The sequence below is a fragment of the Mesorhizobium sp. WSM4821 genome (assembly GCF_055901555.1).
Genome location: NZ_CM148371.1, coordinates 115,344 through 346,029 on the forward strand (window position 1 = coordinate 115,344; position 230,686 = coordinate 346,029).

General features: G+C 59.5%; 178 protein-coding genes and 36 pseudogenes (1 of these 214 running past the window's edge). 72 read left to right on the top strand and 142 right to left on the bottom strand.

The genetic code is table 11. From position 1 onward, the window contains the following. Positions 1-347: 347 nt before the first annotated feature. Positions 348-565 (top strand): annotated as a pseudogene (locus AC0NID_RS00490) (helix-turn-helix domain-containing protein); the annotation flags it as partial. A gap of 38 nt (positions 566-603) precedes the next feature. On the opposite strand, the gene AC0NID_RS00495 reads toward AC0NID_RS00490, so the two are convergent. After that, entirely contained in the window at positions 604-1,785 is a 1,182-nt protein-coding gene (locus AC0NID_RS00495) for a M24 family metallopeptidase (protein WP_474033396.1), read from the bottom strand. A gap of 203 nt (positions 1,786-1,988) precedes the next feature. After that, on the bottom strand, positions 1,989-2,750 hold the full coding sequence (locus tag AC0NID_RS00500) for a class I SAM-dependent methyltransferase (RefSeq protein ID WP_473459409.1): 762 nt from the start codon (positions 2,748-2,750) through the stop codon (positions 1,989-1,991). Between the two features lie 208 nt (positions 2,751-2,958). Between AC0NID_RS00500 and AC0NID_RS00505 the strand changes: the two are divergent. Continuing rightward, positions 2,959-3,107: pseudogene (locus AC0NID_RS00505) on the top strand (transposase); the annotation flags it as partial. Positions 3,108-3,136: 29 nt separating this feature from the next. Here the strand turns inward: AC0NID_RS00505 and AC0NID_RS00510 are convergent. Beyond that, positions 3,137-3,490, bottom strand: a complete 354-nt coding sequence (locus AC0NID_RS00510; protein WP_473459411.1) for a hypothetical protein — start codon at positions 3,488-3,490, stop codon at positions 3,137-3,139. A gap of 210 nt (positions 3,491-3,700) precedes the next feature. Between AC0NID_RS00510 and AC0NID_RS00515 the strand changes: the two genes are divergently transcribed. Next, a complete protein-coding gene (locus AC0NID_RS00515; RefSeq protein WP_474033397.1) occupies positions 3,701-3,985 on the top strand; it encodes a hypothetical protein in 285 nt (94 codons plus the stop codon). Between the two features lie 853 nt (positions 3,986-4,838). Here AC0NID_RS00515 and AC0NID_RS00520 read toward each other — a convergent pair. The 5 genes from AC0NID_RS00520 to AC0NID_RS00540 form a co-directional block, all read right to left on the bottom strand. Continuing rightward, positions 4,839-5,825 carry an ABC transporter permease gene (locus tag AC0NID_RS00520; protein WP_473522369.1) on the bottom strand — a complete coding sequence of 329 codons (987 nt, stop codon included), beginning with the start codon at positions 5,823-5,825 and terminating at the stop codon, positions 4,839-4,841. Beyond that, positions 5,818-6,825 carry an ABC transporter permease gene (locus AC0NID_RS00525; protein WP_473459413.1) on the bottom strand — a complete coding sequence of 336 codons (1,008 nt, stop codon included), beginning with the start codon at positions 6,823-6,825 and terminating at the stop codon, positions 5,818-5,820. The genes AC0NID_RS00520 and AC0NID_RS00525 overlap by 8 nt, the downstream gene beginning before the upstream one ends. 95 nt (positions 6,826-6,920) lie before the next feature. Next, positions 6,921-8,621 (bottom strand): peptide ABC transporter substrate-binding protein, encoded by a 1,701-nt coding sequence (locus tag AC0NID_RS00530; protein ID WP_473459415.1) that lies wholly within the window; start codon positions 8,619-8,621, stop codon positions 6,921-6,923. 129 nt (positions 8,622-8,750) lie between these two features. Beyond that, the gene (locus AC0NID_RS00535; RefSeq protein ID WP_473459416.1) at positions 8,751-9,767 is read right to left on the bottom strand and encodes an ABC transporter ATP-binding protein; all 1,017 of its coding nucleotides are present in this window, start codon (positions 9,765-9,767) and stop codon (positions 8,751-8,753) included. Next, positions 9,760-10,782 (bottom strand): ABC transporter ATP-binding protein, encoded by a 1,023-nt coding sequence (locus AC0NID_RS00540; protein ID WP_473459418.1) that lies wholly within the window; start codon positions 10,780-10,782, stop codon positions 9,760-9,762. The genes AC0NID_RS00535 and AC0NID_RS00540 overlap by 8 nt, the downstream gene beginning before the upstream one ends. A gap of 1,072 nt (positions 10,783-11,854) precedes the next feature. Here AC0NID_RS00540 and AC0NID_RS00545 point away from each other — a divergent pair. Beyond that, positions 11,855-12,474: pseudogene (locus AC0NID_RS00545) on the top strand (electron transfer flavoprotein subunit alpha/FixB family protein); the annotation flags it as partial. Between the two features lie 12 nt (positions 12,475-12,486). Continuing rightward, positions 12,487-13,341 (top strand): formyltetrahydrofolate deformylase, encoded by an 855-nt coding sequence (purU, locus tag AC0NID_RS00550; RefSeq protein WP_473459420.1) that lies wholly within the window; start codon positions 12,487-12,489, stop codon positions 13,339-13,341. 341 nt (positions 13,342-13,682) lie between these two features. Here the strand turns inward: purU and AC0NID_RS00555 are convergent, their stop codons facing one another. From AC0NID_RS00555 to AC0NID_RS00580, 6 genes are all read right to left on the bottom strand, one after another. After that, positions 13,683-14,864 (bottom strand): M24 family metallopeptidase, encoded by a 1,182-nt coding sequence (locus AC0NID_RS00555; protein ID WP_474033398.1) that lies wholly within the window; start codon positions 14,862-14,864, stop codon positions 13,683-13,685. A gap of 135 nt (positions 14,865-14,999) precedes the next feature. Continuing rightward, positions 15,000-15,506, bottom strand: coding sequence for a sarcosine oxidase subunit gamma (locus AC0NID_RS00560; RefSeq protein WP_473459432.1), 507 nt, complete (start codon positions 15,504-15,506; stop codon positions 15,000-15,002). Then, on the bottom strand, positions 15,499-18,588 hold the full coding sequence (locus AC0NID_RS00565) for a sarcosine oxidase subunit alpha family protein (protein ID WP_473459431.1): 3,090 nt from the start codon (positions 18,586-18,588) through the stop codon (positions 15,499-15,501). Before AC0NID_RS00565 ends, AC0NID_RS00560 begins: the two co-directional genes overlap by 8 nt. After that, entirely contained in the window at positions 18,585-18,851 is a 267-nt protein-coding gene (locus tag AC0NID_RS00570; RefSeq protein ID WP_473459429.1) for a sarcosine oxidase subunit delta, read from the bottom strand. Before AC0NID_RS00570 ends, AC0NID_RS00565 begins: the two co-directional genes overlap by 4 nt. Positions 18,852-18,865: 14 nt before the next feature. Then, positions 18,866-20,119, bottom strand: a complete 1,254-nt coding sequence (locus tag AC0NID_RS00575) for a sarcosine oxidase subunit beta family protein (RefSeq protein WP_473459427.1) — start codon at positions 20,117-20,119, stop codon at positions 18,866-18,868. A gap of 7 nt (positions 20,120-20,126) precedes the next feature. Beyond that, complete coding sequence (locus tag AC0NID_RS00580; protein WP_473459425.1) at positions 20,127-20,390, bottom strand: hypothetical protein; 264 nt, start codon at positions 20,388-20,390, stop codon at positions 20,127-20,129. A gap of 303 nt (positions 20,391-20,693) precedes the next feature. Here AC0NID_RS00580 and AC0NID_RS00585 point away from each other — a divergent pair. Continuing rightward, positions 20,694-21,448: pseudogene (locus AC0NID_RS00585) on the top strand (IS5 family transposase). Here the strand turns inward: AC0NID_RS00585 and AC0NID_RS00590 are convergent. Further along, positions 21,440-22,220 (bottom strand): annotated as a pseudogene (locus AC0NID_RS00590) (IS5 family transposase). The pseudogenes AC0NID_RS00585 and AC0NID_RS00590 overlap by 9 nt on opposite strands. Positions 22,221-22,473: 253 nt before the next feature. On the opposite strand from AC0NID_RS00590, the pseudogene AC0NID_RS00595 reads away from it, so the two are divergent. Together AC0NID_RS00595 and AC0NID_RS00600 are read left to right on the top strand one after the other, a co-directional pair. Next, positions 22,474-22,611 (top strand): annotated as a pseudogene (locus AC0NID_RS00595) (IS6 family transposase); the annotation flags it as partial. Between the two features lie 54 nt (positions 22,612-22,665). Further along, complete coding sequence (locus tag AC0NID_RS00600; protein WP_128160157.1) at positions 22,666-22,899, top strand: DUF6429 family protein; 234 nt, start codon at positions 22,666-22,668, stop codon at positions 22,897-22,899. Here AC0NID_RS00600 and AC0NID_RS00605 read toward each other — a convergent pair. The 8 genes and pseudogenes from AC0NID_RS00605 to AC0NID_RS00640 all read right to left on the bottom strand — a co-directional run. Then, positions 22,880-23,095 (bottom strand): annotated as a pseudogene (locus tag AC0NID_RS00605) (transposase domain-containing protein); the annotation flags it as partial. The gene AC0NID_RS00600 and the pseudogene AC0NID_RS00605 overlap by 20 nt on opposite strands. 110 nt (positions 23,096-23,205) lie before the next feature. Beyond that, positions 23,206-24,177 carry a tyrosine-type recombinase/integrase gene (locus AC0NID_RS00610; protein WP_474033392.1) on the bottom strand — a complete coding sequence of 324 codons (972 nt, stop codon included), beginning with the start codon at positions 24,175-24,177 and terminating at the stop codon, positions 23,206-23,208. A gap of 28 nt (positions 24,178-24,205) precedes the next feature. Beyond that, positions 24,206-25,162: a tyrosine-type recombinase/integrase gene (locus AC0NID_RS00615; protein ID WP_065011732.1), complete on the bottom strand. Its 957-nt coding sequence runs from the start codon at positions 25,160-25,162 to the stop codon at positions 24,206-24,208. Continuing rightward, positions 25,159-26,403, bottom strand: coding sequence for a site-specific integrase (locus AC0NID_RS00620; RefSeq protein WP_473459477.1), 1,245 nt, complete (start codon positions 26,401-26,403; stop codon positions 25,159-25,161). Before AC0NID_RS00620 ends, AC0NID_RS00615 begins: the two co-directional genes overlap by 4 nt. Positions 26,404-26,548: 145 nt before the next feature. Beyond that, a pseudogene (tnpC, locus tag AC0NID_RS00625) lies at positions 26,549-27,973 on the bottom strand (IS66 family transposase); the annotation flags it as partial. A 45-nt stretch (positions 27,974-28,018) separates the two neighbouring features. After that, entirely contained in the window at positions 28,019-28,366 is a 348-nt protein-coding gene (gene tnpB / locus AC0NID_RS00630; protein WP_352622744.1) for an IS66 family insertion sequence element accessory protein TnpB, read from the bottom strand. Next, the gene (gene tnpA, locus AC0NID_RS00635; protein WP_190233800.1) at positions 28,363-28,758 is read right to left on the bottom strand and encodes an IS66-like element accessory protein TnpA; all 396 of its coding nucleotides are present in this window, start codon (positions 28,756-28,758) and stop codon (positions 28,363-28,365) included. Before tnpA ends, tnpB begins: the two co-directional genes overlap by 4 nt. A 77-nt stretch (positions 28,759-28,835) precedes the next feature. After that, positions 28,836-30,281, bottom strand: coding sequence for an IS4 family transposase (locus AC0NID_RS00640; protein WP_473459517.1), 1,446 nt, complete (start codon positions 30,279-30,281; stop codon positions 28,836-28,838). A 130-nt stretch (positions 30,282-30,411) separates the two neighbouring features. Here AC0NID_RS00640 and AC0NID_RS00645 point away from each other — a divergent pair. Further along, positions 30,412-30,725: pseudogene (locus tag AC0NID_RS00645) on the top strand (DDE-type integrase/transposase/recombinase); the annotation flags it as partial. 200 nt (positions 30,726-30,925) lie between these two features. Here AC0NID_RS00645 and AC0NID_RS00650 read toward each other — a convergent pair. The 9 genes and pseudogenes from AC0NID_RS00650 to AC0NID_RS00690 form a co-directional block, all read right to left on the bottom strand. Continuing rightward, complete coding sequence (locus tag AC0NID_RS00650) at positions 30,926-31,888, bottom strand: mandelate racemase/muconate lactonizing enzyme family protein (RefSeq protein ID WP_474033399.1); 963 nt, start codon at positions 31,886-31,888, stop codon at positions 30,926-30,928. Between the two features lie 301 nt (positions 31,889-32,189). Further along, a complete protein-coding gene (locus tag AC0NID_RS00655; protein WP_473459452.1) occupies positions 32,190-33,293 on the bottom strand; it encodes an ABC transporter ATP-binding protein in 1,104 nt (367 codons plus the stop codon). A gap of 4 nt (positions 33,294-33,297) precedes the next feature. Continuing rightward, positions 33,298-34,125, bottom strand: a complete 828-nt coding sequence (locus AC0NID_RS00660; RefSeq protein ID WP_473459454.1) for an ABC transporter permease — start codon at positions 34,123-34,125, stop codon at positions 33,298-33,300. Positions 34,126-34,129: 4 nt separating this feature from the next. After that, a complete protein-coding gene (locus AC0NID_RS00665; protein WP_473459456.1) occupies positions 34,130-34,978 on the bottom strand; it encodes an ABC transporter permease in 849 nt (282 codons plus the stop codon). A 45-nt stretch (positions 34,979-35,023) separates the two neighbouring features. Next, the gene (locus AC0NID_RS00670) at positions 35,024-36,109 is read right to left on the bottom strand and encodes an ABC transporter substrate-binding protein (RefSeq protein WP_473459458.1); all 1,086 of its coding nucleotides are present in this window, start codon (positions 36,107-36,109) and stop codon (positions 35,024-35,026) included. Positions 36,110-36,541: 432 nt separating this feature from the next. Then, positions 36,542-36,769: pseudogene (locus tag AC0NID_RS00675) on the bottom strand (IS110 family transposase); the annotation flags it as partial. 122 nt (positions 36,770-36,891) lie between these two features. Continuing rightward, the gene (locus AC0NID_RS00680; RefSeq protein WP_474033400.1) at positions 36,892-38,073 is read right to left on the bottom strand and encodes a M24 family metallopeptidase; all 1,182 of its coding nucleotides are present in this window, start codon (positions 38,071-38,073) and stop codon (positions 36,892-36,894) included. Between the two features lie 135 nt (positions 38,074-38,208). After that, positions 38,209-38,715 carry a sarcosine oxidase subunit gamma gene (locus AC0NID_RS00685; RefSeq protein ID WP_473459432.1) on the bottom strand — a complete coding sequence of 169 codons (507 nt, stop codon included), beginning with the start codon at positions 38,713-38,715 and terminating at the stop codon, positions 38,209-38,211. Then, positions 38,708-39,274: a glycine cleavage T C-terminal barrel domain-containing protein gene (locus tag AC0NID_RS00690; protein WP_474033401.1), complete on the bottom strand. Its 567-nt coding sequence runs from the start codon at positions 39,272-39,274 to the stop codon at positions 38,708-38,710. The genes AC0NID_RS00685 and AC0NID_RS00690 overlap by 8 nt, the downstream gene beginning before the upstream one ends. 366 nt (positions 39,275-39,640) lie before the next feature. Here AC0NID_RS00690 and AC0NID_RS00695 point away from each other — a divergent pair, with 366 nt between their 5' ends. Then, positions 39,641-39,799 carry a hypothetical protein gene (locus AC0NID_RS00695; RefSeq protein ID WP_473459500.1) on the top strand — a complete coding sequence of 53 codons (159 nt, stop codon included), beginning with the start codon at positions 39,641-39,643 and terminating at the stop codon, positions 39,797-39,799. Positions 39,800-39,911: 112 nt separating this feature from the next. Here AC0NID_RS00695 and AC0NID_RS00700 read toward each other — a convergent pair. Further along, positions 39,912-40,567, bottom strand: a pseudogene (locus tag AC0NID_RS00700) (IS3 family transposase); the annotation flags it as partial. 3 nt (positions 40,568-40,570) lie between these two features. Here AC0NID_RS00700 and AC0NID_RS00705 point away from each other — a divergent pair. The 3 genes and pseudogenes from AC0NID_RS00705 to istA form a co-directional block, all read left to right on the top strand. Beyond that, positions 40,571-40,708: pseudogene (locus AC0NID_RS00705) on the top strand (IS21 family transposase); the annotation flags it as partial. Further along, the gene (locus AC0NID_RS00710) at positions 40,698-41,348 is read left to right on the top strand and encodes an IS110 family RNA-guided transposase (protein WP_473522379.1); all 651 of its coding nucleotides are present in this window, start codon (positions 40,698-40,700) and stop codon (positions 41,346-41,348) included. The pseudogene AC0NID_RS00705 and the gene AC0NID_RS00710, both read left to right, overlap by 11 nt. A 335-nt stretch (positions 41,349-41,683) precedes the next feature. Next, positions 41,684-42,469, top strand: a pseudogene (gene istA / locus AC0NID_RS00715) (IS21 family transposase); the annotation flags it as partial. Here the strand turns inward: istA and AC0NID_RS00720 are convergent. The 3 genes from AC0NID_RS00720 to AC0NID_RS00730 all read right to left on the bottom strand — a co-directional run bounded on the left by AC0NID_RS00720 (position 42,470) and on the right by AC0NID_RS00730 (position 45,672). Further along, entirely contained in the window at positions 42,470-44,548 is a 2,079-nt protein-coding gene (locus AC0NID_RS00720) for a recombinase family protein (RefSeq protein ID WP_474033402.1), read from the bottom strand. It lies immediately after the preceding pseudogene. A 258-nt stretch (positions 44,549-44,806) separates the two neighbouring features. Beyond that, the gene (locus tag AC0NID_RS00725; protein WP_473562986.1) at positions 44,807-45,286 is read right to left on the bottom strand and encodes a helix-turn-helix domain-containing protein; all 480 of its coding nucleotides are present in this window, start codon (positions 45,284-45,286) and stop codon (positions 44,807-44,809) included. Between the two features lie 167 nt (positions 45,287-45,453). Next, on the bottom strand, positions 45,454-45,672 hold the full coding sequence (locus AC0NID_RS00730) for a DUF5372 family protein (protein WP_044551253.1): 219 nt from the start codon (positions 45,670-45,672) through the stop codon (positions 45,454-45,456). A gap of 95 nt (positions 45,673-45,767) precedes the next feature. Here AC0NID_RS00730 and AC0NID_RS00735 point away from each other — a divergent pair. Beyond that, a pseudogene (locus AC0NID_RS00735) lies at positions 45,768-46,541 on the top strand (Mu transposase domain-containing protein); the annotation flags it as partial. On the opposite strand, the gene AC0NID_RS00740 reads toward AC0NID_RS00735, so the two are convergent. Together AC0NID_RS00740 and AC0NID_RS00745 are read right to left on the bottom strand one after the other, a co-directional pair. After that, positions 46,450-48,741, bottom strand: a complete 2,292-nt coding sequence (locus AC0NID_RS00740; RefSeq protein WP_474033403.1) for a recombinase family protein — start codon at positions 48,739-48,741, stop codon at positions 46,450-46,452. The pseudogene AC0NID_RS00735 and the gene AC0NID_RS00740 sit on opposite strands and share 92 nt — an antisense overlap. Continuing rightward, positions 48,738-49,265 (bottom strand): hypothetical protein, encoded by a 528-nt coding sequence (locus AC0NID_RS00745; protein ID WP_474033489.1) that lies wholly within the window; start codon positions 49,263-49,265, stop codon positions 48,738-48,740. The genes AC0NID_RS00740 and AC0NID_RS00745 overlap by 4 nt, the downstream gene beginning before the upstream one ends. On the opposite strand from AC0NID_RS00745, the pseudogene AC0NID_RS00750 reads away from it, so the two are divergent. After that, a pseudogene (locus tag AC0NID_RS00750) lies at positions 49,214-49,666 on the top strand (ATP-binding protein); the annotation flags it as partial. The gene AC0NID_RS00745 and the pseudogene AC0NID_RS00750 sit on opposite strands and share 52 nt — an antisense overlap. A 127-nt stretch (positions 49,667-49,793) precedes the next feature. On the opposite strand, the pseudogene AC0NID_RS00755 reads toward AC0NID_RS00750, so the two are convergent. Then, positions 49,794-49,910, bottom strand: a pseudogene (locus tag AC0NID_RS00755) (transposase); the annotation flags it as partial. A gap of 54 nt (positions 49,911-49,964) precedes the next feature. Here AC0NID_RS00755 and AC0NID_RS00760 point away from each other — a divergent pair. Then, a pseudogene (locus AC0NID_RS00760) lies at positions 49,965-50,082 on the top strand (IS5/IS1182 family transposase); the annotation flags it as partial. Between the two features lie 40 nt (positions 50,083-50,122). On the opposite strand, the gene AC0NID_RS00765 reads toward AC0NID_RS00760, so the two are convergent. From AC0NID_RS00765 to AC0NID_RS00830, 14 genes are all read right to left on the bottom strand, one after another. Beyond that, positions 50,123-51,886 (bottom strand): ABC transporter permease subunit, encoded by a 1,764-nt coding sequence (locus AC0NID_RS00765; RefSeq protein ID WP_473459333.1) that lies wholly within the window; start codon positions 51,884-51,886, stop codon positions 50,123-50,125. Positions 51,887-51,906: 20 nt separating this feature from the next. After that, positions 51,907-53,007 (bottom strand): ABC transporter ATP-binding protein, encoded by a 1,101-nt coding sequence (locus AC0NID_RS00770; RefSeq protein WP_473459335.1) that lies wholly within the window; start codon positions 53,005-53,007, stop codon positions 51,907-51,909. Positions 53,008-53,157: 150 nt separating this feature from the next. Beyond that, positions 53,158-54,255 carry an ABC transporter substrate-binding protein gene (locus tag AC0NID_RS00775; protein WP_473459337.1) on the bottom strand — a complete coding sequence of 366 codons (1,098 nt, stop codon included), beginning with the start codon at positions 54,253-54,255 and terminating at the stop codon, positions 53,158-53,160. Then, positions 54,252-55,493 carry a M20 aminoacylase family protein gene (locus AC0NID_RS00780; protein WP_473459339.1) on the bottom strand — a complete coding sequence of 414 codons (1,242 nt, stop codon included), beginning with the start codon at positions 55,491-55,493 and terminating at the stop codon, positions 54,252-54,254. Before AC0NID_RS00780 ends, AC0NID_RS00775 begins: the two co-directional genes overlap by 4 nt. 905 nt (positions 55,494-56,398) lie before the next feature. Next, on the bottom strand, positions 56,399-57,394 hold the full coding sequence (locus AC0NID_RS00785) for a succinylglutamate desuccinylase/aspartoacylase family protein (RefSeq protein WP_473459341.1): 996 nt from the start codon (positions 57,392-57,394) through the stop codon (positions 56,399-56,401). A gap of 239 nt (positions 57,395-57,633) precedes the next feature. Next, positions 57,634-58,797 (bottom strand): M24 family metallopeptidase, encoded by a 1,164-nt coding sequence (locus AC0NID_RS00790; protein ID WP_473459343.1) that lies wholly within the window; start codon positions 58,795-58,797, stop codon positions 57,634-57,636. A gap of 707 nt (positions 58,798-59,504) precedes the next feature. Then, positions 59,505-60,887 (bottom strand): aminotransferase-like domain-containing protein, encoded by a 1,383-nt coding sequence (locus AC0NID_RS00795; protein WP_473459345.1) that lies wholly within the window; start codon positions 60,885-60,887, stop codon positions 59,505-59,507. Between the two features lie 36 nt (positions 60,888-60,923). After that, a complete protein-coding gene (locus AC0NID_RS00800) occupies positions 60,924-62,357 on the bottom strand; it encodes an NAD-dependent succinate-semialdehyde dehydrogenase (protein WP_473459347.1) in 1,434 nt (477 codons plus the stop codon). A gap of 244 nt (positions 62,358-62,601) precedes the next feature. After that, on the bottom strand, positions 62,602-63,501 hold the full coding sequence (locus AC0NID_RS00805; RefSeq protein ID WP_473459349.1) for a dihydrodipicolinate synthase family protein: 900 nt from the start codon (positions 63,499-63,501) through the stop codon (positions 62,602-62,604). Positions 63,502-63,506: 5 nt separating this feature from the next. After that, positions 63,507-64,352: an amino acid ABC transporter ATP-binding protein gene (locus AC0NID_RS00810; RefSeq protein ID WP_473459351.1), complete on the bottom strand. Its 846-nt coding sequence runs from the start codon at positions 64,350-64,352 to the stop codon at positions 63,507-63,509. Next, entirely contained in the window at positions 64,352-65,005 is a 654-nt protein-coding gene (locus AC0NID_RS00815; RefSeq protein ID WP_473459353.1) for an amino acid ABC transporter permease, read from the bottom strand. Before AC0NID_RS00815 ends, AC0NID_RS00810 begins: the two co-directional genes overlap by 1 nt. A gap of 11 nt (positions 65,006-65,016) precedes the next feature. Beyond that, a complete protein-coding gene (locus AC0NID_RS00820; RefSeq protein WP_473459354.1) occupies positions 65,017-65,988 on the bottom strand; it encodes a proline racemase family protein in 972 nt (323 codons plus the stop codon). Between the two features lie 2 nt (positions 65,989-65,990). Continuing rightward, entirely contained in the window at positions 65,991-66,833 is an 843-nt protein-coding gene (locus AC0NID_RS00825) for a transporter substrate-binding domain-containing protein (protein ID WP_473459356.1), read from the bottom strand. Positions 66,834-66,929: 96 nt separating this feature from the next. Further along, entirely contained in the window at positions 66,930-68,165 is a 1,236-nt protein-coding gene (locus AC0NID_RS00830; RefSeq protein ID WP_473459358.1) for an NAD(P)/FAD-dependent oxidoreductase, read from the bottom strand. A 717-nt stretch (positions 68,166-68,882) separates the two neighbouring features. On the opposite strand from AC0NID_RS00830, the gene AC0NID_RS00835 reads away from it, so the two are divergent. Then, positions 68,883-70,538 (top strand): MFS transporter, encoded by a 1,656-nt coding sequence (locus AC0NID_RS00835; protein WP_473459360.1) that lies wholly within the window; start codon positions 68,883-68,885, stop codon positions 70,536-70,538. Between the two features lie 235 nt (positions 70,539-70,773). Further along, a pseudogene (locus AC0NID_RS00840) lies at positions 70,774-70,896 on the top strand (sigma factor-like helix-turn-helix DNA-binding protein); the annotation flags it as partial. 570 nt (positions 70,897-71,466) lie between these two features. Here AC0NID_RS00840 and AC0NID_RS00845 read toward each other — a convergent pair. Next, entirely contained in the window at positions 71,467-72,687 is a 1,221-nt protein-coding gene (locus AC0NID_RS00845; protein ID WP_474033404.1) for an ATP-grasp domain-containing protein, read from the bottom strand. A 216-nt stretch (positions 72,688-72,903) separates the two neighbouring features. Here AC0NID_RS00845 and AC0NID_RS00850 point away from each other — a divergent pair. Together AC0NID_RS00850 and AC0NID_RS00855 are read left to right on the top strand one after the other, a co-directional pair. Then, positions 72,904-73,260, top strand: a pseudogene (locus AC0NID_RS00850) (transposase); the annotation flags it as partial. A 241-nt stretch (positions 73,261-73,501) separates the two neighbouring features. Continuing rightward, entirely contained in the window at positions 73,502-74,725 is a 1,224-nt protein-coding gene (locus AC0NID_RS00855; RefSeq protein WP_474033405.1) for an ATP-grasp domain-containing protein, read from the top strand. 567 nt (positions 74,726-75,292) lie between these two features. Here the strand turns inward: AC0NID_RS00855 and AC0NID_RS00860 are convergent. Next, positions 75,293-75,841, bottom strand: coding sequence for a pantoate--beta-alanine ligase (locus AC0NID_RS00860; protein WP_473522325.1), 549 nt, complete (start codon positions 75,839-75,841; stop codon positions 75,293-75,295). 641 nt (positions 75,842-76,482) lie between these two features. Next, a complete protein-coding gene (locus AC0NID_RS00865) occupies positions 76,483-76,749 on the bottom strand; it encodes a hypothetical protein (protein WP_473457814.1) in 267 nt (88 codons plus the stop codon). A gap of 663 nt (positions 76,750-77,412) precedes the next feature. On the opposite strand from AC0NID_RS00865, the gene AC0NID_RS00870 reads away from it, so the two are divergent. The 3 genes from AC0NID_RS00870 to AC0NID_RS00880 all read left to right on the top strand — a co-directional run bounded on the left by AC0NID_RS00870 (position 77,413) and on the right by AC0NID_RS00880 (position 79,788). Beyond that, positions 77,413-77,724 carry a hypothetical protein gene (locus AC0NID_RS00870; RefSeq protein ID WP_473457812.1) on the top strand — a complete coding sequence of 104 codons (312 nt, stop codon included), beginning with the start codon at positions 77,413-77,415 and terminating at the stop codon, positions 77,722-77,724. Between the two features lie 6 nt (positions 77,725-77,730). Continuing rightward, positions 77,731-78,690, top strand: a complete 960-nt coding sequence (locus AC0NID_RS00875) for a hypothetical protein (protein ID WP_473457810.1) — start codon at positions 77,731-77,733, stop codon at positions 78,688-78,690. Between the two features lie 129 nt (positions 78,691-78,819). Beyond that, on the top strand, positions 78,820-79,788 hold the full coding sequence (locus AC0NID_RS00880; protein ID WP_473457809.1) for an ornithine cyclodeaminase family protein: 969 nt from the start codon (positions 78,820-78,822) through the stop codon (positions 79,786-79,788). Positions 79,789-80,081: 293 nt separating this feature from the next. Here AC0NID_RS00880 and AC0NID_RS00885 read toward each other — a convergent pair. Further along, positions 80,082-80,328: pseudogene (locus AC0NID_RS00885) on the bottom strand (integrase core domain-containing protein); the annotation flags it as partial. A 259-nt stretch (positions 80,329-80,587) separates the two neighbouring features. Between AC0NID_RS00885 and AC0NID_RS00890 the strand changes: the two are divergent. Next, a pseudogene (locus AC0NID_RS00890) lies at positions 80,588-80,742 on the top strand (transposase); the annotation flags it as partial. A 116-nt stretch (positions 80,743-80,858) separates the two neighbouring features. Further along, complete coding sequence (locus tag AC0NID_RS00895) at positions 80,859-82,202, top strand: MATE family efflux transporter (protein ID WP_473457808.1); 1,344 nt, start codon at positions 80,859-80,861, stop codon at positions 82,200-82,202. A 240-nt stretch (positions 82,203-82,442) separates the two neighbouring features. On the opposite strand, the gene AC0NID_RS00900 is transcribed toward AC0NID_RS00895, so the two are convergent. Both AC0NID_RS00900 and AC0NID_RS00905 read right to left on the bottom strand, forming a co-directional pair. Then, on the bottom strand, positions 82,443-82,646 hold the full coding sequence (locus AC0NID_RS00900; protein ID WP_473457807.1) for a hypothetical protein: 204 nt from the start codon (positions 82,644-82,646) through the stop codon (positions 82,443-82,445). 80 nt (positions 82,647-82,726) lie between these two features. Further along, on the bottom strand, positions 82,727-83,032 hold the full coding sequence (locus AC0NID_RS00905) for a tyrosine-type recombinase/integrase (protein ID WP_473457806.1): 306 nt from the start codon (positions 83,030-83,032) through the stop codon (positions 82,727-82,729). Here AC0NID_RS00905 and AC0NID_RS00910 point away from each other — a divergent pair. After that, a complete protein-coding gene (locus AC0NID_RS00910; RefSeq protein WP_473457805.1) occupies positions 83,023-83,631 on the top strand; it encodes a transposase family protein in 609 nt (202 codons plus the stop codon). The genes AC0NID_RS00905 and AC0NID_RS00910 overlap by 10 nt on opposite strands. A 91-nt stretch (positions 83,632-83,722) precedes the next feature. Here AC0NID_RS00910 and AC0NID_RS00915 read toward each other — a convergent pair whose 3' ends face one another. Both AC0NID_RS00915 and ectB read right to left on the bottom strand, forming a co-directional pair. Further along, positions 83,723-84,565 carry a 2OG-Fe(II)-dependent halogenase WelO5 family protein gene (locus AC0NID_RS00915; RefSeq protein ID WP_473457804.1) on the bottom strand — a complete coding sequence of 281 codons (843 nt, stop codon included), beginning with the start codon at positions 84,563-84,565 and terminating at the stop codon, positions 83,723-83,725. Next, positions 84,555-85,814, bottom strand: a complete 1,260-nt coding sequence (gene ectB / locus AC0NID_RS00920) for a diaminobutyrate--2-oxoglutarate transaminase (RefSeq protein ID WP_473457803.1) — start codon at positions 85,812-85,814, stop codon at positions 84,555-84,557. The genes AC0NID_RS00915 and ectB overlap by 11 nt, the downstream gene beginning before the upstream one ends. Before the next feature lie 995 nt (positions 85,815-86,809). On the opposite strand from ectB, the gene AC0NID_RS00925 reads away from it, so the two are divergent. From AC0NID_RS00925 to queC, 5 genes are all read left to right on the top strand, one after another. Continuing rightward, a complete protein-coding gene (locus AC0NID_RS00925; protein WP_473457801.1) occupies positions 86,810-87,130 on the top strand; it encodes a HesB/IscA family protein in 321 nt (106 codons plus the stop codon). Between the two features lie 26 nt (positions 87,131-87,156). Next, positions 87,157-87,618, top strand: a complete 462-nt coding sequence (locus tag AC0NID_RS00930) for an iron-sulfur cluster assembly scaffold protein (protein WP_473457800.1) — start codon at positions 87,157-87,159, stop codon at positions 87,616-87,618. Positions 87,619-87,854: 236 nt separating this feature from the next. Next, the gene (gene queE / locus AC0NID_RS00935) at positions 87,855-88,490 is read left to right on the top strand and encodes a 7-carboxy-7-deazaguanine synthase (protein WP_473457799.1); all 636 of its coding nucleotides are present in this window, start codon (positions 87,855-87,857) and stop codon (positions 88,488-88,490) included. Next, a complete protein-coding gene (gene queD / locus AC0NID_RS00940; protein ID WP_473457798.1) occupies positions 88,487-88,840 on the top strand; it encodes a 6-carboxytetrahydropterin synthase QueD in 354 nt (117 codons plus the stop codon). The genes queE and queD overlap by 4 nt, the downstream gene beginning before the upstream one ends. A 4-nt stretch (positions 88,841-88,844) precedes the next feature. Next, entirely contained in the window at positions 88,845-89,582 is a 738-nt protein-coding gene (gene queC, locus AC0NID_RS00945) for a 7-cyano-7-deazaguanine synthase QueC (RefSeq protein WP_473457797.1), read from the top strand. 558 nt (positions 89,583-90,140) lie between these two features. Here the strand turns inward: queC and AC0NID_RS00950 are convergent. After that, positions 90,141-90,506, bottom strand: a complete 366-nt coding sequence (locus tag AC0NID_RS00950) for a hypothetical protein (RefSeq protein WP_473457796.1) — start codon at positions 90,504-90,506, stop codon at positions 90,141-90,143. Between the two features lie 106 nt (positions 90,507-90,612). Between AC0NID_RS00950 and AC0NID_RS00955 the strand changes: the two are divergent. Beyond that, positions 90,613-91,614: pseudogene (locus AC0NID_RS00955) on the top strand (LacI family DNA-binding transcriptional regulator). A 268-nt stretch (positions 91,615-91,882) separates the two neighbouring features. Here the strand turns inward: AC0NID_RS00955 and AC0NID_RS00960 are convergent. The 9 genes and pseudogenes from AC0NID_RS00960 to AC0NID_RS01000 form a co-directional block, all read right to left on the bottom strand. Further along, entirely contained in the window at positions 91,883-92,116 is a 234-nt protein-coding gene (locus AC0NID_RS00960; protein WP_473457822.1) for an XRE family transcriptional regulator, read from the bottom strand. A gap of 1,830 nt (positions 92,117-93,946) precedes the next feature. Next, on the bottom strand, positions 93,947-94,957 hold the full coding sequence (locus AC0NID_RS00965; protein WP_473457795.1) for a 1-aminocyclopropane-1-carboxylate deaminase: 1,011 nt from the start codon (positions 94,955-94,957) through the stop codon (positions 93,947-93,949). A gap of 397 nt (positions 94,958-95,354) precedes the next feature. Further along, positions 95,355-95,588: a S8 family serine peptidase gene (locus tag AC0NID_RS00970; RefSeq protein WP_473457794.1), complete on the bottom strand. Its 234-nt coding sequence runs from the start codon at positions 95,586-95,588 to the stop codon at positions 95,355-95,357. A 346-nt stretch (positions 95,589-95,934) separates the two neighbouring features. Next, positions 95,935-96,264 (bottom strand): exopolysaccharide production repressor protein, encoded by a 330-nt coding sequence (locus AC0NID_RS00975; protein WP_473457793.1) that lies wholly within the window; start codon positions 96,262-96,264, stop codon positions 95,935-95,937. Positions 96,265-96,291: 27 nt separating this feature from the next. Next, on the bottom strand, positions 96,292-96,618 hold the full coding sequence (gene fdxB, locus AC0NID_RS00980; protein WP_473457791.1) for a ferredoxin III, nif-specific: 327 nt from the start codon (positions 96,616-96,618) through the stop codon (positions 96,292-96,294). Then, complete coding sequence (locus AC0NID_RS00985) at positions 96,615-96,818, bottom strand: CCE_0567 family metalloprotein (RefSeq protein ID WP_473457790.1); 204 nt, start codon at positions 96,816-96,818, stop codon at positions 96,615-96,617. The genes fdxB and AC0NID_RS00985 overlap by 4 nt, the downstream gene beginning before the upstream one ends. A gap of 825 nt (positions 96,819-97,643) precedes the next feature. After that, a pseudogene (locus tag AC0NID_RS00990) lies at positions 97,644-98,815 on the bottom strand (TlpA disulfide reductase family protein); the annotation flags it as partial. A gap of 951 nt (positions 98,816-99,766) precedes the next feature. Beyond that, positions 99,767-100,024, bottom strand: a complete 258-nt coding sequence (locus tag AC0NID_RS00995) for a hypothetical protein (RefSeq protein ID WP_474033406.1) — start codon at positions 100,022-100,024, stop codon at positions 99,767-99,769. A gap of 208 nt (positions 100,025-100,232) precedes the next feature. After that, positions 100,233-102,572 carry a transketolase gene (locus AC0NID_RS01000; RefSeq protein ID WP_473457788.1) on the bottom strand — a complete coding sequence of 780 codons (2,340 nt, stop codon included), beginning with the start codon at positions 102,570-102,572 and terminating at the stop codon, positions 100,233-100,235. 200 nt (positions 102,573-102,772) lie between these two features. Between AC0NID_RS01000 and AC0NID_RS01005 the strand changes: the two genes are divergently transcribed. Then, positions 102,773-103,240: an Lrp/AsnC family transcriptional regulator gene (locus AC0NID_RS01005; RefSeq protein WP_473457787.1), complete on the top strand. Its 468-nt coding sequence runs from the start codon at positions 102,773-102,775 to the stop codon at positions 103,238-103,240. Between the two features lie 33 nt (positions 103,241-103,273). Continuing rightward, positions 103,274-103,583: pseudogene (locus tag AC0NID_RS01010) on the top strand (IS66 family transposase); the annotation flags it as partial. Between the two features lie 185 nt (positions 103,584-103,768). Here AC0NID_RS01010 and AC0NID_RS01015 read toward each other — a convergent pair. After that, a complete protein-coding gene (locus AC0NID_RS01015) occupies positions 103,769-103,906 on the bottom strand; it encodes a hypothetical protein (RefSeq protein WP_473457786.1) in 138 nt (45 codons plus the stop codon). A gap of 201 nt (positions 103,907-104,107) precedes the next feature. Continuing rightward, positions 104,108-105,415 carry a lysine N(6)-hydroxylase/L-ornithine N(5)-oxygenase family protein gene (locus AC0NID_RS01020; RefSeq protein ID WP_473457785.1) on the bottom strand — a complete coding sequence of 436 codons (1,308 nt, stop codon included), beginning with the start codon at positions 105,413-105,415 and terminating at the stop codon, positions 104,108-104,110. Positions 105,416-106,212: 797 nt separating this feature from the next. Here AC0NID_RS01020 and AC0NID_RS01025 point away from each other — a divergent pair. Continuing rightward, positions 106,213-106,425 (top strand): GDP-mannose 4,6-dehydratase, encoded by a 213-nt coding sequence (locus tag AC0NID_RS01025; RefSeq protein ID WP_473522327.1) that lies wholly within the window; start codon positions 106,213-106,215, stop codon positions 106,423-106,425. Positions 106,426-107,236: 811 nt separating this feature from the next. Here the strand turns inward: AC0NID_RS01025 and AC0NID_RS01030 are convergent. Next, positions 107,237-108,961, bottom strand: coding sequence for a hypothetical protein (locus tag AC0NID_RS01030; protein ID WP_473457782.1), 1,725 nt, complete (start codon positions 108,959-108,961; stop codon positions 107,237-107,239). 426 nt (positions 108,962-109,387) lie between these two features. Here AC0NID_RS01030 and AC0NID_RS01035 point away from each other — a divergent pair, with 426 nt between their 5' ends. Continuing rightward, positions 109,388-109,924, top strand: a complete 537-nt coding sequence (locus AC0NID_RS01035; protein ID WP_473457780.1) for a ComF family protein — start codon at positions 109,388-109,390, stop codon at positions 109,922-109,924. On the opposite strand, the gene AC0NID_RS01040 is transcribed toward AC0NID_RS01035, so the two are convergent. From AC0NID_RS01040 to AC0NID_RS01060, 5 genes and pseudogenes are all read right to left on the bottom strand, one after another. Then, the gene (locus tag AC0NID_RS01040) at positions 109,907-110,674 is read right to left on the bottom strand and encodes a DNA-processing protein DprA (RefSeq protein WP_473457779.1); all 768 of its coding nucleotides are present in this window, start codon (positions 110,672-110,674) and stop codon (positions 109,907-109,909) included. The two genes, AC0NID_RS01035 and AC0NID_RS01040, sit on opposite strands and share 18 nt — an antisense overlap. 643 nt (positions 110,675-111,317) lie before the next feature. Then, entirely contained in the window at positions 111,318-112,484 is a 1,167-nt protein-coding gene (locus AC0NID_RS01045) for an NAD(P)/FAD-dependent oxidoreductase (protein WP_473457777.1), read from the bottom strand. 64 nt (positions 112,485-112,548) lie between these two features. After that, positions 112,549-112,780: pseudogene (locus tag AC0NID_RS01050) on the bottom strand (ATP-binding protein); the annotation flags it as partial. 448 nt (positions 112,781-113,228) lie between these two features. After that, positions 113,229-114,272: pseudogene (locus AC0NID_RS01055) on the bottom strand (NAD(P)/FAD-dependent oxidoreductase). A 111-nt stretch (positions 114,273-114,383) separates the two neighbouring features. Then, a pseudogene (locus AC0NID_RS01060) lies at positions 114,384-114,632 on the bottom strand (oligopeptide/dipeptide ABC transporter ATP-binding protein); the annotation flags it as partial. A 192-nt stretch (positions 114,633-114,824) separates the two neighbouring features. Between AC0NID_RS01060 and AC0NID_RS01065 the strand changes: the two are divergent. Then, a complete protein-coding gene (locus AC0NID_RS01065; protein ID WP_473457775.1) occupies positions 114,825-115,472 on the top strand; it encodes a hypothetical protein in 648 nt (215 codons plus the stop codon). A 532-nt stretch (positions 115,473-116,004) separates the two neighbouring features. Here AC0NID_RS01065 and AC0NID_RS01070 read toward each other — a convergent pair. The 9 genes from AC0NID_RS01070 to nifH form a co-directional block, all read right to left on the bottom strand. Next, positions 116,005-116,892: a universal stress protein gene (locus tag AC0NID_RS01070; RefSeq protein ID WP_473457773.1), complete on the bottom strand. Its 888-nt coding sequence runs from the start codon at positions 116,890-116,892 to the stop codon at positions 116,005-116,007. Between the two features lie 96 nt (positions 116,893-116,988). After that, a complete protein-coding gene (locus tag AC0NID_RS01075) occupies positions 116,989-117,693 on the bottom strand; it encodes a response regulator transcription factor (RefSeq protein ID WP_473457772.1) in 705 nt (234 codons plus the stop codon). 108 nt (positions 117,694-117,801) lie between these two features. Then, the gene (locus tag AC0NID_RS01080; protein WP_473457770.1) at positions 117,802-118,281 is read right to left on the bottom strand and encodes a NifX-associated nitrogen fixation protein; all 480 of its coding nucleotides are present in this window, start codon (positions 118,279-118,281) and stop codon (positions 117,802-117,804) included. Positions 118,282-118,298: 17 nt separating this feature from the next. Then, a complete protein-coding gene (nifX, locus tag AC0NID_RS01085) occupies positions 118,299-118,796 on the bottom strand; it encodes a nitrogen fixation protein NifX (RefSeq protein WP_473457768.1) in 498 nt (165 codons plus the stop codon). After that, positions 118,762-120,144, bottom strand: coding sequence for a nitrogenase iron-molybdenum cofactor biosynthesis protein NifN (gene nifN / locus AC0NID_RS01090; RefSeq protein WP_473457767.1), 1,383 nt, complete (start codon positions 120,142-120,144; stop codon positions 118,762-118,764). Before nifN ends, nifX begins: the two co-directional genes overlap by 35 nt. Next, positions 120,141-121,643: a nitrogenase iron-molybdenum cofactor biosynthesis protein NifE gene (gene nifE, locus AC0NID_RS01095; RefSeq protein ID WP_473457765.1), complete on the bottom strand. Its 1,503-nt coding sequence runs from the start codon at positions 121,641-121,643 to the stop codon at positions 120,141-120,143. The genes nifN and nifE overlap by 4 nt, the downstream gene beginning before the upstream one ends. 62 nt (positions 121,644-121,705) lie before the next feature. Next, positions 121,706-123,247, bottom strand: a complete 1,542-nt coding sequence (nifK, locus tag AC0NID_RS01100) for a nitrogenase molybdenum-iron protein subunit beta (protein ID WP_473457763.1) — start codon at positions 123,245-123,247, stop codon at positions 121,706-121,708. 130 nt (positions 123,248-123,377) lie between these two features. After that, the gene (gene nifD / locus AC0NID_RS01105) at positions 123,378-124,880 is read right to left on the bottom strand and encodes a nitrogenase molybdenum-iron protein alpha chain (RefSeq protein ID WP_473457762.1); all 1,503 of its coding nucleotides are present in this window, start codon (positions 124,878-124,880) and stop codon (positions 123,378-123,380) included. Positions 124,881-124,972: 92 nt separating this feature from the next. After that, positions 124,973-125,866: a nitrogenase iron protein gene (gene nifH / locus AC0NID_RS01110; RefSeq protein ID WP_065010720.1), complete on the bottom strand. Its 894-nt coding sequence runs from the start codon at positions 125,864-125,866 to the stop codon at positions 124,973-124,975. Positions 125,867-126,478: 612 nt separating this feature from the next. Between nifH and AC0NID_RS01115 the strand changes: the two genes are divergently transcribed. After that, complete coding sequence (locus AC0NID_RS01115; RefSeq protein WP_473457761.1) at positions 126,479-127,705, top strand: MFS transporter; 1,227 nt, start codon at positions 126,479-126,481, stop codon at positions 127,703-127,705. A gap of 1,044 nt (positions 127,706-128,749) precedes the next feature. Here the strand turns inward: AC0NID_RS01115 and AC0NID_RS01120 are convergent. Further along, positions 128,750-129,916 (bottom strand): DUF418 domain-containing protein, encoded by a 1,167-nt coding sequence (locus tag AC0NID_RS01120; RefSeq protein ID WP_473457760.1) that lies wholly within the window; start codon positions 129,914-129,916, stop codon positions 128,750-128,752. Between the two features lie 1,614 nt (positions 129,917-131,530). Between AC0NID_RS01120 and AC0NID_RS01125 the strand changes: the two genes are divergently transcribed. Further along, positions 131,531-132,064, top strand: coding sequence for a redoxin family protein (locus AC0NID_RS01125; protein ID WP_473457759.1), 534 nt, complete (start codon positions 131,531-131,533; stop codon positions 132,062-132,064). 182 nt (positions 132,065-132,246) lie between these two features. After that, positions 132,247-133,656, top strand: a complete 1,410-nt coding sequence (gene rpoN / locus AC0NID_RS01130; RefSeq protein ID WP_473457758.1) for an RNA polymerase factor sigma-54 — start codon at positions 132,247-132,249, stop codon at positions 133,654-133,656. On the opposite strand, the gene AC0NID_RS01135 is transcribed toward rpoN, so the two are convergent. From AC0NID_RS01135 to AC0NID_RS01150, 4 genes and pseudogenes are all read right to left on the bottom strand, one after another. Then, positions 133,635-134,276: a nitrogen fixation protein NifQ gene (locus AC0NID_RS01135; RefSeq protein ID WP_473457757.1), complete on the bottom strand. Its 642-nt coding sequence runs from the start codon at positions 134,274-134,276 to the stop codon at positions 133,635-133,637. The two genes, rpoN and AC0NID_RS01135, sit on opposite strands and share 22 nt — an antisense overlap. A 454-nt stretch (positions 134,277-134,730) precedes the next feature. Then, positions 134,731-135,252 carry a nuclear transport factor 2 family protein gene (locus tag AC0NID_RS01140; RefSeq protein WP_473457820.1) on the bottom strand — a complete coding sequence of 174 codons (522 nt, stop codon included), beginning with the start codon at positions 135,250-135,252 and terminating at the stop codon, positions 134,731-134,733. Positions 135,253-135,426: 174 nt separating this feature from the next. Beyond that, positions 135,427-135,603, bottom strand: a pseudogene (locus AC0NID_RS01145) (ferredoxin); the annotation flags it as partial. Next, positions 135,594-136,811 (bottom strand): cytochrome P450, encoded by a 1,218-nt coding sequence (locus AC0NID_RS01150; RefSeq protein WP_473457756.1) that lies wholly within the window; start codon positions 136,809-136,811, stop codon positions 135,594-135,596. The gene AC0NID_RS01150 and the pseudogene AC0NID_RS01145, both read right to left, overlap by 10 nt. Positions 136,812-137,601: 790 nt before the next feature. Here AC0NID_RS01150 and AC0NID_RS01155 point away from each other — a divergent pair. Beyond that, a pseudogene (locus tag AC0NID_RS01155) lies at positions 137,602-137,852 on the top strand (hypothetical protein); the annotation flags it as partial. Positions 137,853-138,206: 354 nt separating this feature from the next. Beyond that, a complete protein-coding gene (locus tag AC0NID_RS01160) occupies positions 138,207-138,452 on the top strand; it encodes a hypothetical protein (protein ID WP_474033407.1) in 246 nt (81 codons plus the stop codon). A gap of 143 nt (positions 138,453-138,595) precedes the next feature. Here the strand turns inward: AC0NID_RS01160 and AC0NID_RS01165 are convergent, their stop codons facing one another. From AC0NID_RS01165 to AC0NID_RS01175, 3 genes are all read right to left on the bottom strand, one after another. Continuing rightward, positions 138,596-139,318, bottom strand: a complete 723-nt coding sequence (locus tag AC0NID_RS01165; protein WP_473457754.1) for a nucleotidyl transferase AbiEii/AbiGii toxin family protein — start codon at positions 139,316-139,318, stop codon at positions 138,596-138,598. A 133-nt stretch (positions 139,319-139,451) separates the two neighbouring features. Then, the gene (locus AC0NID_RS01170) at positions 139,452-140,483 is read right to left on the bottom strand and encodes a type IV toxin-antitoxin system AbiEi family antitoxin (RefSeq protein ID WP_473457753.1); all 1,032 of its coding nucleotides are present in this window, start codon (positions 140,481-140,483) and stop codon (positions 139,452-139,454) included. A gap of 202 nt (positions 140,484-140,685) precedes the next feature. Next, a complete protein-coding gene (locus AC0NID_RS01175) occupies positions 140,686-141,747 on the bottom strand; it encodes a hemin-degrading factor (RefSeq protein WP_473457751.1) in 1,062 nt (353 codons plus the stop codon). A gap of 321 nt (positions 141,748-142,068) precedes the next feature. On the opposite strand from AC0NID_RS01175, the gene AC0NID_RS01180 reads away from it, so the two are divergent. The 8 genes from AC0NID_RS01180 (at position 142,069) to nifA (AC0NID_RS01215) (ending at position 150,314) form a co-directional block, all read left to right on the top strand. Further along, positions 142,069-142,389 carry a HesB/IscA family protein gene (locus AC0NID_RS01180; RefSeq protein WP_473457749.1) on the top strand — a complete coding sequence of 107 codons (321 nt, stop codon included), beginning with the start codon at positions 142,069-142,071 and terminating at the stop codon, positions 142,387-142,389. A 164-nt stretch (positions 142,390-142,553) separates the two neighbouring features. Continuing rightward, on the top strand, positions 142,554-143,750 hold the full coding sequence (nifS, locus tag AC0NID_RS01185; RefSeq protein WP_473457747.1) for a cysteine desulfurase NifS: 1,197 nt from the start codon (positions 142,554-142,556) through the stop codon (positions 143,748-143,750). 469 nt (positions 143,751-144,219) lie between these two features. Next, a complete protein-coding gene (gene nifW, locus AC0NID_RS01190) occupies positions 144,220-144,597 on the top strand; it encodes a nitrogenase stabilizing/protective protein NifW (protein ID WP_473457745.1) in 378 nt (125 codons plus the stop codon). 184 nt (positions 144,598-144,781) lie between these two features. Then, on the top strand, positions 144,782-145,630 hold the full coding sequence (locus AC0NID_RS01195) for an electron transfer flavoprotein subunit beta/FixA family protein (protein WP_473457743.1): 849 nt from the start codon (positions 144,782-144,784) through the stop codon (positions 145,628-145,630). An 18-nt stretch (positions 145,631-145,648) separates the two neighbouring features. Continuing rightward, a complete protein-coding gene (locus AC0NID_RS01200; protein WP_473457742.1) occupies positions 145,649-146,758 on the top strand; it encodes an electron transfer flavoprotein subunit alpha/FixB family protein in 1,110 nt (369 codons plus the stop codon). An 11-nt stretch (positions 146,759-146,769) separates the two neighbouring features. Then, on the top strand, positions 146,770-148,077 hold the full coding sequence (locus AC0NID_RS01205; RefSeq protein WP_473457740.1) for an FAD-dependent oxidoreductase: 1,308 nt from the start codon (positions 146,770-146,772) through the stop codon (positions 148,075-148,077). 12 nt (positions 148,078-148,089) lie between these two features. Next, positions 148,090-148,389, top strand: a complete 300-nt coding sequence (locus tag AC0NID_RS01210; RefSeq protein WP_473457739.1) for a ferredoxin family protein — start codon at positions 148,090-148,092, stop codon at positions 148,387-148,389. Between the two features lie 167 nt (positions 148,390-148,556). Then, entirely contained in the window at positions 148,557-150,314 is a 1,758-nt protein-coding gene (gene nifA / locus AC0NID_RS01215; RefSeq protein WP_473457737.1) for a nif-specific transcriptional activator NifA, read from the top strand. Positions 150,315-150,615: 301 nt separating this feature from the next. Here the strand turns inward: nifA (AC0NID_RS01215) and AC0NID_RS01220 are convergent, their stop codons facing one another. Further along, positions 150,616-150,960 (bottom strand): hypothetical protein, encoded by a 345-nt coding sequence (locus AC0NID_RS01220; protein WP_473457826.1) that lies wholly within the window; start codon positions 150,958-150,960, stop codon positions 150,616-150,618. On the opposite strand from AC0NID_RS01220, the gene nifB reads away from it, so the two are divergent. The 7 genes from nifB (at position 150,875) to AC0NID_RS01255 (ending at position 157,919) form a co-directional block, all read left to right on the top strand. Beyond that, on the top strand, positions 150,875-152,293 hold the full coding sequence (nifB, locus tag AC0NID_RS01225) for a nitrogenase cofactor biosynthesis protein NifB (RefSeq protein ID WP_473457818.1): 1,419 nt from the start codon (positions 150,875-150,877) through the stop codon (positions 152,291-152,293). The genes AC0NID_RS01220 and nifB overlap by 86 nt on opposite strands. 32 nt (positions 152,294-152,325) lie before the next feature. Then, positions 152,326-152,520, top strand: coding sequence for a 4Fe-4S dicluster domain-containing protein (locus AC0NID_RS01230; protein WP_008878193.1), 195 nt, complete (start codon positions 152,326-152,328; stop codon positions 152,518-152,520). 86 nt (positions 152,521-152,606) lie between these two features. After that, entirely contained in the window at positions 152,607-152,927 is a 321-nt protein-coding gene (locus AC0NID_RS01235; protein WP_473457735.1) for a nitrogen fixation protein NifZ, read from the top strand. Then, positions 152,924-153,136, top strand: a complete 213-nt coding sequence (gene nifT / locus AC0NID_RS01240) for a putative nitrogen fixation protein NifT (protein ID WP_473457734.1) — start codon at positions 152,924-152,926, stop codon at positions 153,134-153,136. Before AC0NID_RS01235 ends, nifT begins: the two co-directional genes overlap by 4 nt. Before the next feature lie 38 nt (positions 153,137-153,174). Continuing rightward, positions 153,175-154,059 carry an SIR2 family NAD-dependent protein deacylase gene (locus tag AC0NID_RS01245; RefSeq protein ID WP_473457733.1) on the top strand — a complete coding sequence of 295 codons (885 nt, stop codon included), beginning with the start codon at positions 153,175-153,177 and terminating at the stop codon, positions 154,057-154,059. Positions 154,060-154,152: 93 nt separating this feature from the next. Continuing rightward, positions 154,153-156,015 (top strand): ABC transporter ATP-binding protein, encoded by a 1,863-nt coding sequence (locus tag AC0NID_RS01250; RefSeq protein ID WP_473457732.1) that lies wholly within the window; start codon positions 154,153-154,155, stop codon positions 156,013-156,015. Further along, the gene (locus tag AC0NID_RS01255) at positions 156,015-157,919 is read left to right on the top strand and encodes an ABC transporter ATP-binding protein (protein ID WP_473457731.1); all 1,905 of its coding nucleotides are present in this window, start codon (positions 156,015-156,017) and stop codon (positions 157,917-157,919) included. Before AC0NID_RS01250 ends, AC0NID_RS01255 begins: the two co-directional genes overlap by 1 nt. A 140-nt stretch (positions 157,920-158,059) precedes the next feature. Here AC0NID_RS01255 and AC0NID_RS01260 read toward each other — a convergent pair whose 3' ends face one another. The 4 genes and pseudogenes from AC0NID_RS01260 to AC0NID_RS01275 form a co-directional block, all read right to left on the bottom strand. Then, entirely contained in the window at positions 158,060-160,129 is a 2,070-nt protein-coding gene (locus AC0NID_RS01260; protein WP_474033408.1) for a recombinase family protein, read from the bottom strand. 1,111 nt (positions 160,130-161,240) lie between these two features. Further along, positions 161,241-161,912 carry a restriction endonuclease gene (locus AC0NID_RS01265; protein WP_474033459.1) on the bottom strand — a complete coding sequence of 224 codons (672 nt, stop codon included), beginning with the start codon at positions 161,910-161,912 and terminating at the stop codon, positions 161,241-161,243. Positions 161,913-161,918: 6 nt separating this feature from the next. Then, positions 161,919-162,857 (bottom strand): annotated as a pseudogene (locus AC0NID_RS01270) (DNA methyltransferase); the annotation flags it as partial. A 349-nt stretch (positions 162,858-163,206) separates the two neighbouring features. Continuing rightward, positions 163,207-164,145 carry a thermonuclease family protein gene (locus AC0NID_RS01275; protein ID WP_473458469.1) on the bottom strand — a complete coding sequence of 313 codons (939 nt, stop codon included), beginning with the start codon at positions 164,143-164,145 and terminating at the stop codon, positions 163,207-163,209. 137 nt (positions 164,146-164,282) lie between these two features. On the opposite strand from AC0NID_RS01275, the gene AC0NID_RS01280 reads away from it, so the two are divergent. Together AC0NID_RS01280 and AC0NID_RS01285 are read left to right on the top strand one after the other, a co-directional pair. Next, positions 164,283-164,555 (top strand): hypothetical protein, encoded by a 273-nt coding sequence (locus tag AC0NID_RS01280; protein WP_473458467.1) that lies wholly within the window; start codon positions 164,283-164,285, stop codon positions 164,553-164,555. An 18-nt stretch (positions 164,556-164,573) separates the two neighbouring features. After that, a complete protein-coding gene (locus tag AC0NID_RS01285; RefSeq protein ID WP_473458465.1) occupies positions 164,574-165,356 on the top strand; it encodes a hypothetical protein in 783 nt (260 codons plus the stop codon). A gap of 92 nt (positions 165,357-165,448) precedes the next feature. Here the strand turns inward: AC0NID_RS01285 and AC0NID_RS01290 are convergent, their stop codons facing one another. Together AC0NID_RS01290 and ltrA are read right to left on the bottom strand one after the other, a co-directional pair. Further along, positions 165,449-165,871, bottom strand: coding sequence for a hypothetical protein (locus AC0NID_RS01290; protein WP_473458464.1), 423 nt, complete (start codon positions 165,869-165,871; stop codon positions 165,449-165,451). Positions 165,872-166,234: 363 nt separating this feature from the next. Further along, a complete protein-coding gene (ltrA, locus tag AC0NID_RS01295) occupies positions 166,235-167,473 on the bottom strand; it encodes a group II intron reverse transcriptase/maturase (protein WP_473458462.1) in 1,239 nt (412 codons plus the stop codon). A 739-nt stretch (positions 167,474-168,212) separates the two neighbouring features. On the opposite strand from ltrA, the gene AC0NID_RS01300 reads away from it, so the two are divergent. After that, complete coding sequence (locus AC0NID_RS01300; RefSeq protein WP_473458460.1) at positions 168,213-169,028, top strand: tyrosine-type recombinase/integrase; 816 nt, start codon at positions 168,213-168,215, stop codon at positions 169,026-169,028. Here the strand turns inward: AC0NID_RS01300 and AC0NID_RS01305 are convergent, their stop codons facing one another. The 6 genes from AC0NID_RS01305 to AC0NID_RS01330 form a co-directional block, all read right to left on the bottom strand. Next, a complete protein-coding gene (locus AC0NID_RS01305; protein WP_473458459.1) occupies positions 169,029-169,634 on the bottom strand; it encodes a tyrosine-type recombinase/integrase in 606 nt (201 codons plus the stop codon). Continuing rightward, entirely contained in the window at positions 169,609-170,028 is a 420-nt protein-coding gene (locus AC0NID_RS01310; protein ID WP_473458457.1) for a site-specific integrase, read from the bottom strand. Before AC0NID_RS01310 ends, AC0NID_RS01305 begins: the two co-directional genes overlap by 26 nt. After that, positions 170,025-170,960, bottom strand: coding sequence for a tyrosine-type recombinase/integrase (locus AC0NID_RS01315; protein ID WP_473458455.1), 936 nt, complete (start codon positions 170,958-170,960; stop codon positions 170,025-170,027). The genes AC0NID_RS01310 and AC0NID_RS01315 overlap by 4 nt, the downstream gene beginning before the upstream one ends. Further along, entirely contained in the window at positions 170,957-172,195 is a 1,239-nt protein-coding gene (locus AC0NID_RS01320) for a site-specific integrase (RefSeq protein WP_473458453.1), read from the bottom strand. Before AC0NID_RS01320 ends, AC0NID_RS01315 begins: the two co-directional genes overlap by 4 nt. Before the next feature lie 108 nt (positions 172,196-172,303). Further along, on the bottom strand, positions 172,304-173,062 hold the full coding sequence (locus AC0NID_RS01325; protein WP_473458451.1) for a tyrosine-type recombinase/integrase: 759 nt from the start codon (positions 173,060-173,062) through the stop codon (positions 172,304-172,306). Next, positions 173,062-174,162 (bottom strand): tyrosine-type recombinase/integrase, encoded by a 1,101-nt coding sequence (locus AC0NID_RS01330; RefSeq protein WP_473458449.1) that lies wholly within the window; start codon positions 174,160-174,162, stop codon positions 173,062-173,064. Before AC0NID_RS01330 ends, AC0NID_RS01325 begins: the two co-directional genes overlap by 1 nt. A gap of 300 nt (positions 174,163-174,462) precedes the next feature. Here AC0NID_RS01330 and AC0NID_RS01335 point away from each other — a divergent pair. Next, positions 174,463-175,467: pseudogene (locus tag AC0NID_RS01335) on the top strand (IS91 family transposase); the annotation flags it as partial. Positions 175,468-175,858: 391 nt separating this feature from the next. Here the strand turns inward: AC0NID_RS01335 and AC0NID_RS01340 are convergent. From AC0NID_RS01340 to AC0NID_RS01355, 4 genes and pseudogenes are all read right to left on the bottom strand, one after another. Beyond that, on the bottom strand, positions 175,859-177,298 hold the full coding sequence (locus tag AC0NID_RS01340; protein WP_473458447.1) for a class I SAM-dependent DNA methyltransferase: 1,440 nt from the start codon (positions 177,296-177,298) through the stop codon (positions 175,859-175,861). Further along, complete coding sequence (locus AC0NID_RS01345) at positions 177,288-178,169, bottom strand: HNH endonuclease family protein (RefSeq protein ID WP_473458445.1); 882 nt, start codon at positions 178,167-178,169, stop codon at positions 177,288-177,290. Before AC0NID_RS01345 ends, AC0NID_RS01340 begins: the two co-directional genes overlap by 11 nt. Next, positions 178,166-181,519: an AAA family ATPase gene (locus AC0NID_RS01350; RefSeq protein ID WP_473458443.1), complete on the bottom strand. Its 3,354-nt coding sequence runs from the start codon at positions 181,517-181,519 to the stop codon at positions 178,166-178,168. Before AC0NID_RS01350 ends, AC0NID_RS01345 begins: the two co-directional genes overlap by 4 nt. Before the next feature lie 683 nt (positions 181,520-182,202). Then, positions 182,203-184,429, bottom strand: a pseudogene (locus tag AC0NID_RS01355) (heavy metal translocating P-type ATPase). A gap of 72 nt (positions 184,430-184,501) precedes the next feature. On the opposite strand from AC0NID_RS01355, the gene AC0NID_RS01360 reads away from it, so the two are divergent. Beyond that, on the top strand, positions 184,502-184,924 hold the full coding sequence (locus AC0NID_RS01360; protein WP_473458441.1) for a MerR family transcriptional regulator: 423 nt from the start codon (positions 184,502-184,504) through the stop codon (positions 184,922-184,924). 506 nt (positions 184,925-185,430) lie between these two features. Here AC0NID_RS01360 and AC0NID_RS01365 read toward each other — a convergent pair. The 4 genes from AC0NID_RS01365 to nifA (AC0NID_RS01380) form a co-directional block, all read right to left on the bottom strand. Continuing rightward, positions 185,431-186,546, bottom strand: a complete 1,116-nt coding sequence (locus AC0NID_RS01365; RefSeq protein WP_473458439.1) for a Fic family protein — start codon at positions 186,544-186,546, stop codon at positions 185,431-185,433. Positions 186,547-186,830: 284 nt separating this feature from the next. Beyond that, positions 186,831-187,859, bottom strand: coding sequence for an LLM class flavin-dependent oxidoreductase (locus AC0NID_RS01370; RefSeq protein WP_473458437.1), 1,029 nt, complete (start codon positions 187,857-187,859; stop codon positions 186,831-186,833). An 86-nt stretch (positions 187,860-187,945) separates the two neighbouring features. After that, positions 187,946-189,094: a histidinol-phosphate transaminase gene (gene hisC / locus AC0NID_RS01375; protein WP_473458435.1), complete on the bottom strand. Its 1,149-nt coding sequence runs from the start codon at positions 189,092-189,094 to the stop codon at positions 187,946-187,948. Between the two features lie 221 nt (positions 189,095-189,315). After that, positions 189,316-191,103 carry a nif-specific transcriptional activator NifA gene (nifA, locus tag AC0NID_RS01380; RefSeq protein ID WP_473458433.1) on the bottom strand — a complete coding sequence of 596 codons (1,788 nt, stop codon included), beginning with the start codon at positions 191,101-191,103 and terminating at the stop codon, positions 189,316-189,318. 1,130 nt (positions 191,104-192,233) lie between these two features. Here nifA (AC0NID_RS01380) and AC0NID_RS01385 point away from each other — a divergent pair. From AC0NID_RS01385 to AC0NID_RS01395, 3 genes and pseudogenes are all read left to right on the top strand, one after another. Next, a pseudogene (locus AC0NID_RS01385) lies at positions 192,234-193,660 on the top strand (dicarboxylate/amino acid:cation symporter). Between the two features lie 151 nt (positions 193,661-193,811). Continuing rightward, a complete protein-coding gene (locus AC0NID_RS01390; RefSeq protein ID WP_473458479.1) occupies positions 193,812-194,876 on the top strand; it encodes a LacI family DNA-binding transcriptional regulator in 1,065 nt (354 codons plus the stop codon). A gap of 375 nt (positions 194,877-195,251) precedes the next feature. Beyond that, positions 195,252-195,902: a transposase gene (locus tag AC0NID_RS01395; protein ID WP_473458431.1), complete on the top strand. Its 651-nt coding sequence runs from the start codon at positions 195,252-195,254 to the stop codon at positions 195,900-195,902. 348 nt (positions 195,903-196,250) lie between these two features. Here AC0NID_RS01395 and AC0NID_RS01400 read toward each other — a convergent pair whose 3' ends face one another. The 4 genes and pseudogenes from AC0NID_RS01400 to pdxR all read right to left on the bottom strand — a co-directional run bounded on the left by AC0NID_RS01400 (position 196,251) and on the right by pdxR (position 201,822). Continuing rightward, complete coding sequence (locus tag AC0NID_RS01400) at positions 196,251-197,093, bottom strand: TIM barrel protein (RefSeq protein WP_473458477.1); 843 nt, start codon at positions 197,091-197,093, stop codon at positions 196,251-196,253. A gap of 506 nt (positions 197,094-197,599) precedes the next feature. After that, a pseudogene (locus tag AC0NID_RS01405) lies at positions 197,600-198,049 on the bottom strand (FMN-binding negative transcriptional regulator); the annotation flags it as partial. Between the two features lie 1,326 nt (positions 198,050-199,375). Further along, positions 199,376-200,098, bottom strand: a complete 723-nt coding sequence (locus AC0NID_RS01410; RefSeq protein WP_473458429.1) for a B3/B4 domain-containing protein — start codon at positions 200,096-200,098, stop codon at positions 199,376-199,378. Between the two features lie 185 nt (positions 200,099-200,283). Next, on the bottom strand, positions 200,284-201,822 hold the full coding sequence (gene pdxR / locus AC0NID_RS01415) for a MocR-like pyridoxine biosynthesis transcription factor PdxR (protein WP_473458475.1): 1,539 nt from the start codon (positions 201,820-201,822) through the stop codon (positions 200,284-200,286). Positions 201,823-201,890: 68 nt separating this feature from the next. On the opposite strand from pdxR, the gene AC0NID_RS01420 reads away from it, so the two are divergent. Both AC0NID_RS01420 and AC0NID_RS01425 read left to right on the top strand, forming a co-directional pair. After that, on the top strand, positions 201,891-203,129 hold the full coding sequence (locus AC0NID_RS01420) for a trans-sulfuration enzyme family protein (protein ID WP_473458427.1): 1,239 nt from the start codon (positions 201,891-201,893) through the stop codon (positions 203,127-203,129). Positions 203,130-203,169: 40 nt separating this feature from the next. Next, positions 203,170-204,072, top strand: coding sequence for a dihydrodipicolinate synthase family protein (locus AC0NID_RS01425; RefSeq protein WP_473458425.1), 903 nt, complete (start codon positions 203,170-203,172; stop codon positions 204,070-204,072). Between the two features lie 291 nt (positions 204,073-204,363). Here the strand turns inward: AC0NID_RS01425 and AC0NID_RS01430 are convergent, their stop codons facing one another. Continuing rightward, positions 204,364-204,612 carry a DUF982 domain-containing protein gene (locus AC0NID_RS01430; protein ID WP_473458423.1) on the bottom strand — a complete coding sequence of 83 codons (249 nt, stop codon included), beginning with the start codon at positions 204,610-204,612 and terminating at the stop codon, positions 204,364-204,366. 645 nt (positions 204,613-205,257) lie between these two features. Here AC0NID_RS01430 and nodU point away from each other — a divergent pair. Both nodU and AC0NID_RS01440 read left to right on the top strand, forming a co-directional pair. After that, the gene (nodU, locus tag AC0NID_RS01435; RefSeq protein WP_473458421.1) at positions 205,258-206,937 is read left to right on the top strand and encodes a nodulation protein NodU; all 1,680 of its coding nucleotides are present in this window, start codon (positions 205,258-205,260) and stop codon (positions 206,935-206,937) included. Between the two features lie 562 nt (positions 206,938-207,499). Beyond that, the gene (locus AC0NID_RS01440; RefSeq protein ID WP_473458419.1) at positions 207,500-207,781 is read left to right on the top strand and encodes an MFS transporter; all 282 of its coding nucleotides are present in this window, start codon (positions 207,500-207,502) and stop codon (positions 207,779-207,781) included. Between the two features lie 73 nt (positions 207,782-207,854). Here AC0NID_RS01440 and AC0NID_RS01445 read toward each other — a convergent pair whose 3' ends face one another. Continuing rightward, positions 207,855-208,016, bottom strand: a complete 162-nt coding sequence (locus AC0NID_RS01445) for a hypothetical protein (protein WP_473458417.1) — start codon at positions 208,014-208,016, stop codon at positions 207,855-207,857. Between the two features lie 199 nt (positions 208,017-208,215). Here AC0NID_RS01445 and AC0NID_RS01450 point away from each other — a divergent pair, with 199 nt between their 5' ends. Then, a complete protein-coding gene (locus AC0NID_RS01450) occupies positions 208,216-208,374 on the top strand; it encodes a hypothetical protein (RefSeq protein ID WP_473458416.1) in 159 nt (52 codons plus the stop codon). A 177-nt stretch (positions 208,375-208,551) separates the two neighbouring features. On the opposite strand, the gene AC0NID_RS01455 is transcribed toward AC0NID_RS01450, so the two are convergent. The 4 genes and pseudogenes from AC0NID_RS01455 to AC0NID_RS01470 form a co-directional block, all read right to left on the bottom strand. Continuing rightward, positions 208,552-208,833 carry a nitrogen fixation protein NifQ gene (locus AC0NID_RS01455; RefSeq protein WP_473562984.1) on the bottom strand — a complete coding sequence of 94 codons (282 nt, stop codon included), beginning with the start codon at positions 208,831-208,833 and terminating at the stop codon, positions 208,552-208,554. Positions 208,834-208,869: 36 nt separating this feature from the next. After that, positions 208,870-209,775 carry a LysR family transcriptional regulator gene (locus AC0NID_RS01460; RefSeq protein WP_473458414.1) on the bottom strand — a complete coding sequence of 302 codons (906 nt, stop codon included), beginning with the start codon at positions 209,773-209,775 and terminating at the stop codon, positions 208,870-208,872. A gap of 50 nt (positions 209,776-209,825) precedes the next feature. Further along, complete coding sequence (nolL, locus tag AC0NID_RS01465) at positions 209,826-210,947, bottom strand: nodulation factor fucose acetyltransferase NolL (protein WP_473458412.1); 1,122 nt, start codon at positions 210,945-210,947, stop codon at positions 209,826-209,828. Continuing rightward, positions 210,940-211,406 (bottom strand): annotated as a pseudogene (locus tag AC0NID_RS01470) (GNAT family protein). The gene nolL and the pseudogene AC0NID_RS01470 overlap by 8 nt, the downstream one beginning before the upstream one ends. A 260-nt stretch (positions 211,407-211,666) precedes the next feature. On the opposite strand from AC0NID_RS01470, the gene AC0NID_RS01475 reads away from it, so the two are divergent. After that, on the top strand, positions 211,667-212,608 hold the full coding sequence (locus AC0NID_RS01475) for a LysR family transcriptional regulator (RefSeq protein ID WP_473458410.1): 942 nt from the start codon (positions 211,667-211,669) through the stop codon (positions 212,606-212,608). A gap of 251 nt (positions 212,609-212,859) precedes the next feature. Here the strand turns inward: AC0NID_RS01475 and AC0NID_RS01480 are convergent, their stop codons facing one another. The 13 genes and pseudogenes from AC0NID_RS01480 to AC0NID_RS01540 all read right to left on the bottom strand — a co-directional run bounded on the left by AC0NID_RS01480 (position 212,860) and on the right by AC0NID_RS01540 (position 226,779). Beyond that, positions 212,860-213,015: a hypothetical protein gene (locus AC0NID_RS01480; protein ID WP_473458408.1), complete on the bottom strand. Its 156-nt coding sequence runs from the start codon at positions 213,013-213,015 to the stop codon at positions 212,860-212,862. 110 nt (positions 213,016-213,125) lie between these two features. Further along, positions 213,126-213,227 (bottom strand): annotated as a pseudogene (locus tag AC0NID_RS01485) (LysE family translocator); the annotation flags it as partial. 22 nt (positions 213,228-213,249) lie between these two features. Then, the gene (locus AC0NID_RS01490) at positions 213,250-213,879 is read right to left on the bottom strand and encodes an FMN-binding negative transcriptional regulator (protein WP_474033409.1); all 630 of its coding nucleotides are present in this window, start codon (positions 213,877-213,879) and stop codon (positions 213,250-213,252) included. 273 nt (positions 213,880-214,152) lie between these two features. Further along, positions 214,153-214,812 carry a chitooligosaccharide deacetylase NodB gene (gene nodB / locus AC0NID_RS01495; protein WP_473458404.1) on the bottom strand — a complete coding sequence of 220 codons (660 nt, stop codon included), beginning with the start codon at positions 214,810-214,812 and terminating at the stop codon, positions 214,153-214,155. Positions 214,813-214,905: 93 nt separating this feature from the next. After that, on the bottom strand, positions 214,906-216,921 hold the full coding sequence (locus AC0NID_RS01500; protein WP_473458402.1) for a carbamoyltransferase family protein: 2,016 nt from the start codon (positions 216,919-216,921) through the stop codon (positions 214,906-214,908). A 56-nt stretch (positions 216,922-216,977) separates the two neighbouring features. Further along, on the bottom strand, positions 216,978-217,181 hold the full coding sequence (locus tag AC0NID_RS01505; protein WP_473458400.1) for a hypothetical protein: 204 nt from the start codon (positions 217,179-217,181) through the stop codon (positions 216,978-216,980). A 30-nt stretch (positions 217,182-217,211) separates the two neighbouring features. Then, positions 217,212-218,000 carry an ABC transporter permease gene (locus AC0NID_RS01510; RefSeq protein ID WP_473458398.1) on the bottom strand — a complete coding sequence of 263 codons (789 nt, stop codon included), beginning with the start codon at positions 217,998-218,000 and terminating at the stop codon, positions 217,212-217,214. A gap of 3 nt (positions 218,001-218,003) precedes the next feature. Next, complete coding sequence (gene nodI, locus AC0NID_RS01515) at positions 218,004-218,972, bottom strand: nodulation factor ABC transporter ATP-binding protein NodI (protein WP_474033460.1); 969 nt, start codon at positions 218,970-218,972, stop codon at positions 218,004-218,006. Positions 218,973-219,075: 103 nt separating this feature from the next. Further along, complete coding sequence (nodC, locus tag AC0NID_RS01520; RefSeq protein ID WP_473458396.1) at positions 219,076-220,350, bottom strand: chitooligosaccharide synthase NodC; 1,275 nt, start codon at positions 220,348-220,350, stop codon at positions 219,076-219,078. A 127-nt stretch (positions 220,351-220,477) separates the two neighbouring features. Then, the gene (locus AC0NID_RS01525; RefSeq protein WP_473458394.1) at positions 220,478-221,071 is read right to left on the bottom strand and encodes a NodA family N-acyltransferase; all 594 of its coding nucleotides are present in this window, start codon (positions 221,069-221,071) and stop codon (positions 220,478-220,480) included. Positions 221,072-222,083: 1,012 nt separating this feature from the next. Beyond that, a complete protein-coding gene (locus AC0NID_RS01530; protein ID WP_474033410.1) occupies positions 222,084-225,260 on the bottom strand; it encodes an efflux RND transporter permease subunit in 3,177 nt (1,058 codons plus the stop codon). A 2-nt stretch (positions 225,261-225,262) separates the two neighbouring features. Then, a complete protein-coding gene (locus AC0NID_RS01535) occupies positions 225,263-226,441 on the bottom strand; it encodes an efflux RND transporter periplasmic adaptor subunit (RefSeq protein WP_474033411.1) in 1,179 nt (392 codons plus the stop codon). A 179-nt stretch (positions 226,442-226,620) separates the two neighbouring features. Next, positions 226,621-226,779, bottom strand: coding sequence for an SAM-dependent methyltransferase (locus AC0NID_RS01540; protein WP_473458556.1), 159 nt, complete (start codon positions 226,777-226,779; stop codon positions 226,621-226,623). Between AC0NID_RS01540 and AC0NID_RS01545 the strand changes: the two genes are divergently transcribed. Further along, positions 226,723-226,896 (top strand): hypothetical protein, encoded by a 174-nt coding sequence (locus AC0NID_RS01545; RefSeq protein WP_473458568.1) that lies wholly within the window; start codon positions 226,723-226,725, stop codon positions 226,894-226,896. The genes AC0NID_RS01540 and AC0NID_RS01545 overlap by 57 nt on opposite strands. Positions 226,897-228,637: 1,741 nt before the next feature. On the opposite strand, the gene AC0NID_RS01550 is transcribed toward AC0NID_RS01545, so the two are convergent. Together AC0NID_RS01550 and gmd are read right to left on the bottom strand one after the other, a co-directional pair. Then, positions 228,638-229,591 (bottom strand): GDP-L-fucose synthase family protein, encoded by a 954-nt coding sequence (locus tag AC0NID_RS01550; protein ID WP_473458483.1) that lies wholly within the window; start codon positions 229,589-229,591, stop codon positions 228,638-228,640. Between the two features lie 91 nt (positions 229,592-229,682). Next, positions 229,683-230,686, bottom strand: the 3' portion of a protein-coding gene (gene gmd, locus AC0NID_RS01555; protein ID WP_473458485.1) for a GDP-mannose 4,6-dehydratase. The gene runs 88 nt beyond the window's last position; 1,004 of the gene's 1,092 nt are visible here — the last part of the coding sequence; the start codon falls outside the window, past its right edge; the stop codon is at positions 229,683-229,685.

The following is a 230,686-nucleotide window of genomic DNA, read 5'->3' on the forward strand; positions in this document are numbered from 1 at the left end:
GTTTGGGTGCCGGCAAGGGCTGATGAGGGGGCTGTGCTCGGGGACGAGATAGGCATACTCCTGAGGCACGGTGGCTGCGATCTTGATGACGACGGCATGCCGGAGCAGCCGGTCCGCACATCCGTCCGCGACTGGAGTGCACCCCTCGACTGAGCTAAATAAATAGCGGATAGTTTCTGGATTGCAGGGACTGGATGTCATCGGGCGGTGAATATTCCCCGATTGTGGGCATCGAAAACTCCCTAGTTGGCGCTGCTGCCGCCAGTGCCGGGACGCGTCCCGGAACTGGCGACTTTCGCTTGGCGTCGATAGTCCGTTCCGGTCTTTGCGGGACGGGAGCGGCGCTGGTGGTCCAACTTGGAGAACTGCTGATGATATTGGATATACACCGTCAGGGTCTGTCCGTGACCGCGATCGCCCGACGAACGGGCCGCGATCCCAAGACAGTCCGCAAATACATCGAGCGCGGCTCGAACTCCCCGCCTATGGCCCGCGACAGGCGGGGCGGCCCCCTTTGTCGACTATCTGCTGCGAACGGGTCTCGGCCTTTCCCGATCTGAGCGCATGCGCCTGAGCAAGCGCCGGCATCGCAATGCTGGACAGTCAGTAATTTACCAGCAGGTCACGGGGCATGCTGCTCAGCGACTTGGCGCCGTTCTCGGTCACTCGGACAGTCTCACTGAAGATGTAGCCGTCATCCTTCTCAAAAATGCCGATGAGGACGTGGAAGGTCATGTTGGGTTCAATCACGGTGTCGTCGTCCTCTTGGAAGCTGATTCCGCTGTCGACCCAACCAAGGCCGATGGAGTAGCCGCTCCTGGATTCCTTACGCACGCCGTATGGTTTAAAGGCGCGCTGGAATGCTTGCGAAACTTCAGAGCACTTAACTCCCGGCCGTAGCGTTTCGACCTGCGCGAGGAAGCCGTCGAGGGCGGCTTGATGCAGGTGCCGGGCCCGAGCCGTTGGCTCGCCCAAAAAAACCGTCCGTGACAGGGCGCAGGCATAACGGTGTCGAAAGGCGCCAATCTCGAAATTAGTCTGACAGCCCATCTTATAGCTCGCGTCGGACCACGAAAGATGCGGTGCGTTGGCGGGAGAGCCAACCGGCATGGTTGGAAAGGCGCAAACACCCCCGGGAATTTCCGGTGTGCCTTTGACCAAAGCATGCGTGACGGCAGCCCCTACGTCGCATTCGCGCGCCCCAGCAGCGATCTCGAGCCGGCCCACCTGCATGGCCCTATCCACGATCTTTCCGGCCTGTTCCATGTAGGCAAGCTCAGCTGGTGATTTTACCCTCTTGAGCTTAGAAATCATGCCATCAGCGTCGATGAACTTCGAGGAGTCCAAGCTGTTACCGAGCGCGGCATGGTCCTTCACTCCAAACGTTTTGGCCGTCAGTTCGACCCCGATGCGATTCGACTTGGTGCGCTCGCGGATCAGATCGCCAATCGGCTGCCATGCCGTCCGCTGGCTCGACCCAATGTACTTCTCGGGATAACTGAGGATGCGCGATTGTGGCAGGTACGAGGTCGGCGTTGCGCACAAAGTGTCGATTTCGCGCAAAATCAGCCACGGATCTTCATCGTCTTGACACACGAGAGCGAGCTGCGGAACGTACTCCGAGTACCCGTCATAGCCGGTGAGATAGTTCATATTATTTTCGTTCATGACAAGCAGCGCATCCATACCGTTCGCCGCCATTTGCTGTCGCAGCCGAGCAGTGCGCTCGCGGTATTCCTGTTGACTAAATGCAGGCGCGCGTTCCTGTTGACTAGATGTGGGCATGAGCAGTTTTCCTCTCTCTGGTAAATGACGATTGCACGAGGCAATCAATTGGCATACTTTCTCGAAGGCGTAATTTTGGTAACGCGCAAGGTGCCAATGAGTCTTGCCGAATCCTTTAAGATACGGCGCCTAACGAGGGATTTCGCCGCTGGCCTAGTAATGGTTTTTCGGACACGCAATTCAGCTAGGCTATGCCGTTTATATTATTTGTGTGCGACAACCACCAGGCGCGAGCTATCGGATGTAAACGCTTCACCTTCCCCCCCATAAGCTTCAACAGTCTCGAACCCCGCGCTTCGCAACATCCGAACATATTCAGAAAACCCATACTGCCTATAAGAAAGGTGCGTTCGTGTAACGCGTCCATCACGGACGATAATCCTTTCGAGGTTTTCGCGATCGCTTAGCACATCGTTGCTAAATATATCGATTCGTACATCGTCGTTACGCTGCGCAACGGAACATGTAGGAAACTTGCGGCGCAGGGACTCGAAGCGATTGGGGTTATCGATTAGCAGACGCCCGCCCTTTCGAAGTGAAGAAGCGGCTTCACGAAGAACTCTCTCATTATCCGCGTCATCGAAATAGCCAAAGGTCGTGTACCACAGAAAAGCCGCGTCGAATCGATTTCGCCAGGGAAGTGAGCGCATGTCGCCCAGAACATACTCGACATTTACTCCGCGTTCAGCCGCATCCGCTTCGGCCTTTTTTAGCAAGATCGGCGAGATATCAAGTCCGGCTACCTGCGCCCCTTTTTCCGCCAATCGGTTGGTAATCCGCCCATAGCCGCACCCAAGCTCAAGAACTAAGCTGCCTTGTGCAAGAGAAAGAAGCTTCAAAATTACTTCCACTTGTCGGTCACTTTTCTTCGGCGGATTGATCACATTTCCAAAATGGACGTAATCTTCACTGAAGTATGACTCAAGTTCTGATAAAGAAACCTCATTGCCACTCTTATCGTTCATATGGTTTCTCCTTCTACTTTGATGATTTTTTAGATATCTTCTGACCTTATGATCGAATTTTCGCATATGTCGTAGCATAGTTAAAGAAAATATTTGTGAATGTTTTCATACTCTCGTTAAACTTTTGCAACAGTCATTGACCATGCCGTGTTGGCGATTGTACCGTGCGCCGGCATGGGGTTTCTTGAGGCACTGCTCCGCCCTCTCTCCCGCTGGGCGCTATACGCACCGCGTCGCCATCTCCAAGAACCGCCTCATCGACTTCGAGCACGGCACGGTTCGTTTCGCTGAAAGAACTGCCGGCCCAGTAATCGGCAAAAGGTCATGACCGTCTCGGCGGACGAGTTCATCTGCCGCTCAGATGACAAGTTTCAGGTCAAGTGATATCAAAGGCGCAATTCTTCCTTTTTTGTTGGCGGAACTATCCAGGTTTGAGCCCAACTGCGTTGACGCGGCGCGGCGTATTTCCGAGCCTGGTCCAACTCACATGCGGTCGCCGTCCGGAACGGCTGCACCAATATCCCGCTTTTCACCACAGCCAGCCGACCGAGCTCAGCCACGACGGCATGGCCGGTATCCAGGCGATCTACCGGATCGAGGAAGAGATACGGGGCTCCCGCCCGCCGAGCGAGGCCGCACGTCGAACGCGGACCCGACCACTGGTCCGCGCGCTGCGACGACAGCTCATGCTCCAGGGTAACGGTTTTTCGCGCCATGCCGATATCGAAGGTCTTCGCCAATGGCACCAAGCGATGCCGCGCATTCAACCGTTTCCTCTACGATGGCCAGCTCGAGCCTGACAATCTGATCGCGGAGCGGGCCATTCGTGGATTAACGTCGGCAGGCGCAATTGGCTTTTCTCGGGCAACTTCGCCGCGGCAGAGCGGTCAGCGGTCGTGCTCAGCATCATCGAGACCTGAAAGCTCTGCGACATCGATGTCGAAGCCTACATGGCCGATGTCACGGAGCGCATCCAGAACGACTGGCCAGCCTCGCGCTGGGACAAGCTGATGCCGTGGAGCTGGGTGCGCCGCCAAGAGATGCCACTCTCCTTGGCGGCACGAGCGCCGATCGATGACATGGCGCTATCGGACGAGGCACTGGAGGCCTGGAGGGCCGTCAGAACCAACCGTCGCCCGCTGGTGCGGACCATGTCGGCGCTGGATGGCATCGTAACGGCAGCGGTCACCGGGCCGCGGTTCCCGGACCCGCAATACTGGATGCTCACGGGGTAAAGGATCTGCAATCGATTACGCCGTGTTTGCCAGCCTCGCCAGGATCTACGATCGAATCAACGAGACGCTCTTCGACAGACCGCAGGATTATGCGCCCCGATTCGCAAGCCCAGCGGCGGCATCGATCCCCGGCCGTGGTGCCAGGGGTTCTACGCGGCCATGAATCTCAACATCAAAACCTGGAAACGGCTACTCGACCTCGACAATCGATCACGGCCTGCTGCTGCCGATCCTGACCTACTGCGTCGACAAAAAGGAAAGCCCGTCCTCGGCAAGCCCAGGCCGGGGCCCGAGACCGCGCATTCATCGAGCACGTCCCCGCCCTACGCGAACTCCACCACGTCACCCGTTATGACGACCCGGTGAGATCGGCGGCGGTGCGCGGACCAACGACCGACCTACCACAGACACATCACCGGACGATCTCAGAAAAGGTGCCTCGGCGCATCGCTTACGGATCAACCCGATATCTGGCAGCAGATAAGATTTCATCCCGAAATATGGCTTGCCGAGTTGCCGTCCGGTTCTGCGGTCTGTCGATGTAACTTCTTTCAAACTCGCCAAACGTGATATCGAGGTGGAAAAGTCTTCCTTGCACTCGCTCGCCGGGCCGTATCGTCGCGCAACACCGTAACGTGCGCGACCGATCGGCAGCCTAGCAAAGCCATTAACATAGACCCTGCCGAGGAATTCAGCCGCGTCCGGTCCCTGGACCTCGATCTGCCAAGCGTGGAGATGGCCATTAATTTTAGCCGGCTTCTACACGCACCCCTCGCTCCACGACAAAGGCCTCGCCCACGTCCCGGCTGGAAGTACGTTCTTCCCGTCGTATGATTTCGGTCCCAAACGTGCATCATCGCCGCAGTCGCGGATCGAGCGCATCCCTGAGACCGTCGCCGATATAGGTGACGCTGAGAACTGTAAGCGAAATCGCAATGCCCGGCCATAGCACTAGTTGCGGGTAATCCTGGATGTATTCGATTCCGTCATAGAGCAGCCGCCCCCAGGTCGGGAAATCCGGCGGAAAACCGAGGCCAAGAAACGATAGTAAGCTTTCCGAAATCACGGCATCGGCTATTTGGAGAGTGCTTGAGACAATGATCGGCGACATGATGTTGGGCAGCACATGACGACGGATAATCCGACGCGGCGGTGCGCCGATACTGCGCGACGCTAACACGAATTCGCGCCGTTTGACGGCCAGAACTTCGCCGCGAACGATCCGCGCAGTTTGCATCCAGCTCGTCAATCCGATAGCCGACACGATGAGGATGAAATTCCCCATCTCGACTCCGAGAATGTTCGCCACAGCGTCGCGGAACAGCATCACTGTGATCAAAAGCAGTGGCAGCACCGGTAATGACAGAAAGAGATCAGTGAGCCGCATCAGCGGGCCATCGAGGGATTTGAAATAACCGGCAACGACCCCGACAAGAGTGCCGAGAAAAATCGAGATGACCATCGCCGTCAGCCCGACGGCGATCGATATGCGACCGCCTGTCATCGTCCGCGCAAGTAGATCGCGCCCAAGCTGGTCGGTGCCCAACGGATGGGCCCAGCTTGGTCCCGAGTTTAAAGTCGTGAAGTCGATATAGGTGGGACTTACGCGCCAAACGAAGGGGCCGAAGACGACACCGACTACAATCAGGAAGAAGACGGCAGCCCCGGCGAGGGCGCCCTTGTGGGCCTTGAACTGGTGCCACACGTCCCACCGCTGGTTGCGCGACGGCGTTGCGAGCACCACAGGGTCCACACCGGCGATAGGATCGATCGCTCGTGTTTGCGAAACAAGCGCCTCGGCGACTTCTTTCGGTTCGTTGTCGCGAAGCAGCTCAGTCATAGCGAATCCTGGGATCGAGCAAGCCGTAAAGCAGATCGGCGATCAGGTTGAAGACGACGATTAGCACTGCGAAGATGAAGGCCAATGTCTGCACCATCGGTACGTCATTGGCGTATATGGCGGTGATCAGAAGTTGGCCGATTCCGTTTACCTTGAAGATCTGTTCGGTCACGATGGCGCCGCCGAAAATGCTTGGCAGGCCAAGCGCGACTACGGTCACGACCGGGATCATCGAATTGCGCAACACGTGGATGAACACGACCGCGGCCTCGCTTATGCCCTTGGCGCGAGCCGTGCGGACATAGTCCTGGTTGAGATTGTCAAGCATTGACGAGCGTAGATAGCGGCTGATGGAGGCGGTGGTCTGAACTGCCAGCACCATCACTGGCATCGCCATTTGCCGAAGCTGCTCCACGAAACTGCTCCACGTGTTGACGACGAGATTGGTGTTGTAGATGGTCGGAAGCCAGTCGAAGTAGACGGCGAAAGTTAGGATCGCCAGAACGCCCGAGAAGAAAGGCGGCACGGCAAGGCCGAGCATCGAAACGAAAGTGCCGATCTGATCGAACACAGAATACTGTTTGTAGGCTGATACGATACCGATCGGCAGAGCAATCAGCACCCCGACTATATAGGCGAGGCCAACGACCAGCAGCGTCTGCGGAAGGCGCTCGGCGATGACGCTGAAGACCGGGCCGCGCGATTGCCAGGAGATGATGCGCTGCATACCGTCCGAAAAATGGGTCCCGAATAGAACGTCCAAGCCATGCAGCGGCTCTATTACGAAGAACAGCTTCAGCCAAAGGAGATACTGCACGATCAGCGGCTCGTCGATGCCAAGAGCGGCGCGCATGTTCGCGCGCACTTCAGGTGGAATGGTAGGTGGCAACTGCGATAGCGGATCCCCTGGCGCTATTTTGAGCAGCGAGAAGATCACGAGGCTGATCAAGAACAGCGTCGGGACTGCGATAAGCAGCCGTCGGATAGTATAGTTGAGCATGCGTCGGACCTATTGCTGCCGGCCGGGGCAATAATGCCTGCGGCCGGCGTGGGAAATAGAAAGCTAGGCGCCCTTACAAGAACGCGCAGGAAATCTTACTTTTTGCGATACCAGTTCTGAGCGTTCCACAACTCCGAATCCCAGGCGTTCATAGCAGGGCCGCCCAGCGTGTTGGAAATCCCAGAGACGTTGGCGCGCCAGACCATCGGCATGATCGCGTAACTGTCCACGAGCACCGTATCGAGCTTCTTCACTATCTCGCCGCGCGTCTTGACGTCAGCGGTATGAGCGAGTTCTGTCACCAGCGCATCGTAGTCCTTGTCGCAGTAGCGAGGCATGTTCCAGCCTTGCCATTGCGTGTTCGGCTGCGGGACTGCGCTACAGGTGAAGGTTTCTACATATGAGCCGGGATCGGTACCGCTAGAGTAATTGGTCCACATCTGGACGTCGGCATAGAACTTCTGGGCTGTGTCCGGACTGCTCGAATCGCTGCCAAACAAGACATAAGTGTCGAGGCTCTTTAATTCAACGTCGACGCCGATCTCGTGCCACCACTGCTTGATGACCGCCTGGAACTGATTGCGTGTCGAATTGGTCGTCGTCACGAAGGTGAGCTTCAACTTCTTGCCGTCCTTCTCCCGGATCCCATCCGGACCCGGCTTCCAGCCCGCTTCATCAAGAAGCGTCATCGCACCCGGAGTATCCTGCTTCAGGCACTCCGTATTGCCGGCGGCGAAGTTTGCCGGCGCCGGGATCCAGTCACAGGTGGGCTTGCCCATCGAGCCGTAGCCGAGCTCACTCAACTTCGCGCGGTCTAGTGCCATCGACAGAGCCTTGCGCACGCGAACTTCGCCGAGGATCGGGTTTGGATGCTTAGCCGTCGAACGCTCGTCCGGCGGGAGACTGGGCGAGGGATCGGTCAGGTTCATGAAGAGGGTTTCGACCCACGTCCCGTAGGACGAGAGCACCTTGCCCTTGCCTGCTTTCTCCATCTTGGTCAGCACGTCCGGAGCGAGCTGCATGTTCAAGGCATAGTCATATTCGCCCGTCTGCAGCACTGCACGGGCCGCGCCGAGCGCATCGCCCCCGCCCTTGTAGTTTACCTCCGCGACATCGGGCTTATTTGAATCCCGGTAGTTCGGGTTGGCCTTAAGCTGGATCGCGTCACCCGGCTTGAAATTGGTGACGACAAACGGCCCAGTGCCGACCGGATAGAAATTGGCTTCCGTGCAGGTCGGGGCCTTAGCCCCCAGGCAGTCAGCGAACTGTTTGGCCTGGATGATCGGAGACCACATGCTGACAAAAAGCGTATAGGGGACTGCGGTCCGCTCCTTGAAGGTTACTTTCACGGTCAGGTCGTCCAGCGCCTCGATCTTGTCTACACCTTGGAACCTACTAAGTGCTGCGCAGCCGCCCTTTGGGTCCATGCAGTAGTTGGCGGTGAAAACCACGTCCTTCGCGGTAACGGGTGTGCCGTCCGACCATTTGAGACCAGGCTTCAGCGTCCAGGTGATTGACTTCAGATCGTTGGAGACCGCGCCGTTTTCGATGGTCGGGATATCCGCCGCAAGTCGGGGGAAAAGCTGGCCGTTATCGTCATAGCCGGCTAGCGGTTCAAGCACCAGCGAGGCAGGGACGGCGTCAATGTCGCTCCCCGAGAGGTACGGGTTCATCATCGAAGACGCCTGCCAATTCAGGATGTTGACGGCGCCGTCTGTGCCGCGATCGGCAAATGCAGACGTAACGAGTAGGGTGACGATGACCCCCGCAGTTGGAAGTGGTTTCAATCTAGACATTCTGTTGTTCTCCTTTTTTTAAACCTCGGCCTGGCTTACTCCGGCCTTGTTGCCCCACGCCAAATCCGGCCTCTTGCGATCACGGACGCGCTAGTGCAAACCTCCTGAGAGAAATCTCGCTTCCACTGATTACTCGGTCCTATGGCAAGCGGCCCACCGGTCGCCAGCCACCTTTCGCCAAGCGGGTTGCTCTGACGCGCACCGGTCGAACGCCACCGGGCAGCGGGTGTGAAATCGACACCCTGAAGGCGGGTTGGCCGGACTCGGCACATCGCCCGTCAGGATGATGCGGTGGCGCGCACGTTCGACCCTCGGATCCGGCACTGGAACCGCAGAGAGCAACGCCTTCGTGTAGGGATGAAATGGGTCTTTGTAGATGAGCTCGCGTGGGCCGAGTTCCATCACCTTGCCCAGATACATCACCGCGACATCGTCACAGAGGTGACGAACCATTGAAAGATCGTGGCTGATAAAGAGGTATGTCAGCGAGAACTGCTCCTGAAGGTCTTTGAGGAGATTGACTACCTGGGCTTGGATGGAGACGTCCAAGGCCGCAATCGGCTCATCGCAGACAATGAAATCGGGATTGAGCGCGAGCGCCCTGGCGATGCCAATGCGCTGGCGCTGGCCACCAGAAAATTCGTGCGGATAGCGGTTGGCGAACCTCGGATTGAGACCGACGGAATCGAGCAACTCGCGAATTCGCCTTTCCTTTTCCTTGCCTTTCAGTGCGCCGTGCTCGTTCAGCGGCTCGGCAACAATGGAGCCGACGGTCATGCGCGGATTGAGACATGCCTGCGGATCCTGGAATATCATCTGCATGCGCGGGCGGATCCGGCGCAGTTTGTTGCCCTCCAGATGCGTGATGTCTTCGCCATCAAACACGATGCGGCCCCCGGTAGTGTCGCAAAGGCGCAAGATGGCACGTCCTGTCGTCGACTTGCCGCAGCCGCTCTCGCCCACCAGCCCGAGCGTCTGGCCGCGCCTGACTTCCAGATTCACACCGTCCAGCGCTCTGATGGCGCCAGCTTGGCGCCCGAAGACACCACGATAAGTCGGGTAGTGCACGGCCAAGTTAGCGACGCGGATTAGAACGTCGTCCGGGCTAAGCTGTGCTTCTCTGGTGGGGATACTTGTCTCAGACATCGTCGCGCGGCCTCTGCCCGGTCAAATCCCACCAGCAGGCAGATTCGTGATCTTCTCGCACGGTCATCAGCGGCGGCTTCTCGACACGGCAGCGATCGAAGACATGCGGACATCGTGGTGCGAAGGGGCAGCTCGTCGGAAAGGCAGCAAGGTGTGGCGGCTGGCCGACGACACTCTTCAATCGCTCCCGTCCCTCCTGGTCGGGCCTCGGCAACGTCTCCAGAAGCGCGCGTGTATAAGGATGACTGGGATTTGCGTAAAGATCGTCGACAGCGGCGCGCTCGACAACGAGCCCGCCGTACATGACCATCACCCGATCGGCGATCCCGGCCACAACACCAAGATCATGCGTGATCCAGATGACGCTCATGCCGATTTCCTGACGGAGCTTCTTGACGAGCTCCAGAATCTGGGCCTGGATCGTCACGTCAAGCGCCGTCGTCGGCTCATCGGCGATAAGCACCTTTGGCTCGCAGGCAAGTGCAATAGCGATCATCACCCGCTGGCGCATCCCGCCGGAGAACTGGTGGGGATAGTCGTTTATCCTGTCCTGTGGCAAGGGTATGCCAACCAGGGAGAGAAGCTCGATCGCACGCTTGCGCGCCTCGCTACGGCTGAGACCGAAATGCTTCCTTAACGGCTCCATCAGCTGGTAGCCGACCGTCAATACGGGGTTGAGCGACGTCATCGGGTCCTGGAAGATGAACCCAACCTCGCCGCCACGAACCTTACGCATTTCGATCGGGTTAAGCGACAAAAGATCCCGGCACCCGAGACGCACCCTTCCGGACATGATTTCGGCAGGCGGCGATGGCACAAGCTTCATGAGCGACATCATCGTAACGCTCTTGCCAGAGCCGCTTTCACCGACAACGCCCAGTAGCTCGCCGGGCTGGAGTTCAAAGCTGATACCGTTAACGGCATGGATCGCGGTGCCGCGGGTCCTGAAAACAATCCGCAGATCCGACGCCTGCAAGACCGGCGCGTCGGTTATTCTGTGCGATGTCGGCTCCACCAAAGCTACCCCCTCGGTTCACCGAACGCCCTCCACCTGAATCCCGGATAGCTCGGCCCATATCATCTCAAGCTGCGCCACGTGTATTTCACGTAGAACAGGCAACTGAACTGATCGGTATTCCTCCCTTTTCTTTTCGACTATTGGCGAGTCTTTCATTTGATTGTGGCCGGTCGAGCGAACGCCATCGCGGCTTTCGTTGAACATCAGCGGCCGGGCGGTATGCGTCAATTAGAGATTCTATATTGTCGTCATCTAGAAGCGAGATGGGCCAAGCCTGATTGATGGCGCGATTGGGGCGCGGTGAGTTTGAGCGCCGCTGGTGCGGTCGCTCTTGATAATTGCGGTCGAGCTCATCGCGGATGGTGGCGCACCTCCCAGGCTTGGTTTCATACGAAAAGCGCCTACGACCGAATAAACCTCTATAAAAAACAGAGCTGTTTACAACCATCATTCGGCATAGGTGTGCACCCTGATGCGGCGACATGGTTTCGTCATGTCTCCCCAACGGCGGTTATGCGAACCCGAACTTAATGGCGGACTCCAGAAGGTTGGAATCTTCGTGCTTGAGATCGTCATCCGGCCTGATGGCGCTGCGGCTTTGGAGTCCTTCCAAGCCGCTGGGTAATTTGAGCGAACATTCGCTTGGCTGGCCGCTGCTGGCGCATGGCTAAAAGTTCGAGTGAACGATCGCCTTCGCCGAATTTTGGCTCATTGCTAGCATCCAACCGCTTACGCAAGAGTCTCGCATGGGCTCCAATTTACAGCCGTATTTGTTCGGGCCCTCGACTTTAGAGAGCGACTGTCGTCAAGAGCAGGCGCCAGCCATCTGAAAACGCGATGGCACCGTCCGGAACATTATATTGGCGGAACCGAAGCCAAGTGGCAGATACTTGGCGGATCAGCCACCCCACAGCAGCCGGCCGTCAACGCGGTCCGAAAATCGAGCGAACCGAAGTGCGGACCATTGATATCCTGCTCATGCCGGGCAACGGCGCGTTTTTTTTCAAGGGCGGCGCAAGATGCTGCTCGCCGACGCCCGACGGCTATGACACGCTGGTCGCGCCGGCGACCGCGGGCCGCCGCGCTCCTAGAAGTCATGCAGGTGCCCGATATCATCGCCGTGGTTTCGTCCGACACCTTCAAGCGGCCGATCTAGGCCGGCCACGCCATCCAGACCGTGCAGTCCACCGATGCATGGATCATTGCGGTGCTGACGGCTTCTTTTCCGTTAGCCTGCCAAGGCAATTCGGCTGTCATCGAGCATGTCTCGGCGGCAGCAGACCCCGGCCTCTCCATCTTCGTCGAGAACAGGCCCTCGGAGATCGACCGGCCCGAACTGACCTTGGCCAGGATCATCATCTCGGGCGGCCGGGCGCTGGGCTCGTCGGAGAAGTTCCAGGAAGTCATCCTGCCGATCGCCGACAAGCTCGGTGCGGCGGTTGGCGCATCTCGCGCCGCCGTTGATGCCGGCTACGCGCCGCGACTGGCAGGGTCGGCCAGACCCGCAAGGTGGTCGCACCCGATCTCTACATCGCCGTCGGCCTCTCCGGCGCCATCCAGCAACCCGCCGGCATGAAGGATTCGAAGATCATCGTCGCCATCAACTAGGACGAGGAAGCGCCGATCTTCCAGGTCGCCGACAACGGCCTCGTCGGCGATCTCTTCGTCATTCTGCCCAGATCTATTTGACACGAGGGTACAATGTCTCAACTTCAGATATTAACTCTAACCTGCGATGACCGCCCCGGCATCGTCGCGGCCGTCGCTACCGGACTGACTGCGCTCGGTGCCAACATTGCAGAGAGCAGCCAGTTTTGGGACCGCACCAGCAATCGCTTCTTCATGCGTCTGGCCGTTGAAGGAGACGAGTCGCTTGCGACAGCGTCAATCGAGCGTGCGCTCAAAGCGGCAATCGACCGCTTCGGTTTGTGTGTCCAGACCGTGGATGCGCGCCGTAGGCCGAAAATCATCATCATGGTGTCGAAATTCGACCATGCGATGCTTCATCTGCTTTACCAGATCAAAGTCGCTTGGCTGAACGCGGACGTGGTCGCGATCGTCTCTAACCACGAAGACAGCCGTGGGGTCGCCGAGCGGGAGGGGATCGCCTATCATTACTTGCCGGTATGCAAGGACACCAAGACCGAGCAGGAACATAAGCTGCTGGGTCTCGTGCGCGAGACTGGCGCGGACCTCGTGATCCTGGCCCGATACATGCAAATCCTGTCCGACGACTTGTCAACTCACCTCTTCGGCAAGGTGATCAATATCCATCATTCCTTCCTGCCCTCCTTCAAGGGCGCAAAGCCCTATCATCAGGCATACGAGCGTGGAGTGAAGCTCATCGGCGCTACCGCGCATTACGTGACGCCCAACCTCGACGAAGGTCCCATCATAGATCAGGAGACTGAGCGCGTAACGCATGCGATGAGCGCGGAGGATTTCGTCGCAACGGGCCGCGACATCGAAAGCCGGGTTCTTGCGCGGGCGGTCAAGCTACATTTGGAGCGGCGGATCATGCTCAACGGATATAAAACAATCGTATTCTCAAGTTGACTGACACGCCGTGATGAAACATGGCAATCAGCGGCACAGCGGCTTGAGGCTCGGAAGCGGTTATGGGACCACGTGCTACTGGTCCAGCTGTAACCGGATTTTTTGGGCGATGGCAGACAAACAGGAACCTGCAGGGTATCCCAGCGGCTGCAGGCTTGATCGTGATCTGGCTTTTGTGGCTTCTCGTGACCGCGCTTGGCACCCGCAATAGCTGCCTAAAAACCATTATTGCTTATGGTCTGCTGGTTAGTCCTTGAACTCGGCAGCCCGGCTCGATGATCGACCTCCTGCACGCCGGCGCATTGGTGTTGAGCAAGCGCCGGCATCGCAATGCTGGACAGTCAGTAATTTACCAGCAGGTCACGGGGCATGCTGCTCAGCGACTTGGCGCCGTTCTCGGTCACTCGGACAGTCTCACTGAAGATGTAGCCGTCATCCTTCTCAAAAATGCCGATGAGGACGTGGAAGGTCATGTTGGGTTCAATCACGGTGTCGTCGTCCTCTTGGAAGCTGATTCCGCTGTCGACCCAACCAAGGCCGATGGAGTAGCCGCTCCTGGATTCCTTACGCACGCCGTATGGTTTAAAGGCGCGCTGGAATGCTTGCGAAACTTCAGAGCACTTAACTCCCGGCCGTAGCGTTTCGACCTGCGCGAGGAAGCCGTCGAGGGCGGCTTGATGCAGGTGCCGGGCCCGAGCCGTTGGCTCGCCCAAAAAAACCGTCCGTGACAGGGCGCAGGCATAACGGTGTCGAAAGGCGCCAATCTCGAAATTAGTCTGACAGCCCATCTTATAGCTCGCGTCGGACCACGAAAGATGCGGTGCGTTGGCGGGAGAGCCAACCGGCATGGTTGGAAAGGCGCAAACACCCCCGGGAATTTCCGGTGTGCCTTTGACCAAAGCATGCGTGACGGCAGCCCCTACGTCGCATTCGCGCGCCCCAGCAGCGATCTCGAGCCGGCCCACCTGCATGGCCCTATCCACGATCTTTCCGGCCTGTTCCATGTAGGCAAGCTCAGCTGGTGATTTTACCCTCTTGAGCTTAGAAATCATGCCATCAGCGTCGATGAACTTCGAGGAGTCCAAGCTGTTTCCGAGGGCGGCATGGTCCTTTACTCCAAACGTTTTGGCCGTCAGTTCGACCCCGATGCGGCTCGACTTGGTGCGCTCGCGGATCAGATCGGCAATCGGCTGCCATGCCGTCCGCTGGCTCGACCCAATGTACTTCTCGGGATAACTGAGGATGCGCGATTCCGATAAGTACGAGGTGGGCGTTGCGCACAAAGTGTCGATTTCGCGCAAAATCAGCCACGGATCTTCATCGTCTTGACACACGAGAGCGAGCTGCGGAACGTACTCCGAGTACCCGTCATAGCCGGTGAGATAGTTCATATTATTTTCGTTCATGACAAGCAGCGCATCCATACCGTTCGCCGCCATTTGCTGTCGCAGCCGAGCAGTGCGCTCGCGGTATTCCTGTTGACTAAATGCAGGCGCGCGTTCCTGTTGACTAGATGTGGGCATGAGCAGTTTTCCTCTCTCTGGTAAATGACGATTGCACGAGGCAATCAATTGGCTTTGTTTTTCTCAAAGGCGCCTTGAACCCGATCGTCCATTTGGCTAGGTAGGCAGCCCACTTCGACCCGTTCGAGGCGGTAGTCAGGTAACGCCAGCGGAGGCGTCAACCATCCACTCGGTCAGGCTCTTGCTGAAGCTGCGCGGGACGAGAAGGTCGCATTCGAATGCGCTCCTGCGCAGCAGCAGGACCGGCACGCGATGGAGGCCAGTCTGGACCGCCCGTCCCTCGCCAAGCGTCTCCCAATCCACCGCGACGCACCGCTCCAGCACATGTTTGAGGCCCCCGCCGGAGAGGCGCAACCGCACGCTGCCCTCGCCGAGCGGGAGCGCGCAACCGAGTTCCGGATCGACATAGGCATTAGGCGGCGGGCCGTCGCAAAGCAGCCAGAACCGGCGCGGCGCAATGCGAACGACGAGCCAGCCGTCATGACGCGCCGTATCGCCGACCTTGTTCGGCAGCGGCCCGCCTAGCATCCGGTGTAGTTCCGCCTCGAATTGCGCCATCTCGCCGTCCCAGCCCTCGAATTGGACGATCGCGCAGTCATAAGCCGCCGTCGCGAACCCCGCCATGTTCGAACCATCAGCCATGGAGCCGCTCTCCCTTCGGGTCGAGGAACATGGGCGAGACTACCCGAGCCCGTACCGTGTGGCCTTCGATCGGATAAGTGGCGACGATCTCGGCGCCCTCCTCTGCGGCATTCCGGGCAAGCAGTCCGAGCCCCACCCAGGCGTCAAGCGTGGGGCTGTAGGTCACCGAGGTAATGCGGCCGAGACCGTGGCCATGCATCGGCTCGCCAGGCCTGAACAGGATGGCGCCGCCGCGCAACTGCTTGCCCGGCTCGACGCAGCGCAGCCCGACCAGCCGCGGGCGCGCCGGGTCGCTGAAGGCCTCGCGGCGGCCAAGCACCTCGCCCACATAGCCGCTGCGCTTGCTCGCCATGCGGCTGAGCCCGAGGTCATCGAGCGTCGTCCTGCCGTCGATCTCCGGTCCCGCGACATGGCCCTTCTCGACGCGCAGAGCGCCCAGAGCCTCGACGCCGTAAGGCTTCAGGCCGAAAGGCGCGCCGACCTCCATCAGCCGGCACCACACATCCTTGCCCAGGGTCGCACCGACATAGATCTCGTAAGCCCGCTCGCCGGAAAAACTGAGGCGGATAACTCGCAGGGCCCTGTCGCGAAATTTCGTTTCGAGCAGCCCCATATGCGGCAACGCCTCGTTTGAGACGTCCAGATCGGGAAACACTGCAGCGAGGATATCACGGCTCTTCGGCCCGGCGACCGACATGGCTGCCCATTCGTCGGTAACCGAAGTCACCGAAACGCGCAGGGCCGGCCAGGCGGTGTCAAGCAGGAATTCCAGCCGGGACATCACGTCTGCGGCCTTCGCGGTCGATGTGGTCATGAAGAAGCGCCCCTCGCCGAGTCGGCTCGCGGTACCGTCGTCGAAGACGATGCCATCGTCGCGCAACATGACGCCGTAACGCGCCCGGCCGACCGGCAGCCTGGCAAAGCCGTTAACATAGACCCGGTCAAGGAATTCAGCGGCGTCCTTGCCCTGGACCTCAATCTTGCCGAGCGTGGAGATGTCCATCAGGCCGGCCGCCCCGCGCACCATTCGCATCTCCGCGACATAGGCTTCGTTTGCGTCGCGGCCGGAAGCACCATAGAACCACGGGCGCATCCAGAGGCCACTCTCCATCATCTGCGCGCCATTTGCGGCATGCCAGTGATGCATTGGTGTGCGCCGGATCGGCTTGTAATGATGGCCGATGCTGCGCCCGGCCAGTGCCCCAATGGCGACCGGGGTATAGGGCGGCCGGAAAGTTGTGGTGCCAACTTCCGGGACCGGCACGCCACGCAGGCCGGCCATGGCCGAGAGCGCATGCATATTGCTTGTCTTGCCCTGGTCGGCGCCCATGCCGAGTGTCGTGTAGCGTTTCAGATGCTCGACCGACTGGTATCCCTCGCGATGCGCCAGCGCGATGTCACTGGTGGTCACGTCCATCTGCAGGTCGACGAAGGCCTTGGCTTCGGTAATTTTGGACTCTTTTTCGGCCCGCTCTCCGGTTCGTTCCGCGAACCATGTCTTTTTCCCCGGTCGAGGGGAGAGAGTATGTTTCGGCTGCATGGCAGGGCTCCCATACTCTCCCCTCACGAAGTGGGAGTGGGGCGCCGAACGAAGTGAGGCGGAGAGGGGGCTCGGTCCCGCATTGATATCATTAAGATTGAGCCTGACCGGCGAACCGACTGATTTCGTTGCGCCGCAGTGCGCAGATGCCTCGGCCCCTGCACGATGCCCCTCCTCGATTGCCCCCGCTGTGGTCCAGGTTCCGGTGACTGCGCCGGCCACGAACTGCCCCGCTCCAAGTTTTCCGGGAACAAAGGCGCGAATGTCCTCGCGATAGACCGGCTTAACCCCCAGATGGGAGGTCAGATGCACCGTCGGCGACCAGCCGCCGGAGACCGCGACCAGATCGCACTCTACCGTGGCCGTACCGCCCGGCTCGGAAAGCGCAATAGCGTGCAGGGTATGACGTCCGAAAGCATTGGAAATCAGCGATTTCGCGCGGACGGTGATGCCCCGACGGCGCGCCTGTTCCAGAAGTTCATGTGTCGGTTCGGCGCGGCTGTCAGCTATCGTCACTTCCGCCCCGGCTGCGGCAACATCAAAGGCTGCGGAGTAGGCGCTGTCGTTATCGGCCGCAACGACCATTCGCGTACCCGCCAGTACCGCAAAGCGGTTCAGATAGGTCCGCGCCGCCGAGGCCAGCATGATGCCGGGCCGATCGTTGTTGGCGAAAGTGAGCGGCCGCTCGATCGACCCTGTCGCGTACACGATCGAATTCGCGCGCAAAAGCGCCAGCGTCTGGCGCGCCTCGCTTTTTGTCGGATCGGCGTTTCCTGAGCAGTACCGCTCTAAAAGGCCGAGCACATTGCCGTCATAGACGCCGAACGCGGTGGTGCGCGTCATTACCGATACATTCGGCATGTCGGCTAGCCGTGCGAATATTTGGGAAAGCCAAGCCCCGGCCTCGCCGTCCGCCGGCTCCGACAGAAGCCTAGCGCCGGCCACGAAATCCTGCTCGACGAGAACCACCCTAGCCCCCGCCTCCCCTGCAGCGAGCGCGGCCGAAAGTCCCGCCGGTCCGGCGCCGATCACTACGACGTCGGCGAAGAGATGACGGACTTCGTAGCGGTCAGGATCGGGCTTTTCGCCCGCGCGGCCGAGCCCCGCCGCCTTGCGAATAAAGTGTTCGTAGAACATCCAGGCCTGCCGCGTCGGCCCCATGAAGGTCTTGTAGTAGAAACCGGCTGACAGGAACGGCGAGAACAAGCCGTTGATACTTTGAACGTCGAGCTTGAGGGATGGCCAGCGGTTCTGGCTTTCGGCGACCAAGCCATCCGCTATCTCCACCGTGGTCGCCGGCACGTTCGGCTCGCGCCGCCCACCGGCGCCTAAAGTCACGAGCGCATTTGGCTCCTCGGGCCCGGCCGAATAGATGCCGCGCGGCCGGTGGTACTTGAAGCTGCGGCCGACAAGGCCGATTCCGTTCGCCAGCAGCGCCGAAGCAAGCGTATCGCCGCGGAAGCCGGCTAAAGCCCTGTCGTCAAAGGTGAAGTCGATCCGCTGCGACCGGTCGATCCGCCCGCCTTCGTGAAGCCGCCTCATGCGCGCACCTCCCTTGCGAAGCGGACCCAGGCGATCTCGTGGTTGCGTGTATCGCGTTCGACCACTAGCCATTGACGGCAGCCCATCACGTGCTGCCAGTACTCGCGATGCGGTCCGGCTGGGTTCTCGCGCACGAAGACGGAACAGTACCAGGCCTCGAAATCGGCGTCGTCGTGGGCAGGACGGACAAAGGACGCGTCGCCGCCATAGCGGAACTCGTCGTGGTCGCGCGGGCCGCAACAGGGGCATTCGATGCGCAGCATCCAAAAGTCTCCAACTATTGTAGCCAGGCGAACGGGCCAGTGCCGGCCTCGTCGATGGTTCGGCCGGTGCGGAACCGGTCGAGGCTGTAGGCGGCGGTGAGCGGATGGGGTGCGCCCGTGGCGAGGGTATGCGCGAAGCACCAGCCGGAGGCGGGTGTGGCCTTGAACCCGCCGTAGCACCAGCCGCCGTTGATATAGAGCCCGTCGATTGGCGTCGGGCAGATGATCGGGCTGGCGTCTGGCGTCATGTCCATCACCCCGCCCCAGTGGCGCAGGATGCGCAGCCGCGAGATACACGGCATCAGGGCGATTGCCGCCTCCGCGACCTCGCGCACGATGCCGAGATTGCCGCGTTGGGCATAGGAATTATAGCCGTCGAGGCCGCCGCCGAAGACCAGCCCGCCCTTGTCCGACTGGCTAACATAGAAATGGTCTCTGCCATAGGCGACGACTTGGTGGACGAGAGGCTTGATTGGTTCCGTCACGAAAGCCTGAAGAATATGGCTTTCGATCGGCAGTTCGAGGCCGGCTTTCCGGCCAAGCATCGAGGTGTGCCCCGCCACCGCAAGCCCAACCTTTCCGGCTCCGATCCGGCCCTTCGTCGTCTCAACCCCGACGATGCGCTCCCCGTCACGAACAAAACCCGTCACCTCGCAGCCCTGGATAATGTCCACGCCATGGGCGTCCGCGGCGCGCGCGTAGCCCCAGGCGACCGCGTCATGGCGCGCAGTGCCCGCCTGACGCAGAAAGATCGCGCCGCAAACCGGGAACCGCGCAGTCTCCGAAAAATCGAGATAGGGAACGAGCCGGCGCACCTCGTCGCCATCGAGCACTTGCGCGTCGATCCCGTTCAGACGCATGATATTGGCGCGCTGGCTGAAGCCGTCGAACTGGTCGGCCGAATGGGCAGTGATAAGCATGCCGCGCTGCGAGAACATGACGTTGAAATTCAGCGCCTGCGACAGGCCTTCCCAGAGCTTCATCGAGAATTTGTAGAACTGGGTGTTGCCGTCGAGCAGGTAGTTCGACCGGATGATCGTGGTGTTTCGACCGACGTTGCCGCCGCCGATATAGCCCTTCTCTAGCACGGCTACGTTGCGAATACCGTGGTTCTTGGCGAGATAGAAGGCGGTCGCCAGGCCGTGCCCGCCACCTCCGATGATCAGAACGTCATACGTGGACTTGGGCGAAGCGTCACGCCAAACCGGCCGCCAGCCGGTGTGCCCTTTCAAGGCTTGAGAGATTAGAGTGAAACCGGAATAGCGCATTGGCGAATCAACAATATTGAATTGAATTGGCGTCGTAAGTGGGATCGGCGCAACGGGTGCCCGTCAGATCGTCCTTGAACACAGTGGCGCCGGGAAGAAGAAGCCCAACGTTGAGTGAAGAAGCAGGAATGCGGCCGGACGTAGACTTGGGCGTGGTCAGTTCACCAAGATAGATGAGAATGTCTTGAGTCGCGCCGGTCCGGACAGCAACTTGGTCGCAACAGAAAAATCCGCCATTGGCAGGCGCGAGACGGACATCTTTGATCTTCACTTCACTTCACTTTGCGTTGATGGGGTTGATGCAGTTCGACCACTGCCCGTCAAACATGCGCCACATAGCGTTGGTTCACCAACATAAAGTCGCGAATGGTACCATCGCGTTTTCAGATGACAGACGACGTTGCCCCTTGGGATGCGGAACGTTTGAATTAGACTTCGTTGAAAGATTGAACACCACCCGATGCCAATGTGTCGATGAGTCGGGCTCTTGTGCATCGTCAGCTAGGTCGTGTGGACTCTTGGGATTTCCCATGGCTGAGCAAATCAGATTCAAGGCTGTCTTTTGGAGACAGCCATGGGTGTTCTCGAACGTCTGATTTTTCGTGACGACCAGTGGGAGCACATGTCGGCGCACATCATCGGCGACCAGCGGACGCGGGGTTCGTCGGGCCGCGACAATCGCATGTTCGTGGAAGCGGTGCTTTGGATCGTGCGCACGGGCTCGCCCTGGCGCGACCTGCCCGATGCGTTCGGGGATTGGAACAGCGTCTTCCGAAGTTTTCAGCCGCTGGAGCCACAAGGGCGTCTGGTGGCGCATCTTCGGCGATGTCGGACGATCCCGACTTCGAATATCTGATCGTCGATTCCACTATCATCCGCGCCCACCAGCACGCTTCGGGTGCCAAAAAAGGGGGTCTGAAGATCAGGGCCCTTGGCCGTTCGCGCGGTGGCCTGAGCACCAAGATCCACATGGCCGTCCGAGGCCTTGGGTGCCCGGTGCGCTTCACCCTAACCGCCGGCCAACGCGGCGACTGCCCGCAAGCATAGACCTTGATCGAGGGATTGCCCGCAAAGGTCGTTATGGGCGACGCCGCCTACGACGCCGACCCCTTGCGCCGGGAAATCGCAGACCCATCGCCGTCATTCCCAACAACCCGTCACGCGCGCGCAAATACCCAATCGACAAGCACCTTTATGCCCAGCACCATCTGATCGAATGCTGCTTCCCTAAGCTCAAGCAGTTCAGACGCGTCGCGACAATTCGACAAGACAGCCAGAAACTACCTCGCCGTCGTCACCATCGCCGCAACTGTGCTCTGGCTAAGGTAAGTGTCCACACGACCTAGGGCAGGACTCATTGATCCAGAAGATGAACGCTGCAGCGAAGGCGATTGCTGACAGGAATCTGTGCGCGCATCGGTCGTATCGAGTGAGTGTGGATGCGTCGCCAGTCCTTGAGGCGGGCGAACATGTTCTCGATCCTGTGGCGCTGCCTGTAGAGCAGCGGATCATAGCTGTGCTGGACACGGTGCTTGGCATGAGGCGGGATGCAGGGTGTGATGCCGTTGCCGATGAGCGCCTCGCGGAAGCCAGTGGAACTGTAGGCCCGATCGGGCAGCAGATGGCGGGCAGGTGGCAGTTCGTCGAGCGCGGCAGCGGCGGTTCTGTGATCGTTGGCCTGGCCTTCGCTCAGGTGCAGCAGCAACGGACGTCCCTGGTCTTCGCAAACCACCTGCAGCTTGGTGGTCAGACCGCCCCTGGTCCGTCCGATACATCGGGGTAGAGCCCCTTTTTGAACAGGCTGGCTGCCGTGCGATGCGCCTTGAGATGGGTGGCATCGATCATCAGCTTGTCTGTGCCGCCCCGGGCCGAGAGTTCGGCCAGAATGCGGTTGAACACACCCATCCGGCTCCAGCGAATGAACCGGTTGTAGATCGTCTTGTGCGGACCATAGGCGGCCGGCACATCCCGCCAGCGCAGCCCGTTACGGATCACGAACAGAATCCCGCTCAGCACCCGTCGGTCATCGACCCTTGGTACCCCCGTGCGAACGTGGAAAGAATGGCTCGATCCGTCGGCGACAGCAGTAACAAATCACCATGGTGGCCACCTCCAGCCACCTTGAATCATCATCGCTCATTCAATTCAACAATTTAATGGGTCCTGACCCTAGCCCGTCCTATTCATGAGCCTTGTGGTTCGAGCGCCGCTGAGCCGTTCGGTCATGCAGGTGTGACTAGATCGCGGCCAACTGCCGGCATGGGCTTGTTGCATAAACCAAGTGTCAGGAATTTCGGCATAGACGCGGTGGCGCGAACACGACTGCTGTCAGCCATCGTTTTCGACTCCGGCTCATCGCGCACGCGGTCTGGCTCTTTTTGGTTTCCATTGAGCCTACGCCTGGTCGAAGAAATTGCTGCTGGAGCGGGATCGTGGTCTCCTATGAGACGATCCGCCGCTGGGCAAAGAAGTTCGGGCCGGGCCGACTGCGTTGTATTCATCCGGTCTGGGCCGCGGCGGGGTGCGGTCTGTGTTAAGCTGCAGCGATGGAGATCGACACCGACAAGATCGATGATGCGGTCCTGGCACTGCTTTGGCTGACCCTGCACAATGAACGGTGCGCCTGGAAGGGCTTTGACTGGGACGTGACGGATCGACTTCACCGGAAGGGACTGATCGCCGACCCGGTCAACAAGGCAAAATCCTTGGTGTTGACGGACGAGGGTCTTCGGCGCTCGGAGGAACTGTTTCGCGCGCTGTTTACGCGGCCGACGCCATGAGCGCCCGAGCGGGCCGCCAGTTCCAAGGCAGCAGGCCCTCGAGTCGTGTGATCGGCGTGTCGGCGATGCGGGAGAGGACGTCGGCAAGCCAGGCCTGGGGGTCAATATCGTTGAGCTTGGCGGTGTTGATCAGCGTCGCCATGAAGGCAGCCCGATCGGCACCTCGATCGGAGCCCGCGAACAACCAAGCTTTGCGGTTATGCATACCTTTTCATAACAGGAATTATGCTCAGGCCCGGATTATGCGCAGTTGGCCGAGGCGGATGTGGGCCAGTCGCCGTTTCCACCTCGGTGACCTTGACATAATCAGAGGGCTTCGAGGAAGCGCATCAAATTGTCGGGCGGTCGGTAGCGTCCAAGCCTGGCCTCCTGGGGCTGCAACTTCCCGAGCGCCAGCTCTTTCATGGATAGATCGGCCTCCACATACATGTGCGTGGTCGCGGTGTCTTCATGCCCCAACCAAAGCGCGATGACGGTGATGTCGACACCGGACTGCAGCAGATGCATTGCTGTCGTGTGCCGGATCACATGGGGCGAGATCAAGCGGCCAGCGAGAGAGGGAAAATGGCGCCGTGCTGCAGCGACGGCGAGATCCAGCCGTTGCGTGACGTTGGAGCGGGTCATCTTCGCGCCTGCGCGGTTTGGCAGCAGGAAGCCGTCCTGCGCGTTTGCTCCCAGCGATCGCTGCCATCGCCGAACAAGGGCGGCTGTCGGGCGCCATAAGGGAACGCACCGCTCCTTGCGCCCCTTGCCATGCAGGTGCACGGCGGGCTGGCCTTCAAGAACAATATCGCGGCAGCGGATTCCGATGATCTCGGAGACGCGTGCGCCGGTGTTGTACATGAGACTGAACAGCACCCGATCCCGCCGCCCCGCCCATGTCGCATCGTCGGGAGCGTCGAGGATGGCCTGGATCTCCGATCGCGTCAGGAAGCCGATCAGCGGGCGATCGGCCCTCTTCATCGGAATGGCGAGCGCCTGCTCTATGATCCCGAGGGCGTCAAGATCATGATGTCCCGCGTATTTGAGGAATGTTCGCAGCGCGGCAAGCCGCGCGTTCCGGCTCCGTACGCTGTTGCCGCGAACCTTCTCCAGATGGTCGAGGAAATCGAGCAGCAGTCGCGCGTTCAGATCGGTGAGCGCGAGTTTGCTCGGAGGCTTGCCGATTGACGTCTCGGCAAACGCCAGAAGCAGTCGGAACGTATCGCGGTAAGCCGCGATGGTCCGCGGGCTGACGGCGCGATGTTGGCCCAGATGCTCGACGAAGAAGCGCTGCACCAGCGCGGCGAACGACGGTGTTGTCTGCTCACCCATGACAGCGCTCCTCCGCCGCAAATGCTTCGAAGCGATCGCCGGCCGCGACCATCAGGTCGGGAATGCCGGTCAGGTACCAATAGGTATCGGAGACCTTGGCATGGCCGACATAGGTGGCCAGCGCGGCGATGGCATTGTCGATATCCGCGCCTTCGTTCTGCCAGCGCTGCACTCGCCGGCAGATGAAGGTGTGGCGCAGATCGTGAATGCGAACCTCGTCATAGGCCCCACGAGCAACAATATTTGCGTCCCGACGCAACTGCTGAAATGTCCAATGGACCTGACGCTTGGACGGCACTTGCCCTGAGGCGCCGACGAAGAAAGATGCATCCGACTCGGCCGGAGCGGAGCGGGCGCGGATTGCCACATAGCGCGAGAGCGCAGCGGCGACGCTGGCATCAAATGGTACGTGCCTTGACTTGGTGAACTTGGTCATGCGCACGGTCAGACATCGGCCGGCAATGTCGACGTCGCCGCATCGGAGCTTGAGTGCCTCGGAAATCCGCAATCCCGTGGCTGCGATCAGCCCCAACATGGTCTCGTATGTTGCCGGTCGAATGGAGTGTTGCGGCTGCAGCCGCCGCGCCGCCTGCAGCAGAGCGACGATCTCCTGGTCGGTGTAGATATGTGGCGTCCGGCGCTGGTGCGCTTTGCCGAATATGCTGCTTACGGGAAGCTCGTTCCGTGGGTCGAGACGTCTCTCATGCTCGGCAAAGGGCCGCAGCACTTCGAGGCGGCGCACCCAGGAGGTTGGCGTCGCGTTCCGCGCCTCCCCCTGAACCCAAGCGACCACGAGCGTCGTCGTCAGCGGGCCGCGATGGCCGGACAGATCGGCGAAGCGAGCGAACGACCGCAGCATTATGCCAGAGGTCTCGAGCGAGAATCCAAGGCGACGTCGCTCCACAAGATAGGCGTCGATCCGCGCCTGCATGGTCAGCGACCGGCTCATGCCACACTCCCCGGCCACGGCATAGCGACCGCCGCGAGCCGCTGAAGGTCGACCTTCGTGTAGATCATGGAGGTGTCGATGCTCCGATGGCGCAGGATATCGGCGATCTGCTTCATGGGCACACCAGCGTTCAGCATGCGGCTGGCGACGCTGTGCCGGAGGATATGAACGCGTGTCTGAGACCAGCCGCAACGTTTGTAGGCGGCGAAAACGGCGCGCCTTACAACGTCTTTTTGGATCGGCAGGTCATAGGGCGCGACGTGGCGTACGAATATTGCGCGGTTCGTGCTCGGTGGACGTTCATGCCGCAGATACGCAGCGATCGCGTCACCCGTCTCGGGCGGCAAGGGAAGGACGTCGAAACGCCGGCCCTTTGACCGGGAAATGCGGATCGTACCCTGCCGCCAATCGATGTCGCCGAGCTGCAGTTGCACAACCTCACTGGTTCGGAGCCCAAGATCGGTCAGGCACCGGACCATGGCGTAGGCCCTCCGGCGCGACGGGAAATCCTTGTCGAATGAAGCGAGCAGAATCTCAATCTGCGTGTCGGAAAGCACATCCGGTAAGCTGCTCAGCCGCCAGCATGCAACGCGAGGGATTGCGCCGAGTAGATGCTGAACGTCGTCGCCCATCATCTGCCGAAACCGGAGATAGCAGCTGATCGCACCCCCAACAATGCGAATGGTGGCGGTCGTCCAGCCCTGCAGTTCGCCGAGGATGAAGCGTCTCACACGCGCCGGCTCAAGGCCGGCGATAGAGATCTCCCCTTCCGGAAACTGTTCCTCAAGAAAGCGTCGAAGAATCCGCTCGCGCCTCGCTCGTGTGCTGACGGCTAACCCGCCGACATCGCGCATGTAGGCCCGGAATGCCGCCAATTCCCCGCCATGTGTGGTGTGTGCGGTAGCTGCGGGAATGGCGCCTTCGGCACGCAGCACTGCAAGCAAATGCGTGATGGCCGCCCTGAGTTCGTGCGGCAAGCGACGGGCCGGATAAGGGCAGTCACAGACGGGAAGATGCTCGCTGATAAACCGAACTCGCGCGGCTTCGCCTATGGACTCTAACGCGAGCCGTTCGGTCGAGATCCAGTGGGCGAAATGGGCAATGCAGCACAGATAAACACGTGCGGTGCTGGGCGCATAGCGGGCACGGCCCAGGTGCTCAAGATAGCGCTCCGAGAATGGCCCCAACGGGCTGTTCTCAAGCCACTGACGGGGCGCCGGCTGCAGTTTGATTTGGTTCATGACGATCTCCTCTACGGTTGGCGCGCAGAGGAGATCAGGATTATGTAAACCTACGGTCGCCCGGCCTGCTGGGGATGCCCGGCATCCGCTCGCATCCCAAACGTCGCGCACACAAACTGCGCATAATCCGGGCCTGAGCATAATTTCTGCCGAGAGCAAAACCACGCAGCGCGCGTTCGGCCGCGTTGTTAGTGAGGCAAATCCGGCCATCGCCGAGGAAGGTCGTGAACCCTTCCCAGCGCTTCAGCATATAGTCGATTGGCTCGGCGACCGGAGAGCTGCGCGACAGTCTTGCCCGCTCTGCCCGCATCCAGGCCTCAAGTTCGGTGGCGAGAAGACGGCTTTCCTGCCGGCGTCGCTCCAGACGTTCGTGGGGGACGAGTCCGTTGATGTCGCGCTCGATATCGAACAGGGCGTCGACGCGTTTGACCGCCTCAAGCGCGATCGGCGAGATCGGCGCGGCGTCCTTGCCACGCTTGGCATTCGTTGCGATGTCGGCAAGCACGAAGAACTTGCGGCGCGCATGCGCCCAGCACAGCGCCTGGGTCAGCGGACCGGGATCACGGTCCACCTTGAAGAGCGGATTGTAGCCGCCATAGGCATCGGCCTGCAGAATGCCGGTGAAGCTCCGCAAATGACGCTCGGGATGTTCCTGCCGCCGATCGCGCGAGGCATAGTAGAGCGCCGCCGGCGGCGATGTTCCGCCGAACGGCCGGTCATCCCTGACGTAGGTCCAGATGCGACCGGTATCGGTCTTGCCGCGGGCCAGGATCGGCACGGTCGTGTCATCGGCATGTAGGCGGTCAGCGGCAAGCACATGGGCCTCGATCAGCGCATGCACCGGCTTGAGCGCCGCGGCACAAGCTCCGACCTGGTCGGCCAGTGTGGAAAGGCTGAGGTCGATGCCCTCGCGGGCATAGCGCTCGCTCTGCCGGTTCAGCGGCTGGTGCTGGGCGAACTTCTCGAACAGGATCATCGCCAAAAGGTTCGGCCCGGCAAAGCCGCGCGGCGTCACATGGAAGGGCGCCGGCGGCTGCGAGATCTTCTCGCATTCGCGGCAAGAGAACTTCTCGCGCACGGTCTGGATCACCTTCCACTGGCGCGGGATCACCTCCAGCGTCTCGGTAACGTCCTCGCCAAGCTTGGCCAGCTTGCCCGAACCGCAACACGGGCAGTTCGCCGGCGCGGCTATGACCACGCGCTCACGCGGCAGATGTTCGGGGAAAGGCTTGCGCGACGGTCGCTTGCGCTCGAACGCCCTGACCGTCGAGGAGCGTGCCGTCAGTTCCGCCGCCAATTCGTCCTGGCTGGCGTCGGCTTCCAGTTCCTCAAGCTGCAACTCCATCTGTTCGAGAAGCCGCGCCTTGCGCTCCGAGCGGCTGCCATGGATCTCGCGCTTCAGCTTCTCGATCTCCAGCCTGAGCCGGGCGATCAGCGCATCCGAGTGCGAGTTCACGGCTTGCGCGCGGGCGGCGACTGCTTGCGCCTCCCGGCGGGCGGCACGCTCGGCGAGGATCATCGCGTGCGCACTGGCAAGATCACCAGGAAGCTGATCGGCCGCATCGGTCATGGCGCGATGGAATCATATTCGCTCCCGCCATGCCAGCGGTTTTGCTCATCCCGCCGAGCTTGGACGCCAGGTTTTTTGCGGCATTCGCCAGTCGATGCCTTCGAGCAGATAGCCAAGCTGAGCGGGCGTGATCACCACCGTGCCGTCGGCCGCCGAGGGCCAGATGAAGCGGCCGCGCTCGAGCTTCTTCGTAAACAGGCATGCACCCTGGCCGTCGTGCCAGATCACCTTGATCAGCCCTCCCTGCCGCCCGCGGAAACAGAACAAATGACCGCTGTGCGGATCGCGCTTCAGTGTCTCCTGCACCATCAGCGACAGGCCGGGGAAGCCCTTGCGCATATCCGTATAGCCAGTGGCGAGCCACACCTTCACACCGCTCGGGATCGAGATCATCGCCGCTCCAGCACATCCAGGATCCGGCCGAGCGCCTCGCTATCGATATCACTCTCGACCCGCAGGCGGCGGGCGCCGCCAAGCTCGATCGTCACCATGCTGCTCTTCTTGCGCGGTCGGGAGATCGGCGGTGGCTGCGCAGGCGCAGGTGGCGCTGGCAGTGCCTCGACGACCTCCACGGGAACGAGCTGCGGCACGAACGGCGCGGAGATCTGGCAGAGCTCCTTGCGCCACCGGAAAAGCTGGCTCACATGGATGCCAGCCGATCGCGCAATCTCGGAAACACTGGCCCCAAGCTCAAACGTCGCGGCGACCAGCCGCTCCTTCTCCTCGCGAGACCAGCGCCGGCGCCGCTCGACCGACGTGATCACTTCGATCTGATGCTTCGTCACAGGGCTACTCCTAGTGCTTGCACTAGGACTTGCAGCCTTCAGCCTACCTCAGCAAGGCGGCCGTCACCGTCTTCCGATTACCCACATCGTCGGCTTGATCCAATGGAGATGCCGAAGGCGATGTCGTGCAAGCGGGTCATGCCGCGCCAGACGACCATGTTGCCAGGAGGCGGATCATGGTTGCGGGCGAGATAGCCACCAAGCATGGCGATTTGCAGCAGGTAAGCGGCGAGCGTGGGCCGTTGGAGGCGCGGTCGCATTCGGGACGCGTCGATCCGGTCGAGCGCAGTGATCTCGGCGAAGGTGAGAACGCTGTCGGGCGCGGCGTCTGGCTTGGCGCGCGCCGACATAGTGACGAAGAATATGCGCCAGCTGACCACCGCGATGAGGGCGAGGAACTTCGCCAGCCTCTCGGCGGTCTCGAGCCTAGCCTCCTCGGCACGGCAGCCGGACTTCATGACCTTGTGGAACACCTCCGCCTTCCAGCGCAGGGCGTACCAGCCGAGCTTCTCGACCGCCACGGAGAGATCTTCGACCGGCAGGTTGGTCACCAGCTTCCAGTCGATCGGCTCGCGGCCGGGCGGCGGATTCTCTTCGAGGGCGTGGATGTAAGTCAGAACCTGCGGACTGTAGCGCTTCTGCTTGCCCACCGGCGGCAAGGTGTTGATGGCGGCGAACTTCACCTGCAGCCAGGTCGTCTCGTCCTGATCGACCGTAATGCGATGACGTCCCGCCCAAGGCGCCGCCGCAAGTTGGGCAAAGACGCGATGAGCAGGATCGTGTGGGGCAGCATCGGCAGGCCGCTCTGCCAGCCTGTTCGTCTGCACCCGCACGAGGAAGCTGGTACCAAGGTCCTGCGCGGTGCAATAGAGCTCGTAGATGTCGCTCTCCCGGTCACCCACATGCACGCAGCGCTCGGGCGCGCCAACGAGCGCGATGGACTGGCGCAGGTTCTCCAGCCAGCGGTAGCTCTCCTTCGTCTCGATCGGCACGCGCGTGGGATTGATGTGCCGCTTGAGCGCGAGCGTTCCCTTGAACTTCGTTCGTGTCCAGAACTTCGCCGCCGTCAGACCGAGGGGTGTGCCGGTGAGGGTGACGGCCAGGCTTGAATGCATCAGCACCCCGCACAAGGTCAGCACGTTGGGCTGCCCGGCCTTGTAGCGCCCGGCGTTGATGGTTTTGGTGAAGCCGATTTTGCCCGGCTGCGCGCGGCTGTAGATAAATTCGGTCGTGTCCTGCAGGATAAGGATCGGACCTTCGCTCGCCGCAACGCGCGCCGCGGTCGCAGCGAAATGGCCAGCGAGAACGCTATGTTCTGTCACACGCGGGTTGTCAAAGAAGCGGTAGGCCGCCTTCGCCGCCGCCCAGTCGCCGCAGGCCGCCGGGATTGGCTTGCCCGGCGCAGCTGACATCTGATCCAGCAACCGTTGCAGCCGACGGGCCAGACGCTTGTCGGGAAGGGCCGCCGCAGAAAGCTCTTCCTCCTGCCAAGCGGCTTCGCTGCTGCTGGTCTTGTCTCGCATCCCTGACGCCTCCGTGATTCGGCGTCACGGACAGAATCACGGCAGATTCATACGAGGCAATAGGCCCGCCGACGATGTGGGTAATCGGAAGCGTCACCGTGGGGATACACTGCGTCGCAAGCAGGCGCGCCGCGATGAAATCTGGCACGCGGACAAGTCGTCGTCACCATCGCCGGCCGCGAGCACTGGCTGTGGCGGGCTGTCGATCAGGACGGATATGTGCTCGACGAGATCGTTCAACAGCCGTGTCAGCAATCGATTGGTGGCTTTGGTATTGCGCCGGTTCTGGAACCACCGATCCGATACAGGCTTGAGCGACCGGGCCGAGAATTCCCACGTGCCGCTGCGAAAACGAGAGCGGATGATGCAGGGCTTTCGATCGCCGGGAGGCCTTCAGCGCTTCGTGTCAATCTTATCTTAGCCCTCAGAACTCTCTTTGTCCCGCAAATCTGAACGAGCCGCATTTCAGATCCACTTCTCCGCCTCAATGCCACGGCCAAAGGAAGGCCGTTGCTGGTTCGCTCGCCTAGATTCAGCCGCAGCTCTGCATTCCTCCGACCAGTCACACAACCTGACAAGCCCTTCCAGACACCATCGGCTGCATGGCTGGCCGAGACAGGTTTAAAAAAATGACCTACATTGTCCTATCCCCTGCCGTCGTACACAGCTATTGGATCACCGAGGCTGCCCGGTAACGGTTCTTGACCGAGTCCAGGCCGATCCGAGGCTTCCACTACACTCCCCCTCTGAAACCCGATGGGTGCATCGGTAAATGCGTCGGCATGGCTACGTCCTAGGGGGTTGTATACAGAGTGGCGGAGCTCCTTCGGAACAGACTGCGCCAAACCGTAAATCGCTCCCTGTACTATCCCGCTACCCCCCACATCTTGAATGGTCATCGGAATTCCTGCCGTCACACACATATCACGCGCGCGGCGGGCCTTTGTCAGGCCTCCCACTCTCGAGATCTTAATATTGATCAAATCCGCTGCACTATCGGCGATAATTCGCATCACCATCTCAGGCGAGTCAACTATTTCGTCGAGGATCATTGGATGATCCGTCCGACATCTCACCGCGAGACAGTCCTCGTAGGAATAACAAGGCTGCTCTATATAGACGTCAAGATCACGAATTTGTCGCATTACTCGCAGGGCCTGATCCCGTGTCCAACCGCGATTGCAGTCGGCGTAGTATTCCTCACCGGGTTGGGCATGTTCGAAAATTGCCCGTATCCTTGACACATCTTCCGCGACATCTCCGCCCAGCTTTAACGACATACGCCGATATCCTTTCTCACGGAAGGCCGCCGTCTCTGCCAACATCTCTTCAATCGACCCTACCTTAGGGTCGCACATCAGATCTAAGCCACCTTCGAACCGTCCGCCGAGAAGATCGCACAGCGGCATTCCCGTTGCTTTGCCGAGGATGTCCCAACAGGCCATGTCGATTGGTGATTTTCCATATGGGTGACCAAACAAGAAATGGTCCATCAGATAGTTGATTCGATCGAGCTGGAGCGGATTTTCTCCAATGAGGTGAGGAGCTAATTCGCCAATAGCTGCTATGGCGCCCTTTGCGAACGCCGGCAGATAGTTCCCTCCCATAGTTAGGACTTCGCCCCATCCGACGATCGCAGCGTCAGTCTCGATTGCTACAACGGTCCTTTCGAAAGATCTCCAGATCCGACCACGCGATAGGGTGTAGCCTTGTAGAGAAGGCGTCACAATTCCAAACACTGATATGCGAGTTATTTTCATTAGGAATTAGCCCTTGTTATCTCGCCTGGCTCGCGAACTGCGCGCAGAGGCATGATTCGTTGTAGCGCAATCCGCATGCCGGAGCATGTACCAGCTAAGCGGCAGACCGACTGACCTAAACCTCAGCTACAGCTGACATTCCTCCACCTCACATATGCGCTCCAGCCTGAAACAATAGAACGTCCGACGCTGAAAAATGGGCATTCACGGGTTGTCCCGCTACAAATCCCGGAGTTCCCCCGACATTCTTGCTGATTGCCAGCAATCTGCCCTTTCCTGGAAGTTCGACGACCACATGCATGTCGGCGCCCAGCAGAGCCACGTCGAGTACGACACCCTCTAGTACATTGCATTCTGCGTTTTGAGCTACGTCACTCGCTGCCCCGCCCGAGAGCGCGATGTTTTCCGGCCTAACGCATAGATCGGCATGGTGGTGTTGATTGGATAGCGGAGTGCTTGCGTGGATCTCAATTCCTTCGCTTGTGACATAGATGCTCACGCCCTCACTCGATCTGCCGCGCCTTGATCCATGAAACCAGTTGGACCTCCCCACGAACTCGGCGACGAATTTGTCGGCGGGCTCCGCGTATATCTGCGCCGGCGTTCCACGCTGAACGATTCCCCCCCCCCGCATGACGACGACTTCGTCGCCCAAGCTGAGAGCTTCCTCCTGATCGTGGGTGACAACTATGGTAGTCGCGCCGACCGACCGAAGGATCTCCTTCAACTCAATGCGCAGTTCTAGGCGAAGCTTCGCATCAAGTGCAGATAAAGGCTCATCCAGAAGAACAATCTGGGGGTCGGTTGCAAGCGCTCGCGCAAGCGCGACGCGCTGCTGTTGTCCGCCGCTTAGCTGGCTCGGATATCTGGCCTCCATGCCGGCCAACTGAACAAGTGACATCATCTGTTTGACCCGAGAGGGTATCTCGGATTTCGGCGTTCCGCGATATCGCATTCCGTAGGCGACATTCTGAGCCACGGTCATATGAGGGAACAGCGCGTAATCTTGGAATAGTAGCCCGACGTTGCGTTCATAGGGCCTCAAATGGCCAACATCGTCGCCTGAGATTTTCACGATCCCCCTGTCGGGCAGTGTGAAACCCGCAATGATGCGGAGAGTAGTCGTCTTGCCGCAGCCGCTAGGCCCCAAAAGAGAAAGCACTTTTCCCTTCTCGATTTGCAAAGACACGGCATCGACCGCGGTGAACTCTCCGTACTTTTTAGTGACGTCTTTCAGTTCTAGAACACTCATTCGATCAAGCCTTATTGATGCCAAGCCCAATTGCTCTCTCAAGGTCAATTACGCGGTCAAGTACGAAAAGTACAGCTAAGGTCATTCCCATTAAGAGGACTGCTGCCGCAGCGATTGTGAGATCCATCTTCGACCTCATTAAGCTGATTAATGCAACTGGCAGCGTATAGGTATTGTAGTCACTTAGAAATATACTGATGGCGACGTCTTCCATAGAGAACGCAAATGCAAAAATCGCACCAGCGGAAATGCCGCTCTTGGCAAGAGGCAAAGTGATCGTGAAAAATGTCTGTCGCGCGTTAGCGCCGAGGCTCAAGGCGGCCTCGCCTAGCGTTTCGCTTATGCCAGTAAGCCCAACCAGTGTCATCCTTATGGTGTATGGTAGGGCGATGATTAAATGCGCGGCAAGCAGTCTGGCGAAGGTCGGGAGGAAGTCAAATACAGAGAAGACTATAAGTAAGGCGAACCCAACGATCACCCCGGGTATTACAAGAGGTGACAAAAATATACTGGTTGTCACGTCCCGCGATCGCGGAGGCATTCGGCTGATCGCCACCGCCGCCGATGTGCCAATCGCCGTTGCAAGGAACGCCGTTGCAATCGCAAGCAGCAAGCTCGTCCGGAACCCAGACCACAAGTTACCATCATTGAAAAGCCGGTCGAACCATTTCATCGAAAGGCTCGGAGGAGGAAATGAGCCCAGGAAATCGCGCCCGTCGAACGCCATCGACACGGTAATAATCACCGGGAAAAGAAGGAATATTGCGGTTCCTGTGATAATCGCCTTTACGTACAAAACAAGCAGGGCATCTGCATTTCTCTTGCTGAGCATTCTTTCACTGCCGATCAAATGAAGTAGCGATTCTAGACATGACGAAAATTAGGAGGAACGAAAGAGCCAACATAATAATCGAGATTGCCGCTCCACTCGGATAATTCGCAACTTCGCCGAAGCGGCTGTAGATAAGATTTGATATAAATAGCACGCGCCCTCGGCCCAAGATCAAAGGGATAACGAAGGCGCTCACGCCAATCGTCATCGATACCAGAAACGCAGAGACAAGTCCGCGGATGCACAATGGCAACGTTATCGTGATATGCGTCTTGGCTGCTGATGCGCCAAGGGACTGAGCCGCTTCTGCGAGGCGCGGGTTGAGATTCTGTATCGCCCCGACCAAAACCAGGATCGACATTGGTATTGCGTAGTGGAGCAACCCCGCGATGACCACGAAATCAATGTACAGATGGCCATTGGTATTTATCCCTGCGGCGGACATGATCCGCGCGAATGTTCCGACGGAGCCGAAGGTCAAATCAATCGAATAGACACGAACCAGGGCGCTCAGGAACATCAGCCCAATGAGAGTTGAAATCGCCGCCTTTCTGACTAGCGGCGATGCACTCCTTGCAACCCAATATGCTATCGGAAAGGCTATGAGGACGGCCAGAGCTGCGGCGATGAAGGCCAGGAGATAAGTCTGAATAAAGTATCGCGCATAAACCGGGAGAATGAGTTCGGTATAGTTTTCGGTGGTAAGCGGAGCTCCTTCCTTCGAGCCAATCCGCCCGGGCTCGAAGATGCGAAAGCTCTGATCAAACACCGCCAACATCGGCAGCACAAGGAATAGGAAAAATGATGCCACTGCGGGGAATAGCAGTACCGTTTGAGATCTCCTGCTCCTCATCCACTCTCTCCGGCTTTGAGTTCTTTTCTGGCAGCGCTTTTTTTCTTAGAGAAGCGGCATGATCTCCTGCTCCCATCGCTTCATCCAAGCATCAGCCTGTTCGGAAACATAAGCCCAGTCTGGAATGTAGATATATCGGTCCATTTCCTCGCTGTTGAAAACCATAGGCCTCACTTCGTCCGACGTTTTCGCCTTTATATTGACGGGGACGCCCGAAATGACGCGATTGAACTCCTCGTTGTTTTCCGGGTTGATCGCAAAGTTGGCGAATTTTAACGCCGCGTCAGCATTCCTTCCTTTGAGTACGCACCATCCCTCCTGGTAGAGGAACGTCTGAAATCCTGACGCCGGATCCATTTTGGAAAGATATTTGATCTTGAAGTCTTGAGCCAACTTAAGGACACCGGTACCGGCTGCAAAGCTTATGCAAGTTTCGCCGGAGCTGATGGAATTCCCGATATCAGTATCACCGAAAGCCACTCTGCCGATATTTCCGCTACGCGCCAGCTCTTTCACGAAGTCCCAAGCCGGCTCCATGTTCCGCTCGTCACCACCTCTGTGAAGTGCAAGCGCAACCATCTGCAGGTTCGAGTTGTTGCTTGGTGCCGGAAAACAAATTTTCCCTGCCAGCCTAGGGTCCAAGAGGTCATCAATCTTGGTGATCTCAAATGGAGCATTATCCTCTCGATAGAACCAGAAGATCGACGATATGCTACGGGGTATGTTTATGACATTCCCCGCATCATCCTTGATCAGCAGCTTTTTCGGGACATCAGCCAAATTCGGTACCTTCTCCGCGGTGACCGGCTCTGCCCAGCCTTCCCGCGCGATTGCTTGCATCGAAAGATCCCACCCCGCCACAAGGTCTATGCCAGGGTTCGGCCAGGTAGCCTTGATCTTGGGCAGAATAAGTGCGGCCCCGCCGGCATACAGTTGCCAGTTTATTTGGATATCAGACTGTTTGTCCGCGATTTTCTTCATCTCGTCGCTGTAACTTCCGCCCCATTCTGTGGCCGTGATTGTGTCGGCGGCATACGCCCTGTCTACCATCAACGAGCCCAGAGTGCCTATGGCCGTAATCGCCGCTGCATCTTTCAGCAATTTGCGTCGTGATACCGGATTCTTAAACATGTCATTGTTCCCCTTTTGTTACTTTGGTCGTGGTGGAATGAAAGCGCCGCCACACCCGATTGAAAAGTATAATTTTTATATTGCGGCCATCTGGAATTCTGATAACCAAAATTGGCTCCCCCCCACACAAGCAGTTCATCCGACCAGCCGGGTAGCGATTGTCTCGTGAGAATGAGCCTGGGTGTCTTCAATCCTTCCAGCAGCCCGTCCTGCCGCGCCTGCATGGTGAAGGCAGCGGCGAGCGTCAAAGATTTGGCGACCGTCGCAGAGTGGGCACGCGGCCTTCCATCCACCCTGCCGCACGAGAGCCTGGGGAGGTTCCTTGCCTATCCGTTATGTCAGACAGGACTGGCGCGGGCAGTCTTCCGCATCGCGCGGTACAGCCGGGTACACTCGTTCCACAATATGGCCCGGGCCTCCGGTATCGCCTATCACCGTGGCAAGCATGTCATGGCCCTCGATCGGTTCGCGAATGCGCGCCTCGAAATGCCCCCGGCTCACCTCGCCAACCTTGAGCCCGTAAGCGAGTAGGATTCCGCGGATGCTGAGCTCAACGTCAAGTAGCTGGGCCTGCAACAGCTTCCGGCCGACCAACAGTGCGCGTACCTCCTGGGCATCTGCAGACTTGGTGTGCACAGGACGCAGCAACTGTGCGATCCCGGGGAGACCCGCCTTCCTGGCTGCGCGGAGCGCCGGCCCGTTACGGCATCTAAAACAGCTTATGGTGCTGCGATGCCGGCGCATTGGTGTTGGCGCTACGCCGGCATCGCAATGCTGGACAGTCAGTAATTTACCAGCAGGTCACGGGGCATGCTGCTCAGCGACTTGGCGCCGTTCTCGGTCACTCGGACAGTCTCACTGAAGATGTAGCCGTCATCCTTCTCAAAAATGCCGATGAGGACGTGGAAGGTCATGTTGGGTTCAATCACGGTGTCGTCGTCCTCTTGGAAGCTGATTCCGCTGTCGACCCAACCAAGGCCGATGGAGTAGCCGCTCCTGGATTCCTTACGCACGCCGTATGGTTTAAAGGCGCGCTGGAATGCTTGCGAAACTTCAGAGCACTTAACTCCCGGCCGTAGCGTTTCGACCTGCGCGAGGAAGCCGTCGAGGGCGGCTTGATGCAGGTGCCGGGCCCGAGCCGTTGGCTCGCCCAAAAAAACCGTCCGTGACAGGGCGCAGGCATAACGGTGTCGAAAGGCGCCAATCTCGAAATTAGTCTGACAGCCCATTTTATAGCTCGCGTCGGACCACTTAAGATGCGGTGCGTTGGCGGGAGAACCAACCGGCATGGTTGGAAAGGCGCAAACACCCCCGGGAATTTCCGGTGTGCCTTTGACCAAAGCATGCGTGACGGCAGCCCCTACGTCGCATTCGCGCGCCCCAGCAGCGATCTCGAGCCGGCCCACCTGCATGGCCCTATCCACGATCTTTCCGGCCTGTTCCATGTAGGCAAGCTCAGCTGGTGATTTTACCCTCTTGAGCTTAGAAATCATGCCATCAGCGTCGATGAACTTCGAGGAGTCCAAGCTGTTTCCGAGGGCGGCATGGTCCTTTACTCCAAACGTTTTGGCCGTCAGTTCGACCCCGATGCGGCTCGACTTGGTGCGCTCGCGGATCAGATCGGCAATCGGCTGCCATGCCGTCCGCTGGCTCGACCCAATGTACTTCTCGGGATAACTGAGGATGCGCGATTCCGATAAGTACGAGGTGGGCGTTGCGCACAAAGTGTCGATTTCGCGCAAAATCAGCCACGGATCTTCATCGTCTTGACACACGAGAGCGAGCTGCGGAACGTACTCCGAGTACCCGTCATAGCCGGTGAGATAGTTCATATTATTTTCGTTCATGACAAGCAGCGCATCCATACCGTTCGCCGCCATTTGCTGTCGCAGCCGAGCAGTGCGCTCGCGGTATTCCTGTTGACTAAATGCAGGCGCGCGTTCCTGTTGACTAGATGTGGGCATGAGCAGTTTTCCTCTCTCTGGTAAATGACGATTGCACGAGGCAATCAATTGGCTTTGTTTTTCTCAAAGGCGCCTTGAACCCGATCGTCCATTTGGCTAGGTAGGCAGCCCACTTCGACCCGTTCGAGGCGGTAGTCAGGTAACGCCAGCGGAGGCGTCAACCATCCACTCGGTCAGGCTCTTGCTGAAGCTGCGCGGGACGAGAAGGTCGCATTCGAATGCGCTCCTGCGCAGCAGCAGGACCGGCACGCGATGGAGGCCAGTCTGGACCGCCCGTCCCTCGCCAAGCGTCTCCCAATCCACCGCGACGCACCGCTCCAGCACATGTTTGAGGCCCCCGCCGGAGAGGCGCAACCGCACGCTGCCCTCGCCGAGCGGGAGCGCGCAACCGAGTTCCGGATCGACATAGGCATTAGGCGGCGGGCCGTCGCAAAGCAGCCAGAACCGGCGCGGCGCAATGCGAACGACGAGCCAGCCGTCATGACGCGCCGTATCGCCGACCTTGTTCGGCAGCGGCCCGCCTAGCATCCGGTGTAGTTCCGCCTCGAATTGCGCCATCTCGCCGTCCCAGCCCTCGAATTGGACGATCGCGCAGTCATAAGCCGCCGTCGCGAACCCCGCCATGTTCGAACCATCAGCCATGGAGCCGCTCTCCCTTCGGGTCGAGGAACATGGGCGAGACTACCCGAGCCCGTACCGTGTGGCCTTCGATCGGATAAGTGGCGACGATCTCGGCGCCCTCCTCTGCGGCATTCCGGGCAAGCAGTCCGAGCCCCACCCAGGCGTCAAGCGTGGGGCTGTAGGTCACCGAGGTAATGCGGCCGAGACCGTGGCCATGCATCGGCTCGCCAGGCCTGAACAGGATGGCGCCGCCGCGCAACTGCTTGCCCGGCTCGACGCAGCGCAGCCCGACCAGCCGCGGGCGCGCCGGGTCGCTGAAGGCCTCGCGGCGGCCAAGCACCTCGCCCACATAGCCGCTGCGCTTGCTCGCCATGCGGCTGAGCCCGAGGTCATCGAGCGTCGTCCTGCCGTCGATCTCCGGTCCCGCGACATGGCCCTTCTCGACGCGCAGAGCGCCCAGAGCCTCGACGCCGTAAGGCTTCAGGCCGAAAGGCGCGCCGACCTCCATCAGCCGGCACCACACATCCTTGCCCAGGGTCGCACCGTTGCCAGGCGCGAGACGGACATATTTGATCTGCACTGCAATTCACTTTGCGTTGACAGGCTGGATGCAGTTTGAAGACTGCCCGCCAAATATGCGCCACACGGCGTTGGTTCACCAACATAAAGTCGCGAATGGTACCATCGCGTTTTCAGATACAAGAGTTGCCCCTTGGGAGATGGCACGTTTGAATTAGACTTCGTCGAAAGGCAGGTTGACCACTACCCGATTGCCCAATGTATCGATGAATCGGGGTCGTCAGCTAGGTCGCGGCCAACTGCCGGCATTCTTTCGAGAAGCCGTGAAGCCAACGGGTGTCGATGCCCGATGAGGACCGGTTGCCCGCCTCCAGCATAGTCGCGAATGCCCGCGTTACGAAACAGGACGACTGAGGCAGAGTGGAATTTGATCACGCTACTCATGGCCACGCCCCGCCCGACGGGGCGCAAATGGCCATTGCGCGAGATCTTGAACGTGATCTTCTTCGTCATCCGCGGCGGGATTGGAGGATTGGATCATTATTTCGCCATCGGATTCTCCGTCGAGGAGCATGGTATTTGCTGATTTTGCCTATTCGGCGACACTGCCAGTTCGAGAAGATCAACCACAAAGTCGTAGTGCTGGATCGCGAACGGTGCGGCCGAGAGGCTTGACGTTGCCCCCGATCAGCCCTCGTTCATAACTGGACTCTGTTCTCCTTGTGGTCCGTTCTGGACCGGGTTGCAAACTCATTCGGGGTGAGGCCGCGCAGGCTCGTGTGCGGCCGGTGCTCGTTGTAGTCGATCCTCCACTCTTCCATGATGCGGCGTGCGGTGGCAATGCCGCGGAACAGGTGCTCGTTGAGGCATTCGTCCCGGAAGCGGCCGTTCAGGCTCTCGACGAAGCCGTTCTGGGTGGGCTTGCCGGGCGCGATGTAGTGCCACTCGACGCGGTTGTCCTCCTGCCACTGCAGGATCGCCCGCGAGGTCAGCTCGGTGCCGTTGTCAGAGACGATCATCAGCGGCCGGCCGCGCGCCTCGACGAGAACATCGAGTTCCCGCGCCACCCGCAGGCCCGACAGCGATATGTCCACCACGAGCGCCAGGCACTCGCGGTGAAGTCGTCGACCACCACCAGGACCCGGAACCGCCGACCGTCGGCCAGCATGTCCGACACGAAGTCCAGGCTCCAGCGCTGGTTCGGGCCCTGCGGCAGCGTCATGGGCGCTCGCGCACCCAAGGCTCGCTTGCGGCCGCCGCGCTTCTTCACCGTCAACCGTTCCTCCCGGTAGAGCCGAAACAGCTTCTTGTGGTTCAGCTCGATACCTTCACGCCGAAGCAGGATGTGCAGCCGGCTGCGAAACGGATCGCGCAGGAGTTCGGTTGCGCGCGCAATACGGTTCGTCGCTACCTTCGCGAAGGTGGGGTGGTGTCGTATCGCCAGCCAGTCCGTCGAACAGCATTTGACGGACTGGACGATTGGCTTGCTGCTCGACCGAGGCATTGCATTCGCACAGTCGATTGCCCGCGCGCGACGCGAGATTCGGGCCTTGCTGGAGGATGGTGCCGCTGAGATAAGTGAACTCTTCCGATCGATGCTCGCGCAGCTCTACGCCATCTTCCGCACCCTCGACGAACAGATTGCCTGGTTCGATCGAGAGATTGAGAAGGTCTTCCGCTCAAGTGAGACCTGCCGTCGCCTTGCCAAGATCAAGGGAGTGGGTCCGAAGACGGCCACCGCAATTGTGGCCGCGGTCGGCAACGGAGCCGAGTTCACCAATGGTAGGCATCTCGCTGCGTGGATGGGTCTCGTGCCCCGTCAGCATTCGAGTGGCAATCGGCAGCGACTCTTCGGCATCTCCAAGCGCGGAGACCGTCATCTGCGGACCCTGCTAATCCATGGCGCACGAGCTGTTGTTCGTACATCAGCATCCCGCAACGACGCACAAGGTGCCTGGATTAGGGACCTCCAGGCTCGGCGCGGCGCAGCCAAGACAATCGTCGCGGTGGCCAACAAGAATGCGCGTCATCTTCGCGATGCTGAAAGCGGGTACAGAATACCGGGCGGCCTGACGGACGTCCGGAGAGGTGTGAACGATCAGAGAAGTGTACCGGCCGACGTGATCGGCGCGTGAGGACCCTGACTTTTATAATGGCTCTGAGAAGCCGCCCAGTTGTTGAGGCTCACGCCGCGCGGATTACCCATTTGGGCGCGCCAGCATTCCTGGCGACGCCGGATAGATGTTGGCGCCCAAGTCTGCCGGGATCTTACTCGAATCGCTTACACCGGGAGTGCGTGTTTCGGTAATTCCCGGACACCCTTTTCGCTAAATCCCGGACAGTGATTTCAGTAATTCGCGGACAGCGATTCCGCTAAATCCCGGACAGTTTTCGGGAGCGGATTTAGCGGTCGGTTCTTGGCTGCGCCGTTCTGGCAGTTTGGCCTCTCACGATGATGTTGAGAGGGGCCATGCCGAGACGGAAGCAAGCGAGACGAACGAGTGTGAGGGACATCCAAGCGATCTTGCGCCTGACCCATGAGCAGGGTCTTTCGGTGCGTGAAGTGTCGGAACGGCTGAAGATCAGCAAGACGACAGTATCGACCTATTTGCTACGGGCGCGGGAGGCCGGGCTGTCATGCTGGCCGCTGCCGCCGGGCCACGACGACGCGACACTTGAGCGGCTGCTGTTTGGCCGTGCCGGTCGTCCGCCGCAAGACCTGAGCGAACCGGACTTTGCGCTGATCGCCAGGGAGCTGAAGCGCAAGGGGGTGACGCTGACGCTGTTGTGGCAGGAGTATCGCGCCGCCCATCCCGACGGCTACGGCTACACCTGGTTCTGCGAGCACTTCGCCGCTTTCGAGCGCCGGACGAGCGCGACATTCCGCAATCGGCATGCGGCGGGCGCGGTGATGCAGACGGACTATGCCGGGCAGACGGTGCCGGTGATCGATCCGGCGACCGGCGTCATTTACCCGGCGCAGATTTTTGTCGCGGTGCTGGGCGCATCCAATCTGACCTTCGCCTTTGCCAGCTCCAGTCAAAAGCTGCCGGACTGGATCGAGGGCCAGGTACGAGCGCTCGCCTTCTTCGGCGGCGTCACCAGAGCGATCGTGTGCGACAACCTGAAGGCCGGTGTCGTCAAGGCGCTGTGGTTCGAGCCGACGCTGAACGCGACCTTTGCCGCCATGGCCGAGCACTACGACACCACCGTCCTGCCGACCCGCAGCCGCAAGCCGCGCGACAAGGCGAAGGTTTCATAGTGCGTCCTGTTCGGCTGATGGCACGGTAATGGAGGCAGGGCGGGCGGGATTAGCGTTACAGCCTGGGCGACCTTTGATGATCTCGAGGTGGGAAGGAATATCCCACAGACCCCGGCTGAGATTGTCGCTGTAGACTTTGGTGATGAGCCCCTGACGTCCCCATTGATGCACGGTGGTCTCGGCGATCTCGAAGCGTTCGGCCACTTCCTGGGTGGTGAGCATACCACAATCGCGCAGGCGCTGGCGACGACCGGGCAGGTTATAAGTTCTGCGGATGAAAGCGATTTTCTTGAGATTGAACGGCTTGCCGTCCCAGGTCCGCAGACCGCGTTCATTGAAGATGTCGGCGACCTCGCGATCGCAATAACGGTCGAGCAAGCGGTCGACCTCGGCGATCAAGTCGGGCTTGGATTTACGGATCTGGAAGATCGGCAGCGGCCGGTCCAGCGTCAAGGTTCGGGTCGCCCCGCCGGAGAGCCGCACGTTTGCGGTAATCGTCTCGGCCTTGATTAAGGTGACATCGGCGACCAGCAGACGGAAGATGCGCTTGCGCTCGCGGACGTCGATGCGCGGATCGTTCCAGATCCGGGGGAACTGCGCGACAAGATCGCGGACGCGTTGCTGCGTCTCTGCATCAAGGGCGGCGGCTTCCTCGGGCGCGCGTCGTTCATAGTCCTCGACGACGTCGGTGTGAAGCCGCAGCTTCTCGTTCCACTCGGCCTCGAGAGTGTCGGCAACGAGGCGATTGTCGGGATCTACCTTCATGTAGCGGCGCCGGGCGAGCTCGGCGTCATGACGCGTCCGCTCGATATGTTGTCGGCGCAACGTGTCCATCTCGGCGGCGCGTGCCTCCAATTCGCGTTGCACCGCCAAGGTGACCTCAAGCGTCATCGGCGTCATCAGTTCGACAAGCAATGCACCCACCGCCGGGTCAACGACTTTGCCGGGCACGGACTGGCAGACCTTGCCGCCACGGCGGGTGGCGGTTTCCTGGCAGATATAGGTCGGGACGGGCTTACCGTGCTCCTGGCTGTAATGGACGCCCATGCGCCCGCCGCAAAGGCCGCAGAGAACTCTGCCCTGGAGCAAGGCGGATCCTTCGCGGACCGGCCCGGCGCGGCGCTGCATTCCGTAGGCTTGCGCATTGGTGGCGAGACGCTCCTGGTTGGCCTTGAAGCGCTCCCAGTCGATATAGCCCGGATGCAGGTCGGGCATGACGAACCGCCAGTCAGCCATATCCACCTTGATCTGCGAGACGCCGCCGCCCGGCCGGGGCCGTCCATGCGTTCGACCGTAGACGAAGGCGCCGGCATATCTCGGATTATGCAGGACCTGGAGGATGCGGGCGTGCCGTGGCGGCGCCCACATGAGTTCGCCTTTGTGCAGTCCCTTGCGCAGTCGCCGCGGGAACAGGATGCCTTCGTCGAGGAAGAACTTGACGGTTCTGGTTGCGCTGCCCAGGCGCTCGAAGGTGGTGAACACCATGCGGAGCGCGGCCTGCACCTCGGCGTCCGGGTCGAGTGCGAGGGCGCCATCGGGCAAGTAGACCAAGCCCACGGGCGGGCCTATCTTCAGATCGCCGCGGCTTGCCTTGTTGAGTTGGCCGCCGCGCATGCGCGCCTTGAGGAAGTGCAATTCGGCTTCCGACATCGTTCCTTTCAAACCCAAAAGAAGTCTGTCGTTGAAGCTTTCCGGGTCGTAGATGCCATCCTCATCGAGGATGAGGGTGCTGGTCAGGGCGCACAGCTCAAGCAGCCGGTGCCAGTCGGCGGAGTTGCGGGCCAGGCGCGAGACCTCCAGCCCCATGACGACGCCGGCCTTGGCGAGCGCGACTTCGCTGACCAGTTCCTGGAAGCCGTCGCGGGCAACGGCGCTGGATCCCGATTTGCCCAGGTCGCAGTCGATCACGTGGATGCGTTCGGTCGGCCAGCCGGCGGCAATGGCGCGATCACGCAGCCCATATTGTCGCTGCGTGCTCTCGCCGTTCTCGGCGACCTGTCGAAGCGTCGACTGACGGATGTAGAGGTAGGCGTCGCGCCGCAGGTGATCGGCGGTGACTTTGAGGTCAGGCATGTGCTGGCTCCGCGGTTAGCGTGACAACAAGGCTGGCAAGGATGAGGGTGAGCTCGCTGGTGGCGATCGCGCCTGCCGACGGGGGGCGATGTACCGGGCAAGGCGGCGTAAAGTTGGGTGTTATCGTTGCGGCCTTGATCCAGGCGACCATGCCTTGACGGTGCAGGGTTACGAGTCCTGATCCGGTGATCAGCCGGGCGCTGAGCACCGCGGCGCGCAGTTCTTCGTATGTGCCGACGAGGCTGGTCGCGCGGACGGTTAAGGCTGATCGAGTCGTTTTTTTTTGGGCGCCATGGCCCGCTCCAGACTTCGCCGGTGCACCCTGACGCCAAAGCGTGTGGCGATAGCGTCTACACATTGCGGCACGGTGAGGTCGGGCCGCGTCGTCCTGATTTGGTCGATGTAGGCGAGGACCTCGGCAGAGATCTTGTGTCCGCCCTTTGGACCCCGCTGCCGGGGCACCAGCCCGGCGAGGCCCTGGTCGGCCAAGGCGCTCTGAGCTTTGTAGAAGGTCGGCCGCGAGACCCCGAAGGCGCTGGCGACGTCGCTGATCGGCACGCGATCGGCCTGATGGCGGCGCACCATCTCGTAGCGGACCTGCACAAGGTCCCTGGCATCGAAGAAGGGATTGGCGGCAAACAGCGTGTCGCGCACGGCCTCGGGGTGGGGGTTGAGCGCGCCGTCGCGGGCCAAGGCCTCGGCCTTTGGGTCGCGTCGTCTTGGCTTTGGCTTCGCCATGACCATCATCCAAACTGATTCGTAAATATAAATACGCCTTACACGATGAGACGTCAAACAAGACAACTCCACGACGCTCAAGGTAACTCCCACAATGCTGGGCGTATCTCCGGTATCCGAGCAGGCGCTGCGGCGTAATTTGCCTTACACCAGCGGCGTATTTAACCTTACGCATCCTCCGCCTCCACCGGCGCAGCGATCCGATCCAGCAGTGTGAGCAAATCCAATAGGTCGACCGTCCGGAACGCCGCGCGCCCGGCCGCGACGCGCCGGAATGCGTCAGGCTGCTCCATGTCCGTCATTGCGGCGGCAATCGTGGGCAAGGTCCCGTCCGCCGCTCGGTAGATCACCCGGTCGTCGCCCCAATGCGGGCTGCGGCTGATCATGTCGAAGGTCTGGCCTTTAAGCGGGTGGAATGGGTGAGTAATGCGGACCGTGAGGCCGGTCGTCCCCACACGGGCTGCAGTTGACGGCTTTATCCAAGGCAAAGGTCGAAGGCGCGGGGCTGATTGTCGAGCGCTGGATTCTGGCGCGGCTGAGGAATTGATCCTTCTTCTCGATCGCCGAGCTCAACGCGGCGATCGCCGAACTGCTCGAGGAGTTGAACAACCGGCCGATGCGCCATATCGGCCAAAGCCGCCGCGAACTGTTCGAGGAGATCGAGCGGGCTGCCTTGAAGCCGCTGCCGGCGGCACCGTTCGAATACGCCGAGTGGAAGTCGGCGAAGGTCCATCCTGATTACCATGTCGAGGTCGACAAGACCTTCTACTCGGTGCCGCACCGGCTGATCGGGCGCACCGTCGAGGTGCGGCTCACGCATCGAGTGGTCGAGATCTTCCACGATCACCAGCGTGTCGCCAGCCATGTGCGTCGCTCGCAGCGTTCCGGCCATGTCACCGTCAACGAACACATGCCCAAGGCGCACCAGCGCTACGCTAACACCACGCCGGCCAGCCTGATCAGCCGGGCGGCCAGGATTGGCTCCAACGCCGCCATCCTGGTCGAGCGCATGATGCGCGACCGACCGCATCCGGAACAGGGATACCGCTCGGCCATGGGCATCCTGTCGCTGGCGCCGCGCTATGGGCCGGAGCGTCTCGATGCCGCCTGCGAGCGGGCGCTGCTGATCAACGCGATCGCCTACTCCTCCGTCACCGCCATCCTCAAAGCCGGTCTCGACCGAGCCAGCTCTGCAGAACCGGCAAAGCCGACACCCCAGCACGCCAACATCCGCGGCTCCACCTATTACCAGTGAAGGAAAGGAAGAAAGAATGCTGACGAACCCCACCCTCGACCAGATGCAAACCCTCGGTCTGGCCGGCATGGCTGCCGCCTGGCGCGAACTGGCCGAACGGAACAACGCCAACGAGCTCAGCCGTGACGAGTGGCTCGGCCTGATGGATCTGCTGATCCTGTGATTGTGATAATGGACTGTGTCCGCTCCTGCCGGAATGGTGCTGGATATCGAGTTGCTCGATATCTTCATGACGGATGATCCAGGGCGTACCCTTGCAATACTGCTCGGCCTTCAGATCGCCGGCGCGGATCATGCGCAGCACGGTCATTGGCCGCAGCCCGAGCTTTGCAGCCGTTTCCTGCAATGTATACTCGCCGCGCTCCGACCGTTCGTCCTTTTTGTAGACGGCGATGTCGTGCTGGTTGCGGAAAGAGCAGACACGGGACTGCGTCCATCCGTTCTGACGACCCGTGGTTTTGCCGAGCCTGTTGAGAAGCGATGCGATCGCTCTATCCGGCAATTGGCGTGCCAGGGCACGGATCAGTTCCTCGATGTCCGGCGTGGCGCCCCAACGGTGATGGCCTGCCTTGTTCTTCCTGACCGAAAGCGCGGTATGGTCGCCGCCCTGCCAATGCACCAGCATTTTGATGTGGTCGTCTTCGATGGCGACGACAATCTCGCGGATCACGGCGCGGATGATCCGCTTGCGCGTGGTGGCGGTGGCGTTGGCATGATGCCATGCCAGTTCGAGATCGGCGCCCATGCGCAGCAGGCTCCGCCGTTCCTCTTCTCCCAGAGCCTCAGGCTTGTGGCGGTCGAGCGCGTCAAGCTCGTCCTGACGCTCGCGGACGGCTACGAGCGCGGCATTCCAGCGTCGCTCTAGTTCGCCTGCTACAAGCCGGTTGTCCGGGTCGACGGCGTCATACTGGCGGCGTGCATGGGCGGCTTCATAACGTGCTTGCTCGAGTGCGAGCTCCACATGGCGCCGCTTCTCTCCAGCCTGCACGGTGGTGGTCTCGATGGCCTTGATCGCCGCTTCGATGCCGAGCGGTTGAAGGCGTTGAAGAACCTCCGCGCTGACCGCCTGATCGACCCGCAACGATCCGAAGCCAATGCACGGGTCGGTTCCGTGGTTGAGCTGCGCTCCGCGGCAATGATAGCGCCCCGTATTGCCGTTGCTGCCGGAATAGGAGACATGCAGCTTGCGGCCGCAATGGCCGCAGCGCAAGAGACCGCCGAGCAGCAACTCGCCCCGGCGAAGAGCACCGCGCGGCACCAAGCCTTTGCTTGTGGCATTGTCCGTGATCAGGCGCTGATTCCTCTCAAAATCGTGCCAGCTCAGGTAACCTTCGTGATGGTCGATGAGCAAGACCTCCCAGTCGGCGCGATCGCGCCTGATCCCACGCAAAATCCGTTTGCGTCCGGCCTCTATGGTGACTTTGCTGCAGGTTCGCCCGAACGCATAGGCGCCGGCGTAGATCGGGTTGGTGAGAATGTGGTGCACCGTATTGTAGACGGGCAGCTTCCAGACGATCGCCCTGTCCGCCGCGCGCGTGTAATTTACGGCAGGGAGCATAATGCCCTCGCTGCGCAGCCACAGATGCACCTGCCGGATGCTCTGCAGTTCGTCGAAACGCCGGAATACAAGATCGATCGCCTCGCGGATCCGCAGGTCCGGGTCTTTCTCGATCCGGTTCCGGCCCGACTTGACGTAACCGATCGCCACCGTCAGGAAAAGTTCGCCCCGGCGTGCCTTCTGCTTCAGGGCTTCGATCGAGCGGGCCCGCAGGATCGAAAGCTCCAGTTCGCTCATCGTGCCCTTCATGCCGAGCAGCAACCTGTCGTTGGGATGACGCGGTTCGTAGATGGCGTCCTCATCTATGATGAGCGTTCCGACAAGGCCGCAAAACTCGATGAGCGTATGCCAGTCCCGGCCATTGCGGGCCAGCCGGGAGGCTTCAATGGCGAGGACCGCACCAACCCGACCTTCGCAGATCGCCGCCAGAAGCTTCTCAAAGCCCGGACGGCTGATGCCAGACCCTGAACGACCGAGATCTTCATCGATGACGATGGCTTCTTTCCAGCCAAGGGATCGCGCTCGCTCGGCAAGGCCATATTGGCGTCGCCGGCTCTCGGGATTGTTGACGAGTTGATCGGCCGTCGACTGCCGGACATAGACATAGGCGCCGCGCGCGAGATGTTCAGCGGTGATCTTCATGATCTGCCTCCCGTTCCGTCTGGCTCACCACCGCTTCCCTCAGCAAGGTCTCGATCAGCGGGAGGGTGCGTTCCCGGACTTCGCCTGGAAGACTCGATGGCGGAGCCTTCGTGGAAAACAGGTCTGGCTGGTCGGTTCGGCATTGCCTGCGCTGCATGGTCGTCTCCTGGCTGGCGTGAGTCGCTCTGCAGAAAACGTAGACCTGCATCCACCTCGCTGCGCAGGTCGCGCAGGCATGAAAGGGGAAAACGGGGCGCCTCGCGAACCGCCATCGACAGGGCGATCTCTTCCGTCATCCAGATCGGAATCAGCGTCAGGCTGCCATCCGGTTGTCGCCCGACATAGGCCGGCTCACCGCAATAACGCTGACGGCCTGTGACAAAAATCTCCCCGCCCGAACGCGGATGAAAGGCGTAACGGACAATCTTCTTTGCCTCGCCATCCTGATAACGGGCATTATGAGCCCAGTCCGACCGGAACCGGCAAGTCGTGGCTAGCCTGCGCCTTCGGCCGGCAAGCAGCACGGCTTGATCATTCCGTGCTCTATGTGCGCGTGCCGCGCCTGTTCGAGGATTTGGCGCTCGCCCGTCTCGATGGCCGCTTCCCACGCCTCATCGACAAACTCACCCGCGCACAACTGCTCATCCTCGATGACTTCGGAACCCACTCCCTCACCGACCAACAGCGCTTCCATCTGTTCGAAATCGTCGAGGAACGCTATCGCCGCAAATCCACCCTGATCACCGCCCAGGTCCCGGTGGCCAGATGGCATGACCTGATCGCAGACCCCACCGTCGCCGACGCCATTCTCGACCGGATCGTGCACAACGCCCACCGCATCGTGCTTCAGGGCGACAGCATGCGAAAGCAAAAGGCTGCGCCCCTCTTGACCGGCACCGAAAACGGCGAAATCAATCATCCATGAACGCAACAAGGCACCCGAGGACCGACGCCGCCAGACTGTCCCGACATTAGCGAAACCACTGTCCGGGAATTAGCGGAACCCCTGTCCGGCTTTTGCGAAATGCGCACCGGGAGAGCCGTCCATAGATGTAGAAGGTCGCCTCCGAGATCCCGTGCTTGCGGCACAACTCCGCTGTCGGGATTCCCGCTTGGTGGTCCTTCAGAACGCCAATGATCTGTTCCTCGCTGAACCGGCTCTTCTTCATCTCCGTCTCCTTTCGACGGAGTCCAATTCAAACCGAGGGCATCCCAGGGGGCAACGTCAGGCTTCACCCACGGCCTCCATCATGGACAGCCATACTGTAAGGACCTGCGAGAGTGTCGGGCCGCGCGGCTATGACGCCGGAAGAAGATCAAAGCCGCCAGCGACATGCGCTGGGTCGACACCGACCGTCTTTCAACGAGTTAAGGGTCTGGCTTACGCCACTGGGACGGGTAGCGCGTCAACCCTCGGCCTCGTGAGATAGAGGACGATTAGGCAGAACAGGGGCAGTAGGATCAGTAGCGATGCCACCGCGGCAATTGTCGGGTCGATCTGGTGGCGAATATCCTCCCACATCTTCAGAGGCAGGGTGCGAATCGAGAACCCGCCTATCAGAGATGTAATGACGACCTCATCAAACGAGTGAAGGAACGCGAACATGGCGCCGCCGATAATGCCCGGCCGGATCAGTGGCAGCGTCACCTTCATGAATGTCTGCACCGGATTGGCCCGCATGCTCATGGCCGCCTGCTCCAGCCGCAGGTCAAAATTCGCCAGCGTAGCGGAGACCATCACGACGACATAGCCGATAGCGCCGACGGTATGCGCCAGGACTATGCCGGTCATAGAGCCGAGCAGCCCGAGTTTGACCAGCCCGAGATAGGTCGCGATGCCGACGACGATAACCGGAAATGTAATCGGCGTCAGCATCGCCATGGTCAAGAAGCTGCGCAGCCGGCGACTTGTGCGGTTAAGGCCGTAGGCCGCAAGAGTGCCGACGGTGGTCGACAGGATAACAACCACTATGCCGATCTGGATGCTGGTCCAGGCGGCTTCGTACCAGCCCGGATCACCGAAGAACGAGCGGTACCACTGCAGTGAAAAGCCCGAGGGTGGGAATTCCAAAAACCTCCCCGCGCTGAATGACATAATGACGACCAGAAGTTCCGGAAACAGCAGGTAGAACATGACGACCGCCAGGAACACCGTGCCGACGGTCTTCGACCAACGGCTACCACCGCCGGCCTTGTAGAGCTGAGCCGTCCAGCGCTTCGCCCGACGGGGAGCGAGAAACTCACCGAAATTGCGTTTAAGCACGCCGAATGAAGGGCGCCGACTCAGCCAGGGCTTCCGCGCTGGTTGGGCCCTGCGGCCCTGTGTACCAGAAAGGTCAAGCCCAACCACGGAGAGCACGAGGATGGCTACTGCCAGCAGGATAAAGGCCGAGGCGGCGACGCGCGGCATGTGAAAAGAGGTCTGGACCTGCGACGCGATGAACGTCGACAGCATGGCGTCTCCCAATCCTCCAAGGGCGGCCGGCGTGATGTAGAAGCCGAGGCAGATCACAAAAACCAAAAGGCAGCCGCTGCGCACTCCCGGCATGCTGAGCGGGAAGAAAACGCGCCAGAAAGCGGTGAGCGGCCGCGCACCCATACTACGAGCCGCCGCCATCAGGGATTTGTCAATGCCCATCATGACACTGACCAGAGGCAGGATCATCATGGGCAGCATGATGTGTACCATTCCGATATAGACGGCCATCCTGGTGTAGATGAGTGGCAGCGGACTGGAGATAAGTCCGTGGTCGAGCAGAAGATTGTTGATCATGCCGCGATCGCCAAGAATCACGATCCACGCATATGTCCGCACCAATCCGCTGGTCAGATAAGGCAAAAGGACGAGCACAATGAGCGCCATTCGCAGGTGCTTCGAGCCGGCCACGATCAGATAGGCCGTGGGATAGCCAATAAGGAGGCAGATTGCCGTGGCCACCACACTAATCTCAACAGTCTGGAAGAGAACGCGAACATTCGCTGGCTGGCCGAAAAACGTTTGATAGTTGACGACCGAAAACGCTGGGGCGTTAAGGCTGGTCAGGAATAGCAGGATAATCGGTATGCCGAATACAACGAGCAGGACAACCAGGGCAGGCCCAGTGAGTACGATGGGCATTCGGCCCAATGTCTGAAGCGTCTTCATCTGCATTCCCTCTCAGCGCTTCACACAGTGACAAAGCGAACGTCGCACCGCAGCCACTCGAGGCGTACCTCGTCGCCAGATCGGAAGATCTGCTGTCCCGCCGCGACGTGCTCTCGCACAATCAGCACGCTGCTTCCGGCGCGCACATAATATTTCCGCAACGGGCCAGCATAAATCATGTCTTCGACAATGCCGGTGACGAATTGGCGCTGGTCCGCATCGGCGCGCTTCGGAGCCGAGGCAGCAGCAACGTAGATACGTTCCGGCCGGATCATGGGCACGGTACCGGACGGCCGCGTGGCATCGGATTCGACCTTGAACCCGGGATTTTCGAGGATGTTTGCTTCGCCCAAGAAATTCGCCACGAATCGCGTCCTGGGCCGGTCATAGAGGGCTTCCGGCGTGTCTGTCTGCTCGATTTCACCGGCGCGCATGACCACGATACGGTCCGATAGTGTGAGCGCCTCCTCCTGGTCGTGCGTCACACATATTGTGGTTTTGCCAAACTCCCTGTGCAGGCTCTTGAGTTCGCCCTGCATCTGCTCGCGAAGATTGCGGTCAAGGGCGCCCAGTGGCTCGTCTAGCAGGAGAAACGGAGGATCGGCGATCAGGGCTCGAGCAAGCGCCACGCGCTGTTGCTGGCCACCGCTCAGTTGCGATGGCATGCGGCTGCCAAAATCCGTGAGGTCGACGCGCCCAAGCATTCGGTCGACCTGTGTTGCTCTCTCGGCGGCCTTCACGCCGCGCATTTCGAGCGGAAATTCCAGGTTCCGACGCACGGTGAGGTGCGGAAACAGCGCATAGCTCTGGAAGACAATGCCCTGGTCGCGCCGGTAGGACGGCACCGAGCCGACCGACTTCCCAGCAATGAGGATGTCTCCCTCGGTCGGCGCGACGAACCCGGCGAGCAGCATCAGCGCTGTGGTCTTGCCCGAACCGCTTGGCCCGAGAATGGTCAGGAACTCGCCACGACGGACTGCAAGTGACAAGTTCTTGACCGCAGCGACGGCCCCATACATCTTGGTGACGCTGCAGAATTCAATCTGCGGCGGACTCGGGGTTTTCTCCAACGCTTCATCCTCAACAATGGGCAGGGTGATGTTTTTGAGATGCAAGGTCACGCTAGATCCTCGAATACGACCGGCTCGGCCAGATGCACTGCTTCCCAATCGCTAGGGTGCGGATGAAGCGGCTCCGTCAACGGTTTCGGAGATCGGGAAGGCGGCCGACTGGTTCGTTGCCGCCCTCACCACATACCGGCTGGTCGTGGATCACTGAAGAATCCACTCGTTCCAACGCTGGATAACCCGATCGTTGTTTGTCATGCCGTCTGATCCCACCTCAGCGTACCACTTGGAGTTCACTGTTATGCTGGACTCCAGGTAATCTGGGTGGCTAGCGAATTTTCGTCCGATATTCTCTGGCACCAGTTTGTACGCGTTTCGGTTCGTTGGACCGTAAGGCATGAAATGCAAAAAGGCTGCCTGCCGGTCAGCGCGGGTGATGAATTCAATGAATCTCTGTGCGTTTTCCGGATTCGGGCTACCCTTCGGGATACACCAGCTTTCCCAAGTCATCTTTTGCTGGTTTCGATTGATCTCAATCGGCGCGCCTTGGTCGATCAATGCAGTGGCCCGGCCATCGTAGCAGTCCGCCAGGTCGACAGCCTGATCGTGCAGCATCTGTTGGATCTCGGATCCGGTCTCATACCATTTGCGAATGTTCGGCTTGATCTTGTCCAGACTTGCGAACGCTCGATCAATATCCAAAGGATAAAGGGCGTCAGCAGACACACCATCCGCGAGCAGAGCTTCCTCCAGCGGAGCCTCTAATGAACCGGACGGCATCGTACGAACTCCGGGATACTTGGCGACATCCCAAAACTCAGCCCAAGTGGCCGGACGCGGCTTGCCAACTGGGAACTTCTCGGTGCTGTAGACCATGCATAGCGCGTAAACAATCGACCCGACACTGTACGGAGTTTTGGCGAAGTCCAACATCGCGTCCAACTCGTCTTTTTTATAGATGGAGTAATCAATCTCTTCGAGGTAGCCCTTCCCTTCAGCTTGGAGTTGCGTGGATGGGCCAATGGGGATCACATCAACCGAAACGCTATTGGTCGAAACCATTAGCTCAAGCTTCGCCATGCTGGCTTCTTCGGAAATCGGGGTCACTTTGATTCCGGTCTCGGCTTCAAATGGCTTTACATAGGCTTCAATACATGCCTTTGCGTAATCGCCACCATTGAGTAAGACTCTCAGTTCGCCCGGGGACTGAGCAGCAGCGCGGCGGGATTGGTAAGACATCGCACCTACCGCGACGGCGGATGCCGCATGGATGAAACGTCTCCGGTTTATTGAGTGGGTCATTTTAGGCTCTCCCTCATTGCACCCGCCAGTTGACGGGAATGTGTTGTTGTCGCGGTCAGTCGTGCGGCGCAGTCTGGAACAGGCAGCGCTGTCTCGACGAGGCTTACCCAATAGCCGATGCCATAAGGCAGGGCTTCGTCGTTGAAGTCATACGCCGGGTTGTGCAATCCGGCGGTCGGGCCATTACCGAGATTAATATAAGAGCCAGGTCGCGCCTGAAGCATGTACGCGAAGTCCTCCGCGCCCATGCTGGGTCGCTTCCTATCGTTAACGCACTCAGATCCGACGAGACCACATGCCGCCTTTATCGCCATATGAGTTGCTTCCACGTGGTTTACCATGGAGGGTTCGAGCCGCCGGTGCTTGAACTCAATATGCGCGCCATAGGCTTGCGCGATTCCTTCGGCGCATTTGCTGATCTGTCGTTCAGCAGAGTCTCTGAGCTCAGAGGTAAGGGACCGCACGGTGCCGGATATCTCCACATATTCTGGAATAATGTTGTACGCCGTACCGGCTTCTAATTTGGTGACAGATACAACGAGCGACTCGAGCGGGTCCGTGCCACGCGAGATCAAAGTCTGCAGGCCGAGGATGATTTGTGCGGCAATAACGATGGGATCGATGGTACGATGCGGGCTGGCTGCATGCCCCCCCCTGCCCTTCACCACAATGTCGAACTCATCAAGAGCGGCAGCGGCAGGACCATTGCAAATTGCGAACTTGCCAACTTCCAGGCCCGGTGCGTTGTGCATCCCAAAAACTTGGCAAATCTCGAACCGGTCCATGATGCCTTCCTGGACCATCCTTTGACCGCCCAGTCCATCTTCTTCCGCCGGCTGAAAGATTAGAGCAACGGAGCCCTTGAAGTTGCGCGTCATTGCCAGGTATTTCGCCGCCCCCAGCAGCATGGCCGTGTGACCGTCATGACCGCATGCGTGCATCTTGCCTGGTATTTGCGACGACCAGGGCTTGTTCGAGGCTTCTCGAATCGGCAGTGCGTCCATGTCGGCCCTTAGCCCGATCGTAGGTCCGACTCCGCCTTCGCCCTGAATCAGGGCGACAATACCGGTTTCAGCAATCCCCGTTTCGATATGATTGATTCCGAATGAAGCCAGCTTTTCGGCCACAAAACCAGCTGTGTTGTGTACTCCATATCCGAGCTCGGGATTCTGATGGAGGTAGCGGCGCCATTCGGCTGCCTCATCCTGAAGCTCCCGGAATGTGTCAACACAGTGCATCTGTTGTTCCCATAGGATAGGCCTTGAGCCGACTTGGCACTTTCATATAAAATCAATCTTCCGGTTTCCTCCGTCAAATGCAGTTTGTATATCTGCGTCATCTAGAATCGAGATGACGCAGAAACGCACCATCGGCCCAAACGTGATGTTCGAGACCGTGCCGCTTTATCCGTGTGTTCTATCATTCGCTTCGCAAAGAGGGGTTACTTCCTGCATCGATGCGCCATGCCAAGCAGCGCTCGACATGCCTCCGAACAAATCGACGCGAGTGATGCTGACGGTTTTAGCACGTCTTGCGGAGGTGCTCTGATTCCTGAAAACTGGATCGTTCGAAAGCGAAGTTTTCCGCGGTAACATGCCTTGGCTGGGAGGAGCGTAAGACAATGAAGGCATCGAGTTCTCGGACACGCAGAAGGAGTTCATCTTGAAGCAGGGGTCGGATGGGATTCCGGTGGCGAAGATCTGTCGTCGGACATCAGCCTTGCGACCTACGTCAACTGGAAAGAAGAATACGACGGACGACTGCCGACCCAGATGACGCAGTTGAAGCAGGTCCATGACGCGAATGGCAAGCTCCGGAAGTTGGTCGCCCGATCTGTCACTGGACATGCGATGCTGCAGGACGTGATCCGCCGAAAACTGCGAGGCCTTGGTTGCAAACGCGAGTTGGTGGTGGACACATGAATGGGACGTGTAGATCCGGCGGCCTGCCGAGGTTCTGGATTCACACGTCGACCTACCATTACAAATCCCGCCGTCGCGACCAGGCCGGAACCCGGGCTCGGATCAGGTCACGCACCGCGATGAGCGTTCTCGGCTTATGTAGTCGGCTATAGTAGCCCGGTTTTCGAGGACACTTGGGAACTTGATCTTGGTCGATTTCGTCCGTTGATGCGCACTGAGGCTCAAGGGTTCAGTGGTCGTCCAAGGAGCGCTACCCCATCGTCGGCGTCGACATACACCCCGGATTTTACAGCGCAGACGATGGACGTGGTAGGCGCGCGAATATCAATGGAACCAGCCGACAGCGAACTCATCGGATGCAGGATGCCTACAAGATCTCCTTGCTTCACTTCATCGAGCACCGAGCAGCGAGGTTCAAAGATTCCCCGCGCGGGGGACTTCAGCCAGTCAGACGACAGCGTCTCAAGTATCTGGCTAGACTTCTGTTGACGGAACATCGGATACTTTGCTTGCCCTTTGACAAGTCCAAGGGCGATGAAGGCGTTACGTACTCCAGCTTCGTAGATCGCGAGATCTTCGGCGCCGACCGCACCTCCGCCAAGTTCAGCGCAAACGAATACCTTGCCGTTGTTCTGAACAAATGTATCGAACATTCCAGGCGTCTCGTCGTTTTCCCACACCAATGTCACGGGGAACCTGAATGCGTCTGCCATCCGCAGCGTCCTGGCCATGAGATCGGCATCAGCAATAGGATGCGTTGTGCTCGCCGGTGGAAATTCCCACAGGGGTCCGAAGCTATGCAGATCCAATACTGTGTCGGCCATTGGCACCAACAGGCGGGAAACCGCATCCGCGATGCGTTCGGTTACCGATCCGTCGGCGCGGCCCGGAAACACTCGATTGAGATTCAAGCCGTCGATGGGCGTGTTACGGCTCCAAGCCTGAACGGCCAGCGGATTGAGCTCTGGTACGATGATGACCCTTCCGCAGGTTTGCGCTCCGGGCAGCCAGTCAATAATCCGTCGTGCGATAATTGGCCCTTCCAATTCATTGCCATGACATCCGCCAGTGACAAGGAGGCGCGGTCCGGCCCCTTTATTGAGACTGAAGACGGGAAGCGAAAGAGCTTCGAAGTCGGCGCCTTTGGAGACGATAAGATGCCCTGTGCTCATGCCAGGCTTGTCGAGGTCGATCGTAAGGTGTGATGTCTTGCTCATTGCTTCAGCCGCCGATGTAAATTGAAATAGCGATTAACCAGTAGGCTTCGTGCTCGCCTTGACCAAGGTACGACGCCGGTGCGCTATCCCGGTTTCAATGGGATTGATGATTAGTACCGGCCGAAGCCAACCGTTTGCTCGGGGACACACCGTATTATGTACCCCTGCCCGATCTCAGAGTTCCGATGGAGATAGCGGCAGCCGTTCGGCTGCCTCTATGGGTAAGCTCCGGCCCTCTTTCATGCACGATAGAGCGTGTGAGGTGTGGAGCTGAGTATTTCCGCGCCCTGCTCTGTCACCACGACGTGCTCACTGGTTCCAAACAGGTGGCCACTTTCTCCGCACAGGATGATTGGCATATGCAAGGTCATGTTTGGCTCGAGTATGTCCGTAGCTCCGGGCTCAAGGCTGATGTTACCGCGCTCCACCCAGTTGATGCCTGTTTGGTAGCCGACCCGGTGATTAAGAAACTCAGGACGCGCACGTCGCTTGAGCACCTCTCGTCCAGCGTAATCAACTTCACCGGCGGTTGCACCTGGCTTAATGGCAGAAATAACTGCCTCTAGAACTTCAATTGAGAGGTCGTGAAGAAGTTCAGTCTCGGCATGTCGACCAAGTACGGCGCTCCGGACCAGACCACAAGCATAGCCGTTCTTCACGCCACCAAGTTCCATGAAGGCTGGCTCGTTGTTTCTGATCGGATGCGGCTTAGGGCTTCCGTGCGAAAGTTTCGTCCGCTCGCCAAACAGCAGAGTTGAGGATGCCGCCCGTACTACACCTCCTGCCTTCTCGACCTCCCGGTCAATGTTCGCAGCCACTTCCGCTTCAGTGACGCCATCCCGCAGGCACTGCTGGAATGCTCTAACGGCCACATCGGTCATTTCCATTGCGAAGCGCATGGCTTCGAGTTCCACGTCAGTCTTTACAGCTGCCACCGTCGCTACCAGACGAGTCGCGTCAGCAAATTTCATGTCGGGAAGTTGCGCTTGAAGCGCATTAACGTCTGCTGGCGCAAGACCCCAGCAGCCGAGCTCAAGCCCAATCCTGCGCCCCTTCAAGCCGAAACGCCGAATAGCATCGGCGCACACCGGGGCAAAATCAAACTGCTCTCTGTAAGGAAGTATTTCCTGGACACAGCTGCTTGGACGAACGCCACCCAGTTCATACTCGCGGACAACGAAGGTCGGCTTTTGTCCCGGTACGAGAATCAAAGGGAACGGCATGAAATATGCCCCGCGCGCGTCATATCCGCTAAGATACTGGAGGTGGCCGTGAGCGGTTACTAAGAGGGCGTCGAGGTTGGCTCGTTCCATAGCCTCGAACACTTTCTGCTGTCGCCGTTCATACTCAGTATATGGGAACGGAAGGCCTGTCTGTGGAACAGCTGAAGACCCAGTAGTCATAGATCACCTCAATTGCTTACTTGTTGTTTGGGGGGCGAGCCGCGACCGGAGATTCGGTGACAATCCGAATGCACGGCCAATTCATATCTTTTCTCGGCGAAGATTCCCTCTTAACAGTGGCTTGCGTCAAATACGGTTTTTATATTGTAGTCATCTGGCCATGCGATGGTGCTCGGAACGGCCCGCCATCGCCGGCATCGCCGGCGGGCTCATCGACATGAGCTGCGTGTAGATATGTAGGACCTTGCGGGACACATCCGTTAATCTCCGTTTGCGAGAAGGAGGAAGGACGGTGTTTCCAATCAACAAGGATGAGCGCGATACACCGCCAGCTGGGCATTCTCGATCGCGCCAAGAAGTCCGGATCGGTAACGGTTACGCGCCGCTATTTCGGGATCGGGCGTTCAAGCTTCTATCGATAGCGAGAAGCATATCGTCGACACAGTGTCGAAGGCCTGATCATCCGACAACTTCGTACGTCCGCACCACGCGCCCCACGTAATGTGGCATGTAGCTGTTCAATATTCTCCGATGCTCTGGGAGACGTAGCGTTTGTGCCTCTTCCTTTTGCACCCCATCACATCGTCAAACGGAGAGCGGACTGGGTAGTCGCGGTTCGCATCGAGGAGCCAGGCGCCCATCTTCCCGAAAAAGTCTGTGCTGAGCGGCGAACAACGCTGGGCTCACCGAAAGCAGAATGAAAAGAGTTATGCCACAGAAGCGACTCTTATTGGGTCGCGACCCAATATATCGCGCAGAATCTGAAGAACGGTGGAGAGTTCTCTAAGATCCCTCGGCGCGCCAAGGCAGATGCGGGTTGCGCCCGGGTCACCGTTACCCACCGCGAAGGCGATGGGTGGAGTTACCAGTATGCCGCGACCTCGCGCAGCGGCAGCAAATCGATCCGCGGACCACTCTTGCGGCAACGGCAACCACCCGTAGAAAGCTGGGAACGGAAGTTTTGCCGCTTTGGGAAAGACGTCCATGAACACACGGTAACGCTCCAGCGCCTGCCGGCGACGCTCACGCAGAAGTTCTTCCATCTTGCCGGTTTCGATCAGCCGCACCACGGCCTGGCTCAGCATGGGGGCGACAAACCAGGCGGAGGCGTGCAGGAGGAGCTCGGCTTGAGCAATGTAGGTCGCCGGCCCGGTCAATGTGCCGAGTCGGAAGCCGGGCGCAACGCATTTGGAATAGGAGGTGACGTAGAAGGTGCGGTTCGGTGCCAGCGAGGCAATAGGCACAGGCCGCTCGGGGAAGAAAAAGCCGTAGACGTCATCCTCGATGACGGCGAGATCGAGTTCCTCGGCCAGTTCAGCGATGCGCCGGCGCCGGGCAAGGTTCATGGTGCGTGCTGTGGGACTCTGGAGAGTTGGCATGCAATAGAGCACCCGTGCGCCGGACGTGCGGCAGGCCTGTTTCAGGCCCTCTGGGTCTAACCCCTCCTCATCCATCTCCACAGGTACCAAGTTGAAATGGCTGGCTGCAGCGATAGCCTTGAAGCCGGAATAGGTGAAGGCATCGACCAAGATGCTGTCGCCGGGCTTTGCCACCAAGCGCAGCGCGGTGTCGATGGCGTGCTGGGCGCCGTTGCACAGGAATAGCCGTGCCGGCTCGACGGTGAAGCTGTTGTCTGACAGCGAAGCGGCGATGATTTCGCGGTGCCGATGGATGCCACCGTGGGGGTGGTAGCCCAGCAACGGTGCAAGATCGCGCTCGCAGACCACCTCGCCAAACAGCGCGGACAGGATCTTGGTTTCGCTCCCCTTGGCGGGTACATTCAGCGCTAAATTGATTTGTTCTTGTATTGCCGCCGGCTCGGCGCGGGCGGTTGAACGGCGACGGACGAAGGTGCCCTGCCCGACATGGCCGCTGACGATGCCGCGCTGCTCTGCCTCCTGATAGGCTTTGCTCACGGTGCCGACAGAAAGACTAAGCTCTCGCGCTAGGTCACGGTGCGGCGGCAGTCGGTCGCCATCCGACAGCCGGCCGTCGGCTATGTCCTGCTCCAGAGCATTGACCAAGGCAAGGTAGCGCGGCCCCTCAGAGGCGAGCTGCCGTGGTCGCCAACCCGACAGTCTCTCATCCATGCTCCGCGCCCCTTTTCCTTCCCATCTTAACCCCTGCTAGACATGAAGATGGCCAACATACTTTCGTACAGTGTAGGACTCTAGACCCTCGATGCCGCCTTCGCGGCCCCAGCCGCTGTCGCCGATTCCGCCGAAGGGGGTTTCTGGGATCGTCACCACCATCTGGTTAATGCCGATAACGCCCACCTCCAGCTTCTCCGCTATGCGGTTAGCAGTCGCGGCGGAGCGGGTGAAGGCATATCCGGCCAGACCGTAAGGCAATGCATTCGCCCGTGCGAGCGCCTGTTCTATGTCATCAACAGGTTGTACCAGCGCAAGCGGGCCAAATGGTTCCTCTGTCATGGCCCTTGCCTGGTCGGGAATGTCCGCCAAGATGGTGGGTCTATACATCAGTCCCGTCCCCTTCAGTCGTTCACCTCCGGCTACCAGCCGGGCCGAATGGGAGAGGGCGTTGGCGATTAGGTCATCCATGGCAGCGATACGGCGGGTATTTGCGAGGGGACCCACCGTGGTGCCCGCTCGCAGGCCGTCGCCCACTACCTGCTTCTCCACGAAGGCACGCGCGTGTTCAAGGTACTCTTCGTAGATCGGGCGTTCGACGAAAAATCGCGTCGGCGAGGTGCAGACCTGGCCAGTATTGCGCAATTTGATGGCCATCGAGAGCTCCGCCGCGCGCTGAATTTCAGCATCTTTCGCGACAATCACGGGCGCGTGGCCGCCCAGTTCCATGGTGGCCACTGTCAGGGTCTCTCCTGCTAGTCGAGCGAGGTGACGTCCCACCGGAGTAGATCCGGTAAAGGAGATCTTGCGGATCACCGGTGAACGAATGAGGTACGCGGAGACGTCCGCGGGCACACCGAAGACCACGTTCAGCACGCCTTTGGGCAGCCCTGCATCGGTGAGCGCCCGCGCTATTTCTAGCGTTGTGCCCGGCGTTTCCTCAGCCGGCTTGATGATGCAGGTGCAGCCAGCGGCAAGAGCAGGAGCGATCTTGCGCGCGGGCGTCACTGCAGGGAAGTTCCACGGCGTGAAGCAAGCGACGGGGCCAACCGGCTCCTGTGTGACCGTCTGGCGCATATCGGGCAGGCGCGCCGGAATAACGCGGCCGTAGCTGCGCCGCCCCTCTTCTGCAAACCAGTCAAAGAACTCTGCCGCGGCGGTGATCTCACCTTTCGCCTCCGCCAGAGTCTTACCTTCCTCCAACGTTAGCACCGTAGCAATGTGGTCTAAACGCTCGCGCATCAGGTCAGCGGCCCGGCGCAAGATCTGCCCACGCTCGTAAGGCGAGGTGCGCTTCCAGCCCTCAAAGGCCCGGTTTGCCGCCGCGAGCGCGCGGTCAAGCTCTGCCGTTCCGGCGTGCGGCAGTCTGCCGAGGGGCTGTTCTGTGGCAGGATTGAGAACGACTTCGCTCCCAGCATTGGTTTCCTCGATCCATTCGCCGTCGATGAGCAGTGCCAGTTTCGGATACATAATTTATTCCTTGGACAGAGTAAGGTGCGCTCAGACGCCAGTAGTCTGAAGTCCCATTGGAACCGATCCCTTGAGTCGAAGCAGTTCTTTAGCGAGTCGTTAATGTTGGCGCGGCTGCCAACTGTTGATGCAGTTTGTCTGCATTGCAGCCGCTGGTTATCTCTACATCCGAGAGCCGATGCGGGCTCCAGCACGAAAGCGCAAATCTCTTGGATGATAGAATTAGAACGCATGTTGGCTCTCCTTAGGCGTTGGCCCAACGAGCTAGGCCGGCGTCGGCGATGATCTTGGCAATGGCCGCTTTCTGTTCGTCTGCCAAGGGCAGCAGCGGCAGGCGCGGACCACCGGCGTCGCGGCCAAGTTGGCTCATGGTCTCTTTGATGGCCGCGTAATAGGCCCCGGACTGGAAGCAACGGTAGAAGGCGAAGACGTCGCGGCCGAGGTCATCCAACGCCTTATCGCCAGTTAGCGCCTTGTCCCAGTAGTCGCGGATCAATGGCCCGGCGATCTGGTGCGCCATGGCGACGACTCCATGAGCGCCAACGGCGCGGGCCGGAACGATCATGGTCTCGTAGCCGACGAAGACACGAAGCCTGTCGCCAACGCGCTGCACAAGCTCACTCACCTGAGTAATGACGCCGGAGCTGTCCTTGATGGCGACCACGGTTGGCAGGGCGGAGAGTTGCTCCACCAGGGCCGGGGTGATGTCGATGCCCGCGCGGCGCGGGCTGTTGTATAGCATCAGCGGCAGCGACGTGTTGCGGGAGATGTGCTCGAAGAAGGCCACGATCTCACGCGGGCTCGGCATGGCGTAGATAGGTGGCAGGATCATTCCGCCCGCGCAGCCCGCCGCCACGGCCGACTGACACGCTTCCAGTACATCCTCGACACGCAGGTCGGCGACACCTGCCAGGACAGGCGCGCGGCCGGCCACATGGTCTACCGTCAATTTGTAGAGGCACGCGCGCTCGGCCTTGGTGAGAGCATAGAATTCCCCGGTGCTGCCAGCCGCTACGACGCCCCGCGCGCCATTGGCAATGGCGTCGTCGATGAGCGCCTTGTACCGGGTTTCATTGATGGAGCCATCGGCTCCGAAGGGGGTTACGAGAACGGGGAAGATGCCACCCCAGTCTGCACTGGCCATGATTACTATCCTTGAGTTGGAGATATGGTTGAACGTGCGTCCGCCGCGGCCGCAAGCGGACCGAGAAGGCGGGCCTGTTCCGTGAAGCGTCCGACGAAAGCCGCGAGCCTAGGGTTGACACCCGACAGCAGGAGTTCGCGCGGAGCGCCGCTGGCGGCGACCACGCCCTGGTCCATGAAGACCACCCGATCGGCCAATTCATAGGCGAAGCCGATCTCGTGGGTGACGATGACCATGGTCATCCCGTCGGCGGCGAGTTGGCGGATGGCGGCGAGCACGTCGCCCACCAGTTCCGGGTCCAGCGCCGATGTCGGCTCGTCGAACAGCATGATGGTGGGCTGCATGGCGAGCGCACGGGCGATGGCGATGCGCTGCTGCTGGCCGCCCGACAATTGTGACGGGTATTTGTGCCCGGCGTCAGGAAGGCCCATGCGGGTGAGAAGCTCGCGAGCCCGTGCCTCGACCTCGGCACGAGGCACCTTCTTCACCACCAGCGGGGCTTCGATGATGTTCTCCAGCGCGGTGCGGTGGGGGAACAGGTTGAAGTTTTGGAATACCATCCCGGTCTTGATGCGCACCGCGCTAACCTGCGCGCTGGACAGCTTCAGCCGTCCGGTCCTGGTGCGGCGGAAAAGAGGCTCGTCCTCGAGGATGATCTCGCCCTGGTCAGGCTCCATCAACAGGTTCATGCAACGCAGCAGCGAGGTCTTGCCCGAGCCGCTGGCGCCGATCAGGCAGACCACCTCCCCGCGATGGACGTCAAGATCGACGCCGCGTAGTACATGCTGCTTCCCGAAGGACTTCTCGATGCCGCGTACGCTCAGTACTACTTCGGTGGATGTTCCGGTCATCACGCGGCCTCCTTGCGCTCGAACCGGCGCGAAAGAGCGCTGAGGGGGAAAAGGATGAGGATGAAGATGGCGCCGATGACGGTGTAGACCTCCATTGGCCGGTACGTGAAACTGGCTATGTAGCCCGCCTGATAAAGCAGATCGGGGATGGTCAGCACCGAGAGGAGCGTTGTGTTCTTGAGCTGAATGATAGTCTGGCCCACCAGCGGTGGAACCATGCGGCGCAGTGCCTGCGGCAGGATGATCCGCTTCATGCGCTGAATGTACCCCATGCCCAGCGCAACGGCGGCGTCAGTCTGGCCACGGTCGATAGACTGGATACCGGCGCGCAGGATCTCGGCATAGAAGCCGCTGGCATAAAACCCGAGACCGAGGATGCCCGCCGTTTCCTTGCCAATCTGGATCTGCAGAAAGATTGGCAGGGCATAATAGATCCACATGAGCAACACCAGCAGCGGGATGTTGCGGAAGAACTCTACCCAGATTCGGCCGGTCCAGCGCGATAGTCGCCAGGGAGTGAGCTGAAGCAGGGCCACGAATAGACCGATAGCGAGGCCGATGGCACAGGTATAAAACGTGTATTTCAAAGTGATGAGCAGGCCGTAGGCGAGAATGTCCCAGTTCGCGAGGACGACAGACGGGTCAAATTTCATAGCGCTCTCCGTCAGTTGGGAAGGAATCCAGCTGCCAGCGGATCGTCTGCTTCCAGCACGAGGGTGGAAAATGCGCTGATATGAGCCATGCCCCGCACCTCGGGGACCACGGCGGGCTGTCCGTCCTTGCCCTCAGCCACCTCCACGACCTTGGCCGTGAAGGGCACCCCTAGAATGTTTTCGGCGCGGTAAGGCGCGCCAGTCGTCAACTTTCCACGCGCGTGGAGCTGCGCCAGGCGCGCTGAGGTACCAGTACCGCAGGGTGAGCGATCGAACTTATTGCTTGCCAAGATTACCAGATGTCGGGCGCCGCCCTCGATCGCGTTATGGAACAGCACACTGTCAACTTGAGGGTGGCCGCTGGCGGCGTTGAGCGCCTGCTTGATGGCTATGCCCGCGCGGCACCAGCGGCTGGCGTGGTTGATGTCGAAGGGGAGATCCATTTGGCTCGCGTCAACCAAGGCGTATGTGATGCCACCATAGGCAATGTCGCAGGTCACTGTGCCGAGACCCTCGGCTTCAACTGTTACGTCGGCGGAGGCGAGATAGGAGGGCACGTTGCGTAGCACCACTGAGGTCAACTGACCTGCCTCGAACGTGCCGGTCACATGAATGATGCCTGCCGGGGTCTCGATGGACATACCGGTTTGTTCGAAGCCTGGAGGAAGCGCACCCGTAGCGGCCAGGCTGGCGATGTAGCCAATCGTGGCATGACCGCACATGTCGGCGTACGTATACGAGAAGATGAAAAACAGCCCCTGATCTGCCTCGCGGGATGGCACGGGCACCGCCGCCGCCATGGCAGCATGCCCGCGCGGTTCGTGAAGCAGCAGCCCCCTCAACCCGTCATGGACGGCACGGAAATCGTCTCGCTGTTCGCGCACACTGTGCCCCCGCAATGGAGGGATGCCTGCGGTCACCGTTCGGGTGGGGTGCCCTGCGGTATGACTGTCGATTACGGTGAAGAGACGGCTGGTGCGCATGGTCAGCAGTACTTTCCAGACTGGGGAACCACCTTCATGTCAATGCCGCGCTCGAGCATGTAGCGGGTGATGCGCGAGCAGGCGAGACCCAGAGAGTTCTGCTGGGACATCCAGTTCGCCAGAAAGTTGGCAAACCCAGCATTGCCTGGCTCACGACGGATGCCGATGGTGGAGGGGTTGCGCAGCACCGGCATGGGTACCACGGCCTTGCCGATGCCCTTGGCATCGAGAAAGGCGGCGTCCTGGTCGGCGACTATCATGGCGTCGACCTTGCCCGACTGAAGTTCGAGGATGGCTTGGTCGCGCGAGGGGACGACGACGATGGTGGCGTTGGGGATGACCGACTCGGCGATGACTTGCATGGTACCCCCTTTCTGCACCGCGATGCGAACGTCCTTGGTGTCCATCTCGCGCCAAGTCTTCGGCTCGAAGTCGGAACGGGCAACGAGCGCCCAAATGCCCTCGACGATGGCGCCTGGCACATAATCGACGACGAGGCCGCGGCGGGGGTTGGGGTTCAGCGCCACCGCGAGGTCAATCTTTCCGGCCTGGAAGTCCGCGGCGAGGTTGCCCCAGGTGGTCTCATAATACTCGATCTGAACGCCCAGCAGACCGGCGATATCCTTGCCCCAGTCTACGAAGAAGCCGCTCCATTCGCCGGTGCGCGGGTCCTTGATGTAGCCCGGCTCCTCCGCGACCATAACTGGAAAATGCAACTTGCCACTCGCTTTGATGCGGTCGAGCACCAGGGAGGGGTCTTCGGCTCGAGCCGGCATGGAGGCCGGTCCGAGTAGGGTGGCCACACTCACGGCGGCCGCGACAATTGCACTTACCCAGCGTTTCATTGAAGTCTCCTCCGTCCTATTGGATTATATCAATTTGCGAATGCACTATATCATTTCTAGAGGCGTCGCAAGATTAAACCTTGCGCTCGGCTCACGTCACCGCACACGATAAGGAGCGCAGGAGAGCCGGGGAGCCTGTCCAGCGACGAGGTCGCAAACAATGGCCGCCGTCATGGGGGCGCCGCTGATGCCCATGTGGCCATGGCCAGTGGCGAACAGGATGGCTGCATGCTTAGGATGGGGACCGATGATCGGCACGCTATCAGGCGTCGATGGTCTTACGCCCATCCAGTCAGTCACCTGGCTGATGGGTATGTTTGGAAGCATCGCGCGCGCGCAAGCCTGCAGCTTGTTGCTCTGCTTCGGATAGCGAGGCGCATCGGGTGCATCGAACTCCGCGATACCCACGATGCGCAGCCCTTCCTCCAGAGGCGTGGCGACAAAGGCCGAGGCGGCGTCGGTCACGGGGCGGCTGATAACGCTGGAAATGCCCGGCACAGTGATGTGATAGCCACGCTCGCTGGTCAGCGAAAGAGAAATTCCCAGGGAGCGCGCAAGGTCGCGACTGGCGATACCGGCTGCAATGACCACGACGTCGCAGCGGTGAGGCCCCGAGTTTGTCTGGAGCGTCACCCCGTCGATGCCGGGCTCGATAGCCAAGACCCGAGCCGTGCGAATAGCAACGCCCAATGCGGCGGCCCGCCCCATTAGGCCCTCCACTAGAGCTAACGGCGAGGTCACGTGACCGCCGCCAGGAAAGAAAATCCCGCGCTGGTAGTCGCGGGCCAATCCGGGCTCCAACCCGCGCAACTCGTCGGCATTGAGCCTCTCGAAGGCGACGCCATGGGCGGCCCGCAACTCGTCCACAACCCCGTCGAGTGCGCCGAGTGACAGGTCGCGCCAGACGTGCAGGGCACCGTTCGGCCGGAACACCCGTTTCCACTCGGTGTCGCCGAGCATATCGCGATAAAGCTCCGCACAGGGGGCGTGGAGAGCGTGCAACGCCGCATAGGCTGTCTCCCAGGCACCCCGGCGGCCGGTTCGCAGGAAGCGCACGAGCCATGGGAGGGTGCGAGGTAGCTCACGCGGCGCGAGGCGCACCGGGCCGTCGGTGTCGGCGAGCCAGCGCAGCGCACGCCACACGACACCGGGATGAGCCATGGGAAAAGACGATCCCGCAGTGTATTGGGCGCCATTGCCCCAAGAGCAGCCATGGCCGATGCGACCCTTCTCGACCACGGTGACGCGGTGCCCTTCCCGCGCCAGCATGAGAGCGCAGCTCACGCCAATTACGCCCCCTCCAATGACGGCTACGGTACGTTGTTCAGCCATGGGATATCACCTCTTTGTAGCTGCCCTTGAGATCAGCACTTTGAATACGGGGAGATGCAGGCGAACTTCACGGCCCGTCCTTTCCTCCATAAGATTGCTACGGTTCAATGCAAGCGTCTATCACCGATTGACCTATTACAGACATAACTTCCTGCAGGGTTCAACGGTATTTTTGTTGTGTCCGACGCTGCGGTGCTTGGCTTCCAACCCCTGAGCCAGACTTCCGGGAAGTTCCGGCCCAAGGCATCCATAGACCGGGCGCACTTACGTTGTGCGCAGGTCACAATCGGTGCATATCCCGACGCCAGAAGCGTGTCACCGCAACGTCAGATCGGGCCGCGTAAAGCCCAGACGAATCGCGTTCTGCTCAAGCTGAAGCTCGGAGCCGATCGACAGTGCATCAAACGATCAATCCGGCAGGACGTGGACGCAGCATGGATCGGGTGCGGGGCTGCCTTACGGCAGGAAACTTACACTCATCTCGGTGCTAGATGACGACAATATGGAAACTGCATTTGACGCAAGCTGCTACATGATTGATCCTTGATTGAATGAAGTTGCGAACCTGCACAAGCTGCGTACCTGCGGCGTTTCGAACTCTGGTCCGGCAAGTACACTTAATTGAATCAAACCGTCTGCACTTGCGCGAGGATGCATGCTTCGACCTCCGCGCAAGCGAGCCTGTGCGAACCATTAGACGGAGGCGAACGCTGCGGAATGAACGGGGCGGAGGGCGCAGACGAGGACCCAGGCTCGCGAACGACTTTTGCGCCGCTCAGGAATCCGACTTTTCGTTCGATCTGGCTCGCCACGCAGGTTTCTAGCTTGGGCTGGCTGATGCAGACTGTTGCCATCAGCTGGCTGATGGCGACGATCTCGACTTCCGATCTTATGGTCGCGCTGGTACCGGCGTCATCGACGCTGCCCGCCTTCATTCTATCTGTCTTCGTCGGGGCCATCGCCGACAATTTCAACCGCCGCAAGGTCATGTTCGCCGGCCGGTGCATTATGGTCATAGCATCTGCGATGCTGGCCGCCTCTGTAGCGCTGGGCTTTGTAGACCCTTGGATGATCCTCGGCTTCAGCTTCTTGATCGCATGTGGCGGCGCCCTCAATGACCCCGCATGGCAAGCCTCGGTTGGCGATATCGTGGACCGACGCGATGTTCCCGCTGCCGTCACCCTCCTCTCCGTCGGCTTCAACACTGTCCGGACCGTAGGCCCGGCGCTCGGCGGCATCCTGGTCGCCTCGTTCGGGCTTGTGACGGCTCTCGCCGTGACCACACTCACATATCTGGTACCTCTGGGGACCATATGGCGCTGCAAATGGAAGGTTCGTTCTTCGCCTCTGCCGCGTGAGCCGATGAGCACGGCGATCTATGACGGGCTGCGCTTCACGGCGATGTCTTCGGAAATCAAGGCGGCGATCGCTCGCGGAACCCTCTTTGGCTTGGCGGGCATCGCCATACTCGCGCTGCTGCCCCTGGTTGTCCGGGATCAGCTGGGAGGAGGACCGCTCGCCTATGGGTCCCTCATGGCCGGATTCGGGACAGGCGCTGTCTTCGCCGGCGTCTCCAACGGCGTGTTCAGAAGGCGTTTGTCTCAAGAACGGCTGATGACGCTCGCCTGCATCGCCTGCGCGGCGTGCTCCCTCTCCCTTGCACTGACCTCCTCGATTGCAGTGGCGGCGATCGCGCTCGCTTTGGGCGGCGCGGGTTGGGTCACGGCCTGGTCCGGGGTTGGCGTGAGCGTGCAGCTGGCAAGCCCGCGCTGGGTCGTGGGGCGCACCATCTCGATCTATTATGCGTTGATAGACGGCGGCATCGCGGCCGGCAGTTGGGTGTGGGGTACGGTGGCCCAGAACCATTCCCTGGCCTGGGCGCTGGAGGGTTCCGCTGGTGCTCTGTTGCTCGTCACTGCGGCCGGCGTCCTGTTTCCTCTTCGCGAGCGCCACGACTCCGAGCCCGATCCTTTAGAGCAATTCAACGCCCCAGCAGTCGCCCTCAATCTCAAGCCAAGAAGCGGTCCCATCGTCGTCAAAGTCGAATATCTGATACCCGCGAAAAACGTCGATGCTTTCCTGGACCTCATGCGCGAGCGGCGGCATGTACACAGCCGCGTCGGAGCTCGACACTGGAGTCTCCAGCGCAACCTTCAGAAGCCTATGCAGTGGACAGAGACATTCCGCACCCCGACCTGGACCGACTACCTTCGCCTCAACCACCGCCTCACGACAGAGGATAGGCATCTGGACGAAAGGGGCCTCCTCCTGCACGAGGGAGAGCTTCCACCTCAATTGACACTTTTGATCGAGCGACCGACGGGCCCCGCTCGCAAAGCCGAGCACTCGACGTCTTATGTTCTCCATCGTTGACCCTTTTAGAACAGTGAGGGCCCGCGACTCCTCGCTGTGCTAGCGCTGGGCAGGAGGAGCATAACCGACCATGCTGGCCTGCGTATTTCAGTCGATCGTAAGCACGGATTTATCGCATCGTCAGCACGGATTTCGCGGGATCGTGAGCAGCCTTCTCGAAGCTTGTGGACGCTTCGTCCGAGATCTCAACCGGCTACAGGTTGCCTCGTCAGTGCAATGAGCCCAGAGATTGTCGATGCGCCGGATCAGAGAAGTTTTGCGTCTAAGGCATCTCCAGGGCCTCACCGAGCGCATCATTGCGCGCATGCTTGGGATCGGCAATGGGGTTGTGCATGGATACCTACGGCGAGCTCGCGCGACTTCGGCCCGATTGCGATCGATGTTGCGAAACAGGCGGAGGATACCAAGACATGTTCGAAGGCCCTGCTCGGGATGCGGACGGCTGGCAAGGATTGCGATGACCAAGCCTTCCGTCTGCGGTCCGATGGATGCGGCCCAGCGCCGAAAGCGCTCCGGTGTCCATTCGGCATAGCGCCGGTGGGAACTGGGCATGTGATCCGGATCGGTCCATGGCGAGGACCTCCATAGCGGCGCTGATGCACCCGCGACGCGCTTGCCGCGGTGGAAGATCTCGATGGTGCGCGCCGTTCTCGCAGATCGACCTGCTGACAAATGAGGCTGGGGGGCACGGAATCTTGAACTCGACGTGGCAATCCGTCGAGACGCCGGCCAAACGCCCGCAAACGGTGGAAGACTGGCCAAAGCCGGGCGCTCGACGGTCTCGAAGACCTGCCGGCGATGTCCAGCCGGCGCATGACATGATCGTTGATGCGTTCGAGTGCCTGGAAAATGGGGGCATTGGCCTCAGCCAGGAGAAGAACGTCCGATTGCGCAGACAAGCTGCAACTTGGGTCTGTGACGCGCGGCATTAAAAAGGTGCGATCGACCAAACAATCAAGTCGACCGCGCGTTGAAGTATCGCACGGGTCTGAGCAAGGCTAGGTGAAGTGGCGATGACATGTCCAAGAGTATCTGTATAATCGCCCCTCCTGACAATCCGGCTCCTGGGTTGAATATGAAATTTCACGTCGGCAACACCTGGCACTGCAGCCGCCCGATCGCCGCCATCAATCCAATCGAGGGTGCCATCGCAATCAGGAATTAGATGCCGCACAGCCGCAGTGTGTGAATGCCTTCCGCGCAGATCCCATTCCCCGCCGATGACAAGCTTGGTGTGCTCGGTGATGAGGTCGACACCGTAAGCCAGCTGAACCAGCCGAGGACTGGCCCCACCTGCAAGGCGCGGATTGACTTCAATCACCACTGGTCCACGCTTCGTCCACCGGAACTCAATGCTCGTGGGCCCCCAACCAAGGCCGAGAGCTTGCAAACAGCTCAGCGAAACATCGACGATGCGCCTGTACTCGTCATCAGTTAGGGGGGCCGGAAAAATCGTCTCACGAAAGACGAAATGCGGTGGGTAGCCGAAGTCAGCGGCACCAATCGCAGTGACTTCATGTCCCATTATATTAGCAATATAGAAAGGACCCTGTGCGAATTCTTCGACCAGTGTCTTCGGCGAAGACACCCATGTGTGGTTCCCGCCGAACAGATAGGCCGTATGTTCGGCTAGCTCATCGACGTCACGGCACAATCGGACACCGCTGCTGCCGCTGCCTGCAGCCGGTTTAACAATCACCGGCAGGCCGATCTCCGCGGCAGAGCTTTCCACCTCCGCCGCATTCGCTGCCAAGCGATAAGCAGGTATTGGAACGCCCGCTTCGGCGAGAAGTTGACGTTGAGCGAATTTATCGCAGCATCGTTCAATCGATGCGGGGTTCGGTCCCGGTAAATTGAAATGCCGGCACAGCTTGCCAACTGTCGCATAGAGCGACTCGTCGAGGTCCGTGAAACCAGTAATCCCAGCAATGTTATACGTCGCACGTAGCCGAGAACATTCGCGACTCAGCGCATCGAGATCGTCTGTATCGACACGGATTGCCTCAATGTCTTCCGCCGCAAGATAGTCGTACTGAGTTGGATCAGCCGACAGGGTAATTGGATAAAGGCCAAGACGCTGGGCCGCTTGGACGTATGGCAGACCAATACTCCTGTGGCCTTCAACCAGGATGAGCGCTCTTCTTGCCATCGGCTGTTGACCCTCCATTGCGTGCTGTGTGGCGGTCTGAGCGTGAACAGGCATCAGCCTTTTCACCCGTGCCTGACCTCAGATCTTGCGGCAAACGTACCACTATCGGCGAGTTGAGCTCGCAAAGATTCTGTAAATTTGTTTGAAGGATCTGTTGCAAAATCTTGGTCGCCGACGGTGCGGCCTCTCGAGGATTGGGAGGAGGTTGCGATGTTTCCGTGGATCGTCAACGCGCCGATGAATGCCGCCATCTTCGAACGCTACGTCGAAACTCAGCTCGCTCCCGAACTGTCGCCCGGCGATGTCGTCATTCTCGACAATGTCGGCTTCCACAAGAACGAGCGCGCCGCGCAACTGGTTCGCCAAAGGGGCGCATGGCTCCTGTTCCTGCCGCCATACTCGCCCGACCTCAACCCGATCGAGATGGCCTATTCAAAACTCAAGGCGAGGCTGCGAAAGAAGGCAGCCAGAAGCTTCGACGCACTCTGCGAGGCTCTCGGCGATATCTGCCATCTGTTCGAGCCAACCGAATGCAGAAACTTCTTCAAAGCGGCCGGATATGAGGCCGATTAATCGCGACACGCTTCAGCGTCCCTTGAAACATCGCAACCTCCTCCCAATCCTCGAGAGGCCGCACCGTCGGCGACCAAGATTTTGCAACAGATCCTTCAAACAAATTTACAGAATCTTTGCGAGCTCAACTCGCCGATAGTGGTACGTTTGCCGCAAGATCTGAGGTCAGGCACGGGTGAAAAGGCTGATGCCTGTTCACGCTCAGACCGCCACACAGCACGCAATGGAGTGTCAACAGCCGATGGCAAGAAGAGCGCTCATCCTGGTTGAAGGCCACAGGAGTATTGGTCTGCCATACGTCCAAGCGGCCCAGCGTCTTGGCCTTTATCCAATTACCCTGTCGGCTGATCCAACTCAGTACGACTATCTTGCGGCGGAAGACATTGAGGCAATCCGTGTCGATACAGACGATCTCGATGCGCTGAGTCGCGAATGTTCTCGGCTACGTGCGACGTATAACATTGCTGGGATTACTGGTTTCACGGACCTCGACGAGTCGCTCTATGCGACAGTTGGCAAGCTGTGCCGGCATTTCAATTTACCGGGACCGAACCCCGCATCGATTGAACGATGCTGCGATAAATTCGCTCAACGTCAACTTCTCGCCGAAGCGGGCGTTCCAATACCTGCTTATCGCTTGGCAGCGAATGCGGCGGAGGTGGAAAGCTCTGCCGCGGAGATCGGCCTGCCGGTGATTGTTAAACCGGCTGCAGGCAGCGGCAGCAGCGGTGTCCGATTGTGCCGTGACGTCGATGAGCTAGCCGAACATACGGCCTATCTGTTCGGCGGGAACCACACATGGGTGTCTTCGCCGAAGACACTGGTCGAAGAATTCGCACAGGGTCCTTTTTACATCGTTCATATAATGGGACATGATGTCATTGGAATTGAGGCGGGCGCCTTCGATCCCCCACCGCATTTCGTCTTCCGTGAGGGCACCTTCCCGGCCCCCTTAACTGATGACGAGTACAGGCGCATCGTCGATGTTTCGCTGAGCTGTTTGCAAGCTCTCGGCCTTGGTTGGGGGCCAACCTGCATTGAGTTCCGGTGGACGAAGCGTGGACCAGTGGTGATTGAAGTCAATCCGCGCATTAGTGGCGGTCCTCAACCGGTTCAACTGGCTTACGGTGTCGACCTCATCACCGAGCACATCAAGCTTGTCATCGGGGAGGAATGGGATTTGCGTAGAAGGCATTCGCACATTTCGGCCTGGCGGTGCCTCCTTCCAGATCGCGACGGCACCCTTGATTGGATTGATGGCGGCGATCGGGCGGCTGCAGTGCCAGGTGTTGCCGACGTGAAATTTCATATTCAACCCAAGACGCCGATCGTCAGGAAAGGTGATTACCGAGACTCTATGGGATATGTCATCGTCGTTTCACACAGTCTTGCTCAGACCCATGCGATACTTCAGCGCGCGGTTGACTTAATCAGTTGGTCGATTACGCCATTTCCGACCGAATAGGAAAAATCAGCAGACCTCTCACCTCTCCGCACCAGCGCAGGCTTTCCCTAGGTAACGTCGCCGAACTTTGGTGCAATTGAGACCCCGAGAGAGTGTTGTTGCCCCCGAATGATCGGAACACAATCAGGGTGGGGTTTGGTCCGCGACGAACTCGCGGGGTGAACGATAGCCGTGGGCCTTGTGCGGATGAAGGCTGTTATGGTGGTCGATCTATCACGGTTTTGGCGTTAGCGGCAGTGAGACGCGGACATTGTCTCACTTCTCGTCCTGAAGGCCTCGGCCATTCCGTTCGATTGCGGGCTCTAGACTGGCGTCGTTCTCGGCTTCAGTCCAATCTCGCGGGCCATCGCTCTGGTCTCGTGGCGATGTAGCCGAAGCCGTAGCACCTACGCTCACCATCGCCTGAAACGGCTGCTCATTGAAGCCTCAGGCAGCTGCGCTTGGAGCGAACATTTTCGTTGTGCCTTGCTTTGGCCGAACGCTCACATTGTCGATGAGACGTATGTCGCCAGCCAAGCGGCCACGAGCAGACTCGCCGGTCTGTCCGCTCATTCGAGCAGCGAAAGGTCATTCGGCCCGCAATTCGAGATACTCGACCTCTGTGTAGCCGGCCGACAGCAAGGCCTGCTGGCCTCGGCGAGTACATCGTCGGCTACCGGCTGCCGCCCCTGTCGCCAACCGCTCGGCGGCCGCGAACAGCATTTCCGAGAGCCGCGGCGCCGCCTGTCGCTGTTGAGACGATAGGCGGAGGTTGCGCGACGGCCAGACCGTCTGCTTCGCGCACCGTCGGACAGGCGACGATCTCGATGGGGATCGAGATCGCGGGCAAGCCGCCGCACTAACATGCAATAGCTGGAAATCCTTCTCGCCGAAGAAGGCCAAATCGGCACCCTTCTGAAGAAGAAGCTTGGTGACGACTGTTGGCACGGCGTCGAAATGGCCCGGGCGGAACGACCGCACATGTCCTCGCTCACTCCACCCACCAAGACCGTGGCTGGCGAAACCTTCCGGATACATATCGTAGCATGCGGCGCGTAGATCGATGGGCGCCGAGAGGCGCGAGCTTGGCGGCGTGTTGGTGCTCCGTTCGCGGATCGGCTGCGAGGTCGGCGGCATTGTTGAATTGCTTGGAGTTCACGCATAGCGTCACGATTACACGATCGGCAGTTGGAGCGCGTTACGCACGAGGCTCAGATGACTGCTCCTGCTCCTGCACCTCGTCCCGAGCGATCCTCGGCTTGGCCGCGGCGCACAGCGACGATCAAGGCTGGGCCGCAGGCCCGATCGCGCAGCGACGTGCCCTTGACGGTCACGAGCACGGCGGCAGGCTTGGGCGGTCAGCAGCGAGCCCTGCGAGGTGCGACAATAGTTTCCGAGGCGGAGTTCGCCATGAGCAGGCGCGGGGTGCCGCGCGGCAGGCTTGTATTCGGTCGATCTCAGTGGATCTGAAGCATGGGGCAGCACGCGCATCGGTGGGCGAAGCTCCGGGAAGGACGGCGAGCCCATTCTACGTCTGCGGTCCACCATGTATAGCTTCGGGTTGCCGCCATCTTGGATCATCATCGGCAGACCTGTGCGGGCCAGCCAATGGGGTGTGCGTTGCTCTCCTCTTCCCGCGTGCCTCCGCCCCACGCAAGCTGACGCCCTGTTGCGCTTCGCCTGTGGCGACGAGGCGCCACAGCGCAATCGGAAGCTTGCGCGCAAGCGCCACGATCATCGTCTTTGCGCGTGGCTTTGCTGCCGTCGGCCGTGCGCGCCTAGAACCATTGGGCCAGCGCACTATCCTTCTGGAAGAGGAGAAAGCGTCGGGCCGGTTCGATCATACCATGCGGCACGCGGCACTGCCAGCGCGTGTCAGCCCCTTCTCTCGCGCCCGCGTTGCCGATCTCGTCGGGTGAACCCGTGAGCCTGGCATAACGCGCCACCGCGCCACGATCGCGCAAGCCGCGCGACAGGATCTCGCTTATCAGCATGTCCGCCGTCTCGACACCGACGCCGATGACCCGTGCGATGAGGCGCACCATCGCATGCGGGCCTTCCGATGCAGCCGGAGCCGCGGCGAGCCTACGCAGGCGCTCGATGGTGCGATCTGCGCACGCAGGAGATCGAGCCGCTCAAGCAAGCGGTCCAACTCGGCGCGGGTGTTTTCCGGCAGCGACAGCGGCGTTCCCTCTGCCATGCGGATGGCCATGAGCCTGTCACCCGAATTGCGCAGATCTAAGCGGAGGCTGCGAATGCCGAAGCCGGCGAGAACCGCCTCGATGCGTGTGTGGACGTATATGGGCCCCGCCCGATTGCAACAGGTCGCTGGATCCGGTTGATAGTCACAAACTACCGACGTATATCCCGCTTCTTGATGCGGCAGCGCAGCGAGCCTCGACAGGTTTTCGCCCGCTTCCACCTCACGCCCCCAGACATCGGCCGAAACCGTGCCGGTCCACTTGCCGAGGTGGTCCTCCTTCCCGCTCTCCGGGTTCGTCAAGCTGCTTTCACCGACAGTTCCGGTTGATAAGCCGCAGACGGTGTCCTGGGGAAAAGGCGAGGAACCGACAAACTGTCGGGTTTGTTGGGTCCACGACGCGGCGGTGTTCGGCCCTGCGTCCTGCCACGAGCTCATCTAAACCGTTGAGTGACAAGTTGTTTCTGAGCCCTTCTGCGCAGTTGGCACGATTTTTGGGACGCCCTCGTTGCAGGGCGCAGGAACTGCCACCGATACGGCATCGCTCCAGAAAAAAGGAAATAATCATGCCAGCTTGGCGTCAGGTCGCATTCTATGGGAGCTATCGGCAAATTCACCAACTCCCAAAAACGCCCGCCATGTCGACCTCGGCCGGAAGATCCTCATCGTCCCCGTGACCCAATACCGACTGCACCGCCTGATCCTGAACTCGAAAGCACAGGAGACTATCTGCATCTCAGGCAAACGAGGTTCGGGGCAAGCCCTAGAACTCGTGGGCGTTCCGCGTCAACTGCCGCTTGAGCTCAATCAACTGGAGTAATCAACGATGAGCAAGCTTCTTGGATTGTATAGTGATCACCAGATGACCGCGCCCCTCGCAGTGGCGCAGCATTCGGCGCACATTAAACCCCTTGCGACCGACCTTGCGAGAAGTGGAATTCTACTCATCACAACCTGCGCACGAGTCGAGGTCTATGGTGAGGAGTCCGTACTCAGAAATGTCGATAGCACAATCTTTTCTGGTTTTTCATACGTACGCATTGAAGGTGCGGCCGCAATTGCTCAACGTCTCGCCGAGATTGCATCCAGCGCTCATTCCCAAATCCTCGGCGAGAGTTACATCAGCGGTCAGCTCGCGAAGGCTATCGAATCTCTTAATCCAAACCTCCCGATTTTCCAGATCGCTCGGTTGGCAATAGATACGGGTCGCGCCGCGCGCGAGCGACAGCGTTTCATCGCCTCATTCAACTACGATCAGATTGTCCGAGACATCATAGCTGATCGATTTCGGGACGGAGAGGTACCCGATCGCCTTTATATAATCGGGGCGGGTATGCTGGGTCGCGGGCTAATCAGGAGTGGTGTCGGAGAGCGCTTCCGTTCTACGGTAGTCGTAACGCGGAACCCTAAGAACCTTCGCAAACGTCTCCGCCCTTCGAATGACATTCAAGTCGCGTTCAAGCGTCCGGCAGAGATCGGGTATCCACACGAACCGCGCTCCATCGTTGTTATTGCAACCGCAGACGTCAATGATGAATACGAAGCCACTCTTCAGGACACCCTTCTGCGGTTGGGGCCGCGCACCATAGTGGACCTGTCATCAATCCCAGTACTTTCGGGCTCATCAGTCAAACAGCTAAATTATGTAAGCATGTATGACGAAGAATTTCTTCGGTTCATCGAACAAAACAATGAGCGTTTGGCTCCGAAACTGTCACTCTTGTTTTCTGACATAGAGGCGACACTCAGAACGGCGCAAATCTCCTTTCCCGCGAGGGCAACGTAGCCCACAACAGTACACCGGTTCGCGAGAGACCATTTGAAAACCGTGTAGCCTCATTCAGAGCTACCGACATTCCAAACCGAAGGGCCGGACTGTTCCAGCGCCGGTCTCAGCACCAGGAGACGAGGTAATATGACGACGCCTATTGTAAGATGGCTAAGTCGAAACGACGTTGCTCAGACGAAGTTGCCATTCGCCTCAGCATTAGATGTTATCGAAGCGACGCTTCGTGACCACGGCGATGGCGTCGCATTCGAGAACCCGCCCAAGATCGGGATCCACCCGAGGCATGACGCATTCATTCACGCAATGGCCGGCTGGCTTCCCAAGCAACGCCGCGCCGGCCTTAAATGGGTTGCCGGTTACTCCAGCAATCACAGGTTTGGCTTGCCAAACATCACAGGGCTTTTGGTGTTAAACGATCCGGACACGGGTCTACCAGTCTGCGTGATGGATGCTGCTTACCTGACCGCAGTTCGCGCAGCGGCAGCGTCGGCTGTTACCAGCAAGTATTTGTCGCCGCCTCGCGTGGACAGGATTGCGGTAATCGGCGCTGGTCTTCAGGGCCTCTACCACGTAAAAATGTTATCCTTGATTTACCCCGCTGCCGAATTCCAAATCGTGGATATCAATGAGAATGCCGTGAGCCGGTTGGCTGAACAGATGTGTTCCAAAGCAACAGTAGTTCATGTGAAAGAGGCTGAGGCCGCGATCCGCACCGCTGATCTCGTAGTGACCGCAACAAGCCGATTGGACGACGTGGCATTCCGGTTCGGATGGGTCAAGGAGGGCAGCTTGGTTCTGCCCGTCCATGTCCGAGGATGGTCAGAGGATATAACGACAGCTTCGGACGTATTATTGACTGACGACGTTGAGCAATTCAAAAATTACATCATCGCTACAGGCTCTCCTTATCGGGATATTTCCCGAGTTCGTGGATCTTTCAGCGATGTGATCGCAGGACGGGTCGCCGGCAGAACTCGCAACGCTGATCGCATTGTAGTGTTCAATGTCGGCCTCGCAATCTATGATGTCGCTATAGGTTCTGCTATACTCGACATCGCAGAACAGCACGGCTTAGGCACAATAATATCCTACTAACTTATGACCGTGGTCAAATCGGTGCACTTATCCGTCCCATGCTCTGCAAAATTCTCCACGTTGATGGACAGCACGGATGTCAAACGGCATTCAAAACTGCCCCTCGATTGGAGTGCGCCCCTAAGGGTGGACAGAATGGCATGAGGGATTGATGTCGCGTTTTTGAAGGGAGAACCATGGCAAGATACGCACACAGCGTCGAGTTTACGCGTCATGTCGCGCAGGAATATCTGTCCGGCAAGACCCTGCACGGGTTGGCGAAACGCCACGACATTGAATCTGCCGCCGAACTGTCATTCCGGGGCGATGAGAGCCTCGGCCATTTCTGTTACGCCGTGAGGCGCGGGTTGAGCGACTGGCGGAGGCGCGGAGCCTTCGAACTGCACAGCGCCGGAGCCGGTTGCGGTGAAAACATCGGCGAAGGCCGCCGGGTCTGGTAGCCGAGCGAAGGGCCTCGCGGTATTGAAGGCCTCCCGCCATTCGGCGATGGCGCTTCGGGCGTGGTTGAGGTCCGAAGAACAGGCTTTCGTTCAACAGCTCACGCCCATCCGGCCGTAAGCTTCTTCTTGCGTTGGAGACGAACAGGCTGGCCAAGCGGCCTGCCGATACCGCCCACACGATCCTGCTCATCGCGTCTTGGCCCAACTTGCGGACTTGGACAGCACGTCATCGCATTACGGTCAAACAGGACAACGACCTGGCTGCAAAGTTCGCCGCCATGAACACCCTTGCCGCCCGCGGGCAAACCAGAAGATAGCGATGGCGCGACCTTCGCCACGGCGCGCGATCTAGGCGCAGGCTGGGGTTCGTGCCCCGGCAACATACCACCGGCGGCAAACCCAGGCTGCTCGGCATCTCCAAGCGCGGCAACAAATACCGCGCAGCCTGCCGATCCATGGCGCCAGGGCCGCGCTACCTTCGCTGCCGCGAGGCCCGACGCCATTGGGAACGTAGCTGCGCAACGTGCTCGTCAGACGACGTCGCCACACGGTTGGCTGTTCTCAGGCCACGGCCTTGAACTCACACGCTGGTAATTAAAGTGTTGCAACACGATCCAACAGGAGCCGAAAATGGAACAGAAACCGCCGATCCGAGACTCCAGGCCGTTCCGAGTGACCAGTCGGCAGGTACTGTCAATCGCCATTCCGATGATGCTCGCATACCTCACGACGCCGGTGCTCGCCCTCGTCGATATGGCCGTAGTCGGCCGATTCGGCGATGCAGCTTTGGTTGGAGGTCTTGCAGCCGGGGCCGCGCTCTTCGACATCGTCTTCGCGACCTTCAATTTCCTGCGCTTCGGTACGACCGCGCTAGTCGCCCAGGCTTTCGGGAGGAACGACGCTCTGGAAGAGAGGGCAGTCTTCTGGCGGGCATTTCTCATCGCCGCGATTTCCGGCTTGGCCCTAGTCCTGTTTTCGCCGTTGATTGCCGCGGCTGGCGAATGGCTCATGAACGCGGGACAGCCTGTGACCGCCGCGATGGATCTTTACATCCGTATCCGCCTTTTTGCGGCCCCTGCCGCCCTTATTAACTATGCCATTCTAGGCTATTTCCTAGGTCGCGGCAGTTCGGTCGTCGGGCTTCTCCTGCAACTTCTCCTAAATGGGATGAATGTCGCGCTTACGATCTTTTTAGGTCTTTATCTCGGCTGGGGAGTTGCAGGCGTCGCCTGGGGAACCGTCTTCAGCCAAGCCATCGCCATGATCGCCGGCATGACAGTCCTTTTAAGACGCTTCCGTGCGATGCCGAAAATGTCGCGTCAGCATACATTTAACATGGTGGCGATGAGGCGGATGCTTCACCTCAGCGGTGACATCATGACCCCTTCTTGCGTGCTCCTGGGTGCCTACATGCTGTTCATGCGCCAAGGGGCCCAGCTTGGTGCGTTGACCCTCGCCGCCAATGCGGTGCTGATGCATATATTCCTGATCGCGGGGTATTTCCTTGACGGATTTGGGGCGGCCGCCGAACAGCTCGCCGGGCGAGCCGTTGGCGCAGGTTATCGGCTGGCTTTCTGGCAAACCGTCAGACTGACCGCGGGCTGGGGATTCGCGCTTGCGGGCCTTGCGAGCGTCGTGATCTTTGCATTCGGCGAACAGCTCATCGGCGCCATAACAATGGCAGCGGACGTGCGAGCCGAGGCGGCTCTCTATCTTCCTTGGGCGGCCTTCGCGGCACCGACCGGCGTGCTGGCCTTCCAGTTGACCGGCGTCTTTTTGGGTGCAACCTGGTGTTTCGACGTGCGCAATATGATGCTCTTATCCTTCGCAGCCTTTGTCACTGCTTTGTTCGCATTCGGCCAGATGTTCGGCAACCACGGGCTCTGGGCCGCTTTTCACATTTTTCAGCTCGTGCGAGGGATAAGCCTGTTGCTGGTCCTGCGTCGTCGCGCCGGCACCGCTTTCGCGAAATGACCAGTCGATGTGGAATGGCTGTTGACGATCCTGGTGAGGACGTCGGCGAGGTAGCTGAGCGGCTCAACATCGTGCAGCAGTTCCATGGCAGCGCTGTGCCGGCTATATCGATCAAGACATAGTCGCCACTATCTACCCAGCCGGACTATGTCGGGTAGCTTAGACCGGAACTACAGACGTCTGAGGAATACGGGGGTTTTCCGCAGAAACACCCGGGTCACCCGACATAGTCAGCGCGATCTACAGGCTGTTCAAGAACTCCAGCAGATTGTCATCGGGCCAAAAGCGGGATGACTTACCGGAATATGGGATCATCTTTACCATTGCCGTCCTCATCGCCAACGTCGCCTCGAGATAGATCTGTGTGGTCTCGACCGATTCATGGCCGAGCCACAGGGCGATGACGGCACGATCGACGCCAGCCTGCAGGAGGTCCATGGCCATCGTGTGCCTCAGACGATGAACAGCGACGCGCTTTCCATTCAGAGACGGGCACATGGCAGAAGCGGTCTGGCGGTGTTTGTTCAGTAAAACTGAACGCCATGAACGCTCAGCCGCTCACCTCTGGCGCTGGGAAACAGGATACTCTTTTCTCCGCGCTGAGGCTCTTTCAGCCAGCTTCTCAAGACTGCGGTGGTAGATTTGGCGAACGGGGTGCAGTGTTCCTTGCGCCCTTTGCCGATGACCCGCAGGTGGGCGCCCGTGCCGAAGAACAGATCGTCCCGCTTGAGACCAGTGATCTCCGATTGCCGCAATCCGGGCTGCACCGCGACCAGCAGGAACGCGTGATCGCGTCGCCCGGACCAAGTCGATTGATCCGGTGCGGCCAACAAGGCATCGACCTCTGGGCGGGTCAGCGAGCCTCTACACCGATCGCGGCAGCCACTATTTCGTGACGCTCAAGGCGGTCGACAAGAGCCGGCTGACCCAGGTCGGGCGGGCGCTGCGGCAACTGGACATCGAGCATATCCCGGCCTATTCGCCTGAACCCAGGGGCCGCTCCAAGCGGATGTTCTCCACTTTGCAGGATCGGCTGCCTAAGGAACTGGCGCTGGCCGGCATTGCTGATATCCAGGCCGCCAACCGCTTCATCGCACAGGCCTATCTGCCGGCTGACAATGCCCGCTTCGCCAGGCCGGCCGCGGTTGAAGATAGCGCCTTTGTCGCCGCCGACCCGCAGCAATTGGCTCAGATCCTGTGCATCGAGGAGGAGCGCGTTGTTGCCCGCGACAACACGATCGCCTTCGCGCGGCTGCGATTGCAGCTGCCGCAGAGCCCGATCCGACATCACTTCGTCAAAGCTACGGTCAAGATCAGGCACTACCCGGATGGCACGCTCGCGGTCTACCATGGCCTCCGCCGCATTGCTCGATACATGCCTGACGGCGCCGCAATCCAAGAGACCTGCCGCATCGGGCAAGCCGCGTGAACCGCTTCGACGCAAAACGGAAGCGGATAAATGATGTGCTGCCAAACCGGACAACTTGATCAGCTACCGACAGTTGCTGCGACATCCAACTTCAGGTCCACCAGAGAACAAGATCTGGCCGAGCAAATCCGAAAAAGCTGTTGAGCACCAAGCGAGGCTTTCCTTGGCCCGACTGACCAGTGACCCCGTGAACGAAACCGCCATCGATCAGGGCGATATCCCCGGCCTCGAGCTGGACGTCGTGAGAAGGTACGCCCTCGAGATAGGCTGCCGAATAGGGATAGCCCGTGGTCTCCACCCCCTGCGACTTTCGGTCGGCAACCGTCGGCTTGTGACTCCAGAGCCGCAGATTGCCACCTTCGTCGGACATGCTGGGGTAGAGGTTGAGCGCCGCGACAGTGTTGTGCGCCACCGCAGAAAGCTCGTAATCCTTCCCGGCACGTAACACTTGAGCGACATCGTCGTGAGGGTCCAAGGAAAACGTGCCGCTGCCAGACCAACTGAGACCGCGACAAACATTGGCCTGGCCATGTTCTGAACGGGCCAGCCGCAATTCAACGCCCTGTTTGTGAAGCTCGCGCTTTAACGCGTCGAATAGGGCTCGGACCGGGTCAACTAAATTGCCCAAAAGGGCGTCAACGTGCGGCCGCGCATTTTCCGCCTCCTTGAAATAGGTGGCTGCATTTTTCCTGTAGTGGGATGCGCCGACATATTGTCCGGGGACGCCATCGTTGCGCTCGTTGAGACCGGGACTGCCAAAAAACTTCGTGGTGATCTCCTCGGCTACTTCGGTGCTGAAAGCTTGCTTGATGTGCAGAGCTGTGATCTCACCTTTCAGTACTGAGATGATCTCGGCGGTGCTGATCGAGCCGGTTCGTTCTTTGATCGTAAGAGGCGAGATGGCCGGCGTTTGAGGTACTTGGTTAGTCGCCATTGGTTTTCTCCTGTAGTGCCTGATCGAGGATGGCAATGCCGTGATCGAGTTCGTCATCTGAGATTGTTATCGGCGGAAGGACTTTGATGACGTCGCGATTTGGCCCGGAGGATTCGATCAGCAGGCCGTTTTCGAACGCGACATCGTGCACACGGCCAACAACGGCCTGTGACCGGCACTTGAGGCCGGCCATCAGACCACGGCCGCGCTTTTGTTCGATGCACTTCGGGAATTTCGCAACGAGGCGATCAAGGTGTTCTTGCAGCTTTACGGCCGTCCCCTCGACGGCTTTAGTAAACTGCCTATCGGACCACATTTTGCACATGGCCGCGGAAGTCACAAAGGCGAGATTATTCCCTCTAAAGGTCCCGCTATGTTCTCCCGGATTCCATATGTCCATGTCAGGGCGAATCAGAACTATGGACAACGGATTACCTGAACCGCTTAGCGATTTCGAAAGACACACGATGTCGGGCTCGATTTTCGCGAACTCAAATGAGAAGAAATCGCCCGTTCGTCCCGAACCTGCCTGAATGTCATCGACGATGAAAACAACGTCGTGCTTACGGCAAATGCGCTGAATTTCTGCAAGCCATGGTGCGGATGCGGTGTTCATGCCGCCTTCTGCCTGGATGGGCTCCAGGATGATTGCGGCCGGCTTTTCTATCCCGCTGCCTGGGTCGCCTAACACGTGATCAATGTAACTCGCGGAATCGAAAGTTTGGTTCGGATAGTTCTCGTAAGGTACACGGATCACATCGTGGCGAGCAACGCCGCCAAGCTGTCTGGTTGACGCTGAACCCGACACCGCCAAGGAGCCGAGCGACATGCCATGGTACGAATTTGTAAAGGCCATGACACTCGAGCGACCGGTATATTTTCGCGCCAGCGCCAACGCCGCTTCGTTAGCGTTTGTCCCGGTCGGCCCAGGAAACTGTATCTTGTAAGAAAGGCCCCGAGGCTTCAGGATCGAATTGACGAACGCTTCGATGAAATCACGCTTTGCAGCTGTATACATATCAAGCGACAAGACAATATTTTGATCGGCGAGATATTGAATTGCCGGGGCAATGATATCCGGGTTGTTATGACCGTAGTTGAGCGCGCCGGACCCTACAAGGAAATCAATATATGGCTTTCCGGACTCGTCCCAGATTGTCGCCCCAAGTGACTTTTTAAAGACTGTTGGAAATGATCGTCCATAGCGACGAACGTTAGACTCATAAGCTTCGAAAATGTCGATATCCATTAAAGGGCCTCTCTGTATGGGTCTTGCGATCAACGCTGCAGGTTCTTGTCCACGCATTCCAAACCATTGATTTCGACGATTAGCTGCGGCCAATCTCTGACTTAAAGCGAACGTATCATGGTCAGCGACTTGCATTCGCAAAGAGTCTGTAAACTTGTTTGACGAATCTGTTGCAACGCTTTGGATAGCGATAGCGTGACAGTCAGTACCCGCCTTGCGGCAACGCTATCGGCGGCGTTGTTGGCGGGGGCCACTGACATAGCCGCACCGGTTTTTCCAAGCATGACTGCAACCACGATGCTTGGGTATTTCTCTATGTCGGCTGTGACGGGATCCTTGCCGACGAGTAGCTGTGACAGATAGCGATTTCTCTGCTTCGATGTGACGGCGAGACCGATGCTCGCTCGAGTTTCGCTTTGGAACGCGGACGCCAGACCGCGAACTGGCGACAGAACTGGAACTGACCGCGGCCTCTAATCGCGGCCGTGGCCGCCGGCGGTGATGGGGCCGTTCGCTGGGCGGCGCGTTGGCCAACCCTTAGCTTCGCAACGTCTACAATGCCTAGCGGCCCTCCCGAGGTGACGGCCGCACTGCAGGCCACGCGCCGAGCACGCGAGTGGTGTTCGGCACCCACGAGCTGACGCAGAATCGACTGCGCCCTCGAGGAAGCGCGATCGATGCGGCTATCGACCACCCGGTGTTCGCCACCGCACTGCGTGGTCACGATGGCGCGGCTTTTGGAGCGCAGCACGACTTAAGAGTTCCCACCCTTACACTGGTCAACATTCATGTGATCGAAAACGCTGGCTCAGGCGACGCCACTGGCGATGTGTCCGATGCCGCTTTTTGTACGCAAGGTTCACTCTGTCCGACATCCGACAATTGTTGAATATCAGACAGGGCCCCAAATCCGCTAACCAGTGTTTAATTGAATTTTCCTCTTTGGCACGTTCTGTGCAGAGTGGCTTGCGAACGCATCAGCAAAAAATAGTCCCATGATCACACTCACTGAAAACGCCGTCGCCGCCGTCAAGGCCGCGCTTTCCCGCGCCGACAAGCCGGCGGAAGGCTTTCGCATCATGGTCAAGGCGGGCGGCTGCGCCGGCCTCAAATACCTGATGGGTCTGGAGAGCGTCTCGCGCGAGGGGGATGCCATCATGGAGACGGACGGGGTCAAGGTGTTCGTCGACGCAAGCTCCCAGCCCCATCTCGCCGGCATGACCGTTGACTTCATCACGGGCCTGGAGTCCTCGGGCTTTGTCTTCGACAATCCCAATGCGCGGGACAAATGCGCCTGCGGCAAGTCCTTCGGCTAGCCGCCATCACGACAAGGATCGGCGCCGTGCGGGATAATACCGACAACGTCTACCTCTTCAGCGACAAGCTCTATTTCATCAACCCGCACAATGTCGGCGCTTTGGACACCCCCAATGCGGCCGGCGAGGTCGCCGCCGTCGCCTGCGGCGACGGGCTTAAATTGATAATGGGTTTCGACCCCAAGACCGAGACGATTACTGCCGCAACGTTCCAGACCTTCGGCCGCGGCTCGGCCATAACCGCTTCCTCGACATTTACCGAATTCATCGTCGGCAAGACCATCGATGAAGCCCTTCAGATCACCGATCAGGACATGGCGGATTTTCTCGGCGCCCTGCTGCCGCACACGGCCTTCTCATCGCTCGACCGCCTCATCCTGGAGCGCGGCTTGCGGCTGATGAGCGAGTTCTTCCGTGCAATTAGGAAGGCTTTCGAGGAGACACCAGGATTCTCACGCCTCGTGCTCGTCAAGGCATCCTCGCCATGAGCGGCGTGATCGAGGCGTTTCTCTTGGTGATAGGCTTCGAGGAGCGAGAGGCCCTTCCCCGCAGTCTCCACCCGCTGAAACCTAATTCTGCGTGGAGTTCGAGCGGGTGGGTTTTCGGTAACGAGCCTCGACGGTGGAACGCGCTGCAAAACGTGCAGTGGGACATTTCCCACCTTTTGCCGCGTCTCGTAAGCCAGCAGAGATGCTCCCTTGCTCACTCGAAGGCCGCTTAAGCAATGTCATATGCGGTCAAGGAAATTTTCTACACCCTTCAAGGCGAAGGACGAAATGCCGGGCGGGCCGCCGTATTTTGTCGCTTCGCCGGCTGTAACCTTTGGTCGGGACGTGAAGGCGACCGGGCAAAAGCATTCTGCGGATTTTGCGACACCGATTTCGTTGGGGTCGATGGCCCCGGTGGCCGACATTTTGACACCGCACGGCAGCTTGCGTTGGCGATCGAGCAAGCCTGGCGCGGGACGCGTACTGGGCGGCGTCTTGTCGTGCTCACCGGAGGGGAACCCCTCTGCCAGGTCGATGAAGAACTCCTGGAAGCGCTGCATTGCTTGGCGTTTGAAATTGCCGTGGAGACCAACGGTACCATCCCCACACCCGCCGGCATCGACTGGCTGTGCGTCAGTCCGAAATGCAATGCACGCCTCGTGGTCATGGCAGGGGACGAGCTAAAGCTTGTATATCCTCAGATTGGCGCGGAGCCCGAACATTTCGAAGTTCTCGCGTTTGAGCACCTTTTGCTTCAGCCGATGGATGGGCCCGAGCGCGAGGCGAATACGACCGCTGCGGTGGCCTATTGTCTTGCCAACCCACGTTGGCGCTTGAGCCTGCAAACCCACAAACTTCTCGGGATCCCATGAAAATTACGCAAGCTTTCACCTTCGAGGCAGCGCACTGTCTTCCGCGCGTGCCAGAGACCCACCGCTGTCACCGCATGCATGGCCACTCATACCGTGTGGAACTGCGTCTGGAAGGGCCCGTCGATCCAGACACGGGCTTTGTCATCGATTTCTTCGATGTCGAGGCTGTGTTCGGACCGCTTCTGCAACGTCTCGACCATCAGCATCTGAATGAGGTTGAGGGTCTCGACAATCCGACAGCGGAAAACATTGCGATCTGGATCTGGAACCAAACCAAGCCGCTTCTTGGCCAAATGTGCTCGGTAACAGTCTATGAGACACCGCTGTGCTGGGCTGAATACGAGGGTTGACCCGATGCAACGAGATCCGGGAACCGCACTCGTCCTTTTCTCCGGCGGCCAGGATTCGACAACCTGCCTGGCTTGGGCGCTCGAGAACTTCGAGCGCGTCGAGACAATCGGTTTCGACTATGGGCAGCGGCATCGGGTCGAGCTCGATGTGCGGCCCTACCTGCTCGAGCGCATTCGAACAGACTTTCCGGCCTGGCGTGGGCAGCTAGGCGAGGACCACATGATTGACATGGCCGTGCTCGGCCAGATCAGTGATACCGCGCTCACGCGCAACGTCGAGATCGCACGGAACGCGAACGGTCTAACAAATACCTTCGTGCCTGGCCGCAACCTTCTGTTCCTCGGCTTTGCGGCCGCGATAGCTTATCGGATGGGCGCGAAACACCTCGTGATCGGCGTGTCCGAGACGGATCGTTTCAGCTACCCGGATTGTCGAGATGACGCAGTTAAAGCGATGCAACTTGCCCTGAACCTTGGAATGGAGACGAGTTTCATCATTCACACACCCCTCATGCAGCGCGACAAGGCGCAGACCTGGGCGCTGGCGGATTGGCTGGGCGGCGAGGCGCTGGTGAAGCTCATCTGCGAGGGAAGCCACACCTGCTATAGCGGAGATCGCGAGCATAGACATAGCTGGGGTTTCGGTTGCGGGACCTGCGTCGAGTGTAATCTTCGCGCAGCAGGATGGGAGCAATTCCGATCCCGCAAAGAGGCACCGGTGGCCGCCCATGAAATGACGTGAGCGCCCAAATCCAGGCCGACGGTGGCAATCTGTTCCATAGATCGTTTCCTTCTCTTTGTGGTGTTCAGCACGACCAGGGTGGGCGCCTTCGATGCCGTTTCGAAGGGCTGTTCCATACCATCGACCTTGATGATCTTTGCCGTTCGCGTGGTGCTGTTTGGAAGGGGAGTGCAGCACCTTGGCGAGCAGGCTGCGGTTGTTATCCTAAATCCCGGTCGGATCGATCGTGGAGCGTACGGCCAAGAAAAAGGAGAGGTTGTGGTTTCGACGAGAGGCGGTTGATGCCCGAGCCTGCCCTTATCGTCCATGCACGTCCATACCAGCATCGCCGCACCATCGGCATCATTGAAGCGACGAATGACGACCTCATCGGCAATCGATGCCGGCGCCTGCGTAAGCCAGCACGGCGCAGGCGCCTGCGGCGAAGCGATGTTGCGGATATCCCTCCCCTGGCCTGCCTCGGCCCAATCAAAGGAATTCCTGATAAGCGCCTTCGATCTGGCAATGCTCGTGGGTCCAGTGAATGCGCGTGCCGCCTTGATGGCGACCGTCACAGCCTCAGTGTCGATGTTTGACGAAATGGATCTGCTCGACTGCAGGAAGACAATCGAGCAAAGGTAATTCAGCAAGGTCGATCTCATGTGCCGTCGAATTGAAAAGGCGGCTGCCGTCACGAAGGATACACGCGACCGTATCAATCGCCGGGGCAAAGCCATCCCTATGAATCAGAATGGCGAAAGTGTTGTCGAGGTCCACAAAGCACTGTCCGTTGACGTCAGCCAGATTGGCGCCTGCGTTGCAGCGCGCCGCGCGGCTTGGGATCGCACAGCCGCAGCGCGCGTGGTGCCATCGGGAAAAACGGGCGGCCGCGGGCGAACAATCTTGCCGATTGGCGTCAGGCGACGCGGAGATTTCGTCCAGCATGTCAGGCCTCTCCTCGAAGGATCTGGAGAGCTACGCGTCTTTCGCCGCTGACATGGCCTTTGCACTTGAAAGAAGTCATTCACGAATTGCATATGAGAGGCGGCTGATGAACAGGCCAACGATCGCCGATCTGGCGAAAGCCGCGGGCGTAAGTGTTTCCACGGTCAATAGGCTCTTGCACGGAACTGGCACACTGCGACCGCAGACGGCCGACCTCATCTTGAGCGCAGCGCAGCAGATCGGCTTCCGCAGTTCGGGGCCGCTGCACGAACGCAGGCGGGACAATCTCCCGCATCGGCACTTGAGCTTTTTATGCAGCAATCGCACCGGCCGCTCTGTCGGATCTGGGCCGAGGCGTTTCTAGGTGCCTGCGCGCGACGCACAGATGCGGTTATTGAGCCAGCCGTGCTCTTCGAGGACGACCCTTCCCCGAAGCGCCGATGCAATCGCGATGATCTCGGCCGATCACCCGCTCGTCGGCCAGGCGATTGATGAGTTGCGCGTCAAAGGCGTTCCGGTGATCGCTTACGTCACCGACCTGTCCGCCGCCAGCCGGGCAGGCTTTGTCGGAACCGACAACTGGTAGGCCGGCCGCACCGCCGCATTGATTATCAGCCAGACGTCCGGTCGACCCGGCAAGGTCTTTCCTCTCATCGGCAGCAACCGTTATCAGTTCCAAGACATCTCGGATGCGAGCTTTCGCTCCTACATGCGCGAGCACGCGCTCGAGTTCTACGTCAGCGAAACCCTCCTGACCCATGAGGCGCAGAAGAACGCCTATGCAATCGTTCGCAGGCTGATAGCGGAGGAGCCGGAGCTCAGGGGCATCTTCGTTAATGGCGGCGGCATTTCCGATGTTTTGCGTGCCATGCGCGAGCTCGCTGTGGAGCATTGCAAAATCCGGGTCGTCTGCCGCGACATCGGGCCCGAGACACGCAAGGGATTGAGCGAAGGGTTGATTACTGCTTCCTTGTGCCATGCCGTCGACAGGATGCCTGAAGAACTCATCGATGTGATGCTGCGCATGATCGAACGCACGGACACACGGCTAATCGAACAGCGGATTGTTCCGTTCGAGATCCTCACGCCAGAGAGCATTTGGACTTAAGAATCGGAAGAGCCATCGTCGTCCGGATAAGGTCATCCGTACCGCTGCGAAGCGACGACCGCTTCCTGGAGGAAAACTGGGACGCAAGGGCAGTTCGGCACTCACGATCCTCGTAGCAACCGAAATGGGCAAGGAGGACGAGGAGATGGAAATCCCCGAGGAAAACGATCTTGTCGAGAGCTGGACCCCACGCTTACGCCAATGATTAGGCTGCTTCTGCGGCAGTTCGTGCCGATTGCGCGGCTTGTGGCGCGCTACAACGTCCACCTTATAAGCGAGTCGATCGAGGCAGCGCACCGGGCGATCTATAGAGAACTTGCCTGTTCGCCATGACTACGGCGGATATGTCGGGCTGTTTCATAGCAAGCAATCGAGCCGTTTTGGCTTGAGTGAGGCGCCGACGCATTATGACGGCGCGGATCTCGCGGGCGAGCTTGGCTTGCCGCAATTTCTCTTCGGAATTGTCAAAGCCCAAATCCGCAAACACGTTGCCGCCGTTCATTTCGCCGGTAATGTCTTGAGTCGTGACTTTGTTCTTTCCGATACTTTTCGCGATAGTGCTCTCGGCAGTCTTCAATCGCGCCGTAACGAGATCGATTTCGCACTTGGGCGTCCCTGCCCTTCTTCTGGAAGCAAGGATGTAGATCACACCAGCGAAGCGACGGTATGGACGGCGTGATAGGTATCCCGGTCTAAGTCGTTGACCACCTCAAGGGTGCTTCGGCCGCCAAATCCTTGAGGGCTTGACCGCCAGATGCTGCTCGCCATTTGGGCATCGTTGATTGCAACACCCATCACGCTGCAGACATCGACCAATCTGACTCCGCTCAGCCACTGAAAAGAAAAGGTTCGGGTCAAACAGCCGTTTTTGCCAAGTGATCATATTTCCCTATGAACGCATTTTGGACTGCACGGAGCGTTCCAGCTCGGCGCAAAACCGTCTCAGATACCGGTCAATCGCGCTCTGCAAATCCGCCCAGTAGAGCACTTTGGCCGTGCTACATCGATAATGAGCCCAGTTTTGCTTTTTTTGAGAAGGTGTCCCTCGTGCTTGGCCGCAGCGAGTATCCCGGTAAAAGTTGGCTGCAGCGCATCGCGGTTAGCGCTCGCTGGGCGGAGCTGGTCCGGGTTGCGAAGCCCGGCGAGCGCGGATCGTCTTGGGCGATGTGGTGATCAGGCGCGGTTCTTGAAGCGCCAGGATTCATGTCTGATTTCGATGATCTCGCAACGATGTGTGAGATGATCGGAGCAGTGCGGTCGTTTTCCCTTTGAAGAGGCGGCCGCGCCCGCTGTCGCGATGAGCGCCCGATGGCGATAGCCAGATGCGACTTCCGTTCCGGGCCACCAATAAGCACGCCATTGGACAAATGCCATCAAGGGCATCTCACCGCCGGGCGGCGGCGAGGAAGGAGAGGAAGTGATGGAACGCAAGCTTGATGACGTGATCGGCAGCCCTCCCTGAGGAGCGTCGGGAGCGTGTCGACGCACGTTTCGAAGAGTTAAAGGACGAAGGTCGAGAGCCTCGGCGAGTTGCGCCGTGCGGCGGGGAAGCCCAGGCAGAGATTGCCTCGACCCTCAAGATCAAGCAGCCCTCTGTCTCGAAGATCGAGAAACAGGCCGATATGTATCTGTCGACACTTAGAGCTACGTAGAGGCGATGGGGGACAACGCGACCTCATCGTCGCCTCGCCTCGCGCGCGCCCCTCAAAATAGAGCGGCTCAGCTACGTCGTAGCCCCCACCCCCGCACGTAGTGCTAAAAGAGCGCCAGGTGGACGAACCCGCCCGAAGGCAACGCGCCGGCTGAACGCGCCGTTTCGGTCAAAATTGCCGAAGCGACGACAAGTCTCGTCTACGCTCGCAATATGTATGAGCAAGCCCTCGTTAAACCGATACCGACCTCCCCGCTGTCACGCTCGCGGGGAACGCCTCTTCCATCGCCCATGCTGGCCCAACTCACCACTGCGCTGGGGGTGTCCCGCTACGTGCTCGCCGACGACGACCAGATCGAGCACGCTTGGGTCACAGCTTCCACACCTGATCAAGAAGATACCTCCGCATCCGCGCGACATCTTCGGTGGCTTACAATTTATCAAATTTACGGCGATCATCGCCGCACCGCGAAATGACAACAAAACGTTAAACGGCCATGTCTGCTGCCTTCTTATGCGGCTCCAGGACACATTGAACACAGGCAAATACTGGCAAGCATGCCAGCACCACGACACACGTCGCGGCAGCAGTGACAGCCCACTGCGGTTTCCCAACGGCGTTCAGACGATCTTGGCGCAGCGCTGTCACGGCAGACACGGCACGTCGAGATCTGTCGAGCATCAGCCATTGCGAAAGGTGTAGCCATAACCGTTGATGGCCGGCGCGCCGCCGAGATGCACGTAGAGGATCCTCGAGCCCTCTGGAAAAAAGCCTTTTTGGACGAGGTCAATCATCCCTTGCATCGGTTTGCCCTCATAGACGGGATCGGTAATCATACCCTCGAGCCGCGCACACAGACGGATCGCCTCCTTGGTTTCCTCGGATGGAATGCCGTAACGCGGATACGCATAGTCCTCGAGCAACACCACGTCATCCTCGGCAAGTTCCGATCCGAGCTCGACGAGGGTCGCTGTATGTCGGGCAATGCTTAGCACCTGCGCCTTGGTCTTCGGGATAGCAGAGGCATCAATACCGATCACGTTGCGCTGTCGACCGTCCTTGGCGAATCCGACGAGCATGCCGGCATGCGTTGAACCGGTGACCGTGCAAACGACCATGTAGTCGAAGGCAAACCCTAGCTGTTCCTCCTGGGCACGCACTTCCTCCGCGAACCCTACATAGCCGAGGCCTCCATTCGGATGAACAGACGCCCCGGCCGGTATCGCATAGGGCCTGCCGCCCCTTGCCTTGACCTCATAGAGCGCTTTTTCCCAACTGTCCCGGATGCCGATGTCAAAGCCTTCGTCGACCAGGCGCACCTCTGCGCCCAAGATGCGGCTCAAGAGAATGTTGCCGACCCGGTCGTAGACGGCATCCTCATGGGGGACCCAGCTCTCCTGAACCAGGAGACATTTCATGCCGATCTTGGCGGCAACGGCGGCGACTATCCGCGTGTGGTTGGACTGCACGCCGCCGATGGTGACGAGGGTATCGGCATCTGACGCGATCGCGTCGGGGATGATGTATTCGAGCTTGCGCAGCTTGTTGCCGCCGAACGCCAGACCGGAGTTGCAGTCCTCTCGTTTGGCATAGATTTCCACCTTGCCGCCCAGATGCTTGCCGAGCCGGTCGAGCTTCTCGATGGGTGTGAGTCCAAAGGTGAGCGGGTAACGCTCGAATTTTTCCAGCATATTCTCTCCGGCGATGATCATTCAGCTTAAATAGCCACGCAAAACTCGTTCCATAAGCGCTGCTTGGATTGGTCGGCCGCGCTCTTCGACCTCCCATCAGAGCCTTGGGGATTTCCAGCGCTTTCCTTGCGATTGAAACGAAGCGACCCACATGCCGGCATGCTGCGATGAGGCGACCATCCCTAGGACCAAAGACGACACGCGGTCGGCGTCTGCGTTTTGCCAGCTTTGCGAGCGCAGCCAGACCGCCAAACCAACATACTTCGATAAAAACGCAGTAGTCTTGTTTGCGATTGGATCGGCAGAACCGCACAGTTGCTGAGGCGAATTCTGGGAGGCGATTTTTGTGGCGCTCAACGCCTCACAGAAATTTCAGCTGCTCGATCGAAGTGCTCGTCTACCTGATCGAAACGGGTGCCAATGCCCTCGAAAGGCTGGCCTCGCCGCGGCCGTAAGTCGCCGGATTGTATTTGACGAGCGTGTCGGTCCTAGCGGTATCCAGCAACTGATTTGTGACTTGCGTGGGCTTTGCCGATGTGAACTTGCTGCCGAGGATGGCAGCATAGCCCGAGATCACAGGTGCCGCATAAGACGTGCCGTATAGGCCAGTCTTGTCACCCTCGACCCCCACGGTCAGGAACTGGCGCGGCCACGAGAGACGGCGCGGCGAAGGCGGTCGCGCAGATGATCGCGAGGATCAACACATCCGGCAGACGGGCAAACCGCAGCCTGATCAGTGTCCACCCCTAGGGGCGCACTCCAACCGGGGGGGTCAAATTGGACGCCGATTCCCCGCCTCAGGTCTCAAAATTGCACGCCGAAACACAGGGCCGTCATCGGCGAATCCGCCCGGAGAACCGAAACAGCATTCCCTTGGCGTTAGAACGATGAGAATGCCGTCGCCTTCGACCTTACCAGGGAACCATGGCCTGAATAATCAAACTTGAACAAAGTGATGAATCTGAGATCTGATCTTGTTACGGCGCCTCAGGGAGGAGCAGCAATATGCCGAGCGTTTGACTGCGCTGGGGCACATATTGAGTTTCATTCCTATGCTCATCGTCGCGCGACTGGTACCGAACTTCCTGGGACCTATCGAAAAGCTCAGCCCCTTGCCCGGCTTTGCCAGCGCAGATGGATCGCCAAATCAGAAAGAGCACACTTGCGAAATAGCCCAGCTGAAGAAGTAGCGAACAGCCCAGCGTCGTCACGACTGCTAGACGGAACGAATGCGAGGCGAAGTAAACCGTCACAGCGTTGCCGCACAGGACCAGCCCGAGGAGCCGACAAAAGATGATGAAGCGCATGCCGTTCTCCGGATTTGTCTCGTCAAATCATGCAGCTGATGCTGCGATCTGGTCGGCCGCGACATGGGTCTGGCAGTTCTTTGGGCAGACGCGGCCGCAGGCTCCGCAGCCAATGCAGCGGCCGGCATGGTCGACAACCATGATGATACGATTGAGCTCACCATCGAAATCGTCGTCACCGCCGTCGCAGGCGCCGAGGATTTCGCCCGCGTCATCGACGCCATGAAGATGCATGACCTCGCGCGAGCAGACCTTGAAGCAGCGGCCGCAGCCGATGCAGATCTTGCCATCTATAGCGATCAGATATTCCGGCACCCATGTGGAGCCGTCGCGGCTGATGAATGTGCTCGTCATCCTAATTTCTTCATTGTAGCAAGCTCTCTCTTGGCACCATCCAACTCGGCATAAGCGGCATGCGTTTTCTCGGCGACTTCCTCTATCTCAATCCATTTGACCGGGAGACCCTCGGCAAGGTCGCGCAAGTTCGTCTTGGCAATTGCCGCGCGCAGTTGAAGCTTTCGGACTTTCTTCGCCATCTCATCCACGTTTGACATGATACTTCCTCGAAAATCGGTTTCTTCACGCCCGCGCCACGTCGGGATATAGCTGCAGTCGCATCGCCGACCAGTTTGGCGCCGGTATCCGCGAGTTTCCAGAGAGCCTCGAGGCCGAACCGGTAGACGTCTCGACAGACCGGCTAACTGCCCGACCGTGAAAAGCACGCGTCCGAAACCACCGGTCGGTTTGATTTCTGTTGTTGACTATGTCACGCCTGAGCGCTCCTCGATCGCAAGCTCCACTAAGGTCTAAAACATGTCGCGCCTCCACAGCGCGTCCGGATCCGGATTGCCAATGATTGGATATTCCGGCGCAGTTCCTTGATGATGATGAGGTCGGCCAGCAGCCCGCTGTCCGATTTCCGTGGCATGAGCCGTGGAAATCCTGAGCACGGATCAGCCGCAGGAGGCATTTGACGAACGGGCGGGCAAGGGCCTCGCCATCCTTGTTGACGGCGGGGCAAAGCGCTGCGTGAGACATTTCGTTTCCCCAATTTCAGGTCTCGTCCTCAACGGAGGATTTCTGCTTTCGGTTACGCCGACTTCGGGCTCGCTTACGCAGCCGACGTCCGGCCTGGCCAGGCCGATTCCCCGTAAATGCTGCCCCTGTGGCCGACCTTGAACACGTCCTGGACTGTAACGTCTTCAACGACGGGCCAAATTCGCGTCGAATATCGCGGCCGCGGCTATTCGGTTGGAAGTTATTAAGGTCCGAGCCCTGACCTGGAGCAAACGGTCGACCCTGTGCTCCATGGACATAGTTGCTGCGGGCGCGCCGCAGAAAATGGGCGAACTGACCAGGGTTCCATTCCACATGTGATCCCTTTGCGATCTTTGCTCATCAGGCGATTGCGCTTTGATTTTCAGGAGCCTTGTTTTGCGGAACCACGCAAACCTGCGCGTAACAGGCGTTCTCACCTGTGTAGTTGGCCAGGGCTTGGAGCAATGGGGTAAGGTAGTACTGTTTGATGGTCCGGCATTGGCTCCGGAAAATCGAGCGATTTCAGCGCGACGTCGATCAGCTCGATCGCGCGAACCTTGTTGCCACACTCGTAGTGGTACTGAGCGACCGGAACGTACCAAACGAATTTAAGGGGGCCGTCGCTTTGTGGGGAACTCAGTGCCAAGATCTGTTCAGACAGCTCCTTGCCCATTGCGAAGCGCTCAGTATGGGGAAGATGGGAGTTGTTCGTCGAGGGATCGAAGAGTTGTTTCAGGGCCATTACCATCCAGGACACGGCCTCAAACTTCTTGTCGATAGCGTCCTCGACCAATTGACGCATAACTGGCAAGCCGGTCTCGATGTCGCGCAGCTTGTGAAGCAGAAGATCCGCCTGAGTATGCCGGAACCCGTAATTGTCTGGCACCAAGGCGAGGCCTCCTTCGACGGCAGAGAGAGCCGCCTTCCAATTCTCCGCCTGCAGCGCCGGCTGGAGCTTGGCGTACGTCGGTTCGGTCAGCGCCAGCTCGCGCGCAGTGCGTTGGTTCCTATCGATCCGCCCCTTATCGGCGGCTTTCGCTTCATCGCTGCTGCGCCAGCTGCCGTCCATAACTTTGGGTAAAACGTCATCGAGTTCCGCCGGGTGTCCGATGAATGCGATGCGGCCGTCGCGATCCACCAGGAACGAGGCAGGAATTCCGAGAGAAGAACTCGCCTTCATCCAAAGCCTGTTCATTTCGCCTGTGTAATCGAACGCGATCCGATAATTTAGATTGGGGAACCTCTGAATCAGCCAAGCATCCAAGCTCGTCCGCGTCTCCTCCGCGGTCGGGCCCTCTTCGCTAGCTGCGACTCCGACGACCTCAAATCCGCTGGTTTGAAATTTTTCCTGTAGCTGCATCAGATGGGGCATCGCCGCCACACAAGGTCCGCATCCAGTCGCCCAAAACTCAACAAGGTACACCTTGCCCGGTTGAAAGTTCGTGAGGGGCTTGCCACGCAGCCAGCCGTTGACTTTGATCGGAGGAGCGGGGGATTCAATCCGCAACACCATGTTATTCTCCAAAGCTATTCCCACACCTTTCCTGGCGTCTATGCGCGTGCTGGTTCTTCTCTCAAAAAAGCAACACACCGGTTATGGAGGCCATCACTCGTCTTGCGCATTCGCATGCGATCACCCCTCACCCGCTATTGCCGCATCTCACCAGCAAAGGCCGTGCCAGCGCGCCTAGCCCGCATTAAGTGTGTGGTTAGGCGTTGAAAGCCTCACAGTCCCAAGACGGCAGGTTGTTGTGAACCCAACATGTTTTCTGCCGGCTGTCAGGTTTTGGACACGCATCACTCATGCGTCAGTCGCTTGGTACAGCGAAGAGCTTGGCTGCCTTGACTGCCGCAAGACTGGCATCGGCTCCCCCAGCGGCAGCACTTCCGCGCCCCTCGAAAGTGCTCGGGCGATGTCCAAGACTGGCTCCCACGTGCAGCGACTGCCTGCCGGCTCATGCTGATCTTTCTGTCATCGAGCCGGGTCGATGAGGCCCAGCGTGTCGAGTGCGAGCTGCCGGATAGTGCGTATGCTGTTTCGCTAGACGCCGGATGCCGCATGCACCTCCCATTATTTCGTGACAGAGGTTGGGTAGCGTTGCAGGTTCCTGGCGAACCACCGCAGTGCTCAGGAATTCGCGTCTGCTCCGCTCGGAGGCGAAGCGCATCCCGCCGTTCTCGCGAGGGATAAGCCCGATGATGATCATGCCCAGCGTGCTTTTCCGCTGCTATTGTCTTGGAAGAGGCCGTGGATCTCACCCGGCCTCATGCGGACGTGACATCGCACTAAACGCGGGTCACGACGCCAGTCTTTTCGATTCGGGGGCCTGGATCAGCACGTGACTGGGGTTATCGCTTCTGCCGCGTCGCATAGTGCCAACTGAGGAGGCGGCGTTCACCTCGGAAACGATGAACCCGCGCGGCATTCCGCTCGATGCGTACGGCGTTAAGCGACGACAACTAGCTAGGCGCTGCGCAGGACACCCTCGGGGCTGGAACAAACGAGATCGATCCGCGCGCCTCCTTCTAAAAAGTCGTCACGCATGCCGGCGGGAAATGTCTTGTCTGTCATCCGCTTCAGCGCCTTGGCGACCGTCTGGTTTCGTCGCTCCTGCCGCCGCCGAATGGAATGTGGGTCTGGTTCTTCGTTGCCGATCACCGCGGAATTGAGAATGGCGCACGGTCTTCTAAGCCATCTTGCCCGCGAAAGACTTCGCGTCATCTCCGAGAATCCTGCACGTGATCTGCTTAAGCGCCTCACTCAGTGTTGCATTCCGGCATGGTATTTACGACGAAGCTACTTCGAGAGCTCTGACCGGCAGTTCTAGCAGGATTCAAAAATCACTCAATCGCCGCTCCTCGCTGATTCGCCTCGTCGTCCTCCTTTATGCATCGAGCAGGCCATTTTGTTCGCCTTCGCAAATTTCCCCTTAGAGGGATTTCATTCTGCGAATGTATTCAGACTTCCCACTTGTCAGACTCGCCGCCGTGTCAGCGATCGATACCGCATCGATTTCGTAGCGCCGGTAAAGATCGCTTACCGTGCCAGTCTGGCCGAAATGCTCGACTCCAAGGCTGACTGTTCTGTGACCCATCACCCCACCCAGCCAGGACAGCGTCGCCGGGTGGCCGTCAATCACGGTGACAATTCTGCAATGACGTGGCAACTTGCCAAGCAGGCGTTCAGCATGGCTTAGTGCACGCAGATTGCCGCGGGCACGTTCGCGCTGGGCAGCTTGCCATCCGGCATTCAGGCGATCGGCCGACGTGATGGACAGGACGCCGACATCGCGCCGCCTGTCGGCTAGCATGCCCGCCGCTGCAATGGCCTCGGTTCCGACCGTCCCCTGATAGGCGATGATGAGATCGGCATTGGGTCCGGGTTCCTTCAGCCAGGTCGCGCCGTCGATCACCTCTTGGGCGAAATGTAGATTTGGCTTCCGGCCCGGCTGCTCAATCTGACGGGTACTGAGGCGAAGATAAACCGAGCCGCCGGTCTCGTCGCGCAGCCATGTGCGCTCGTCGGGATCGCCCTCCCCGTCACGCTGCAGGTAGTCGAATGCCCACGCCATGATGATTGCGAGTTCGTCGGCGAAGGCCGGCTCAAAGCTCGCCAGCCCGTCCTGGCTCATGCCGATCAGCGGCTGAGCGATCGACTGATGCGCACCGCCCTCGCTTGAAAGCGAAACGCCAGACGGCGTGCCGACGACGATGAAGCGGGCATCCTGGTAGCACGCATAGTTCAAGGCATCGAGGCCGCGCGACACGAAGGGATCGTAGAGCGTACCGATCGGCAGCAGCCGCTCGCCGAACAGGGAATGGGAAAGCCCGGCCGCGCCCAACAGCAGGAACAGATTCATCTCGGCGATGCCGAGCTCGATGTGCTGGCCCTTAGGCGAGAAATCCCACTTCTGCGCGCTCGGGATGCGCTGGTCGCGGAAGACGTCAGCGAGCTCCCGACGCGCGAACAACCGGCGGCGATTGACCCACGGCCCGAGATTGGTCGAAACCGTCACGTCGGGCGAGGTCGTGACAATGCGGGCGGCGAGTTCGCTGTCGGATTTGCTGATCGCATCGAGTATGCGGCCGAAGGCGGCCTGGGTCGAGATCTCCTCGCGCACCGCGGCCGGGCTTACGGCAACGCTCTGCGAAACCTCGATGCGCTCCGCCCGGTAGCGTCGGCGGCCTTTAGCAAAGAACGGCACGGAGTCGAGGAAGGCCTGTATCTCTACCGCCGAGCCGTCCAGCCCCTCGAACCGCTCCCATTCGCGGCCCGGCCGAACCTTCATTTGTTCCTGAAAGGCCTGTATCTGTGCAGAGGTCATCAGCCCCGCATGGTTGTCCTTGTGGCCGGCGAGCGGCGTACCATATCCCTTTACGGTGTAGGCGATGAAGGCGGTCGGACGGTCATCTTCGATGCCGTTGAAGGTGTCGGTCAGGGTCTCGAGGCAGTGACCGCCGAGATTGTTCATCAGCTCCGACAATTCCTCGTCGGAGCGCCGATCGATGAGGGCAGTCACCTTGCCTTGGTCGCCGAGATCGTCCAGAAGCCGTCTGCGCCAGGCGGCACCGCCTTGGAACAACAGCGCCGAATAGAGCTGGTTTGAGCAGGTTTCGATCCATTTCTTCAGCGCCTCGCCGCCGGGCTCTTCGAATGCTGCACGCTGCAACGCGCCATATTTCAGCGTAACAACGTTCCAGCCGAACGCTTTGAACACCGTCTCAATGCGATCGTAAAGACCCTCGCGCACCACTCCGTCGAGGCTCTGGCGGTTGTAGTCGATGATCCACCAGCAATTGCGCAAATCGTGCTTCCAGGTTTCCTGCAGCGCCTCGTAGACGTTGCCCTCGTCAAGCTCGGCGTCGCCGACCAGCGCGATCATCCGGCCAGGTCCATCGCCGATGGAGTTCCAGCCCTTGGCGGCGATGTAGTCCTGGATCAATGATGCAAACGGCGTAATGCCAACACCCAGCCCGACGGAGCCGGTCGAGAAATCGACATCGTCCGTATCCTTGGTGCGGCTAGGGTAGGACTGGGCCCCGTGGTAGCCGCGGAAGTTCTCCAGATTCTCGAGTGTCTGATTGCCCATCAAATACTGGATCGAATGGAAGACGGGCGAGGCATGAGGCTTGACCGCGACGCGGTCGTGCCGCCGCAACACGTCGAAATAGAGCGCTGTCATTAGCGACACGATCGAGGCCGAGGATGCTTGGTGGCCGCCGACCTTGACGCCGTCTACCTTCTCGCGCCGGTTCGCCTGGTCAATCATCCAGCAGGCTAGCCAGAGACTCTTCTTTTCCAGTAGGCGGAGCATTTTGAGGTCACGAATTGCATTAGCCATTTTCAGGGTGCTCTTGTTGCATGACGTTCTATAGTAGGTATACTACCAAGCGAGCGCTATTTCCTTGCTATCCCCTCCTGGTCTGGCATGAATTAAGCAGAATCTGTCCCAGATTGATCGGAGTGCAGGTGACGTCTGCCAAGCTGGATGCGACCGACCGCAAAATCCTACATGTATTGCAGGCCAACGCTCGGCTGACGAACCAGGAGCTAAGCGAAAAGGTGGGCCTTAGCCCCTCCCCGTGCCTGCGGCGCCTGCGCCGATTGGAGTCCGAAGGGATCATCACCGGCTACTCTGTGACACTCGATGAGGAAAAGCTGGGGCTGCCGGTCGCAATCTTCATGTCGGTGAAGCTGGAACGGCAGATCGACTCCGCACTCGTCGCCTTCGAGACCGAGATCAGGAAGCATGCTGAAGTTGTGGACTGTTGGCTGATGACGGGCGACACCGACTACCTCCTTCGAGTTTTGACACCCGGGTTGAAGGATTATGAGACGTTTCTGACAGGGACGCTGACCAAGATTCCCGGAATCGCCTCCATCCAGTCTTCGGTGTCGCTCAGGCGTGTGAAATCTTCGGGATCGGGTATCGTGTAGTGCATGCCTGTGCCGCAGCGCCTGCGCGAGCCTGTGACTGAAATCTATCACGTCGAGGACGACATCCGCAGCCAGCCGGCAGACGCACGTCGTGTCGTACGCCAGGAAAGGAGCCGGCCGATCTTGACCGAGTTCGAGCCGTGGCTGCGCGAGATGCTCGGCCTGATGAGCCAGAAGACCAAGCTCGCCGAGGCGATCCGCTATACGCTGTCACGCTGGAGGGGCTCGTCCGCTTCCTCGACGACGGACGCATCGAGATCGACTCCAATACGTCGAGCGGTCAATCCGCCCGATCGCACTCAATCGGAAGAACGCCGTCTTCGCCGGCTCTGACGCCGGCGCGTTATACTGCTCATCTGTCGATCGCCTTATAAACTAAGGACATTTTGGCGCGGATCATAAGACGCCGGACGCCGTGATCGCCTGGCATCGGCTTCACGTCGCACAATGTCCTCCTCGGTATCCGAAAGGCGGATGATCTAGGCGCACCTTTGCATAGCTGATTCGCTGCCAACATGCCGCGATTGATCATACATCGCTGACATCCCAGCGTGATATGTCTTCAACAAATCTGGAAATACCTTCCAGAGCCGCGGGATCGAAGAACTTTTCGAGCCTGACATATCCGTCTTTCTTCCACTTTTCTCTTTGTGCATCAGTCAACATGCGAAAAGCCTCCTGTTGGAAAGACTGGTTGGTCGAACATTTCGATTAGGGCAATCGGGCGCTGGTCAGGTTGTGGGTCGACGGAAACAGTACTCCACGGCATATGGGACGACGCTAAGTGCGTCTCGCTCTCAGGCCTCCGCTGCAGTCAAGGCGGAATCATTCCTTGGATGCCACCGCCAATGATCAGTAGTCGGCCAGTCATATCCCGCTGCCCATTTCTTCTGCGACGGTGTCGGACCAGCTCTCGACAGAGGTAGGGCTGATGAAGCCGGGATGCTCGGGGTTGGCGCGCGGCGCGCGCCCCAGAAGGCTGTCGAGGATGCGACGCGCTCGCCAGGCCAGCAGGCTTAGATTCGGATCAGCCAGCCCACGCTGTCCTAGGCTCGCGTTCTGTACGAAGATGCGTCTGTCACGCGGTCCGTCCCAGCACACCGAAAAATCTTCGCGAATAGCCAATTCGTTGTCGATCTTTTCCAGCCGGTTCGCCATCGGTTCCAAGAAGCCTGGCACCGCGTTCTCGTAACCGGTGGCCAGGATGACGATGTCGGCCGTGACTTCTTCGACCTCCTCCATGCCGTGCTGCAGGGTGAGTCTGTGGCCCGCGCCGGCGTTGATGCAGTGCGAGACCGTGCAGCCCGGCCGCAGTGTGATTTCGCATCGGTTTGGCTCTAGAAACGCGTGGCGGTATAGCGCCTGATAGATCGCTCGCAACGTGCTTTCCGAAATGCCCTCCGAAGCAAGCACGAAGCGCCGCAGGAACAGCTTGCGCTGCGACTCGCTCATTGCCGCGAAACGATCCGAAAAGCAGGGCATGAACAACTCGTTTGTGAACGGGCTGTTGTCGATGGGCAGGTAGTTTTCGCGTTGCGAGGCCCAAGTGATCAAGGCAGGTCGCCGTTCTCTTGGCAGACCAACAAGGTGCAAAAGCACCTCGGCTCCGGACTGTCCCCCGCCGACCACGCAGACATGCTTTTTGTGCACCTCAGGACGAATGTGCAGCAATTCAGATGAGTGGAACAGGTTGCGTCCAGTCCAGCCCTGAAACTGAGGCGGAATATGCGCCTGCTTGCCAATGCCGAGCACGACGTTTCTCGCGCCGATAACCGCGTTATCGGTGTGCACCCGAAACTCGCCGTCAAAGCGGATTAGGCGCACTGTTTCGCCGCCGCGGACAAGCGGGTTCCTGTGGAAGGCCCAGTTCAGGTATTGCTCGAACTCAGCTCTGAGCACGGCCTCGAAGAACTGTGCATTCAGGAAGTGGTACAGACGCCCGCTCTCGTGCAGGTAGTTTACGAAAGTGTAGGCTGATCGCGGATTCACCAGCGTGACCAGATCCTTGAAGTGGCTGACCTGGAGCTCCGAGGAATTGAATGCGATGCCTGGGTGCCAGCGGAAGTCGACTTGCCGATCCAGGAACAGTGCCCCTTGCCCGATTTGCTCGTGTATCTGACACGCAAGGCTCAAATTAGAAGGCCCAGCACCCACTCCAACGCACCAGAGTTCCACTTGCCTTGCTCCTATAGGTGTTTCCCAACTAGGCGATGTTCGCGGCGAATATCGGCCATGGCCATTGGGCTTACTGTCCATGCGGGCATTCTCGACCTCGGTGCTGGATTTGCTAGAGTTTGATCGCGCTTTCGTATGGTCGGGTATGAAGCCCATGATCCCGGCCAAGTGATGAGATCGACACTCATGTCCACGACTTGTGGGCGTGGACGGGATCGACGTATCTCCGCCCGCTTCGATGATCGCGTCTCGGTCGATGCTTCCAACCTTATTCCGTGTTTTAATCGGGCGAAGTCGCCCCCCTCCACCATGAGGCGCCGACCTTTGACCGACTTGGTGGTCAGCGAAGGGCGCGGTCTCGAATGCGGCGACAGCATTTTTCCCTGAGCCTGCTCATCGGAGGGCATCCGCTGATGTGTTCGGAAGATCCCCTGCATCAAACGTGCCAGAAGGAAACTTTCATGAAAGCAACGGTTAGCGGGTTTGTGATCCTGTCGGGTATCCGACAATGAGGGGGAAATCTTGCGCCGGTGGCCGATTTGCCGCGTCGCGGTCCTCTTGCCAGGAGCCGGTAGCTAATAGGGCAGCTCCGCATCGGAATTTTCTCTTAGGACGGCCAGCATCCCAGGTCCATGGACTGTGGTGCGGAAAAAGGCTCTTGCCACTTCTCGCGGCGGGGATCTGGAAAGACGCCTTTGGAAGCCGGGGGCCCCAGGAGGTCTCTCCCGTCTTGCGGAAGATGGAGGCGAGATCCGGATTTTGAGACGCGGAATCCAGCTAAAAACGGTCACACAGCTATGTCGAGGCCGTGTGCCCCATCCTGCAGCACCACGAGCCTGACGGTGCTCGCGACCAGCGAGACGCATTCGGTCCGCAGCTTTGTCGAGGCTGCCTCCAGGCGGGTCGGGAAGGAGATATTCTGGGAAGGCGAAGGTGTTGACGAGTTGGGCCGCGAACCCAGGAATAACCAGGCGCTGATCCAAACGTTGTTTCGGGCCAATCGAGGTTGACCTGCCGATCGGTGATGCCTCCAAGGCGGCCATCAAGCTCGATTGGAGCCGACGACTGCTTTCGATGAGCTCGCCTCGTAAATGATCGAGGCCGACTCCCGCGCGTACGGGATCACGCTCGCCTGACGCGAAAACGCAATGATTTCGCCGGGCATTTGCAGTCCAGCAGCATTCGCCGGCCCGCCTCTCTCAGGTGGTCGGCCGGCACCCAGTCAGCACCCGGTCGTTTGGATCGGCGAATTCACACAGACGCTTGAGGACAGACTTGGCTGTCTCTCCGCCATTTTCACACGTAAATCATCGTTTTAACTGGCGACCAAGTAGCGACTCGTTCGCCTTTGCTGACCGGCAACGACTCGCACCGGAATGAGGTTGCCCACCTACATTGCGGTCCCCTGGCCACTTGTCCTTCAAGAGCAATCTGGAGTCTAAGGACGGACCGGGACCATTTTAGGGAGCGTTGCGAAGAGCTAAATCGGTTTTTCCCTTCGCGGGGATTTTGCCTCAAATCGGTTATTTCCTGCGCAACGCTTCCGTTGCGAGATCGGTACTCTCTAAGCCCTCCGATGCAAGATCGGTTATTTCCCTTCACTCGGTTATTTCCCTCACAAACACAAAGCTTCCGCAGCCGGGTGCGTTCTTTCCAAGGATGCGGCCGTTTGGATGGGTTGGCGGGAGAGAGTGCAGGCCGCCATTTCCGGACATTGCCCGTGTTTTTAGAATGGCCTTCGCCGGAGGCCGCCCCGAGCAAAGTTGTAGTGGCATAGGGGCGGCGTGAACAGTTTCATGAGATCGGCGTCTAGTTCGCCTCTCACTTGCCTTTGAATTTTTTTTTACTCGGTGGTGGTCCCAGGATAACGCCACGGCCTTCCAGACAATCGAACGGGTGGTGCCATCCAGCGATGAAGTCATCGATAAGCTGCTGGCGCTCCGGGCTGTTACGCCAGGTATTCTGCGGAAAATCCATAAGGACTGTCGGCGTGAAACCCTCCGCCAAAACAGTTAGCTCTCCGACTTCGATCTCCATCATCTTCGTTTCGAGATAGGAGTCTGCGCCATCATTGTAGGTGTTGATGCAGGTTCGGATGTGCAGGATGTCGCCATCTGAGCGATCTAGTAGGCGCTCCAATGTGCGGAAGTTGACGATCGGAGTTTCTTCGTGACCGAAGAACATGCCAGCATTGTCCGACGTGATAACGAGTTGGTCAATGACGGTGACAAAGTCATCGAAGTGCTCGAGGCCGCCTTCCGGAATGACTGAGCGGATGAACTCGACTCCTTCCGGCCGCTTTAGGAACTCGCCAATCGCTTCCGCCTGCCGGAATGCCTTGGAGACGCTGTCTTTGGAGAGAACACGAAGTTGGTCCTTCGCCCAGCGCGGCGGCAAGGGGCTCTTCACCTCGCAGACCAGCATGACATAACCCAGCGTCGGCTCCTCTGCCAGAACCAGAAGGTCAATGTCAGGCAGCGCCGGATCAATGCGGGCAAGTGATACCTCTGAGTGGCAAAGAAAGCCCTGCGCTTCAAAGGCAGCCTTCGCCCGCTTCACGAACCGCGAGCCGAGCGGATTGCTGACGTTCGAGAGGAAGGTTTTTGGCCTACGCTGGGCCACCACGCGAAGTAATTGAACCAGCCCTTCCGCTTTCGAAAAATCGATCGGACGCATGATGATACGATATGGCGCAGCGCCCTCTCTCATCATCGAAAAATACGAAGGATCGAGGCGATCCTTCACGGCCCCCGTGTCATAGATCATATCCTTGAAGATCGCGGCCACTGTGTTCCCCGGAATGCCCGTTTCCTCAGCCACACCGTCCACAAGTTCCGACATGTCCATGAAGATGCAGCCAAAAGCATCGTTCAGTTCTGCCTGATAGCGATGGTAGAGCGCCTTTGCCATTGCTATGCGGTAGACCAAATAGAATTCCCGATAAGTATAGCCATCGAGATCGATATCGGAGTCCGGATCCAACATAGTAAAATAGGCAGCAAGCTTGCGATCAGCATATGTCTTGAGATAGCCGCCCGCCGCTTCGTGCGCCTCACCATATTCCCATTCTGGTACATCCTTAAGAATATTTCGCAGCTGGTCCGGCGCCGTAAAGCCGTCGAACGTCTTCATTGACAGGAAGACATATTCGTTCCAGGTCGTAAAAAACTGACGCGGGATCGATCTATCGCGATACCGCAACTCAAGTTGCTTTTCCGCGAACGTCCAGTCGATCGCGTCTGGAGCATTGTAGCTGTAGTACAGAATTTCCCGAAGGTGGTGATAATATGCGCCGAATATTAAATCTTGAACCAGCAACTCGAGATCTGGCTCTGCCCCGGAACGACCGCTCACAAAATGCGATGCGAACGTTTCAATACCCTCGCTCAGAAGTACGGCTAGCCCGTCGAACGGCCGCATGACTGCCTCTGCCTCAACGATATTGCAGGCCAACATAAGCGCCTTGTTGGCGTCGAAGCCCATGGTCGGCCGCCGCGCCAATTCCGCGTCGAGCTTCTTTTCAAACGCTGCGATCTGATCCTTCATGGGAATCATGGCCATCACGTCTTAGTTCAACGGCGTCAGGCTCAGGCCCTTGCCCACCCGCGGCAACGCGCAGCGGACCCCTAACGCCGGGCCCCCAGGCGGAGCAGGATCGCCGTGCGGGAGAATCGGGCGTTTGTCGAGCATGTCCGCCGCTATTCGAGACACGTATCTTGTCGGTCTTGGAAGGGCCGATTTGGGTCATGCCGCCGTTCCTGTCAAGGTGCGCTTTCGAGATCGTCAGTTCGCTGTAATAACCGCTGCGTCGTTCCGTCTCTCGGCTTCAAATGTCAGGATTTTCCTATACCAAATGCTATCGAGTAAGGCGCAAAGACATGTTAGAAAAACGGCGTTGCTAGCGCTCTGTCTGATAACTATGATCAGGCGGGTTCGGCTTCTATTGTAAGAAGAACACACTGGGAGGTTGGATTGGGGCAGGTTTTGCGTGGCAGCGATGAAAGCATTGTGTCGCTTGGAGATTATAAGCCCTGGAGCGTCCACAAGTCAGAAGGATATGACGCCAGAACCTATCCTGCCCACAGTGGGTACATCCTCGACGTAAAGGACGGCAAGGCGGCTGGCGTCAAGCATTTCGCAGAACGTTTGGAGCCGCAACTTCACGACGGAATCGCAATCGCAGTTGTGCCCTCCCACGATCCGGGTAAAACCGGAGGTGGACTAGCATCGATAGCGGCCTCTCTTAGCGCAACTGGAAGACGAATCGACGCATCGCAGGCACTCGTTCGAACGAAGAAGATTCAAAAACTGGCTCATGGCGGCGACCGAAGCATGCAGGTGCATCTCGATAGCATCGCGGTCAGAAGACCTGATCTGATTAGGGGCCGCGATGTCCTACTTTTGGACGACGTTCAAAAGTCGGGCAACTCGCTGAAGGCTTGTATGTCAGCGTTGTTGAAAGCAGGCGCGCGCTCAGTTCAGTGCGTTGCCTTAGGTAGCACGTGGTGAAGATACTCGCTCGATAACCTGATCGACACTGTCGAGCGGCAAGCACGTCTCGTATCGAAGGAACTTTTCCGGCCAAGTCAACGTCTCATCATCTACAACCGATCGTGCGATAAACAGCCACCTACCGAGCTTTGTACACTCAGCTGCTTGGTGCAGAGTTCCGGACGTGTCCGATGCTTCCATAACCGCTGTGGCATCGGTGAGTGCCGCCATCAATTTGTTCCTCTGCGGGAAACTAGCGCGCGAGGTTTTTTGGCCGATCGGAAACTGAGAGATCAGGAGGTGATTCCGATAAATCTCCTCTTGCATTTCCGTATTTTCCGACGGGCTCGCCTTATCAAGCGGTGTCCCAATCACCGCGATTGTTTTGCCGCCAGCTTCGATAGCCGTGCGATGCGCAATCGTGTCAACTCCGTAAGCCAGACCGGAAACCACAACAATACCCGCTTCGACCAGCCCTCTCGCAAGACGGGCAGTCCGAGCGCGGCCCTTTTCGGACACCTGACGAGTTCCAACAATCGCAACGCATGGCCGCATCAGGAGCGAAATATCGCCCGCATAGTAGAAAACAGTATCGTCCTTGTTCTCTGAGCCCGGCTGGCCAAGAAAGTCCAACTGGCGCCGCGACGGAAGCCGGCTTGTGCCCCTCAACGAAATGGACAGCTTGGTGGATGAGATTTGTGTGGGCACAACATATGAGAGATCTGCCTTGCCCAAAGGACGGTCCGTCTCTGCAGCCGCCGAATACATTCGCTTTCCCCTCGAACCGGCGATCATTTGTTGACGAATTGTTCTCATACTTCTTCTGCTCAGTCAATCCAATTCTTATTAAGTCTCAATGGGTTAACCATCGAAAATTGACTCTGTTTTCAAATACATAGCCAAATCGGCCGAAAACTGTCCACAGGCCAGTTTGTCACGCCATGGAAGAAACTACCGAATCGCGGTCCGGTTCCTTGCGGTTTTCAGCGGCATTTGAACCCCGTGAGATGGCGCGGAGATGAGCGTCATCAATTCGGTTGCAGCTTGTGGATCTCCAGCTAACAGGCCCCGCCGTTTGTCGCAACTCGTGCATAGCAGCGATATTTCGACCGTGCTGAACAGGGCGCCTTTGCGATACCTGCGGATGAGCGCGGCCGACTTTACCTGGCATGATGCGAGCAATTTCTGCACCTCTTCGATGGTTTGCGGCGCGGGCGTCCACGTAGTGGACGCTTGACGAGGTTCACTGGGAAATGCTTATAGAACAAAGTGGGTATACAGGGCATCAATGAGAACACGTGTTGATGTCCGCCCGATCTGCAATCTTTCAATCATCGGTTAAGCTGCCGATCTCCCCCCTTGCGGGGGAGATGGCCGGCAGGCCAGAGGGGGGGGTGCTGTCCCGCCAGCCTCAGATCACATTCAACTCCCTGAAAGCCCGCCCCTCGGCAACGCGCTCATACCCAAACGCCGAGCAGTCCACCGTGCGGTAGCCGCCATGCACGATCAGCTCGGCCAGCGCCTTGCCGACCGCCGGCGCCTGCTGCAGGCCGTGGCCGGAAAAACCATTGGCGAAGAGAAAATTCTGCACCTGCGGATGCGGGCCGATCACCGCGTTCTGGTCGAGCGTGTTGTAATCGTAATGGCCGGCCCAGGCGCGCGTCGGCTTGATCGCCTCGAAGGCCGGAATGCGGGTCGCCAGCACTGGCCAGATTACCTCTTCGAACAACGGCCAGTCGGGCCCGAAATCGCTGGGGTCGGCGGGGCCGTCGCCCTCTTCGGGTTCGCCCCCGCCGGTGATGTAGACCGAGCCTTCGGGTCGGACATAGATGCCTGAGGGATCGACCAGCATCGGCATGTCGTCATGTTTCTCGCGCGCCTCGAAGATGAAGACATTGCGCTTGCGCGGTTCCACCGGCAGCATCAGTCCGGCCATTGCCGAAACTTTTCCGGCATTCGGCCCGGCGGCGTTGACGACGATGCCGGCGTCGAGCCTTTCGCCATTGTCGAGGCCGACGCCGGTGACACGGTCGCCCTGCCGTTCGATGCCGGTCACGTCGGCGGTGATGAAATCGATCTTTTTCTCGCGCAGCGCCTTGCGGAACAACATCAGCATGGCATGCGCGTCGAACCAGCCCTCGCCCGTGCGGCCATAGGCGCCGGCGGTGATGCCCTCGGCCGACAGCCATGCAAACCGGCGGACGAGCGCCTCCGCATCCTCAAGCACGATGTCGGCGCCCTCGGCCAACTGCGTCTGGTGGTTGGCCTTGAGGATCGGCAACCCGTTCTCGCCGGCAAGGATGAGGTAGCCACCTTCGCGAAAGCCGATATCGGCGTCGGCCCCGAATTCTTCCGTTAGCCGCCGGAACAGTTTCAGCGTGAACTGCGACAGGCGGATGTTTTCGGGAATCGAAAACTGCTGGCGGATCGAAGCGCAGGACAGCGTCGTTGCCGCATGGGCGAATTGCGGGTCGCGCTCGACCAGCGCGATCGAGCCCGAAAACCCTTCCGCGCGCAGATAATAGGCGATCGAGGAGCCAATGATGGCTCCGCCGATGATGACGACGTCGTAGCGCACTTTTCATTTCTCCAGTTCTAAGCATGATCCCGAAGCCGGTTTTCTGAAACGATCAGGCTCCAATTCATGCAGCCGGCAGGATGATCTCGAAGCGCGCGCCGCGCTCGGAGTCAACCAGGCGGATCGTGCCATCATGCGCTTTCAGGAGGGCCAGAACGATGCCGAGGCCCATGCCGGTGCCGCCGCAATCGCGGCGCGTGGTGAAGAATGGCTCGAAAATGCGCGCCTGGTTGCTCGGCGAAATGCCGGCTGCCATCGTCGCTCACCAGGACAATGGCCTTGCCGTCCGCGGTCGCGACTGCGAGGAAGGCAAAATCCTGTCCTCGTTGGGCTCAAGGTCGGCGACATCGACAGCGGGCGCCAAACCCACGCCAAGGGCGAGAAGGACGCGTGTGATGCTGTCGCGCAGCTTTTCCGGATGTTAGGGCGGCTTCTAGCGGCCGCCTCCACCACAGGATTTGGCTTTTTCAAACTGGCGCGGCTCGTTCTTCGAGGGGGTAGCATGGGATGACATCTCACAAATGCGTTCGAAAACTCCCATGCATGAAGCGTGCCGGAAAAGAAGTCTGCCCAAGCAATGAGTTCTCGAATTCCAGCTCGTCCGGAACCCGACATTGTCGGATAATCGACGATGCGGGCAGATGGATGCTCGCGGCAGTGACCCTTCCACACCGCAGGCCGGGCAGGGTCAGGTCTGGCATCCACGGGCTGGCCCTTCGCGGCAGCATGGTAGGCCAGATAGTTTCACTGCGTCGAAATACAGTCGGCCACGTGTTTGGCATCATGTCAGAAGCCCCAGAAGAAGCTGGACCCTCTTTGCGACTGCCAAGGTAAACCCAGGAAATTGAGCCGGGCTCGCTCGAGACGCCACGGTGGTGCCTTGGCCGGCCCTTCTCGTCGAAGGCGTCGACCTTCAGCCAGCTGTAGTCGACAGCAAACTGTCGCCCAGACGATCGCCGCTATCCCGGCCTCGCCCAGGTCGAGCTCGCGGATCGGATTGGTCACGCATTCCGGATCCTAGTCGATGCAACGGTCCGCGGGCTCTTCCGAGAGGTCGAGACGGTTGCGAGCGACATAGGCGTCGGCTTCATCCAGCAGCGACATCAAGCTTGCGTCGCCGCGGGCAATGTTGTTCGCCAGATCGGGCGCGAAGCTCATCACGCCGTCCTGGTACTTGCTTGTCATACCGAGGAGCGTAAGCCCCTGCGCGGCCAGACGACCGAAGTCGATCGTCTCGCCGCCGCGCCCGCCGCTCACCGCAACCGTGACGTGTTCGGTGCCGGGTCTCGGGGTCTCGGCGTCCCACTTGCCGAGGGCGCCCAGCCACCATTAGAAGTCGCGCCCGCAATAGGCCCGCGGCGGGCGATCGTGACGGGGATCTGGAAAGGTCCGGTCGCGGCGATGATGCTGTTGGCTTCGATCACGCCGTCCGGCGTCTCGACGCGGAATCCGGGCCGCCCGACATTTCTTTGCCCGAGCTTGACCTCCACGCCGCAGCGGATCGCGCATTGATTTGCTTTGCATAAGCGACAAGATAGTCGGCGACCTCCTCCTTTGGAGGCAAAGTCATCGGGACCGGTCCCCGGAAACTCCATGTCCGGGAACCGGTCATGCCAGGCCCGGCCATTGGCAACGAGGGAGGTCCTACCGCTCCAAGCTCCAAGCTCCAAGCTCCAAGCTCCAAGCTCCAAGCTCCAAGCTCCAAGCTCCAAGCGCCCAGCGTTCGGCAATCCGGCCGCGTTCAAGAATTAGATGAGGCACCCCGCACTTGCTCAGGTGCTCGCTCATAGCCACTCCCCCTTGGCCGCCGCCAACGACAAGCGTGTCCACCTTAGAGACGTCGACACGGCCGCACAGCAGCTGGCGCACACACGACCGCGAATTGATCCTATCCCGATGCTCACAAATTGCTCTGGGAACGAGATGCTTGCGCGGACAGCGCGTCTGGAAGGGGCAGCCGCTCGGCGGATCCATCGCCGAGGAAATGTCGCTTTCGAGCACAATGTGTTTCTAGACGACACAGGTGTCGGCGATCGGGATGGCCGATAAAAGTGCATCGGTATAGGGGTGGTAGGGCGGCGACAATATCTGGTCTGTGGTGCCCTGCTCGACGATGTGGCCGAGATACGTGACCACCCCACGGTCGGCGGTTTGGCATCTCGAATGTTCAGATGATTGGCCACCCAGTGGGGCCGCCGCAGTGCCATGCACTGCTCGGCGGAAAGGCGAAATGCACGTGGGAACATTCATCGTGCAAATGAGAGCATAATGGCAATCGATTAGAGCGATGACTCGACGAGCGATATATGGAGGCGCTTCGTCGCGTGGTGGGCTGCATCTGTGAGAATTGAAATCAAAAAACTCATCGTACAGCTGAAACGGTTTCTTAGCGGTCAACCAGCTTCCGAAGCCTTCGGCAACGAGCGTCACGATGTTAGCTTAGGTTCTAGTGGCATCGACCGGATCGCCGATTGCGGAGGCGACGACCAATCTTTGACCCGGGAAAGCGATCACGGATCCTGCGGCGAGAAGGCATGGGACGAACTCTCCGGTGACAATGGCCGCGACGAACTGCGCATTTTCGGGAGGGACAATGACAAGCTCTGCGGATCCGGCGCAGATGTTCTCTACGCTGGAAGCAGCAAGGATTATCTGACCGCGGGCGTTGACTCACGGCTCCAGGATCGGATGAACGGCTTCGACCCGAGGTTCGGGTGGAAGCCGCACATCATCGTTCTCGTCGATATCGAACGAGATACCTTCATCTTTCATACGGTGGGGTTCTACAGAGACGGTTTTGGCCCGAACTCCGTTGACAACGCCAGCGTAGTCTCCGGCTATCCGGCGAGCTGGCCACGTAGGGCCTTTGCCTCGGGCGCGCCGGACAGCGGCGCACCACTGCGCACCCCAACCATGCCGGCCGTGGCCGGAGACCAGACGCGTTTGCCCTCCAGCGAGATCATTATCTTTCCCTTTAAACGAGCGTGATTCCGAAGCGTGACAATCGATCTCGACCATTAGACGAGCTCATCAAAAGTCGTCTTTGGCTTCCAACCGTGCTTGGTGGCCGCCTTAGCAGGCCCCGCCAATCGGCAGGTCCACCTCGGCCGGGACCGAAATAGCCGCTTCTATCCGGATCAGCGCCTAGTTACTCCTGTGTTCGCGGCCTACCTCATCAATGCCTTCCCCTTCCAGTCGATCTCCCTCCCGACACGCCTGAAGGCAGCCTCGACAAAGCTGCGGACGGAAAGCGTCTCGCGTTCGCGAGCACAATCGTCAGGCTCGTGTCCGCAGGATTGCGCCATGAAAGCGAGCGATTAAATTGCGTGGTGTACCCTTCAGAATTGGGAGGACTCCGTTCCACTTTCCGCCTTGCGCATGACTGGAGAGATTTCCGGCGGGCGTCGCCTCCCGAGCAATGCTTTTCATGTTCAATGATTGTTTCGATGGAGCGCATCTACGGTATGAATGCGGGCATCACGGTAGAGCTTCGAACAGCATCGGTGCGGCACCGGAACCGTCATCGAGCCAAAAACAGCGGCAATGTCGGCTTCTCAAAGATCCATCTCGTCACGCCGCCAAAGAGCCGCTCACGCAGCCGACGGCTGCCATAAGCGCCCATGACTATCATGTCGGCAGACGTCTCGATTGCGTGCTGCGCAAGCACCGTGGCCGCCGGTTTGCCGGCACTTGGCAGTAGGTCAACCGACACCCGAGCACCGTGCCGAGTGAGATAGGCAGCGATGTCGGCTCCAGGCTCCGCGCCGTTCCTGTTATAGTTCGCCTTCGGATCGACCAGGGCAACACGAACTTCCTCAGCAGCGCATAAGACACCGAGCGCTTCCCGAACCGCACGGGACGCCTCGACTCGCGAATCCCAACCGACCAGGACGCGCCGTGGCCACAAGGTCGCCTCAGTGCCCTTCGGCACAACGAGCACCGGCCTTCCCGTATCGAACAAGCAGCCGTTGACAACAGGAGGTCCGAGATTCTCGTCATTGAGGAGACACGGTCCGATGATCGTGAGGTCGGCGCAGAGCGCCCGCTGTCGTGCCACTTCGCCGAGGCTTGCCGGATCGCAATAGTCGGTATCAACGTCATAGGCGAGCGACATAGCTCTCAGCAGTCTCTGGATATCTTTGGAGCGTCTTTCCATTCTGGCCACGTCCTGTGTAAATCGGTCGATTTGTCGAAACCGGTCATTCAATCTGGCAATTGCCTGTCCACGTCCTCCAGGCCACTCGGGGACACCATCTCCGATCGACGGATACGACATAAGGAGCATCGGAGGCGGTATAACCAGTACGGAAAGGTGCGCGCCGACTTCGGCACACAAGCCGGCGGCAGTTCTGACGTCCTGATCGGAATTGTCAGCGCCGGTCGCACAGAGTACGCTTTTAAAAGCCATTTGCCTGCTTCTCCTGAGTATTCGTTTAGGGCGTTTCAGGCCGCAGGACCGGCTCACCGCGCGCGGGAGGGGAGTGGCACCACACCCGCACTTGATTCAGTCGTCCGGCTTCTCGAGCGAATAGCCGGCCGACCTGACGGTGCGGATGACGCTGCTGGGCGAAGCTGTTTTCAGGGCTTTTCTGATCCGGCTGATATGGACATCGACGGTGCGTGCACCGACATGGATGTTGGGCGGCCAGGCCGCGCCGATAAGTTCGTCCCGGCTGAAGACCTTCCCGGGAGCTTCAATCATAAGCCGCAGCACATTGAACTCGATGGGTCCGAGGTGGATGTCGTGTCCATTGCCCCGCACCCGGTGGGCGTCGAGTTTTATCTCGAGGCCGCCACAGGAGAGCCAGCCGCCGTTTTCAAGACCATTTGCGCCCCGCTTCGTCAGCGCCAGCCTCGCGCGTAGACAGTCGAGCAGCTTGGCCGGGGCGATCGGCCGCACAAAGCTCTCGTCAATGCCAGCCTTCAGGAGATCGAGGTGCTGGTTCTCGGCGCCGGGCGCGATCAGGGCAATAATCGGCAGCCCGCCGGTCCGGGGCTCCCGCTTGAGCCGGGCGCAGATTGCAGACCCGGTTATGCTCGCTGGCCCGCAGTCCAGCACCACGGCCTTGAATTCCCGTTCGTCGGCCAATGCAAGCGCTTCCTTGGCGCCGCCTGCCGGCTCACTGGCGAAGCCGTCCACCTCCAGTATGTGGCTCAGGAACAGATAGAATTCGGTATCATGCGAACAGATCAGGACGAGTGGCTTCATCGGCGCTACCTCAAGAGCCCCATCGGCCCGGACCGCGTCGGCTGCGTAGGCTGGCCATCGCGGCTGCTCAAGACTTGTCATGACCCCTTCGCTCGACACCTGCTCCCATCACGCGCGCGCTACCTCGGGATAGGTTTCGATGGCTGCGATTGCGTCGCCGACCAGTTTCGTGCCGGCCTCGGCGAGCTTCCGGAACGTCTCGAAGCCGAACCGGTGGACGTCGCGCAGGGTCTTGGACAGAACGACCAGCCGCCCGGCGGTGAAAAGCACGCGCCCGAAGCCCTCATGGCTCATTTCGATCATCGGCGATGCCATCAGGCCGGAGCGCTCCTCGATCGCAAGGGCGACGGCAGTGTAGAACTTGTCGAGCCTCCACAGCACGTCCGGATCGGGATCGCCGATGATTGGAATCGTACGGCGCTGTTCCTTGCTGACGATAAAGTCGGCCAGCAACTCAGCGTCCGCTTTGCCGTCCCATGACCCGTGGGAATCCTGAGCACGGATCAGCCGCACGAGGCATTTGACGAACGGGCTGGCAAGGGCCGCCTCGTCCTCGTGGGCAGCAGGGCTAACCGCGACTTCAAACATTTCGCTCTTTCCTCGTTTCAGTCGTCGTCCTCGAAGGACGGTTTCTCTCCGGCGACACCAGCTTCGGCCAGCACTTTGCGCAGCCAGGGCGGAGGACATGTCCTCAGCATCGTCTGCGTGCGCAACAGCACCTCTTGGATGGTTTGTGGCTGCGGCACCTTGATTGGATGGATTTTTGCCGAAACAAGCTTGGCTGCCGAAGGCCCGCCGATGGCCAGACAAAACAGCAGATGGCAGCCCTTCAGCGCCTCCACCTTCGGCGTGATGCGGTCATCGCCCCCGGTCCGACGGTTCCCGCTCTCATCGGAAACCTCATCGAAGGCCACGGCTTCCACGAGATGCCACTCCTCGCGCGTCACGTCGTAGACAGCAAAGCGCTTGGCCGACCCGAAATGTGCATTGAGCTCCTTCATGTCCTGGGTTGCGATTGCCACGCGCAAAGCGCCTGCTTGTCGTTCACGCATCGGACCTTGAACCTCGTCAGTGACGAGTGAGAGGCGACGAACGGGGCCCACCTGGCGTTTCCCGCTTGCGGAATGGATCAAGTTCCTCAGGCGTCGGCGCATGCCGGTCGGCTTGGAACATGTTGGCAACCTCGAAAACCAGATCACGGGTCCCTTGATAGAGGATTGAGAGCTTGTGCTGGCTGCCGAGCCGGTCGAACACGGGGAAGCCGACGCGCATGAGCGGAATGCCAAGGCGCTGCGACGCCTGGCGTCCATGTGAATGGGTGACCAGAAGATCAGCGCCGCCGGCAAGCGTTTCCAAATCGCCGAGATCGCCGATCTGAATCGACTCCGCCGGTACCTTTTCCAGAATTTCCGACATATCGGTCGTCGTGACCGCCGCCGCGATTTTGGAGCCCATGCCCGTGAAGAAGGTTGCGAATTGATAGAGTTGGTCTGGTTCAGCAGCGATAGCAATTTTCTTGCCTCCGAAATGGAAATGTCCGTCGAGCAGCGCATCCTGCAATTGCGCCCGCCGGCGGCGCACACTGGCCGGCACAGACTCGCCAGAAATCGTGGACAGCAGGGAAACAAACTGATCGGCGTCCTTCAATCCGGTCAGTGACTCGAACAGCACGTAAGGGACACCGGTCACCTTGTGCAGCACCTCGGCCGGCCGGCGCATATGCTCGCAGACGGCAATGCAGTGCTCGGCCGCGCCGAGCTCGCGGATGTCCTCGACGCTCGTACCGCCATAGGTGGTCGGGACCCAGTGGTCTGGTACAGTACCGTCAAGCGAGCCTGAGAGGTCCGGCAAAATCACCGGGTGCAGCCCAAAGCTTTCAACCATCTCGCGCAAATGCTCGATGTCAGCCACAGTGAGGTTCCAGCCGGGCAGGATTGCGATCTTCTTTGACTGGCGCGCCCGCTCGCCAGGCCGCGTAATGCCTTCAATCATCGCGGTGACAGCCTTGGCCCAGCCCTCTTCGAGGGCGCCGCTGAAATCCGGCGTGTTGGCCAGCACGATCTCCGTACCCGCGAGTTCTTCCGCCCGTTTCAGCCTGATGTCGGCGATGTCGCCTGCGGAATCTTCGCCACGGGTTTCCACCAGCGCCGTCGTGCAGACCCCGATCAGCTTTGGCTTCGTGCGAGTCTTAAGATTGAGGATCGCCTCTTCCAGATTGTCCGACCCGCCGAGGATGGTTGTCACTTCATCCATGGCGGTGGTCTGTAGGGGGGTCGTTTCCTTGAAATGCCGCACGAAGAGCACGAGCGCGAAGCTGGTGCAGCCCTGGCTGCCGTGGAACAGCGGCACTGCGCCGTCGATCCCTAGAAAGGCCAAGGCGGCACCCAGCGGCTGTGATGATTTCAGCGGATTGACCGAAGCTGATTTGGTCTGGGAAAGGATGCGGGTCATCGGATTTCCTCAACACCAGCCGAAATAGTCCGCGTCGTGCCGGCGAATTCCTTGACGGCGCGCATGGTCGCCGTGTCATTCTTGGTGCTCGGCAATTCGTCCTTCCCATTGGGCTGGCACTCCCACGGGGCACGCTCGCGCACCTGGCACCAGATCGGGTTGTGAATGGCGAGGTCGATCTGGCGTACGAGTTCCACCATGCCGTCGTAACCGGCGTAAGGGTGTTGGCGCTCCTGGTTGATGTCGAGCCAGGGCGTCTTGGCCTTGAGCGCGACGAATTGCGTGCGCCCACCCGACAGCATGATATCGGTCTTGCCTTCTGAGAGCATGGCGTAAAGGTCGCGCGCTGCCATCTGCTCGAACATGTGATTGTCGTCCTTTAGGATCTGTTTGATGCGCTCCTTGTCTTCGACCGTGGATTTCTTGACCGAGGTGCCGACGATCTCCATGCCGATCTCCATCAGCGCATGGACGACCGACCAGGACTTCACACCACCCGTGTTGAGCAGCACGCGCTTGCCTTGCAGCCCCCGCCGGTAGGCCTCGAGCTTCTCCCATGCAATCGCCTCCTGCTCAGCGATCAGCATCCCTGTGCGGTCGAGGATCTCCCGATCGGCGCCCTTCCTCACCAGCAGCTCAGCAATTTTGCGGAGGGCTTCCGATGTGTCCGAGATCCCGTAGAAGGAGCCCTCGAAGAAAGGGATGTCCCAGCGCTCGTCCATCTTGCGGGCTAGATTGATGAGGGCCGTCGAGCAGACCACCATAGCCGCCCGGGCGCGATGCGCGGAAGCAACGTCGAGATAGCGCGCGTCGCCCGGAATGCAGGCGCGCACCCGGATCCCGAGCCGATCAAGGAGCGGCTTTATCAGCCAAAATTCGCCGGAAAGGTTGAATTCACCGAGGATGTTGATGTCGTACGGCCCGGCGTCGTCGGGTTCCACCGTGCCGATGACATGCTCGAGCAACGCCTCGCCGGCGAGCTTGTTGCCGAGGTTCTTGGAGCCGGCCAAGCCCGGCGCATTGATCGGAACGACGGCCAAGCCGAATTTTTCGGCGGCGCGTTTGCAGACGGCCTCGATATCATCGCCGATGAGCGCCGTCACGCAGGTCGAATAGACAAAGACTGCCGGCGGCGCATACGCTTCCTTGATTTCGCGGATCGCCTTGAAGAGCTTCCGCTCGCCCTGCCCCATCACCACCTCGAGTTCGGTAAGGTCGGTGGTGAAGCTTGTGCGCCACAAGGTTGGCCCAGACGAAGCTGCACCGCGGTTGTCCCAGGAATTGCCCTCGCAGGCGAGCGGCGCATGGACCAAATGCGCAACGTCAGTGATCGGCTGCAGGACGATCTTGGCCCCGTCAAAGGCGCAACCGCCCGCTGCCGCTCCTGGCGTCAGCGGGCTTGTGCAGCCCTGCTTGCGTGCCTTGGCATCCTTTCCACGGTTCTTGTCGCACCCGGGCTCGTCGAAAACGTCCTGGATCTTGGCACTGAGCGAGGTCATCGCGTCAGTCCCCAAAGCCAATTCGGCAACGAACCGCCTGTGCGAAAAGCCGGCCGTGTGTTCTAGCGGGTGAGGTCATAGGAATAGTCCGTCACGCCCATCTGGCTCGTCTCGCGATCGAGCTTGTCGAAGATCTTGTCGAGGATCGTCGTCAGCACGCGTAACCCGCCCTGGTAGCCCATGAGCGCAAAGCGATGGTGGTGGTGCCGGTCGAAGATCGGAAACGTCAGCCTGATCAGCGGCGTGCCGGTGTCGCGCTCCAGATACTTGCCATAGGAATTGCCGATCAGCAGGTCCACTGGCTCGGTGAAGAGCAGCGACCGCATAGCCCAAAGGTCTTTGCCCGCCCAGACCTGAGCGTCCTTGCCGAAGGGCGAGGATGCAAGCAGTTCCTTCAACTCGGCTTCCCACGCCGAGGTGCCGTTGGTGGCGAGGCAATGTGTCGGCTCGCCGCCCGTTTCCATGACGAAGCGGGCCATGGCGTACACGAAGTCCGGGTCGCCGTAGATCGCGTATTTCTTGCCGTGCAGCCAGGACTGGCTGTCCGCCATGGCATCAATCAGTCGGCCGCGCTCCAGCCGGATTGCTTCGGGGATTTCCTTCCCGGAAAGCGCCGAGATCTTCATCAGGAATTCGTCAGTCGCCTGGACGCCGAGCGGATAATGGAACGAAGCCGTGGCCTGCCCGACTTGCCCGCAGTAGTCGAGGGTTTTTCGGGTGTTGTAGTACTGCAGTGAAACCGTCGCCTCGGCGTCGAGTGCCCCCTTCACCTCTTCGATCTTCGTACCGCCGTCATACATGCGGTATTCCCCGTCCGATGGCGTGTCGAACTGGTCAGACGCGTCCTGGATTAAGGTGTAGGACACACCCATCACATCGAGCAGGCGTTTGAGTTCCCGGTTGTTGCCAACGCAGAAGCCGTCGAAGCCCGGAATGACGTTGATGGTTCCCTTGGCTTCCGTGCGCTCCTGGCCTTTCCAGAAGTGCTCCAGAATGCCCTTCAGCATGCCATCATAGCCGTCGACATGGCTACCGACGAAGGCGGGCGTGTGGGCAAAGGGCACGTCAAAGTCGCGCGGGACCGAATTTTCGTCTTTGGCGTTCTCGATGAAACTGTGCAAGTCGTCGCCGATGACTTCCGCCATGCAGGTCGTCGAAACTGCGATCATCTTCGGGTCGTAAAGCTGGTAGGTGTTGGCGAGCCCGTCGACCAGGTTCTTCAGGCCGCCGAATACTGCCGCGTCCTCGGTCATCGAGGAGGAAACCGCCGAAGCAGGCTCCTTGAAATGGCGCGACAGGTGCGAGCGGTAATAGGCTACGCAGCCCTGGCTGCCATGGACGAAGGACATGGTCCGCTCGAAGCCCGCAGCCGCGAACACCGCGCCGAGCGGCTGGCAGGCCTTGGCGGGATTTATCACAAGCGCTTCTCGGGCGAGGTTCTTTTCGCGGTATTCCCAGGTCTTGGTGAATTCGCCTTGATCGGTGACGATCTGATCCGGGTGCGGACATTCGAAATTCAGCTTCTTCTCGGCGAGCATTTGCCTGTATTCCGGCTCGCGGAACAGGGGAGCGTGGTCGAGAATCTTTTCGGCCGACTGCGGCATTGGTATTCCTCTGTTTAATCTGGCCGCGCCATTGGGCAGCTCAGTACGTCAAGACGTTTCCGGTTTCCCGGGGCTCACAAGCCCGCCGGGTTCGTGGTCTCTCTGGGGAGACTAGGCCAGGACAGCGCGTCTATTCGGCAGCTATCGCCCGCCCAGTGGGCGGGCGTTCTTTCCAAGGGGCGTGGTAGAGGTCCCAGACCGGATTGTTGATGGCAAGATCCACGTCACGTGCGAAAATGGCAAAGCCGTCATACCCGTGATAAGGCCCCGAATAGTCCCAGGAGTGCATCTGACGGAACGGGATGCCCATCTTCTGCACCGGGTATTTTTCCTTGATGCCAGAGCCGACGAGGTTGGGGCGAACTCCCTCGATGAACTTCTCCAACTCGTAACCGGTGACGTCGTCATAGATCAGCGTGCCGTTCTTTACGTAGTGGCCCGTGCGCTGATAGTCATCGTTGTGGGCGAACTCGTAGCCGGTGCCGACGATGACCATGCCGAGGTCCTCGTACGCTGTGATGACGTGGCGGGGGCGCAGGCCGCCGACGTATAGCATGACGGTATTGCCTTCGAGGCGCGGCCGGTACTTGGAGATGACGGCGTCAACAAGCGGTCTGTACTTGGCGATGACCTTCTCGGTTTTCTCCTCGATTTCCGGCCCGAAATGCCTGGCTATGTTGCGCAGGGAGGTTTCGATCTGGGACGGTCCGAAGAAATTGTACTCCAGCCAGGCGACGCCATACTTTTCCTCCATATGCCGGCAGATGTAGTTCATCGAGCGGTAGCAGTGGATGAGATTGAGCTTGGCCTTTGGAGCGCGTTCAATCTCGGCCAGTGTTGCGTCGCCCGACCAGTTGCCGACCACGCGCAATCCTATCTCCTCAAGCAAGATGCGCGAGGCCCAGGCGTCGCCGCCAATATTGTAGTCGCCGATCACGTTGACGTCGTAAGCTCCGGCCTCGAACTCGACGTCCTTTTTGTCGAAGACCCAGTCGCGGATCGCGTCATTGGCGATGTGGTGGCCGAGTGATTGCGAGACGCCCCGGAAGCCCTCGCAGCGCACCGGCACGATGGTCTTTTCGTACTCCTTGGCCTTCTTGCGAGAAACTGCCTCGGTGTCATCACCAATGAGACCGATCGGACATTCGGATTGCACGGTGATGCCGTTGTTCAGCGGAAACAGCACCTCGATCTCGTCGATGATCTGTTCCAGTTTCTTGTCACCGCCGAAGACAATGTCTTTCTCCTGGAAATCGGAGGTGAACTGCATTGTCCCGAACGTGTCGATGCCCGTTGTGCCCACATAGTAATTGCGGCGCTGTGACCAGGAATATTGGCCGCAACCGACGGGGCCGTGCGAGATATGGACCATATCCTTGACTGGGCCCCAGACCACGCCCTTTGAGCCGGCATAGGCGCAGCCGCGTATTGTCATCACCCCGGGGATGGACTTGATGTTCGATTTGACGTCGCATTCGGAAAGGATCTCACTTTCCCCGCCAGCCTCATCCCCGCTCTTTGCGACGCTGAGGTGTTTTTTGCGGCGCTTCGCCGCCTTGTCGGGATATTGCGATAGCACCTCCTCGATAAGCTTCGCATGGAGAGCACCATCATTCTCGTATTCCAGGCTCATGGGACCCCTTTCAAGGTGTCTGATGACGCCTCACCGATGAAGCGCCGTTCTTTGCAAGGCGCCCCAACTCGAGAGGCGACCAATATCGGTCGTTACTGGGCGGCCGCCTTGGCCGCTTCCTTGGCCTGAAGCTCGGCAAGCATCTGCTCGTCGGTTTTCATGATGCCGAAGTCGAGCAGCATGTCCTCGAGCTCCTCCATGGTGATCGGCGTCGGGATGGTGCCCTGGCCAGAATTGGCATGGATCTTCTCGGCCAGAGCGCGGTACTCCCCGGCCTGCTTGGAATCCGGCGCATACTGGATAACTGACATCTTCCTGAGCTCGGCGTGCTGAACGATGTTGTCGCGCGGCACGAAATGGATGAGCTTGGAATTGAGCCTGGAAGCCAGGGCTTCAGCGAGGTCGAGCTCACGGTCGGTTTGACGTTCGTTGCAGATCAGGCCTCCGAGCCGCACGCCGCCCGAATGGGCATATTTCAGGATGCCCTTGGCGATGTTGTTGGCGGCATAGAGCGCCATCATCTCCCCGGACATAACGATGTAGATTTCCTGCGCCTTCCCCTCGCGGATTGGCATCGCGAAACCGCCGCAAACCACGTCGCCGAGCACGTCGTAGGAGACATAGTCGACGTCGTCGTAGGCGCCGTTCTCTTCGAGGAAGTTGATTGATGTGATGACGCCTCGGCCGGCGCAGCCAACACCCGGCTCCGGGCCGCCGGATTCCACGCATTTGATGCCTCTATAGCCAATCTTGAGCACGTCCTGCAGCTCGAGATCTTCCACCGAACCTTCCTGTGCCGCCAGATGCAGGACAGTATCCTGAGCCTTCGAGTTCAGGATCAGGCGGGTGGAGTCGGCTTTGGGATCGCAGCCGACGATGAGGATTCTCTGCCCGAGGTCGACCAGGGCGGCGAGCGTGTTTTGGGAGGTGGTGGACTTGCCGATGCCGCCCTTTCCGTAAAAGGCGATCTGACGCAGACCTGACATTATAGATTTCCTTCCTTCGTTCCATCCGTCGCGGCTGGCCGCAATATGAATGCCGATGGGCAGCTTTTGCCGCCTCACACCGAAAAAGGTCTCAAGACTCGTGCCAAGTAGACTGGCTTATAACCAACAGGGAGTTTTTCGTTTATATCCCGCGAGTTAGCCTGAGCTCCCACAAGTGTTTGCTGCCAGACAAGTGATTGTCGGAACAAGCCCTGTAGCGGACCCGACAAAGCCCGACAAAAGGCGTCAGCTTCGAGACCGCTAGGGAGGAAGCTGGGCCTTCGAGCTAGAGCCGCCTTTGGCTGCATACAGGCGCGGCAAAGCGACCGGCTGCGTGCCCCGCTGCGGGACATCAGCCGTCCGTGCTGGTAGCTGGTTGCGCATGGCTGGTTCGAGACTGGCCCGCGAAGTCGGCATGGAACATGACTGATGCGACGCCTGCCGACGATCACATCCTCGTATGGCTGGGACAAACCGGCACTGATATTGCACGCGGCGCTGTCAAAACATGTCGGGCAGCGATGAACATTCCCTTCGTGCGTCGCCGCCGGCAACGGCGGGTCGCTGCAGCGAACCCATGTTGCAGTTGCACCCAAGCTGGCGAGCTTATTCATGACCGGATCCGCGACAGGCTTCATGGAGACTTTTCTGCACGGCCCAGAAAAGCCGGATCAACGGTCTCGTCCCGCATGGGGCGCGGTCATATCGCTTTCCCTGGGCACCTTCGGGTTGGTGGCGGCAGAGCTTTTGCCTGCCAGCGTGCTGACGCCGCTCGCGCATGATCTGCATATCACAGAGGGTGCGGCTGGACAGACGATGACAGCGACGGCGATTGCCGCGGCGATCTCTGCGCCAACGGTCGCCTTCATAACAAAGCGCCTCGACCGCAGGATCGTCCTGTGGGTGATGATGCTGCTTCAGATCCTGTCCAACCTCCTGGCGGGGGTCGCGTGGTCGCTGCCGGTTTTCCTGGCGGCACGCGTCGTGCTCGGCATTGCGCTTGGAGGCTTCTGGTCGATTTCGGCATCGCTGGCGATGCGGCTCGTTCCAAATCACCTCCTGCCGCGCGCCATGTCAATAATCTTCACTGGCGTTTCGGTCGCCATCGTTTGCACGCCACCGATCGGCGCCTATGTCGGCGACATCTGGGGATGGCGAGCCACCTTCGCGATCGCCGCAGCCGTCAATGCCGTTACACTGCTGGTGCAACTCGTAACCATTCCGACGTTGCCGCCGGTTGAAATGGCTGGGTTCCGCGGTCTGCTGAATGTAATCAAGAAGCCAACCATCAAGGTCGCGTTTTTGGTCGTATTGCTGGTCGCTTCTGGGCACTTCGCTAGCTTCACCTATGTCCGGGCTTACCTCGAGAAGATTCCCGCGCTCCATATCGAGACGATCTCGCTGCTGTTGCTCGTTTCTGGCGTATGCGGCTTCTTCGGCAATTTAGCCGGCGCATTCCTGGCGAAACACAGCCTCAAGGCAGTCGCGGCGCTGCCGCCCCTGCTCATGGCGATAGCCGCTGTCTCGTTGCTGATGCCTGGAGCATCGGCCTCCGCCTCGGCAATTGCGGTTGCTGTATGGAGCTTTGGCTTCGGTGCGGTGCCGGTGGGGGTACAGACTTGGATGGTGCTGCGCGCCGTTCCCGAGCAGGCTGAAAGCGCCGGTGTGCTGATGACGTCAACCTTCCAAATTGCCATCGCCGCCGGTGCGATTTTCGGCGGATTGCTAGTGAACAATGCCGGCGTCGCCACTGTGTTTGCCTACAGCGCAGTAGCCACGTTCCTCGCCGCTCTCACAGCGTTCCTATTCGGCCCGAAAGGCGCAACCTACACCTCCTGACGGGGGAGACCTTCAGCTCAGCCCTCGATGCAATCGCACCAGCCGTGCGGCGCGATCCTGCCCACGACTATCTTGTCGGTTCAGGGCTTCGTCTCACCTATCGGATAGGCCGCGTGGAGTTCGCTGCTACTGCCTCCGCTTGGGGCCCGACCAGTGCCGGGCGCCTCGCCTCGCCGGCTTCACCGTTCGCGGCTACAGGAAGTGCATCAGCGTTCGCACGGACTGAGTTGGTTACGCAGCCGGGGCGAGCGCGGGTCGCGCTTGGATGGCTGAGCAGGTGCCGTTCTTGAGGCGTCGACTCGCTCTGGTCTCGATGCAAAATCCCGGCATGAAAAAAGCCGGGCCGGCCCGTAGTTCGATCGTTGCGCCCGCCACCTTTATCGCGCGCAACAGTCGCTGAGAGGCGGTTCCCGACAGCACGCCTGCACGATCCGAAACTCAAGTCGAACCCGCGATGAGCTGCGCGAGTGCCGAAGGTCCAGAAACTCGAGCAGGCTGTGACAGAAAAGCGCGCGCAGAATGCGCGTTGCCCCGCCGGATCCAAGTTGCGGAGCGTCAATTCGCTCTCAGCTCGCGCGACTATCTCTCTTCGAGAGCGACTAACCAGTTTCATATCGAAAGACTTCCGCGAAAAGAAGGCAAGCGAATGCCATACGGCACATCGGTGGCCCAGCAGGCTCTACCAAGCCAACGACACGGCACGGTCAACCGACAGCGACGGCTTTGGCAAGCACTTGCGCGCATGGCGCCGCCTGATCTCAATGCGAGTTCGTCTTCAGCGGCGGAACGGGCGTATTCGCCAGGTTGCGAGCCTCCTATCGTGGAGATCGACAGGGCTTCGCTCAATCCGAAATTAAGGACTTTCGCGATGCATCAAACACACCGCGCACAATGCACCAGGATACTCGGACTTCGTATCCTCAAAGCGGCGCGCGGGCCAATGGTTCCAAGGCGGCGGTAGCCACCACCATGGTACCGAGCAGGCGCGATATTTTAGTTGTCAGCTATGTCGGCCCATCGGTCAGTCGCTTTCTTTGGCGAGCGTCACTGTCGATCCGAAAGTCGGGCCGACGTGATGCTCAGCGGACGTCGCGTCGCTCGATCTGCGATCCAACCCATCAGCGCTTCCATCGGTCCTCGCTGGAAGAAGCGCAGCCAAAGCACCGCGAAAGCGCTTACAACCACGATCAGGCCAAAGAGCGCGGACAGCGAGTGAGGTTCTCCAAGCATATATATTCCCTGAATATGCAGAAGATAGGCCGTCAAAGGCATCGAGCCGACCGCGATTATTGGCGAGACCAGCTTTCGCACGAACGGGAGCGCATCCATAGCAAGCGAGCAAGCCGCCACGATGATCATTGCGCAACCGGCGCTGCCAAAAATCCAAAACGTCGTCTCGCTATGAGGCGAGGCAATCCATAGCCAACTCGCTGTGAGATCGTCCAAGTCCAGCCACCACCAGAAGTGGGGAGTCGGGTCAAATTCCTGCAAATCGGCCAACTCGGCGCTTACACCAGGCATTAAATGCAGCGCGAGCGAGGATCCCCCAAAGCCCAACACGGCCAGCGCGACGCCGGCTACACCAAGGCGCAAATGCATTGCGCGCGTGCGAAGGTCAAAGCGCGCAATGGCCATGCCTGCGATCAGCAAAGGAACCCAGGTCAAGGCGGGATAGCTGCCGCTGACCAGGAGGGTGAACAGCTCGGGGTCCGAGCTCCCGGAGCCAAACGTTTTGAGAAGGAGGAAACGCACCTGCGGGAGAACCAATGCTGCCACCGCCGCTATCAACCCAAGCCGCTGTGCGCTTAGCCGATATAGCGGCAGGACCAACAGGAAGCAGACTCCGTAGTATGCCAGAATGACGGAGACCGGCGCCTTGACATAGGTCAGGATTTCGCCAAGCGCGAGCAGAATAAGGGCGCGAATTGCAACCTTGGCAATGGCATGTCTACCGGCCAGCGCCGAGTTCGGCGGGTTGCGGCCGGTAATCAGGATGAGCGAAAAACCCGTTAATACGGCAAACAGGACGGACGAGCGCCCAAAGGGGAAGGCCATCATATGACCGACCAGTCCTTCGCCCCTGCCGGGACCCACATGGACGGCATACATGCCGAAGACAGCCAAGCCGCGAGCAAGGTCGATGCCGACCAACCGAGCTGCAGCCCACCCATCTCGTGACCCGCTCTCGGAGATGCGGTGCGGCAGTGCCATGGTGGATTCCTTCGTTGGTTGTATTCATCGCGGGACCCGCGATAGGAGGGCCCGTCGGCTGCTGCCGTGGTCTCGCCCCGAGGGAGCAAAGCTCGTGCCAATCTGGCGGATCGAGCTACAGCCTGCGGCAAACACAGACTTGGGTCGCCGAGCCTGTTGGCGCGGACCTGACAAATCCGACACACAAGGTGTCGCGCAGCCGACGTTTTGCACGGATGAGCGGTCCGAGAGATCACTGAACACGGACTATCCGACCAGCACGCTGCGGGGGCCTCAGTGATCGCGGCCAGCTTCAGCCGTTTTATGAACGGCTGGCCCTAGCCACCGTCCTTCAAGATTCGCCGAACTGCAGCGGATCGGGTTTCGGCGCCTCCTGGACCTGAAGAGCCGGGGAAGCGCTCGCGCCTCGGTGCGACCGAGGCAAGCACACCTGGCCGCAATTGAGGCCATCGGCTCACCGGGCCGGTCCCACCTGAGACGGTATGGGCTACGCCGAGATGGAAGCGTGGTGCTCAAGGGGAATCGCCAAGGTGACTTGGCGGGGGACGCCTGAAAGGGCCGCACCTATATCGACGTCCTGATATTGCAAGATGTCAGCGCAACGGCTTCACCGTCGCAATTACCATGGCCGACAGCTTCATGAACTCGCCCCACGGGAGGCGTCGACGAGCTTGGGAGATAGCGCGTAATCTGCTCTTCAATGACCGTTTGAAAGTCAGGAGGCGTACGTGCAGCACACTTCGGCGCGAGCCAGCGAGACCCGCCAATCATCGGCAAATGCCGAGCCACAGGCGCAGCCGAGGCTCTCGCTCGAGGTCCCACCGACAAGATCCTCGCAATTTGCGTGCCCGGTTGGCGCTCCGTTTGCGTTCCGCCCCTTCCCGCTAACCGGCGGCGGCTTGGCGACCTTTCGGTCGGCCTTGCGACAATTCTAGTCCGGTTTCCGACACAGAAGGTTTGAGGGCCGCGCACGGCGACACCGTTGGGACGCCGAGAATGTCATCATCGTTGCCGAGCCGAATTCGATCTTCATCGACTCTGACCCGATTGCCGAACAGTGGCCGCCATGGATTGCTGCCACAGGCGTGTGTCCGCGTCAGTCATGCGTCTGCGCACACAAAAGCACCCTGGGGCGCACTTTGCCCTCGCTGCGGTGCCCTCGGCATGGGCTTGCGCTGTGTTGTGCGTCGTTTGCAGGCCGGCGCGTAAATATCCGGGCTACACACGTGACGGCTATGGCACGCATCCGGCTTGGCGAAAGACGTCGTCCCGAGAGCGAAGCGTTGGTGCAGAGCAGATTCAATTGCAATGGCATGCCTCTTGCTCCTCATGCTCAGAGTCCATCGAACACGATGAAAACGGATACCGAACCATGGCTGGCACGCGAAGCTCAAACCGATCGGCAAGGGCGGCATTGGTTGTCCTCGCTGAAGACTGCGCATCGCCCGGTTTGGAAATCCAAGCATCTGGAGCCGGGCCGTTTCCCATACGCCCGACGGGGGAAAGAGTGGGAAGCCGCGTAGGCATCTCTCGCGCCCCGGCAGCACCCCAGCGCGGCAATCCGCCAGCCTCAGTCACACCCAGTGCGCCAGTTTCTTCAAAAGGAGCAAGTTGATGACCGGTCAGAAGAAGGTCCCCTTCGTCACGTTTCTCACGCGTGTTCGCGATGATTCAGTCCAGGGGCCAAATCCATATCGTTGGGAAGAAAAAACGTCCGACGACTACTTTGCCGGCAAGCGTGTCATCCTGTTCTCGCTGCCTGGCGCTTTCACCCCGACATGCTCGACCTACCAACTGCCCAATTTCGAAGATCTCTACGAGGATTTCAAGAAACAAGGAGTCGACGCGGTCTACTGCCTCTCGGTCAACGATGCCTTTGTCATGAATGCATGGGGAAAGTCCTTGGGGCTACAGAAGGTCGAGCTGATCCCGGACGGGTCTGGCGAGTTCACGCGCAAAATGGGCATGCTGGTTGCCAAGGACAATCTGGGCTTCGGAATGCGCTCCTGGCGCTACGCGGCTCTGCTCAACAATGGCGTGGTGGAGCAGTGGTTCGAGGAGGAAGGTTTCTCCGATAACTGCGAGACCGACCCCTATGGCGTCTCATCCCCGCAGAACGTCCTTCAATCGTTGAAGGACGCGGCGTGACCTGGTGCAGATCGACCATGCGCAACTGCGTTTTGGGCGACGCTATGGGACGCAAAGGGCGAGGCTCTGAAGCCCGCGGCCCCTGAGGTCGTTCAAATGTGACGCGGCTTTGCAGCGTCGACCTGTGAGAGATCCAATTAGCCACGGCCAAGAGCTTCTTTGACAGAAATACCGAACCGACCATGAAATCGTCCTTCAGCCTCCTTCAGAAACAGTCTCTTGCAGCATCGCCTCAACTCATCGAGTCGATTCGTCTGCTGCAACTGACGCATGCCGAACTGCATCAGTTCGTGGACCAGGAGCTCGAGAAAAATCCGCTGCTGGAGCATGCGCCAAAAGATGAAGGGCTGTCCGGCGAGGTTGAAGGACCGATCTGGGCAGGGTCCCCGGACCTGCCTAGGCAAGGGAAGTCCCAGCCGAACGCGACCAACACCGCGCCGGGCGAACGTCCGGCCTACGAGGAGTTTGTCGCCCTAGCCGAAACGTTGCACGACCATGTCGCTCGTCAGATCTCCCTCACCGCCTTCACACCGCACGAGCGGGTGATAGCTCATCAGCTTGCCGGTCACCTGGATGATACCGGCTATCTCCGGGTAAGTCCTTCGGATCTGGCTGAGACCCTAAACGTCGGGCTGGCTCAAGTGGAACGGGTGCTGGGCGTCTTGCAGCGCCTCGATCCTCCGGGAATCTTCGCACGATCGCTCAGCGAATGTCTCGAGATACAGTTGCGCGAGAAAAACCGCTTCGACCCGGCGATGGCGGTTATGGTTGCCAACCTAGATCTGCTTGCGCGACGCGATTTTCAGACATTGAAGCAGCGCTGCGGCGTCGATGAAGAAGATCTTCTCGACATGCTGCAGGAAATCCGCGCGCTTGATCCCAAGCCTGGAAACACATTCCAGTCTGGAACGCCGGAGTGCGTCATACCGGACGTATGGGTCCTGCGCTCGCCCGGAGGTGGATGGCAGATCGAACTTGATCCGAACACGCTGCCCAAGGTGCTGATCAACCAAAGCTATGTAGCGGAGGTTTCCTGCCGAGCCGCCAAGAAATCGAAGGACATGACATTCCTCAATGAATGCTTGCAAAACGCGAACTGGTTGATCCGCAGCCTCGATCAGCGCGCCAAGACGATCCTCAAGGTCGCCACGGAAATCGTGCGCCAGCAAGATGCCTTTCTGGAATATGGGGTCGCCCACCTGCGGCCGCTCAATCTCAGGACGGTCGCTGAGGCGATCAACATGCACGAGTCGACAGTCAGCCGGGTGACGTCGAACAAGTACATGGTTACCCCACGCGGTGTGTTCGAGCTCAAATATTTCTTCACTGTCGCGATCGCCTCCTGCGAAGGAGGTGACGCGCACTCGGCTGAAGCTGTCCGCCATCGGATCAGAGCGATGGTCGCCGAAGAATCGCTTGATAACATGCTCTCTGACGACGACATCGCTGACCGGCTCAAGGAATGCGGCATAGATCTCGCTCGCCGCACGGTCGCCAAATATCGCGAGGCGATGAACATCCCCTCCTCCATACAGCGGCGTCGGGAAAAGCGCTTGTGGCGCGACGGCGATCAAGGCCTCAAGGCCTCGTGACCAAGATTGGCCCCTAAATCGAATGTGATGCGTTCTTCGCGTTCGTCCTCCTCCGGGCCGAAGCAACTGTCGAAATCGCTGCATTCCCGGCAATTGGTCGCAGTACATAGCGAAAACCCTTCAGCCTCACAGAGTTTGCGGTAAAAGTACTTCTTCCATTTCATGTTTCGGGTGTTGCCGGCCGCGAGCATCGGAAAATGCGTGGCAAGCAGGCGGTTGATCTCGGCCCGATTGAGAAGACCAAGATCCTGCCACAGATGGTCATCGCGCATGGCACGCCGGGCGACGATCTTGGCGAAGCGCGCGCTCGCCGGGTCGCTCGGCCGGGCATGCGCCAGCAGCAGGCCGCGCAGAAGTTCTTCCTCCATGCTCGGCTCAGGATCGCTGACGTCTTCCAAGGCTAATGCTGCCAGTGCGGTTGCGGGCAAACCCCGGGGCAGGACCTGGCGCAGCTCGGCGAAGGAAAGGCCTGTCGACTCCGTCGCAGTCGCTTCGCCAGCCTCGACCTCCTTGAGCGCACACGAGAGAACGCAGGCAAGAACATGCTCGTCGAACCCCCTCTTCGGCTCGATGGTGGGGCATTGGCCGGCGCCGACACATGCGTCTTTCTGGGCGGACATGGTCCCGTTCTCCTGGTTTGTTTTCGCGATGCCGCGGCCCTGCCGAGAGCACATGGTCCGACTACGGGCATGCGCCGGCGCGGGCCGCGGGTCGACCGCATGACCGGGCCTCGAGCTGGCCCTTCGAAGTCACCGCGCTAGATCATGACCCATAGCGTTGTTGATGGGGGATAATCCGGTCTCCCCCAGTTCGGTCTGGCAGCATTGTCCCTGGTCGTTCTCTCAGCTGGGCCGTAACGCGATTGGATCGGTTCAGGATCGATGGGCTCTGCCAAGCTCCAGCAAATCGATACCACCGGCGTCTTCGGTGCGCTCACGGTTTCAGACCAGAGCGTTGCCGCTCTCACGCCGGGGTTCCTGCCGGCCCATCTTTGCCTTGCAGGTGTCGCGGTGGCGTTGGAAGTTTCACAGTCCGTAGTCAGACTGATGCGGTTCCGAGGTTGTGATGGCATTGTCATGGGAAAGCAATGCGACGCTTCCCGAGCGCATAGACCGGATCGTCCGGATACGGTGCTCCAATCGGCTGTCGCGTGCCGAAGCGTTCTGCCTCCAGGACCAAGGATGGGATCTGCTCCTCCAGCCAGTCATAGACAACGGTCCGTTCGGCAATCCGCCACTCCCCTTCCCGCTTTTGAAACAGATCGCAGTAGCGCCCGCATAGAAAGATCTGACGCACTTCTCCGTCTTTGTCGGGTCCGCGTTGCAGCGCGGTGAAATAGCTCTCGACCGTGGCCTCCGCCGCGTTGATGAATTCGATCAGGATGTTCGTGATCTGATGGATGTTGCGCGGTCCGGTCTTGAAGACATCGAGCGCATACCGAATGAAGCCCTCGGCCGAGCCGCGATACGCCCCGTGGCTGTCATGCGCGTCGGGCCAGTACGCGCTGCGCAGCACCGCCTCATCGGCGCGGTCTGTCCCGCGGCAATACCGATAGATGCAGTCGCGGATCGCCTCGCGGTCGAGCAGTTCGACAATTTTTGCTTGGCTCGTCTGGTCTGTCGCAAATTCGGCGGTTCTGACGTATTCCGGGACCTCTGTCTTCGGTTTGAGGGTGGCCTCCGAAACGATTCGCGCAGCGGGTGGATCGTCGATTTCCAGCGCAAGTTCGGGGCAGGATCGCACCCCATCCGACGCAAGCACTTGCTCCCCGTCCGCAACCTCGATGTTACCGGGGAGGATGTAACCCGCCTCATCCAACTTGAAGACTGCCGGCGCTCGCGCCGCGCATTGCGCATGACCCTGACATCTGGCTTGGTGAACGATGATGCGCAAGGCGACCTCCAACGTCTGTGCCCCGGCTTCAGGCCGGGCTAGGTTTAGCCCCACTCCAGGATCAGATTTTCAATCCCGAACAGTTGGCCGCCATGGGTGATAGGTGCTGTTCCCTCCTTGATCCGAAAGGGCGGCAGGCGCGCCAGCCACTCCTCCAGGCCAATGACAATTTCCCGCCGGGCGAGATGTGAGCCAAGGCAACGGTGGGGACCATAGCCAAAGGAGGCGTGGCGGATGCCTTCTCGAGTCAGATCGACCGTGTTGGGAGATTCGAATTCCGCCGGGTCACGATTTGCAATCATGGTGGCACAGGAAACAAAATCCCCCTTGCGGATCGGCGCGCCTTCGAAGTCGATATCTTTCCGTGCGACGCGAATCAAATGGACGGTCGGAAAGGCGCGCAGCAGTTCTTCGGCTGCGCGCACGATCCGGTCCGGTTCTTTTCGGAGCAATTCCTGATCTTCCAGGTTTCGCGCTAGATAGGCCAAGTCAAAGCCTATGGCTGTAGCGACCGTGTCGAGCCCCGCCACCAAAACGAGCACGCCAATGCCACGGACCTCCTGGTCTGTCAGCCCGCGGCCCTCGACCTGCGCCTGCACAATGAAGCTCATGAAATCGTCGACGGGCTTTTTGCGGCGCATCGCCGCCAGCTCGTCTATGAACGCCACAATCGTCCGAGCCGCCGCCGGCCGTCTCACATCATCGCCGTGGAGCAGATCTCTCGCCCAGGCAACAAACGTCTCAAGACGGTGCTCCGGCAGTCCGATGAAGCGAAGGAAGATGCTGACCGCGAAAGGAAAGGCGAAATCCTTCATGACATCGCAGCTTGTTCCCGACGAGGCGATCCTCGTGATAAGCGCTATCGCTCGCTCGCGGATGGCGGGCTCCAGTTCCGTTACACGCTTCGGCGAAAAGAGCGGATTGAGCAATGAGCGAAAGACTGCATGGGAAGGGGGATCGAGTTCGAGCGGGATCGTGGGCCAGTCTTCGCCCAGCGCGGATGCGAAGACGTTGCGATGACTGGAAAAGTTTTCGGTCTCCTGCAGCACCCGGCGCTGATCTGCGGCGCGAGTGATGACCCAAGCACCCTGCCCCGTACGCGTGTTCCAGGGGGAATAAAAGATTCGCGGTCCGGCATGCACGCAAGCGACTGCTGCGTGCGGGTCGCCGTTGGGCGCCGGAGACATGCCTGGTGACGAAAAGAGGCTGAAGTCGCCCACCATTTCCGGCGGGACATGATCTGGAACCGGGTTGGTCGCCATTTGGTTCTCCTGCATTCAGGCGTTTACGCGCTCGGCTGAGATCGCAAGGCTGTTCGTCAAGGCTGGGCTCCGCGACGCACCGCCGACACGCCTCCGATGATAAAATCAAGCAAGTTGCGTGCCGAGCGAGCGCACCACTGGCGCCCGCTCATTCTGCGTTGCGGCGGTCCGTATGAGGCTACCATTTGGCAGGCCTCAGACATTCTTGTCCGTTCCAAACACGACAGGATGGCGCACGAAGATCGAACGGGGAGCCTAGTGGATCGAGGCCAAGTATCGATCGAGGTCAACTTCCACCCCAGAGCAGCTCCGCGGCAGAAAAGCCGCTCGCCGCGCGCCCTCCACAAGCGCCGTAGCGAGCGAGCGGCTTTGCGTCGTCATCGACACTTGCTCGATACGTCGGATTGCTGAGACCAATCCGAGGGAGGCTCGAGGACCGACGACATCGTGAACCTGCGCGCACATGGAAGAAGCCTCCCTATCCCGATCACTGGCGCGAGACGATTGCTTCGCCGTCGAGCGGCTGGCGAGCCGGATATCAGGGCCGCGATCGGCCGTGCCGCGAAGACAACCCATTTTGTAGCCTGTGCAGTAGCAGTGTGGCACGAACTGCGATGTGCGAGCTTTTGCCAGGCACCGAATTGCAGGGACTGGTTGGCCGGAAGCAGCCGTTCGAACAACGAAGGCGCACGTGCAAGAGGCGATGTCGGCGGCCAGGCTCCGCGAACTAGCCCAGAGGGTCGCTGACTCTGCCGGCGACTTGTCAGGGCCGTGGACGTAGGAGGGCGCGGCGATACGGCCCTTACGACCGGGAGATATCGCCTTGCTTGCTCCCAATGGCTCGGAACTCTGGCGCTACGAGCAGGCGTTGGAGGACTAGCGGATTCCCGTGGCATCGCAGGCAGGCCAGGTCCTAATGCGCCGTCAGGAGACACAGGATCTCCTAGCGCTGCTCCACGCTTTGGCCGATCCGGCCGACACCTGGCGTTCGGAGCGTTCCTGCGCGGCCCGATGATCCGCCTCACCGATGAGCGACTTCTGCCGTCACCGCAGCCCTGCCTGTCGCTAAAGACGACTGTCAGCAAGCCTTCACGCTCAGGACGGACCTATCGTCAGTGGTTCAGATGCGGCAGTCGTCTAACCAGTTCGTTCATCCTCAGAAGAATAACACGCTGCATTGGGTGCTGGGTGGCCTTACCCCGCCTCAGCTGAAGCGGCGCAGGCAGAGGAGGCTGAGAGCGCGGCGCGGGAGGGCCAGATCGCCAGATCGCCAGATCGACGGTCTGAAGGCCATTTCAGATGAACTTCATATCGAAACTGTGTCGGCGGTGAGCAAAGCGCCGCCCTGACTACGAAAACGTCATCGCCATCCTGCAGCCAGGGGATATGTTGGTGATGTGGGATCTGGACCGGGCTTACCGCTCGGCGAAGAACGCGAGTAACGCGCTAGACCTATTGCGCGATCGGGCGTTCATTTTCACATCGCCATCCGCATCTCGACACACCCACACCTCACGGGACGCTGTCTACATCATCATGAGCGGGCTCGCCCAGTTCGACGTGACACGCTATCGAAGCGAACGCGCGAGGGGATTGCGGCTGCCAGAGCACGGGGAAAACGAATCGGCCGTCCCCCGCTGATGTCGGAGGCCGACCTGGTGCGGCACGCGAGAGACTGGCGAGACCGGGTTCAGCCTCGCGAGGGCGATCGGCGTTCCGCGCTGGACGCTCGTGCGATCCTTGCAGCGATGCGGGGTGATTGTGAGTGACCGGCCTGGTATTGATTAGGTACGCAGTTTGAGCGCGCGAAGTAGGGCGTCAACCTGACCAAATGCGTCCTGCTGCCATTGGTCTGCGGTTCGATCGCCGAGCAGAGCGGTCTCTTCCACGAATTGGCGCACGCTGGTCGGACCGAAGCTATCTGCGTTCTCGAATTTCCCAGCTACGTAGCCGAAGCCTGTCGCCCCTTCCTTTTCCTCCAAGAGAGAAGCGCAGTCTTTGGCCAAGGCGTCGATGCCTCCGGGGTAATTTCGAACGCAGTAGTATATGTCATAGGCATCTTTGCGCTTGAGTCGGTTCTGAATCGCAAAACCTTTCATCGCCAGCAGGGCCGGAATCGATGCAACAGCAATATTGACCTGGTTTGTGCCGCCCGCCGGCATGTCGCCATCGATTGCGACGTACTCATAGAATCGAAGAGCAAGCTCTGCGCCGTCGGCGCGCTGCACAGCGAATTTTTCGATGATCGGCGGCCTGTTTTTCACAATCTTGACGTCGATCGGTCGCAGGAAATCTACCACCACGTTGATGGCTTCGCCGCCATCCTTGGCAGGTACGCTGCGAACGAGTTGAAAGGCACGAAGGTCCTCGCTTTGCTTGTAACCGTTCTCGATGAGGGACTCGACCAGTTTGGCGTACTCGCCGTCGCCCAGCGCCTCGGCATCAGCCCCAGATCGACGTCGAGCGTACCCACGTGGGGCATCTCCTCGTTCTCGAGCAAAAGCCACGGTACCGCGCCACCGATGACGGCGAACTTGCCTTTGAAGCTTCCCAGAATCTGGCCAATTTCGAGCAACACGGATTTGACCGCCTGGGTAGTGCGGTTATCATATTGTGCGGCTGACTGGGCCTCTGGAGCGGCTATTCGTGCCATCTGAGTTTTTCTTTTCGTAGATGTTCGGCAGCCTCCCTGCCACGCTCTCCCGCGACCCAGAGGTCGAGATACGTTTGTACGGGGCTGGTGGTGTAAATGCCAGGCAAAGGTTCGATCGCATCGACTAGAAGGCCGGGATCCTTGAGAACCGTCACAAAGACGTTCTCACCGCGCGCGGCAGAGGTGAGATTCAATCTAGTCTGAAGGTGGTTTGCGCCAGCCGGGCTGGCATAGAAAAAATGGGAGCTGATACGGACATATGGCGCCATCCACTGCGCAGCCGAGAATGACGCGAGCGCGATCTGGCCCTGCGGTGAATCGAATTCGAGCCTGCTTTGGACTGCTTCATCGAAGGCTTTTCCATGCAGTGTCGTATAAAATCCCAGGCGCCGTCCCCCCGGTGGTTCATAAGCGTCTCGCCAGGCATCGAGCAAAGCATCCGGATCGGCCAAGGACACACCGTCCTCGCTGATGTGTGCCCATTCCCGCGCGATCAGCGCAGCCCGTACATTGCTTACATGGCCAAGACTGACCTGAGCGCTTTCCGCAAGGTCCGCTACGCGCCAAAAACGCCGGGGATCTCGTAACATTGTTCGTAGCACCTGGGCCGACTTGGGCTTGAAGATCGATTTGACTTCACGCCGTTCCGTAGCGGGCTTTGTTGGCACGATGCGTTCGACAAAGATCCCGTCAAAAGCCAGGCGGCAATTTCCCTCGAAATCCAGAAAATTAATGCCGGCTTCGGTGCAGATGTCCCGCGTCTGCGGCGTTAGGAATGGGGCGATAAAAATCAGAACGGCTTGCTTTTCGTTAAGCCGCGCGGCTGAACGCTGTAGCTGGAAAATAGCGTCGCGAGCCTGACGGGGCTGCCCTATTGATTTGACCTCAGCCAGCAATGTGCGTCTCAGGCCGAACGCCTGAATGTGTGCAATAATATCGATCCCAAGATCTCGGCCGGAAGGCGAAGCTTGATGCCGGTCGACCTTGATCGGGGGAACAGACCCGAGCAACTTCGTCAAGGCCCGCTCGGCCTGCTCAGCGAATTTTAACAAGCTTCCCCTCAGGTACCTGCGCACATAGGAGCGATGATCTCTATCGCGAACGCGTCAGGCGTCATGCCCGGCCCTAGTTGGCCTCCGCGGACAGAGCGATGGTCACAAGGTCCAAAGTAACGGCCCGCACACCGCGCGAGAACGGAAATCAATATGCATCGGCGTTGCCTCAAGCAGCGGTTGAACGGGGAATGCGCGGCAGGTTTTCGGCCAGTGACCGCCAGTCGTCGCGCTCGGATTCGCCTTCCTCCCGCATCCCGAAGAACTGGATGATCATCTTGCCGTCGGCACCATAAGCTTCAAGTGATGTGAGGTGGCCGTCCCTGGTCGGCTTGCGAACAGCCCAAACCTCACGGATGTGGTGGGTTCTGAGATGCAGGCGGAAGGTCTTGTCGAGCACATTGATCCAAGGCCCGATCTGCTTGACTGTCTTGATTGGGCCGGAATGGATCTGGATGCAGCCACGATTGCCGACGAAGCACATGATGGGCATCTCGTCTTCGGCCGCACGTTGGAACATGGAGCCAAGCGCAGCATGGTCGAGCAGCCAGGCGTAGTCCTCGCCGACCATTCGCACCGCCTGGCGGCGGCTGAGGTTGAGCGCCTTCAGCATGCCGAAGAACTGGTGCACGTCGGTCAGCTGACTCCAGTGCTCGCGTAGGTCACCGACCGCAGCGGCTTGGTTCGGAATCTTTGCGTCGTTTTCGGCCGACCTCGTCTCAACCGAGATGATCGGCTCCTGGTTGGAGGATTGGAGCTCGTCTATCAGTTTTCGATAGGCATGGAGGTTTGAGGAGGATCTCAGATGCACCTTGTGCACTGCCTCGCCTGTCGCGTCGAAGAACAGCAGCCCGCGGCGGATCTCCTCGGCTTCGCGTGTCTCCACGGCAAAGCCATGCGTCCACACCTTCGGGAAGATGCGCAAATCAATGTCATTGCCGAGCACCATGGCGCGATGGTTGCCGGTGAACACCTTGTCGTAGATGCCTATCTTCTCATGCACGGCACTGTCATTGCGAGTCAGCGCCATCACCTCGCCGACGGCCTCGAGACCGGTAAGCACATCATTGACGCGCGGCTCGATACGCAGCGCGCCAAAACCGCAATGTGCTGCGTAGAGCTCCGCTTCCGAAATGCCCAGTTTGCCGGCGAGATCGCGGCCGCGGATGCTGGGACAGTCTTCGCGTGCTCGCCGGATTGTCTCCGGCGAAGGTTTCTCGTGCTGGTGCATGTCTTATACCCCTGCTTTGCGCACATTGTCGGTTGGGAGCCTTAGCCCGCGCCAAGAGGAGCCTCAAAAGGCGTACCAATTCCTGGAAGCATCCCGGAAACCCGGCTTGAATGCAGTTCGAGGAGGAACTCGGGCCCATCCAAGTGTGGCGGAACCGACAAATCCGACAATACGCGTCGATGCTCGACGCTTACGCGGCAATTCCGAAGGCGGAATCGTGGGGCATGTTGGGGATGTCTCGCTGTTCGAAAACGGCTTTTTCCATTGGCACGGTCCATGCACGGTAATCCGCAATTCGTCCGCATCGAGGAGAAGCGAGCCATGATCACGCTCACCGACAAGGCCGTTGCCGCCGTCAAGACCGCTCTGTCCGCCGCTAGTGAGCCCGCAGACGGCTTTCGCATAATGGTTGAGGCCGGCGGCTGCTCCGGCTTCAAATATTCAATCGGCCTGGAGAGCGTCCCGCGCGAGGGCGACGCCATTGTCGAGACAGATGGGATCAAAGTGTTTGTGGACGCCGACTCGCAACTGCATGTCGCCGGCATGGCCGTCGACTTCGTCACGGGTCTCGAATCCTCCGGCTTTGTTTTCGATAATCCTAACGCGCGAGAAAAGTGCTCCTGCGGCAAGTCATTCGGCTGATCGTCGAAGAAACAGAGGGCGCCTTTGGTGAGCTTGGCGGTGACCCTGGTCCCGGGCCTGCGTCAACCTGTGGAGGACTTGCGCTGGATCGTCGCACTCTCAATGGCGCAGGCTCGATGAGACCAGCTCGCGCTTAACGTCATTCCGCTCGATTGGAGACCACCATGACAGTTGTCTATCTCGACAACAACGCAACGACCCGGTTCGATCCCGCGGTCGTTGAAGCGATGTTGCCGTTCCTTACCGACCAATTCGGCAACCCTTCGTCGGCGCACCGTCTTGGCGCCTCTGCCGGCGCTGCGTTGGCAATGGCGCGGCGTCAGTTGCAGGCGCTGATCGGCGCGGCCTTCGACGATGAGATCACCTTCACCTCGGGTGGAACGGAAAGTGACAATGCGGCCATTCTTTCGGCGCTCGAGGTGATGCCGGACCGAACAGAGATCGTGACGTCCGCTGTCGAACATCCGGCTGTGCTGACCCTGTGCGCTCATCTTGAGGAGACGCGCCGCGCTAAGGTGCACAGGATCCCGGTGGACCGCCATGGCCGGCTGAATGTCGACGCTTACCGGGCCGCTCTTACCCCAAACGTGGCGGTCGTCTCAATCATGTGGGCCAACAATGAGACTGGTACAATCTTCCCCATCGCCAAGCTCGCCGAATTGGCCAAGGAAGTCGGCGCCCTTTTCCACACTGATGCCGTGCAGGCAGTCGGCAAGCTCCCGATCGACCTGAAATCAACCGCGATCGACATGCTGTCGCTCTCCGGCCATAAATTTCATGGACCAAAAGGGGTCGGCGCACTTTTCGTCAAGCGCGGCGTGCCGTTCCAGTCCCTGATCAAGGGGGGTCACCAAGAGAGCGACCGGCGCGCGGGCACCGAAAACACGCCCGGCATAGTCGGGCTCGGCATGGCCGCCGAACTTGCCTTGAAATTCATGGATGACGAGATCACCCGGATAAGATGGCTCCGCGACCGGCTCGAGAACGGGCTTCTGCAGCGTGTCCCAAACAGCTTCGTCAATGGCGATCCCCTGGAGCGTTTGCCGAACACCGCAAACATCGCCTTCGAGCATATTGAGGGCGGCCATGGAATCCTGCATCTCCTAGACCGCGAGGGTGTCGTCTGTTCCTCGGGGTCCGCCTGCACATCGGGCCGTTCGGAGCCAAGCCATGTGCTGAGGGCAATGAAAATGCCACATGGGGCGGTCCGATTCTCTTTCGCGCGTGACAACGGACAAGAAGACGTGAACCGGGTGCTCGAGGTCTTGCCTTCGATCGTGGAGACGCTGCGCCACGCCCACAGTTCCGGGTCGAATGGACGCAGCGCCGAGGATCTCCAATGCGTTCCAAATTATTTGTGAGCAGCCAGGTCTTCTCAAGGATGCCACCCTGCGCGAGGGCGAGCAGGCAACTGGCATTGCCTCGACGGTGGCGCAAAAACCTGCGACCGCCTGCTTGCGGCAGGCGTGCCTGAGATCGAGATCGGCACGCGGTGATGGGAACCGACGAAATCGACGCAATTGGCGCCGTGGTCGCACGGAGTGTCCCGGTGCGGCTCACGGCATGGTGCCAGATGACCTCGCACGATCTCCATGCGTCGTTCGAGAGCGGCGTGTGCGGCTCTCAAGGCGCGCAATGCGGCTCTTGTCACTGGTGCTCGCGCCAGACCTCGGTCGGGACCGAGCGCCAGGCAACGGAGCCCAGTTGTGTCGACGAGGCGATTGCCGCGCTGGCTGAGCGCATTCGTTCATCAAACCGCGGCTTTCGGCGCTGCATGTCGAATGTGCGACAAACGCACCAGAACCACCATTTCCGACAAGGGAGAATGCAATGAATTGTTCCGCTGAAAGCAGTCCCATCGACGTCACCAACATCCTCACGCGCCTGAAAGGCCTCTCATCCGCCGAGGAGTTCTTCGCTGTCCTTGGCGTCTCGTATGATCCGAAGGTGCTCAATGTCTCACGGCTGCATATCCTCAAACGTGTGGGCCAATACCTTGCCGAGGAAGATTTCTCCGGTCTGCCCGACCAGGTGATCGCCGCGCGCATGCGCGCCATGCTGGAACGCGCCTACGAGGATTTCGCGCTTTCCTCGCCGCTCACGCACCGGGTTTTCAAGGTGCTCAAAGATCACAATCCGAACAAACCTCACACGCCAGGCCGCACATTCATTCCGTTCGACTCCGTCCTGAAGCGGTTCGGCCAATAAGCGCTACATAGTTGCAACGCGACAATGTCGACAAGCCGACAATTCGGGCACCGAATCCGGGGAGCCTCAGAAAAGGTCAATGCAATTTACAAGGAACGGACGTTCGCAAATCACTTGGCACGAATGATGCAACCAAGAACTCGCACCGCCAGCCCGCATCGGGATAACAGCGCAGAGAACGCCAATGCATATCGTCGTCAGCATCAAGCAGGTGCCGGACTCGGCACAGATACGGGTCCATCCGGTGACGAACACAATCATGCGCCAGGGTGTGCCGACCATCATCAACCCTTACGACCTGTTCGCCCTCGAAGAAGCACTCAGGCTCCGCGACGCCTATGGTGGGGAGGTCACCGTGCTCACCATGGGTCCACCTATGGCCGAGGACTCCCTGCGCAAGGCGCTCGGCTATGGCGCCGATCGGGCGGTGCTTTTGACCGACCGCTATTTTGCCGGTTCCGACACGCTGGCCACCTCCTTTGCTCTTTCCCAGGCAATCGCAAAGATCGGCGAGACGTTCGGCACGCCGGACGTGGTCTTCACGGGCAAACAGACGATCGACGGCGACACCGCCCAAGTCGGGCCCGGCATCGCCAAGCGTCTCGATCTGCTCCAACTCACCTATGTCGCGAAAATCGCCTCCATTGACCTTGCTGCAGGCGAGATCACGGTCGAGCGCCGTTGCGAGGGCGGCACCCAGAAGCTGAAGAGCAGGCTGCCTTGCCTCATCACCATGCTGGAAGGCACAAACGAGATGCGCCGGGGCTCGATCGAAGACGCTCTTTGCGCCGCGCGCAGCCAGATTGTGAAATGGAGCGCGGCCGACGCCGGCATTGAAGATCTCACCAAATGCGGCTTGCGTGGCTCGCCGACGGTCGTCAAACGCGTTTTTGCCCCTATCGCCCGGTCGGAAAAGGCCGCGCAAATTGAGACCGCGGAGAAGACGCTGCGCGATGTCGCCGACGAACTGATCGGTGCAATCTTCACCCGCCAGCCGGCGCTGGAACCGGAACTCGCCTTCGAGGGCGCGTGACGGCAAGGAGCAGACCATATGTCGAGCACGAACTCAGACACCCCTCGCCAGCCCCCCGGCCGTGCCGGGATGAAGAAGGAGCTTCCCGAGCGTTTCAGGGATTATCGGCACGTCTGGGTTTTTATCGAGCTCGAACGAGGGCAGGTCCATCCAGTATCTTTCGAACTGCTTGGCGAGGGCCGCAAGCTGGCGGACAAACTTGGCGTCCAGCTCGCGGGTGCTGTGCTCGGACCCCCGGGAGAAGCCACCCAGAACGCAGTCGCCGAGGCCTTCGCCTATGGCGCCGACCTCGTCTACTTCGTTGAGGCGCCGGTGCTCGCCGACTATCGTAATGAGCCTTTCACCAAGGCGATGACCGATCTGGTTGCTACTTACAAACCGGAGATCCTGCTTCTCGGTGCAACCACGCTCGGCAGGGATCTCGCCGGTTCTGTCGCAACCACCTTGCTCACAGGGCTAACGGCCGACTGCACCGAACTTGACGTGGATGCTGACGGTTCGCTCGCCGCGACTCGCCCGACTTTTGGCGGTTCGTTGCTATGCACGATCTACACGCTCAATTACAGGCCGCAGATGGCGACGGTGCGACCGAGGGTCATGCCGATGCCCCAGCGGGCCGACAAAGCGATCGGGCGTGTCATCCCGCACAAGCTGTCGCTAGCCGAGGATGAAATCGTCACCAAGGTGCTAGGATTCCTTCCGGACAGCCAGTCGGGTAACGCCAATCTCGCCTATGCGGATGTGGTGGTTGCGGGAGGGCTCGGTCTCGGCGGAGCGGAGAACCTGCAGCTTGTGAAGAGTCTCGCGCGAGTGATAGGCGCCGAATTCGGCTGTTCGCGGCCGCTGGTCCAAAAGGGCTGGATGTCGGCCGATCGGCAGATCGGCCAAACAGGCAAGACAATCCGGCCGAAGCTTTACATAGCGGCCGGTATTTCCGGCGCCATCCAGCACCGCGTTGGAGTTGAGGGAGCCGATCTCATCGTGGCAATCAACACCGACCCAAACGCGCCGATTTTCGATTTCGCTCACCTCGGGATCGTCACCGATGCCGTTCGCTTCCTGCCGGCGCTGACCGAGGCCTTCACCCGGCGGCTGTCACCGCACAGTCGCGACAAGCTTGCGAGCTAAGGGAGATGGAGATGATCAAGGAAAAGTTCGACGCCATTGTCATCGGCGCCGGCATGTCCGGGAACGCAGCTGCCTACACTATGGCAAGCAACGGCTTGAAGGTGCTGCAGTTGGAGCGAGGTGAATATCCGGGCTCCAAGAATGTCCAGGGTGCCATCATGTATGCGAACATGTTGGAGAAGATCATTCCGGATTTCCGGGATGATGCACCTCTCGAACGTCATCTGGTTGAACAGCGGCTCTGGGTGATGGACGACACCTCCCACACCGGGATTCACTATCGGTCGGACGACTTCAACGAGGTGAAGCCCAACCGCTATACGATCATTCGTGCCCAGTTCGATAAATGGTTTTCGCGCAGGGTGCGCGAGGCCGGCGCGACGGTTCTGTGCGAGACGACGGTGACGGAACTCGTCCGTGACGCCAAGGGCAAGGTGATCGGCGTCCGCACGGATCGGGCCGGCGGAGTTATCTACGCGGACGTAGTTGTTCTTGCAGAAGGTGTTTGCGGGCTGCTTGGCACGCGGGGCGGCCTGCGCAAGATGCTGAAGCCGGAAGCCGTGGCGCTCGCAGTCAAGGAGATGCATTTCCTGCCCGAAGAGGTCATTGAGCAGCGGTTCGGGGTCAAAGGGAGTGAAGGCTGCGTGATTGAGGCAGTCGGCACGATATCCCACGGCATGGCCGGGCTCGGGTTCCTCTACACCAACAAGGAATCGGTCTCACTGGGCGTCGGCTGCCTCGTCTCGGATTTCGCCGCGAAGATGGAGAGCCCATACGGCCTCCTCGACGCCCTGAAAAACCACCCTTCGATTCGGCCGTTGATCGCCGGTTCGGAGGTGAAAGAATACGCGGCTCATCTCATTCCCGAAGGTGGCTACAAGGCTATTCCGCAGCTCTTTGGCGACGGTTGGGTCGTTGTCGGCGATGCCGCGCAATTGAACAATACCGTTCACCGCGAGGGTTCTAACCTCGCCATGACCTCGGGTCGCATCGCGGCTGAGGCTATCATCCAGCTGAAGAGACGCAACGATCCTATGACCAAACAGAACCTCGCCCTTTACAAGACGATGCTGGATAAATCCTTCGTGGTCAAAGACCTGCGGAAATACAAAGACATGCCAGCTTTACTCCACACCAACGCCTGCAATTTCTTCACGACCTACCCGCGGCTAATGTCACAAGCCGCGCAGAACTTCATGCGTGTCGACGGCACGCCAAAGATCGAAAAGGAAAAGGCTACCACGGCAGCCTTCATCAAGGCGCGCTCGCGGTTGGGGCTGGTCAGCGACGCGATCCGGCTGGCATTGGCGTGGCGGTGAGGCACTGACGACATGACGAACCCAGGGACAGAATTACGTGTCGAAGACAAGCTTTACCAGAACCGCTATCTTGTGGACTCCGGCCGTCCGCATATAAAGGTGCGACCGCACAAGCAACCAAGCGCGAATCTGCTCGCGCTGACCCGCGTATGTCCGGCGAAATGCTATGAATTGAACGACAAAGGTCAAGTTGAAATCACCGCCGATGGCTGCATGGAGTGCGGCACCTGCCGCGTTTTGTGCGAGGCCAGTGGCGAGATCGAATGGAATTATCCGCGTGGTGGCTTCGGCGTCCTCTTCAAGTTTGGATGATCGGCTTTGGCACCGTTTCGGCGGGTGTGCACCTGTGTACTCCCGAACTCGCGACAAAGCGCAATCTTGCCGGCACCATCTCGCCAAATTGCGGAGCGAATGAACTTCCTGAACTGATGAAGGCGCTTGGGAGGAGCACCCTGGACCACAACCGCTGAGGTGTTTCCATGGCTCACATACGGCCGGATGATCGGGTCAACGGAGTAGGACCTCGAGACACCTTCCGCAAACCCGCCAGTGATGGGATGTTCGAAGCAGATGACTGGCTCAAGGGAATCTACGAGGTGTCGAAGGCGCTGATGGCTCCCGCCCGGCTGGAGGTTACGCTTGCCAATGTCGCGAACACTCTCCCGTCGTTTGTGCAAATGCGTCACGGAGCAATCTTTGTCCTGGACTCTGAAGGTGAGCCGGAGATCGCCGCGAGTGCCGGCAGCGGCCCATCAGGCACTCACCCCATCATACCAAAGGCGGCAATAGATCAAATCGTCGCTACGGGCACGCGGCTCGTCATCGCGGACCTCAGCACGTCCGAGTTGTTTCAGGCCGAGCTTCAAACCCGTCTTGGTGTCAATTCCCTCCCAATGGCCTTTATCGGCGTCCCGGTTAAGGCTGAGGACAGGATCCTTGGGACGTTGTCGATCGTAAGAGACAGCGCAAACGGGTCCCGCTACGATGAGGACATCTGCTTCCTGACGATGGTGGCCAACCTCGTAGGCCGCACTATTCGCCTCCATCGCGGTTTGACTAGGGATCGTGAGCGGCGCGTCGATGAGAGCTGGACAGCGGAGAATTCGTCCGATGAGGACCGGACCGACCCCGTCCCGCATGCGCCCGTCAAGATGGATGGGATCATCGGGGAGAGCCCCGCACTCAAGCAGGTTCTCGAAACCGTCTCCATTGTAGCAAGGACGAATTCCACCGTGCTTCTGAGGGGCGAGAGCGGCACCGGCAAGGAGTTTTTCGCGCAAGCCATACATAGGCTCTCGCGCCGGCGGAGGAAGTCTTTCGTCAAGTTGAACTGCGCCGCACTGTCGGAAAGCGTTCTGGAGTCGGAGCTGTTCGGACATGAAAAAGGCGCCTTCACTGGGGCAATTTCCCAGCGCGCCGGCCGTTTTGAATTGGCAAACGGGGGAACGCTGCTACTCGACGAAATCGGCGAGATTTCGCCTGCCTTCCAAGCGAAGCTGTTACGCGTCTTGCAGGAAGGCGAACTGGAGCGTGTTGGCGGTACCAAGACGCTGCAGGTCGACGTGCGACTTATATGCGCCACCAACAGGGATCTCGAGTCGGCTGTCGTAAACGGGGATTTCAGGGCCGACCTTTATTATCGCATCAATGTGGTGCCAATCATCCTGCCTCCGCTCCGAGAGCGACCGGGGGATATCCCTCGCCTTGCGAACGCCTTCCTCGAACGATTCAACAAGGAGAACCATCTCGAACTCGCCTTCGCGCCGTCGGCGCTCGAGTTTATCTCACAATGCTACTTCCCTGGTAACGTCCGCGAATTGGAGAACTGCGTGCAAAGGACGGCCACGCTAGCGCGCTCAAGGACAATCGCTCCATCAGATTTTGCCTGCAACAATAACCAATGCCTATCTTGGCTCCTCTGGAAAAAAGCTGATCATTCGCTCAGCGGCAATACCGGCAACCAGCGCTTTCGAAGCAATATGATGCCCGCCGGATTGCCGATGCCGGCCGGGCGCTTCGGCGCCCCGCAGGACAACGTGCGACCCCATACTGCCGACCCTGCAAACGATCCCGCTCTCCCTGCAATAGTCCCGCGCCTGACGGAACGCGATCGGCTGATCGGCGCGATGGAGAAGGTCGGCTGGGTTCAGGCCAAGGCCGCCCGTGTCCTCGGCGTCACGCCGCGACAGGTCGGATACGCTTTGCGCCGACACGGTATCGATGTGAAGAAATTCTAGCATTCTCATGACGTGGAGAACGAGAACACTGCGCCAGCTACGCGAAATGTGTCGGAGCCCGGGCCAAAGCTGCGCGAGTGTGTGATGCTGTCACACCCCTTCATCACCCGCCCTTGCCGACGTCTTGCCGATCGCAGAAAGGAGTCACCCCACACTCTGAATCGGAACCATGCAGACCCAAGTGAGCAGTGGCAACTTCAGCGCGGACGAGCTCGCCGTCGCCGAGACCGACATCCTCGTCGGAAGACCGGTCGGGAGTTGTGCCGAGGGCGATCACGGCCGAGCGGCCGACGCGGGATTTCTATCTTGAACTGATGTCCGGCCGGGTCGTCTTCCTCACCTTCTCACATAGTCCTGTTAGAAGTCCGACAAAGCTATGTCGGAGCAACTCCATGATATCCGACGCGCAAAGCCAATTCGTGAACTTGCGCCACTTTTTCAGTTGGCATTGCTCTTGCGCTTCGAACCGCGACGTTAACCCGTAACGGAGCCGTTCAATGGCCGCACCGGTGATTTCAGTTGAGAGCCTGACCGGCGCGAGGGTCTCCGACCAGTTGCTGGTGAACGCGAAGTCAGGTGGCTGCGCATCTTCGTCCTGCGGGTCGTCGACAAGGCCGGACGATGTGGATCCGGCCATCTGGGACAAGATCAAGGATCACCCGTGCTTTTCAGAAGAGGCGCACCACTATTTCGCGCGCATGCACGTCGCCGTCGCGCCGGCCTGCAATGTCCAGTGCAACTACTGCAATCGCAAATATGATTGCGCCAACGAAAGCCGGCCCGGGGTTGTCTCGGAAAAGCTGACGCCCGACCAGGCAGTACGCAAGGTGATCGCGGTCGCCAATGAAGTGCCGCAGCTTTCCGTGCTTGGCATCGCCGGACCGGGCGATGCCTGCTACGACTGGGAGAAGACGAGGGCGACGTTCGAACGCGTCGTCAGGGAAATCCCCGACGTCAAGCTCTGCGTCTCTACGAACGGGCTCGCGCTGCCGGACCACGTCGACGAGCTTGCCGACATGAATGTCGATCACGTGACGATCACGATCAACATGGTCGATCCGGAAGTCGGCGCAAAGATCTATCCCTGGATCTTTTACGACCATCGCCGCTACGTCGGCATCCAAGCCGCCAGAATTCTGCACGAGCGGCAGATGCTGGGGTTAGAGATGCTGAGCGCGCGCGGCATCCTCACCAAAATCAATTCGGTGATGATCCCTGGAGTGAACGACCAGCACCTGATTGAGGTGAATAAGTGGGTCAAGCAGCGCGGCGCGTTCCTGCACAACGTCATGCCCCTGATTTCGGACCCCGCGCACGGAACGCACTACGGACTGACCGGGCAGCGCGGCCCAAATGCAATGGAGATGAAGGCTCTTCAGGATCGTCTTGAAGGCGGCGCCAAGTTGATGCGCCACTGCCGGCAGTGCCGGGCAGATGCCGTCGGCCTGCTGGGCGAGGATCGTGGCCAGGAATTCACACTCGACCAGATTCCCGGCGAGCTCACCTACGATGCCGGCAAGCGCGAAGCCTATCGGGAGCTGGTCGCGGACGAGCGCCGTGATCGCCTGGCAGCCAGGAGCGAAGCGATCGGAATGGTCAAGACAACGAGCTCCGGCAAGTCCCTCCTCGTTGCGGTGGCGACTAAGGGCGGCGGCCGCGTCAACGAACACTTCGGCCATGCCAAGGAATTCCAGGTGTATGAAGCGTCGCCGATAGGGATCAACTTTATCGGGCACCGCAAGGTTGAGCAGTATTGCCTCGGGGGTTGGGGCGAGAAGGCCACTCTCGACGGGGTCATCGCTGCGCTTGAAGGCGTAGACGTAGTGCTTTGCGTCAAAATTGGAGATTGCCCCAAGGATCAGCTCGCGGCCGCCGGTATCCGAGCAACCGACGCTTACGGCCATGACTACATCGAAACGGCAATCAGCTCGATTTACGCCGCCGAGTTCGGCGTCCAGGCACTCGCCGCGACGGCCTGAACCTATCTCATTTACTCGAATCAGGAATCAAAATGGCTTTCAAGATCATCGCATCCCAATGCACACAATGCGGCGCCTGCGAATTCGAATGCCCGTCGGGTGCGATCAAGTTCAAAGGCGAGAGCTACGTGGTCGAGCTGCAGAAGTGCACCGAATGCGAGGGAGCTTTCGATACGCAGCAATGTGCTTCGGTGTGTCCTGTGCCGAAGACCTGCGTTCCTGCCTGAGTCCACTGGGTACCCACACAACTGGCTGCCCGGGGAATGCCTGCGCGCCTCATCAATGACACTAGCCTCAGAAACCAGGAACCGCCATGCGGCTCGCACGCGAACAGGAGGTGGAAATCCGCAGACCTCCCCAATTTCAGCCGGGAGAGCGGGTCCGTGCCACTCGCCACATTAAGAATGACGGCACCTATCCTGGCAGGGAGATCGGCGAAAATCTCGTCTGCAAGGGCGAAGAGGGTTATGTGCGCGACATTGGCACGTTTCTACAGCAGTTCTTCATCTACGCGGTCGAATGGATCGACCGTGGGACGGTCGTCGGCATGCGAGCGCGTGAATTGACGAGCCTCGACAACGCCGACGCTCCCTGCCGTGCCGAAGAAAACGCCAATAAAGGAACGGCCGCATGAAAGTAATGATCCGCAAGACCGAGGCCGGGTTGTCGGCGTATGTCCCCAAAAAGGATCTCGAGGAGCCGATTATCAAGTTCGAGAACCAGGACCTGTGGGGCGGGGTCGTAACGCTCAGGAACGGCTGGCGGCTCCTCCTTCCCGATCTTCCGCCGCATACGCGTCTGCCGATCACCGTCGAGGCAAGGAAGCTTTCCGACGGGGACTGATGCCGCCCGTCAATGAGAGGCGTCAAGAGGAAACGAGCATGAACACGATCCCGACCTCGGGCCACCTAGTCGTCGTCCGGGACAGTTTTGCCCGAAAGCTGCTTGAGCTGGCCAGACGAGCGTTAGTCTCCGATCAGGTGATCCCGTATCTCGGTCCGGGTCTCCTCCGGCTCAGCTCTGCTGAGCCGCCTGTACCGTGTACCCCCGAAGCCGTTGCCGAGGCACTCAACACGCGGGCGCCAGCCCCCTCGAAGATCCGCACCAATATGTGGTCGGTCGCGCAGTTCATCGAACAGCGCCGGCATCGCCGCACACTTCAAGCTTGGATGACTGATATATTTGCCGGGCCGGCGGCGCCGAGCATCCTCCACGCCTGGCTCGCAAAACTCCCGCTCTCCCTCATCATCGACAGCTGGTACGAAGGCGCCATGCGCGCGGCGCTGGCGGAGGTCGGCCGAACCGACGTCGTCGAGATACAAGGCGTCACGCGGGCGAACGAAGTTGGCGACATTTGGACCAGAACTTACGACTTGTCGGGAAGGGAACTCGAGGCTGGAGCAGCGACAAAGACGGTTCTCTATGCGCCACATGGCAGTATTAGGCCGGCCGCAAATTTCCTCATCGCCGATTCCGACTATGTCGAAGCCCTGACTGAAATCGATATCCAGACGCCTATCCCTGACGTGGTCAAGGAACGACGCGTCGACCGGGGTTTTTTCTTCGTCGGCTGCCGCTTCAATGATCAGATGCTGCGCACTTACGCCAGGCAGATCATGAAGCGCTCGGAAGGCCCCCGTTACGCGATAATGGACGGACAAACGCTGACCAGAAACGAAGCCCGTTTCCTTGCGGGAAGCGGAATCACGGTGATCGACATGCCAGCGAGCGAAGCCGTGGCGCAACTCGCCGGATCAGCATGTTGAACCGATGGTGGCCAGGATCAACTTGGAGGGACGTCTTTGATGTGAGTCGACCGGCTCGCTTCCGAAGGCGGAAAATTCAGTCGGGGGCACTCGGTGGGCAGTGATGCTGTTGGCACGACCTCTCTCAAATCGTCCGCGCATGTAAAAGCGGCCGGGTGGGGCCGGGGCTTGAGCACGCTACTGCGCATTACGCGCATGAATTTGAGGCACCCGTGGCAGGTCGCGTTAGCTATCGGTTCGACGATGGTAGCCGTAATCCTGCAGTTGCTCATTCCCCAGCTTCTCGGCCGGGCTGTCGACCAGACCCAAGTAGCCATCGGGGGCGGTGTCACGGTGACGGCTGCAGAACAAGCCCTCTGGATTCCTGCTCTCCTGCTGCTCGGCGCGAGTACGCTACGCGGCCTCTTTACGATGGCGCAAAACTACTTTGCCGAAGCCGTCGGGCACCACGTCGCGTACGAACTGCGGCTTGCTTGTTACGACAAGGTCCAGCGCCTGAGCTTTTCCTTTCACGACCGGGTGCATTCAGGCGACCTGATCACCCTCGGCATCCTCGATCTCGACGGCGTGCGGATGTATTTTTCCACCGCCCTGGTTAGGTTCTTTCTGCTCACCATGCTGATCGGGATAGGCGCCTGCATGATGATCTCAACCGACCCGGTGCTCGGTTTGATCGCGCTGAGCTTCGTGCCTTTCGTAGCCTGGCGATCGTCGGTCACCCAGCTTAAGCTACGCGCCATCTGGCTCGACCTGCAGGAGCGGCTTTCCGTCCTGGGACGCGTGATGGAAGAAAATCTCGCAGGCATCCGCGTTGTCCGGGCGTTTTCGGCACAGGCTCATGAGATGGCGAAGTTCGACATCGCCTCGACAAATGCGCTCGAACTCGCGCACGAGCAGGTCGACGTGTACGTGCCCAACACGTCGGCAATGACCCTCGCCTTCTTTGTCGCCATGGGGTTGGTCCTCTGGGTCGGTTGCGACAAACTCATCGCCGGCCAGATCAGCGTTGGAACGCTCACGACGTTCCTGACGTTCATGACGATCCTGCAAATGCCCGTCCGCCAGATCGGACTGATGGTCAACGGCTTCGCCCGCGCTTACACTTGCGGTTCGCGCCTCTTCAGTCTGCTCGACCGGGACATCATGATCGGGGATGCTTCCGGTGCAAGACCGCTCGAGATCGGTGAAGGAACTCTGCGCTTCGACAATGTCTCGTTTGCATATCCCGGCACCGGAAACCGAGTCATTCTAAAGAATATTACCTTCTGCGCCCGTAGGGGCGAGACGATCGCGATCGTGGGTCCGCCGGGTTCTGGCAAGTCGACAATTGCTCACCTGATCCCCCGCTTTTACGACGTCACTGGTGGCACCATCATGCTTGACGGGCAAGACATCCGCGGGGTCACCCTCGCATCGCTTCGCAAGGCGGTCGCGGTCGTACAGCAGGATGCATTCCTGTTCACAACCACGATCGAGAACAACATCGCTTATGGCGACCCCTGGGCGAAGGAACAGCCGATCGAGCGCGCTAGCGAATCCGCCCAGTTGCACAATTACATTCTCGGCCTCCCCGCTGGCTACAAGACGGTCGTCGGCGAACGCGGCGCCTCTCTCTCGGGCGGCCAGCGTCAGCGTCTCACCATAGCTCGCACGATGATGTTGCGCCCATCAATCGTCGTTTTCGACGACTCAACGGCCGCGATCGACGCCGCCACAGAGCTGCGCATCCGCGCGGCGATACGGCGTTTCGCAAGGGATAGGGTGACGATCATCATCGCCCACCGGCTGAGTTCACTCAAGCACGCCGACCGGATTCTGTTTGTCGACAACGGCGAGATCGTGGAACGCGGCACCCATCAAGAGCTTTTGGCCAAGCGAGGACGCTATAAGGCCCTTTATGATCTTCAGTTGCGCCCGGGAGATGACATTGCGACCACGTTTGGAGGCGCGCCCTGATGGCCAAGCGGCACGCCAACGAACTCGAAATCGAACCGAATGATAGCGGTAGACGCCCTCGGCGCGCGGTCGTCGGGTCCCATCGCATCGAGGAGGAGATCTTTGGCCGGGCTTTCGACAAAAACATCATTCGCCGCATATGGGCCTTCGTTCGTCCCTACCGAGTCATGGCGGTCGTCTCCCTTGCCGCATTGCTGATTTTCACTGGCACGCAGCTTCTCATCCCGCTGATCATCCGCTACGCGATCGACCACGCCATAATTCCGGTAGGCGCTGATGCCTCCGCCCTGCTTGAGGCCGCCATCGCGTTTGCGCTTGCCATTCTGGTTAATTTCGGCGCCGCCTACGCGCAAGAAACCGTGGTAGGGAAAATGGCCGAGAACGTCCTCTTCGACATCCGCCGCGCCATGTTTGCCCATCTGCAGAAGGTATCGCTTTCCTTCATGGACAAGACCGAGGTAGGACGCCTGATGTCTCGCCTTCAGGGCGACGTCAACTCTATCCACGAATTTCTCGAAAACTCGATCTACTCCGTAGGCGACATTGCGCTTCTCTTCGGCATCATCTTCGTAATACTGTCGGTCAACTTCAATCTCGGCTTTCTGACGCTCTCGGTCTTGCCGGCCCTGTTGATTATCCGCATCGTGTGGCTGCCGCGTGCCCGCGAGGCCTTCATGGCTGCACAAGAGACCAATTCAGTCGTCAACGGCGCATTGGCCGAAGCGATTCAAGGCGTCCGAACCGTCCAGTCCATGGACCGCCAGTACGTCAACTTCGTATTGTATGACGACAAGGCACATGCCGACCTCACGACTCACCTGACCGCTGCCAGGTATGCGCAGGTCATGGTCCCTATCGTCGATGGCCTAACCGGCCTCGCCATGGCTGTCGTCATTGTGGTCGGCGGCTCCATGATCATGAATGACCGCGTCGATGTGGGCGTATTGGTTGCCTATATATTCTACATCCAACGCTTCTTTGACCCAATTCGCTCACTTACTCTGCAATATTCCGTGATGCAGCGCGCAATGGCCTCCGGCAAGCGCCTGACCGATGTGCTCGACGTCAGGATCGAGATCCAGGACAAACCGGATGCCAGGATCCTTTCGCCCGAAATGGACGGCTCGGTCGAGTTCAGGAACGTCGCGTTCGGCTACGAGCCCAACCATCCGGTCCTGAAAAAAGTCTCCTTCCGGGTCAATCCCGGCGAGACGGTCGCCTTGGTCGGGCCGACCGGCTCTGGTAAATCGAGCGCGATGGCCCTCGTCCACCGCTTCTATGATGTTCAGCAAGGTCAAGTCCTGGTCGGGGGACATGATGTGCGCGATCTTACCCAGGAATCGCTCGGGCTCCAGATCGCCATGGTGCTGCAGGAGCCATTTCTGTTCACCGGGACGATCTTCGAGAACATCCGCTACCACAAGACGGAAGCCACGCGGGACAAAGTGATCGAGGCCGCCAAGGTGGTCGGCGCCCACGACTTCATCATGAGCCTTGCTGACGGGTATGAAACTCAACTCGGCGAACGCGGCGGCAACCTTTCTCTCGGCCAGCGCCAGCTTGTCAGTTTCGCCCGCGCTCTCGTTGCCGACGCCAAAATTCTTGTTCTTGACGAGGCCACCGCCAGCATCGACAGCTACACGGAAATGCTGATCCAGAAGGCTCTCAGAAAGCTCCTTGAAGGCCGGACCGCGCTTGTCATCGCTCACCGTCTCGCCACAATCCGAGGTGCCGATCGTATCATCGTGCTTCAGAACGGCCAGGTTGCTGAGACCGGCAACCATGACAAACTGATGGCTATGGGCGGGCTCTATTCCAAACTCTACAATCTCAACTACTCGTCCTTCGACGACATTCCCGAAGAGGAAGCCGATCCGGCCGGACAAGCCGACTCTCGTACCTGATGCTCCTTGCGAGCCGTATCTGACCGTCCAGGGGCACCGGCGAAAGCGCGAACAGATATTGCGCTAGATCCCGGACGGCCATGGGAACCTGATCACTACTGGCCAGACCGATCCCACGACATAATGCACACCTCGCTATGTTATTGAAAAAGCTGGATCTGCTGATCCTGTGATTGTGATAATGGACTGTGTCCGCTCCTGCCGGAATGGTGCTGGATATCGAGTTGCTCGATATCTTCATGACGGATGATCCAGGGCGTACCCTTGCAATACTGCTCGGCCTTCAGATCGCCGGCGCGGATCATGCGCAGCACGGTCATTGGCCGCAGCCCGAGCTTTGCAGCCGTTTCCTGCAATGTATACTCGCCGCGCTCCGACCGTTCGTCCTTTTTGTAGACGGCGATGTCGTGCTGGTTGCGGAAAGTGCAGACACGGGACTGCGTCCATCCGTTCTGACGACCCGTGGTTTTGCCGAGCCGGTTGAGAAGCGATGCGATCGCTCTATCCGGCAATTGGCGTGCCAGGGCACGGATCAGTTCCTCGATGTCCGGCGGGGCGCCCCAACGGTGATGGCCTGCCTTGTTCTTCCTGACCGAAAGCGCGGTATGGTCGCCGCCCTGCCAATGCACCAGCATTTTGATGTGGTCGTCTTCGATGGCGACGACAATCTCGCGGATCACGGCGCGGATGATCCGCTTGCGCGTGGTGGCGGTGGCGTTGGCATGATGCCATGCCAGTTCGAGATCGGCGCCCATGCGCAGCAGGCTCCGCCGTTCCTCTTCTCCCAGAGCCTCAGGCTTGTGGCGGTCGAGCGCGTCAAGCTCGTCCTGACGCTCGCGGACGGCTACGAGCGCGGCATTCCAGCGTCGCTCTAGTTCGCCTGCTACAAGCCGGTTGTCCGGGTCGACGGCGTCATACTGGCGGCGTGCATGGGCGGCTTCATAACGTGCTTGCTCGAGTGCGAGCTCCACATGGCGCCGCTTCTCTCCAGCCTGCACGGTGGTGGTCTCGATGGCCTTGATCGCCGCTTCGATGCCGAGCGGTTGAAGGCGTTGAAGAACCTCCGCGCTGACCGCCTGATCGACCCGCAACGATCCGAAGCCAATGCACGGGTCGGTTCCGTGGTTGAGCTGCGCTCCGCGGCAATGATAGCGCCCCGTATTGCCGTTGCTGCCGGAATAGGAGACATGCAGCTTGCGGCCGCAATGGCCGCAGCGCAAGAGACCGCCGAGCAGCAACTCGCCCCGGCGAAGAGCACCGCGCGGCACCAAGCCTTTGCTTGTGGCATTGTCCGTGATCAGGCGCTGATTCCTCTCAAAATCGTGCCAGCTCAGGTAACCTTCGTGATGGTCGATGAGCAAGACCTCCCAGTCGGCGCGATCGCGCCTGATCCCACGCAAAATCCGTTTGCGTCCGGCCTCTATGGTGACTTTGCTGCAGGTTCGCCCGAACGCATAGGCGCCGGCGTAGATCGGGTTGGTGAGAATGTGGTGCACAGTATTGTAGACGGGCAGCTTCCAGACGATCGCCCTGTCCGCCGCGCGCGTGTAATTTACGGCAGGGAGCATAGTGCCCTCGCTGCGCAGCCACAGATGCACCTGCCGGATGCTCTGCAGTTCGTCGAAACGCCGGAATACAAGATCGATCGCCTCGCGGATCCGCAGGTCCGGGTCTTTCTCGATCCGGTTCCGGCCCGACTTGACGTAACCGATCGCCACCGTCAGGAAAAGTTCGCCCCGGCGTGCCTTCTGCTTCAGGGCTTCGATCGAGCGGGCCCGCAGGATCGAAAGCTCCAGTTCGCTCATCGTGCCCTTCATGCCGAGCAGCAACCTGTCGTTGGGATGACGCGGTTCGTAGATGCCGTCCTCATCTATGATGAGCGTTCCGACAAGGCCACAAAACTCGATGAGCGTATGCCAGTCCCGGCCATTGCGGGCCAGCCGGGAGGCTTCAATGGCGAGGACCGCACCAACCCGACCTTCGCAGATCGCCGCCAGAAGCTTCTCAAAGCCCGGACGGCTGATGCCAGACCCTGAACGACCGAGATCTTCATCGATGACGATGGCTTCTTTCCAGCCAAGGGACCGCGCTCGCTCGGCAAGGCCATATTGGCGTCGCCGGCTCTCTGGATTGTTGACGAGTTGATCGGCCGTCGACTGCCGGACATAGACATAGGCGCCGCGCGCGAGATGTTCAGCGGTGATCTTCATGATCTGCCTCCCGTTCCGTCTGGCTCACCACCGCTTCCCTCAGCAAGGTCTCGATCAGCGGGAGGGTGCGTTCCCGGACTTCGCCTGGAAGACTCGATGGCGGAGCCTTCGTGGAAAACAGGTCTGGCTGGTCGGTTCGGCATTGCCTGCGCTGCATGGTCGTCTCCTGGCTGGCGTGAGTCGCTCTGCAGAAAACGTAGACCTGCATCCACCTCGCTGCGCAGGTCGCGCAGGCATGAAAGGGGAAAACGGGGCGCCTCGCGAACCGCCATCGTCAGGGCGATCTCTTCCGTCATCCAGATCGGAATCAGCGCCAGGCTGCCATCCGGTTGTCGCCCGACATAGGCCGGCTCACCGCAATAACGCTGACGGCCTGTGACAAAAATCTCCCCGCCCGAACGCGGATGAAAGGCGTAACGGACAATCTTCTTTGCCTCGCCATCCTGATAACGGGCATTATGAGCCCAGTCCGACCGGAACCGGCAAGTCGTGGCTGGCCGGCGCCTTCGGCCGGCAAGCAGCAGGGCTCGATCGTTTCGTGCTCTATGTGCGCGTGGCCCTGTTGGAGGATTGCGCTCGCCCATCTCGATGGAAGCTTCCCACGCCTCTTCGACAAACTCATCCGGGCGCGCCTGCTCGTCCTCGATGGCCCACTCCCCTACCGGCCAACAGCGCTCGCATCTGTTCGAAATCGTCGAGAAACGATATCGCCGAACCGCCCATGTCCCAGATGGAATTACCTATCGCCACAAACGGAGCGCCTCTGCGCAAGCTATCAGCGCCGATTGGGGCTTGCCTACACCCAACGTAAACGAAAGACGGTTTACGGCCGTGCACACAGGCCAAGCGTGGACGGCGGAGTTGAGGCGCGTTCCTGACATTCAGACACGGCCTTTCAACCAATGGGCTTTGTATCGCCGACCTCGCCAGTTTGGCTCAGCACATCACGGCCAGAGTGGAGTGGAACTCGCCATCATAATATGCTCGCATAGCGCCGTTGAGCATTTTGGTTAGCGACCCGGTACGCCTGCAAAAAAAATCGAAAAGAATCATCGTGCAAAGCGGAGCAATCCTCCGTCAGTCTTTGGCAGCCACTGGCTCGATCGGCACTCTAGCCCGTGAGCGCCACGAAACGCGGATCGACAATCACGCCTTTCGCCGGAATAATCTTCTCTCCCTCGAATGGCAGAAGCAGTTCGAGCTGATCCTTGTCCTTCCTTCGAATGGATGGGGTCAGCTTCTTTTCCGGGATCGGCAGTGGCGGCAATTTCGGCATGCGGCCGGAAAGCATGTCTTCTACGGTTGCGATCTGCATTCTAGGTATTCGGCCATGGGCAGAACGCGCCACAAAGCCAGCGTCGGCGGCTTCCCGGATCATTGGTTGCGTGGGATCAGTCAACGTGACCAGAATCCCCATTTCCGCTTCTTCCCGTTCGGTCACACCTCGAAGATCCCGCACCATCTGCGCGCCGACATGCTCGCCTCCCTTCACCGAAATAATAATCCGACCGTCACCAAAGGGACCGTTTTTATACAGGATGTTGCCGTCAATGCCCCGGTCCGCACCTCGCTTTTCTTCCCGGTAGGTTTGCGCACCAACGCGCCACGCCGCCCACCATTGGAATTGATGCTTGTCACGCCTCGCCAAATCGCGCGCCGATGCCAGATCAACCGGGCGGCCTTGAACCTCATAAATGGCATTTGGGTGATTTGCTTTAAGCCGAGCTTCAATGAGCGTGACAGCGTAGTGGGTAACGTCGATACCGATCCAATGACGGTTCAACCGCTCAGCGGCCTCAACGGAAGTACCGCACCCGCAAAACGGATCGAGGACCACATCTCCCTCATTCGAGGATGTTGCAATGATGCGCTCTAGGAGGGCGACCGGCTTCTGGGTTGGATAGCCCATCCTCTCCTGAGCTTGCGAATTGATCGCGTCGATATCGGTCCACACATCTCGCAGCGGCACACCCGGCGCATCTACTAAGAACTGTTTGTATCGGACAAATCCGCCATTCCGCGGGAAATAGAGCAAGCCGATCCGGTCCAATTCTTCCAGCCGATCCAGAAAATCAAAATCGCTGAGCTGCCGGCCCGTGACCTTCTCATACTTCGCATAGAGGTACGAGGCCGGCTGCCAGTGCCTGCCTTGCTCGGTAGGATCGAACCCACGCCACGCTTGTCCACTTGGCCCTGTTCGCGTTCCTGGCCCGGTTAAAGCGACGTCTTGGAACGCTTCACCGGTCGCCTGATCTATTTTCCCGAACTTCTTTTTGTAGATATGATCATATTCCTGCATCTGGGGATTCCAGATGCATTTGTCTGATCGCCCATAGAACAAAAGCACGTCATGTACCGGTCCGTAGCGGCGTGCCGAATTATGAGAACCGGTTCGCTTCCAAATCACTTCGTTGCGAAAATTATCGTGGCCGAAAACAGCATCCAGAAGGATCTTAAGATAGTGGCTGGCCTTCGGGTCACAGTGCAAATAGAGCGATCCGGTCGGCTTCAAGACGTCTCTAAGCTCAAGCATTCGCGCCGCCATCATGGCTAAGTAAGTCATCATGGCATTCTGTCCGATCCAAGCCTTCAAGCCTCTAAGCGCAAGTGCAACATCGCCAGATGCACGCATGACATCTTCATATGCCTCAGCTGCGTGTTCGCCCCACTCCCAAGTGTCCCTGAAGGCTTCGGCTTGCGCTTCGGTCGGCGCCCCGCCATCCTCTCGGAAAAGTACGTTGTAGTTGGCATTAGAATTGAATGGCGGATCGAGATAGACGAGATCGACAGATTCCGGCTAATTCTCTCGCGAAGAACGTGGAGATTGTCACCAAAGAATAGTTTGTTCATCGTCGCCGCCCTAGTTGCGCTAAACGACAATGTCTTACATACCTTAAATTAGAATTGTGGAAAGCTTACCAAATAACTAACATCTAATTATGCTGTTATGCGTCTGGTGCGCAGAGAAATTCTCCTGTGAGCGTATCTTTCACGCAGAAAGTGGTGACCCGTTTCGGCCAGTCGTGGCTGAAGCGCAGGAATCAACGAAACCGACGGAACATGCTTCCGCCAACCGACTATCTTTTCGATTGTCGCCAACCGGCGGCAACGGCTTCTGCCTCTGAGCAGAACCATCTTTCGCCCTTGGCTTCGGTGATTTTGGCGACGCTGTAATACTTTTGGCCAGGCACGTGATAGATGTGTTCACCGTCCGCTGAAATGTTGCCTTTGATGTTGCATCCTGAGCTGCCGTTGCCGATCGCAAAGAGCGGTGCCGGCGTCGCTTGCGGATCGTCGCTACGCTGCGCTCGCCAGTCCCATGGAACTTGAAACGTCCCTACCCAAACACCGATCTTTGACGCCTTCGCCTTAGTTTGCTGCCCTGCATAGGCACCATTGCTGTATTTCGGCCAATCGAGCGCTTGGCCATGCTTGACCATCCAGGCGGCGACACTGGAGCCGTCCGCGCGCCGGCAATCGCCAACATAGCGGTCATAGCTATCCCACGTGACGAAAGTGCATTGGACCGGCTTTGACGCCGACAGGAAGCCGTCCAGTGCTTCGGCGGAGCGGCGCCCGCACGGGTATTCGAAACCTTTAGCGTCGTTGCAGTATTGCTGGCTCTCGGGCGCGTCGATGCCATTGAAGCGGATGCGCTGCCCATGGATTTCAATTGTGTCGCCGTCGATGACCGAAGCCACCCCAGAGATCGGGGCCGGGGTCGGCTTGGTCAAATTCTGTAGATTGATCTCAGGCAGCGAGCCTGTGTGTTGCAGGGCGAATTGCGTTACCAAAGCCGAAGCTGCGGCCACGGTCACGAAAACCCGCATAGGCACGCCCGACAACCAGCGCCGATGATGCCGCTTTGGCCCGCTGCGCTTCCGCCACTGGTCGGACCGATTATCGTAGCGAGACCTGTAGCCCATCATCACATCGCGCCGCCTGAGCGGCTTTCGGCCGGACGCAGCGTCACCGAAATAAGAACCGCTGATTTGGCGGCGAAATACAAACGCCAATGCATGAAGGTATCCCCCGACACCAGATGGGATCATGCGCCTTTTGCACTTTGTTGTCGAATCTGTCGACGAGCGAGCTTGCGCGCAGTCTTCCACTACGCGATGTTGCCGCCGGGCTGTAAAAAGGGGTGAGGACTGTGAAGCGATTCGCTTTGACGATTTCAATGCTTACTGGACTGGTGGCGTGCGCCACGCCGCCCGACAAGATCGCGGGCGTTCCGAATGCCGGCCCCTGCACGAAGGCGGACAGAGAGCGTTTGGCTATCGTATCAAATCAGCAAAACAAGGCTGTGACCGGGGACGCATTGGGCGTTTTTCTAATAGGCGTGCCGGTTTCCTCGATGTCGGGCGGCGACCACGAAACCGAGATCGCAATTCTCAAGGGGCGCTGCGGCGCCCCAAAAACCTAACGTTTCTTCGAGGCGGCGATGAGAATATTCGCGAGTTGGTCGGGCCAAAAGAGCAAGCAAATTGCAATGGCTTTGAAGGATTGGCTGCCGGACGTTCTGCAGTTTGCCGATGTCTTCATGTCCGAATCTGACATCGCATCGGGCGATCGTGGTTTAAACAGCATAGCCACCAACCTAAACGAAGCGCGGTTTGGCGTTCTCGTGCTGACAAAAATGAACTTTGCTGCGCCTTGGGTTCTTTTCGAAGCTGGCGCCTTGTCAAACATACTTCCTGGAAAGGTTGCGCCGGTACTGTGCGATATGGACCCGCTTTCGCTGCTACATAGTCCGCTTCAACAGTTTCAGCACAACAAATTTGAAATGGAGGGGATGCGAAAGCTGGTTAAATCAGTAAACGCGGTTGCTGATAATCCAATTGACGATGTTCGCCTCCAAAAGACGTTTGAGCTTTGGTGGCCGAAATTGGAAGAACAATACATCAAAATCTCGGCTGACTACCCAGATTTAAACGAAGTCGTGCCAACTGAGGACAAGGTTGCATCAGCGTTAGCTCAAATAATAGACCAATTGGGACAATTTGGTCGAAGCCAGTCCCTTATGCGGGACATGTTGTTTAGCACGCTAACTACGGTGGCAGATTTAAGCACACCATTCGCCTCAGTAGACCATATCACGCCATCCAATCTTCTTTTGAAGCGGCGCGCACCATTGCTAAATGAGCTAATTAAATCGATCGTCGAGAAACAAATTGAGGTCCACCGTTCGGAGGAGGCGCCCCCTAAAAAGGAAGACGAGCAATAGAAGGGCCAATGCGACCTACGGTGCGGCTAGCAAGCTAGCAACCGGTGAGAACGCCAGATGCCGACGCCATTGCCAAAATCGCGCGCCTCATTTCACGTCGCGCGGTTCTGGTCATCGAAGCTCAGTCGCAGCGTATTCCTTTGGCGCAGCCATTCGGAGAAAGAACGAACGCGGCGTTGATCCATTTTCATGTACGGAGCGCAGAGATCGGTAAACTCGTCGTTGAAGCGGAGGACCTTCTTTAGCGAGCCGTGGGCGATCTTCACATGGTGAGATCGCTCCGGGGTCCCTGCGTCTTTCAACATCTCAGCTGAGGTAGTCATGTCAATTAAAGTTTCATGCCAAATCTTAAGGTACGCATTTACGTCGGCGCCGAATACGAAACGCGCCTTGTTGCGGATAGCGTGAAACTGCCCAACAACCATCGGGTCGACATATACGCCATGCCGATGGGCATCTTTCAGAAGCTCATTTGCCCGATCGTAAATCTCGATCCTCCGTTCGAACAATTCCATGACCACACGGTCGTGTGCAGTGCGCCACTGCATCAATGCGATAAACCCCACACCTAAGCCGATGGCTGGGGAGGCCAGGGCAACGAGTTCAGGTTAACGACGGCGTGTAATTTGTGGCCCGCCGCAGGTTAGCGTGATTCAAAGAGGCTTCCGCAGATTCGGAGGAAGCCATGAGCGAAGTTGCTACCCCGCGCCGCAAGACTGGCGGAGGGAGTGCCCGCCGAGGAATGTGACTTCGCATGCATTCCTGACATTCAGTCAAGATGGTTTTGGGGCCGATGATCGGGATAGGGGGACGCCTCGCGACGCCACCCCTCCCACACCACCGGGCATACGGGTCCGTACCACGGCGGTTCGATCGGATTAGGCTTGGGCAGAGACATGGAGTCGAGGGAGGCCGAGAGACTCGAAGTAATGGTTGCGCAGGGCCTGTTGGACCGCCGGGTGTCCTGACATGCGCCAGAATCCCGTCGGCGAACCGGCTGCAACCGCAGCACTGAACTTTGGGACGCCACGATGGCGCAGTTCCTTGAAGCGGTTGTGCCCGTTCCCCCATTGCCGCCAGAGATACATCCGTAGTCTTCGGCGGATCCACGCTTCCAAGTTCGTAAGCACCCGTGGGGTCTGGCAGAAGCCGAAGTAACCGCGCCATCCGATGAGGTATGGCTTCAGCTCCTTGATCAACTGCGGCAGACTGATCCCCCGTGTCCGGCGTGTCATGTCCCGGATCAGCGTCTTGAATTTGTCGAGGGCCCTCGGCGCGATGCGCCGCTCGCTCCCGTCATTCGAGATGCTGAACCCGAGGAACTTCCGCTCCTCCGGTCGCGCCACCGCGCTCTTCGCCTCGTTGACCTTCAGCCGCAGCTTCTTGGTCAGGAACCGGCTTACGGAAGCCATGACCCGTTCGCCGGCGCGGCGGCTGCGAACATAGATGTTGCAGTCGTCCGCGTAACGGCAGAAGCGGAGACCACGTCGGGCCAGTTCCTTGTCGAGGTCGTCGAGCAGGAGGTTGCTTAGGATGGGCGAGAGCGGACCGCCTTGCGGGGTCCCTTCGTCCACCGGACGGACCAAGCCATCCTCCATCACCCCCGCATTGAGAAATGCTCGGATGAGTTTGAGCACACGCTTATCGGACACCCTCGCGGCAACGCGCGCCATTAGGCTATCATGATTAACCCGGTCGAAAAATCTTTCGAGGTCGAGGTCAACCACGTAGCTGGAACCCTCGGCAATGTAGCATTGCGCTTGGGCTACTGCCTGATGGGCAGAGCGTCCCGGGCGGAAGCCGTAGCTTTGCTCCGAGAACGTCGGGTCCCACTGCTCTTGGAGGACCTGCAGCAGGGCTTGCTGGATCAGTCTGTCGACGACGCAAGGTACGCCGAGTTTTCTGACCCCGCCGTCCGGCTTGGGGATTTCGACCCGCTTGACCGGCTGCGGCTGATAGGTTCCCTCGATCAATCGAGACCGAATGCTTGGCCAGTGCTCACGCAGGTAGCCCTTGGCGTCGTCGATGGTCATCCCATCCACGCCTGGACCGCCCTTGTTGCTTCGAACGCGTTTCCACGCTGTTTCCAGATTCTCTCGGCTACATACCGTCTCCATTAATCCAAGCCGGGCTTTCGGGTGCCGACTTCGCCACGAGTGGTTCGGCCCCTTGGTGACCGCTGACAGGGGCTTCACCCCGGTCCCTCGGTTCCAGGGCCAGTGAATACTGGGTCTTCTGCCGCTTTCCACTCATGAGTTGCCGGTCCTACTTGCCACTTCCAATCGTTCGGGCCTTCGGTCATCGTTTCCGGCTCGGCCTATCCGTTTGCTCCGCCTTTCGGCCTTGGAGTGCCTCACTAGCCTTGCCGACAGCATCACCTACTACGCCCTCTGCTGACTCCTGCATCACGGTCAGGTCACCTTGCGGTTCCCTCAGTTCCGAAGTCGGAACATGACGCAGGCCTCCCCAGGTAAATTCAATCGCCTTCCCCGCGCACCTGCCGGATCTACAGCCCTGCCCTTGATGGATATGGACTTCGCGACACGTTGCCCGCTCGTCCGGCCAGGGATGCCTCACATCCGGTTTCTGTTCGTCAGGTCGCGGTTTTGCTCCACGCTTCCTTCAGACACCACCTCGCGATAATGCCCTTGCGCTTCGCTAAGCCTTCACCTCCATCAGGTTGGCTAAGGGACTTTCACCCCCAAGCGGTTGAACATGCTGGGCACACAACGAACCCGCTCGCGCGGGAGGGGGCCTGGGGTTGAGGTAGTGGGCGCAGGCCGGAGGTCGGGCCTCCATTGAGCGTCGCACGGCAGCGGCGGAGCATGACGGGCTTCTTCAACAAGGAGCCCGACCATGCAGCACCCCCATCCCGACACACCCATCAGCCCGCTGCGCCAGCGGCTGATCGACGACATGAACCTGCGGCGTTTCTCACGCGAGACGCAGCGCAACTATCTCCGCGACATCGGACGCCTGGCGGCATTCCTCGGGCGTTCACCGGATACCGCTACCGCCGACGATCTGCGCCGGTTCCAGATCGAGCAGCAGGAGGACGGCGTTCCGGTGCCGACGATGAACAGCATCGTGTCGGCGCTGCGCTTCCTCTTCATCCACACGCTCGACCGCCCGGACCTGGCGCGCAGGCTCGTCCGGCTGGCGCATCGGCGCAACCTGCCCGTGGTGCTGAGCCGCGACGAGGTTGCCCGGCTGCTCAATGCCACCACGTGTCTCAAGCACCAGGCCGCGCTCTCTGTCGCCTATGGTGCGGTTCTGCGGGTCGCCGAGGTGTCGATGCTGAAGGTCGCCGACGTCGACAGCGAGCGCATGCTTCTGCGCGTCGAGCGTGGCAAGGGCGGGCGCTATCGCAACGCGATGCTCTCGGCGGATCTGCTGACGCTGCTGCGTGAGTGGTGGAAGGTCGGGCGCCAGCAAGGCGTGATGCATCGCGACGGCTGGCTGTTCCCGGGACAGCACGCGATGAAGCCGATCAGCACGCGGCAGCTCTATCGCATCGTCGTCGAGGCGGCCCGGGCCGCCGACATCGCCAAGCGGGTCGGGCCGCACACACTGCGCCATAATTCCGAGGCCCAGATTATTCCGAGTGGGCCCCCAGATGGCGCGAAAACCCCAAGCGTTTCTCGGGATATGCTCACATGTGTGTCGGCATAATCAGAGGCTCCTGAGGAAGGCCATGAGATGATCGTCGGGACGATACCGGCTGGCGCGAACATCAGCGGACGGCGACTTGGCAAGTGCGTCTTCCTTGAGCTTCATATCGGCCTGCAAATAAATGGATGTCGTTTCCACCGACTCGTGGCCGAGCCAGAGGGCGATCACGGAACGGTCGACGCCGTGGTGAAGCAAGTCCATCGCCAGCGTGTGTCGAAGCACATGAGGCGTCACATGCTTTCCGGACAATGAGGTGCAGTGACGACGCGCAATGGCAAGATGTTTGTTGAGCAAGTATTGCAGGGCGTCATGGCTCAGCACCGTGCCGGTGATGGTCGGAAAGGCAGGTTCTGAGGCCTGGCCCTGGCGCTCTTGAAGCCAAGTGCGCAGAACCGCGATGGTCTCTTTGCGCAGGGGTGTGTTGCGGACTTTGCGCCCCTTGCCTTGACATCGTACGTGGGCGCCGGGGCCGAGCACGACGTCCTGGCAGCGCAGACCGAGGAGTTCGGAGGCGCGCAGTCCGGTTTGGACGGCCAGAAGCAGCAACGCCCGATCGCGCCGCCCGCTCCAGATATTGAGGTCAGGAGCGGCGAGCAGAGCGGCCACTTCGATCGTGCGTAAGAAAGTCGATTGGTCGCCGCAAATAGCGCTTGCTCGGCATCGCGAGCACGCGCTGGGCCAAGGCGCTGTGCTCTGGTGCGTGCAGGGCCACGTAGCGGAAAAATGAATGGATAGCAGCGAGGCGAACGTTGCGACTGCGGGCGCTGTTATTGCGGTCCTGTTCGAGATGATCGAGGAAAGCGCCGAGAAAGGGGGTGTCCAGATCAGGCAGCGTCAACGCCGAAGGCGCCTTGCCCAGAAATCGCTGCGCATAGTGCAGCAACAAACGAAAGGTATCGCGGTAGCTCGCGAGCGTGTGGGGACTCACCTGTCTCTGTCGCATGAGCCGGTCCATGAAGAACCCCTCCAGCAGAGTGGGAAATGTGCTAGCGCTCTTCATGCCGGTTCTCCCCGCTCGGATGGCTCCACTCGCAGTAGGGCGCACTGCAGTAACTCTGGCGTTGCGGTGAGATACCAGTAGGTGTCGGTGACGTGTGCGTGCCCGAGGTAAGTCGAGAGCACCGGCAGGTGGCGCTCGACATCGACCCCGTCGCGGTACCAGCGCAGCAGGGTATTGACGGCCATGCGATGGCGAAGATCATGCAGCCGTGGCCCCCGGCGGTCGCCGGCGCCGCGCAAGCCTATCTGGTGAGACAGTTTGACGAACGTCCATCGGACGCTCCAATGGGTCAGGCGGGCGCCGGCCTCGGAGACAAAGAAGCTTAGACTTCCCGGGTTGCGGCACAAATCACCTCGGCGTGTTGCGTAATCTTGCAGAGCACGCCCAGCGGAGGCGTGCAGCGGCACGTAGCGCGACTTGCCGAACTTTGTGCCGCGGACGGTCAGCACGCCGTTCGCCATGTCCACGTCATTGCGATCGAGCTTCAGCGGTTCGCTGCACCGCATGCCGGTGACCGCATATAATCCGAAGAGCGTGGAATAGGTGTGAGGCCGTAATCCGGTCACAGAGGGCAGTCGCCGCGCCGCCTCGAGTAAACTAGCGATCTCCTCGTCGCGATAAATGTAAGGCGGCGGACGTTGATACCGATCGGGAAGCAACCCCCGAGACGGCACGGTGTTGCGTGGGTCTAGCGCGGCGCAGTACTCTGCAAAACGACGTGCGATCCCCAAGCGTCGCGCCCACTCGGCGGGCTGCGCGCTGGCAGGCTGGGTTGCCCATGCCAATGCGAGATCGGCGGTGACGTAGGTCGCGCCAGCCTGATCGGCGAACGCGAGGAACTGTTGCAACAGGTGTCCGGCCAGACGGAGCTCGTGCCCGAGGGCACGACGCATGGCCAGATACTCGTCGAGCGCAGCCTGCAACGGGCTCATGACGCAGCTCCCGGCCAAGCCATCCCAACGGTCCGTAGCGCCGCGAAATCCACCTTGGCGTAGATCTGCGTGGTGGTCGGCTGGCTATGGCGCAGGAGTTGTCCGATCTCGGTAAGCGAAGCGCCTCGGCGCAGCAGCTCGGTGGCCAGGGAGTGGCGTAGCAGGTGAGCCCCTTTGAACTTTGGGTTCAGTCCGGCGCGCTTGAGCGCGCGATAGACGACACAGTCGACGGCGCTGGAGCCGACCAGACCATGCAATGGCGCTCGCATGCGGATGAAGACCCGCCGCGTCGAGCAGATCGGACGAACGTGCCGCAAATAGTCGACCAGCGCCGCACCGACATCCGCCGGTAATGGCAGTCGTCCCAGCCGCTGGCCCTTGCCGCGGACGACAATCTCGCCCAGTTCCCAATCCAAATCGTCCAAGGTCAAAGCGACGACCTCGCCTGCACGCAGCCCCAAGCGGGCCAGGAACAACAAGATCGCATAATCTCGCTGGCCGACCGGCGTGCCGCGATCGCAAAACGCGAGCATCTGCTCGACCTGTTCAGGCGGAAGCGACTTAGGTAGGTTCACCAAGCTCCAGTTGGCCACCCCAGGCACTGCGCGAGCGAGATCCGTCGCGATTGCGCCCCGCTGTTGCAGAAAGCGCAGAAACGAGCGCAATGCTGTGATCATCAGCTGCGCCCGGCGACGGCTTCCCGTCTTTGCGTAACGGACAACGAAACGATGGACATCGATTGGGCGCAGCTCATCTAGCCGCATCGACTTGTCCTCAAACCGCCCGATCAGAAAGCATCGAACAATCGGCAGATAGTTGCTCAAGGTCGCCGGTGAGAGGCCACGCTCCGCACTCAGGTAGCGCCCGAAATCTCGGGTGAGCTCACCCAGAGGACTCCGATCAACCTCTGGCGGGACGGCTCGAATGCAACCGAGGTCACGTAAGTACCTGAGCAGTTGCCGACCGGTGGCCGCCTCGCCACGCCGCAAATGTCCCCGGCGGTGGCGGGCTGCATGATATTGGCGGAGAACCTCCTCATCGAGCACATCCAGCGAAAGGCTGCACCCATCGAGCCAGCGACTGAGATCCGCTACGAGCTCGCATTTATCGTGCACCGACCCCGGCGTGTAACCCTCACCGCCAAGACGTGCGCCGAATCCAACAATGTGAATGACCAACGGGCTCACATGGGGGCCCTTGCTTGGCGCCGTTGCGCCGCCGTTCCGATCCGTCATCGTTCGCCTCCTCAGAGTCGGGACAATCCCCGCCCGGAGACGACAGCCGAATAATACCGAGGCATAAACCGTTAAGGCTCGGCCCAGGCCTTTGAACTTCAACGAGTATCAAGCGAACTCGAACGGGGAGCTCGGAATAATCTGGGCCTCGGAATTATGGCGCAGATCGTGCAGACGCGGGCGGCGCTTCGCCGCCGGTACGATACCTGCCCTGTCAACCAGCCTGTCGAAGGTCTCTTTGACAGCAATGTAGCGCAGCGGCAGACCACGCGCGTCAACGAACACCGGATCAGTCTCGGAACAGGGCCGGCGACGCGCCAGATAGCCCGTCAAGCCCGCTACTGCCGTGTCGTGCAGCGGCACCAGGCGGGTTTTCCGGAACTTCGTCTCGCGGATCAGCAGGCCGTCGCGCGTCACGTCGGCGACCGTCAACTTCAGCGCTTCGGAGATCCTCAACCCGGTGACTGAGAGCAGTGCGATCAATGTCGCATAGGTCCGTGAGCGCAAGCCGCCTTTGGGTCGAAGCCGAACGGCGGCCTCGATCAGGCTATCGATCTCCGCTGCTGAGTAGATATGCGGCGAGCGCCGCGTCTTGCGGGCGCCGAAGTGATTAACCGGCGGCAGCTCATGCCGGGCGTCTTCAACCCGGACATGACGCACAAAGCGGCAAACGGCTTTCAGTCGGGCATCGCGTTGCGCGACAGACGGTCCGCGCGCCGCCCAATCGATTGCGGTTTGCGTGTTTACATGCGTTTGCCCGCGCTCGGTCGCAAAGGCGGCAAAGCTCCTGAGCAGATATTCCGCATTCAGCATCGCGAATCCAGTGGCACGGCGGAGCGCCAGATAAGTCTCGATGGCCTTCAACATCACAGAACCTCCGGCCAGGGCTGCGCGATTTGCTTCAGGAGCATGACATCGGCCTTGGCGTAATGGGCCGTCGTGTCGATGCCTCGGTGCCGCAGGACCAACCCGATCTTCTCGAGCGGAACGCCATGGCGCAGCATCTCGGTCGCCGCCGTGTGTCGCAGGACGTGTGCGCCCTTGACTGGCGCCACGATGCCGGCCCGCTGCATGAGGCGTTTCACCACCGACGAGATGCCGTCACCGTTCCGGAACGGTCGAAACGGCGCGATATTGCGGAGGAACACGTGATCGCTCGGGCAGGTCGAAGGGCGGCACGCGAGGTAGGCGGCGATCGCATCCCCGACGTCTTGCGGAAGCGGCAGACGCACCTCGTAGCGCGACTTGCCCGAGACCCGCAGCGAGCCCGTCTCCCACTCGATGTCGTCGAGGTGGAGTTGCGCCACGTCGCCGGCCCGCAGCCCGAGGCGCGCCAAGAGCAGGACGATCGCGCGATCACGCCGACGCGCAACGACTTCGCCATCGCATGCCGCGATCAGCGGGTTCACCTGCTCCGCCGATAGATATCGCGGCAAGTCGGCAAGCCGCCAACGGGCATAGCCAGGAACGACATCGGCGAGACCCGCTCGGCAGCGGCCTTCGACAGCAAGATACCGCAAGAACGCGCGCAGGCTGGTCGTCAGCTTCTCGACGGTTCCATTGCCGCAATGGCTCGCGCGGTCCAGGAAAAAGCTGCGAATGGCGGCTGGTTCCCACCTTTCTGGATCGTCCCCGAGTGCCGCCATCAAGTGGGCGGCGTCGCGGGCGTAGAGCTTTATGGTGGGATCGGACGCCCCGCGGTGCTTGCGCAGCCACACTTTGAAGTGAGCCACCAAGCACGGCTCGGCACGCTGCAATGCGGCAGCGGCGGACTCGCAAACGCCGATTTCGACAAGGTGCTCGCGAAAGAGCCTGGCGCCGAAAATGGTGTGGTGGTTGCGACGCCCTCCCATGGCGCGCGGACATCGACAACTGCGCAAGTGCTCGCTGAACACCGCCAGATCAATATCGTTGGGCATTGCCCCTTGCCGAGCCACGACATGGCCGAGGTGCGCCGCCGCCCGCAAATATCGCGCGGCCGTGCCGGCACTATAGCCCTGCCGCTCGAGCGCGGCTGCGAAACCGTCAAGGTATGGTCCGCTTGGTCCGCTCCGCAGATGCCCCAGCAGCTTCGATGCCGAGAAGTAGGTCTCCAACATGTTCGTCTCCGTTTGTGACCGGCCATCGATGGCCGAGCCGACGGAGGCGCAGGACCGCGCTGTTATGGAGACAAAAAGCGCAACAATTCACCGAAAAATGTCGATGTCAGCACGACAGCTCCCCATTACTGGATCTGCCCATAAGGCAGGTAATGGGCGACGCCCATTACCTGCCGCAACCGGCACTGTCCGAAGTGCCAGGGCGCGGCGGCGCGGACATGGCTGGCCGCGCGCGAGGCCGACCTGCTGCCGGTCGGCTACTTCCACGTCGTGTTCACGCTGCCCGCCGAAGTCGCCGACATCGCGTTCCAGAACAAGGCGCTGGTCTACGACCTGCTGTTCAAGGCGGCGTCGGAGACGATGCTGACGATCGCCGCCGATCCAAAACACCTCGGGGTGCGCATCGGCATCACCGCCGTTCTCCACACCTGGGGTTCGGCGATGACCCACCATCCGCACGTGCACATGATCGTGCCGGGCGGCGGCATCGCACCTGACGGAAGCCGCTGGATCTCGTCGCGGCCGGCGTTCCTGCTTCCGGTGCGCGTGCTTGGCAAGCTATTCCGCCGATTGTTCCTTACCCGGCTGGTCGCTCTGCACGACGCCGGGCAGCTCGGCTTCTTCGGGACCATGGCGCACCTCGTCGAGCGACGCGCCTTCCTGCGCCACCTTGCTCCCGTTCGGGGGAAGCGATGGGTGGTCTATGCCAAGGCGCCGTTCGCCGGACCGGAGGCGGTGCTCGCCTATCTGTCGCGCTACACCCACCGGGTGGCGATCTCGAACCGCCGCCTGATCGCGTTCGACCAGGACGGCGTCACCTTCCGTTACAAGGACTATCGCCGCGACGGCGTTGATCGGCAGCAGGCCATGACGCTGGCGGCCGACGAGTTCATCCGCCGCTTCCTGCTCCATGTCCTGCCGCGCGGCTTCCATCGCATCCGGCACTACGGCCTGCTCGCCGGCTCCGCCCGCAAGGCCAGCCTTGCGCTCGCCCGCGAACTCCTGGATGTCGCCGAGCTGCCCAGCCCCGGGGATCCCGACGTACCGGAAGACTTCCGCCCGCCATGCCCTTGCTGCGGCGGACGCATGATCATCATCGAGACGTTCGAGCGCTGGAGGCAGCCACGCGGTCCGCCCGATGCAACCGCGACGAACCGGGAGACAACTCCATGACCCGGCATGGCATGGTCGAACCTTCACCCGCAGGCGCTTCGCCTCCGGCAACGGACCCGCGCGCGTCCACCGTCAATATCGCCGCCGACAGGGTCGCAACGAGCCTCGTGCGGGATTGGCTGGACCGCGCGGAGGCCCAACGATGCGGCCTCTCCGCATCAATCCCCACGCTTCCCAGCCGCAGTAGCACCATCGCCGACATCGGCCGCAGATCGAAATCCCCATAGCCGTCGACTGTGCCCCGCGGGTTCCTTCCTCGGGGACTTTCGTACGCCTGCCGGCGCCCGAAACTCTTCACGACAGCGGACTGGCAGCTTATGGCAACGGTCGCAGGAAAGCTGCCATCGAAGCTCTTGCAGGGGGCTCGGCATCCCGCATGCCATACACAGACCTATTGTGCCATTTGCTCCTCCAGCGAACGGATCGCATCAAGGGCGGCGCACAAGTCCTCTATAATGTCAGCGACAATGACATCTGGGGCGTCGATCTGGTCGACCGTGGCGCCCATCTTTCGCAAACCGATATTGAGGCTACAACGCTCGGAGCGGAGGATGTCGTCCACCTCTTGAACGCTGAAGCGTTCGCTTTCCTTCCTGTTACTTCGATGCGAGCCTCCGTAGCAGGCGAGGAAGTCGGCAAGCGCGTCATCGTCGAAGGGTTTTGCGCGGCGGGAGAAGCGCGTTCCGGATCGCAGGTCGTATGTCCAGACTTGTCGGCCGAGTCGAGGACTCTGCAGTCGCTCGAAAAAGATGACCGTAGCCTGCACCGAGCCAGCGTAAAAGATGCCGACCGGGAGGCGGAGCAGCGTGTGAACGTCGAAGTTCTCCAGAAGCTGACGGCGGACGGATGTGGCCGCGCCGGCTTCGGACAGCGTGTTGTCTGAGACGATGACGGCGGCTCTGCCCTTGTCCGCGAGCGCTGACATTATGTGCTGAAGAAAGTTGAGCTGCTTGTTACTCGTCGTTGCCACGAAGTCGCTGCGCTCGTAAACTAGTTGATCCGGATCACCTTTCGCGGCGTTGGTGAACGTCATGCTGCTTCGCCGGCCGAAAGGCGGGTTTGAGAGCACGAGGTCGAAAGTCTCGTCAGCCGGATAAACCAGTGCATCACCCGTTTGGATGTGGGTGGCGCTCTGGGATATTCCGCGAAGATAGAGATTCATGAGACAAAGCCGCGCCGTTGCGGGGACGATTTCGGACCCCGAATAGACTTTTGCCACCTGGCCTGGATGCTGCTTGGCGATCCGGCGATGCGCTTCGAGGAGGAAGCCGCCGGTCCCGCAAGCCGGGTCATTGATGCGGTCGTTGGGTTTGGGATCGAGGACCGCGACGATTGCGCGGACGAGGGCGCGAGGTGTGAAATACTGGCCGGCGCCGCTTTTCACGTCTTCGGCGTTCCGCTCAAGCAATCCCTCGTAGATCGCGCCTTTGATGTCGGCTGTCATGTCTGACCAACGCTCGGCGTCGATCAGCTGGATGAGGCGGCGCAGTTTAGCGGCGTCTTGGATGCGATTCTGGGCTCGAACGAAAATGCGACCAACAGAACCCGGCTCCTTAGCCAGCGCCTGCAAGGTCGCAAAATATTGTGTTTCCAAGTCGAGCCCGGAGCGGCCGACCAGATTGGACCAGCGGTATTGCCCGGGGAGGGTCGAGCGGGTGCCTGCGGCCGAAACCGCCTCTTTTTCCATCTTCAGGAAGAGGAGATAGGTCAGTTGCTCGACATAATCGCTGTAGCTAACGCCATCATCCTTGAGAAGGCTACAAAAAGTCCAAAGTCGTTGAATAATGGCTTTGATGTCCGCATCCGACATCATGTCCTGTTTAGAAGTCACGTTCAAAGATTTCCTGAACCCAAGGGAGATTTCTGTAAGTGCCCAGATAGAAGCGCGCAGCGGTGGAGAGCTCGGCCTTGCACCGACTTAGTTTGAGAATGTCCTTCTTGCGCAGGCGGCGGGTATTCTCATCGCCGACTGCAACGGCTCTTTCGCCCTCCTCGACAAGTTGTCGGATCTGGCGGGCGAGCGTTTTCCTCTCACGAACGATCGCGGTGTGGTTTAGATGGTAGAGATCGATGCTGGTCTCAGCGCGAAGATGATCCTCGTGCCCTTCATCATCGTTCGACGGCGCGGAGCGGCCATTTGGGTGAAAGGCAAGTAGCTTCGTATCGGCATCTACCAGAGGGTCGAGCAGCATAGGTCTGTCGTCCGCATCGTTTGCACAGAGCTGGCGGGGTGGTGGCTCAAGAATGGGGAAATAGTCCTGTTTGCCTCCTGTGACGCCTGTGACGACGTCTCGGCGCCGGCTATTGCAGAAGGTGCAGGAAAGGCGAAAATTGTGCCATTCGAAGGCAAGCCACCAATAGCCCGAATGCTCGGCAGCTTCGTGGACGCTGGCCTTTGGCCGGAAGTGATCGATCGGCATGTCGGAGCGTGCGGGCTTTTTTTCGCAGTACCAGCATTTACCATTGCTGGCTGACTTCAACGCCGCGCTCGCCGTCGCCCACACGTTGCCACGCTTTCCGATGGCTTTGTGAAGGCCTGTACGGTACGCCTGCTCGACCTCTCCGGCGGTCTTTCCCGCCGCTTGAGCGGCCTGCCGGGCTTTCTGCGCTTCCTGTTCAACGAACGCAACGGCCGCAGCGACAATGTCGTCCCAATCGGCTGGAAGCTCGTCCTCGACGTCGTCGGCGAGGATCCATCTCATTTCGATGCGGCCTCTTCGGCTTCGATCTCTGCCAGGATTTCGTCGGTTTCGCGAGCGAGGGATTCGAGATCCGACTTATCACGGAACTCCGCCCCCATTAGCTCGGCTAGGCGCGAGCGCCGCTGCACGCCCTGCAGAAACGAGCGATAATAGGGGTCGGACACGGCGGTGGCGAACCCCAACTGATCGATCGCCGCGGTTACCTCTTCCAGTTCCTTTGCTTCTCCCTCGTCGAGCGCCCCCTCTTTGCCCGCAAGTCTCGCCTGCACGCGCAAAAGATCCATGGTCGGACGATCGAGGTCCGACCCGAAACCGAACATTTCGCTCGTGAGGATGCCGGTGAAGCCCAGGCCACGCGGATTTTCGCTGGCCGTCTCCCACTCGCAGCGTCCTGTCGAGCGATTGCGCTTGAGCAAGTGGATCTGCTCACGATCAAGCGCGACGATGACGAGCGGGTCGTGGGTCGACATGAGAATCTGGCTGCTCCTCTCCTCTTCTGATGGCTCGCCGTCGCCCATGACACGGCTGAGCAGGTCGAGATAGTCGACCGCCCAGTGTGGATTAAGGTGGGTGTCGGGCTCATCGAGTAGGACGAGCGAGTCGTGGGCCTTGGTGAATCGCAAGAGACCTAGGACCGTCAGAAGCTGCTGCTCGCCCTCACTCATTTCGCGGAAGGTGATGGGAACATGAGTTCCGTCCTCGCCGGCCACCTTGACGCTCACCTTCACCTCTCGCACCATTCGAGAAAAATCCGTGCTTTCGAGAGCGAGGAAGAAGCTTCGGGCATCGGGATACTCGGCCGCAAGGAGACGCAGGCTGTCGAGATCCGGTATGAGGAAATGCAGCTGCTCTTCCTGCGTGCGACGATAGCCTTCGTCAACAGACTGCACGACCTTCACCGGCGCAACGGAAATACGGCGCAGACGCTCGAGGAAGTGCCGGACTATGCCGGTTGCGCCCCAGAAAGTCGTTTCATCCTCTCCCGGCCGGGCCCAATCCGGCTTTTTGATCACGAAAACGGCTGATCGAAATCCGATGATGCGTAGGCGCTCCCGCAGGAAGCGACCGATCGCGTCGTCCTCTTTGTAGAAGAAGCCGAGCATCACATATTTAGCGTGGTGGGTATGTGCGCAGAAGAACCGCCGTTTTTCGAGAAGGCGGACCATCGTTTCGGGACTGTCGGACGGGCTGTTGACCAGACGAAAATAATGCTCGCGGTCGAGCGGCAGAAAGTGCTCGGCAAGCCGGTTGGTCGGGCCGGAGTAATAGCCGAAAACAAAACGAGGCAGCGGGAGCTCATCGCGCGTGATGCGACCAAGACGACCGTCCTCGTCACCAGCGGCCGATGCCTTGGTCTTCAGGCTTCTGCGACCGTTGGGAGTCCATTCGACTTCCACGGTCCGGCCGCCGCATTGATAACGGATATTATAACCGAAGGGTGTAGCGGGTAGCTTACCCTTAGACATGAACAGATCACGAAAAATGATCACGAGTGCTTCGAAGAGATTGGACTTGCCGGTGCCATTCCAGCCCAACACGACATCGATCGCAAAATCGGGCTGGAACTGAACGTCATAGTTCCGCAGGTTTTTGAATTCGTCGATCCATAGGCTGACCAGGCGAAATTTGCTGCCCGGCACATGCTCTTCCTCCACGGCCTCGATTGACGCGCGGGTGACGGTCTGACGGAATTTCTGACCGGCCGACTTGAACTGTTTGAGAAGGGTCTCATCGGACAGCAGGTCATCGTAAAGTTGTACGACGTCGTCAAAATCGTGGCGAGTGCCGTCCAGTAGCGACGGCTCGGTGAGATTGCGGCTTTGCTCCAGAAGGGATTCGCGCAGCGACATAGATGGCGGGATGGCTTCAGGCATTTCGGATCTCCTGCGCGCGCGCGCGGACTGCGCGTCTGCACGACGCCATTCGATTTCGTCAGATAAGGCGTTGAGTAGGTTGGAAGCATCTCCATCCTGGGAACGCTGATCGGTGATCTGCCCGGAAGCGGCTTTGATCAGGATGCTTAGACGCAGATCTGCGGTCCGGGCGGCAGCGGCGCGTGCGGCGGCTTCCGTCGCCGCCGCTTTCGCCAGGCTCTGGTCAAGCATTCTGACAATCTCGACTTGTTCAGCGAGCGGTGGGACCGGAATGACAAATGAGCCGAGCTGCCGGGTCGAAAGGTGCTGGATGACGGTGCCGGTGGCGAGGCCATCGACGAACCGTCGGAAATGGGGGGAACGAAAAACATAGTGAAGATAAGCTGGGTTGATCCCAGGTGCGCTCAGGCGGGCAAGCCGTTGGTTGAGCAACGACCGGTCGTTCGGCCCGGTCAGGCAAGTCCGGCCAAGAAAGTCATCCGCGAGTGATTGTGCCGTGAGGTTCATAATGACCTCATGGGGCTGGATAACCAGATCCGGATAAACGTCGAGGTAAGCGGGTGGCAGGTATCTCGTGTTGGCCTCGGACCAGATTATTGAGCCATCGGGGGCGAGATTACCCGGTCTCATCAGCCGTGCACCGCTGGATCCATACTCGTTGCTCGGAAACGATCGGCCGTTCTGCGCATGCCCTATGTCGCGCCAGAGGAGCGCCAACCATGAAGGAGGCAGGTCTAAGGATCGCAGTGCTCCGTCAGCACGAAAGTTGTTTGATGCGGTGTCAGCATCCGCCGCTTCATCGTTCGACGGAATGGGATCGGCCATGCTGGCCAAGCGCGCGACGGCTTCATCGGGCTTTGCAGGATTTTGTTTGCGCCATTGAGCGGTGAGTTGGCCGAAGACGGCTTCCTCCAATATGGCTCGCCGGTAAGACGGGAGATTGGAGGCGGCGCGAAGGACCCGTTCGTCAACCTCGTCGACCTGGTCCATCAGGGCTTTGGCCTGCTCGGCGATGCGGGTCTGCTCCGGACGGGGCGGCAGCAGGAGTTTGAATGGCCCGATTTGCTGCAACCGCACGCGAGGGTAAAGGCTTTCGCCAACCTGGCTCGAGGCAAAAGCGACGAAATCTGGAGACCTCAGGCGGAGAGCGAGGAAGTCGGGATCAACGCCGTCGAGCTGACGAAAGACTTCAAATTCGGTAGAACAGATGCCGGCACGATCTGCCCTCCAAACCTTGTTCAGGTTGGGGCGCAACCGGCCGTAGAGGACGTCGCCCTCCTGGAACTGGAGCTTGCTGCTACGCACATCTCCGGATCGTCCAAAGCCGAGGAGACGGCCGGTCCCGCGTTCGATATGCTCAAGACCAACGTACGGAAGATCTGCTGCGGCGGCAGGTTCGACCCCGTGACGAACACTTAGTGTGATGCGCTCTAGGGTCGTGCAGACCCAGCCGCCGGGAGTTTCAGCGGAGACCATCGCTACCCAACGCTACCCACAAATCGCTTGGCGACGCGAGCGAACAAACCATTTTCTCAACCCCCCGTTGCCTTACCCCTCAGCCCACTCCCTGTCCTAGGCAGTGTCCTGAGCGCTTGCAAGGCGACCCAGTGCAGGATGAACCACTACCATCCTGCAACCTCAAGCGCATCCCCCATGGGACCGCGACTGAGGCTCGAGCGCGCAACTGCGGGACATAGCCAACGACCCTACCTTAGTGCAAAAACGACGTCCGCTTTCAAGCGACGCTGTTGCCTTGCCTAATGACCGATGGGGCGCAAAGCTGCCGTCCACACTCGATGCCTCCCAAAGTATCCTAAAACCGAGTCTACTGTCCTACGTTGTCCATAAGCGCCCGCAATTCGGGCGGAGGCGCGACCCAGAAAGTTCGAAAAGCTTCCAAGAACCCCAGGCAAACTGACGCCGCGGCAGACAAGGAGGTTCAAAGATAGCCCGGCGAACATCCGCATTAAGTCGGTCAAAATCGGCGACAGAAGAGCGTCCGAAAGAGGGCTCGGCGGCTCATTCGTGCGAACGAAAAAAGAAGAGAAGCAGAACTTTCGTGTGCGGCTTCGCGCGAGCGTCGGAAGCCGCGCATGGCCATGAAGAGCCGGCACGGCTCACTGCATCGAGCCGTCCCAAATGACATAGAAGGCGGCAATCTACACCCCACCTTTCCAGCGCAACAGCCGCATGGCGTTGGCTGTCACCAGGACCGTCGCGCCTGTGTCGGCGAGAATGGCGGGCCACAGGCCGGTGATGCCGACTACGGTCGTCACCAGGAACACCGCCTTCAGCCCCAACGCCATGGTGATGTTCTGCTTGATGTTGGCCATGGTCGCCTGAGACAGTTTTATCATCGCCGCGACATCGCCGACGCGGCCATGCAGCACCGCCGCATCTGCCGTCTCCAGGGCGACATCGGTGCCGCCGCCCATGGCAATGCCGATGTCGGCCGCGGCGAGCGCCGGCGCATCGTTGATGCCGTCGCCGACCTTAGCGACCGTCAGCCCCTGCCCTTTCAACTCGCCGACAATGCGCTGCTTGTCTTCGGGCAGCAGTTCCGAGCGCACCTCGATATCGAGGTGCTTGCCGATTGCTGCCGCCGTGCGCTGGTTGTCGCCAGTCAGCATGACAGTCCTGATGCTAACATCGGTCAGCGCCTTGAGGCCGGCCTGCGCGTCCGGCCGAGGCTCGTCGCGCATGGCGATGAAACCGGCCAGCACATCGTTGATCAGCAGCACCGACACCGACTTGTTCTGGTCGTTGAGTTCGGCGATGCAGGCCGCCTGCTCGGCCGGCAGCGCGACCTTCTCGCCTCCAGCGATCGGCGAGCCCAGGAAGACGTTCTTACCGCCAATGCGACCGACGACGCCCTTGCCGCCGAGCGCCTTGGCCTCCGCCGCCGGCAGCACCGGCACGCGATCGGCCTTGGCCTTTCGCAGGATAGCCAGGGCAAGCGGATGGCTCGATCCGGTTTCGAGTGCAGCGGCCAGCGACAGCACCTCTTTTTCGCTGATCTCGATGGCCACGACATCCGTCACCACGGGCTTGCCTTCAGTCAGCGTCCCGGTCTTGTCCAAAGCCACGGCGGTGATCTTGCCCAAGCCTTCCATCACCGCGCCGCCTTTCATTAAAAGACCACGCCTGGCGCCGGCCGAGAGCGAGGCGGCGATTGCCGCCGGCACCGATATGACGAGCGCGCAGGGGCAGCCGACGAGCAGCAGCGCCAGGCCTTTGTAGACCCATTCGTTCCAGTCGCCGCCGAAGGCCAGCGGCGGGACGACGGCCACCAGAGCCCCCACGGCGACGACGGCGGGCGTATACCAGCGTGAGAAACGGTCGATGAAGCGTTCCGTCGGCGCCTTGCTTTCCTGGGCCTCCTCGACCAGCTTGACGATGCGGGCGATGGTGTTGTCGGACGCCGCAGCCGTGACGGTGATGCGCAACACGCCATCGCCATTGATGGTGCCGGCGAACACGTCCGCGTCGACGCCCTTGCGCATCGGCACGCTTTCCCCCGACACCGGCGATTCATCGATGGCGCTTTCCCCCTCGATGATCTTGCCGTCGGCTGGAATGCGATCGCCCGGCCGCACCAGAATGACGGCGCCAAACTTCGCGCGTGGCGCCATTCTCCTCCAGGAATGCCGTCTTGGGCACCAGCGTGGTCAGCGCCTGGATGCTGGAGCGCGCCTTGCCGGCGGCCACGCCTTCCAGCAACTCGCCGACGAGGAACAGGAAGACCACGGTGGCGGCTTCCTCGCCGGCACCGATGATGACGGCGCCGATCGCGGCGATGGTCATCAGCGTTTCGATGGTGAAGGGAATGCCGGCGAGCGCGGCCATCACAGCTCGCCGTGCAATCGGCACCAGTCCGATCAGCATGGCGGCAATGAAAAGCTCGACGCCGGTGGCCGGCCAGACATAGTGAATCGCAAAAGCTGCGGCCAATGCGGCGCCGCTGGCGATGCTCAGCCGGCCTTTGGCGCTGTTCCACCACGGCCCCGTGGCCGGCGTGCGGTCGTGGCCATGCAAGCCCTCCACGTCGTCGTGGTCATCATTGGCTGTGCCGGCATGGTCGCGGCCAGCATGGTCGTAGCCAGCGTGATCATGGCCGCCTTTGGTGCCGTGCCCGGCCGGCTTGGCATTCCGTCTGGTTTCGCTCCTGAGCTGAGCCACAGAATAGCCGAGGCCCGTCACCTTCTTTTCGATCGCGGCGAGGTCGCTTTCAGCAGTGTGCCTGACGGTCATGGTGCCGGCAGTGACCGAGACGTTCACATCCTGGACGCCATGCATGCGCCGCAGCGCGCTATCGACTTTCGTCGCGCAGCCGGCACAATCCATGCCTTCGACGCGATAAGGGGTTTGTGCGGCGGTTGCAGCCATCGCCTCACTCCTTAGAACCATTCCAGCGGCAGGCTACATTCTCTAGCGACTAGAGGAGCAAGCGAAAAAATCATGCGTAGTGGCCCGATTGGCGAAGCGGCACGACAGAGCGGCGTGAAAATGCCGACCATCCGCTACTATGAGCAGATCGGCCTGCTGCCCGCGCCGAACCGCAAAGAAGGCAATCAACGGCACTATGAAACCAGCGATTTGCGCCGGCTGGCGTTTATTCGCCATTCACGCGAGTTGGGGTTCGGCATCGAGGCCATCCGCACCCTGCTGACGTTGCAGGATAATCCCAGCCAACCTTGCGCCACGGCCGACACCATAGCCCAGGCGCGGCTGGCCGACGTCGTTCAGCGGATACGCAGCCTCACGGCATTGAAGGCCGAACTGGAACTCATGGTCGAAGGCTGCCGGCACGGGAAGGTCGGCGAATGCCGGGTGATTGAGGTGCTGGCCGATCACAGCCAATGCGAACACGCCCGGCCCTGACTGGACCCGATCTCGAACGATCTAATCATTCGTGAGCCGGCCTTTCCGCCACCATCCAGGTCATGAGGCGCGACTGCACGGCGAGGTGATGATTTTGACCACGGCTAAGCCACGAGCTGAAGTGCGGCTTGCACTCCGGCAATTGTCCGGTAGCGGCGGCCCTCTATTCCTTTGCATCGGCGCGTCACAAGGACGTGATTTGCTTTGCCCATGGAACAAACCAGATGGGCCAGACCGAAGGTGATTTTGAGAAAGGCGGAGCGGCACCGCCGATGCGTTGGCCGTATCGCTTCGGCCATGAACATTGCCGACACTTGAAGACAAAAACACGCTGGGACCGCAACCGTTGCCCTCAAATTCTCAGCGAAATGCAGACGGACCCGTTTCAGTCGGACTTGGTGCGCTCAGGCTTTGCCCAGCGCGATCCTGGATTCATAGACCTTTTTTGCTCAAAACTTCGCACCTGTCGCTACGCGATTAAGGTGGCAATAAATCTGTGCTGCGGTTTACCTGCGGTCATCCAGAATGTTCAGGGCGTAACGTGTGTGTCGCCGTTCGCCAGTTCTTATCATCGCGCCCTTGGAAACGAGGTCTTGCAGATCTCTTGTCGCCGTCGCGCGCGATGCTTGAGTGATGGCGATATAATTCTCGGCGCTGAGCCCTCCTTTGAAGCCGTCGATGCCTTCGCGGAACATTCGGGCGATGACCTTTTCCTGCCGCTCGTTGAACTGGTTTCGGTAGCGTTCGTAAAACTTGGCCTTGGCGACGGAGAATTCGACACGGGCAAGCGTTACACGCTGCGCCTCAAGGATCGTGTTGGCAAAGTAGAGCAGCCAATGTGTTACCGCGTTGCTCTTATTGCTGGCCTGCAGGTTGTCATAATAGGCCTTGCGATGGCGTTCGATCGTGTATGCCAAAGCGATGAGACTTGGCTCACCCAGGCTTTGAGCAAGCGTCTTTTCGCAAAGGGCACGCCCGATGCGGCCGTTGCCATCCTCAAATGGGTGGATGCTCTCGAAATAAAGGTGCGCGATACCGGCTCGGGTCAACGCCGGGAGCGGCGTCTTACCTTTAGGCGCGGTATCGTTGAACCAAGCGGTGAAAGCATCCATTTCGGCTTTTACCCACGCTGAGGGAGGTGCCTCGAAATGCACTTTGGGCTTATCCAGCCGATTGGAAACGATCTGCATAGCATCGGCATGCTGGCGATAGTTGCCGATGGTCTCGATACGCCGTTCACCCGACATCACCATCTTGTGCCAGGCGAAGAGCGTGCGATGCGAGAGGGTATCGGAAAAATGCAAATACAAATCGACCATCATTTCAGCGATGCCGCGCTCGGCAGGTGGAATGCGCCTGGTCTCGCCGCCCAGCCCAAGTTGCTGGCGCAGGGATGATTGCAGACTCTCGCGGTTGAGGTACTCGCCTTCAATCGCTGACGTCTTCAAGGCCTCTTCGCTGATAAGGTCGACGCGGATCTGGTCGCGATCGTCGGCGCCGACATGACGAAAGACACCCAGGAACTCGCCCGATCGCAACAGGAACTCGCTTTCCAGCGGTTCCAATGCCGTCTTGTCGTAGGTAAAACATGGCCAGTCAGCCTGCTCCCAATTCCATGCCATGAGTTATAGCGCACCTTTTTATAACTCATGGTGGCACGAATTCTGAGCTATAGCAATCCTCTCTATGCCTCAGAAACCGGGGTTTTGCCCTGGTACGCACAAGTTCGCCCTGTCTCGCGAAACGAAATCAAGGCGATTTCTTAATCGGCAGGCCGGTCGCTCCAACTATCTAGGGCCTCCACAAGCGTGCGAGCCCTCCACCACACACCAAGCACAATGTCGGCACATGCGCGGGACCGGTGCGCCGGAGAAATTCAACTCGGAACGCGGAACGCGCATTCACGTCAGGTAACTCGAGCCATGATTTCAGATTGGATCGTCCTTGCGGTGTATAGCGAAGCGTCTAAGGACAGATTCCCAAACGCAAGTTGGCAAAGTAGATAATTAGCACCGGCCTCTTCGAGCTGATCAAGAAGAACTTGTCGCGCGGAAGATGCCGTTCCCACCACGCACAACTCGCTCTCGATTGCTGCATCCAAGCTCAGCGGCAGATTGGGGGGTGTCTGGAGCGCATTGAGATCGTAGAGGAACCTGAAGCTCTTGAGCCATCGATCGTAAGCGGGTGCCGCAAGCGCATATGCATCTGCTTCAGATCGCGCGATCACGACCATGCGGAGCATCCCAAGAAATGGATGTCGCTCGTCCCCGTCGGCACTGCGCTCCCGGCAGGCTCGGAATGCATCCGTTATTCTGCGAACCGAAGAGGCAGGTCCCAGGCACGCGATGTTGGCACCACTTGCAGCGGCCCAGCTGGCCGACTCGGGTCTATTGGTGGCGATCCATGTCGGTGGATGGGGGCGCTGATGCGATCTCAGCGTCAAAGGGACGTCATTCAACTCAAAATGGCGGCCGCGATAGGACAGCGTGTCGCCCTTCATCGCCTTGATGAGGATTTCGCTGGCTTCCGCATAGTGACCTGGCGCCGCCTCCGCAGCAATCCCGAAGTAACCCAGTTCGACTGGGAGAGAGCCGCGCCCTATACCCAGTTCGACTCTGCCACCACTCAATTGGTCTAGCATGCAGATCTCCTCGAACGCACGCAGCGGATGATAAAGGGCAAGGAGCATTACCATCGGGCCGACGCGAAGGTGCCGGGTGCGTTGGACGACGCTGGATAAGAACAGATTCGGCGATGGCCCCATCCCGTGCGGAGTGCAGTGGTGCTCTGCCAGATGATATGCGTAGAAGCCAAGCTCGTCGCACGCCTCTGCCAAACTCAGGCGATCGGCGTATTGCCGCGCAATCTCGCAGCCGTCCTCGTCCAGATGGTCGAATATGCCGAAGGTTAGGCCGCCGGGGAAGGCATTCTTCACGAATTTCTCCAACTCTTTGCAACAGTTCGTGGCTCGCAATGGTGCAAGCAAATTCAAATTAATGGTGCGCTGAAATCGCCGGGGAACTACCGACTGGCTAAGGCAGAAGCAGCGGCCGCTGACGGACGGCACAACGGGATCGTTTCCTTCGCCCTTGCAGCTATCTCTGTGGCGACCTCGAGAAATTCATCCATCTCGGCTTTTGTACCAATGCTGACACGGATGTAATTTTCCAGCCCTGCATCCTCAAAGAAGGCAACGAGTATCTTTTGCCTTTCCAAGGCTGCTTGCCACCATGAGCCTTCCTGCCCCGCTGGCACACGCGCTAGCAGGAAATTTGCGTGAGAAGGTATTACGGAAAATCCGAGTTTCGACAGTGCCACCGTCACTCGCTGTCTTTCATGCTTGATGTGCCTATGGTTCTCGGCATAGGCGCCGCGGTGCCCAAGCACACTGATGCCAACAGCCTGACCGATCACATTCATGTTGAAGACGTTCTGGAGCTCCCGCAGCCTGCCAATGACTTCAGGGTGGCCAAGTCCGAAACCGACGCGAACGCCGGCGGTGGCATAGCTTTTCGAGAATGTTCTCAAGATCAGGAGGTTTGGATAACGATTGAGGAGATGCAGACCATTGTCCGGTGCAAAATCGACATACGCCTCATCCAACACAATCAGGCGGTCTGATTGTGAGACCAGGCGTTCGACATCGGCCACAGGAACGAACGTTCCGGTGGGATTGTTTGGGTTAGCCAGCAGAATGAACTTGGCATCTTTTGCTGGTCCCAAGAGCAAGTCGTCGACGGGCAAGGAATGATCCGCGCCCCATCCGATTTCGATGAATTGGGCACCCTGCAAACGGGCAAGTTTTCGGTTGAACGAAAAACCGGGCGACAACATCGCCATTCTGTCTCCTGGAACCAGAAAAGCTCTGTAGATAAGCCCGAGCAGTTCAGACGATCCGTTTCCGGCGATCACCTGATCCTTCGAGACGCCGTAGGCTTCCGACGCTGCTTGCCTCAAGCTGGCGTTGTCGTCTTCTGGATATAGATATTGCTGTCCGAGAGCGGCCATCGCACTTCGCATTATGGCTTCCGGCAACGGAAACGGGTTCTCGTTCGTGTTTAGCTTGACGCAACAAGGATCCGACGCCGGTTTGTCGGACAGCAGAACATCCAACTGTCTCGCGACTTGCGAGAGGGAAGAAAGCACAGTTTGCAGTTTTGCATCAGACATCAATTTTTCTCCGTTTCTGTTTCCGTGTGTCGGGCACGAGTTGGGATTGAGACATAGGCTGGACCACCGAAAGCGCCGCCGTCAGACCGCTCGTGGGGACTACCGTGGGGGCAGCGCGGCCTATGGGATCGGATCGGAATTGGACGAGCACCGCATCACTCGTCTCAAGGCGCCAAGGCACGAATGCTTTATTGTCCCAGCTGCTCGGCTCGGTGATTTGTTCAAAGACGCTTGATCTCGATGCCGTATTTCCTCAACACGTAGCCAATCTGGCGCGGCGTCAGTCCGAGCAGGCGTGCCGCCTTCGCCTGGACCCAGCCACATCTCTCCATCGCCTGGATGACACGTTCGGCATCGGCCATTCTCGCGGAGTGGACGACCCCAGCTGCGTTCAGCGGCGGCTGCCCTAGGGTGTCTGATGGGGCTGCGACGGAGGCAGAACTAACCCTAGCAGCCGGCGGTACAGCCCGACCCAGTGGCAGCGGCCCGAACGGCGAAGGTTGCAGCGCGACTTTGCCAAGCTTGCAATTATGCAGCGCCTCGGCGAAGCATTTGCCCTGGCAGCATGCAAAGTCTTCTTTCCCGATTGATGGCCCCGCGGCCAGAACCGCGGTCCGATACACGCAATTTTCCAGTTCGCGAATGTTGCCGGGAAAGTCACAGTTTATCAGCACTTCGATTGCGCTCGGATCGAACGTCAACATAAGGCCGTTCTCATCGTTGAAATTCTTGAGAAACTCAGCTGCAAGGAGCGGAATATCGCTGCGCCTTTCGCGTAACGCCGGCACCAGCAAGGGAACAACACTGATGCGGTAGTAGAGGTCGGCACGGAACTCGTTTCTGGCAACTGCCTCTTCCAGGTTCTTGTTGGTGGCGGCGATGATGCGGACGTCGACTTTGATGGTCTGGTTGCCCCCGACGCGCTCAAACTCCTGCTCCTGCAGCACGCGCAACAGCTTTGCCTGGAACGAGGCCGAAATCTCGCCGATCTCGTCCAGGAACAATGTCCCCTTGTCGGCGAGCTCAAATCGCCCCTTGCGCGAGTTGAAAGCGCTCGTGAATGCTCCCTTCTCATGGCCGAACAATTCGGATTCCAGCACAGTCTCGGGCAGCGCCGCGCAATTGAGCTTGATGAAGGGCCGCTTGGCGCGCGGGGACAATTCGTGGATGGCCTTGGCGACCAGCTCCTTCCCGGTACCGGATTCGCCTCGCAACAGAACCGCAATCTTGGCCTTGGCGACGAGCGCAACTTTCTCAAGTAGGCCGCGCAACGCCAAACTGTTGCCAATCATCCCCTCCACGTGAGTTCTGTTAGGCTGCGGGGCCAGGCGCTTCTGCTTCGGCACCAAGTCCTGCCTTGCCAGCGGTTGCTCGCGGCCGCCCTCGAAAGAGCGATGCGACTTCACTGTCTGCCCTACCAAGTTGGCGATTAGCGGGAGCAGACATAGGCCGTAATCGAGCCAAACTCTTGAACCATGGCCCAGTGCGTGGTCGACGGTCAGCGTGCCGACCACATTTGCATCGACGCGAATGGGAACGCCGATGAAGGACACTGGTATGTAGTCGGAAGCCCCGAGCACGTCCCTGTCGGCGGCGGTGAAAGCCGAATGAACCGCGATGTTCTCGGTGACCAGCGGCTTATCCGTCGCCAAAACCTGGTCGATTGCATTCCGCGGCAGGTACGTCCGGCAGCGCTCACTGCAGCTCTCGGTCCGGTCGGCGCCTGCGATGATTTCCAGTTCGCCATCAGAGTCGACAAGTGAGATGATGCCGTGCCGCATCTGAAGGAACGATCGCAGCAGATCTACGACCTTGGCCAGCCTGACCTCGAGCGCGGAGGAGGCGGTGAGTGCCTTCGAAATTTCGTGGATGCCCGCAAGCGCGCTCGCGCGCGAGGGCAGAATCGCGGGTTCCCAGTCATCCCTTTTGGAGTCGTGGAGTGATGTGCAGCTTGACGAAGTCTCCTCAGCATCGTCTTCAGCTTGGCGACCATTGTTCTGATCTGACATGTCATCCTCGATCTTGGGCCGCGACAGCAACGCCGCGCCACCTGGATCTGCGATGTCCCCCGGCGTAGACGCATCAGATCGCATCAGGGTCCGAGCCATCGATGGCCGGCATCAACAAGCATGTCTTCGCCCCACGAGCCGCCGCATGATTGGCGAACTTGCTCGCGCGTGGGTGCCGCTTGCCGGAACGCTTGACGTTGATGCGGGTAGTCGTGATGTGTCGGCGGCAGTGCGCCAGAGTTCCGCAGGTGACGTACTGCCTTGCATAGGATCAAGAGTGGGTCACGGTTTCGGGCGTCCGTCAGGCGCTGACGAGGGGCAAGCACGAAAGAGGCCGGAGGCAAGGCTTGATGCATGGCTTGGCTATCCTTACTGAACTGAGGCGCGGTTCAGGCTCTGGGGCGCAACCACACGTTGCCCTACAGAGCGGGATGAGGATGGGCTAGTCAACCGAGCTTTTCTCGCATTTATGAAAGGAAAGCAGGCGGACATGATAGAATTCCATCAGATTTGCCGACAGATCCACGTCGACGGCAAAGCTACCCGGCGTGTTCACGGATGCCCGGCACGCTGAGCCCGCCGAGGTCGACGCTTGTTGTCGGCATTAGGGCGGCTGCGGCGGACAGTACGGCCCGAAGTGTCGTCGAACGGCTAAAAGTGTTCGCGCTACGAAGCATCTTCTGACTCGCACCGATGCGCCAGGTCGGGTGAACCATTCGGTCTTGTCGACGACCGTCGAGAGGCCAGGGCAGCAGCGGGAGAGCAGTAAGAGTCCGGTCGTGTAGGGAGTCCTCCACTTCCGCGCCCGGACAGGTCGCAAATACGACCAAGAAGCGAACAGGCACGGGGGATACCGGATACCGACTGGTGGGCTTACAGCCATGGGTGCAAAGCTGGGCGTAAGTGCGGGATTTCGCCCGAGATGACGGCAACAGTGCGAAAACCCGCACAACCCGCCCTTGCTGAGGCTGCCTCCCAAGCGGAGGGATACACATATTTGGGCGCGGGCCTCCACTTGGCACAAAACTTGCGGCCACATGCCAGCAGCGCGTGACCGGAGCGCCGCGATGGGAGAAGCGCGGGAAGGGAGGAGGGCCCAGCCCCCGATCCGGTCAGGGAGAGAAAAGCTGTTGGTTTCACCAATCCGAAGCGCGGGTCCAGCGACCCGCAAGGCCTTCTACGCTCAACTCTATATTCAGGTGCTTACCGCCATCGCGCTGGGTGTCGCAGTTGGGTATTTCTACCCGGACGTCGGCGAGAGCCTGAAACCGCTTGGGGATGCCTTCATCAAGCTCGTCAAGATGATCATCGCGCCGGTGATCTTTCTAACCGTGACGACCGGCATTGCCGGCATGAATGACCTCAAGAAGGTCGGCCGGGTCGCCGGCAAGGCAATGATCTATTTCCTCACCTTCTCGAGTCTCGCATTGATTGTCGGTCTCATTGTCGCAAATGTCGTTCAGCCAGGTGCCGGACTGAACATCGATCCGGCCTCGCTCGATGCCCAGGCCGTGAAGGGCTATGCCGCCAAGGTCCATGACCAGTCGGTGACCGGCTTCCTGATGAACATTATTCCCTCAACGATCGTTAGTGCCTTCGCGGACGGCGACATCCTGCAGGTCCTGTTCTTCTCGGTTCTGTTCGGAATCGCTCTCGCGATGGTCGGCGACACGGGCAAGCCTGTGCTTTCTTTGCTTCAGGCGCTCCTCGCGCCGGTGTTCAAGCTGGTCGGCATTCTGATGCGGGCTGCGCCTGTCGGCGCTTTTGGCGCCATGGCCTTCACCATCGGCAAATTCGGCATCGGTTCGGTGGCCAACCTCGCCATGCTGGTCGCGACGTTCTATTTCACCGCCTTCCTCTTCGTCTTCGGGGTTCTTGGCGCCGTCTGCCGATATAACGGCTTCTCGATTTTCTCTCTCATACGCTACATAAAGGAAGAGCTGCTGCTGGTCCTGGCAACGTCCTCCTCGGAGGCCGCGCTGCCTTCGCTGATGGAGAAGATGGAGAAGGCCGGCGCCAAGCGTTCCGTCGTGGGTCTCGTCATCCCCACTGGATATTCCTTCAATCTGGACGGCACCAATATCTACATGACGCTCGCCGCCCTCTTCCTGGCCCAGGCGACGAACACGCACTTGTCGGTTTATGACCAGATCCTCCTATTGCTCGTCGCGATGCTTTCCTCGAAGGGTGCCGCAGGTATAACTGGCGCCGGCTTCATCACCTTGGCCGCTACGCTCTCCGTAATACCAAGCGTTCCCGTTGCTGGGATGGCTCTGATCCTGGGCGTGGACCGCTTCATGTCCGAATGCCGAGCGCTGACGAACGTGGTCGGCAACGCGGTGGCCTCGCTGGTTGTCGCCCGCTGGGAAGGCGAACTGGACGAAACGCGCATGAAATCCGCCTTCAGGGGTTGCTCGAGAGATTAAGCGCCCCTCGCCCCGGCAAGATTGCTGCAGCGCGACCAGCCAACGCGCCGGGCTCATCAGCACCAAACAATCGGCTCGCTGGGTCTACACAGCGCTTCGCGGGGCCACAGATCAGAAGCACCAAACGGTGAGGACAAGAAACATGAACGCCCTAAAAAAACGGACCCTAGACCGAGACGCGCCCAGGTGCGTCCAGAGCGCTGTTCACTGTATGGGCCGTCGATCGGCGAGGATGCCGAAATGTTCAGGTTGCCGCCGCAATTCATCGCCGGGATGCACGTGATGACGGAGAGCCAGGCGATCAAAATTGGAGCAACGGCAAAGCGCCCTACAATTGCCGATCTCGCCCGCGAAGCCGGGGTGAGCGTGGCAACGGTCGATCGGGTCCTGAACGCTCGCCTTCCGGTGCGGGAGGAGACCGTGCGGCGCGTTCACCACGCGGCCCAAGCGATCGGCTATCATAATGCGGGACTTATCAAACAGCGCATGCGACAGGACCTGCCGCGCTACCGGCTAGGCTTCATCTTGAGAAAACCGGCCCAGCATTTCTACCGGGAGTTCGCGCGCGAGGTCGAGGCGTCTGTCAGTTCGGCCCACTGTTTCCACGGCATTCCGCTCATCGAATTCGCACCGTCACATTTGCCTGGGGATCTGACGGCACTGCTTAAGGATCTTGGTAGCCGATGCCACGCGATCGCCATGGTGGCGCCAGATCACCCAAAGATCACCGCAGCAGTCGAGGAGCTCAAGGCGAAGGGCATCCCGGTCTTTTCGCTGCTTTCTGACTTCGCCGCGGGCGTGCGCGAGGGTTACATAGGTCTCAACAACCGCAGCGTCGGTCGCACGGCAGCCTGGATGTTCTCCAAGGTCGCTAAACGGTCCGGCAAGGTGGCCGTGTTCGTCGGCAGCCACCGTTTCCACGGTCATGAGCTGCGGGAAAGCGGGTTTCGCTCCTATTTCCGTGAGAACGAGCCAGCATTCGAGGTGCTGGATACGCTCGTCAATCTTGAGAAGCGACAGATCACCTACGAGGCGCTGCTGGATCTTATGCACCGGGAACCTGAGCTCGTCGGCTTCTACATGGCAGGCGGTGGTATGGAGGGGGCTATCTCCGCGCTCCGGGAAGAGGACAAAGGCCAGGATCTCGTCGCGATCGTGAATGAAATCACGCCGGAGTCGCGGTCGGCCCTCGCGAACGACATCATTACGATGGCGGTGGCGACGCCGCTGCGCCGACTTTGCCAGGAGCTGACGTTGCTGATGGATCGCGCTATCAAGACCGGCACTGCGGAGACGCCGGGGCAGACATTTCTCCCGTTTGACATCTATCTGCCGGAAAACATCTGAAATGATGCGATCTATCGCCATGGCCGACATTCCTTTCATAATTGCCGCGCACTCCACTCGGGACGGTATGCGCATTTCAAATGAAGTGTAGGCTCTGCTCATTCAGATCGAGGGCAAAGCCGTGCTGGGGGATCGCCTCCATTCAATCACGTTAGTGAAGCTAAGCATGGCATTGCCTACTTGCTCTCAGGTGCTCATAGGAACCGGTCTGTTCAGGTGTGTGCGTCGCCAGCAGGGCTTGCTCGGGCGGTCGGATGCATATAGCTCGGCTACAGAAGAGGCGGCCAGACCTTCATTCGTCGTCTTCCGCGACTTCCTGCATAATTCGTGTTCAACAAGGAACGACCTATGAGGCGGCAGCCCCGAGCTTTCACGGTGGAGATCAAACAGAAGCGCAGCTCTCAAAAACGGAGTGGTTCGATCTGGAGCGGTGTCGATCTTACCGCAGCAATGGCCGAGACAACAAGGGAACTCGAGGAGATGGAGTTGCCAAATGGTCCCCCTGTTGACTCAAGTGTTGTAGCGCTTGATGCTGAACACATTCAGAAACCGCGAGCGGAGTATCTCATGGCAAATTCCCTGGACCCAGAACCAGTAACAACCACAACGCAACCGGCAGCCAAAGTAGAGAGGCCTCAAAAGAAGAATGCCCAACGGTCGCCGAAAGCGAAGGCGGAGCCCAGGCCTGCTCGGAAGAATGCGCCCGATGCGGCGTCTCAGGCGGAGCAAGCAGCGGCCGTGCGGACCGGGCGTAAGATCTACTCTGAAAAGGAGCGGGCCCAGATGCTCGCCCTGATCCAGAAGTCTATCAGTGGCGGCGCCACTCACAAGAGCGCCGTAAAGCAGGCCGGTATCTCGGAACAGACCTACTATCAATGGAAGAAAGCTGCACTGCCTGCATCGGTTGGTGACGATCTGAAGGACCTCGTCGCTCTTGAGGATGAAAACAAACGACTGAAGAGCCTGCTCGCGGAACGCCTGCGCAAGGAGAACGCGGAACTGAAGAGGAAGCTGGGGTTTCAATAACGCTGAAATTCTTGTCCGACGCGCTATCCGAGAGCTCATAGCTACGGGTCTGGCACCGGCGCTTCTGATCGGAGGAACCGGGCGTCGGCGATCCCGTAGAGGCCAGGCTAGGTGAAGCAGCAGCTGCGCGACCGCGGTCCTAGAAAGGATCACCTCAGGAGCACCTGCGGTTGGCTTCGCGCGCTCGCCCTTGTCCGCCACCAGTTGCTCCTTCGTCCGAAAATTCCCGCCGCCCTCTGCGGACCCATGGTACTGCCGCGGCCGCCCAAGGCGGTCCGGCAAGCATCTGCATGAGCGGGACACAGGAGCGATCTCGAATGATTTGTCCGCTCAAGTTGCCTACGCGCCTTAGACCGGCACTCGCGCCAGTAGCCCGTTTCGGATGAGATCAATGCTGGCGGCAAATGCGCCTGCAGAGTCATTCAACGCGTGGACTTCCTCGACGAGCTCAAGAGAAAAGGGGCCCGTATAGCCGCCATCGAGTAGCGCCCGGATCTGGCTGCAATTGTCGGAACCTCCCAAGATGTGATCCGGGTGAACCCAGAAGGTTGGATCGTTTATGCCTGAAATGTGCACGAGACCGGTCAGATCGCAGAAGAAGGACGTCTCGCCGGCGAGCGTGTGGTGGAATGTATCGTGCACAAGCCGGAAGACGGACTGGCCATCAACCCAGACAATAGCGTTAGCCGCTTCGTTCTTCGATCGAAGCGAGGAGGTCTGGAAGCCAACCGGTTCGATGAGTCCGATCAGACCCCGCGACTGAAGTATCGGCTTGAGCGCCTTCAAGGCGACGCGGAGATTGCCATTGCGCTCGCCATTGGCGGACCACGAACCGTCGTTCACCGGCACCAGCATGAGCGCCTGAGCGCCACAGGCGGCCGCATAATCGGCGAGCTTGCTGGCCTCGGCCTTACGAGCGGGAGTCCATTCGTTGAACCGCTGTAGGGCGTTGACTGAGATAATCGTGACGCCCGCTTCCGCAGCGGCAGACCGAACATCCGCCGGCGGCTTGCCGCGCATAACAGCGCTACTGCAGGGATTATTCCGGATTTGCACGTCGGTCAGACCGAGATCGCGGGCGAGCGCGAAGAACATGCTGACGTCAAGTCCGGGCGTCGCCATGTGGTCAAGTGCAAACCGAACTGGCGCCTCGCGCACTGAGTGGCTTTCATTCATAAAGGCGGCCGCCATTCTCGGCTGACTGGCTTCTGCCGTTTGGCCGAAATGATCGGCATGGGGAGGCGAGCCAATCGAACTGACCCGCTCTCTATTCACACGATCGTGATTCATTGTGAGCCGACTTTCACGCAACGGATACTACCGCGCCTCTTGAGAACATTGATCTGCTGCGAAATGACGGAAGAGTTTCTTCCGCAGAGAAGGCGCCCGGAAAGATGCTGAACCGATTCCGGAGCCAAACTGATGTGGCAGGCTGCTTCTTCGTAGCGAGGTGCCCAGCGCGATCATAGCGCCTCTCCGACCCCCTCCCTCAGGCTCTGGATCCATCCAGGACGCGCTGCCGTGCGGCCTTGAATGCCGGCTGGCCACAAGGGCAACGTGTCGGCGAGCGTGTTGAACGCAATCGGCGTGACAGCCGGCGAGACTGCGGGCGACAACATAGACTCTCCGTGGACCGGGCGTGATGGCGAGCACGGAGGCCGCGGCGAGGTACAGGGCGAATGGGGTCAGTCCTGGCATCATTGGTTCATTCCGACAAAGTTCATGATTATCTTGAGAGCGACGATCTCGCGGTCAGATGCCCGCTCGCTCGCCGCAAGGCCCGCAGCCACGCCAGCGCGGTCGGCCGCGTTCCGGTTCTGACTCAGTTTGCGCTTGCTCTCCAGCTTCGTGATCGGCATGCGCAAGCCAACGATTCCGCGGAGTTGCGCCTGTACAAAATCCGGCGGTGCATCCGACACCGCCCAAGGCGAGGCGCGCTTGCCCTCGTGGTGGTCAGTCAGACGTTTCACGACGTCCAGCAGTCTTCCCGCACGCTCGAAGAACTCGACCGGACCATAGGCGTGGACGGCGATGTAATTCCAAGTCGGGACGACCTTCCCGGCTTCCCGCTTAGCCGCATACCATGCCGGCGTCACATAAGCGTCCGGCCCCATGAACATGGCCAAGCCGTCGCCCAGCGGCGGAACTCCGTGTGTGAGTTACAGATCAGATACTTGCAATCTGGCCCTCTGGAAACAGCCAGTTAGTTACATTTGAAGCCGTCCAGTTGGTGAAGTGGCATGGCGTGCCGGATCATCGGGCTAATAATTTGGCGATCCAACAGAGAGGCCCTCCACGGCTTCTGCGCCCCGATATGTCTGGCTCAACCGTCCGTGGGTCCGCCGTGGCCAGCCTGGTGCTACCGATCGAGTTGCCCGCGATAAAGATAGAATCAGGGGCAATCTCTCTGGCGGCCCTGATGGGTGCTGTTGAAGACATCTACCCCGGAGATGGCGCAACTCGTGCGGCTCGTTCAAGGAAGGAGGAGCGGCCGGTGCATTGTGGCCCACGGCCACCACGAGCGCATGCTGCTTCCTATCGAGCCTGGCACGGCGCGCGGTGCCTTGATGCCATGCTGTCGGCCGGCCGGCTTGGCCGACTGCGCTACGGATGGAAGGTCGGGCGTCGTTGCGACGGCTGGCTGTTCCCGGGGCAGCACGCGATTACCCGACGCTGCAGATCCATCGGATCGTCGCCGAGACTGCAACAGCACCAAAACCGTCAAGGGGTCCGGCCGGCACACGCTGCGTCACAGCTTCGCCACGCCTTGAGACCGGCGCCGACGTCGGAATTACCCGGGTCCTTCTTGGGGGGAAGCAAGCTCGACACACGGCCCTCTACGCAAGCCTGACCTGTAGATATGCTGCAGGCCAGTCCGCGCGAGAACTTAGCCTTTTCAAGCAGGCGGAGAGCTCGCCCGTGCGGCGACTCGATCGAGATCGCCGATATGCTCCGTGCCCGGCCTGCCTATCAGGTCGCGCATGCAGGCCAGTTCAGCCTCGGCAGCTCAAGGTCATGTCGGTGATCGAGCACTGCAGCACGGCAGGCACACGCGGCCGAGGGCGGATCGGGTACAACTGCCGTGGTCGCCCCCCGATAAGGCAACCGGAATGAATCATCATCCGCATCCCCCTCGGCGGAGCCACGAGTCTGCCCAAGGATGGCAGATGTCTCGCGACCGCTTCGATCCGAATTCCATCCGGCTTTCGCCACGAAATGTTATACTGGCTTGGAGTGCCAGGACTGGCGTCTGACATCGAGATTGATCAAAGCAGCAACCCGAAGAGGTGCGTAATCTTTGGACCGTGGCGCTGGGTCGAATTATGAATGCGGTGCACCTTCCGCTGGCCTGCTGAGTACGAAATGGCCAGAGGCGTTACCGCCTATTGACCTTCGCAGCCCCAGGAGACCCAGCCGCAAAGGAACGCACACTGGTTGCGAGCGAACCGATCACACCGGGGCGGGCACGTTCCTCAACCGACCCGCCTGTCGAGACTGGCGGCGAAAGGCTTTAGCGGCGTGATTTCCTGCTTGTAGACCTTACACCCTGGTGCCAGCTCTCTCAGACCGCTCACCAGCATGTTAGCCGCCTGCTCGAGCGCCTCTTCCGGCATCGTTGCCAAGCTTTCCAAAATGAACCACATGCGGCCGCCCACCGTCTCCAACCGGGTGCGCGTGCCCTGCCGCCAATTCCAGCGGCGGCATGTAGCTCCCAGATCGTCGCGCCAGATGACCTCCCCCTTGTAAGGGCTTTCGACGACAGCTTCCCCATTCAAAACAGTGTGGAAGGACTCCGTTCCTCCGGCAATCATCAGCCGCGGTTTGCCGACATATGCATCGAAATTTTCGCCGCCAATCGGTATTGCGAAACGCAGGCTCACTGCATTGTAGAGGTCAACGACAGGATTTATTGGTGGGATTCGGCCATCCTTCTCCACCCGTTTTTTCAATGCCTGCGCCGAGCACGGAGTCCGGTTTGGTTTCGCGCCGAACCGGACGTATGCCTCCGCCCAACTGGCCAAGTGCGCTTCTCCCCAGGCCGGCCCCCCCGCTCGGGCGAAATCGCAAGCCTCTCCCAACACGTCCCGAGCCATGACGCTTCGCGCACTGTCTTGTGCATCAACAAGAATGCTGATTGCGCGAAAGTCAGGTGCGATCTCTGCTATTTCTTCGTCGATCAGCGGAAAATCCAACAACGCTTCCTCCTTCAAGCCAGTCGCGAGGGCGCCTTTGTTTCGACGGGATTTGAGAGCTCCTCAAGAATTCCCTTCCCCGGTCCCAGGGGGGCATACTCCTGCCCTGGACCCGGCCTGGCCGACAGAGCCAGTCCTGGCAAGTCTTGCTGATCCAGTCTGCGATCAATGCCGGCGCGACTCTGGGGTCACGAGCCAGGCCCGCTCGCTGTCCGGGCGGGCATTGAGCGTCTTGCCGAATCTTCGGCAAAGCTTCTGACCCGTTGGACAGCGCCAGTAAGGAGACGAACGCCATTCTCGATCTGCCGAATGGTCAGGGCGGAATAGCCCATTACCAATCCAATCCGATCAGCGCGGTCTTGATCTCGGATGTACAGCGATGAAATCGGATGGATGCCAACCCCGACCCGCCGCGCCTCTTCAACCATGACCTCCTCCAGCGACCGAGAAAGATCCTTGAACCAGACGACGACATGCAGCCCTGCATCGGCCCCCTCGATGGCAATGCTGTCTGCGAACGCGCGTCGAAGGACGGCAAGCAGTGCCTCTCGCCGCTCCCCGTTAAGACGGCGGACGCGGCGCACGTGGCTTTCATAACCACCGCTCTCAATGAGTGAGGCCAAGGCCTCCTGTTCCGCAACCGGAGAATGCCTGTCGAGAAGCTGCTTGGCCATCGCAAAGACGTCTTGCAACTCGGCCGGAACCACCAGGTAGCCGATGCGCAGCATCGGCGACAGTGTCTTGGAGATCGTGCCAACATAGATTACGGAACTGCGGTCTTCCAGCTTATGCAGCGGGGGCACCGGTCGAATGTCGTACCGGTACTCGCCATCGTAATCGTCCTCGATAATATAGGCGTCATTGCGCCGAGCCCATTCGAGGAGCTGATACCGCCGCGAAATCGACAAGACGCCACCGAGGGGGAATTGGTGCGACGGGGTGACATAGGCTAGCCGCGCTGGGATCTCCTGCAGCAGCTCGGTCTTCATGCCCTCGCTATCGACGGCGACAGCGACGGGCGTCGCTCCTGTGCTGGCAAAGACTTGGCGCGCCATTCTATAGCAGGGATCCTCGATCACGAAGCTGTCTGAAGGATCGAGCAGCAGGCGCGCGCACATGTCGAGGCACTGTTGTGATCCGCTGACGACGAGGATCTGCTCGACCTGGCAGCTAAGTGTTCGGGCACGCCACAAATATCCCTGCAGCGCCTGGCGCAAGCGATGCGAGCCGCGTGGATCGTGATAGGCTAGCCTTCCGGGCCTTTGTGACATTGCCGCGTTCATCGCACGCTTCCACGTCAGCGCCGGGAAATCAGATGGGGCGAGGTCGCCATAACGGAAATCAACCTTGAAGTGGTTGGGGAGGTAATCGCGCCGTGGCGGACTTGCGCGCAGTCGCTCGCCGTAACAGGAAAGGTGGATCGGGCCAGTCCGTTTCGGCACCGCGCTGGTCTCTTTACTTCGGACTAGCGAAGATGCAACGCGAGGTCTTGCGCCTTGAATGACCTCGATGAAACCTTCGGCGACCAGCTGATCATACGCCACGGTGACCGTGGTTCGCGACACACCGAGTTCATTTGCGAGGCCGCGTGACGACGGCAGCTGGCTGCCCGTTTCATAGATCCCACCCAGGATCTGCTCGCGAAGAGCTTCGCAGATCTGGCGCGCGCCCAGACCTTGCGAGCGAGCTGTCGACGCGGCAGGAGAAGGCTGGACCATTTCTTTCATCGCCAACTGGACGTTCCATCTGAGTTAGTGTGACGGCATTGTCCCCGAAATCAAGAGGGTTAAAGCCGATGACCAGCGCCGAAGATCAGCTTGAAGCCGAGGCAACATCAACGCCGTCCCGGAACGACGTCGGTCTCGCATTCGCCACCCGGGCAATCCATCATGGCTACGATCCGGCCGGCTTTTCCAATTCCGTTCAGACGCCGGTGTTTCTTACATCGACCTATGGATTTGAAAGCGTGGCAGCAAACGAAGCCGTCGCAGCGCTTGGCGGAAGGCTCTACGCACGCGAATACAACCCGACCACCGAGATCCTCGAAAAGCGGCTCGCCAATCTCGAAGGAGCCGAAGCTGGGCTGGTACTCGCCTCGGGGATCGCCGCCTTCGGAACGCTGATCCTTTCGCTGCTTTCGCAAGGTGACGAACTCATTGTCCACAAGACACTCTATTCGAATACGCTCGCCATGGTCGAACAGGGGCTGCCGCAGTTTGGCATCAAGGTCGTTGCCGTCGACCTGTCGAATCCGAGCAATCTCAATGGCGCCATCACTGACAGGACCCGTCTCGTGTTCTTCGAGACGCCAATCAACCCGCTGAGCCGTATCCTCGACATCGCTGCCATTGCGGAACACGCCCATTCTCGCGGCGTGAAGGTCGCCGTCGACAGCACCTTCGCCTCGCCCGCCCTCCAGCGTCCGCTGGAACTCGGAGCCGACATCGTGACCCATTCGCTGACCAAGTACATCAATGGCCATGGCGATGCTCTGGGCGGTGTGATACTGGGCGATGCGAAAACACTGCACCTGCTGCGCGAAACTGGCCTGCGCTATCTCACCGGGGCAGCGCTCTCGCCCATGTCGGCGTTCCTGATTTTGCGCGGGTTGAAGACACTCACGTTGCGTATGGAGCGTCACAGTGTCTCTGGGCTTGCGGTCGCTCAGGCGCTCGAGGCGCACCCGGCTGTGGCTTGGGTTAGCTATCCATTTCTCGGCTCTCATCCCGACCATGAGATCGCGCGCAGACAGATGTCGCAAGGCTCGGGCATGTTGGCTCTCGGCCTCCAAACGGGGTTCGAGGGCGCGCGCCGTATGATGGACCGGCTCAAGCTGATCATCAGGGCGGTCAGCCTCGGCGACGCTGACAGTCTCATCTATCATCCGGCAAGCCTGACCCGCTCGCGCAAGTCAATCCGCAAGGACGCGCATTTGCCTGACGGAGTCGGCGACGACCTCATGCGTCTGTCGGTAGGGCTCGAAGACGCCGCCGATTTGATCGCGGATCTAGAGCAGGCGCTGGACGGGGTCTGATGCCCAACGCTTCACCCAATCTAACGACGGGAGCTTCAGCATGGCTTTCCTGAGCGGCCTTTCGGCCTTCCCAATAACGCCAAGCGACAGTGACGGCGGCGTCGATGTCCTGGCGCTTCGAAAGCTGATAGCGCGGCTTTGCGCAGCAAAGGTGGATTCCATCGGCCTGCTCGGTAGCACCGGCACCTACATGTATCTGTCGCGCGCGGCACGCCGCCGGGCGATTTGCGAGGCGCTGGACGAGACGCGTGGACGAGTCCCGCTCGTGGTGGGCGTGGGCGCTTTGCGCACCGATGAAGCGATACACTATGCAAGTGATGCGAAGGCCCTTGGCGCAGCCGCGGGGTTGCTCGCGGCTGTTTCCTACACCCCGCTTACTGACGACGAAGTTTTCGAGCATTTTTCGACAGTGGCGCGCGAAAGCGGCCTGCCGATCGTGATCTACGACAATCCTGCAAACACGCATTTTCGCTTCACGCCAGCGCTCATCGAGCGTCTGGGACAGCTGCCTGAGATCCTCGCTATTAAAAACTCAGCCGACCGGGGCGATGCTATCAAAGGCCAACTTGCGCACCAGAAAAAAATTGTGCCGAAAGGATTCTCGATCGGCTACAGCGGCGACTGGAACGCCACCGAGGCCCTGATCGCCGGCGCCGATACATGGTACAGCGTCCTCGGTGGCATCTTGCCCGACCCCTGCCTGAGGATGGTCAGAGCCGCTCAGCACGGCGACCACGCAGAAGCACACCGGATCGACGCCACCCTGGCCCCGGTGTGGGAGCTTTTCAAGACGTTCTCGAGCCTTCGCGTCGTCTACGCAATCGCCGAGCTCCTCGAAATCTGTTCCGCCGAGCCCCCACGGCCAATCAAGCCGCTTTCCGCTGCGGCGAAGGGCCAGCTCGCCGGCGTCCTGGACCGTCTAGGATCAGGTGTCGGATCGTAAGCCGCGCGACTTCATTTTGCCGAGGGAAAAATGTACGCACCGACCCTTTCGATGACTAGCCGAGATGTTCTCCATAATCTGATCGGGAACAATGCGCGCGGCGTGCTGATCACCGATGGATCGACAGGTCTCGACGCCAATCACGTCCTCGTCAACGTGTTCGATTGGCAGAACGTCTTATCGGCGAGGGAGGTAGGCGTCCGGGGCCGCCAACGCCTACATTCTCCGGAAGAGTGTGCAGGCCAGACGACTTCCACTCGAAGCATCAAAGCCTTGATGCGCTAACAGCATTCAATCGCTGCGCAGGATCTTTGCTTCAAGCGCGGCTGCCACAAAAGCCCTTCGAGCAGATGGTGGATGGGCCTCACCACGCAATACCTGCAGACAAGCGTCCATCGCTACCCTCCGTTTCTCGGTCCGATGATGAAGGGCACGGATCAGGATAGCGGCCGCCTGGTTGACATCGAATACGATACGCTCAGAACTGTGGCGGCCAACCTGAACAACGACCGCCCTCTCAAATCTGTGCAAGCCGGTCATCTCTCCGCCCCCCAAGGCGATCATCCGTCAATAGGGCCCAGCTCGTCTTCTTTGCCGAGCCGACATCTGTGAGCCGAGATAATCCCCTTTTGACCGACCCCGCGCTAGCCTGACACGCGCTTGGCCGCTCTGTTCCGCTGCCGATCTGCAGGCGGGATCCATCGGTTGTCGGAGGTTGTTCCTCCAACATGACGGCGCGATTCAAAAAGCCGAATAGGCCCTTTGGGCGCTGCCCTCGCCATCGAAAATCTTGTCGATGACCTAAAGAGTAGCTTGATCAGGGAAGGCTCGCTTCTAGCGCGACCACCTTCGTGCTCAGCACGCGCGCTCGGTGCCGAGGGAGCGCGGCACCTCCCGTCGCGCGGGTGATGTGTGACCGTGCACATCCTTGCCCAGCGCTTGCGGTGGCCAGGCCTTCTACAGTGCCGCACAGCGCTGCCTCGCAAATCTGGTGATTTTTGCGTGTCAGCCATTTGTTCTAGATCACGCGGCACACCTTACCATTCATCGCGCGGATGCCTCACATCCAAACAATCTAATTTACCGGTTCCTCATGATCCTGCATAGCGCGACATCAAAACCCACGGCTATGTTTTCCAGCCGTTTTCTGCGGTTGCTCTACGGTCACCTCAACAAGGATCTGCTATGCGCATTTGCGGTATCAAGCTGACGCACGACGGGGGAATTGCTGTCGTGGAAGACGGCAGATTACTCTTTTGCATCGAGCAGGAGAAGCTCGACAATAACCCACGATACCAACATATCGAGCGGCTTGAGACGGTCGCCGCCGTTTTGGCGGAAAACGGGCTTGCTCCGCGCGATATCGACCGGTTCGTTATTGACGGATGGGACGGTGAAATCCAGTCAGAATTCCAGGTTCTGAGTAACGGCTCCCCTATCACTCTCAACGGCGCGCCATATGTGGAGCGGGACGCCGAAAATCCTCTGACAGCCTATCAAGGTTCCGGTCTCATGCTCGACAATGGGGTATGTTCTTATGAAAGCTACCCGCATGTTATTGGGCACGTAGCTTCCGCATACTGCACCAGCTCATTCGCCAAAGCAGAGGAACCGGCATTTTGTCTGGTATGGGACGGCTGCATCTTTCCGCGGCTTTACTACGTCGAGCCAAGTGGAGTCCGATTTGTTGGGTGCCTGTTTCCGATGATAGGCCATGCCTATGCGGCCGCGGGCCAACATTTCGGTCCTTACAGGCAAGAACTGCGGACTGGCTGGAATCTCGGTATCGCCGGCAAGTTGATGGCCTATATTGCGCTCGGAGTGGTCCATGAACACATCGTGAATGTGTTTCAGGAGCTTTACGACGACCATTTTGCCTGGGATACGGACCTTGCTTTTGGCTACGGGAACAACAGCCACAGCGAAGACGCGTTACTCACGGCTGTGCACGACTTCTTCGATGCAAGCGCGTCGCGGTTAATCCCCGAAACGCCCGAGGACATACTTGCTTCGTTCCATGCCTTCGTGGAGCGTCTTCTCGTCCAGGGGATGACAAGGGCGCTGCGTGGGTACTCAGTCCCCAAAACCCGAAACCTGTGCATAGCCGGCGGATGCGGGCTGAACATCAAATGGAACAGCGCTCTTCGGGCGAGCGGTTTGTTCGACGCAGTCTGGGTGCCTCCGTTTCCAAACGACAGCGGATCGGCGATCGGTGCCGCTTGCTGCGCGCTGGCCGCCGACAAAGGTTTCGTGCATCTCGACTGGTCAGTCTACAGCGGGCCAAATGTGAGCCATGGCAAGGTTCCGCCTGGTTGGCAATCTGCTGCTTGCAGCCTGAAAGAACTTGCCAGCGTGCTAGCCGACAACAAGCCTGTGGTGTTCCTTGCAGGTCGCGCAGAGCTTGGTCCACGTGCTTTGGGAGGCAGAAGCATCCTGGCGGCCGCAACTTCGCCGGAAATGAAGGACCATCTCAACAAAATCAAAGTTCGAGAGCACTTCCGACCGGTAGCGCCAATATGCTTGGAGGATCGTGCACCTGACATGTTTGACCCCGGCACGCCGGATCCTTACATGCTGTTCGATCACCGAACCCGTTCGGAGTGGAAAGAAAAAATCCCGGCGGTCGTCCATCTCGACGGGACTGCGCGACTTCAGACAGTTTCGAGAACTTCTGAACACCCAATTGCAGAACTTCTGATAGAATATGAGAAACTCACGGGCATTTCGCTGCTCTGCAACACGAGTGCAAATCTCAATGGACGTGGTTTTTTTCCGGATGCGGCTGCCGCCTGTGAGTGGGGATGCGTAGACCACGTTTGGTGCGATGGGTTGCTGTTGACCAAGACAGGTCAATTCGAGGGCTGAGCGGCGGGCTGTAACGAACTTGAGTTACCGCGCTCTAGCGCTGCAATCGCCGGCAGCATCGCTGAGGGAGCCGGATACTGCGGGTGTGTGCGGTTACGGCCCTTGAAGCTGCCCTGATCTGACGAACGAATCTGATCGTCATGGCCGATAAAGCGCCGAGACTGTGCTGTTGAGCTGGCAAGCACGCGAATGCTTTTGCTTAGCGATGTGAATGGAGGGGTTCGAACACCAGGGCCTGCACGGCCCTGCCGACCGGCACGCCATTCGTCTGCTGCGGTGGTGGCAAGCTTGAGCGAATTAGCTGTTTGAGCTCCTTCTGCCAACGGAATCCCGCATTGCCTGCGCCAGCCGCGTTAATCCCTGGGAGCGTCCGCCTTGCCGTCCGCGACTTTGCTCAGCACCGAACCACTCCGCCATGGCGCCGGGCATGTGGCCGATCATGTTGACCCGACACCCTCCGTCAGTCAGCAAGTCGGAGTAGAGGTCCACATCCTCGAGCATGCTCCTTGCAGGACCCATACGTGCGAGATCGGTTGCAGCAACCCGATGCCGAAGAGCACAATTGCCAGCGCACGGTCCTGGTGCCGTCGCGGGGTCACTGCCGGTTCTTCTGACCGCTCGCGTCGTGTTCGGAATAGCGCTCGGAGGCTTCTGGTCGATGTCGGCAGCGTTGGCGATGCGGCTCGTTCCAGGTCACCTCCTGCGTCGCGCCATGTCGATCATCCCCTCACCGGCGCACCGTCGCTACCGTTTGCGCGGTCCAATCGGCGCCTATGTCGGCGACGTCTGGGGGTGGCGAAGCGCCTTCATGATCGCTGCAGTCTTCGGCGCGTTACACTGGTAGCGCAACTCATGACTTTTCCGAGGCTGCCTCCGATTGGAGCGGCCAGCTTCCGATGTGACCAAGAATCCGATGATCAAAGTCGCGATTTTCCGGGCACTTCGCCGGCTTCTTCTATATCCGCGACTTCCTCGAGAATGTTCCCGCGCTCAACATCGAGACGATCTCGCTCGTGTTGCTCGCCTTTGGCATCGGCGGCTTCTTCGGCAATTTGGCCGGCGGATTCTTGGCCGAGCACAGCCTCAAGGCAGTCGCGGCCCTGCCGCCCCTGCTCATAGCGATGGCCGCTGTCTCGCTGCTGACGTTGGGAGCATCGGCCTGGGCCTCGGCGATTGCGGTGCCGTATGGGGCTTTGCCTTCGGCGCGGTGCCGGTGGGACTGCAGAATGCGTGGTGCTGCGCTCCGCTCCCGAGCAGGCCGAAAACGCTGGTGGGCTGATGACCGCAACGTTCCAAGTGGCCATCGCCGCCGGCGCGATTTTCGGCGGACTGCTGGTGGACAATCCCGGCGTTGCTAGTGCCTTTGCCTACAGCGCCGTTGCCTCGTTCCTCGCTGCCCTGACAGTGTTCTTGCTCGGACCGAAGCGCGAACCCTAGACCGACTGACACAGGCCAGTGCAGCACGGGGAAAGATGCAATCGCATCAGCCGCGCGGTGCGATCCTGCCCACGATTTTTTGGCGGTTGCAGCCATCGTCTCCGCGCGATCTCACGTTGTTGTCCGGTCGATTTCGACCAGCGGCGGCGTTTTGAATGATGGTGCCGACGAGAGAAGCTAAAAGTGCCGGACCGAAGCGGATCGCCTCGCCGTCGATCGCTCGCCTCGTACGGCTATAATACAAGGGCGATCCCGTGCTTGATCCGTGTGAGGCGGCTTTCCATGCCTCCGGCCGAAGCAGCTTTTGAATTGATTGCATTCCCGGCAATTGGGCGCGGTGCATAGGAGTAGACCTTCAGCCTCGCACAGCCTGCGGTAAAAGAACTTCTTCCACTTCATGTTTTTGGTGTTGCCGGCTACCAGCGTCGGAATCAGCACCACACTGTCATGCAAGATCATCGAATTGGGTGCCGTTGACCCGGAGCGCCCGCGGCTTCACATGCGGGATGCCTCATGCAACATTATCTGCCGCATCCAGGTGCTTGCCGGATCACTGTTGTGAAGGGTGGGCCATTGGACGGCCTCGGTGAACGTGGGCAGTGGCCGCGGAAGTTCGACGATCCGCAGAGGGAAAGTCTTTTTGAAATGCTGAACCAGCCGGAAGGGCATGGTCGCTATACGGGCTGTGCCTGAGACCATCGGCGGGATCATGCTAAAGGCCGGCACGATAATCTCGACATGTCTCTTTAGACCATTTTCAAGCAAAAAACGTTCCTCAATGGATGGCATCTGCGCACGGCCGACCCTGTACGCAATGTGCTTCATCGACACGTACCTCTCGAATGTAAGCTGCTGTGGCAGTTGCTTGTTCGTGGGGCAGCCTACGCACACGAATGTCTCGTCGAACAGCGCCGCTCTAGGATGCGCGCTCGACATGAACAATTCCGGAAGAATCAGAAAATCGACGTCACCGCGCCGGAGAAGCTCATCGAGATCGTCGTCGAGCGGCAGCAATTCGAAGCTGACGGCGGGTGCTTCGCGTGCAACACGCTCCACGACCTTTTCAAAAAACACGAGTGTGACGAAATCCGAAACTATGATCCGGAAGCGGCGATCGGATTGAGCCGGTTTAAACGGATCCCAAGAAATAATCGAGCACTGGATGTGAAAGAGTGCGCCGCGAACAGCGGGCGCGAGTGTTTCCGCACGTGGGGTTAGAACACGTTCGCGGCCTCTCATCGTAAACAGTTCATCGTTGAAATAATCGCGCAGCCGGCCGACGGCCGCGCTCATGGCCGGCTGACTTAGGTTGATGCTGCTTGCCGCCGCCGTGAGGTTGCGCTCGGTCAGCAGCGCGTCGAGCACAACGAGAAGGTTCAGATCAAGGCCTTTGAAACGCATGCCTTATCTGTCCGTAACGTGGTTGCTTGTCATCGCGACCATGTTGGTGGCTAATTTATTGCAGATTGAGATGTGAGCAGACGCGGGCGTGGCGGCGCTCCGACAAGGATCTGCGACACATATCCAAGCTCGTGCGCAATCTTGCGAATTGCCATCGCCGTGACGACAATCGTCACTCCAATCACACTTGCGAACGCGATTCTGGTCGTGAGATTCCAGGCTTCTCCAAACTGGATAAAATCCATGAGGCGAAACGCGGCACCCTGAACCAGATAAAGCAGCAGCGTGCTCTGACCGAGCTCCACCGCGACAAACTGAGCTATTCTAGTTGAATAGGCAGCCCTCCAGCATTGGACCATAAACTGCATTGCCACCGCTGAAGCCGCTGCAGAGCCGGCGAACATCAGCAGCACTTGTTTGGCTGACTCTTCATCATTGATTAAAACAAGATTGTTGAAGGCGTAGGTCTGCTTGTCCCACAAAAATAAGGATATGAAAGCTATTATCGAAAGTAAGAGTACAAAGGTCGATTTGCGGGTCCAGATGATACTTTTTTGCCATCCAATTGGCTGGGCAAACAAGACCCCCAAACAATAAAATGGGTAAGTGTATCGTACCAACGGGGTTATTGACAATGTGATGGGCGCCAATGCGACCGCAATGGCGGATGCGCCTATGATCCACATCGGTAGCCGTTTGAAACTCGCAAAAAAACTAACTAAAACGAATGAAATAAAGGCCGCCCATATGAACCAGTATGTTCCGATGACTTCCTTCAATAGGTCCAGCAATACACCAGTTGGACCCTTCGTTGGATAAATCGCAGCTGACTTTAGTGCGAAAATAAACGCGCACCAACAAAACATTGGCAGTAGTAACTGCACTGCTCGATGTCGGACCCCTTGAGTCAACGGTTTTCGCAAAATTGCCCCAGAAGAAACACATCCACTTATTGCCATAAAGAGAGGCATATGAAATATGTATATCGACTTGTAATATGGAGACGTCCAGAAATCGCCAGTGCCTCTATAAATTATATATTGAACTAAGTGTCCAATTATTACCAACGTAATTAGTATACCTTTGGCGAAATCGAGGCTTAAGTCTCGGTTTTTTGTTTCCGCCGGGCGCAAGCCGCGTCCCTTCGCTCCGACTATTATTTTATCAGGCATCAGACTCCAGCCCATCTGTTGCGGTTGCTACCGGCCGTTTCTGGGCACGGCGAGCGCGCCAGTTTCGGTGAAAAAGGATCGAAATTTGCGCGGATCGCGGCGTGGTATCGAAGGCCGACTGGCTGCAACCGAGCGCACAAGTTCCCAGTACCTGATGGCAAAGATGGAGCGCAGTGGCGGTCGTGATCAGTGTGGCGACGCGAACGCCCGGCACTATTGTCGCCAGGCCGCCTCTGCAGAACCTCTCGCTACGGTTCCGCAGCGCGTGCCGAACCGTGCCAAATGCAAATGGAATGCCAAGCTGCTGCAGCACCGGACGCATGATGCGGATAGAATGGCTCATTCGAGTCTCTCAAGATCCGGATGCACACTGTACAATCCGAGTTCGCCTACCAAGAAATCAACCTCGCCAACCATGATGAAACGGCGGGACCAAGTGAGCCACTGCGCTGTGCACACAGGGCCGATTTCGCGAACCTGCGGACTTGCACCGGCCCAGCTACGACCACCTGAAAACCCTTATCGGCCAACAGGCTTTTCGGAAGATGGAGGAGAGTTCGATATAATCGGCGACTTGCAACTTATTTCCCAGCACACGCTACAGAAGCAGTGGCCTGATCGGGTGTATCTCAGGTGCGGTCGTCTATGCAGCGCCTTGGAAGTTTGGTAAAATCGATTGTTTAGATCGCGAGCATCCACGCTATGGATAAGTGAAAGCGATGCGCTTCAAAGGCCTTGATCTGAACCTTCTCGTTGTGCTCGACGCGCTGCTGACCCAGCGCAACCTCACGGCGGCGGCAAGCAGCATCAACCTAAGTCAGCCGGCCATGAGCGCGGCCGTCGGCCGGCTGCGCGATTATTTCAAGGATGAACTGTTTACGATGAACGGCCGCGAACGTGTTCTAACCCCACGTGCGGAAACACTCGCGCCCGCTGTTCGCGGCGCACTGTTAAAAATCCAGAGTTCGATTATTTCTTGGGATCCGTTTGATCCGGCTCAGTCCGATCGCCGTTTCAGGATCACCCTTTCCGATTTCGCCACACTCGTGTTTTTTGAAAAAGTCGTGGAGCGTGTTGCACGCGAAGCACCCGCCGTCAGCTTCGAATTGCTGCCGCTCGACGACGATCCCGATGAGCTTCTCCGGCGCGGTGACGTCGATTTTCTGATTTGTCCAGAATGGTTCATGTCGAGCGCGCACCCAAGAGCGGCGCTGTTCGACGACGCGTTCGTGTGCGTAGGCTGCCCCACGAACAAGCAACTGCCGCAGCAGCTTACATTCGAGAGATACATGTCGATGAGGCACGTTGCGGCCAAGTTCGGGCCGACGCTGAAAGGCTCGATCGAGGAGCGTTTTTTGCTTGAGCATGGCCTCAAGAGACGTGTCGAGGTTATCGTGCAGGCCTTTAGCATGATCCCGCCGATGGTCTCAGGCACAGCCCGTATAGCGACCATGCCCTCCCGGCTGGTTGAGCATTTCAAGAAAACCTTCCCACTAAAGATCATCGAACTTCCGCTGCCGCTTCCCGCATTCACCGAGGCCCTGCAATGGCCCGCCCTTCACAACAGCGATGTGGCAAGCGTCTGGATGCGAGAGATATTGTTGCAGGAGGCGTCTCGGATGAATTCTCCGCGGGACGCCAAAAAGGGTCGCAAGCCCTGATTGATAGCACGTCTCACACCGGCTCTCGTGTCAACCAGCGTGTCGATCGAGATCAATAGTCGCGGAAAGTGCGTCTGCGAGGTCGTCCTGCGGGTGGGCTGCGTCGACAAAGGGTGCGAATGAGGAGGGGTCCCCATAACCGCCATCAAGCAGCGCCCGGATCTGGCTGCCATTGTCGGAACCGGATAGGACGCGATCCGGGTAAATCCAGTGGATTGGATCGTTCACGCTTGAAATGTGCACGAGACCAGTCAGTTCGCAGGAGAAGAATGGACGGACTGGCCATCAATGGCGGCAATGGCCTTAGCCGCTTCGTTCTTCGATCGAAGCGAGCAGGTCTGGAAGCCGAGCGGCTCGATGAGACCGATCAGGCCGCGCGACTGGAGGATCGGCTTCAGCGCCTTCAACGAGACGCGGAGATCGCCTCGGCACCCGCCATCGGCAGGCCAGGAGCCATCGTCGGCCGGAACCAGCATGAGCGTCTTGGCTCCGCAAGCCGCCTCATAATCGGCGAGCTTGCGAGCGTGCGCGCGGCAACATAGAAGGTGCCCGGACCGGGCGTGATGGCGAGCACGGAGGCCGCAGCGAGGTACAGGGCGAATGGGGTCAGTTCTGGCATCATTGGTTCATTTCGACAAAGTTCATGATTGTTTTGGGATGAGAGCGGCGATCTCTCGGTCAGATGCCCGCTCGCTCGCCGCAAGGCCCGCAGCCACGCCAGCGCGGTCGGCCGCGTTCCGGTTCTGACTCAGTTTGCGCTTGCCCTCCAGCTTCGTGATCGGCATGCGCAAGCCAACGATTCCGCGGAGTTGCGCCTGTACAAAATCCGGCGGTGCATCCGACACCGCCCAAGGCGAGGCGCGCTTGCCCTCGTGGTGGTCAGTCAGACGTTTCACGACGTCCAGCAGTCTTCCCGCATGCTCGAAGAACTCGACCGGACCATAGGCGTGGACGGCGATGTAATTCCAGGTCGGGACGACCTTCCCGGTTTCCCGTTTGGTCGCATACCAAGCCGGCGTCACATAAGCGTCCGGTCCCATGAAGATGGCCAAGCCGTCGCCCATCGGAGGAACATGGCACTGGGGATTAGCCTTCGCGAGGTGCCCGTAGATCACGCCGTGTTCGCCCTCGCTCTCATCAAGCAAGAGCGGCAGTGGCGTTGCGAGCGGCCCTTCCGACGTGACTGTAACGAAGTTCGCCAGCAGCGCCGCGCGGATCGTCGCGCGCAGGCCTTCCTTGTCGTCGTCGCGGAAAGCGGGGGGGATGTACATCGCGAAACTCCTTGCTTACCAAGACATACCGGCAAGCTGGCCTGCTGGAAACAGCCAGTCAGAAGGTATCGACGTGGTCCAGTTCTGAAAGATGCCCGTCGCGCGCCGGATCTCCGGGGGTGTGCGAAGTCGAGGACCCCTGGGTCATTTGCAGCCGAGGTCGGGCGTATCCCCATAACGGCAATGGCGACCAGTTTGCCGGCAGGCGTAAACGGTTCTTGATAAGCGAGATCACCGTACTGGCTGGGAAAGCAGGTCCTAGGATCTCGGATTTCAGTGATGTTCTGGAAGCGAGCGAATTTCATATCCGCAGGCATCTAATGCCGGAATCAGATTGGATAGCGCCGTTACGGTCTGGTGACGCAGACTGGCTTGAGTGCTCCATCTGGACTCGTCGGGAGGGCAACCGTCGTGCAAGAGCACGATTGCGCCGGGCCGGACCGCGGCGAGCACTGAATCGACGATCGCGTCGGCGCCGGGGCGCGACCAGTCTTTTGGATCTATCGACCAGTGAAGGGCCGCCAGCCCGGCGATCTCTGAGGCAATGAATACTTCCTCGCTCCAGGCGCCGTATGGCGCGCGAATGTAGCGGACAGAGGCCTGGGGGCATGCTGCCATGATGGCACGGTTAGCCTCAAACACCTCACGTTGGACTTCGCCCAAGCCGCATGTGGACAGATCCGGATGAGACATCGTGTGGTTGCCTACCTCATGCCCTTCTGCGATCATGCGCTGGATGAGGTCCGGGTGCTCCGCGGCGTAGGCACCAATCACGAAGAAAGTTGCTGACACCCGATTTTGCGCCAGCACATCGAGTATCTGTGGCGTGAAAAATGGATCGGGACCGTCGTCAAACGTCAGATAAACGCTCCGACGGCCGGTTCCATCAGCGCATTCACTCCGCACCTCCCTTCTGTCATCAAGATCTTTCATAGAACCCTTGCCTCGGCCTACTGGGTCGGAGACAGTCATATGAAGGTGCAGACCGGAGTTCCGGCCCTGTCATCGGTCGTCCAGGATTTGGCATCAGTTTTGGTGGACGCGAGCAGCTTGCGAGGGATGCATCCGAACGTGGCGCTGCTCCCACAATAGTCGCAGCTCTCCTGTGAGAGCCTCGCGCAGGCCCTGATCCGGCGTAATTGTGTCGAGGAGATCCGCGAGCACGGCTTCGCCTTCGATCCGCGTCAGCAGATCGAACAAGCCATGTGAAATACGCGCACACTCACGGTGATCCGTTCGGATTTCGCAGACGGTCTCGTGGCGATCCTGCGCCGTGTATGCGCGGACTTTATGCAGGGATACATAAGGCGGCAATGAAACCGCGAGCGCAGTCCAATCCTGCAGCGTTGCGGCCCGTTTTTTGACGAGGTACGGCCCGACCACAAGTCCATCCAGCTCTGTTGTCAGGAACGTGGCAATCGAGTCTGCAACTGAATCTACGATCGGCTCTGCATTGTTGTTAAAGGACGTATTGAGCAGAATTGGGATGCCTGTCCGCTGCTTGAAGGCATTGATGACGTCCCAATAGGCCGGACTGGCCTTGCGCGATACTGTTTGCAGCCGAGCCGTACCGTCGACATGCGTGATGGCGCCGAGCAAATTACGCTTGGAATCGCGCACACGAACTACGAAATTCATGAAGGGAAATTCGCACGCACTGCCCGGGAGGTCGAAAAATTCGCGCGCATCCTCCTCCAACACTGATGGCGCGAACGGGCGATATCCTTCCCGCTTCTTGACCATAGCGTTGATCCGGTCCTTGTTTGAGGCGGGCCTGGGGTCGGCAAGAATGCTGCGATTTCCGAGCGCTCGCGGCCCGAACTCCGAGCGACCTTGCACCCAGCCGATCACGGCGCCACCGACCATCCACTCGGCTGCCCTATCCGCCACCTCCTCAGTGCGTTCAAACTCCAGGTGCCCCGCCCACGCCTTTAGTTCCTCTTCGACAGCGTGATCGCTCGCGAGTTCCGGCCCCCAATAGACCTCCTGCAATCGCGTACGCGGCGCTGGGCGGCCCAGCTCATTAGACACGATTAGCGCGGCGCCTAATGCGCATCCAGCGTCATGCGATGCGGGCTGCACGAAGATGTCTTCGAAAAGCCCTGAATAGAGCAGCTTGCCGTTCATGGAGCAATTGTGCGCAACTCCGCCGGCCAGGCACAACCGCGTCATCCCGGTGGCCTCACGATAATGGCGAAGAATGTGAAACACGATGCGTTCGAGCGCTTCCTGTAACGACGCACTCACATCCATATGCTGCTGAGTAAATGGCATTCCCTTTTGCCGAACCTGAATGCTGCGGAGCAAAGTCGGACCGATGCGGTCGAGGTGGACGCGATACTCGCCGTTTGCAGAGAGTTCATAGAATTGCTCGAAAAGCTCGCGATAGGGAACGGGATCGCCGTAGGGGGCAAGCCCCATTACCTTATATTCATCGAACAAGCCGTAGCCGAGATACCGGATCGTCTCGAGATAAAATTGCCCGAGAGAATTGTTCTCTGGGAAAGTCGCAAGTTGCGTAATTTCAGTACCAGATCCAACCGCCACAAGGCCCGAAAGGAAATCACCAGAGCCATCAATCGCGAAAATCAGACTTTGCTCGAAGCCCGACATTGCAAAAGCACTCACGGCGTGCGCCTGATGATGACTTACGAATGAGATACGCGAAGCGTCGAGCTCGGTACCGAACTCCTGCGCCAGCAGCTGCTGCATCAACAGTTTAGCATCCAACGGAATGGAGGCGTCCGGCTGGGAAACAAGCATGTTTTCAAGCATTGCGTTGCTATAGTCTTCGGTAGCGTAGAACGCCACTCGATCGATTTCGCTGAGCTGAACCCCAGCTGCTGAAAGACAGTATTGAGCCGCACTAATTGGGAGCTTGTTGGAATGTTTGATCCGATTGAGGCGCTCCTCTTCTACCGCCGCAATGACCTGTCCGTCCCGGACGAGCACCGCAGCGCCATCGTGCATGAATGTGTTTGGAATCTGAAATCTGTTTTCATAGACTTTGTCCAATCCGCCGTTCAATCCTAGACACAGCATCTCGCTCTCCATTTGTCGTACAGGAATACTAAATTGGCCTTCTCGAGACCGTTCGATCAGAAAGACAGGCCGCGTTGTCGCTCGCGCCCGAACGCCAGCCAAACATCACCGGCCTCAAGCAATTCTATTAGGTCCGCCGAGATCAACATAAGATCCTGTGCTCGAGACGCCGGGCGTTCCATAGCGTTGTGAGATTGAATCGACGCCAGCCAAAACCCTTCGCGGCACACGCTGGCGATGTCGTTTTTATTTGCGTCCATAGCGCATGGTTTATCTCCTTCTCTTTTGCGTCAGCGCATCAGTCGGCGGCGCAACAGCGCCATCGAGAGGAAGAATGGCAACAGCGCGTAGAGGCCGAGCACCCCGATGTGCAGGGCGATGCCGCCGATCGGGCGATCAAGCATGACCGGACGAATGAGGTCGATCGCATGTGCCAGCGGCATGCATCGCGCTATCTGTTGAAAGGTGTCAGGCAGCTGATTCAATGGGAAAACGGCGCCCGACAGGAACAGCATCGGTGTAAGGATAAGCGTCTGGTAAAATACGAAGTAATCGTAGCTGGGCGAAAGTGCGGTGACGACCATCGCGAGGCTGGCAAATACGAACCCTGTCAGAGCAATGAATGGCAGCGCATAGAAGACGGACGGCCAGGCTGTATAGCCCAACACTGCGGTGACAATGGTAATTGCCATACCGGCCAGGAAGGCCTTGGTGGCTGCCCACGCCAGTTCCCCCAGAACGATGTCGCCGAGGGTAACGTGCGTATACAGCATGGCTTCCCATGTGCGTTGAGAATGCATGCGAGCGAAAGCCGCGTACAGTGTTTCGAGGGTAGAGGCGGTCATCGCACCGACCGCGACCATGCCGGCCGCCAAAAAGGCGATGTACGGCGCACCGTCGACGCGGCCGACCATTATGCCGAGGCCGGTACCGAGGCCGAAAAGGTAGATCATTGGATCGGCGAGGTTACCGAGAATCGCCACGAATGCGACTTTCTTCCATGCCAGATAGTTGCGGCGCCACACCGCAACCCAGTTCCACGCATTGGCGGGCAGCACCGCCGCAAGACCTTCAATCATCGTTCACTCCTCCATCTCGCGCCCGGTCAGCCGCAAGAAAACATCCTCGAGATTGGCTGGACGCAGAAGAAGGCGCAGACTTGGTCGCCCCTGGAGTTGCGTGCGCACCTGATCAGGGTCTGGCGCGTAGCAGTAGAGGGTTTCGCCGCTGACCTCGATGCGCTGAGAATGTGCCTTGACCAGCGAATGCAACTCGTGCGGATCGCCGCCATAAATCTCCATGACCTGGCATCCGATATGCTCGTCGATCAGCGCCTGCGGGCGGCCTTCGGCGATGTAGCGACCCCTTTCGAGCACGCACAGCCGATCGCATAATCGCTCAGCCTCTTCCATGAAATGCGTCGTGAGGATAATCGTTTTGCCGCGAGCTAACAGCGCGCGCAGCCGCTCCCAGATCAGGTGGCGCGCGTGCGGATCGAGGCCGGTGGTCGGCTCGTCCATCACAATGAGCTGGGGGTCGTTGATCAACGCCCGCGCCATCGTCAGGCATCGCTTCATGCCGCCGGACAGTTCCGAGACGCGCGCATCCGCCTTGCGCTCGAGGCGAGCGAACTCGAGAAGCGACGGGATGACCGCTTCGCTCTCGCGTGTGCTCATGCCGAAGTAGCGGCCGAACACCAGGAGGTTCTCGCGTACCGTGAATTCCTGGTCAAGGTTGTCGAATTGCGGGACCACGCCAATGCCCCTACGTGCCAGCCGAGCGCGCGCCGGCACCGGGACGCCGAGCACCGTGATCGTGCCCGCGTCAGGGCATGTCATGCCGAGGAGCATACGCGCAATCGTGCTTTTGCCGGCCCCGTTTGGTCCGAGGAGGCCGAAACACTCTCCCGACGCAACGGTGAACGACAGGTCGTCGACAACGACCTTGTTCCCATACGACTTGGTTACGCCGGCGAAATCGACTGCCACGGTCGACAGAGAGTCAGGCATGGAGCTTTTCGCGCTTGTTTGACCGTGAGACTCCCGTTCGATCGGAGGAGTCTCGATCCGCCGCAAATCCTGTGGGTCTAACTTTCGCTTCAACAATTGCTGTTTCTGGTCCTGGCTCAAAACTCTTCCACCTGCGATCACGTGACTATTGCTGTTCGCTGTAAGCAGCGTCAGATCCCACCAAGGCGGGCTTTGGAATGGCGCCGTCGCTGTCTGTCACAGTGGCGGCCGAGCTTCGCGACAACCAATCGCTATTGCTCAATGTACACAGCGCGTATGCTTTCAACGGGAGCAAGAGAAAGATGTTGATGAGTGCGTGGAGCGAAAAACCGAGAAATCGAAGTTGGCGCGCACGAAACGCTGCCACGCTGCAGCGAACTATAGTCATGACCGCAATCATCAGGCATGCCGTCCAAGGCACAGTACCTGTCGTTATGAATTGCGCGAGCCCAGCCAGGAGCGACAAAGAGAGCAATAATGGGCCAAGATTCTGCCCAATCACGTCCAATGTGAGATAAATATTAAGGCCGCGCAGCAGTTGGAGCGCCAGCAACGTGTCACGAAACGTGCTCCGGGCCCAGCGAAGCTGTTGGCGCAGATAGGGACCCATGCTGTTGGGAACGACTGTTGCCGCGACGGCCTCCGGGACATACTCTGTTCGAAAGCCTGCTTTCAGCATCAGGATCGTAAGGTGGCGGTCCTCACCGAAGTCGCTCGGCTTCCCTCGAAAGCGCTGCGTCTCGTATTGATCCAGCAGCGAAACAAGCGCGGATCGCCGGTACATGGCACACGGACCGCAGCAACACATAACGGCACCGAACCGAGCCTGCGCTGCCCGCTCTTCGTTGCAGGCGAGCCAGTATTCCATGTCAATCAACCGCGTCAGCCAAGTTTCATTGCGATTACTAGCCGCCAACTGGCCCATGGCGGCGCCGATCGCTTGATCTTGCATCTTTATTGCAAGCCTTGTGACGACGTCCGGCGCGAGTATCGTGTCCGAATCTACATTGAGGACCAAATCTCCGCACGAGCGGCGAACCGCCGCAATCTGTGCCTTGCGCTTTCCGACATTCTTTGGGAGCGCAATGAAGTCGAATCTCGGATCACGAGCGTACTCCTCGTGTACACCTACGAGGGCATCGCGGTTTCCAGAACCGTCATCAACAACATAGACCTGCAGTTTTCCGGCGTAGTCCTGACTTGCTATGGAAGCCAGGCAGTCCGAGAGGGTGCGAGGAGCCTCGTTGTAGCAAGGGATAATGACATCGACGCTCGGCCAAGGCTCACAGCCGGCCGGTTCGCCCGAGGTCGGCGGTACGTTTGTAGGCAGGGCATAAAACACCTGCGCGGTCTTATAGACGGTCGACAGCAGCGCATAAGAGCAGACTGCAACAATACTGGCTGGGGCAAAGAGGTTCATGAGATGTCAGATTTCTCAGTGAATTTGAGGAAGCGAGCGGACGATAAATCCGCGGTCAATGCTGGATTCGGATCGATCAATGCGATGAGGGGCGGGTCGCGCTGACTGATATCATTGCGGGTGCTCTTCATAGCTCTGGACCGTTCCGATCGATCAAAGTTCCGGCCGGCCACTCGCTCATTGAGCGTCCAATTGGGAGCACCATGACGAGTACGTCGTCGTCGACTCGCGTGGGAGGCAGATCGAGGTACACGTCCGGGAGGGTTGAACGCACGCGAACGCCCGACAAAATGCTCGCCAAGCCTTTGCGGCAGAACCTCCCAACATGGTTCCGGAGCGCGGGCCGAACCGTGCCGAAAGCGAATGGAACGCCAAGCTGCTGCAGCGCTGGATACATCGCGCTGATCGAATGGGCGATTCCTAGCCCCTCAAGATCCGGACGCACCCCGTATAGACCGAGTTCAGCGACAAGCAGATCAGCGTCGTCAACTTTGATGTATCGGCGCAGCAGGCCCAAGTGAGCCGCTATCCCGTGCACATCATTGCCGATTGCGCGGACCTCCGGCCTCGCACCGGCCCAACTTCGACCGCCTTCGAACTGCTTTCCATTAAAGGCTCCGGTAGGCTCATAGGTCTTCCGGAAGAACTCAGAGAGTTCGAGGTGATCGGAAAGCCGCAACTCATTTTCCCAGCACAACCTCCACTGCACGTCAGAGCGCATGCGAAGACTTCCTCTTTTTCAGGTTCTTTTGTGCACCTCACGCGGCAGAGCAACGCGGTGCATGTCATGTGGGGGGTCTATGAACGACCCGCCCAGATTGGTAAAATTGATTGTTTAGATCGCGAGCATCCACGCTATGGATGTTACAACCATGCGTTTCGAAGGCCATGATCTGAACCTTCCGGCCGTGCTCGATTGGCCCATAAAGCGACGGCACCGAGGCAGCTGTCGGTGACACAACCTGCTTCAAGAGCGGCCGCCAGCGGCGTGGCTGCGCCTCGTGCCGAAGCTGCGATCAAGCGGAGGATGGGCCTGACTGTTAGGCGTCAGCAAACGCGGCGACCGTTGACGCACGCTGATGATCCATAGGCGATCGCGCAGCTCTGGATCGCGCCGGCGGCAAACAGGTTCCGCGAAGCCTCAGGCTCGACAAGTTGCGGCAAAGGCGGCATCCCAATGGCGCGGCGGTCGCGCTCGGCAACAAGAATCGTCTGGTCGATGCTCGCTGCCTGGCAAGCGGTACTGTCGGTTAAAGCAGCCTGACGGACCTGGAGAGCGAGAAGGAGGGCGCACCTCGGCCTTGCAGCAAAATGGCAGAGATGGGGAAACGGTCACCCCGTCGCTTCCGAACCTGATGTGTGGACCGCAAAAGCTTCGGCCGACGTCTGGGGCCGTTGAGGTGGAAGCGGGCGAAAACCCGTCGAGGCTCGCCGCGCTGAACATCGAGCCGCATGAAGAAGCCGGATATACGTCAGCAATTGTGACCATCAACTGGATCCAGCTAACTTGTTGCAATCGGGCGCTCTTATACGTCCACATATAGGGTCAGTTTGACACCACGAAGCGCACGGTGTCTCCAAGTCAACTTCGACAATTCGTTTCATCAGGAAGCGGAAATCGGCTTTCGGAAGCGGGCCAGCAGCCAGTCTTCATTGATCGACGCGCCCCGGCACGCGATGCGTGTCATCTCGGCCAGCGATTTCTTCAGCATAGCGCTCCAAGCAAAGTTGGCCTATTCGGCGGCCTTCGGGAAGTCAATCGCCGGCTCGTCGAGCAAGCCCGGCCCTGCGGAGGTCTCCGTAGTCGCGTCGGCTGGCGTTCCGCGCCGGAACACCCGACGGAAGAATGCATAGAAGCGGCTGTTCTTGCTGCGCGTGAACACCATCAGCATCGACGGTGTCACCACCAGCGTCAGCACGGTGGCGAAGGACAGGCCGAAGACGATCGCCGAGGATAACGATATCCACCATTGCGTCGACGGCGCGTTGATCGTCGTCTCGTGATGGAAGATTTCGAGACCGAGGCCGAAAGCGATCGGCAGCACGCCGAGGATCGCCGACACCGCCGTCAGCACAACCGGGCGGGCACGTTCGCGGCAGGTCTGCAGCACCGCGTCCATCTTGTCCCAGCCCTCTTCGCGCAGCCGGTCGTAGGTGTCGATCAGCACGATGTTGTTGTTCACCACCACACCGGCCAGCGCGATGACGCCGATACCTGACATGACGATGCCGAACGCCTCTCCGGTCAACAGCAATCCCAGGAACACGCCGATCGTCGCCATGACCACGCAGGACAGCACCAGCCAGACCCTGGTGAACTTGTTGAACTGCGCAAGAAGCACGAGGAAGATCAGGAAGATCGCGGCGCCGAACGCCTTGCTGAGGAAGGCGCTGGCCTCGGCGCTGTCCTCGTTCGAGCCGGCGAGTTTCCAGCGAATGCCGTTGCCGAGATCCATATCGGCGACAGCCTGGGTGACCTCTTGCTGGACGGCCGCGACCTGAGCACCAGCGGCAACGTTGGCCTGAACGACCACCGTGCGCGCGCCATCGATGCGGTTGAGGATGCCGACGGTCGGCTCGGGCTTGCGCGCGACGAAATTCGAGATCGGCACCGACCCTTGTGAGGTTTGCACCCTGAGCTCGTCAAGCATCGACAGCGTGCGCCGGTCCTCCGGCAGACGCAGCCTGATGTCGACGGCGTCATCCGATCCGGCGGGCCGGTATTCGCTGAGCTTCAGCCCGTTCGTCACAAGTTGCACCACCGTTCCGACCGAGGTCGGGCTGATGCCGTATTGCGCCGCCTTGGCGCGATCGACCTCGAGCGCCCAGTCGACGCCGGGCGGCGGCAGGCCATCGGAAATGTCGATGACGCCGGGCACCTTGGCGATGCGCGCGGCGACGGCGCGGGCTGTGTCGTCGAGCCCTTCCGGATCGACGGCCGAAAGCCTGATCTGGATCGGCTTGCCGGTGGGCGGGCCGGCCTCGGGCACGCGAACCTCGACGTCGACGCCGGGAATGCCGGCCATGACGCCGCGCAATTCGTCCAGGATCGAGTTCGCCGATTTGCGCTCGCGCCAGTCGACGAACTCGTATTGGATCACGCCGACCACGTCTTCGGGAATGTCCTGGCCGCCGCCTTGCGTCTTGCCGACACGGGTATAGACCGACTTCACGCCTGGCCAGCCGAGAAGCCGGTTTTCCGCGGTCTTCGTGGCGGCATCCATTTCGGCGAGCGAAAGATTGCCGCGGGCGTGCACATAGAGCAGGCCGTAGTCGGGCTCGACATTCGGGAAGAACTCGACGCCGGCGCCGTATTTCGAATAGGCGAAGCCGACACCGAACAAAAGGGCGACGGTTAGCAGAAGCACGGTGATGGGAAAGCGCACCGCCTGCTTGACCACGGCCATGTACCAGCCATCGCGGTTATCGTCCTCGTGATGGGGCGGCGCCTTGGCGAACAAGGCGCCGAGCGTCGGCGCAAAGACCAGCGCATAGAGCATCGAGGCCGAAAGCGTGACGATCAGCGTGATCGGCATGTATTTCATGAAGTCGCCGATGATGCCCGGCCAGAACAGTAGGGGCGAAAAGGCGGCGATGCGCGTCATCGTCGCCGCGATGACCGGGCCGGCCATGCGCTTGGCGGCGAGCGCGAAGGCTTCTTCCTTCGGCATGCCTTCGCTCATTCGCCGCTCGGCGAATTCGGTGACGATGATGGCGTCGTCTACCAGCATGCCGACAGCCAGGATGAGGCTGAACAGCACGATCATGTTGATCGTGTAGCCCATCATGGCCAACAGCAGGATGCCGATCAAGAAGGACGATGGAATGGCAAGGCCGATCAGCAGCGAGGCGCGGCCCGACAGCGCGTAGAGAATGACGATGAACACCAGGATCACGGCGATCATGACGTGGTTCTGCAGATCGCCGAGCAACTGGTTGACGAAGACCGATTTGTCCTGCGTGTAGGTGACGTGCATGCCTTCCGGCATGGTCTTTATGAAGGCATCGGACACGGTCCTCACCTGGGCGATCGTGTCGATCAGGTTGGATTCGATGCGCTTCTTCACCTCGATGGCGATCGCCGGCTTGCCGTCGAGACGGGTCACCGTCTGGGCGTCCTTGAAGGTGGAGCGGACGGTGGCGATATCCTTGGCGTGCACCACGGCATTGGGGCCGGCGACGATGGGCAGTTCCGCCACGTCCTCCGGCGTTTCGATCAGCGACGGCACCTTGACCGCATATTTGCCCTCGGACCCTTCGATGTTGCCGGCGGCGACGAGGCTGTTGGAATCACCAACCGCACCGATCAGCTGCTCGAGCTGCAGCCCGTAGGAAGACAGTTTCATCGGTTCGATGACCACTTCGACGAGATCGTCGCGGGCGCCCTGCAGCGAACCCTCCAGCACGCCGGGCACTTCCTCGATGCGGTCGCGCAGTTCGCGCGCCGCCGTCGTCAGAACGCGCTCGGGCACCTCGCCCGACAGCGTCACGACCAGAACGGGGAACTCGGAGACGTTGACTTCGGAGACTACAGGCTCCTCGGCTGCCTGCGGCAGGTCGGCCTTGCCGTCCTGGACCTTGCTGCGCGTGTCCTGCAACGCCGTCGCCAGATCCGTCTGCGGGTGGAATTCGACCAGCACGTAACCGCCGCCCTGGAAGGCGGCCGAACGCATCTCCTTGAGCCCCTTGAGGCTCTTCAGCTTGGCTTCCATCGGCCGCAGCAGAAGGCGTTCCGAATCCTCCGGCGAGATGCCCTGATAAATCAGGCTGACATACATCATCGGAATCGGAACATCGGGTTCCGCTTCCTTCGGCGTCGACTGATAGGCGACCGCACCCGCAAGGATGAGGAAGATCAGGATCGAAATGGTCAGCCGGGCATTGTTGATGGCAAGTTTGACGATATCCATGATTACTGCGTCCCGGCCGTCGCGTCGCCCAAGAGCTTTCGGATGGTCGCCTGGTCGGCCTCGACCGGCTTGACCACTTCACCTTCCGTCACCAGTTCCTGGCCGGCGACGATGATGCGCGCGTCGGCCGGGATGCCGCCGAGCACCAGGCCGGTCGGCGTATCGTCGACCAGGTCGATCGGGAAGAACACGACCTTGCTGTCCTTGTCGACGGCGCGGATGCCGAGGTCGCCCTTGTCGCCGAGCGTCACCACCGAGCGCGGCAGCATGACGGCGTCGGTAGGCTGCGCGCTGAGCGCGATCTCGGCCGTCATCCCGGCGGGAATGGCGCCCTCGGGATTGGGGACGGCTATCTCGACGCGGAAGGTGCGGGTGGCGGACGACGCGTCGCGGCTGATGTAGCGCACGGTGCCCTCGACGGTCTGGCCGCTGACCAGCCGTACATTCGCCTTGTCGCCGATCTTCAGATAGCCGAGATCGCGTTCGCTGACCTCGCCGCGGGCGATCACGGGATCGAGCTTGATAATGGTCGCCACCTCGCCGCCCTGCATCACGGAACTACCAAGCTCCACCGGCACCCGGTCGATGACGCCGTCGAAGGGCGCCTTCACTTCGTTGCGGTCGAGCTCGGCTTGCGCGGCTTCCAGGTGCGACTGGGCCAGCGTCAGGTTGGAGCGAGCCGTATCGAGCTGCAGCTTGGGCAGATTGCCGGTTTTCGCCAGCCGCAATGCTGCATCGAGTTCGGCCTGACGCTGAACCAGAAGCTGCTTAGCGTTGCTGACAGCAGAAAGTTTTTCCTCGGCTGCCAGCATCAGCACCAGGTCGCCGGTCTTGACGCGCTGTCCTTGCTTGACCGGCAGCTTGTCGATGACGCCGGCGGCGCGGGTCGCCAGGACCGCGCGCTTATCGGCTTCGGTCAGTCCGGAAATCCGGATGGCGCGCGCATGGGTACGCCTGGGCGGAGTTATGGTCGCGACGGTACGCAACGGCGCCTTGGGCTGTTCTGCCTCAGTGGGCTTGGCCTTGCCGGCGCCAGCCGCCTTTGGCTGCTCGACCTCCCCCGCCTCGGGTTTGTCGGCGGCCGCGCTGCCGACGGAAGAGAACTCCCCCGTCGCCATCCAGGCAGCGAACCCGACAAGCACGACAATGGCTGCAAGCTTGTGAAACCTGTACTTCGGCATCGTAATTTTTCCAGTGCGGTATTCGGCCAGGCCGCGTCTTCTAACTCGGCGCGTTGCCGATATGGGTGTGGGTTATTACTTCGCTGGACAGGATGCGGCCGCCGTGAAGCGCGCCGGACCAGCGCGGCCGTTCATCTGCGACATCACACTCGGCACCTTGTCCCACTCGGGGCAACCACTTAATTGGGGGCTAACCGCTGCGTAAAAGCGCCGGCAGCGCATCCGACTTCGAGTCGCATTTGCGACATGACCTTGCGCAAGTGACACCTGAGAATTTGCGTATGGCGCTCCCGCTCGAACGGATTGCCATCGAGCCGCCATGGATCGTCTGCGGCCATTTCTCGATTCAGCAGTTCATGATCGACTTTATGGGTCAAATTCACACCTCGCTAAGTCAGCAATCACCGACGCTGCAAAACGCCGTCAGAGATAGCGTCGGGACCCGGGCACGCTAATTCTGAAAGCGGGGCCGTTCGTGAGACCCGATGTCAAAACACCACCACGCTTCACCGTGTGGTTGCCCACCTCGTGCAATTCTGGGACCATTCAGCGAATGAGAGTCCGTTTGACGCGCGCATAGACACCGATGAGGAGGAACGTCCGGCACCAATTGCCACTGTCTTCGGATCGTTGCCTTCTGTACTCCTCTGCGCATAGGTGGTTGGTGCTCAGGCTTCTTCGTCGGGCGTGCCTGCAGGCCGAGGCACTTGATTTCGGTCACACTCCTAATAGGGTCGGCAAGATTGGCAAAATTGATTGTTCGGATGACAACCATCCACGCCCTAAACACATCGAAGGCGGAAATGGGCGTGGCTGGGTCCGCGCCTCTGTGGCGTTGGCCGACAAACGCTTTGCGGTGGGCGGGAATCCCGCACACACAGCGATTGAGACGCTGACGATCCGCGGTGGAAGAGGCTCGCGGCATTCAGCAGCCTCGTCTTCATCAAGCATGGATCCTACCCTTTGCATTGTCGATCTCGCAGATGCTTCGAGTTTGTGGAGGAGTGGCCGGAGGACCGCCGCAGTCTGATCCATGAACAGCCCTTCACCGGTGCTACCAAGCACAAGACGCCCCACGCCAATGGGCGTGGTCCGCGATGCCTTTGTCGGCTCCGCGAAGCGAGCCGCAATCCTGAAAGACCTCGAGGCGGAAATGCCGTGGATCGCTGCTTCCAATTCGGGCGGTGGACAGGTGCAGGTTCGTTCGGCCGTCCACCTCATTTTGTGCCGCATATGCCGGGTTGCCCGGTCGCTGTGTTGGGCAGGGCACGACCGATGGAGGCAGAATATCACCAGCTGCGCCGGGTGCGACTGACCATGGTGGAGAACGACGAGCGTGCAACCACGGAACCGGCTGCGCACTACGCGGGTCGGAGGTCACGGCCATAAGGCGGAGGTCAACTTCGAAGGGAGCGCGGCGGTCCTCTCTCGTTCGAAGACAGAGCAGTCCCGACCGGATCGCTCGTAGATGGGAGGCCATGCCATAATTGCACCGAAAGCCGACCCTGGCCGAACCACGACGCTTGAAAGAGCAGATCACGCTTTTGCGTATACAAGGGGAGGAAAGCGTGATGCTGTTCACTGGGATCGTGGATCCCGTGCAGCCGCGACCGCTCACATCGAACCACACTCGCCAGCTTATTACGACGCCAGCACGCTAACGATGACTGTGACTGTGGTTCACCGCCTCAGCAATGGCCGCAATGCCATGACGGATAAAGGGAGATGTTGGCCGAAGCGCAGTCCGTCAGCTACACCACCTAGGGGGACACGATCCAGGACCCGATCCCGCCTGCGGTTAAGCGCGAGTTGAAAGCATACGTCCACGTCCGCCATTACCGCATGCACCGCCTTGGATAAGGCCTGCCCCCGAGGCATGGCGGGGCCCCGGTTGGCGTTCGTATCGACGGCAGGTTCCTAAGCAGCGACTCCCGTGAGGTCGAGCAGTTCTAACTGGCGGCTTGAGTCGACGGCGCTCACGCACAGCCGTTCCATGTGCAGCCCGTTATGCGGCCCTGGGCAAGCTTTTGGGTGGTCCTCAGCACCGCCGGTCGCAGAGAGGTCCGGTTTGCACCGTTAGCACAGGCCAATATTGCGGCCGCCTCGGATGTATGCGTCCCTCTCTTCTGTTTGGCCTGACTGAACAAACTTGCACCCGGTCGGACACGCAGTCCAACCAGGATGCGCGCATCCACATCAAGCCCCATGAAGGCGAAGAAAATCCTCATACGTCGCTTTCAACCCGGCACCAAGAGACGTTTTGGCTTTCCAGCCAAGCTTACGCAAGCGCGTTACGTCCAGTAACTTGCGCGGAGTACCGTCTGGCTTCGTCGTGTCGAATACCAGATTGCCCTCCCAGCAGATCGCCGCCTTAACGAGTTCCGCCACCTCTCGAATTGTGACATCCTCGCCAACGCCAACATTAATCAGGGGCGCGGTGTCGGCGGCTGTCAAGGCGTCAAAATCCGAATCTGGCAGGCCAAGCAGGAACGCAATGGCATCGCCTACATCCGACGAATACATAAACTCTCGCCGAGGGTTTCCGGATCCCCAGACCCCCACCGAGGAGTCGCCGTTTATTTTAGCTTGATGAAAACGGCGTATCAGAGCAGGCAAAACGTGACATTTTTCGGGGTGATAATTGTCGCCGGGACCATATAAGCTGGTCGGCATCAACGCGAGATAGCGCGTCTGGTACTGCCGGTTAAAAGACCAGCATGATTCGACTCCTGCGATTTTTGCCAAAGCGAAGGGACGATTCGTCGCTTCAAGCGGACCGGTCAGAAGGTATTCCTCCCGTATCGGCTGCGGACAGTCGCGTGGATAGATACATGAGGAGCCAAGAAAAATCATCCGTTCGACGCCGGAAGCGTAAGCGGCATCAAAAACACTGAGTTGGATCGCGAGGTTGTTATGAAGGAAATCGACAGGAGATCTAGCGTTCGCCAGTATACCACCAACCGTTGCGGCGCACATAATGACGTAATCGGGCCGCCGCGACATGAAGAACCTGCGCGTCTCGGTCCGGTCAAATAGATCCATTTGGTCGTGAGTACGTGTTATTATCTCATACGATCCTAACGCCTCGAGGGCACTCATTGTGGCGGATCCAACAAGGCCGCGATGGCCTGCAACATAGACTTTCTTCATCTTTTTGTTTCCCATGTGATAACGCTATGGACGCTCCATAAGAAGGCCACCGTAACGCGGACAACAAGCCAGCATGGCGCCGCCGTTGTCATCATAACTCTCGTGGACTGTATGAATAATAACCCTGCGTCATCAGCACTGCGTCACGCTCTGCCAAGCGCAAATCTTCCCGAACCATCTCCCTAATCAATTCAATGAAGGAGATTTTTGGCTCCCACCCAAGTTTTTCTTTGGCCTTGCGGGCATCGCCGAGAAGTGTCTCGACTTCTGCAGGACGAAAATAACGGGGATCTACTTTTACGATCAAAGCTCCCGTCTTTGCATCGTATCCCTCTTCATCGACCCCTTCCCCAACCCAACGAACACCAATGCCGAGTTCAGCGGCCGCGACGGTGACAAATTCGCGCACCGAATGTTGCTCACCGCTAGCGATCACAAAGTCTTCAGCTTGCTCCTGCTGCAGCATCAACCACTGCATCTGGACGTAGTCTCGAGCGTGCCCCCAATCGCGACGAGCATCAAGGTTGCCCAAGAATAGCGTCGGCTGCATCCCAAGCTTAATCCGGGCCAGGGCGCGCGTGATTTTACGCGTTACAAATGTTTCTCCGCGCGCGGGTGACTCATGATTAAATAAAATGCCGTTACATGCGTACAAATTGTAAGCTTCTCGATAATTTACGGTGATCCAGTGAGCATACAATTTGGCAACAGCGTAGGGTGATCGGGGGTAGAACGGTGTCGTCTCGGTCTGTGGCGTTTCCTGCACCAGCCCGTAGAGCTCAGACGTCGAGGCTTGGTAGTAGCGCGTATGCTCGACGAGCCCCAGGATCCGAATTGCCTCGAGGATACGCAGCGCACCCAACGCGTCCGAGTTCGCGGTGTATTCTGGTTGTTCAAAGGAGACTGCAACGTGGCTCTGAGCTGCCAGATTGTAAATTTCGTCCGGCTGAACCAGTTGGATGACGCGCGTAAGGCTGGACGAGTCTGTCAAGTCCCCGTGGTGAAGTGTAAGATCAACGCCACTTTCATGAGGATCATGATAGAGATGGTCTATACGGCCCGTATTGAAAAGGGACGATCGTCTTTTTATCCCAT

Bases quoted from the DNA above. Each gene is read 5' to 3' on its own strand.
- AC0NID_RS00495 (WP_474033396.1), bottom strand. From the start codon at position 1,785: ATGCCCACATCTAGTCAACAGGAACGCGCGCCTGCATTTAGTCAACAG.
- AC0NID_RS00500 (WP_473459409.1), bottom strand. From the start codon at position 2,750: ATGAACGATAAGAGTGGCAATGAGGTTTCTTTATCAGAACTTGAGTCA.
- AC0NID_RS00515 (WP_474033397.1), top strand. From the start codon at position 3,701: ATGGCCGATGTCACGGAGCGCATCCAGAACGACTGGCCAGCCTCGCGC.
- AC0NID_RS00520 (WP_473522369.1), bottom strand. From the start codon at position 5,825: ATGACTGAGCTGCTTCGCGACAACGAACCGAAAGAAGTCGCCGAGGCG.
- AC0NID_RS00525 (WP_473459413.1), bottom strand. From the start codon at position 6,825: ATGCTCAACTATACTATCCGACGGCTGCTTATCGCAGTCCCGACGCTG.
- AC0NID_RS00530 (WP_473459415.1), bottom strand. From the start codon at position 8,621: ATGTCTAGATTGAAACCACTTCCAACTGCGGGGGTCATCGTCACCCTA.
- AC0NID_RS00535 (WP_473459416.1), bottom strand. From the start codon at position 9,767: ATGTCTGAGACAAGTATCCCCACCAGAGAAGCACAGCTTAGCCCGGAC.
- purU (WP_473459420.1), top strand. From the start codon at position 12,487: ATGTCTCAACTTCAGATATTAACTCTAACCTGCGATGACCGCCCCGGC.
- AC0NID_RS00555 (WP_474033398.1), bottom strand. From the start codon at position 14,864: ATGCCCACATCTAGTCAACAGGAACGCGCGCCTGCATTTAGTCAACAG.
- AC0NID_RS00560 (WP_473459432.1), bottom strand. From the start codon at position 15,506: ATGGCTGATGGTTCGAACATGGCGGGGTTCGCGACGGCGGCTTATGAC.
- AC0NID_RS00565 (WP_473459431.1), bottom strand. From the start codon at position 18,588: ATGAGGCGGCTTCACGAAGGCGGGCGGATCGACCGGTCGCAGCGGATC.
- AC0NID_RS00570 (WP_473459429.1), bottom strand. From the start codon at position 18,851: ATGCTGCGCATCGAATGCCCCTGTTGCGGCCCGCGCGACCACGACGAG.
- AC0NID_RS00575 (WP_473459427.1), bottom strand. From the start codon at position 20,119: ATGCGCTATTCCGGTTTCACTCTAATCTCTCAAGCCTTGAAAGGGCAC.
- AC0NID_RS00600 (WP_128160157.1), top strand. From the start codon at position 22,666: ATGGAGATCGACACCGACAAGATCGATGATGCGGTCCTGGCACTGCTT.
- AC0NID_RS00615 (WP_065011732.1), bottom strand. From the start codon at position 25,162: ATGAGCCGGTCGCTGACCATGCAGGCGCGGATCGACGCCTATCTTGTG.
- AC0NID_RS00620 (WP_473459477.1), bottom strand. From the start codon at position 26,403: ATGAACCAAATCAAACTGCAGCCGGCGCCCCGTCAGTGGCTTGAGAAC.
- tnpB (WP_352622744.1), bottom strand. From the start codon at position 28,366: ATGATCTCGATCCCGAGCGGTGTGAAGGTGTGGCTCGCCACTGGCTAT.
- AC0NID_RS00640 (WP_473459517.1), bottom strand. From the start codon at position 30,281: ATGCGAGACAAGACCAGCAGCAGCGAAGCCGCTTGGCAGGAGGAAGAG.
- AC0NID_RS00650 (WP_474033399.1), bottom strand. From the start codon at position 31,888: ATGGGAGGGAACTATCTGCCGGCGTTCGCAAAGGGCGCCATAGCAGCT.
- AC0NID_RS00655 (WP_473459452.1), bottom strand. From the start codon at position 33,293: ATGAGTGTTCTAGAACTGAAAGACGTCACTAAAAAGTACGGAGAGTTC.
- AC0NID_RS00660 (WP_473459454.1), bottom strand. From the start codon at position 34,125: ATGCTCAGCAAGAGAAATGCAGATGCCCTGCTTGTTTTGTACGTAAAG.
- AC0NID_RS00665 (WP_473459456.1), bottom strand. From the start codon at position 34,978: ATGAGGAGCAGGAGATCTCAAACGGTACTGCTATTCCCCGCAGTGGCA.
- AC0NID_RS00670 (WP_473459458.1), bottom strand. From the start codon at position 36,109: ATGTTTAAGAATCCGGTATCACGACGCAAATTGCTGAAAGATGCAGCG.
- AC0NID_RS00680 (WP_474033400.1), bottom strand. From the start codon at position 38,073: ATGCCCACATCTAGTCAACAGGAACGCGCGCCTGCATTTAGTCAACAG.
- AC0NID_RS00685 (WP_473459432.1), bottom strand. From the start codon at position 38,715: ATGGCTGATGGTTCGAACATGGCGGGGTTCGCGACGGCGGCTTATGAC.
- AC0NID_RS00720 (WP_474033402.1), bottom strand. From the start codon at position 44,548: ATGCCTGACCTCAAAGTCACCGCCGATCACCTGCGGCGCGACGCCTAC.
- AC0NID_RS00725 (WP_473562986.1), bottom strand. From the start codon at position 45,286: ATGGCGAAGCCAAAGCCAAGACGACGCGACCCAAAGGCCGAGGCCTTG.
- AC0NID_RS00730 (WP_044551253.1), bottom strand. From the start codon at position 45,672: ATGATCAGCCGCAGCCCGCATTGGGGCGACGACCGGGTGATCTACCGA.
- AC0NID_RS00740 (WP_474033403.1), bottom strand. From the start codon at position 48,741: ATGAAGATCACCGCTGAACATCTCGCGCGCGGCGCCTATGTCTATGTC.
- AC0NID_RS00765 (WP_473459333.1), bottom strand. From the start codon at position 51,886: ATGAAGACGCTTCAGACATTGGGCCGAATGCCCATCGTACTCACTGGG.
- AC0NID_RS00775 (WP_473459337.1), bottom strand. From the start codon at position 54,255: ATGACCCACTCAATAAACCGGAGACGTTTCATCCATGCGGCATCCGCC.
- AC0NID_RS00780 (WP_473459339.1), bottom strand. From the start codon at position 55,493: ATGCACTGTGTTGACACATTCCGGGAGCTTCAGGATGAGGCAGCCGAA.
- AC0NID_RS00785 (WP_473459341.1), bottom strand. From the start codon at position 57,394: ATGAGCAAGACATCACACCTTACGATCGACCTCGACAAGCCTGGCATG.
- AC0NID_RS00790 (WP_473459343.1), bottom strand. From the start codon at position 58,797: ATGACTACTGGGTCTTCAGCTGTTCCACAGACAGGCCTTCCGTTCCCA.
- AC0NID_RS00795 (WP_473459345.1), bottom strand. From the start codon at position 60,887: ATGGATGAGAGACTGTCGGGTTGGCGACCACGGCAGCTCGCCTCTGAG.
- AC0NID_RS00800 (WP_473459347.1), bottom strand. From the start codon at position 62,357: ATGTATCCGAAACTGGCACTGCTCATCGACGGCGAATGGATCGAGGAA.
- AC0NID_RS00805 (WP_473459349.1), bottom strand. From the start codon at position 63,501: ATGGCCAGTGCAGACTGGGGTGGCATCTTCCCCGTTCTCGTAACCCCC.
- AC0NID_RS00810 (WP_473459351.1), bottom strand. From the start codon at position 64,352: ATGACCGGAACATCCACCGAAGTAGTACTGAGCGTACGCGGCATCGAG.
- AC0NID_RS00815 (WP_473459353.1), bottom strand. From the start codon at position 65,005: ATGAAATTTGACCCGTCTGTCGTCCTCGCGAACTGGGACATTCTCGCC.
- AC0NID_RS00820 (WP_473459354.1), bottom strand. From the start codon at position 65,988: ATGCGCACCAGCCGTCTCTTCACCGTAATCGACAGTCATACCGCAGGG.
- AC0NID_RS00825 (WP_473459356.1), bottom strand. From the start codon at position 66,833: ATGAAACGCTGGGTAAGTGCAATTGTCGCGGCCGCCGTGAGTGTGGCC.
- AC0NID_RS00830 (WP_473459358.1), bottom strand. From the start codon at position 68,165: ATGGCTGAACAACGTACCGTAGCCGTCATTGGAGGGGGCGTAATTGGC.
- AC0NID_RS00835 (WP_473459360.1), top strand. From the start codon at position 68,883: ATGAACGGGGCGGAGGGCGCAGACGAGGACCCAGGCTCGCGAACGACT.
- AC0NID_RS00845 (WP_474033404.1), bottom strand. From the start codon at position 72,687: ATGGCAAGAAGAGCGCTCATCCTGGTTGAAGGCCACAGGAGTATTGGT.
- AC0NID_RS00855 (WP_474033405.1), top strand. From the start codon at position 73,502: ATGGCAAGAAGAGCGCTCATCCTGGTTGAAGGCCACAGGAGTATTGGT.
- AC0NID_RS00860 (WP_473522325.1), bottom strand. From the start codon at position 75,841: ATGCCGCCGACCTCGCAGCCGATCCGCGAACGGAGCACCAACACGCCG.
- AC0NID_RS00865 (WP_473457814.1), bottom strand. From the start codon at position 76,749: ATGGTGCGCCTCATCGCACGGGTCATCGGCGTCGGTGTCGAGACGGCG.
- AC0NID_RS00875 (WP_473457810.1), top strand. From the start codon at position 77,731: ATGAGCAAGCTTCTTGGATTGTATAGTGATCACCAGATGACCGCGCCC.
- AC0NID_RS00880 (WP_473457809.1), top strand. From the start codon at position 78,820: ATGACGACGCCTATTGTAAGATGGCTAAGTCGAAACGACGTTGCTCAG.
- AC0NID_RS00895 (WP_473457808.1), top strand. From the start codon at position 80,859: ATGGAACAGAAACCGCCGATCCGAGACTCCAGGCCGTTCCGAGTGACC.
- AC0NID_RS00900 (WP_473457807.1), bottom strand. From the start codon at position 82,646: ATGGCCATGGACCTCCTGCAGGCTGGCGTCGATCGTGCCGTCATCGCC.
- AC0NID_RS00915 (WP_473457804.1), bottom strand. From the start codon at position 84,565: ATGGCGACTAACCAAGTACCTCAAACGCCGGCCATCTCGCCTCTTACG.
- ectB (WP_473457803.1), bottom strand. From the start codon at position 85,814: ATGGATATCGACATTTTCGAAGCTTATGAGTCTAACGTTCGTCGCTAT.
- AC0NID_RS00925 (WP_473457801.1), top strand. From the start codon at position 86,810: ATGATCACACTCACTGAAAACGCCGTCGCCGCCGTCAAGGCCGCGCTT.
- queE (WP_473457799.1), top strand. From the start codon at position 87,855: ATGTCATATGCGGTCAAGGAAATTTTCTACACCCTTCAAGGCGAAGGA.
- queD (WP_473457798.1), top strand. From the start codon at position 88,487: ATGAAAATTACGCAAGCTTTCACCTTCGAGGCAGCGCACTGTCTTCCG.
- queC (WP_473457797.1), top strand. From the start codon at position 88,845: ATGCAACGAGATCCGGGAACCGCACTCGTCCTTTTCTCCGGCGGCCAG.
- AC0NID_RS00950 (WP_473457796.1), bottom strand. From the start codon at position 90,506: ATGCTGGACGAAATCTCCGCGTCGCCTGACGCCAATCGGCAAGATTGT.
- AC0NID_RS00960 (WP_473457822.1), bottom strand. From the start codon at position 92,116: ATGAACGGCGGCAACGTGTTTGCGGATTTGGGCTTTGACAATTCCGAA.
- AC0NID_RS00965 (WP_473457795.1), bottom strand. From the start codon at position 94,957: ATGCTGGAAAAATTCGAGCGTTACCCGCTCACCTTTGGACTCACACCC.
- AC0NID_RS00975 (WP_473457793.1), bottom strand. From the start codon at position 96,264: ATGCGCTTCATCATCTTTTGTCGGCTCCTCGGGCTGGTCCTGTGCGGC.
- fdxB (WP_473457791.1), bottom strand. From the start codon at position 96,618: ATGACGAGCACATTCATCAGCCGCGACGGCTCCACATGGGTGCCGGAA.
- AC0NID_RS00985 (WP_473457790.1), bottom strand. From the start codon at position 96,818: ATGTCAAACGTGGATGAGATGGCGAAGAAAGTCCGAAAGCTTCAACTG.
- AC0NID_RS00995 (WP_474033406.1), bottom strand. From the start codon at position 100,024: ATGACGCGAAGTCTTTCGCGGGCAAGATGGCTTAGAAGACCGTGCGCC.
- AC0NID_RS01000 (WP_473457788.1), bottom strand. From the start codon at position 102,572: ATGATTGACCAGGCGAACCGGCGCGAGAAGGTAGACGGCGTCAAGGTC.
- AC0NID_RS01015 (WP_473457786.1), bottom strand. From the start codon at position 103,906: ATGTTGACTGATGCACAAAGAGAAAAGTGGAAGAAAGACGGATATGTC.
- AC0NID_RS01025 (WP_473522327.1), top strand. From the start codon at position 106,213: ATGTCGAGGCCGTGTGCCCCATCCTGCAGCACCACGAGCCTGACGGTG.
- AC0NID_RS01030 (WP_473457782.1), bottom strand. From the start codon at position 108,961: ATGAAGGATCAGATCGCAGCGTTTGAAAAGAAGCTCGACGCGGAATTG.
- AC0NID_RS01040 (WP_473457779.1), bottom strand. From the start codon at position 110,674: ATGTATTCGGCGGCTGCAGAGACGGACCGTCCTTTGGGCAAGGCAGAT.
- AC0NID_RS01070 (WP_473457773.1), bottom strand. From the start codon at position 116,892: ATGGCTTTTAAAAGCGTACTCTGTGCGACCGGCGCTGACAATTCCGAT.
- AC0NID_RS01075 (WP_473457772.1), bottom strand. From the start codon at position 117,693: ATGAAGCCACTCGTCCTGATCTGTTCGCATGATACCGAATTCTATCTG.
- AC0NID_RS01080 (WP_473457770.1), bottom strand. From the start codon at position 118,281: ATGTTTGAAGTCGCGGTTAGCCCTGCTGCCCACGAGGACGAGGCGGCC.
- nifN (WP_473457767.1), bottom strand. From the start codon at position 120,144: ATGACCCGCATCCTTTCCCAGACCAAATCAGCTTCGGTCAATCCGCTG.
- nifE (WP_473457765.1), bottom strand. From the start codon at position 121,643: ATGACCTCGCTCAGTGCCAAGATCCAGGACGTTTTCGACGAGCCCGGG.
- nifK (WP_473457763.1), bottom strand. From the start codon at position 123,247: ATGCCGCAGTCGGCCGAAAAGATTCTCGACCACGCTCCCCTGTTCCGC.
- nifD (WP_473457762.1), bottom strand. From the start codon at position 124,880: ATGAGCCTGGAATACGAGAATGATGGTGCTCTCCATGCGAAGCTTATC.
- nifH (WP_065010720.1), bottom strand. From the start codon at position 125,866: ATGTCAGGTCTGCGTCAGATCGCCTTTTACGGAAAGGGCGGCATCGGC.
- AC0NID_RS01115 (WP_473457761.1), top strand. From the start codon at position 126,479: ATGACCGGATCCGCGACAGGCTTCATGGAGACTTTTCTGCACGGCCCA.
- AC0NID_RS01120 (WP_473457760.1), bottom strand. From the start codon at position 129,916: ATGGCACTGCCGCACCGCATCTCCGAGAGCGGGTCACGAGATGGGTGG.
- AC0NID_RS01125 (WP_473457759.1), top strand. From the start codon at position 131,531: ATGACCGGTCAGAAGAAGGTCCCCTTCGTCACGTTTCTCACGCGTGTT.
- rpoN (WP_473457758.1), top strand. From the start codon at position 132,247: ATGAAATCGTCCTTCAGCCTCCTTCAGAAACAGTCTCTTGCAGCATCG.
- AC0NID_RS01135 (WP_473457757.1), bottom strand. From the start codon at position 134,276: ATGTCCGCCCAGAAAGACGCATGTGTCGGCGCCGGCCAATGCCCCACC.
- AC0NID_RS01150 (WP_473457756.1), bottom strand. From the start codon at position 136,811: ATGGCGACCAACCCGGTTCCAGATCATGTCCCGCCGGAAATGGTGGGC.
- AC0NID_RS01160 (WP_474033407.1), top strand. From the start codon at position 138,207: ATGTGGGATCTGGACCGGGCTTACCGCTCGGCGAAGAACGCGAGTAAC.
- AC0NID_RS01175 (WP_473457751.1), bottom strand. From the start codon at position 141,747: ATGCACCAGCACGAGAAACCTTCGCCGGAGACAATCCGGCGAGCACGC.
- AC0NID_RS01180 (WP_473457749.1), top strand. From the start codon at position 142,069: ATGATCACGCTCACCGACAAGGCCGTTGCCGCCGTCAAGACCGCTCTG.
- nifS (WP_473457747.1), top strand. From the start codon at position 142,554: ATGACAGTTGTCTATCTCGACAACAACGCAACGACCCGGTTCGATCCC.
- nifW (WP_473457745.1), top strand. From the start codon at position 144,220: ATGAATTGTTCCGCTGAAAGCAGTCCCATCGACGTCACCAACATCCTC.
- AC0NID_RS01195 (WP_473457743.1), top strand. From the start codon at position 144,782: ATGCATATCGTCGTCAGCATCAAGCAGGTGCCGGACTCGGCACAGATA.
- AC0NID_RS01200 (WP_473457742.1), top strand. From the start codon at position 145,649: ATGTCGAGCACGAACTCAGACACCCCTCGCCAGCCCCCCGGCCGTGCC.
- AC0NID_RS01205 (WP_473457740.1), top strand. From the start codon at position 146,770: ATGATCAAGGAAAAGTTCGACGCCATTGTCATCGGCGCCGGCATGTCC.
- AC0NID_RS01210 (WP_473457739.1), top strand. From the start codon at position 148,090: ATGACGAACCCAGGGACAGAATTACGTGTCGAAGACAAGCTTTACCAG.
- nifA (WP_473457737.1), top strand. From the start codon at position 148,557: ATGGCTCACATACGGCCGGATGATCGGGTCAACGGAGTAGGACCTCGA.
- AC0NID_RS01230 (WP_008878193.1), top strand. From the start codon at position 152,326: ATGGCTTTCAAGATCATCGCATCCCAATGCACACAATGCGGCGCCTGC.
- AC0NID_RS01235 (WP_473457735.1), top strand. From the start codon at position 152,607: ATGCGGCTCGCACGCGAACAGGAGGTGGAAATCCGCAGACCTCCCCAA.
- nifT (WP_473457734.1), top strand. From the start codon at position 152,924: ATGAAAGTAATGATCCGCAAGACCGAGGCCGGGTTGTCGGCGTATGTC.
- AC0NID_RS01245 (WP_473457733.1), top strand. From the start codon at position 153,175: ATGAACACGATCCCGACCTCGGGCCACCTAGTCGTCGTCCGGGACAGT.
- AC0NID_RS01255 (WP_473457731.1), top strand. From the start codon at position 156,015: ATGGCCAAGCGGCACGCCAACGAACTCGAAATCGAACCGAATGATAGC.
- AC0NID_RS01260 (WP_474033408.1), bottom strand. From the start codon at position 160,129: ATGAAGATCACCGCTGAACATCTCGCGCGCGGCGCCTATGTCTATGTC.
- AC0NID_RS01285 (WP_473458465.1), top strand. From the start codon at position 164,574: ATGAGAATATTCGCGAGTTGGTCGGGCCAAAAGAGCAAGCAAATTGCA.
- AC0NID_RS01290 (WP_473458464.1), bottom strand. From the start codon at position 165,871: ATGGAATTGTTCGAACGGAGGATCGAGATTTACGATCGGGCAAATGAG.
- ltrA (WP_473458462.1), bottom strand. From the start codon at position 167,473: ATGGAGACGGTATGTAGCCGAGAGAATCTGGAAACAGCGTGGAAACGC.
- AC0NID_RS01300 (WP_473458460.1), top strand. From the start codon at position 168,213: ATGCAGCACCCCCATCCCGACACACCCATCAGCCCGCTGCGCCAGCGG.
- AC0NID_RS01310 (WP_473458457.1), bottom strand. From the start codon at position 170,028: ATGAAGAGCGCTAGCACATTTCCCACTCTGCTGGAGGGGTTCTTCATG.
- AC0NID_RS01315 (WP_473458455.1), bottom strand. From the start codon at position 170,960: ATGAGCCCGTTGCAGGCTGCGCTCGACGAGTATCTGGCCATGCGTCGT.
- AC0NID_RS01320 (WP_473458453.1), bottom strand. From the start codon at position 172,195: ATGACGGATCGGAACGGCGGCGCAACGGCGCCAAGCAAGGGCCCCCAT.
- AC0NID_RS01325 (WP_473458451.1), bottom strand. From the start codon at position 173,062: ATGTTGAAGGCCATCGAGACTTATCTGGCGCTCCGCCGTGCCACTGGA.
- AC0NID_RS01345 (WP_473458445.1), bottom strand. From the start codon at position 178,169: ATGAGATGGATCCTCGCCGACGACGTCGAGGACGAGCTTCCAGCCGAT.
- AC0NID_RS01350 (WP_473458443.1), bottom strand. From the start codon at position 181,519: ATGGTCTCCGCTGAAACTCCCGGCGGCTGGGTCTGCACGACCCTAGAG.
- AC0NID_RS01360 (WP_473458441.1), top strand. From the start codon at position 184,502: ATGCGTAGTGGCCCGATTGGCGAAGCGGCACGACAGAGCGGCGTGAAA.
- AC0NID_RS01365 (WP_473458439.1), bottom strand. From the start codon at position 186,546: ATGGCATGGAATTGGGAGCAGGCTGACTGGCCATGTTTTACCTACGAC.
- hisC (WP_473458435.1), bottom strand. From the start codon at position 189,094: ATGTCTGATGCAAAACTGCAAACTGTGCTTTCTTCCCTCTCGCAAGTC.
- nifA (WP_473458433.1), bottom strand. From the start codon at position 191,103: ATGTCAGATCAGAACAATGGTCGCCAAGCTGAAGACGATGCTGAGGAG.
- AC0NID_RS01390 (WP_473458479.1), top strand. From the start codon at position 193,812: ATGACGGAGAGCCAGGCGATCAAAATTGGAGCAACGGCAAAGCGCCCT.
- AC0NID_RS01400 (WP_473458477.1), bottom strand. From the start codon at position 197,093: ATGGCGGCCGCCTTTATGAATGAAAGCCACTCAGTGCGCGAGGCGCCA.
- pdxR (WP_473458475.1), bottom strand. From the start codon at position 201,822: ATGAAAGAAATGGTCCAGCCTTCTCCTGCCGCGTCGACAGCTCGCTCG.
- AC0NID_RS01420 (WP_473458427.1), top strand. From the start codon at position 201,891: ATGACCAGCGCCGAAGATCAGCTTGAAGCCGAGGCAACATCAACGCCG.
- AC0NID_RS01425 (WP_473458425.1), top strand. From the start codon at position 203,170: ATGGCTTTCCTGAGCGGCCTTTCGGCCTTCCCAATAACGCCAAGCGAC.
- AC0NID_RS01430 (WP_473458423.1), bottom strand. From the start codon at position 204,612: ATGACCGGCTTGCACAGATTTGAGAGGGCGGTCGTTGTTCAGGTTGGC.
- nodU (WP_473458421.1), top strand. From the start codon at position 205,258: ATGCGCATTTGCGGTATCAAGCTGACGCACGACGGGGGAATTGCTGTC.
- AC0NID_RS01450 (WP_473458416.1), top strand. From the start codon at position 208,216: ATGACCGCAACGTTCCAAGTGGCCATCGCCGCCGGCGCGATTTTCGGC.
- AC0NID_RS01455 (WP_473562984.1), bottom strand. From the start codon at position 208,833: ATGATCTTGCATGACAGTGTGGTGCTGATTCCGACGCTGGTAGCCGGC.
- AC0NID_RS01460 (WP_473458414.1), bottom strand. From the start codon at position 209,775: ATGCGTTTCAAAGGCCTTGATCTGAACCTTCTCGTTGTGCTCGACGCG.
- nolL (WP_473458412.1), bottom strand. From the start codon at position 210,947: ATGCCTGATAAAATAATAGTCGGAGCGAAGGGACGCGGCTTGCGCCCG.
- AC0NID_RS01475 (WP_473458410.1), top strand. From the start codon at position 211,667: ATGCGCTTCAAAGGCCTTGATCTGAACCTTCTCGTTGTGCTCGACGCG.
- AC0NID_RS01490 (WP_474033409.1), bottom strand. From the start codon at position 213,879: ATGTACATCCCCCCCGCTTTCCGCGACGACGACAAGGAAGGCCTGCGC.
- nodB (WP_473458404.1), bottom strand. From the start codon at position 214,812: ATGAAAGATCTTGATGACAGAAGGGAGGTGCGGAGTGAATGCGCTGAT.
- AC0NID_RS01500 (WP_473458402.1), bottom strand. From the start codon at position 216,921: ATGCTGTGTCTAGGATTGAACGGCGGATTGGACAAAGTCTATGAAAAC.
- AC0NID_RS01505 (WP_473458400.1), bottom strand. From the start codon at position 217,181: ATGGACGCAAATAAAAACGACATCGCCAGCGTGTGCCGCGAAGGGTTT.
- AC0NID_RS01510 (WP_473458398.1), bottom strand. From the start codon at position 218,000: ATGATTGAAGGTCTTGCGGCGGTGCTGCCCGCCAATGCGTGGAACTGG.
- nodC (WP_473458396.1), bottom strand. From the start codon at position 220,350: ATGAACCTCTTTGCCCCAGCCAGTATTGTTGCAGTCTGCTCTTATGCG.
- AC0NID_RS01525 (WP_473458394.1), bottom strand. From the start codon at position 221,071: ATGCGCTCTGACGTGCAGTGGAGGTTGTGCTGGGAAAATGAGTTGCGG.
- AC0NID_RS01530 (WP_474033410.1), bottom strand. From the start codon at position 225,260: ATGGATATCGTCAAACTTGCCATCAACAATGCCCGGCTGACCATTTCG.
- AC0NID_RS01535 (WP_474033411.1), bottom strand. From the start codon at position 226,441: ATGCCGAAGTACAGGTTTCACAAGCTTGCAGCCATTGTCGTGCTTGTC.
- AC0NID_RS01545 (WP_473458568.1), top strand. From the start codon at position 226,723: ATGGCGCTCCCGCTCGAACGGATTGCCATCGAGCCGCCATGGATCGTC.
- AC0NID_RS01540 (WP_473458556.1), bottom strand. From the start codon at position 226,779: ATGGCCGCAGACGATCCATGGCGGCTCGATGGCAATCCGTTCGAGCGG.
- AC0NID_RS01550 (WP_473458483.1), bottom strand. From the start codon at position 229,591: ATGAAGAAAGTCTATGTTGCAGGCCATCGCGGCCTTGTTGGATCCGCC.